We start from the raw sequence: 221,750 nt of genomic DNA on the forward strand, positions 1-221,750 counted from the left end.
GGCAGACGCACGAGACCAACGTCACGGCGCAGCGCCTGTACGACAAGGTTGCCGAGCGCTCCGGCTTCATCGTCTATCGCAAGGTCTTCTGATTTTCGCCCGCCAGATGCTCTGTGGATAACTTTGCCTGTCACCGGCGCGTAACACTCCGGGACTAGGTTGCAGTTGCGTCTGATCAGGCCCCCCGTCACCGATCAAGCGCCCCAAAGCGGTCCCCGTCAGTCGCCGCGTCTGACAGGGGCCGCATTTTTTTGACCGCGATTGCCAAGCATGGCAGCAACGCTGGCAGCGCCTTGCTGCTGCGGCGCACCGCGGTCACAATGGGCGCTGCTTTCTCCTGACAGGACCTCCCATGGAAATTCGTAATCTCGGCGCCTCCGGCCTGCGCGTGTCCGCGGTCGGACTCGGCTGCAATAATTTCGGCCAGCGCATCGACCTCGAGGCCTCGCGCAAGGTGATCCATCGCGCGCTCGACAGCGGCATCACGCTGTTCGACACCGCCGACATCTATTCGAACATGGGCGGCTCGGAAAACGTGCTCGGCGCTGTGCTCGGCGATCGCCGCAAGGACATCGTGCTGGCGACCAAATATTCCAAGCCGATGGCCGAGGACGGCACCAAGCAGGGCGCCTCGCGCCGCTACATCATGGCGGCCGTGGAAGCGAGCCTGAAGCGGCTGAAGACCGATTACATCGATCTGTACCAGCAGCACGACTACGACCCGCTGACTCCGATCGAGGAGAGCCTGCGCGCGCTCGACGACCTCGTCCGGCAGGGCAAGGTCCGCTACATCGGCAATTCCAACTTTCCGGCCTGGCGGATCGCCGAGGCGGAATACGTCGCCCGCGCGATGAATGTCACGCGCTTCGTCTCCTGCCAGGACGAATATTCGCTGGTCGTGCGCGACATCGAGAAGGACCTGTTGCCGGCAGCGACGGAATACAAGCTCGGCCTGTTGCCGTTCTTCCCGCTCGCCAGCGGACTCCTGACCGGCAAATATAAGAAGGGCGAGGCCGCCCCCGGCGACACCCGCTTCGGCCAGACGCCGCGGCTCCGCGACCGCTACGTCACGCCGCGCAACGAGGCCATCGTCGAGAAGCTGCAGGCCTTCGCGCAGGCACGCGGCCATTCCATGCTCGAGCTCGCTTTCTCCTGGCTCGCCTGCCGCCCGCAGGTCTCCAGCGTGATCGCCGGCGCCACCCGCGCCGAGCAGATCGAGCAGAACGTCAAGGCGATCGCGTGGAAGCTCAGCGCGGAGGAGATGGCGGAGATCGACAAGATCACGCTGGGCTGATTTTTGCAGCGCGGCGCTACCTGGCGCCGCGTTATTTCGCGCCGCGCCCGACCGCCTGCATCACCTCAAAACCTTCGAACTGGGGATGGCCGAGATAGGTCGGCTTGGTGTCGCCGGCCCGCGCATGCGCCGCGCGAAACGCTTCCGACTTGGTCCACGCCTCGAACGCCGCATGGTTCGCCCACACGGTGTGCGAGGCATACAGCGTGTGGTCCTCGAGCTCGGGCCCGCGCAGCAGATGGAATTCGACGAAGCCCGGCACCTTGTCCAGATGCGTATCGCGCGTCAGCCAGATCTGCTCGAAGGCGGACTCGGAGCCCTTGGCGACGCGGAAGCGGTTCATGGCGATGTACATGGGTGAGTTCTCCTGATGCTCGGCTCATCATGTCGTCATTCCGGGACGCGCCGCAAGGCGCGGGCCCGGAATCCATTTGGCAGCAGAACATGCGGAGTGATGGATTCCGGGTCCGCGCCGCGCGCGCCCCGGAATGACGGCTAGGCAACCAATCCCTTCATCGGCCTTGCGCTTGCACTGTCCGGGAAAACCGTCTCCGCCAGAACGCGATCCGAGAGACCGAACTGCCCCTGCAGCACACCCTTGATCACCGAGCGGAGATCGGTGGTCGGCTTGAGGTCACGCCCTTCATAGAGATTCGCGAGCTTGAGGCCGGGCCAGTCGGAGATGACGCGGCCGCCTTTCACGGCGCCGCCGGCGAGCAGCGCGACGGTGGCGGTGCCGTGATCGGTGCCGTCGGTGCCGTTGATCCGTGCGGTGCGGCCGAATTCGGTGGCGACGACGACGACGGTGTCGCGCCAGCGCTCGCCCAAGCCGCTTTCGAATTCGGCGAGCGCGCCATCGAGCCCGCCGAGCAGGAAGGCGAGACGCCCGACCGGGCCGCCTTCATTGGCATGCGTGTCCCAACCATCGAAGGCGAGCGCGGCGATGCGCGGGCCGTCATCGGCGGCCATCAGCTTTGCCGCGCCGCGCGCCACCTGGCGCATCTGCGCGACCTGGTTGCCGGGCTTCGGCTTCATGTCGTCGCCGCTCGCGATCTTGTCGAGTTGAAGGCCCTGCGACAGCGCCGAAGCCAGCGCCGGGTCGCGGTGGCGATAGAGATCGACCAGCCGCATCGCGGTGTCGTCATCGGCTTGCGGCAGCGCGACCGGCGCCCAGCCAACGGTCGGCGCGTTGCCGCGCAGCACCAGCGGCGTGGTCGGCCCGACCGCGAGACCGCTCGACACCCGCTCGCCGCGCGGCAGCGCTTCCAGCGCGCGGTTCAGCCAGCCGGATTGCACCCGGCCCGGACCGGCATAGCCGCTTTCGAGCACGTCCTGGCCGTCGAAATGCGAGCGGTCGCGATAGGGTGTCGCGACCGCATGGATCACCGCGGCATGCTTGTCGCGGTACATGCGTGCGAACTCCGGCATGGCCGGATGCAGCGCGAAGAAGCTGTCGAGCATGAGCGCGGGATGCGCGCCTTCCGCCGTCAGCGCGATCGATCCGTGCAGGCCGGCATAGTCAGGGTCGCCGACCGGCGCGACGGTCGAGAGCCCGTCGAGCGCGCCGCGCAGGATCACCACGACCAGCCTGGGATCGCGCCCGTCGGCCGCACGCGCGAATTTCGGCAAATAGGCCCAGGCCGCGAAGGAGGCGCCGCCGAGCAGCAGGCCGCGGCGCGAGGTGAGGAGGCGGTTCTCGACGCAGTCGATCATCTTCATCTCCGCTGCATTTCCGGCGACATCAACAGCAGCGCCAGCGCCTGCTGCCGCGATTCCGCGCGCTCGATGGTTTTGCGCGTTTCGATCGAGGCCGCATCGGCCGCGGCGAATTCCAGCAGGTCGAGCGGATCGATATTGTTGCCGAGCCGTGCGCCCATTTGCGCGGCAATGTCCAGCCGCAGCTTCATGCCTTCGGGCGCGGCCCAGGCGGCGCTGGTGTCGGGGAAGCCGTTCGGTCCTGCAGGCGACCACAGCGGCTGGCCGAGCAGATTGAGATTGTTGAGATAGCCGCCGGGATCCTCCGGCACGCGCGCGAGCAGCCGGCCGCTCGCGACCACGAAGTCATAAGGCGAGCGCATCTTGGTCAGCGGCGCCTTCCAGGCTTCGTCGGAATCGACCAGCGCCGTCGCCATCGCCTTGAGATCACCGTCGGTCTTGACGAAGACATCGCGCAGGCGCGCCACGAGGGCCGGCGGCGGATCGTCGGCGACGAAGTGACGGACGAATTTGGTGGCGACGAAATTCGCGGTCGAGGGATGGCGCGCGATGTCGGCGAGCGCGGCTTCGCCCTGCGCCAGCCCCGTCGCCTCGTAAGTCTTGCCGAGCAGCATTTGCGCCCCCGGCTGGTGCGCGTTGGCATTGAACACGAAGGAGCCGGGCGCCCCCAACTGGCCCTGCCGTCCGGCAAACGTCCAGCCCGTGATGATGCGCGCGAGCGAGGTGACGTCCTCCTGCGTGTAGCCGCCGCCGACGCCGAGCGTATGCAGCTCCATGATCTCGCGCGCGAGATTCTCGTTCAGCCCGCGCTTGCGGTTCTGCCCCGCGCGCGAATCCGGACCGAGCGATTGCTGGTTGTCGAGGAAGAACAGCATCGCCGGATGCTGCTCGACCGCCTTCAGCATGTCGGCGAAACGCCCGAGCACGTGCGGCCTGATCGCTTCGCGCTCGAACGCGCCGGCCCAGATCCGCGCCAGCTCGCCCTTGCTGGCGGAGATACAGAAATGGTTGGACCAGAACACGACGAGGCGCTCGGTGAAGCCGCACTCGACCAGCGTCGCGCGCTGCAGCCGTGCCAGCGCCTCGGCGCGAAAGGTCTTTTGAATCACGTTGAGCGGCTGCGGCGCGGGTTTTGCGGCGGGCTGGGCGGCCATATTCGGCTGCATGGTCTCGGGCTTCGCCGTGGTATCGGCGGGCTTGGCCTCGGCCATCTGGCCGGCGATCTCGGTCGCCACCGTGCTCAGCGAGAGATTGCGGCGCAAGCCCGGCTTCTGATCGGCCGGCGTCTCGGCGGGCGCGGTGGCCTTGGTCGTTTCCTTGGCCGTCTCTTTGGCGGCTTCGCGCGCCTGCTTGACCTGGTCCTGATAGGCAAACACGGCCTGGCCGAGCTGCGGCGTCGATTGCAGGCCGGGCGCTTCCAGCAGCACGCCGTTCGGGCGCGCCAGTTCCGCCTTCACGAAGCCGCGCGGGTCGGAAGCCGCGTTAATGAGATCGCCGGAGGCCCCGCCGCGGGCCCCGAAGCCGAAACGGTTGAGCGCGACGAGCGCGGCTTGCGAATCGCGGGCCATCGATTTGTCCTTCGCGTGTTGCCGACCGCTTTGCGAGTCCGTTTGCAGCGCTTAATATATACCGCAGCCGGAGATGAACCCGAGATGAAAACGACGGCACAGCTTTTGCGCAAATCATGACAATTCCGAAAGAATTTCCCTTGCCGGAACCGCGCCGCCTCACCTGCTCCCGCTGCGGCACCGAGTTCGGCTGCGATCTCTCGGGCAATTGCTGGTGCGCGGAGGAAACCGCGAAGCTGCCGATGCCGGTCAAGGGCGAGGACTGTCTGTGCCGGGAGTGTTTGCGCAAGGCGGCGGACGAGGCGAGCGCTGCTGCGCGTTAGGCGCGAGAGCGTAGCGACATCCCCACTGTCGTCCCCGCGGAAGCGATGAGTTCGCAGGGACGACCGCGGGGAGGCCGCGTGCCCTACACCGCATGCCCGGGTGATTTCCGTGCCATGCCGTCAAACGCGTCGAGCAGCTTCTCGCGCCATTCGTAGACCGGATCGTCCGCTTCCAGCAGCTTGAACGGGCTCGTCACGCGCGCCCACTGAAAACCGCCGAACACGATGTAGTCGGCATAGTTCGGCGCGCGGCCGCCGATGAAGGGCTGTTTCTTCAGCGTTTGCCGCATCACCTCCAGCGACTTGCGGAACGCGACCACGCCTGCATCGCGGCTCGCCATCACCTCTTCGAGGGTCTTGCCGCCGAAGCGCGCCTCGCGCGATTGGCGGAAATAGGCCGCATCGACCTCAGCGAGGTTCTTCGGGATGTCGGCGATGATCAGCGGAAAGATGCCGCCGACGATGGCGATGTCGCCCAGGCGTTGATCATGCGCGCCATCGCGCGGCCGCCCTCGCCGCCGAACAGCGACGGCTGGTTTGGGAAATTGTCTTCGAGATAGTTCGCGATCGTCCAGGAATCGACCACCGGCTTGTCGTGATGCAGCAGCACCGGAACCTTCTCCGAGCCATGCGGCGCGAGCGTGCTCTTCTCGGTGAAGCGCCAGGGCAGCGATTCCGCCGCAAGGCCCTTGTGCGCGAGCGCCATCCGCGTGCGCCAGCAGAACGGGCTGAACGGGCGCGAGGCGTCGGTGCCGACGAGTTCGAACAGCTTCAGTGACATGAACCGCCTCCACGCTCCGTCATTGCGACGAGCTCTTGCGACGAAGCAATCCAGACTGCCGCCGCGGAGACATTCTGGATTGCTTCGCTTGCGCTCGCAATGACGATGTGGCGATAGCTCGACCGCACACCGACGATGTACTCGCATGCAAGTCACGATCCCGCACGCCTGTCAATCGGACCGGCCTCACACCGCGAGACAAAATTCCACGCGGCAACGCCACCTCGCACGTTGTGCCTGCCGCATATCGGACCTAAGCTCACGTCATTTCGAGGATCATGATATTGGCAAGGAGTTTCCGATGAGCGGCATTGCACGGCGTGACTTCCTTCTGGGCGCAACGGCGCTGGCCGGCGCGGCCGCAACGAACAGTTTCACTTGTGTCGAGATCGCGAGCGCGGCGCCGATCGAGGTGCCGACGGTCGACAAGCTGTCGATCCAGGTGCTGGTCGATTCCAGCTACGACCTGTTCTTTCGTCCCAAGAAGATCAACGGCGTCGCCATTGCGCCCGCGGCGCGATCGGCCGACTTCCGCAAATCGCTGCACAATGAATGGGGCCTGTCGCTGTGGCTGGAGTCGCAAGGCGGCGGCAACCAGCGCACGCTGATGCTGGACTACGGCTATACGCCCGAAGTGCTGCTCAACAACATGGCGCTGATCGGTGTCGACCCCGGCAAGCTCGACGCGCTGGTCGTCAGCCACGGCCATTACGATCATTTCGGCGGCCTCAGCGGCTTCCTCGACAAATTCCGCGACAAGCTGCCCGCCGAGGTGAAGCTCTATGCTGGCGGCGAGGACAATTTCTGCCACCGCGTCAACCCGACCCCCACGCAGGGCCAGTTTTCCGATTTCGGAACGCTGGACCGCCGCCAGCTCGCGGCGCAGAAGGTAACGACCGTGCTTTGCGAGACGCCGACGGTGATCGCCGGCCACGCCTTCACGACGGGCAAGATCACCCGCCGCAGCTCGGAGCGCGTGCTGCCGAACACGTTGGTCGAATTCGGCATCAAGGACGGACTCGGCTGCAGCGTCGGGCATTACCTGCCGGCGGAGATGGACGGCAAGATCGTCGCCGACGAACACATCCACGAGCACGCGACCTGCTTCAACGTCAAGGATCTGGGCCTCGTCGTCATCTCGTCCTGCGGCCATGTCGGCATCGTCAATTCGGTGAAGCAGGCGCAGGAGGTCTCCGGCATCCAGAAGGTGCACGCCATCGTCGGCGGCTTCCATCTCGGGCCGGCACCGAAGGACTATCTCACGCAGGTCGTCGGCGAGATCAAGGCGCTCAACCCCGATGTCGTCGTGCCCATGCATTGCAGCGGGCTCAACTTCGTGCAGGAGGCGAACGCGCAGATGCCCGACAGGGTGGTGGTGACGACGACGGGCAGCCGCCTCACCTTCGGCCTGTGATGCTCCGCCTCGCCTGCTGGCTTGGCCTCGGGCTGGCGCTCGCGCCAGCCTGCACGGGCGCTGCCGCGGCGCGCTCGGCGGCGGAGACGATGGACATCCTGATGTGGAACAGGGAGCCGGTCGGCGGCCCGTTCGCACTCACCGATCACACCGGAAAGCCACGCACCGACCGCGATTTCCGGGGGGCGCTGATGCTGGTCTATTTCGGCTTCACCTATTGCCCCGATGTCTGCCCGACCGATTTGATGGCGATGACCCAGGCACTGGACTTGTTGGGAGCCGACGCGGACAAGGTGCAGCCGCTCTTCATCACCCTCGATCCCGAGCGCGACACGGCAGAGCATCTGGCCGACTACGTCACGCTGTTCCATCCGCGTCTGGTCGGACTGACGGGTCGTCTCGATGCGATCCAGGAAGTGGCGGATGCCTACAAGGTCTATTTTGCCAAGGTCGCGACCGGCAAGGGCACCGACGACTACACCGTCGACCACACCGCCTATATCTACCTGATGGATCGCGACGGAAAATATCTCGGATTCTTTCCGCCGGGCACCTCGGCCGAACGCATGGTCGACATCATCCGGCCGCGACTCGCGATGCCGCAGCGGTAGGCCGTCACGGTTCAGCCCTCGCCGCGGATCTCCGTCGTCTGCCTATCGGCGTCCGTTCGTTCGCAACAGCCGCTCGCCACCTTCCGTCACCGCGATGACCAGCCCCACGCCGGGCCGCGTCTCGCGGGCGACGTAGCCGCGGTCCGCCGCATCTTCCCAGATCGTGAGGCGCGGGCACGAGGTCTTCCAGGTCGCGATCACCTCGGCATAGGCGCGCGGCTCGCGCGAAACCCATTCGACGAAATCCAGCACCAGCGGATCGGCCGTCTTGCTCATTGCAAACCTCCCTTGTCGAAGGCGGCCGCGACGTCCGTGCGGAGCAGCAGCCAGCCGCCATAGCCGATGTAATAGCAGGCGATAGTGGTGATCAGCTTGTTCGACCAGGCCATGAACTGCTGGTCGGTCATGGCTTCAAGGATGCGCCGCGCCAGCGTGGTGCCGAGCATCGAGGCGAGAATCGCGACGCCGGCGAGCACGGGATCGAGGCTCGCGGCCTGGTCGATCACGCCGCCGAAATAGATCAGCTTGGTGAAGTGGCTGACGAGCTGGCACATCGCCTTGGTCGCCACCTTCTCGCGCCGGCCGAAATCGCCGCCGAGGAAGAAGGTGTCGAGCAGCGGCCCCGACACGCCGGTCATCAGCATCAAGCCCATGCAGATCGTGCCGTAGACCGTGCCCTGCCAGAGGCTATCAGGATCCGGCTTGATGCTTGACGGCAGCAGCCGCGCCATGAACGGGGTGACGCCGAGCAGCAGCAGCGCCATCGGCTTGTCAGGCACGTAGCGGGTGATCGACCAGGCCGCGAGCGCAACGGCAGCGCCGACCATATAGTTGGCCACCGGCCGCCAGCGGATATGCGCCCGCCACAGGAATGCGCGCCAGCCGTTCGACGCCATCTGCGTGATCGCATGCAGCACCATCGCGGCCGGCAGCGGCATCAGGGCCAGCAGCACACCGATCAGGATCAGCCCGCCCGCCATGCCGAACAGCCCCGACAGGAACGCGGTGGCGACCATCAGCAATCCGAGGGCAGCGATCATGAAGGGCGTCACAAGGGGAATCTCCTGCAAGCGAGTAAGGGACGAAGGCTGCTCGTTCCCCCTCGCCCCGCTTGCGGGGAGAGAGGGTTGGGGTGAGGGGGAGTCTCCGCGGGGCCGGCGGCAGTTGGACTCGCGGAGAGTCCCCCTCACCCGGAATCCAAGCTTTGCTCGGATTCCGGCCTCTCCCCGCAGGCGGGGAAAGGCGAAGAGGACCATCTCCGCTTCAGCAAACCGGCATGAATTACGCTGATATTTCTGCCTCCCTTGCTCCTTCTTCGCAAACTGAGTTATCTTGGCCTGGCATCAGCTTTCCTGAGGGTCGAGCAATTGCGGCGGCTGCTGTTTCTCAACGGGATCAAGGCATTCGAGGCGGCGGCGCGGACCGGCAGCTTTGCCGCGGCCGGGCTCGAGCTCAGCGTGTCGGCGGCCGCGGTCAGCCGCATGGTGCATCTGCTGGAAGACCGGCTCGGCGTCGCGCTGTTCGAGCGCAAGGCCAACAAGCTGGTGCTGACCCAGGCAGGGCGCGCCTATCAGAGCGGGCTGACGCCGATCTTCGATGCGCTCGCAAGCCTTACCGCGCAGGTGACGGCGCCCTCCAGCGTCCGCGTGCTCACCATCGGCGTCGGCCATACCTTTGCGATGCGCTGGCTGATCCCGCGGCTGTCGGAGTTTCGCACCGAGGAGCCAGACATCGAGGTGCGCTTCACCACCGGCGGCGCCGAGGTCCCGTTCGGCGAAGACTGGAGCTGCGGCATCAAGCTCGGCACCGGCGACTGGCCGGGGCTGGTGGCCGAGCCGCTGTTCGCCGGCGACCTCACGCCGGTCTGCGTGCCCCGGCTCGCCACCGGCTTGAAGCGCCCAGCCGACCTCAAAGGGCCCGGCCTGATCCGCGTCACGCATTCGCCCGAGGACTGGCCGATCTGGCTGAAGGCCGCCGGCCTGTCGCGGATCAGCGCCCGCGGGCCGGAGTTCCAGTTCTACGGCCAGGCGCTGCAGGCCGCCGCCGACGGGCTCGGCATCGCCATGGGCATCCGGCCCTATATCGACGACGATCTCGCCGCCGGACGGCTGGTGGCGCCATTCGACCTCTCGGTGCCCAAGGGCATGCGCTGGTATTTGCTCTATCGCAGCTTCCAGACCGAGCAGCGCGACTTTGCCGCGTTCCGCCGCTGGATCATGCGCGCGGCTTCGGAGCCCGCGGCCCGCCCCGTCCGGCGGATCGGCCGTGCCTCGCCGCGGAAGTGACGCCCCGCCCATGATCCGCCGGGCAAAAAAGCCGGCCGCTTGTGAACGGCTTCACATCCCAAAATCGGCAAATGTGGTCCCCTGACCCTCCAACGCGACACTTGCGGAACACTTTGGGGACTACCAATGACGACCCTCTACGACGGCTTTGACATCGAATCCTTCGAAGCTGGCAAGGGGCTGTGGCACGCCCGCATCCGGCGCGCCGATTTCAGCCCGGTTGCCATCGACGGCGTGCTGTTTCCGGCCATGGAAGTCGGCTTCGCCTGGCCCGACCGCGATGCCGCGATCCGCGACGCCAAGCACCACATCGATCGCTTCCGCCGGCGGACCGACAGCGACGACGAGTAAGCCAGCGGTACGGCAAGCGAACTCAGGGACAGCGCAGCGTAAATGGGGGAACCGGTCATGTCAGTCATCGAAATCGAAGACGCGCCGCGACCGAGGATTTACACCCGCAATGTGCTGTCGAATTGTCCCGAATGCGACGGCGACCTCACGGTGCTCCGCGTGATTGGCGGCCGCGCCGGGTGCGAGTACTGGACCATGCGCTGCACCGATTGCGGCGGGATCCATCTCGACATTCTCGAGCCACGTCAGGCGAGCGAGGACGACGAGGGTCCGCTGCCGGCGGCATGAGGGCGGCGCCTGCTGCCAACCTGCTGTCAGCAGCCTGATCATGGGCGGGCATTCGCCCTTTTCTGAAGGGCGGACTCGCCCCATATTCGCCTCATGGCGAAGAAACCTGCTCCCCCAAAATCCCCTAAATCCAAGGCTTCTAATAAGGCGCCGAATTCGAAGGCACATCGGCCCGACGTGCAGCCGATCGGGCCGGCGCTGGCCGAACTGCTGAATCCCGCGATCAATCGCGGCGATGCCGGGCTTGGCTCAGGCACCGGCCTGCAGCCGCCGCCGGACAATTCGCGCGATCGCCGCTCCGGGGGTGAGGCCGCCGCGCACCGTGCGCGCGCCTCGACGCCGAAGGCGTTTCCGCAGGATACGACCAAGAATCTGGCGAAGCCGATGCCGCTGCGTCCCAATCCGCAGCCTCCGGGCGCCCGCGAAGGCAGCGGTTTTGACGAAGCGCCCCAGGCCAATTACGGCACCGCGGCCACGATCCCGACGCTCGATCCGGAGCTGGCGCGGCAGCTCGGTTTTCCGACCGAAGAGGACGACGCCGAGGCGCTGGCGCGGCCGCCGCGCAACAAGATGGAGGCGCTCGGCGTCAAGGCAACCGCCGATGCGCTGGAATCGCTGATCCGCGAAGGGCGCCCCGAGTTCCGCAAGAACGACGGCTCGCTGAAAGTGTGGACGCCGCACCGGCCGCCGCGGCCCGAAAAGTCCGAAGGCGGCGTGCGCTTCGAGATCAAATCGTCCTACGAGCCGCGCGGCGACCAGCCAACCGCGATCGCCGAGCTGGTCGAAGGCATCGAGCGCAACGACCGCTCGCAGGTGCTGCTCGGCGTCACCGGCTCCGGCAAGACCTACACCATGGCCAAGGTGATCGAGGCGACGCAGCGGCCCGCCATCATCCTGGCGCCGAACAAGACGCTGGCCGCCCAGCTCTATGGCGAGTTCAAGAGCTTCTTCCCGGACAACGCGGTCGAGTACTTCGTCTCGTATTACGACTATTACCAGCCGGAAGCCTACGTCCCGCGCACCGACACCTATATCGAGAAGGACTCCTCGATCAACGAGCAGATCGACCGCATGCGCCACTCCGCGACGCGCGCGCTGCTCGAACGCGACGACGTCATCATCGTGGCCTCGGTGTCCTGCATCTACGGTATCGGCTCGGTCGAGACCTACACCGCGATGACCTTCGCGCTGAAGAAGGGCGAGCGCATCGACCAGCGCCAGCTCATCGCCGACCTCGTCGCGCTCCAGTACAAGCGCACCCAGGCCGATTTTACCCGCGGCACATTTCGCGTGCGCGGCGACGTCATCGACATCTTCCCGGCGCACTATGAGGACCGGGCCTGGCGCGTCAATCTGTTCGGCGACACCATCGAGACCATCGAGGAGTTCGATCCGCTCACCGGCCACAAGCAGGACGAGCTCGAATTCATCAAGATGTACGCCAACTCGCACTATGTGACGCCGCGTCCGACGCTGGTGCAGGCGATCAAGTCGATCAAATCCGAGTTGAAGATGCGGCTCGACCAGCTCCACGACCAGGGCCGCCTGCTGGAAGCACAGCGGCTGGAGCAGCGCACCACCTTCGACATCGAGATGATGGAGGCGACGGGAAGCTGCGCCGGCATCGAGAACTATTCGCGCTATCTGACCGGTCGCCTGCCCGGCGAGCCGCCGCCGACGCTGTTCGAATACGTGCCCGACAACGCGCTGGTGTTCGCCGACGAGAGCCACGTCACCGTGCCGCAGATCGGCGCCATGTTCAAAGGCGACTTCCGCCGCAAGGCGACGCTGGCCGAATACGGCTTCCGCCTGCCCTCCTGCATGGACAACCGCCCGCTGCGCTTCGAGGAATGGGACATGATGCGGCCGCAGACGGTCGCGGTGTCGGCGACGCCGAGCAGCTGGGAGCTGAACGAGAGCGGCGGCGTGTTCGTCGAGCAGGTCATTCGCCCTACCGGCCTGATTGATCCTCCCATCAATATTCGCCCCGCCCGCACCCAGGTCGACGATCTCGTCGGCGAGGTCCGCGCCACCGCGCAGGCCGGCTACCGCTCGCTGATCACGGTGCTGACCAAGCGCATGGCGGAGGATCTCACCGAATATCTGCACGAGCAGGGCATTCGCGTGCGCTATATGCACAGCGACATCGACACCATCGAACGCATCGAGATCATCCGGGATCTCCGGCTCGGCGCGTTCGACGCGCTGGTCGGCATCAACCTGCTCCGCGAAGGCCTCGACATTCCCGAATGCGCGCTGGTCGCGATCCTGGATGCCGACAAGGAGGGTTTTCTGCGCAGCGAGACCTCGCTGATCCAGACCATCGGTCGCGCCGCGCGCAACGTCGACGGCAAGGTGATCCTTTATGCCGACCAGATGACGGGCTCGATGGAGCGCGCCATCGCCGAGACCAACCGCCGCCGCGAGAAGCAGGTCGAGTACAACACCGCCAACGGCATCACACCGGAGAGCGTCAAGAAGTCGATCGGCGACATCCTCAACTCCGTCTACGAGCGCGACCACGTGCTGGTCGAGGTCGGCGGCCACGACATGACCGACGACGTTATCTCGATCGGCCACAATTTCGAAGCCGTGCTCGCCGATCTCGAAACAAGGATGCGCGAGGCCGCCGCCGATCTGAACTTCGAGGAAGCCGCGCGCCTGCGCGACGAAGTCAAGCGCCTGCGCGCCACCGAGCTCGCGGTGGTCGACGATCCCACCGCCAAGCAGCGCACCGTGCAAGGCAAGGCCGGCGCCTATGCCGGAACGAAGAAGTACGGCGACGCCGCCAATCTGCCGGTCAGCGCCATGAAGAAAAAGACCGTGAGTTCCGCGCTGAAGGCGAGCGGCGGCGGCAGCGGCTCGAAGGTGCACAAGCCGCATCTCGACGAGATGCACGGGCCGGAGTCCCTGCCCTACCGCGAAAACCGCGCGCTGCCGTCAAAGCCCTTCGGCGGCGAGAGCCGGATCATCCAGCCGACGGACTCGCGGCAGTCGGGCCCGGAGTTCGGGCCGGCGCCGAAGTCGACGGGCGGGATGCAGGGGCGGCGGGGTGGGTGGAAGAAGAGGTAGGACCGGTATCGTGCGCGCTTGTCGTGGCCATGGATTCCGGGCTCGCCGCTTTGCGGCGCCCCGGAATGACGCGCGGAGAGATTTCGGCCCTCACCCCGCGATCGTCGCCAGCAGCGACAGCAACAGCACGGATGCCATGAGTTGCAGCGAGGTTGTCGGCTTGCCGCGCCAGCGGGCGATCTTTTCGGAGAGGGAAAGGCTCGCGTCGAAGAACTGCGCTTCGTAGCCGCTCTTGAGCTTTGGGAATGCCGACCCGACCGAAATGACGAAGATGCTGTAGAAGACCGACGCCAGCGCAATAGTGAGGACGGGGCTGCTGCCGCGGCCGTCGCCCAAGAGCTTCACCATCAGCGAGGCCGCGGCGAAGATCGGGAAGCCCTGTAGCGTCGCGGTCAGCGCAAAGCCTTCGAGCCAGTTGAGCGGGCCAAATTTCGGCGCGGTGATCGAGGCCATGACGCGATCACCCCACGCTCGCTGTCACCACGGCCATCACCGACAGCAGCAGCACGATGGTCACGAGCTGGAGCGAGGCGACGGGCTGGGTGCGCCATGCCGTGATCTTGTCGGCGAGCGACAGATGGGCCTCGAAGAATTTTGGTTCGTAGACGGTCTTGAAGAAGGCGGGGAAGCTCGGGCCCAGGGTCACGGCCAGCATCGCGTGGGCGAGCGAGGCGAATGCGACGAAGATGGCGACGCCGGGGTCGCCGACGAGGTCGTGGTTGCCGCAGAGCTTGAGCAGGAAGGCGGCGGCGGCGAAGGTCGGGAAGCTTTGCAGAACCGCCGTCAGCGCGAGGCCTTCGACTGCGTTGTGAAGGCGGGACTTTCTTGCGGCGGCGATGGAAGCCATGGCACGTCTCCCTGATGACATGCCGATGACGGTAGCTGCGCCGGGACGGGCGTGATGTGAGATGGGTCACGCGCATCAATCGGCTGCCGGAGGTGCGGCCCGATGGATTCCGGGTTCGCGCTTTCGCGCGCCCCGGAATGACGGGGGCTACAGCTTGCCCTGCCCGTTCACCTGGCTCTGTTGTTGCTGCTGCCTTTCCTGTTCCTTGGCGCGATGGCGGCCGTAGAGGCAGCCGGCGGCGGCGCCGAGGACGCCGTGATGACCGGCATAATGGCCGGCGACGCCGCCGACGACGGCGCCCTTGATGCAGCCCTTGGCGTTAGCGGCGGAGGTCGCGCCCAGCATGAGAACCGCGGCGGCGACGGCGAGAAGCGGGGATTTCATGGATCGATGTCTCCGGATGAATGATCGGCATCTCAACGAGCGCAAGCCGGTTCCGGTTCCAGCATTCGCCGCATGTCGCATGTGAACCGCGATCCATCGACACATGACCAATCGCGGCAGGGCTCTGTGTTTTTGCGGATTGCTGGACCCGCAAGCTGCACGATAGCGTTGCATTCCACGGCCAATGGGGCGGGAGCGGCATGACGGTTGAATCGCTGAACAGGCAACGGGTGCTGAACCTGCTCGACAGTTTTGCGCGCGGCGATATCGAGGCCGCGCTGTCGTGCTGCACCGACGACGTCGACTTCCTCACCCACGCGCCGATCGACGTGCTGCCGCACATGGTGCCGCGCCATGGCAAGGCCGAATTGCGTGCGCTCTGGCAGACGATCTGGTCGCGCTATTCGGACATCCGCTACAAGGCGCCGCATATCCTCGCCGACGGCGACGAGGTCGCGACCTACATGCACACCTATTTCAGGAAGCGCAGCAACGACCGCATCGTGCAGTTCGACATGGCGGTGTTCTACAGCTTCCGTGGCGGGCTGGTGGCGCAGATCCGCGAAATCATCGATTCCTACGATCTGGTGCAACAGGTGCTCGAGCGCGAGATCGGACCGCTGCTTTTGGGCGCGCGTGTCGACGGCAGCTAGCGCGCCGGGACGTCGCAGCGTGACCAGTTCCCGGTGGCGCCCGGTAAAATACGGGGTTCTATTGTAAATCTTACAAACAGCGCTCAATTGTGCATTGCAATATCGTGATTTGCATTTCCGCAAATCGAGCCTATTTGTTTGTACACGAACGAATTGAAGCAACCCCGCGGCGCCTACTGTGTATGGGGTTGTTTTTCGTTTTTACGAGCCAGCTTCAGGACGCCCCAAAATGACAGAGCACAGCCTCTGGCGTTTCTCGCGCGCGTTGCACCGCGCGATCAACGACCGGCATTTCGAGGACATCGAGGCCCTGATCGACGAGGACGTCGAGTGGGCGATCTATGGCCCGATCGACATGTTTCCGTTCCTCGGCGCGCGCCAGGGCAAGGACGCCGTGCTCGACGTCATCCACCAGCTCGCCGACAATTTCCGTGTCCGCCGCTTCGACCGCGAGAGCATCATGCTCGGCGTCGATTCCGCCGCCTCGATGCTGCGCTATTCGCTGACCGCGCTGGATTCCGACAAGCCGATCAGCTTGCGGGTGGCGCAGTTCGCCCAGTTCAGGGCGGGCAAGCTCGTCAGCATGCGCGTGCTGGTCGACAGCTTCGACCTGGTCGAGCAGGCGCTCGGCCGCGCCATTCATCTGCCAAGGATGACCAGCGTCGGCTGAAGGGACACCAACGGGCCCCGCAGTTCGGGACCGGTGATGATGCGCCCGCGACGTCCTGGCCTCCAGCCCCGCCGGATGCCGTCGTGGAGAAGCTCGTCACCGGGCGCGCGCCTTTCGCGCGGCCCGTTGGTTCGTCATTTAGGGGGGCTGCGGCATCCCGTACTTGTGCAGAGCAGCACCACGCCACAATTTTGCAACGATGGTTCCGCATCCTGGGTGCGAACTGGGCTCGCGGGCAGGACGATGGAATTTTCGACAGGTTTTGGCTGGACCAGGCTGCCGGTGCTGGCGGCTGTGTTCATTCTGGGCTCGGTGCTGACAGTCTCGGCGCAGATCATTCCGCCCTTCTCGCCCACAGCTGCCGCGCCCGACGACGAGACCGAAACCGAGGCCGCTGAGACCCCCGACGTCAACGACCCCGACGTGCTCAAAGGCATCGACGTCGACAAGCTCGACTGGAGCCAGCTCGCGGTCGACGCCGGCACCGCGAGCGAAATCGCCGCCGCCAAGAAGCGCGCCCAGGCCGCCGCCAAGGACGGCATGAACTGGTCGTCGAACGCCAATGCCAACGGCTCCTCGGCCGTGACGGTGAAGCAGTCGGTCTCGTCGTTCTGGGACGCCCGAATCGGCGCCGACATGACGGTGACGAGCGAGCCGCGCACGATGTCCGAGCTGCTGGCGCAGAAGGCCACCAATGGCGGCAACCTGCCGCAATCCTCCGGCAGCGCCTGGGCGGCGGCGACCGCGCCAGGGGCGGGCGTGATCTGGGACAAGACCGCGGTGGAAGCCCGCGTCGATCCCGGCGCCGAGCAGAGCAAGATCGGAGCATCGCTGACCAAGTCGGTGCCGCTGTCGGGCGACACGTCGCTGACGCTGCAGAACGGCTACAGCGTCAACCAGCAAGGCACGACGGCCTTGCCCGGCGTCGGCGGGCACGTCACGCGCAACTACGGAACCGACCAGACCGCCAAGGTCACCATCACCGACACCGGCACCAGCATCACCGCCGGCCAGACGCTGTCGACCACCGACGACAAATGGCTGCGCAAGGTCGGCGCCGAGCAAAAGCTGTTCGACAACGTCACCGTCTCCGGCTCCGTCGGCGAGACCTCGCAAGGCGCGATCAACAAGAGCCTGTCGGCGGGCTTCAAGAAGAGCTGGTAGCGCGGGCGCTCCACTCTTTCCGCGTTCACGCTCTGCTAACCTTACGCCACGGCAAAGCCCCCGAATGGACCGCCCTTGCCGCATCTCGGCCAAGTTGCGGCCAAAATCCGGCGCCCTGATGCGACGGCCTTACAGACGTCGTCGTGCGGGGGACACTCGCGCTGCGCTCAACGCGAACAGGGGAACAACGATGAACGCCATGCGTCCGGAAAAGACCGAGACCACCGAGACCGAGACGGTCGACACCAACCTCGCCGCCGTCACCGAGGTCGAAGCCGGCATCCGCGACTTCGTCCGCAACGACATTGCCTATCTGCGCCGGCCGGCGGCGACCGCCACCACCGATGCGCCGCCGCTCGATCCGAGCGCGGAGGCCACCGTCACCAACGTCAACTCGCTGATCCAGCGCGTCGCCGGCACCTCGCTCGCCGAGATCGAAAACCTGATCTCCGAGCTCGAGAGCCTGCGCGATTTGCTGCACGCCGAAGGCCAGCGCGTCCAGCGCGAGATCTCCGGCTACGCCCAGCTCAGCCAGGCCGCGATGAAGTCGACCCGCATGATCGCCGACAACGTCGCGCAGTGGAAGCGCGCCGCCGACGGCCTGCGCAACAGCTGATCGCTCAACGTCACGCATCACCAGCCGCCGCGTTCCGACAGGGGTGCGGCGGTTTTGATTCTGCCGCACGCTCTCGCTGTCGTCGTCCGGCTTGACCGGACGACCCAGTATTCCAGAGACGGCAGTGATTGAACCGAGACGCCGCGGCGTACCGGATGCCCCGCCTGCGCGGGGCATGACAGCGGAGGGCTTCGCTATTGAACCCTCCCAGCCCCCGCGCCGACTAACGCCAAGCGCCCGCTGCCTTTGCGGCCGGGCTTGGGGACATTTCAGATGGAAAGCATACGGCCCGACACCACGGACCCGATACCGATGCGGCCGGCGCCGAACCAGTTCGGCACGATCATGCTGCGCTTTGTCGGGTTGCTGGCGGTTGCGATCGCGATATTGGCGTTCGTCTATAGCCGCTGAGGGCGGAGGCCGCTGTGCGGCCCCGCGCGGAGGCCGCGTCGCGGCCCCGCGGAGTTAACGAACCGTTAACGGCTCGCGTCGACGCTCGAGGCTTCCAGGGTGTAGGCGCCGTCGGCATAGCCCTTCACCACCATGCCGGCGACCAGCATCACGGCCAGCGTCGCGGTAGCAAAGATGAATCCGACAAGCTTGAGTGCGCCGCGATCTGCCATGGTCCTCGTCCCCTGTACTCTGCCCAGTTCGTTCAAATAGACAGCGACAGGTTCATAATTGGTTAGCAACTCGATGGTTCCGCCAACTGCTTTGCGGGGTCACCATGTTGCGCAGGCTTATGCCAGCCACCCCGAATCGCGTCCATAGCGCGCGGGCAACACTCGCGCGCTCTTTTCGGCCGTTCATTTGGAACGAATCTAGCCGCTCTTCCGCATCGGCACGAAAGCGCTGGCGGTGATGGAATAGACCTCCTCGCCGCGCTGGTTGGTGCCGGTGGTGCGGGCCGTCAAAATGCCCCATCCGGGACGCGAGGCGGAGCTGCGCTTGTCGACGACGACATTGACGTAGCTGATCGTGTCGCCGGCGAGCACCGGCCTGATCCAGCGCAGATCGCGAAAGCCCGGCGACGGGCCCCACACCGCGACCTCCTCGCCGCGCGACGCGGCTTCGCGCGCCAGGCGCTGGCCGTCGGCGACAAGCAGGCTCATGCAGGCCGAGCCGACATGCCAGCCCGAAGCCGCGAGCCCGCCGAACAGCGAGTTCTTGCCCTCCTCCTCGTCGAGGTGAAAGCGCTGCGGATCGAACTTCGCGGCGAAGGTCTTGATGGAGTCCGCGGTGAAATTGTAGGCGCCGATCTCGCGGCGGTGACCGATCTCGATGTCGTCGAAGAACCGCATCAGACCGCTCCCTCGCGCCGCTTGATCAGGATCGGCGAGGTCATCTCGCACAATGTCTGGCCCGTCGCGTTGCGCACAGTGCATTTGAACTTGACGATGCCAAGCTCGGGGCGGCTCTTCGAGGCGCGGGCTTCCACGACATCGACGTCGAGCATGAGATCGTCGCCGGGCCGCAAGGGCGACAGCCAGCGCACCTCGTCGACGCCGGGGGAGCCGAGCGATGCGGCGCGGGTGATGAAGCCGTCGGCCATCATCCGCATCATCAGCGAGCAGAGGTGCCAGCCGGAGCCGGACAGGCCGCGCAGCATGCTATTGGCCGCCGCCTCCTCGTCGAGGTGCATCGGCTGCGGATCGAACTCGGCGGCAAAGGCCAGGATCTCGTCGCGGGTGACATGGCGCGGGCCGAACGTTCCGAACCGGCCGGGCGGGAAGTCTTCGAAGGTCAGGGTCATCTTTGGATTGCTGGAGGAAAGGACAGATTGTGGCCGCAGTTTGCGGCAATCTCAACCCGCCGGCCCGCATGGCTCGTGCTACATTCAAGGTGGCGGCTTTGGCCTTGAGTCGGATCAATCGAGGGCCAAAAACCCGATTTGACAAGGCCCGATTTGCCCTGGGGAGAGCAATGTTTTCATTCAGCGACCTGTTTCAGTGGGACCGGTTCATCACGCCGACGATCATCAAGACCTTCTACTGGCTGGTGATCGCGCTGATCTGCCTGTTCGGCCTCTCCGGCATCTTTTCCGGCCTGGCTGCGATGGCGATCAGCCCGTTCGGCGGCTTCCTGCTGCTGCTGTCGTCGATCGCCAGTGTCGTGGTCGGCATCGTGTTCTCGCGCATCATCGCGGAGCTGATCCTGATCATCTTCCGCATCAACGAGCATCTCGGCGCGATCAGGGACCAGGGCGGCGGGATGCGGTAGCGCTCGTGTCCCGGACGCGGCGCGTCACGTAGTGACGCGACGCAGAGCCGGGACCCATGCATCCGCAGGCAAGGTTTCTGGGCTCCGGCTCTGCAGCGCACCGCTGAAGAAGCGCTGCGCTGCGTCCGGGGCACGCAGCCAGCGTCTTACGTATTGAACCTAAAATGCATCACGTCGCCGTCGGCGACGACGTATTCCTTGCCTTCGAGGCGGAGCTTGCCGGCATCGCGGGCGCCGGCTTCGCCGTTGAATGCCACGTAATCCTCAAACGCGATGGTCTCGGCACGGATGAAGCCCTTCTCGAAGTCGGTGTGGATCACACCGGCTGCGCCCGGCGCCTTGGTGCCGCGATGGATGGTCCAGGCGCGCGCTTCCTTCGGGCCCACCGTGAAATAGGTGATGAGGTCGAGCAGCGTGTAGCCGGCGCGGATCAGGCGATCGAGGCCGGCCTCTTCGAGGCCCAGCGTCTCGAGGAAGTCAGCACGCTCTTCGCGTGAAATGGTGGCGATCTCGGATTCGATCTTGGCGGAGATGACGACGGCAATCGCGCCTTCCTTGGCGGCCTGGTCCTGCACCGCCTTGGAGAACGAATTGCCCGTCGCGGCCGAACCTTCCTCGACGTTGCAGACATAGAGCACGGGCTTCGACGACAGCAGGCCGAGCATGCCGAAGGCGCGCTCCTCCTCCGCCTTGCGTTCGACGAGGCGCGCGGGCTTGCCCTCGCGCAGCAGCACCAGCGTGCGGTTGACGAGGTCGAGCTGCTCCTTGGCGTCCTTGTCGTTGCCCTTGGCCTTCTTGGTGAGATTGTCGACGCGCTTCTCGAGGCTGTCGAGATCGGCGAGCATCAGCTCGGTCTCGATGGTCTCGATGTCGGCGAGCGGGGCGATCTTGCCCTCGACATGGGTGATGTCGGAATCTTCAAAGCAGCGCACGACATGCGCGATGGCGTCGACCTCGCGGATGTTGGCGAGGAACTGGTTGCCGAGGCCTTCACCCTTCGAAGCGCCGCGCACGAGCCCGGCGATGTCGACGAAGGTCAGCCGGGTCGGAATGATCTGTCCGGACTTGGCGATCGCCGCGAGCTTGTCGAGCCGCGGATCAGGCACCGCGACCTCACCGACATTCGGCTCGATGGTGCAGAACGGATAGTTCGCGGCCTGCGCCGCGGCCGTCTCGGTCAGCGCATTGAACAAGGTCGACTTGCCGACATTGGGCAATCCGACGATCCCGCATTTGAATCCCACGAGCGTTATTCCTTGCCGTTGTCGTCCTTGGTCAAAAATCCCTTCGCCTGCATCGCGAGATGCACCCTGTTGGCGAAGGTCGCGTCGGTGCCCTTGGCGATCAGCGCGGCGTGCTCGGCAACAGCGTCGCAGAGGGTCGCGACCCAGTCGTTGTCGGCCTTGGCGAAGTCCGACAGCACGTGGCCGTGCACCAATTCCTTGACGCCGGGATGACCGATGCCAAGCCGGACCCGGCGGTAGTCGTTGCCGATATGCGCCGAGATCGAACGCAGGCCGTTGTGGCCGGCGATGCCGCCGCCGATCTTCACCCGCACCTTGCCCGGAGGCAGCTCGAGCTCGTCGTGGAACACGGTGACGTCGCCGGGCGCGATCTTGAAGAAGCTGGCAGCTTCCTGAACGCTGCGGCCGGAATCGTTCATGTAGGTCGTGGGCTTGAGCAGGATCACGCGCTCAGTGCCGAGCGCACCTTCCGAGGTCTCGCCCTGAAACCTGCGGCGCCATGGCGCGAAACCATGACGACGCGCGATCTCGTCGACGGCCATGAAGCCGATATTGTGCCGGTTACGTGCGTATTTCGCGCCGGGATTGCCGAGCCCAACAAACAGTCGCATGACGCGGCGCGCCCCTCGCTCGGCGCGCGATCAGAGACCGCGCGCCAGCTTTGAGAGATTACTTCTTCTTGTCGCCGCCGGCGGGAGCCTTGGCAGCCGCTGCCGGAGCCTTCGCGCCAGCCGCCGGCGCCGCAGCGCCAGCCGCCGGAGCAGCACCAGCCGCCGGAGCCGCAGCAGCACCCGGAGCCGTGGCGGCAGCCGCAGCCTTCTGCTCTTCGGCGTAGCCGGAGGGCGGCACGATGGTGACGAGGGTCGCGTCCTCGGAGGTCAGCGCCTTGACGCCGGCCGGCAGCTTGATGTCGGCCAGATGCAAGGAGTGACCGATCTCGAGCGAGCCGACGTCGGCTTCGATGAATTGCGGAATGCTCTCGACGCCGCATTCGAGCTCGATCGCATGCGCGACGATGTTGACGGCGCCGCCGCGCTTCACGCCCGGGGAAGATTCCGACTTCACGACGTGCAGGGGCACGCTGATGCGGATGGTGGCGCCTTCGCCGAGTCGCATGAAGTCGACGTGGATCGGGAAGTCCTTGACCGGATCGAGGTGGTAGTCGCGCGGAATCACGCGGTGCTTCTTGCCGTCGAGCTCGACGTCGACCAGCGTGGTCAGGAACCGGCCGGCGAGAATGCGCGCACGCAGTTCGCGATCGTCCACCGAGATCGGGAGCGGGGGCTGGTTGTTGCCATAGATCACTCCGGGCACTCTCCCGGCGCGACGCTCAGCCCGGGCGGCCCCCTTGCCGCTCTTCGGACGTGCGGTCGCCTTCAATTCCTTGACGGTCGTCGCCATAACGTTAAGTCCTTGTTTTTGCAAAAGTTAATGGGCCGCAAGGCGGCCCATCGCGTTCGCCGCAGCAAGCCTCCAGGGGTGCGGGGGCCGCGGACGTGGCGGGCTTTTACCCGGAAGACGCGGAAATGACAAGGAAATGCGAGGATTTTTTGCAGCCGGTATGGCCCGGAACACCGTCATGGCCGGGCTTGTCCCGGCCATCCACGTCCTGTGGGAGTGGAGGTGAGAACATGGATGCCCGGGACAAGCCCGGGCATGACGACCTCAGCTAGCCGCTCCCCCGAGCTTGGCCTCCAGCGCTGTGATGCGCGCTTTCAGGGCCTCGTTCTCTTCACGCGCCAGGCGGGCCATGTCCTTGACCGCCTCGAACTCCTCACGCTTGACCAGGTCCATGTCGCGCAGGAATTTTTCGGCCTGGGTGCGCAAGACCGTGTCGAACTCACGCTTGACGCCCTGGGCGGCACCAGCGGCGTCGTTCATCAGGCGGCCGATCTCGTCGAAAAACCGGTTGTTGGTCTGGGTCATGTCGGCCTCCGATAAACTTTGCGCGAACTTGCAGGAGACAATGGCAATCCGAGCGGAACGGTTCAAGGGCCGATTGGCGGTATCCTTGTCATGCCCCGGTTTCCTTGCAATCGTATTCAACGTCCGTGCATAAGAAGAATCACAAGGCGCACGAGATGATCGACCAGCAGATCGCAATCCCCACCAAGGACGGCCACACCGCAACCTTCATCAGCCATCCCGAACGGGGCGGACCGTTTCCGGTCATCCTGTTCTACATGGACGCGCCGGCGATCCGCGAGGAGCTGCGCGACATGGCGCGGCGGCTCGCGACCTCGGGCTATTACGTGATGCTGCCGAACCTCTATTACCGCTCCGGCGTGATGGAGCTCGGCGCGCTGCCGGCCGATCCGAACGCGCCGGAGCGCAAGCGCATGTTCGCGCTGATGGGCTCACTCACGATTTCGATGATCATGGACGACACCAAGGCGCTGCTCGCCTACGCTGAGGGCCAGGCGGCCGCGAACACGAAGATTGTCGGCACCGTCGGCTACTGCATGAGCGGCCGCTACGCCGTCAATGCCGCCACGCATTTTCCCGATCGCGTCAAGGCCGCCGCCTCGATCTACGGCACACAGCTCGCGACCGACCAGGACGACAGCCCGCATCTCGCCGGAGGCAAGACCAGGGCCGAGCTCTATTTCGCCTGCGCCGAGACCGACATCTACGCGCCCACGGAGATCATCGAGAAGGTCAAGCAGGGCATGAACGGCGCCAAAGCCGAGGTCGAGATCTATCCCGGTACGCATCACGGCTTCGCCTTTCCCAAGCGCCCGGTCTACGACCGCGACGCCGCCGAGCGGCACTGGGAGCGGCTGCTGGCGCTCTATCGCCGCAATCTCGTCTAGACATAGAAGGCGCGATGCCCTTTCTGCTCATCGACTTTCCCGCCTTCAAGCCGATCGCGATCGAGATCGGTCCGTTCGCGATCCGCTGGTATGCGCTGGCCTATATCAGCGGCATCGTGTTCGGATGGCTCTATGCACGCTCGCTGTTGAAGAAAGAGCGGCTGTGGGGCGGGCCGGCGCCGATGTCGCTGGTGCAGATCGACGATTTCATCCTCTGGGTCACGCTCGGCATCATTCTGGGCGGCCGCACCGGCTATGTGCTGTTCTACAATCTGCCCTTCTTCATCGATCATCCCGCCGCGATCTTCAAATTGTGGGAGGGCGGCATGTCCTTCCACGGCGGTTTCCTCGGCTGCGTCGTCGCGGTGATGTGGTTCGCCTACCGGAGCGGCATCTCGATCCTGTCGCTCGGCGATATCACCACCGCGGTCGCTCCGGTCGGCCTCTTGCTTGGGCGCATCGCCAATTTCATCAATGGCGAATTGTGGGGCCGCGCCACGGACCCCAGCCTGCCCTGGGCGATGATCTTCCCCAACGACCCCACACAGCTGCCGCGCCACCCGAGCCAGCTCTACGAGGCCGGCATGGAAGGCATCCTGCTGTTCACCGTGCTCGCGATCATGATCCGCCTCGGCGCGCTGAAGCGACCAGGCATGATCCTCGGCGCCTTCATCCTGATCTATGGCCTGTCCCGGATCGCCGGCGAGCATTTCCGCGAACCGGACGCCCAGCTCGGCTTCCTCTGGGGCGGATTAACCATGGGCATGCTGTTGTCGATCCCGATGCTTATTGTCGGGCTCATACTTATTGTATTGGCTGTGAGGCGCGGTGCGCCGAAGCCCGCAGGGACCATTCGTTAATTTCTTTCGAGAAGACAGACCGTGACCGAACAGCCGCTACTCAACGAGATCAAGGCGCTGATCAAATCCTCAGGCCCCATGCCGGTCTGGCGGTACATGGAACTGTGCCTGATGCACCCGCGCTATGGCTATTACATCTCGCGCGATCCGCTCGGGCGTGAGGGCGACTTCACCACCTCGCCGGAGGTCAGCCAGATGTTCGGCGAGCTCCTGGGGTTGTGGACCGCCTCGGTCTGGAAGCAGATGGGCTCGCCGCAATTCCTGCGGCTGATCGAGCTCGGCCCCGGCCGCGGCACCATGATGGCGGATGCGCTGCGCGCGCTCCGCGTGCTACCGCCGCTCTACCAGGCGCTTCACATCCACATGGTCGAGGTCAATCCCGTCCTGCGCGAGCGGCAGAATGCGACGCTGTCGGGCGTGCGCAACATCGCCTGGCACGACAGCATCGACGACGTGCCGGAAGGACCGAGCATCATCCTCGCCAACGAATATTTCGACGTGCTGCCGATCCACCAGATGGTGAAGCGCGAGAACGGCTGGCACGAGCGCGTGATCGAGGTCGACCCCAACGGCAAGCTTCAATTCGGCGCGGCGGCCGAGCCGACGCCGCGTTTCGACGTGCTGCTGCCGCCTTTGGTACGCGCCGCGCCCGTCGGCGCCGTGTTCGAATGGCGGCCCGACAGCGAGATCATGAAGCTCGCCACGCGCGTGCGCGACCAGGACGGCGCCGCGCTGATCATCGACTACGGCCATCTGCGCAGCGATGCGGGCGACACCTTTCAGGCTATCGCGCGCCACACCTTCACCGATCCCCTGAAGGCGCCGGGCCAGGCCGACGTCACCGCCCATGTCGACTTCCAGGCGCTGGCGCGTGCAGCCGAGGATGTCGGCGCCCGCGTGCACGGTCCGGTGACGCAAGGCGATTTCCTCAAGCGCGTCGGCATCGAGACGCGCGCGGCTGCCCTGATGCAGAAGGCGTCGCCGGAAATTGCGACCGACATCTCGATCGCGCTCAAGCGCCTGACCGACACCGGGCGCAGCGGCATGGGCTCGATGTTCAAGGTGCTCGGCATCTCCGAGCCGCGGCTGACAGGCCTTGCGGGCCTCAGCGATCTCGAACATGCCGGAGACGCTTCATGACCCTTGCTTCGTCGCTGCTGTCGGCCGTACCGGGGCTGCGGCATTCCTTCTTCACGCGCGAGGGCGGCGTCTCCGGCGGCATCTACGCCGCCCTAAACGGCGGGCTCGGATCCAATGACGATCAGGCGCTCGTCGCGGAGAACCGCCGCCGCATGGCCGAGCATGTCGGCGTCGCGCCGGAGCGCTTCCTCAGCCTGCACCAGATCCATTCGCCGGACGTGCTCGTCGCCGATGCGCCATGGCCGAGCGGACCGCGGCCGAAGGGCGATGCGCTGGTGACGAAAACGCCGGGCATCGCCCTTGGCGTCTCGACAGCGGATTGCGGGCCGGTGCTGTTCGTCGATCCCAACGCCCGCGTGATCGGCGGCGCACATGCCGGCTGGAAGGGCGCGCTGACCGGCGTGCTGGAGTCGACGATCCTGGCGATGGAAAAGCTCGGCGCCACGCGCAGCGGCATCATCGCCGCGATCGGCCCTTTGATCCGGCAGGAAAGCTACGAGGTCGGCAACGAGTTCGTAGCGCGCTTCATCGAGGCCGATGCGGACAACGCAATGTTCTTCATCCCGTCGGTCCGCGACGGCCACGCGATGTTCGATCTCGCCGGCTTCATCCGCAAGCGACTGGAGGCGGCCGGCATCCTGATGATCGACGACCTTGGTCTGGATACCTACGCCGACGAGCGCTTCTTCAGCTATCGCCGCTCGGTGCATCGCAAGGAGCCGGACTACGGCCGGCACATCCACGCGATCGCGCTGGAAGGGTGAACACAAGAGCAACCTCGTGTCATGCCGGGGCGATGCACACAAATCGCGCCCGTAATGCCCCGGATCTGTGTCCCCCCGCCCTAGACGTTAATGCGTTTTAACGATATCGCTGCCCTCCATAATGAGGGACGCGTCATCCATCTTGCGCCGCGCCGGTTCGCGCGTGCTGGCGGTCATGCTGCTGGCGGCAGCAACCGCACTTGGCGGCTGCGCCGGTGGCGGCAGTGCCGCCAATTCCTATGCGATGGCGCCGAGCGCCGGCTCCGGAGCGACGGTCGCCTTCGAATCGATCGACGGACCGCCGCCGCAGGTGTTCGACCGCATGGTCGGCGTGCTCGACAGCGAATCCAAGCTGCGCAGCCTGTCCGTGGTCTCCCGCGAGGGAACGGCTGCCTATCGCGTGCGCAGTTACCTCTCCGCCCAGGTGGTGCGCGGCAAGACCGTGATCGCCTGGGTCTGGGACGTCTACGACGCCAACCAGCAGCGGGCATTGCGGGTCTCGGGCGAGGAACCGACCTCCGCCAAGGGTGGGCGCGACCCCTGGTCGGCCGCCGACGACCTCGTGCTCCGGAAGATCGCCCAAGCCGGATTCAGCGGACTTTCCAACATGATCAACGGAACACCGGATACGCCGAACGCTGTTCCCGGCCTGCGTGGGCCGGCAGTAGCAAGCGTGACCCCGGATGGGCCGGAGATGCCAGCCGCCGCACTCGGCTACGCCGAGCGATAACCGCCGCTAAACCACGGCCCCAACTTGCGGCCAAACCGTTGGCCCGATTCAGGATTTTCAGAGGGAAAACGTAGCATCCCGGGTTGCCATTGCAGCCCCCGGCCTGATATTTCCTCGCCCGTCGTAACCGTGCTGTCAGTGGGTATTCTCTGATGTTGAACGTCGTATCCAGCAAAGCGCGGGAGGAAGCGTCCATGTCGGCCAAAAACGGCTCCATCAAGCTCGTTGCCGGCAATTCCAATCCGGCCCTCGCGCAAGCAATCGCGCAAGGCCTGGACTTGCCGTTGACCAAGGCCGTGGTACGGCGCTTCGCCGACATGGAGATCTTCGTCGAGATCCAGGAGAACGTCCGCGGCTCGGATGCCTTCATCATCCAGTCGACCTCGTTCCCGGCGAACGACCATCTGATGGAATTGCTGATCATCACCGACGCGCTGCGCCGCTCCTCGGCGCGCCGCATTACCGCGGTGCTGCCCTATTTCGGCTACGCCCGGCAGGACCGCAAATCGGGTTCGCGCACGCCGATCTCGGCCAAGCTCGTCGCCAATTTGATCACGCAAGCCGGCGTCGATCGCGTCATGACGCTAGACCTGCACGCCGGCCAGATCCAGGGCTTCTTCGACATCCCGACCGACAACCTCTATGCCGCGCCGCTGATGGTGCGCGACATCAAGGACAAGTTCGACCTCTCCAAGACGATGGTGATCTCGCCTGACGTCGGCGGCGTGGCCCGCGCGCGCGGCCTCGCCAAGCGCATCAACACCCCGCTCGCGATCGTCGACAAGCGCCGCGAGCGTGCCGGCGAATCCGAGGTTATGAACGTGATCGGCGACGTCGCCGGCTACACCTGCATCCTGATCGACGACATCGTCGACTCCGGCGGCACGCTGGTGAACGCGGCCGATGCGTTGATCGCCAAGGGTGCCAAGGACGTCTACGCCTACATCACCCACGGCGTGCTCTCCGGCGGCGCGGCCGCCCGTATCGCGGGCTCGAGGCTGAAAGAGCTCGTGATCACCGACTCGATCCTGCCGACGGATGCGGTGACCAAGGCGCCGAACATCCGCACGCTGCCGATCGCCAGCCTGATCTCCGACGCGATCGCGCGCACCGCCGCGGAAGAGTCGGTGTCGAGCCTGTTCGACTAGCTCTTTCGATCCCGAAAGGTCTCGTAGGGTGGGCAAAGGCGCAAAGCGCTGTACCCACCTTTTTTGCGGCCATGAAGATGGTGGGCACGCTTCGCTTTGCCCATCCTACAGGGCTGCCTCTGACCGCGCCTCAGCACGCCCCCATGGGTTGTTGCCGCCCGCCGCCCGTGACATCATTCCCATACCGAGTCATCTCTGCCCTCTGGATGCCCGATGCCGAGCCGGAAATTTGCCTGGGAGAAGCTGTCGGATGACGAGTTGCTCAAGCAGCGCCTCTCCAGCCTGAGGGTTGCGGTCGAAGGCACCTGGCTGGAGGATTGCGTCAGCACGCTCCACGAGGAAATGGAAGAGCGAGGCATCCGGCTGCGACCGCACACCTGGATGTCGAGCGAATGGTTCAGTCCGGGCGGCGTGCCTGGTATCGCCATTCCGTTCTATCTCGCCCATCCGCGCCTGATGAAGCTCGAGAAGAAGATGATGTTTGACGTCGAGGGCGGGACCTGGCGCGAGTGCATGGCCATCCTCCGTCACGAGGCCGGCCATGCCATCCAGCACGGCTACCAGTTGCAGCGCCGCCGGCGCTGGCAGCAGCTGTTCGGCCCGTCGTCGAAACACTATCCGCGCTACTACCGGCCCAATCCGGCGAGCCGGCGCTACGTCCAGCATCTCCGGCTGTGGTACGCGCAGAGCCATCCGGACGAGGATTTCGCCGAGACCTTTGCGGTGTGGCTGCGGCCGCGCTCGAACTGGCGGACGCGATATGCCGGCTGGCCGGCACTGAAGAAGCTCGAATATGTCGACGAGCTGATGAACGAGATCGCCGGGAAGCGACCGCTGATCACGACGCGGGAGCGCGTCGATCCGCTGGGCCGGCTCAGCCAGACGCTCGAAGAGCACTACAAGAAGAAGCAGGCGTTCTACGCCTTCACGCCTCCGAAAACCTACGACCGCGATCTCTCCCGGCTGTTTTCAGCCGATCCGCGGCATCACCGGTCGAAGCCGGCCTCCGCCCTGATCAGGCGGCACCGCGCCCACATCAGGCAATTGGTCGCGCGATGGACGGGCGAGAACCAGCTCACGCTCGATGCCGTGCTCGACGAGATGATCTCCCGCTGCCGCGAGCTCGACCTGCGCGCAGTCGGTCCCGAACAGAAGCTCGTTCTCGATTTCACCGTCCTTGTGACCGCCAAGACGATGCACACGATGTTCGGCCCGTCTCGGCGCAAATGGATCGCGCTATGAGACGACTCCGTATTCTCGTGCTGATGCATCCGGACTTCATACCTCCGGACTCCTCCGAGGGTTATACCCCTCAGGAAATCAACAACTGGAAGACGGAATACGACGTCGTCAGCACCCTGCGCGCGGCCGGCCATGAGGTCCGGGTCCTCGGTGCCCAGGAGGAAATCAGACCGGTCCGCGAAGCGATCGAGCAGTTCAAGCCGCACGTGGTCTTCACGCTGCTGGAAGAATTCCACAACAACGTTGCCTACGACCAGCACATCGCCAGCTATCTCGAACTGATGAAGGTCCCCTATACAGGGTGCAATCCGCGCGGCCTGATTCTGGCGCGCGGCAAGGATCTGTCCAAGACGCTGGTGCACCATCGCCGCATCGCGGTGCCCGCCTTCGCCGTCTTCCCGATGCGACGCAAGGTCAAGCGGCCGAAGCATCTTGCGCTGCCGCTGATCGTCAAGGCCCTCAACATGGATGGATCTGCCGGCATTTCTCAGGCCTCCATCGTCGATACCGACGAAAAGCTCGCGGAGCGCGTCGCCTTCATCCACGATCGGAGCGAAACCGCAGCCATCGCCGAGCAGTTCATCGAGGGACGCGAGCTCTACGTCGGCGTGCTCGGCAACAACCGCCTCCGCGTGCTGCCGGTCTGGGAGTTGAAATTCGGCAGCATGGGCGGGCGCAGGTCACGGCACATCGCCACGGAGAAGGCCAAGCACGACACCGACTATCAGGAGAAGGTCGGCATCGTCGACGGACCGGCGAAGGACCTCGCGCCGGAAGTCACCGCCCGCATCCAGCGCGCCGCGAAACGCATCTACCGGGCGCTTGGCCTCGACGGCTACGCGCGGATCGATTTTCGTCTCGCCGCCGACGGCACGCCGTATTTCATTGAAGCCAATCCCAACCCCGAGATCGCCAAGAGCCAGGAGTTCGCCACGGCGGCTCTCCATGCCGGGCTCAAATATCCGGCTCTCCTGCAGCGCATCCTGACGCTCGGGATCAGCCGCGCCAAGGCGGGGGTGTCGCTAGGCTGAGGCCTTCGCGCTCACCACCTCGGCGAACGATTTGAAGAACTCGCCCGCCAGCTTCGTCGCGGTCGAGTTGATCAGCCGGGCACCGAGCTGGGCGAGCTTGCCGCCGATCTGCGCATCGACCTCGTAATGCAGCACCGTGATATCGGCGCTCTCGGCCTCCAGCCGCACGAGAGCACCACCCTTGGCAAAGCCGGCGACGCCGCCCGAGCCCTCGCCCGAGATGCGATAGGCGTTGGGCGGATCGAAATCGGACAGCGTCACCTTGCCGCTGAACGTCGCCTTCACCGGGCCGACCTTGAAGACCACCGTCGCCGTCATCTGGTTCGGCGCGGTCACCTCGAGCGACTGGCAGCCGGGGATGCACTGCTTCAGCACAGCGGGATCGTTCAGCGCCGCCCAGACCTGCTCGCGTGAGGCGGGAATACGCTGGCTGTCGTTCATCTGCATGATCGGTGTCTCACTCTCTGTTTGCTGACTGGACGGCGGCACGCTGGCCACGCCGCCGTTCCCTGGTGATCTCGGCGAGGATCGACATTGCGATCTCCTCCGGCGTGATGGCGCCGAGATCGAGCCCGGCCGGCGCCTTGACATCGTCGATCGCAGCGGCGCTGGCGCCTTCCGCGATCAGTTTTGCGCGCAGCGACGCCATCTTGCGGTGGCTGCCGACGAAGGCGCGATAGTCGGCCTTGGTCGCGACCGCCGCGCGCAAGGCGGCTTCGTCGCCCTTGCCCTGCGTCGAGACCACGACGAAGCGCTTGGCGTCGTTGAGCTCACCGAGCTGGTAGCCATCGATGAGCGTGTCGGCATCCGGCTGCGCCGTGAGATCGGCGGCGGGTGCGGCGAGCGTGACGTGATAGCCGAGCACGCGCGCCTGTGCCGCCAGCGACAGCGCCACCGGACTTGCGCCGAGAACGACCAGCGAGGGATGCGGCAACACCGGCTCGACGAAAATGTCCATGGTGCCCTTGCTCGGGCACATGTTGCTGGCGAAGCGGATGCCGTCGCGGCTCTCGCCGGCGCTGACGCCGATCTCGGCCAGCAGGTTCTCCGGCTGCACTGAGACCATGCGCGGCTCGCCGTCGGCGAGCGCCTCGCGCGCCGCCCTCAACACCGCGCCTTTGGCGCAGCCGCCGCCGATCCACCCCGCGACAATGGTGCCGTCGGCCGCGATGATCGCCTTGGCTCCGGCCTTGGCTGCTGTCACCGACACGGTGCGCACGACAGTCGCCAGCACGAAGGCACGCTCGGCGGCCTTCATCTGCGCGACGAGATCCAGCACTTCGACATGAGCGGTCATCGGTGCCTCCTCAGAGCTTCATCAAATAGGGTTCGAGCGCGCGCAGGCTTTGCAGCGAATTCGCGGGCGCGTAGAGATCGACATGCGGCAGCGCCGCTCTTATACCCCTCGCCTCGGGCGTGTAGCCTTCCCAGGCCATCATCGGGTTGAGCCAGACGATGCGCCGGCAGCGCCGCGCCAGCGCGGCCATTTCGCGGCCGAGCAAGGCAGCGTCGCCGGTCTCGTAACCGTCGGACACGATCATCACGCAGCTGCGCGAATGGATCACGCGCCGGGCGTGCCAGCGGTTGAAGGTCTGCAGGCTCTCCCCGATCTTCGTGCCGCCGCCTGCGCCCTGCGCCATGATCGAGAGCCGGTCGAGCGCGCGAGCGGCGTTCTTCTCTTTCATCGCATCGGAGACATAGGCAAGGCGCGTGTGAAACAGGAACGCCTCGGCCTCGCGGAACTGGTCGAGCACGCCGTGGATGAAGCGCAGGAAGACGCTGGTGTACATGCTCATCGAGCCGGACGCATCGAGCAGCACGATCAGCCGCAGCGGCTTGTGCTTGCGTTGCCGTTTCACCAGGCTGATCGGCACGCCGCCATGGCTGATGTTGCGATGAATCGTCCGCCGGAGATCGAGCCGGTAGCCGCGCCGGCGCGCCAGATCCCGCCGGGTCAGGCGTGTGCGCATCGCCCGTGCGAGCTGCGCTGCGGCCTCATGGGCCTCTGCGACCTGATCGGGATCGCTGAGCTTTCTGAAATCGACCTCGGCGATATTCTCCGCCGGCGAAGCACCCTCCATGCGGCCCTCGCCGGAGCGGCCTTCCGGCGCGTCATCGGAGGACGGAAGCTGGTCGGTGATGGATTGGCTGCCGCCCTGCTCCGCTGCCGCATCCTGCAGGCTCTTCAGCGAGGGATTGCTGGCGCCGGGCGTCGAGCCGATGGTGCGGGAGCGCGAGCGCACGCGCTGGCCCAGCCAGAACGCATCGAACAGGCCATCGAACTTGTCCCAGTCGGATTTGCGCGCCGAAAGGAGATGCTTGAACGCCGCGCGCAAGAGGCCGGACCGCGCCGCGTAGCCTGACGACATCAGCGTCGCCGCATCCTGCCCTTCGGCAAGTCCCACGCGAAATCCGGCATCGCGCAAGGTACGCAGGAAGGCGGCAAGCCTTGCGGAGACGAGGCGGGAGACCTGGTCGAGGTCATCATATCCGGGGCTGGATCCGCAGCAGCTCATGCGACCTTCCCCAACAGGCGCTGTGTCACCTCCGGCGTGGCCCGCGCGCGGTCCTCATGCGTCTTCAAAAGACAAATCAGCGTCTCGTGAACGGTCTCGGGCGCGTCATGGAGATCGCGGACGTCGAGGCCGACAAGCGCTGCCGCCCAATCCAGCGTCTCGGCGACGCCCGGCACCTTGCGCAGCTCCTCCTTGCGTACGCCTTCGACCATGCGCGCGATCTGGAACGACAGCGACGGGCTCGCCCCGGCGACCCGCGCCAGAATGATGCGGGTCTCGCGGTCGACGTCGGGATAGTCGACATAGTGATAGAGGCAGCGCCGGCGCAGCGCGTCGGACAGCTCGCGCGTGCCGTTCGAGGTCAACACCACATGCGGGATAGTAACCGCGGGGATGGTGCCGAGTTCGGGGATCGAGACCTGGAAGTCGGACAGCAGCTCCAGCAGGAATGCCTCGAACTCGTCATCGGCGCGGTCGATTTCGTCGATCAGCAGCACCGGCGCCTTCGGACGGCGGATCGCGGCGAGCAAGGGACGCTCCAGCAGGTATTTTTCGGAGAAGACCTGGTCCTCGATGCTGTCGGCGCCGCGATGCGCCTGGATCGTCAGCAGCTGGCGCTGATAGTTCCACTCGTAGAGCGCGGAGGACTGGTCGAGGCCTTCATAGCATTGCAGCCGGATCAGCTCGGTCGCATGCACCTTGGCGAGCGCCTTCGCCACCTCGGTTTTGCCGACGCCCGCCTCGCCTTCGAGCAGCAGCGGACGCCGCAGCAATTGCATCAGCGAAATCGCGGTCGCGAGATTCGCATCGGCGATATAGCCCGATGCGGCCAAAGCTTGCGCGATCTCGTCACGGTTTTTCATGCAACCTCCGTCGTTCCGGGGCGGCTCGAAGAGCCGAACCCGGAACCTCGAGATTCTCAGGTGCGCAATTGCGCACCATAGTTCGGTCCTGCGGACCGCCCCGGAATGACGAACCAGCTCATTACGCGACCGCCCCGAGCTCCTTCGCCGCCTTCCAGTTGCGCCAGAAATCGTGCGGCATCTGGATATGCGTGGACCCCAGGAACGAGAACGCGTCGTTGACGGCGTTGGAGAAGGCCGGCACGCCGCCGACATTCGGGCTTTCGCCGACACCCTTGGCGCCGATCGGGTGATGCGGCGACGGGGTGACGGTGAAGTCGGTCTCCCAATGCGGCGTCTCCACGGCGGTCGGCATGAAGAAGTCCATGAACGAGCCGGTGACGACGTTGCCGACCTCGTCGTAGCGGATCTCCTGGCCCATCGCGATGGCGAAGGCTTCGGTGAGGCCGCCATGGACCTGGCCCTCGATGATCATCGGGTTGATGCGGGTGCCGCAATCGTCGAGCGCATAGAAGCGCCGAACCTTGTACACGCCGGTGTCGACGTCGATGTCCATCACGCAGAGATAGGCGCCGAACGGATAGGTCATGTTGGGCGGATCGTAATAGCTCACCGCCTCCAGCCCCGGCTCCATGCCAGGGGGCACCGAATTGTACGCCGCCCAGCAAATGTCTTTCATCGACATGAATTTCTCCGGCAGGCCCCGCACCCGGAAGCCGTCGATGTCGAACTCGAGGTCGTCCTCATGGACCTCAAGCTTGTAGGCCGCGATCATCTGCGCCTTGGCCTTGATCTTTCGCGCGGCCATGGCGATCGCGGCGCCGGCCACCGGCGTGGAGCGCGAGCCATAGGTGCCGAGCCCATAGGGCGCGGTGTCGGTGTTGCCTTCCTCGACCATGATGTTGTCGGCGGGAATGCCGATCTCGGTCGCGATGATCTGGGCCCAGGTGGTCTCGTGGCCCTGGCCCTGGCTCTTGGAGCCGACCCGCGCGATCCCGGCCCCCGTCGGGTGCATGCGGATCTCGCAGGAGTCGAACATGGCGATGCCGAGGATGTCGCAGTTCTTCGACGGCCCGGCACCGACGATCTCGGTGAAGAAGGAGATGCCGAGGCCCATGATCTCGCGGGTCTCGCCGCGCTTGAAGGCTTCGCGCTTCTCCGCCTGCTCTTTCCGGAGCGCGGCGTAGCCGGTCGTTTCCATCATCTTGCGCATGGCGGTGTGGTAGTCGCCGGAATCGTATTCCCAGCCCAGCGCCGAGTGATACGGGAACTGCTCCGCCTTGATGAAGTTCTTCAGCCGCAACTCCGCCGGATCCATGTTGAGCTTCTGCGCCAGAATATCCATGGCGCGCTCGATGCAATAAGCAGCCTCCGTGACGCGGAACGAACAGCGGTAGGCGACGCCGCCCGGCGCCTTGTTGGTGTAGACGCCATCCACCGCCAGATGGGCGGTCGGGAAGTCGTAGGAGCCGGTGACGATGTTGAAGAAGCCGGCCGGCCATTTCGACGGGTCGGCGCAGGCGTCGAACGCGCCGTGATCGGCGAGCACGTGGACGCGCAGGCCGGTGACCTTGCCCTCCTTCGTCGCGGCGATTTCGGTCGTCATGTGATAGTCGCGCGCGAACGAGGTCGCGGTGAGGTTCTCAATGCGGTCCTCGACCCATTTCACCGGCTTGCCGGTGACGATGGAGGCGACCGCCGCGCAGATGTAGCCGGGATAGGCGCCGACCTTGTTGCCGAAGCCACCGCCGATGTCGGGCGCGATCACGTGGATCTTGTGCTCCGGAATCTTCGCGATCAGCGCTACCACCGTGCGGATCACATGCGGGGCCTGGAACGTGCCGTAGATCGTCAGTTCGCCCTTGATCTTGTCGAACGAGCAGACGCACTGGCAGGTTTCCAGCGGCGAGGGATGGGTGCGGTGATAGGAGATCATCTCCTTGATCGTGACCTCCGCCTTCCTGAAGGCGGCGTCGGTCAGGTCCTTGTCGCCGACGGTCCACTCAAAGATATGGTTGTCGTGCTTGCGTGGCCCGTGCGCGCCGGACATTTTGCCGACAAGGTCCTCGCGCAACACCGGGGCGCCGGCATCCATCGCCTTGAAGGGATCGACCAGCGGCGGCAACGGCTCGTATTCGACGATCACAGCGTTGATACCGTCGTCCGCCGCATAGCGGTCGGTGGCGACGACGAAGGCAACCTCCTGGTTCTGGAACAGCACCTTGCCGTCGGCCAGCACCATCTGCACGTCGCCGGCGAGCGTCGGCATCCAGGCGAGATTGACGGTCTTCAGCGTCTCCGCGGTGATGACCGCGAGCACGCCGGGCACCTTCAGCGCCGCGCTGTCGTCGATTGTCTTGACGCGCGCATGCGGATGTGGCGAGCGGACGAAGTCGCCATGCAGCATGCCCGGCAGCTTGACGTCGTCGACGTAATTGCCCCTGCCTTGCGTGAAGCGGATATCCTCGACGCGCTTGCGCTTGCAGCCCATGCCTTCGAGCGCGGCGGTGCGTTGTTCCCGCGTGGGAGTGAGGTCATTCATTCTGCGGCCTCCTGGAATTCCACGCCGTTGATCTTGGCGCTCGCGTACTGGATTGCCTTGACGATGTTCTGGTAGCCGGTGCAACGGCAGATGTTGCCAGAGATGCCCATGCGGATTTCCGGCTCGCTCGGCGAGGGATTCTCCTTCAGCAGCCGATGCGCGCGGACGATCATGCCCGGCGTGCAGAAGCCGCATTGCAGGCCGTGCATCATGCGGAAGCCCTCCTGCAGCGCCGACAGCGTGCCGTCGGCATTGGCGATGCCTTCCACCGTGATGATGTCGCTGCCGTCGGCCTGCACGGCGAACATGGTGCAGGATTTCACCGACATGCCGTCGATATCGACGGTGCAGGCACCGCAATGGGTGGTCTCACAGCCGATATGGGTGCCGGTCAGTTGCAGATTCTCACGGATGAAATGCACCAGCAGCGTGCGCGGCTCGACGAGGCCTTCGACCTCGGCGCCGTTCACCTTCATGGTTACGTGTGTCTTTGCCATCGATCCTCTCCCCTCACTTCGCCCTGGCGGCGGCGCGCTGCAGCGCACGCGTCACCATGATGCCGCCGACATGTTTGCGGTATTCGACCGGACCGCGGGCATCCGCGGCCGGTGCCATGATCGCTTCGGCGGCTGCGGCCGCTTTCTTGAGCGTGGCGGCATCGAGACTGGTGCCGATCACCGCCTTGGCCGCGTCGGTGGCGAGCAGCGGCGTCTCGTGGACGTTGGTGAGCCCGATCGTGCAGGTCGCGACCTTGCCGCCCGCCATGGTCAACACGACGGCGGCCGCCGCGGTCGCGTAATCGCCGACCTTGCGCTTGAGCTTTTCGTAAGCGTAGCCGTGGCCGGCGGCGAGCGCCGGGAACGAGACGGAGGTCAGGATTTCGCCGGGCTCGAGCGCCGTGAAATAGGCGCCCTGGTAGAAATCGGCGGCCGGCAGGTCACGGGCGCCGCCGGGACCTTCGAGCCGGTAGCTCGCGCCCAGTGTCATCATCAGCGCCGGCATGTCGTTGCCGGGATCGCCATTGGCGACATTGCCGCCGATCGTGCCGCGGTAGCGGACCTGCGGGTCGGCGATGAGAAGCGCCGTCTCGTGCAGGATCGGCGCCGATCTGGCGATCTCGTCGGAGGCCAGCAAATCGTGCTGGGTAGTCATCGCGCCGATCACGACAGTATTGCCGTTGCGGCTTATGCCCTTCAGCCCGGCGATGCCGTGCAGGTCGATCAGATGGGCGGGGCTGGCGAGCCGCAGCTTCATCATCGGCACCAGACTGTGCCCGCCGGCCAGTGGCCGCGCATCCTCGCCAAGGTCTGCCAGGAGCTTGACGGCGTCGGCGACACTCGCCGGCCGGTGATAGCTGAATGAGCCCGGGATCATCATCTCCTCCTCATCGTCCTTTGCGCGTGACGGCGCGGACGTTGATGGGGAAGGTCACTCCCGGCAGGGCGGCCCGCAATCATTCGGGCACGGAACAGCGGATTTCGCACGAGTTGCGGCCTGAACTGCACGAATTGCGTCAGGTTTGGCGACCCTTCACCTCGCCCGCTTGCGAGGAGAGGTCGGATTGCATCGCAAGATGCAATCCGGGTGAGGGGTACAGGTCTCACGGATAATCGCACGTGCGGAGAGAATCCCCTCACCCCACCCTCTCCCCGTAAGGACGGGGAGAGGGAGTGAGACCGCTCGGGATGACTCTACGCGTGCCGCCGGTTCGCCAGTCCCAGCCGGGCCTTCACCTCGGCGATCTTGGCCCGGCTTACGGGAACCCGGTGCGGCGACGGGCCGTCGAGTTCGAGCACGGCGCCATCGCCCTCCTTCCGGACCAGCGCGACATGGGGGATGGCGACGATATGGCTGCGGTGCACGCGGAGAAACAGCGAGGGATCAAGCTGCGCCTCGGCCTCCGAGATCGACCAGGGGCACATCCGCTCGCGAGTGCCGTCATGGACGCGGGTGTAGTGCGCGTCGGCGCGAACGCTGCGGACATTGGCGGTGTCTATGAAGTGTGTGCCATCGGCGCTCTCGACCGGAAGCCGCGGCGCGGGGGCGCGCGGCGGTTGACCAAGGCCACCGAGCGGCCCCAGCGGGCGCGCAGGTGCGGCAGCCGGCTCGGGGACGGCCGGAGCAGCCGTCGCGGGAACCGGGTCAGCGGCAATTGACGCCGAAGCCTGCCGCCGTGAATCGGGAACCAGAGACAACAAAAAGCCGGCTGCGATCACGAAGCAGAGCACGGCGACCACGATCGAGAGAACTTGCTGCGACGCAGCAAGGCCGCCGATATGGTGGTGCGCCGCGCCCGTCAGCGGCTCGAAATGCATGCCCAGCATCGCCGTGTAGTGCATTCCCGAGACAGCCACGCCGAAAACGACCGAACTGACGATCAGGCGAACGCCCTCCTGCTGCGCCAGGAAGGCACGCAGGCCGCCATAGGCGGTGACGATCGCAACCAGAACCGACAGCAGCACCATCGTTTGGTCGTGCACGATGGCAAAGGGCCCGGCCAGACCGTGAATCCCGACATAATGCATGCTGGCGATGCCGACGCCGAGCAGGACAGCTGAAGAGGCCACCCGCTTCAGAGACGGCTCGCCGATCGAGACGAAGAACAGTGAGATGCCGACCACCAATGCGCAGATCAGGAACGAGATGATGGTGGGCAGGACCAGGTAGGCCGTATCGGGCGGCAGCGGCGCGGCCAGCATGCCGACGAAATGCATGGTCCAGATGCCGACGGCCAGAAACGCGGCCGCACCCGCGAGCAGAACGCGGTTACTGACGCCGGGCGTGTTGCGGATGCGAGCAGCAAGCGCAAAGCCGGTATAGCCACCCAGACTCGCGATCGCCACAGAGAGCGCGACGAGATAGGGATCGTGTCCTTCGAACATGATCTTGTCGGCCGCCCCGTCTCCACGGCACGGCCTCCTCCCGCCGCCGACCTTATAGGGACGGCGGCGGGATTGACAATCAGCGGCGTGTGAAGGGCTGTTTCATCCGTCATCCCCGCGCAACGGCGAAGCCGTTGTCGCTGGAGGTGCTCCCCGTGAAGCGCAAAGCGATTCACGGGGAGCCTCGAAGGATGAACGGCCCCGCTGCAGCCGGGCCGTCGCCCTTCGAGGCTCGCCGAAGAGGCGAGCACCTCAGGGCGACGGGTCGCGCTCCTCTAGATGAGGAGCGCGAGTCTTTGCTTCCTCACACAATTCCAGCCGCGACCTGGCCGCGCAGGCGCTCCAGGCCGAGCAACGTCTCCGCACAGGCTGCCGCGACCTCGACGCCCTTGATCGCAAAATGCCTGCGGAAGAAATCGTAGTGCACCTCGGTCTCGTGGAATTGCTGCGGCGTCAGCACGGCGGAGAACACCGGCACTTCGGTGCGCAGCTGCACGTCCATCAGCGCCTTGATCACGGTGTCGGCGACGAACTCGTGACGATAGATGCCGCCGTCGACGACGAGACCGGCGGCGACGATCGCGGTGTAGCGCCGCGTCTTGGCGAGGACCTGCGCATGCAGCGGAATCTCGAACGATCCTGGCACCTCGAACACGTCGACATGGGTGAGATGCCGCGCCTCGGCTTCCTTCACGAAGGCGATGCGAGCTTCCTCGACGACGTCGCGGTGCCAGCAGGCCTGCACGAAGGCGACCCGCTGCGGTTTTGCAAAGCGCGGATGTTCGGGCGCCGGATCCTGTGGAACCGGAGGCGGCGCTTGGGTGGGTTGGGACGTTTCGGCTTTGGAAGTTTGGACTTGGGGGTCTTGCAGCATCTGATTCATGGCTTTCCTTCAAAGGACCAGAATCAGGGCACACGGAACGACAAACAGCCGCACCTCGCGATGCGTCTGCCACCGACCGTTCTCTTTCATCCGGACTTTAACCGTCGGCTTCGGAGTTTCACCGAATCTGCTGACCCTTCCCCTTGGCAAGAAACCTTGGGGAAGGCGCTCGCGGGCTTAGGCCTTTCGGCCCTTACCGCCGGTGGGGACTTTCACCCCGCCCTGAGAACATCGACCGTCCGGAATGAACGGCCTAAATGGAAATATGACGCCGGTTCGAGGCCGCAGCAAGCGTGTTCCGCATGGGAAAACCGCATGGTCCCATGCCGGCCTGGCGGTGCTCGTGCAGGTCCGCTTGGAGCCACGGGCCTCGCGCGGCGGAATTAACGATTGGCGCCTTTGGCGAATCCGATTCCTGTTTGTTCTCTTCGTTAAGAATTGTGGCCGAGAGATGAGCTGTGGACGAACGAGTCCTGACTTGTGGACGGACTCGGCAGCCAGTTGCGCAGATTCCGCAAATCACATCAGTTGATCCGCGACAAGCCGCGCTGATCCCCGGACCGCAACAGCGACTCCGAGGGATCGCCCCAGCGATAACTGGGGGAGCGCGCGCCGGACCAACCGCGTGCGTATCAAAGACAACAAAAAGGCAAGAGGTCGAGACGGCATGTCCCTGCTCGAAGGCACTATCGATTCCAGAAGTCACCCGCTCGCGGTGGTCGAAGATATTGCTGCCAGCAACAACTGGCCGTTTGAACGCTCCGGCGAAGACGAACTCACGATTGTCTCCAAGGGACAATGGACCGACTACCAGATCTCATTCACCTGGATGGGCGAGATCGAGGCGCTGCATCTGGCCTGCGCCTTCGACATGAAGATTCCGGTCGCACGGCGGGGCGAGGTGCAGCGGCTCGTCGCTGCGGTCAACGAGCAATTGTGGGTCGGCCATTTCGACCTGTGGACCAACACCGGCATGATCATGCATCGCCAGGCCCTGGTGCTGCCGGGCGGCCTCACCGCCTCGACCGCGCAATGCGAGGCCATGCTCGCCGGTGCCATCCACGCCTGCGAGCGCTACTTCCCCGCGTTCCAGTTCGTGGTGTGGGCCGGCAAGACCACCGCCCAGGCCATGGACGCCGCGATGTTCGACACGGTGGGGGAGGCGTAAGGCTGCTCGCCTCGCTCTCCGCCGTCGTCCCGGACACGCGCAGCGCAGATCCGGGACCCCCCGCGTGATTTCTCCGTCGCGCGCGATGCTTGTTGCCAGCACCTCCATCCATTAAGACCACTCGTGGTTATGGATCCCCGCCTTCGCGGGGACGACAGCGAGTTTGTGGTGACCATCGTGGCAGACAACAGCACTCTCCAAAACATCACCGGCACCATCCTGCTCGCCGGCGCCGGCAAGATGGGCGGCGCGCTGCTGACCGGATGGCTGGCGGGCGGGCTCGACCCGCGCCGCGTCGCAGTGGTCGATCCGCACATCTCGCCCGAGATCACCGCGCTTGCCGGCAGGGGCGTGGCGCTCAATCCCGACGTGAAGGCGGCCGGCGCCGTCGAGACGATGGTCCTCGCGGTGAAGCCGCAGATGTTCCGCGGGGCCGGCGCCAGGCTGAGATCATTCGTTTCGGCGACAACCTCGGTCGTCTCGATCATGGCGGGAACCACGATCGCCTCGCTTCGGGAGGTCTGCGGCGGCGCCGTCGTGCGCGCGATGCCGAACACGCCGGCTGCCATCGGCCGCGGCATCACCGTTGCCGTCGCCGCGAGCGATGTCAGCGCACAGCAGCGCGCGGTGGCGGACGCGTTGCTGCGCGCCACCGGCTCGGTCGAATGGGTCGAGGATGAAAGCCTGATGGATGCGGTGACCGCCGTCTCCGGCTCGGGCCCGGCCTATGTGTTCCTGCTCGCCGAAGAGCTCGCGCGTGCCGGCGTCGAGGCGGGATTGCCCGAGGCTCTGGCGACGAAGCTTGCGCGCGAAACGGTCGCCGGCTCCGGCGAGCTGCTGCACCAGTCGGAGCTTGCCTCCAGCACGCTGCGCCAGAACGTCACATCGCCCGGCGGCACCACCGCCGCAGCCCTCGGCGTGCTGATGGGCGAGCCCGGCCTGCGCGACCTGATGATCCGCGCGATCGCGGCTGCGACGCAACGGTCGAAGGAATTGGCGAAGTAGCGGCTACGCCCCCAGCCGCTTGTTGAACATCTCGACATTGACGAGCCCGCGAGCGTGGCGGCCTTCGCCGAGCTTACGCGTGCCCTCGAACGCCTCGACCTCGAAACGGATGACGCGGCGCTCGACCGCGACGACCTTCGCGGTGGTTCGTACCGTTGCACCAACCAAGGCTGCCGCGAGATGGCGGATGTCGACCTCGGTACCGACCGTGACCCAGCCCGGCTGCAGCGCTGCGCGGATCGCATCGCCCGACGTCATCTCCATCTCCAGGATCATCATCGGCGTCGCATAGACCATCGGCATGCCCGGCACGAAATGCCCGACGGTGCGCTCCGCCGGGACCACCAGCATGCGCTCGGCGCTCATGCCGACCTTGATGAAATCGCGTGCGTCCATGGGTGCTTCAAACTCCGCCGTCGTCCCGGACAAGCGCAGCGAAGCGGAGCGCTGATCCGGGACCCATAACCACAGGATCGAGTCTGGCGACGACTCGGAGCTACCAGCTTGCCCCACAACCACGCCCTGTGGTTATGGGTCCCGGATCTGGGCTTACGCTTGTCCGGGACGACAGTCGTGAATGACGCCAATGCGTCATTTCTTCGCCGCCGCCGCGCGCTCCACAAACGTCTTGCCGCCCTTCATCTTGTGGCGGAGCGGGGCTTCGTTGATCTGGATGACGACGGCATCGGCATCGACGCCGAGATTCTTGACCAGCGCCTGCGTGATGTCGCGCATCATGCCGGCCTTCTGCTCGTCGGTGCGGCCTTCGGCCATGCTGACAGTAATCTCAGGCATCGTTCTCTCCCTTGCGGCCGAACACCGGCCATTGACGGTCGCCATCAAACAAGACGTGGATGCCCGGGACAAGCCCGGGCGTGACGCCTGCCGGAATGGCTATCCCCACTTTACGTCATGGCGCGCCAGCACCTCGCGCACTTTCGCGACGAGATCGGCTTCGCTGCACGAGAACTGCGCCGGACGGCTCTCGCGCCATTCCTGGTTGGAGGCGATGGCCGCGGCCGCCTTGGCGCCTTCGATCAGATCCTTGATCTGCACCTCGCCGCGCGCCTTTTCATCGGAGCCCTGGATGATGACGCAGGGCGCGTTACGGCGGTCGGCATATTTGAGCTGGTTACCCATGTTCTTGGGATTGCCGAGATAGAGCTCGGCGCGGATGCCGGCGGTGCGCAAGCTTGCGACCATCTTCTGATAATCGGCGACGCGATCGCGGTCGAACACGGTGACGACGACGGGGCCGAACTCGGGCCGCGTGTCGAGCTTGCCGAGCAGCGTCAGCGCCGCCTGAAGGCGTGACACGCCGATCGAGAAGCCGGTCGCTGGCACCGGCTCGCCGCGGAAGCGCGAGACGAGGCCGTCGTAACGTCCGCCGCCGCCGACCGAGCCGAAGCGCACGGGACGGCCTTTGTCGTCCTTCGTCTCGAGCAGCAGTTCGACCTCGTAGACAGGACCGGTGTAATATTCGAGACCGCGCACGACGGACGGATCGATCTTGATGCGATCTGCGCCGTAACCAGACGCCGCGACCAGCTTGGCAATCTCTTCCAGCTCGCTCACGCCGGCCTGACCGACTTCGCTCTTGGCGAGATAGGTCTCTGCCGCGGCAATGGCCTCTTTCCAGTCGTCGCGCGGCTTGGTGATGGCGAGAACGACGTCGGCCTCCGCCGCGCTCAGATTGGCGCCCTTCGTGAAGTCGCCCTTGCCTTCTTCGCCGCCGTCCCATCGTCCGGGACCAAGTAATTTGCGCACTTCATCAGCGGAAAACTTGTCGAGCTTATCGATGGCGCGCAGCACGGTCAGCCTGCGGCCTGCATTCTCTTCACCGGCGAGCCCGATGGCTTCCAGAACGCCATCCAGCACTTTGCGGTTGTTGACCTTCACGACGTACTGGCCGCGCTGAACGCCCAGCGCCTCCATCGTGTCCGCCGCCATCATGCAGATCTCGGCGTCCGCCGCCGGTGTCGCCGAGCCGACCGTGTCGGCGTCGAACTGCATGAACTGGCGGAAGCGGCCGGGGCCGGGCTTTTCGTTGCGGAAGACATAGCCGACGCGATAGCTGCGATAGGGCAGGACCAGGCCGTCGGTGCCGTAGCGCTCGCCGACATAGCGGGCGAGCGGCGCGGTCAGATCGTAGCGGAGCGAAATCCACTGCTCGTCGTCGTCCTGGAACGAGAACACGCCCTCGTTCGGACGGTCCTGGTCGGGCAGGAATTTTCCGAGCGCGTCGGTATATTCCATCGCCGGAGTCTCCACGGGCTCGAAGCCGTAGAGCTCGTAGACGGCGCGGATCTTCTCGACCATCTCGCGCGTCGCCCGGATCGCGGCGGGATCGCGATCCTCGAGTCCGCGCGGCAGACGCGCCTTCAGTTTCTGCGGTTTTTTGGGTTTTTCGGCCATGCGCGGCGTTTACCAGCCGAAGCCGGTGGCGGCAACTGCCCTACGGCTGCTCCATCCGCGCCCGGAGCGCATCGGCCTCGGCTATCGGCATGGATTTGAGCAGCGGCTTGACGGTCTCGCCGCCGACGATCTTGCCGTTGCGCATGAACATCCAGTCCGAGATGTCGGTCTCGCTGAATTGAGCGAGGTCTCCCAATCGCTTTCCAGGCATGTTCTGAGGCATGTCCGCGAAACGCGCGGCATAGTCGCCGCTCGGCAGCCTCTTCACCTGGCTCATCCAGATATGCTCGCCATTGCCTGCGGTCAGAAATCGCACCTTGAGAGAGTGTCCGGTCTCCGACGGTTTCGAGGCCTCGTAAGAAGCCCAGAAGACAGGCAGCGTAGCGCGCGCACGAGCGATTGCCGCGTTCATTTCGGCGTCAGTATCGGCCACGCTGATGACCCGGTCCGGCACGTTCACCGCGGGATGTGGACCCAGGTTTAGAATGCCGAAGACGGCAAGGGCCGTGACGACGGCGGATACGGCCCATTTGATTGGCTGGGAGAGAGAGGTCGGCATGCTCGGGCGTCTAACACTGCGATGTCCCAATCATTGTCGCACAGTTGCGCAGACGCGTTCAACAACTAAAGGTTATCGTCATCAGGGAAGTCCCAACGTGCCGCCCGTCCGCGGGGCGGCACGTTGTCGATCCGTTTCGCGACCCTAGACCCGGGACACGAAGCCTCAAAACACCTTGCGGATCCAGTTGTGCGGATCGTTGGTGCGGCCGTACTGGATGTCGACGAGCTGCTTGCGCAGGCCCATGGCGACGGGGCCGGCGGCGCCGCCGCTGATCTCGAAATCGCCGCTCACCGAACGCACCTTGCCGATCGGCGAGATCACCGCGGCGGTGCCGCAGGCAAAGGCTTCCTTGAGCTTGCCGGAAGCCGCGTCCTTGCGCCACTGGTCGAGCGAGTACGGCTCCTCGCGCACGGTCTTGCCGGCATCGCGGGCGAGCGTGATGATGGAGTCGCGGGTGATGCCAGGCAGGATCGTGCCAAGCGGCGGCGTCGACAGCGAGCCGTCCTCGAACACGAAGAACACGTTCATGCCGCCGAGCTCCTCGATATAGCGGCGCTCGTTCGCGTCGAGGAAGACGACCTGATCGCAGCCGTGCTGGATCGCTTCGGCCTGCGCCCGCAGGCTTGCCGCGTAATTGCCGCCGCATTTGACGGCGCCGGTGCCGCCGACGGCCGCACGCGTGTAGTTCTCCGACACCCAGATCGAGACGGGCGCGGGTCCGCCCTTGAAATACGAGCCGACCGGCGAAGCGATCACCGCGAAGATGTATTCGGACGACGGCTTGACGCCGAGGAAGGTCTCGCTCGCGATCATGAAGGGCCGCAAGTAGAGGCTGCCTTCGCCGCCCGGCATCCAGGCGCGGTCGATGCGCACGACCTGCTCGACCGCCTCGATGAAGACATCCTCGGGCAATTGCGCCATCGCCATGCGATCGGCGGAGTCCTTGAAGCGCCGCGCGTTGGCGTCGGGGCGGAACAGGTTCACGCCGCCGTCGTCGCGCTTGTAGGCCTTCAGCCCCTCGAAGATTTCCTGGGCGTAGTGCAGGACGGCGCCGGCCGGATCGAGCTGGAAGTTGGCGCGCGCCTCGATCTTGGCCTCGTACCAGCCGCCCTTGGCCTGGTTGTAGCGGACGATCGCCATGTGATCGGTGAAGACCCGCCCGAAGCCGGGGTCCACCAGCCTGGCGACGCGGTCCTTTTCTGGCGTAGGGTTGGATGCGGGCTGGATGTCGAATTTCATGCTCATGTCCTTGGCTCCCGCTGCCGGTGGCGGCGCTGTCCTGGCGCCGGCCTGCCCTGTTTGGGGCCCGGCTGGCTTGATGTGGTTTCTGGCCGAACCACCGCCAGCCTTGTTACGGCCGGTTTCCGTGGCCAGCATGTCCGCGGAGGACATGCTTTTGCGGAAGGCGGAAGTCCAGTATGTTTTGCCGAAATGCCGCTCGACAATCGCACGGTAGATCTGCTTCGGCCGTCGGCCGCCTGTCAGCCTCTCTCCGGCCGCCCTGCTTCGATGCCACCCGACGCGAAACGATCTAAAATTTCGTGCGGGTCGATCGTTTTGTAACATTGAACCCAAGATACGTCAATATGCCTGACATAAATTTCGCGACTTCCTCTCAAGACGCTGCCGAGCCTCGGCCGGCCGCAGGCGATGGAGGCAATTTGCGCTGGGATATCATCGAGCTGCTGTTCTTCGCCTATCGCGATTTCGTCGGCGATCCCGACCAGGAGCTGGAGGCTTTCGGCTTCGGCCGGGCCCACCACCGGGTCATGCATTTCGTCTACCGCTATCCCGGCCTCAAGGTCGCCGACCTGCTCGACGTCCTGCGCATCACAAAACAGTCGCTCGGCCGGGTGCTCAAGCAGCTGCTGGACGAGGGCTATATCGTGCAGAAGACCGGCGACAATGACCGCCGCCAGCGCCTGCTCTACGCGACGCCGAAGGGCGAGGCGCTGGTGCAGAAGCTCGCCGGCCTCCAGACCACGCGGATCACCAAGGCGCTGGCCGAGATGGCGCCGCAGGACGCCGAGACCGTCAAGCGCTTCCTGCGCGCGATGATCGACCGCGACGATCCGGACAAGGTGCTGGAGACGATCTTCGCCAACGTCAATCAAGACGGAAAGGAGTGACCGTGCCGCTCGCTGCCACGCTCGGCCGCCCGCCGGTGCAACCGGCCGATGACGCGCCTCATCTGCTTTTGGTGGATGACGACCGCCGCATCCGCGATCTGCTGTCGCGTTTCCTCGCCAGCGAGGGCTATCGCGTCACCACCGCGGCGAGCGCCGGCGATGCGCGCTCGAAGCTGCTTGGCCTGCATTTCGACCTGCTGATCCTCGACGTCATGATGCCCGGCGAGACCGGCTTCGACCTCGCCCGCTTCATCCGGACCTCCTCCTCGGTGCCGATCGTGATGCTGACGGCGCGCCATGAGGCGGAAGCCCGCATCGAGGGGTTGCAGATCGGCGCCGACGATTACGTCGCAAAACCGTTCGAGCCGCGCGAGCTTGCGCTGCGCATCAACAACATCCTCAAGCGCGCCGCCCCGCCGCCGCAAGCCGCGGCGGTCGAGCAGATCGCGTTCGGGCCCTACGTCTACCATCTCGACCGCGGCGAATTGCGCCAGGGCGAGGAGGTCATCCACCTCACCGACCGCGAGCGCGAGATGCTGCGCATTCTCTCGGAGACGCCAGGCGAGACCATCCCGCGCAGCGCGCTGACCGGCAATGGCAGCGTCAACGAGCGCGCCGTCGACGTGCAGATCAACCGCCTGCGGCGCAAGATCGAGACCGACCCCGCCAATCCGCTGTTCCTACAGGCAGTGCGCGGCATCGGCTACCGGCTGGTAGCCTCGCCATAAATCAGTGAAGCGCGACCGATGAGCACGATCGATACCGGCCTGACGCTGCTCAAGAGCGCTGCCGGCCGCGTTTCGGCCGCCAATGGCTGGATGGGTAACGCGTTCAAGGGCTGGATGCCGACAGGCCTCTATGCCCGCGCGCTGCTGATCATGATCGTGCCGATGGTGATCCTTCAGACCGTGGTCGCCTTCGTGTTCATGGAGCGACACTGGAATACGGTGACGCGACGGCTGTCAGCCGCGGTGGTGCAGGACATCGCCGCGCTGATCGACGTCTACAAGAGCTATCCGCAGGACAAGGACCGCGCCCAGCTCAAGAGCATCGGACAGCGGCTGCAGTTGGTGGTCGATTTTCTGCCCCCCGGCGACATGCCACCCCCGGGACCAAAACCGTTCTTTTCGCTGCTCGACCAGACGCTGTCGGTGCAGCTCGGCCGCCAGATCGGACGCTCGTTCTGGATCGACACCGTCGGCCGCTCCAATCTCGTCGAGATCCGCATCCAGCTCGACGATGCCGTGATGCGCGTGTTCGCGCAGCGCAGCGCCGCCTACGCCTCGAACTCGGAGATCTTCTTGTTCTGGATGGTCGGCACATCCTCGATCCTGCTGATCGTCGCGGTGCTGTTCCTGCGCAACCAGATCAAGCCGATCCTGCGCCTTGCGGATGCCGCGGAGAGTTTCGGCAAGGGGCGCGAGGCGCCGAACTTCAGACCGCGCGGCGCCCGCGAAGTGCGGCGCGCGGCGGTCGCCTTCCTCGAGATGAAGTCGCGCATCGAGCGCACCATGGAGCAGCGCACCGCGATGCTCGCCGGAGTCAGCCACGATCTGCGCACCATCCTGACCCGCTTCAAGCTCGAACTGGAATTGATCGGCGACAGTCCCGAGCTCGAGGGCATGCGCAAGGACGTCGACGAGATGTCGATGATGCTGGAGGACTATCTCGCCTTCGCCCGCGGCGATTCCGGCGAGCAGTCGCAGCCGACCGACATGGCACAGGCGCTGGAAGAGCTGCGCAGCGACGCCGAACGCCACGGCCATACCGCCACCGTTGCGTTCCACGGCCTGCCCGTGGTGACGGTGAAGCCGGCCTCGTTCAAGCGCTGCCTCGCCAACCTCGTCACCAACGCCGCGCGCTACGGCAAGAGCATCGCCATCACCGGCCAGCGCGATCACCGTTATTTGACCGTGACGATCGACGACGACGGGCCGGGCATTCCCGTGCACTTACGCGAAGACGTGTTCAAGCCGTTCCTGCGGCTGGACAACGCGCGCAACCAGGACGAAGGCGGCACGGGCCTTGGCCTTGCCATCGCCCGCGACATCGCCCGCTCGCATGGCGGCGACATCACCCTCGGCGACAGCCCGATGGGGGGATTGAGGGCAAGCGTGAGGATTCCGGTGTAGGCTGGCTCTTCCTTCTCCCCTTGTGGGAGAAGGTGGCGCTAAGCGCCGGATGAGGGGTCTCGCTCGGCGAATTCAAAAGCAGAAGAGTCACGTGCGGAGAGAAACCCCTCACCCGTCTCGCCGCTGCGCGGCGAGCCACCCTCTCCCACAAGGGGAGAGGGGAAGAACCTACTTCGGCAGCAAGTTCTTCAGCTTGTCGATGTCGCGCACGTTCATCTTGAAGCCGCCGGGCATCACGATGTCGCCGGGCTTCTGCTCCGGCTTGCAGGCCCCGAGCCACTTGGCTTCGAGGGTCGTGGTGGTATCGCGCCCCGCGGCGCCGACAGCGCCGCCTTGCGCATGCGACGAGGTCTTCACCGTATAGGCCGAGTTGAAATCGCCCGTGATCTCGGCGTGCGAGGTCGTACTGATGCCGGCGACGCTGCACTCGGAATCGCTGACATAGCCGGTCGCCGTCTTCTTGATCTCCTGCTTGGCGCAGATCTGCTTGGCCATCGGGGAGACGTTGTTGTTCATCTCCTTGTCGACGGTCTCGTCGGTGCAGTGCTGCATGGTCATCTCGGGCACGGGCGAGCCGGCCCTGACCATCTTGATTTCCCAGAGACCGGCCTTGCGCACCGGCAGATCGTCCGCACGAGCTGCGCCTGCCGACAGAACGAAGCAAAGGGCCGAGCCGAGCAAAGCGAGTTTGCGCGTCATGAGGAGATGCTCCCGGCTGAAAGATTGCGGCGCTAAGAAAGCGCTTTAGTAGAGCGTGCGGATCGGCTGCTCGGCGGCGCCGTAGGGCACCCAGCGGCAGGAGAACGAGATGTAACCGCCCTCATAGGCCTGCACCGCCAGGAACTTCACGACCTTGCCGTAGCGCGCGCAGTGATCGACCGCGACCTGACGCGCATCGACCTGGGTCGCCATCGAATAGGCGATGATGCCGCCGGTGTCGTTGCCCTTGAACGGCGGCACCGGAAGGAGATCGGCGCGCGCCGACTGGCTCGCCATAATACCCAAGGCAAGAATGCCCGCGGCCGCAATGATTCGCATTCCCGTTACTCCAATTGGTTGGCGCCAGTTTACGGTGCCGGAGGGGAAGTGAAAAGAACTGAAGCCCTGCCGGCTGCGACGTTATGGTCAACTCTTGGGTAAGTGTTGCCGCGCTGCACTTGACCTGCCCCGGCCTTCGCGGCACCGTCCAACCTTCAAGACCCAGCTGTCCGGATTGCCCATGCGCGCCCCCTCCCTGAAATCGCTCCGCTTTGCCGCCGTGTTCGGCCTCATGTTCGGAGCGCTGTCGCTCGGCGAGGCCAAGGCCGCCAATCCGCTGGAGCTGAACTTCTGGCTGAGCGGGCCGCGCTATGACGGCGCCGTCGCCGATTGCGACAAGGCGCTGCCGACCATCGCCACCCAGTTCTGGGAAAAGGAAAGCTCGTTCTGGAATTCCTCGTTGAAGATCACCGGCTTCGCCGCTGTTCACGAGGTCGCTTTCCGGCCCTGGCAGTCCGACAACATTCCGCGCCGCTATTGCACCGGTGAGGCCATGCTCAATGACGGCAAGGCACGCAAGGTGCATTTCTCGATCATCGAGGACGGCGGCTTTGCCGGCTACGGCAACGGTGTCGAATGGTGCGTGGTCGGTGTCGATCGCAACTGGGCCTACAATCCGGCCTGCCGCGCCGCCAAGCCGTAATTCGACCAGCCCTGATTCGGACCGATCCGGCAGCCGCGCGGACGTCTCTCGAAATTTGTTCTTGAAATGTTCTTATCGCCTGCTAGGCTCGATTGCACAGTCTAGTTGAGGGGCGTCGCCATGTTTCATTCCAGATTGCATTCGTTCTCGCGCCTGATGATCTCGCTGACGCTGGCCCTGCCGCTCGCGGCCGGGCTGGTCGCCCTCGCGAGCGGCGCAAAGGCCCAGGACAAGCGACAGAACGCGCCCGGCGAATTCGATTTCTATGTACTGTCGCTGTCGTGGTCGCCCTCGTTCTGCGAGGAGGCGGCCGAGCGCGGCGGGCGCTCGCAGATGCAGTGCGGCGGACGGCCCTATTCCTTCGTGGTGCACGGGCTATGGCCGCAATATGAGAACGGCTTCCCCGAATATTGCCAGCGGCCCTCGCCGCGGCTGAACCGCAACATCGTCTCCTCGATGCTCGACCTCATGCCGGCGCCCGGTCTGATCTTCAACGAGTGGGACAAGCACGGCACCTGCTCCGGGCTCGACGGCCGCAATTATTTCGAGACGATCCGCAAAGCGCGCGCCGTGGTGAAGATCCCGGCCGAATATCTCGACCTGTCGCAGGCCAAGTCAGTGGCGCCGGCCGCCGTCGAGGAAGCCTTCATCAAGGCCAATCCGGGCCTGAGCAATGCAGCGGTGTCGGTCACCTGCAACCGGACGCGGCTCTCCGAAGTCCGCATTTGCCTCAGCAAGGATCTGCAGTTCCGCGCCTGCGAGGACACCGACCGCCGCGCCTGCCGCCGCGACCAGGTCACGATGCCGCCGATCAGGGGCGGGTAGCCGCAGCTCTCATGCCCCGGATGCAGTGCAATGCGCCGCGAAGCGCGGCGTAGTGCACTGCTGATCCGGGGCCCACCACGAAAGAAGAAGCTGGGTCCCGGCTCTGCGGTGCACCGCCAAGTGGCGCTGCACCGCGTCCGGGACACGCGATCGTACCTCTTTGCTCAGGCCTTCACGTGGCGTAGTGCTCTTCCCATGAACTACCGTCACGCCTTCCACGCCGGCAGCTTTTCCGATGTCATCAAGCACATCGTGCTGGCGCGCATCATCACCTACCTGCAGGACAAGCCGGGGGCGTTCCGCGTCATCGACACCCATGCCGGCGCCGGCCTCTACGATCTCGACAGCGACGAGGCGCGCCGCAGCGGCGAGTGGCTGACGGGCATTGCGCGGCTGATGCAGGCGCGGCTGTCGAACGACGCCATCGCGCTGATCAAGCCCTATCTCGACATCGTTCGCGCCTTCAATCCGAAGGCCGAGCTCAAGTCCTATCCCGGATCGCCGCTGATCGCGCGCGGCCTGATGCGGCCGCAGGACCGCATGGTCGCCTGCGAGATCGAGCCTAAGGCCCGCAAGGCGCTGATCAGCGTGCTGCGCCGCGACGAACAGGCCCGCGTGGTCGATCTCGACGGCTGGGTGGCGCTCCCTGCCTTCGTGCCGCCGAAGGAACGGCGCGGCCTCGTGCTGATCGATCCGCCATTCGAGGCAAAGGACGAATTCGAAAAGCTCGGCGAAGCCTTCTCGGCGGCCTACGCGAAATGGCCGACCGGTATTTATGTCATCTGGTATCCGGCCAAGAGCCGGCGCGCCACCGACGCGCTGTCGCAGCTGGTGGCGCGGCTCGCAGCCGCAGCAAAGCCACCGGGAAAATGTCTGCGCCTCGAATTCAGCGTCGCGCCGCAACTCGATGGCGCCGCCCTCACCTCCACCGGCCTGCTGATCGTCAATCCGCCCTATACGCTGCATGGCGAGTTGAAAACGATCCTGCCCGAGCTGGAAATGCCGCTCGGCCAGGGCGGAGCTGCCAGATTCCGATTAGAGGTGCCGCGGCCGTAACGCTCCGGCATTCTTGGGAAAAATATGCAGTAGCGGTAGTCAATCCGCCGAGAACCGTATTATGCTGTTTCAGTGACTGGCTTTACGTTCCGCTTCCGCGAATGGTTGCGGCGGAGTGAAGGCCTAAGAAAGATCCGGCCGGACCGACAAGGTCCGCCCAAGGATGGCCAGCTCTCCCGGGCTCCGTAAGGCCCGGTCATGTCGTGACGTGTGTCTGCGTCGCGACGGAGGAGCAATGAGGGGGAGTTTCCCGATGGCCATGACGGGAACGGTTAAGTTCTTCAACGGCGAGCGCGGCTACGGTTTCATCAAGCCGGACGACGGCGGTCGCGATGTCTTCGTTCATATCACCGCTGTGGAGCGGGCGGGACTGAAGGACCTTGCCGAAGGACAGCGTATTACTTTCGAAGTCGAACCGGACAAGAAGGGGAAGGGACCGAAGGCGGTCAATTTAGTCATCCTCTCCTAGCGGGCCTGACGCAAACCACCTGGCGCAAAAAAATCCCGGCCGCGAGCGGCCGGGAGGCTGTTGTCCGGTATTTTCTTGTTGCTATCAGAAGTGGTAGTTCACGCCAGCGCGCACAACGCTGGCGCTGTAGCCGTTTGACACGCCTGTAATTCCGAACTGGCTCGTCGACAGGTCGATGTAGAGATATTCGAGCTTCACGCTCCAGTTCGGCGCAAGGCCGAGCTCCGCGCCGGCACCGATGGTCCAGCCGGCACTGGTGTGCGACTCCGTCCAGCCAAACGTCTGCGCGCGCAGTTCGCCGAAGGCGAGGCCGGCGGTACCGTAGAACAGCACGTTGCTGAAGGCATAGCCGGCGCGGCCGCGCAGGGTGCCAAACCAGGGATTGGAGAACTTCCACGGCGCGAAGGTGTCGTCGGCGCCGGCGGCCTGGATATCGCCCTCGACACCGAACACCCATGGACCGTTCTGGAAATTATAGCCGGCCTGCGCGCCACCGACGAAGCCGGAGGGCTTCACGGGACTGTTGCTCACCGAGCCCCACTCATAGCCGAGATTGGCGCCGAGATACGGGCCCGCCCAGCTATAGGCGTTGAGCGGCTGATTGACCGTGTAGGGCGCACGCTGCCCGTAACTGAGATCGGCGGCCTCTGCCGAAGCTGTCCAGCCGGCAGCAACCAACGCGGCTGCGCCTACAACGAGCCTCTTCATCACACACTCTCCAACGCAACTGCCGTCACCGGGTGCGATGCCCTGCGCCGCCGCGCCGGGCCAAAACCGCATGGTTACGGAACCAAGACCTTTTCGCGTAAGATTTATCGAGAGTTTTAAGTTAAAGGGCTGTTAAGGCGGGTTACCGCGCTGTTAACAGACTTAAGGAAGCGTTACCGGGAACCGCGCCCGCCATCCCTGTGCGTGCCGCACCGCCGGAACTTCAAATCGGCACTCCCAGCGCTTAAATTCGCACCATGGTTCACGATTCCACCGACAATCCGGATGAGGCGCGCGCGCGCAAATCGCCGCGGGCCGCTGCGACCGACACTCCGCCCGAGGGGCTGACGCCGCCGGATCTCGATCCCGCGGCCGCCGGCGGCGACGACGAGGACGAGGCGCGGCTGCCGGACATCCTGGAGGAGAGCGGCGCGGTCGGCGAGGAGCCGCTGGCGACGGGCCATGAGGCGATCGAGCGCGCGGTCCGGCTCGCCCCCACCTCGCCCGGCGTCTATCGCATGCTCAGTGCGAATGCCGACGTGCTCTATGTCGGCAAGGCCAAGAACGTCAAAAAGCGCCTGTCGAACTATGCGCGCCAAAGTGCGCCGCAGCCGGCGCGCATCCTGCGCATGATCGCCGCTACCGTGACCGTGGAAATCATCTCGACCACGACCGAGACCGAAGCGCTGCTGCTCGAGGCCAACCTCATTAAGCAGCTCCGGCCGCGCTTCAACGTGCAGCTGCGCGACGACAAGTCGTTTCCCTACATCCTGATCACCGGCGACCATTGGGCGCCGCAGATCCTCAAGCACCGCGGCGCCCAGTCGCGGCCCGGCCGCTATTTCGGCCCGTTCGCTTCCGCCGGTGCCGTCAACCGCACCATCACCGCGCTGCAGCGCGCGTTCCTGATCCGCTCCTGCACCGACTCCTTCTTCGAGAGCCGCACCCGACCCTGCCTGCTCTACCAGATCCGCCGCTGCGCCGGTCCCTGCACCCGCGAAATCGACTTCCCCGGCTACACGACGCTGGTGCGCGAGGCGACCGACTTCCTGTCCGGCAAGAGCCAGGCGGTGAAGAAGGAGCTCGCGGGCGAAATGGAAAAGGCCTCGGGCGAGCTCGAATTCGAAAGCGCGGCGCTCTACCGCGACCGCCTCGCCGCGCTATCGGCGATCCAGTCGCAGCAGGGCATCAATCCGCGTACGGTGGAAGAAGCCGACGTGTTCGCCATCCACCAGGAAGGCGGCTTCTCCTGCGTCGAAGTGTTCTTCTTCCGCACCGGACAGAACTGGGGCAACCGCGCCTATTTCCCGCGGGCGGAGAAGACCTACACGCCGGAAGAGGTGCTCGGGTCCTTCCTCGCCCAGTTCTACGACGACAAGCCGCCGCCGAAGCACATCCTGCTCTCGCACGAGATCGAGGAGAGCGAGCTGCTGGCCAATGCGCTGTCGATCAAGGCCGGCCACAAGGTCGAGGTCACGACGCCCAAGCGCGGCGAGAAGAAGGAGCTGGTCACCCACGCGCTGACCAATGCGCGCGAGGCGCTGGGCCGCAAGCTCGCGGATACCGCGACCCAGAGCCGCCTGCTCGACGCCATCGCCACGACGCTGAGCCTGCCGCATTCCCCCAAGCGCATCGAGGTCTACGACAACAGCCACATCCAGGGCACCAACGCGGTCGGCGCCATGATCGTCGCCGGCCCCGATGGGTTCGTGAAAAACCAGTACCGCAAGTTCAACATCAAGTCCGAAGGGATCACGCCGGGCGACGACTTCGCGATGATGCGCGAAGTGCTGGAGCGCCGCTTCAAGCGCCTGATCAACCCGCCCGAGGAAGCTGCGGCCAAAGCGAAGGACGACGATTTCCCGCAATGGCCCGATCTCGTCATCATCGACGGCGGTCGCGGCCAGCTCAATGCGGTCCGGGAGATCTTCACAAATCTCGGCCTGACCCAGGTGTCGCTGATGTCGGTCGCCAAGGGGCCGGACCGGGATGCCGGCCGCGAGACCCTGTTCATGCCCGAGCGCGAGGCGATCAAGCTGGAGCCGCGCGATCCCGTGCTCTATTTCATCCAGCGGCTACGCGACGAGGCCCACCGCTTCGTCATCGGTTCGCACCGCAAGCTGCGCAAGAAGGACATTCGCGAGGCCGGCTTGCAGGAGATTCCGGGCATCGGCCCGTCACGCAAACGTGCCTTGCTGCATCATTTCGGAACCCTGAAGGAGATCGAACGGGCCTCGATCGTCGATCTCGGCAAGGTTCCGGGGGTGAGCGCCGAGAGCGCGCGCAGGATTTTCGACTATTTCCATCCCCAGCCGGGGTGAACTCAAGGGAGCCGCGGTCATATGGTCGTCGCATCCCGCACCCCATTTGGGAGCTGGACAGTTGACCTTCAGGCACCAGCGGTATTGGTAGGACGGATGAACATCGCCACGACACGAGGGACGAACAGCCGCGCGATGTCCCTCCCGAACATCCTGACCTATGGCCGGATCGCCGCGATCCCGGTCGTGGTCGGGTGCATCTACGCGCAATCGATTCTGGACCAGCCGCTGTGGCTGCGCTGGGTGGCGGTCGCCATCTTCATCGCGGCAGCAGTGACCGATTACCTCGACGGCTATTACGCCCGGATATGGAATCAGCAATCGGCGTTCGGCCGGATGCTCGATCCGATCGCCGACAAGCTGCTGGTCGCCTCCTGCCTGCTGATGCTGGCCGCGGACGGCATCATCCACGGCTGGTCACTATGGGCCGCGATCGTGATCCTGTGCCGCGAGATCCTGGTTTCGGGCCTGCGCGAATACCTCGCCGCGCTGCGCGTCAGCGTTCCGGTGACCAAGCTTGCCAAGTGGAAGACGACCGTCCAGCTCGTCGCCATCGGCTTCCTGATCGCCGGTCCGGCCGGCGACGAGGTGATGCCGATCGTCTCGATGATCGGGCTGGTGCTGCTGTGGGCCTCGGCGATCCTCACCATGTACACCGGTTACGATTATTTCAGCTCCGGCATCCATCACCTCATCAAGGAGGATGAGGCATGAAGGTGAAGTACTTCGCCTGGGTGCGCGAGCGCGTCGGCAAGGCCGAGGAGACGATCGAGCCGCCCGCGACCGTGCGTACCGTCGAGGAGCTGATCGCCTGGCTGTCCGGCCGGAGCGAGGCTTACGCTTATGCCTTCGAGAAGCCCAAGGTGATCCGCACCGCGATCGACCACACCCACGTCAAGTCGGACGCCGCCATCGCCGGCGCCCGCGAGATCGCGTTCTTCCCGCCGATGACCGGCGGCTAGGCCATGACATCCACTGCCACATCCTGCCCCGTTACCATCCGCATCCAGGAAGACGATTTCGACATCGCGCGCGAGATCGCGGTCCTGACCAAAAGCCGCACCGACATCGGTGCCGTCGTCAGCTTCTCCGGCATCTGCCGCGGCGACGAGGACAGCGCGAAGATCGCGGCGCTGACGCTCGAACATTACCCCGGCATGGCGGAGGAAGAGATCAAGCGCCATGCCGACGAAGCGACATCGCGCTGGCCGCTCAACGGCGTCACGGTGATCCATCGCGTCGGGCGGTTCATGCCCGGCCAGAACATCGTTCTGGTGCTCACCGCCTCGCAGCACCGCCAGGCGGCGTTTCAGGCCGCCGAGTTCCTGATGGACTATCTCAAGACCAACGCGCCGTTCTGGAAAAAGGAAGAGAGCGCCACCGGCACCGGCTGGGTCGAGGCCCACGCCCGTGACGACGAGGCCGCCGCACGCTGGACCCGATCCTGATGGCAAGAGCATCCAAGAAGACCGTGCGCGGCCGCGCCGCCCCGAAACTCGCGAAGGTCGGCCGCGGCGAGCTGCTCACGCTGATCGATTTCGTCCGCTATGCGGTGAGCCGCTTCACCGAGGCCAAGCTCGCCTTTGCGCACGGCACGACGGATCCGGTCGCCGAAGCCGTCTTCCTGGTTTGCGAGGCCCTGCACCTGCACCCCGACCAGTTCGAGATCTTTGCCCATGCCTGCGTCACGACGGCGGAAGGCAAGACGCTTCTCGACCTCATCCATAAACGCGTGACCACGCGCAAACCGGCCGCCTATCTCGTCAACAAGATCTACATGCGCGGCCTGCCCTTCTATGTCGACGAGCGCGTCATCGTTCCGCGCTCCTTCATCGGCGAGCTGCTGGAGTCGCATTTCGGCGGCGACGGCGAAATGGGGTCCCTGGTCGACGATCCTACGGGTGTCGAGCGCGTGCTCGACCTCTGCACCGGCTCGGGGTGCCTGGCGATCCTCGCCGCGCATCATTTCCCGAACGCGACGATCGACGCCGTCGATATCTCCAAGGGCGCGCTCGAAGTCGCCGCGCGCAATGTCAGCGAACACGGGCTCGACGAGCGGATCACGCTCCACCGCGGCGATCTGTTCGCCCCGCTCGGCGACAACAAATACGATCTGATCATTACCAACCCGCCTTACGTCGATGCCGAGGGCATGGCCGCGCTGCCGCCGGAATGCCGGGCCGAGCCGAAGCTCGCCTTCGACGGCGGCGCCGACGGTCTCGACGTGGTGCGCCGCATCCTGCACGACGCACCCGACCACCTCACGCCGGATGGCGGACTGCTCTGCGAGATCGGCCGCGGCCGCGAATTGATCGACGAGGCATTTCCGGAACTGCCGCTGCTCTGGCTCGACACCGAGGAGTCCGAGGGCGAGGTGTTCTGGATCGCGGCCGCCGATCTCGGCTGATCCGTCCCGACAATCGAGCTCCGGCGGAACAAGTCAAATTCCGCCACGTTCATCCCGGGACGAAGTTCTCGTTTTCGGAGGATATCCGCATGCTCGCGCCATCGGGCGAATTGCTGCGCGCCGGCATGGCGCTGAAACTCAACCATCTCAAGCGGGCAGCCCAGTCCTACTTGCGCGACCGCACCAACCAGGCCACCGGGCACGCTACGTCCTATGCGGTCGCGGCGGCATTGTATGCGGCGGCCGGGCTGTTCCTGATCGCGACCTCCTTTGTCGGCCTGATCGCGATGTACCGCTGGGTTGCCATCACCTATGGACAATTCTGGGGTTTTGGCGCCGTCGCGGCCGTGCTGCTGGTGCTGGCTGCGACCTGCGCCGGAGCAGCGATGGCGCAGATGAAGCGCAAAACCCGGCCGATCGTGCCGCTCGCCAGCCGGATGCGCGTTGCGATCGCCACCCCGCGGATTCCGCGCGGAACGGTCCAGCAAGCGGTGAAGGAGGTTGCGACCGCGATTCCCCTGGTGCCGCTCGGGCCGGATGAACGCCGCCATGGCGGCAGCACGTCGCCGACGCGGACCAACCGGCCCGTGCAGCTTGGCCTGATGCTCGCGGCCGTCGGGCTGATCGGCTTCACGGCCGCGCGCCGCAGGCGGCATGGACACGGATTGGACGCTTGAGGTGCCGGCGCGGCGGTCGGAGCAGTTCGACAGCTGGCTGCTGATTGCCGCCACGGCTGTTCTGGTGCTGACTGCCGAGCGCTATTTTCAGGAGTCCGGCCTCATCAAGTCCGGCGCCTTGCAAAACGCGCCGAGAACCAGCGTGACGCAAGCGACGAGCCGGCCCGATCACGGCCGCCACTCGAAAAGCCCTTTCGCAATTCCCTGGGCCGGCTGGAAGGAGATCTTCCGGCGCACCTACCGGCGCATCGACGACGATCGCCTGCTCGCGACCGCCGGAGGCGTCGTCTTTTTCGGCCTGCTCGCGATCTTTCCCGCCGTGACCGCGCTGGTCTCGTCCTATGGCCTGTTCGCCGATCCCTCGACGATCAGCGCCAACCTCCAGAGCCTCGCGATGATGCTGCCCGAGGGCGCATTCCAGATCGTCGAGGACCAGGTCGCGCGCGTGGTCTCGAACGGCAATACGGCGCTCGGTGCCGCCTTCCTGCTCGGCCTCATGCTCGCGGTCTGGAGCGCCAATGCCGGCGTCAAATCCATTTTCGACGCCCTCAACGTCGCCTATGAGGCGCGCGAGAAGCGCGGCTTCATCAAGCTGAACCTGATGTCCCTGGCCTTCACGGTCGGCGGCATCGCCGCGCTTCTGCTGATGGTCGGCGCCGTCGTGGCCTTTCCGCTCGCGCTCGATCACATCGGCATCGCGCCCGAAAGCAAGCTGATCGCCGCGCTCGCGCGCTGGCCGCTGCTGCTCATCATTCTACTGGCGGCACTCGCCATGCTCTATCGCTTCGCGTCCAGCCGCGACGCACCGCGCTGGCAATGGCTGAGCGTCGGCGCGGTGACGGCCGCCCTGCTCTGGATCGCCGGCTCGGCGTTGCTCTCCTGGTATCTGTCGGCCTTCGCCAACTACAACGCAACCTACGGCTCGCTCGGCGCGGCGATCGGCCTGATGATGTGGATGTGGATGTCGGCCATCGTCATCATGTTCGGCGCCGAGCTGAACTCGGAGATCGAACGGGAGGCCAAAATGGCGCCCTGAGCCTGTGGTCAGGCCGGAGATCGTCCGGCCTGACCGAACTCCGCCCTCAGCGCCTGGTGATGACGGCTTCCAGATATTCGCTGTGCACGACCACCGTGCCGTCGTCGGCATGGTTGAACTCGCCCAGCAGTGTCATGAGATCGCGACGCAGGGCCGCCTGGCCGGTCTCGTCGAGCGCGGCGAAAGCCTTCAGCATCGGTCCATAGTACGATTTGAAGACATCGAGCCAGTGCTCCGGCGAGCGATAACGGAACACGAACATGCGCGGTTCGGTTGATATCTCCGTGGCCTTGGTGATGAACATCTCCTCGAGCCGTGCCTGCGTCCCCCACAGGGCCGGCGACTTCACACCCGCCGGCGGCGCCACATGCTTGCCGATGGTCTTGAAGAGCTGGCCGATGAAACCCTGCGGCGTCCAGCTGGCGAGGCCGATCTTGCCGCCGGATTTGCAGACCCGCGCAAGCTCGGAGGCTGCCTTGTCCTGGTCGGGCGTGAACATCACGCCGAAGGTCGAAACGACGACGTCGTAGCTGGCATCGGCAAACGGCAGCGCCTCGGCATCCGCCTCGCGAAATTCGACCGTCAGATGGTCCGCCGCCGCGCGTTCCTGTCCGCGCTTGAGCAGCGCCGGCACGTAGTCCGTGGATGTGACGTCACACCAGCGCCGCGCCGCCGCCAGTGTCGCATTGCCGTTGCCGGCGGCGACGTCCAGCACCTTGCTGCCGGCGCGCAGGTCCAGCGCCTCGCAGAGCTGCTCGCCGACGATCTGCAAGGTGGTGCCGACGACGGCGTAGTCGCCGGACGACCAGGCGCCTTGCTGGCGCTGCTTCACGGCGGCGAGATCGGGCTGGGCGGGGGCCGGCTTGAGCGCTGCGGATGTCGACATGGCAATTCTCCTGCGGTTGAAAACGCCGGGACGATAGGGCGCATGGGGCTCGCTGGCCTTGAGAGCGGCGTTATTTTACGCTGAGACTGCCTTGATTTCCCCGCGGGAGCCGAGGGCAGGGAATTGTGCTCGGCAGCCGCTGCCCTCAAGCGCCCGGCGAAACCGACGATTCGCCGCCAACGAGATTGCCGCCGTCCGTTCGTCCGACCATCGCGATGCTCCCGACCGCGAGCGCTGCTTGCGCCGGCTTTACTGACATAAGCCTTACAGAGGCCGCTATCCCCTCGAATCAACAATGATGTTAGGGTCATGCCGCTTGGGGAAGCATGAGGCGCGACGGGTTCGCACAGCGGCCCGTGTTTTCCCGGGGTGAGGCAGTCAGCTCTTTGAGGCGTAACGCGCGGCATGATTCGCATTTCGACGATCTTCATCGCCATCTGCATGGTTCTGGTCGCGGCCTCGCTCGGGCTTGTCCTCTACTCGGTCGCCGGCATCAACGGAACCGAATCCGCGATCGTGGCGCTGACCGCGCTGACCTTCCTGATCCTCTACAACGCGGTGTCGATGCGGCTGCGCGATCGCAACGACGTCGGCGGCCAGATTGCCGACCTGTCGCGCGGTACCGCCGACCTCGCCCGCCAGGTCGCCGAGTTCGGCCGGAGGCTGGCTGCGATCGAGGGGCGCATCGCCTCGTCCAACTCGACCAACACCGACCGCATTCAGTCTGTGGTCGGCGAGATCAACGAGCTCGGCGGGCTGGTCAGGCAGCTCGCGACCACCGTGTCGGCTCACGAAGATCTCCTGGCCGGCGCCCCGCCGCCCCCCTCTCCCGCCCCGGTCGCGAAGCCGGAACCGGAAGCGCCGATCGACCTGGCTGCGCCCTTCGAGGAGAGCCCCGCCGCCCCGCCGCCAATTCCCGTACCGGCGCCGCAGCCGACACCGCCAGCCGTTCAGACCAAGACTGCCAACGCAGTCCAGACGGTCAACGGACGCAACCAGACCCAGATGCTGGCGACGCTGCGCAACGCGATCGACGAGAATCGCATCGACATCTTCCTGCAGCCGATGGTGACGCTGCCGCAGCGCAAGGTGCGGTTCTACGAGGCGGTGACGCGGGTGCGTGATGGGCGCGACCAGCTGATTGCCGCCGAGGAGTTCATCAGCATCGCCGAGGCCTCGGGGCTGATCGGGCGCATCGACAACATGGTGATGTTGCGCTGCGTGCAAGTGCTGCGCCGCCTGATGGTGCGCAACAAGGATGTCGGCGTGTTCTGCAACGTCGCGGCTTCCACGCTCGGCAATTCGACCAGCTTCGCGCAGTGCCTCGACTTCCTCGAAGCCAACCGGGCGCTGGCGCCGTCGCTGGTGCTGGAATTCAAGCAATCGACCTTCCGCAATCTCGGCCCGGCCGAGACCGAGAATCTCGCAGCGCTCGCCCAGCGCGGCTTCCGCTTCTCGATCGACCACGTCACCGATCTGCGCATCGAGCCGCGCGAGCTCGCCGACCGCGGCGTGCGCTTCATCAAGGTGCCGGCCTCGCTCCTGCTCGACCCCAGGCAAGCCTCGACCTCGGACATCCACCCCTCCGACCTCTCCGATCTGCTCGGCCGCTTCGGCATCGACCTGATCGCCGAGCGCATCGAAGGCGAGCGCGCGGTGGTCGATTTGCTCGACTATGACGTGCGGTTCGGCCAGGGCTTCCTGTTCGCGCCGCCCCGGCCATTGCGGCCGGAAGGGGCATCTGCTACCGGCGGAGCCGCGCCGAACCAGGCGCAGGACACCCAGGGATTCAATGGCTCCGCTCCCCCCAGCCCAGGTGCGACGACGTCTTCAGCACCTCCAGCCCAACGCATCACCACCGGCAGCGCGGCGCTCGCGCGGCGTATCTGATCGGCCGCGCGCATCATGACCACGCTGCATTTTGCCGAAAGCCTGCGCGAGCTCGTGGGCGGTGTGGACGTCGTGCTCAGCGACATCTGGGGCGTGGTCCATAACGGCCTGGAATCCTTCCCCGAAGCCTGCGAGGCGCTGCACACCTATCGCAGCCGTGGCGGTACGGTGATCCTGATCACCAACGCGCCACGCCCGGCCGATTCGGTACAGCGGCAGCTCCGCAAGCTCGGCGTCGCGGACGAGGCCTATGACGCCATCGTCTCGTCGGGCGACCTGACGCGGCTCTATGTCGCCGAGCATCCCGGCCGCAAGATGTTCTGGCTCGGGCCAGAGCGCGACAACTCGATCTATCGCGGCCTCGATGCGGTGACGGCGCCGCTGGAAGAGGCCGACTACATCGTCTGCACCGGCCCCTTTGACGACGAGACCGAGACGCCGGAAGACTATCGCGGCATGATGCTGCAGGCGCGCGAACGCAAACTGCCTCTGGTGTGCGCCAACCCTGATATCGTGGTCGAACGCGGCGACCGGCTGATCTATTGCGCCGGCGCGATTGCCGAACTCTATCGCGAGATCGGCGGCGAGGTGATCTTCTATGGCAAGCCGCACCGGCCGATCTACGAGCGTGCGATGGCGCTCGCCGGCGAGCGCCAGGGCCACCCAATCGACCGGAAAAAGGTGCTGGCGATCGGTGATTCCGTCCGCACCGACCTGACCGGCGCGCGCGAATTCGGCATCGACTGCCTGTTCGTCACCCGCGGCATCCATGCCGAGGAGTTCGAGGGCCTCGACCAGCTCGACCCGACATCGGTGATGGAATTGTTCGGCCACCCGCCGAAGGCGCTGATGCGCGAATTGAAGTGGTGATGCGGCCGTAGCGCGGCACGCTGCCGCGCTTGGACCAATCGCCTGGCGATAGACGCCGTCATGGCCGGGCTTGTCCCGGCCATCCACGTCCCACCACGCGTGCACAAGAACGTGGATGCCCGGGACAAGCCCGGGCATGACGATCCTGATAGAGGATTTTGTTCGGAGGGGAGCGCGCTTACGCGCTCGCCATGTCCGGGAAGACCGCCTCGATCTTGGTCTTCAGCGTCGCCGCGTTGAACGGCTTGACGATGTAGTTGTTCACGCCGGCCTTCTTGGCGGCGATCACGTTCTCGGTCTTCGATTCGGCCGTGATCATGATGAAGGGCGTGGTGGCGAGGTTCGGATCCGCGCGCACTTCGCGCAGCAAATCGTAGCCCGTCATCGGCTCCATGTTCCAGTCGGAGATCACGAGGCCATACTTCTTGCCGCGCATCTTGTTCAGCGCCGCCGAACCATCGCTGGCATCATCGATATTCTCGAAGCCAAGCTGCTTCAGCAGATTCCTGATGATACGGATCATGGTGCTGTAGTCGTCAACCACCAGAACCGACATCGACAAATCAACCGCCATCTCGACTCCCCCAACGCAAACCAGGAATGTTACAATCGGACCCGCCAGCTCTAGCCCCGCGGTTCCACGTTTCAAGAACTAGCACCAAGGCGTTAAACAGCGCGTTAATCGCGGGCGCCCTCGAAGGACTGAAATCGCATTCAATGCGCCCGCCCCCTCCCGCTTGACTTCATCCGGCCGGACAAGCCACGGTCCGGGCCGGTCCTGCCGCTTCGAGAATTCCCCTGATGGCCCCGCATTTTACCGTTATTCGCGACTCCACGCCGGATTCCGCGATTTTAAGGGGCGCCGTGGTCGCGATGGGCAATTTCGACGGTGTTCATCTCGGCCATCGCGCGGTGATCGCGGCGGCCCTGGAAATGGGCCGATCGCATGGCCGCCCTGCGCTGGCGTTGACCTTCGAGCCGCATCCGCGCCGGTTTTTCAGCCCGAACACCCCGCAATTCCGCCTGACGGACGAGCCGGCGAAGCTGCGGCTGCTGGCCGGTACCGGGCTTGCCGGCGCCGTGGTCATGACCTTCGACAAGGCGAGGGCCGGCACCAGTGCGCAAGATTTCATTCACCATGACCTGATCGGACGCCTCGGCGTCAGCGGCATAGCGGTCGGCTACGACTTCCATTTCGGCAAGGGGCGGGTCGGCTCGCCGAGCCTGCTGGCCGACGAGGCACCCCGGCTCGGTATCGAGGTCGACGTGCAGCCGCATGTCGACATCGACGAGCGGCCGGTCTCCTCCAGCGCCATCCGGATCGCGCTCGCCGAAGGCCAGATCGACGAGGCCACCACCATGCTGGGCGCCCCCTGGTTCATCACCGGTGAGGTGATCCACGGCGAAAAGCGCGGCCGCGACCTCGGCTATCCCACCGCCAACATCCGCCTCGATGCCAATTGCGGCCTCAAGCACGGCATCTACGCGGTGCGGGTCGGGCGCGGCGCCGAGAGGCTGGACGGGGTGGCGAGCTTCGGCCGCCGCCCGACCTTTGATAATGGCGCGCCCCTGCTGGAAATCTTCCTGTTCGACTTCAAGGGCGACCTCTACGGGCAGGCACTCGATTGTGCCTTCGTCGGCTTCATCCGCGAGGAGCTGAAATTCGACAATCTGGAGGCCCTGATCCGCCAGATGGATGACGATTCCATCCGCGCCCGCGCCATCCTGGCCGCCGCCCCGGACGCCTTTCCGCGGCTTGGCGCCGTCGGTTGAGACCGAAAGACCGGCCCGCCGGACCTTTGCGCTTCCCCCTTCCGGCTGCTATGGAGAGCCCATGTTTGCGCGGCGCATCATAGGGATTAGCGGCCCGGCTTCCGCCTGAGCTTTCGGCTCGGCGCAAGACCGGGATTTCGTCGTTCCGCCCCGCGATTCCGCATCGCCATCCGTTTCCGCGCCATTCCGAGCCAGTCAGCCTCATGTCCGAAAAGCCGCAAAAGTCCGACGCCCAAAAATCCGACGCCAAGGACTATTCGAAAACCCTGTTCCTGCCGCAGACGGAATTCCCGATGCGCGCCGGCCTGCCGCAGCGCGAGCCGGAGATCCTGAAATACTGGAACGACATCGGCCTCTACGACAAGCTCCGCAAGGAAGCCGAGGGCCGCGCCAAGTTCGTGCTGCATGACGGCCCGCCCTACGCCAACGGCAACATCCATATCGGGCACGCGCTGAACAAGATCCTCAAGGACGTCGTGACCAAGAGCCAGCAGATGCTCGGTTTCGACTCCAATTACGTGCCCGGCTGGGACTGCCACGGCCTGCCGATCGAATGGAAGATCGAGGAGGAGAACTACCGCTCCAAGGGCAAGCAGAAGCCGGATTTCCGCGACTCCGCCGCGATGGTGGCGTTCCGGAAAGAGTGCCGCGCCTATGCGACGCACTGGATCAACGTGCAGCGCGAGGAATTCAAGCGGCTCGGCATCATCGGCGACTGGGACCATCCCTATCAGACGATGAGCTATCCGGCCGAAGCGCAAATCGCCCGCGAACTGATGAAGTTCGCAGCCAACGGCACGCTCTATCGCGGCTCCAAGCCGGTGATGTGGAGCGTGGTCGAGAAGACCGCGCTTGCGGAGGCCGAGGTCGAGTATGAGGACCACACCTCCGACACGGTATGGGTGAAGTTTCCGGTCACCTCGCCGGCCCACGGCGCGCTCGCCTCGGCCAGCGTCGTGATCTGGACCACCACGCCGTGGACGCTGCCGGGCAACCGCGCGATCTCGTTCTCGCCGAAGATCGGCTACGGCCTCTATGAGGTCACCGACGCGCCTGCGGATAACTGGGCCAAGAACGGCGATCTGCTGATCCTGGCGGATGCGCTGGCCGAAAGCGTGTTCAAGCAGGCCCGCGTCACCGCCTACAAGAAGGTGCGCGACATCCCGGCCGACACGCTCGATGCGGTCGAATGCGCTCATCCGCTGAAAGGCACCGGCGGCGGCTACGAATTCACGGTCCCGTTGCTTCCCGGCGATCACGTCACCGACGACACCGGCACCGGCTTCGTGCACACCGCGCCAGGTCACGGCCGCGAAGACTTTGATGTCTGGATGACCAATGCGCGCGAACTGGATGCGCGCGGCATCAACACCACGATCCCCTATACGGTCGACGAAAACGGCGCCCTCACCGACCATGCCCCCGGCTTCACCGGCAAGCGCGTGCTCACCGACAAGGGCGAGAAGGGCGATGCCAACGAGGCCGTGATCAAGGCGCTGATCGAGGCCGGCAAGCTGCTCGCGCGCGGCCGCCTCAAGCACCAATATCCGCATTCATGGCGCTCGAAGAAACCGGTGATCTTCCGCAACACGCCGCAATGGTTCATCGCGATGGACAAGGACATCAGCGATGACGGGCACGCGAAGAAGGGCGACACGCTGCGCGCCCGCGCGCTGCACGCGATCTCGGTCACGCAATGGGTGCCGCCGTCGGGCGAGAACCGCATCAACGGCATGATCGCCAATCGTCCGGACTGGGTGATCTCGCGCCAGCGCGCCTGGGGCGTGCCGATCGCAGTGTTCGTGCGCGAGAAGAGCGACGGTTCGGCCGAGATCCTGCAGGACGAGATCGTCAACCAACGCATCGCCGAAGCCTTCATGACGGAAGGCGCCGACGCCTGGTACATGGACGGCGCCCGCGAGCGCTTCCTCGGGTCCCGCGCGAGCGAAGACTGGAAGAAGATCGACGACATCTGCGACGTCTGGTTCGATTCCGGCTCTACGCACGCCTTCGTGCTTGAGGATCGCCAGAACTTCCCGCAGCTCGGCAACATCGTCCGCAAGGTCGACGGCGGCAGCGACACCGTGATGTATCTGGAAGGCAGCGACCAGCATCGCGGCTGGTTCCACTCCTCGCTGCTGGAAAGCGCGGGCACGCGCGGCCGCGCGCCCTACGACATCGTGCTCACCCACGGCTTCACGCTCGACGAGAACGGCCGCAAGATGTCGAAGTCGATCGGCAACACCGTCGAGCCGCAGAAGGTGATCAAGGATTCGGGCGCGGACATCCTGCGCCTGTGGGTCTGCGCGACCGACTATGCCGACGACCAGCGCATCGGCCCGGAGATCCTGAAGAACACCATCGAGACCTATCGCAAGCTGCGCAACACCACGCGCTGGATGCTTGGAACGCTGCATCACTTCAAGCCGAGCGAGAAGGTCGCCCATGCCGAGATGCCCGAGCTCGAGCGGTTGATGCTGCACGAACTGGCCGGCCATGCCGAAAACATTCGCAAGGCCTACGCCGCGTTCGACTACAAGACCGTCGTCGCGAGCCTCTCGGCCTTCATGAACTCAGAGCTGTCCGCGTTCTATTTCGACATCCGCAAGGACACGCTGTATTGCGATCCGCCGTCCTCGGTGGCGCGCAAGGCAGCGCTCACCACGATCGACCTGTTGTGCGACGCCATCCTGAAATGGCTCGCCCCGATCCTCAGCTTCACGACCGACGAGGCCTGGCGGATGTTCCGGCCGGATGCGGCGCCTTCCGTCCATTTGACCCTCTTCCCCGAGGGCCTCGAACAATTCCGTGACGCAAGGCTCGCCGCGAAATGGGAGATCATTCGCAACGTCCGCCGCGTCGTCACCGGTGCGCTCGAGCTCGAGCGTGCGGCCAAGAACATCGGCTCGTCGCTGGAGGCCTCGCCGGTGATCTATGTCGCCGAGCGCGACATGCTGGCGACGCTGTTCGACATCGACCTCGCCGAGATCTGCATCACCTCGAACTACGAGGTCCGCGAGGGTGAGGCGCCGGCATCGGCGTTCCGTCTCGATGCCGTGCCCGGTGTCGCGGTCGTGGTCGAGAAGGCGGTCGGCACCAAATGCGCCCGCTCCTGGAAGATTTCGCCGACGGTCGGCGAAGACCCCGAATATCCCGACGTCACCCCGCGCGACGCCAAGGCGCTGCGCGAATGGAAGGCGCTCGGGGTGGTGGCCTGAGCCCGGCTATGGCCCCACTCCGCGCCGGCATCCTCGCGGCAATGGTCACGCTCGTGGCCGACCAGGCCTCGAAGCTCTGGCTGCTGAACGTGTTCGACCTCGCCCGCCGCGGCGTGGTGAAGGTGATGCCGTTCTTTGACCTGGTGCTGGCCTGGAACATCGGCATCAGCTTCGGCTGGCTCCAGAACGACAGCCAGGCCGCCCAGATCGGGCTGATGGCGGTCAAGGCCGTGGCCGTGGTCGCCCTCGCCATCTGGATGGCCCGCTCGCACACCCTGCTGGCGACGGTCGCGCTTGGCCTGATCATCGGCGGCGCCATCGGCAACGGCATCGATCGCTTCGCCTATGGCGCGGTGGTCGATTTCGCCCTGTTCCATCTCGAGATCGGCGGAAATACCTATAATTGGTACGTGTTTAACCTCGCGGACGTAGCCATCGTTGTCGGGGTGGCGGGGCTATTGTATGATTCCTTCCTGGGGGTACCCGCCGCAAAAGCGCCCTGATCCCGGCCGATACGGGCTGGCAGGTGGAACCTTGCTTTTTGCGAGGATTGGCCGCGTTTGAGCGGCAAAGAGCAGCTATCTGCCACAATATGGAACAGGTACAGTAATGCGCAGCTCGAAGACCAGCGGTTCGATGGTTCGAGGCCCCAAAGCGGGGTTCTGGCGGGCGTTGAAATTGTCCGCTGTCATGCTCGGCATCGGTCTCGTCATGTCGGCCGGCCCGGTGCGCGCCGGTGACGACGACGAGGACGATGACGGGATGACCTTCGAAGAGAAGATCATCGACAATCTGATGTCCGGCATCGGCGCCAAGAGCATGGAAAAGCCCGGCATCGAATACCGCGAGCGTTCGCCGCTGGTGGTGCCGCCCAAGCTCGATTTGCCGCCGCCCGCGACCCAGGCCAAGGTCGCGCCGAACTGGCCTAAGGACCCCGAGGAAAAGCGCCGCAAGCAAGCCATCGCCGCGCGCAAGAAGGCCACCAAGGAAACGGAAAACTGGCAGGCCGCACGGCCTCTGACGCCTGCCGAGATGAAGGCCGGCCAGGTGGCCGCACCGGAGCGCACGACCAACGATCCGATCCAGCCAGGCACCAACGGCAACCCGTCGCTCAGCAATGCCGAGCTCGGCTATACCGGTGGCCTTTGGAACATGATGAGGGGCGTCGGCGGTGGGTCCGAAGCCAAGCAATTCACCACCGAGCCGCCGCGCTCGTCTCTGGTCGAGCCCCCGCCAGGATACCAGACACCGTCGCCGAACTACGCCTATGGCGCCGGCAAGGACAATACGAAGAAGACCTATTTCGACATCATGTCGGGCAAGGACAAGGAGCAATAGCGCTCCCTGCCTGGTGCAGCGTGCTGCGAGAAGAACCTGTCGCCGGCGGCCGAGGCTCGCCGGTTGAGGCCCATAAATTGCCTATCAGTAACTTGCCACCGGGTTGAGTTCTCTGCTTCGTGACGCGAAGCCTCAGCCGCACGGTGTAGCATGCCGTGCCTTTCGAGCCGGACGTCCGGGCTCGGCCTTTCACCAGGGATCATGATGTCCGCAAACCGTTCGGTTGCCTGCCTCCTTGCCGCGCTGCTTTCGACGAGTGTCCTGACGGCCGGCGCGGCCCTCGCCCAGACCACGGTGACATCGGCTCCGCCCGCCAGCTTCACGCTCGGCAACGGCATGCAGGTCGTGGTGATCCCGGACCACCGCACGCCCGTGGTCACCGAGATGATCTGGTACAAGGTCGGCTCGGCCGACGAGACGCCGGGCAAGTCCGGGCTCGCGCACTTCCTCGAGCATCTGATGTTCAAGGGCACCGAGAAGCATCCGGTCGGTGAATTCTCCCAGACCGTGCTCCGCGTCGGCGGCAACGAGAACGCCTCGACCTCGGTCGACTACACCAATTACTACCAGCGCGTGCCGAAAGAGCAGCTGCCGACCATGATGGAGTTCGAGGCCGATCGCATGACCGGTCTGATCCTCAAGGACGAGAACGTGCTGCCCGAGCGCGATGTCGTGCTGGAAGAATACAACATGCGCGTCGCCAACAATCCGGACGCGCGGCTCAACGAGCAGATCATGGCCGCGCTCTATCTCAATCATCCCTATGGCCGGCCGGTGATCGGCTGGCACCAGGAGATCGAGAAGCTCGACCGCGAGGACGCGCTCGCCTTCTACCGCCGCTTCTACGCGCCGAACAACGCGATCCTGGTCATCGCGGGCGACGTCGAGGCCGCCGACATCCGTCCGCTGGTCGAACGCAATTTCGGCTCGATCCCGGCCCAGCCCGCGATCCCGGCACGCCGCGTCCGCCCGCAGGAGCCGGAGCCGGCCGCACCTCGCTCCGTCACGCTGGCGGATCCGCGCGTCGAGCAGCCGAGCCTGCGCCGCTATTATCTCGTGCCTTCCGCAACGACGGCCGCGGCCGGCGAAAGCGCTGCCCTCGACGTGCTGGCGCAGTTGATGGGCAGCGGCAGCAATTCCTATCTCTACCGCGCGCTCGTGGTCGACAAGCCGCTCGCGGTCTCGGCCAGCGCCAGCTATTCGAGCATCTCGCTCGATCCGACCCAGTTCGCCGTGGCGGCTTCGCCGAAACCCGGTGTCAGCTTCGCCGAGGTCGAGCAGGTGATCGACGGCGTCATTGCCGACGTCGCGCAGAATCCGATCCGCGCCGAGGACCTGGAGCGGGTCAAGACCCAGCTCATCGCCGAAGCGATCTACGCGCAGGACAACCAGGCCGTGCTGGCGCGCTGGTATGGCGGCGCGCTGACGACGGGGCTGTCGATCGAGGACATCCGAAGCTGGCCCGACCGCATCCGTGCCGTCACCGCCGAACAGGTTCGCACGGCTGCACAGAAATGGCTCGAGAAGAAGCGCTCGGTGACGGGCTATCTGATCAAGGACACCACCGCCGCCAAGCGCGAGGAGAAGCGTTCGTGACCTATCCCTTCCTTCGACGCATTGCATTCTCCCTTGCCGCCGGCACCGCGTTTGCGCTCGCGACCATCTCGCCATCGCAAGCCGCAGCAAAGATCCAGCGCCTGGTCTCGCCTGGCGGCATCGAGGCCTGGTTCGTGCAGGATGCGACCGTGCCGCTGATCGCCATGGAATATTCCTTTGCCGGCGGCTCGTCCCAGGACCCCAGGGACAAGTCGGGTGTCGCCAACCTGGTCGGCGACCTCCTCGACGAAGGCTCCGGAGATCTCGACTCCAAGACCTTCCACGAACGGCTCGACCGCCGCGCCATCGAGCTCAATTTCAGCACCAGCCGCGATACCTTCCGCGGCAGCCTGCGCATGCTGCGCGACAACAAGGACGAGGCCTTCGACCTGCTCCGGAGCGCGCTGACCTCGCCGCATTTCGACACCGCCGACGTCGAGCGTATCCGTTCCCAGGTGATCTCGGGCCTGCGCCGCGAGACCACCAACCCGACCTCGCTGGCGAGCCGCAAATTCCTGGAGGTCGCATTCGGCGATCATCCCTACGGACGGCAGACCAACGGCACGCTCGACAGCGTGCCGACCATCACGGTCGCAGACATGAAGGATTATGTCGGCCGCGTACTCGCCAGAGACACGTTGAAGATCGCGGTCGTCGGCGACGTCGATGCCGCCACCCTCGGCAAGCTGCTCGACCACACCTTCGGCAGCCTGCCCGCCAAGGCCAACCTCACGCCGGTCGCTGACGTCGAGGCGGTCAAGCCGCCGCAGCGCGCCTTCGTGCCGCTCGACGTGCCGCAGACCGTCATCACCTTCGGCGGCCCCGGCGTGAAGCGCAGCGATCCGAACTTCATGGCCGCCTATGTCGTCAACCACATTCTCGGCGGCGGCGGCCTGTCCTCGCGGCTCTATCACGAGGTCCGCGAGAAGCGCGGGCTGGCCTATTCGGTATTCGAATCGCTACTCTGGATGGAGCATTCGGCGATCTTCATCGGCAATACCGGCACGCGCGCAGACCGCGCCGGCGACACCATCGACGCCATCGAGAAGGAGGTGCGCCGCATCGCCGAGGAGGGCCCGACACAGAAGGAGCTCGACGAGGCCAAGTCCTACCTCAAGGGCTCGCAGATGCTGGCGCTCGACACCTCCTCCAAGCTGGCGCAGGCGCTGCTGCAATATCAGCAGGACAAGATGCCGATCGACTACATCGAGAAGCGCAACGCCATCGTCGATGCGGTGACGCTCGATGACGCCAAGGCGGCCTCCAAGCGGCTCTGGGGCCAGGGCCTCCTGACCGTCGTCGTCGGCCGCGCCCCGCAGGCCGCCGCGCAGCCGGCGGCAGCACCGGCGACGAAGTCCAACTGACGTCCCTTAACGTTTCCTGAAATGGCCGGGCTCGCCCGGCCATTTGCGTTTCGCATGGGTGCCATTGCCGAATGGTGGCGTCCGGGATATGTCCGGACATCACGAATGGTGTTCCCATGCTGCGGATATCCCGCGATCTCGTCATCGACGAGGACGACATCGAGATCGGCTTTGTTCGCGCCTCGGGCCCCGGCGGCCAGAACGTCAACAAGGTCGCAACCTCGGCGCAATTGCGCTTCGACACCCGCAAGCTGACCTTGCCGGAGGATGCGGCATTGCGCCTTGCCCGTCTCGCCGGCCAGCGCATGACCAAGGACGGCGTCATCGTGATCCAGGCGCAGCGCTTCCGCACCCAGGAGCGCAACCGGCAGGATGCGATCGACCGCCTCACCGAGATCCTCAGCGAAGCGATGATACGGCCGAAGCCGCGGCGCGCGACAAAGCCGACCTTCGGCTCCAAGCAACGCCGGCTCGAGGGCAAGAAGCGCCGCAGCGATATCAAGTCGAAACGCGGCGGACATTTCGACGATTGATCGCGGCAGTCGATCGCACTGCAGATCGGTGCGAGCACATCGCGCGCTTTACGTTTTGTTCCCGTCCGAAACAGCCCGCTACTACCACCGCATGTTTGGCGGCGCCTAGAGTTTGCGCACGCTGAATTTGACGTGGATGGGCGGGCTTTTGTCGATGCGCGCGGTCGTGCTGGGATTGTGCACTGCGGTGATGCTGGTGGTGCGGGTTGCCGACGCACAGATGCCGTTGCCGGCCGCAAGGCCGCCGGATGGCGCAACTCTGTTCAAGCAGCAATGCGCGGTGTGCCACACGATCAACTCGTCGGAGCCGATGCGGCAGGGCCCGCCGCTGGTCAAGATCGTGGGCCGACCCGCCGGCAAGGTCGACGGCTTCCGCTATTCCGAGAACCTGGCCAAAGCCGACTTCGCCTGGGACGAGACGAAGCTCGACGCCTGGCTGACCAATCCGCAAGCCGTCATTCCCGGCGTCGTCATGGTCTACCGGCAGGCCAAGCCGGAGACGCGCGCCGCCATCATCGCCTTTCTGAAGGAGCAGAACTGAATGGCAAAGCCTGTTCATTCCATGATCCGCGTGTTCGACGAGGCGCGCTCGCTGGACTTTTACAGACGCGCCTTCGGCCTCGAAGTCGCCGACCATCTGAAGTTTCCCGATTTTGCCCTGATCTACCTGCGTCATCCGTCGTCACCCTTCGAGGTGGAGCTGACGGTCAATTTCGATCGCAAGGAGCCTTACGCGCTCGGTGACGGCTACGGCCACCTCGCCGTGGTGGTCGAGGATCTCGACGCCGAACATGCCCGCTTCGAACGCGAGAAGCTTGCGCCTGGGCCGCTGCGCGACTTCAAGCACGACGGCAAGACGCTGGCGCGCTTTTTCTTTGTCAGCGATCCCGATGGTTACAAGATCGAGGTGATCCAGCGGGGCGGACGTTTCAACTAACCAAAATCAAAAAATCAAAATCAACGGAGGAAACCATGAGAGAAGTCGATCGTCGAAGCAAGCACAGCCGCCGCGTCTTTCTCAAGGGCGCGGCAACCGCCGTGCCGGTCGCGGCCGTCGCTGCCAGCGTCGCCGTCAGCATCGAAGGCGCCTGGGCCGATGAGGCCGGCACGCTGTCACCGGCAACGATGAAGACATTGCTGAAGGTCGCGCGCGACATCTATCCGCACGATGTGCTCGGCGACAGCTACTACATCACCGCAATCAAGCCGTGGGACGGCAAGGCGGCCAAGGATCCCGCCGTCAAGTCGCTGATCAGCGACGGCGTCACGCGGCTCGATCAGAACGCGCGGGATCGCCACAAGGTCCCTTACGCCGAGGTGCCATGGGAAGCCGATCGCGTCGTGCTGCTGAAGGAGATCGAGCAGAGCGACTTCTTCCAGAAGGTGCGCGGCGACCTCGTCGTCTCGCTCTACAATCAGAAAGAGGTCTGGCCGCGGTTCGGCTACGAGGGCTCCTCCGCCGAACACGGCGGCTACATCAACCGCGGCTTCGCCGACATCGACTGGCTGCCCAAGGCCTAAAGGCCACCCCAACGGTTCAGGAGAACGCATATGGCAAAATTCGATCTGAACGACTCCAGCGCTGTGGTGATCGTCGGCTCCGGTGCCGGCGGCGGCACGCTGGGCAACGAGCTCGCGCAGAAGGGCGTCAAGGTGGTCATCCTCGAGGCCGGGCCGCGCATCGAGAACCAGGACTTCGTCAACGACGAGTGGGAGAGTTTTTCCCAGCTGGCCTGGACCGATGCCCGCACCACATCGGGCAACTGGCGTGTCGCGAAGGACTTTTCGGGTCTTCCGGCCTGGATCGTCAAGGCGGTCGGCGGCTCGACCACACACTGGGCCGGCGCGTCGCTGCGCTTCGACGAGCACGAGTTCAAGGTGAAGAGCACTTACGGCAACATTGCCGGCGCCAACCTGCTGGACTGGCCGGTGACGCTCGCGGAGATCGAGCCGTGGTACGCCAAGGCCGAGAACAAGATGGGCGTGACCCGCACCAACGGCATACCCGGACTTCCCGGCAACAATAACTTCAAGGTGCTGGAGGCCGGCGCGAAGAAGCTCGGCTACAAGACCGTGCACACCGGCAACATGGCGATCAACAGCCAGCCGCGCGACGGCCGCGGCGCCTGCCAGCAGATCGGATTCTGCTTCCAGGGCTGCAAATCCGGCGCGAAATGGTCGACGCTCTACACCGAGATCCCCAAGGGCGAGGCGACCGGCAATCTCGAGGTCCGTCCCGGCAGCATGGCGGTCAAGATCGAGCATGACGCCAGCGGCAAGGTCACCGGCGTGGTCTACGCCGACGAGACCGGGGCGATGCAGCGCCAGAAAGCACGCATCGTCGCGGTTGCCGGCAATTCGATCGAAAGCCCGCGGCTGCTGCTCAACAGCGCCTCGACCATGTTCCCCGACGGCCTCGGCAATTCATCCGGCCAGGTCGGCCGCAACTACATGCGGCACATGACCGGCAGCGTCTACGCCGTGTTCGAGAAATCGGTGCACATGTATCGCGGCACCACCATGGCCGGCATCATCCGCGACGAGGCCGCCAACAACCCGAAGCGCGGCTTCGTCGGCGGCTACGAGATGGAGACGCTGTCGCTCGGACTGCCCTTCATGGCGGCGTTCCTCAATCCCGGCGCCTGGGGCCGCCCGTTCACCGCAGCACTCGACGGTTATCCCAGGATGGCCGGCATGTGGCTGGTCGGCGAGGACATGCCGCAGGAGACCAATCGCATCACGCTCGATCCTGTCGTGAAGGACAAGTTCGGACAGCCGGTCGCGAGCGTGCACTACGACGATCATCCCAATGACATCGCGATGCGGGCACACGCCTACAAGCAGGGCGCGGCGGTCTATGACGCCGTCGGCGCCACCGTGACCTATCCCACGCCGCCTTATCCGAGCACGCACAATCTCGGCTCCAACCGGATGAGCGAGAAGCCGCGCGACGGTGTCGTCAACAAGTTCGGGCAGAGCCACGACGTCAAGAACCTGTTCGTCTCCGACGGCAGCCAGTTCACCAGCGGCGCGGCCTGCAACCCGACGCTGACCATCGTCGCGCTCGCGATCCGGCAGGCGGACTACATCGCCGGGGCGATGCAGAAGAAGGAGATTTGAGGGGGAGATAGGAAAACCGCTCTCTCCTCCGTCATTGCGAGCGAAGCGAAGCAATCCAGACTGCCGACGCGGAAAGATTCTGGATTGCTTCGTCGCACCAGCGCAAAATTGCTTCGCAATTTTGTCGCGGGCTCCTCGCAATGACAGCGGGGCTACTCGGCCGCATCGAGGATGGGCGCCTTGAACTCCTGCACCGACGCCATCGTCTTCGAGCGATAGATCAGGCAGGAGCACCTCAGCAGCGAGGCGAAATTGTTGACCTCGCCGTGATGGTCGAGCACCTCGGTGTAGAGCGTGGTCAGGAACTTGCCGACACTCATGTTCTCCTTGGCCGCGATCTCCTCCAGCGTGTCCCAGAACGCCATTTCCAGCCGGATCGACGTGCAGTGTCCGCCGATCCGCAAGGATCTGGTCTGGGATTCGTAGTCGCGTTGGGGCTGATGCGCGAAGAGATGGCACATGGCGTCCTCCCGTCCTGTTGCCGTTTTTTCACAATGCTACACCGCAGCCCGGCAGCTCACAATCGGGACGGTAACCCGAGATTGGCCTGCCCCCGATGCACGATTTTCTCGAACGTCCAATGTCTTCAATGCGATAGGCATCCCTTCTCCCCAGGGCGCCACACGGCTGTTGCCCAGCACATGCTTTTGACGCAACACGGGCTAGAATAGCGTCATCAGCGAATCCAAATCGTAAGCCCATGCCCGTCCGCCAATTGCCAGAGCAAATCGTCAACCGCATCGCCGCCGGCGAGGTGGTCGAGCGTCCGGCGAGCGTGGTCAAGGAACTGGTCGAGAACGCCATCGATGCCGGGGCGAGCCGGATCGACGTCTTCACCGACGGTGGCGGGCGGCGCCGGATCGGCATCACCGACGACGGCAGCGGCATGACCGCGAAGGACCTCGCGCTCGCGGTCGAACGCCATGCCACCTCCAAACTCGACGACGAGGACCTGCTCCAGATCCGCACCCTCGGGTTCCGCGGCGAGGCGCTGCCCTCGATCGGCTCCGTGGCGCGGCTCTCGATCACGACGCGGCATGCCAGCGAGCCGCATGCCTGGGCGCTTAGCGTCGAGGGCGGCGAGAAATCGGAGATCATGCCGGCGGCGCTGGCCCATGGCACCCGCGTCGAGGTCAACGATCTCTTCTATGCGACGCCGGCGCGGCTGAAATTCCTGAAGACCGACCGCACCGAGGCGGAAGCGATCCGTGAGGTGGTGCGGCGCCTCGCCATGGCGCGGCCGGACGTCGCCTTCACGCTGGCCGGCGAGGAGCGCGCGCCGGTGACCTGGGCCGCGGCGCTACCCGGCGCCGCCGGGCGGCTGACACGGCTCGGCGACATCCTCGGCGCGGAATTCCGCAGCCACGCCATCGAGGTCCATGCCGAGCGCGAGGGCGTCGTGGTCGCCGGCTATGCCGCAGCGCCGGCGCTGACCAAGGCGAATGCGCTCGGGCAATATCTCTTCGTCAACGGCCGTCCGGTGCGCGACAAGCTGATCCTGGGGGCGGTGCGCGGGGCCTATGCCGACTATCTGCCGCGCGACCGCCATCCGGTGCTGGCGCTGTTCGTCACGCTCGATCCGCGCGAGGTCGATGCCAACGTGCATCCAGCCAAGACCGAGGTGCGCTTCCGCAACGCCGGCCTCGTCCGTGCGCTGATCGTGCACGGCTTGAAGGAGGCGCTCGCGCGCGAAGGTCGGCGCACCGCTGCCAACAGCGGCGAGAGCGCATTGTCCTCGTTCCGGCCCGCCTTCACGCCGCGCCCGGCAAGCTGGGACTGGCGGGCTTCGCCATCCGCCCCGGTCGCACCGATGCCGACATTCGACGGATCGGCCGCACCCGCCTTTGCCGAGCGCGCGCAGGCTGCGTTCGATGTCGGCGCGCCCAGTGCCGACATCAGGTTCGAGACGCAGCCGGTGACGGACCTCGTCGACCGTCCGCTCGGCGCCGCGCGCACCCAGATCCACGAGACCTACATCGTCTCGCAAACCCGCGACGGCCTGATCATCGTCGACCAGCATGCCGCGCATGAGCGCATCGTCTACGAGCGGCTGAAGGCGTCGCTGGCCGCTAACGGCGTGCAGCGGCAGATCCTCTTGATCCCCGAGATCGTCGAGATGGACGAGGCCACGGTCGAGCGCCTGCTGGAACGCAGCGAGGAACTGGCGTCGTTTGGCCTTGCCATCGAATCCTTCGGCCCCGGTGCGGTCGCGGTGCGCGAAACGCCGTCGCTGCTGGGCAAGACCAATGCGGGCGGGCTGCTCCGCGATCTCTCCGAGCACATGGCCGAATGGGACGAGGCGCTGCCGCTGGAGCGCCGCCTGATGCACGTCGCGGCGACCATGGCCTGCCACGGCTCGGTGCGCGCCGGCCGCAGGCTGCGGCCCGAGGAGATGAACGCGCTGCTCCGCGAGATGGAGGAGACGCCCAACTCCGGCCAGTGCAATCACGGCCGGCCGACCTATGTCGAGCTGAAGCTGTCCGATGTGGAGAAGCTGTTCGGGCGGCGGTAGTTTCGGTCGCGTAGGATGGGTAGAGCGAAGCGAAACCCATCAATTCCAGCCACGCGGTGAGACGATGGGTTTCGCTTCGCTCTACCCATCCTACGGCCTCTTCAAAAACACAAATTCCGTGTCGTCGTACGCGCGCCGCTCCAATTCCTCGAAGCCATCCGGCGTCGCGAACTGCGCAGCCTTTGCTTCCTCGACAACGAGCAGCGCACCCGGCGTCAGCCAGCCGCCGTCGCGCAAGCTTGCGAGCGCCTTATCCGCAAGACCCTTGCCATAGGGCGGATCGAGAAACACCAGCGAGAACGGCTCGACGGGATGCGCCGGTCCGAGATCGGCCGCATCGCGGCGATAGACTTTCGTCACCCCGCCAAGGCCAAGCGACTCGACATTGTTACGCAAAAGAGCGCGCGCCTCCGCGCCGTTGTCGACGAACAGCACGAACTTCGCCCCGCGCGAGGATGCCTCGATGCCGAGCGCGCCGGTGCCGGCGAAGAGATCGAGCACGCGCGCGTCCTGGATCGGATCCTCATAGGCGTGCACGAGGATGTTGAACACGGACTCGCGCAGGCGGTCCGCCGTGGGGCGGATGTCGCGCGAGGACGGTGAGGCCAGATTGCGCCCCTTCAAGCGACCGCCGACGACGCGCAACCCTAGTCCTCCTTCGGCGTCAGGTCGCGCTTGCCGTGATAGCCGCGCTTGGGACGGCGCGGCGGACCGTAGCCGCTCGCCTCGGCCTCGTTGCGCTCGCGCGCTTCCTCGCTGCCGGTGCGCTGCACCAGCACGCGGCGGCCTTTGCGATCGTTGATCACGTCGCGCTTGCTGGCGGGCTTCTTCTCGCGCGGTGCGCCATCTTCGCCAGTCGAGGCAGACTTCTGCGGCACGTCGAACTGCGCACCCGACTTCTCGATGATCTTGTCGCCGAGCTGGTCACGCAGCACGCGGGACTTGATCTCCTCGACCTGACCCTCGGGGACCTCGCCGAGCTGGAACGGGCCGTAGGAGACGCGGATCAGCCGGTTCACCTCGAGCCCGAGATGGGCGCAGACGTTGCGAACTTCGCGATTCTTGCCTTCGCGGATCGCGAACACCAGCCAGACATTGGCGCCCTGGTCGCGCTCCAGCGTCGCGTCGATCGGGCCATATTTGACGCCCTCGATCTCGACGCCGTTCTTGAGCTCGTCGAGCTGCGCCTGGGTGACGTCGCCATGGGCGCGGACGCGATAGCGGCGCAGCCAGCCGGTGTCGGGCAATTCGAGCGTGCGCGCGAGGCCGCCGTCATTGGTGAGCAGCAGCAGGCCTTCGGTGTTGAAGTCGAGCCGGCCGACCGAGATCAGACGCGGCAGGCCTTCGGGCAGATTGTCGAACACGGTCGGACGCCCTTCCGGGTCGTCATGCGTCGTCATCAGGCCGCGCGGCTTGTGGTAGAGAAACAACCGGGTGCGCTCGCGCTCCGGCAACGGCTTGCCATCGATGGTGACGACATCGTTCGGCGTGATGTCGAGCGCCGGCGAGTTGATGACGCGGCCGTTGACGGTGACGCGGCCCTGCGTGACCATCTCTTCGGCATCGCGCCGCGAGGCGAGACCCGCGCGCGACAGCACCTTGGCGATGCGCTCGCCGGCCTTCTTCGGCTTCGGTTCTTCTTCCCGGCGCGGACGCCGATCGAAATCACGATCGCGCTCGCGATAGGCGCCGCGGCCGCCGAACGCGGGACGCTTCTCGAATATCCGGCTCTCATCCTCGTTTTCACGGCGCGGACGATCGCCAAAGCCACCTTCGTTGCGCGGATGCTCGTGCCAGTCGGAACGCCCCTCGGAGCGCTCGCGCGGCCGGCTGAATTTCGGACGGTCGCCACCGCGGTCACCTTCGCCGTCGCGACGGGGCCGATCGAACTTGGGACGGTCGTCGCGGGGACGATCGAATTTGGGACGATCGAATTTCGGACGCTCGCGGAACGGACGAGCGCCCGAGGGGCGATCGTCGCGCGAACGCTGGAAACGCGGCCGGTCCTCGCCGCCTTCGCGCTTTTGCCAGGGCTTGTCCCCGCCGCGGTCACGACCGCCGAAATCCTTGCCAAATTCCTTGCGCGGCCCGCGATCCGGTGCGCCGCGCGAAAACTTTCGCTCGCCGTCGAACTTGCGCTCCGGACGGTCGCCACGCGGCGCGCGATCACCGCGATCGAAATTCGGGCGATCTCCACGCGGCTTGAAACTGCGCTCGCCATGATCTTCGCGCGGCCCGCGATCGGGTGCGCCCCGCGAGAACTTCCGCTCGCCGTCGAACTTGCGTTCCGGGCGGTCGCCGCGCGGCGCATAGGGCTTCTTGTCGCCGAACTTTCTGTCACCGGTCCGGCCGGCTGGGCGGGAATCATCACGGTCCCGGCGCGGCGGACGGCCGTCACGGCCGTAGGACGGACGATCACCGCGCGGCTTGAACGGCCGCTTCTCGCCATCGCGCGAGGAGCGATCCGAAAACGGGCGGTCGCCACGCGGCTTGAAGCTGCGCTCGCCGCGATCCTCGCGGGGACGGTCGTCGCGCTTGAATTTCGGCCGGTCGCCGAAGTCGCGGCGCGGGGCATCGCCGTCCGCGCGAGGGCGGAACGGACGGCTGTCGCGGTCGCCACGGGGCGGACGGGCGTCGCCCCGGCCTTCGCCGCGCTTGGCGAATTTCTTCTCGGGACCACGCGGCTTGCCGGAGCGGCCCTTGGGCGGGCCTCCCCTGGACGGGCCTCGCCGGCCGCGGGAATCGTTGTCTTTGTCGCTGTCGCGAGGCATGAATGATCTCACTCAGGGGGTGGCCGGAAAGCATTGCGCGCGCTCATTGCGAGCCGCATGCTCAGGCAAATTCGATAAGCACTTCTGCTGAAGGCGCAGCTACTAGCAGGTTTCTTCGGATGATACGAGGCTTGAAAGCCCCCTCTTTCATGGATTTGGCGCTCAAAACGGCCGAAAATGCCGGAAAGGCGGGCGAAGTCCCGATCGGATGCGTGGTGGTCCGCAATTACGAGGTCATCGCCACCGCCGCCAACCGGACGCTGACCGACCATGACCCCACGGGCCATGCCGAGATCATTGCGCTACGCGAAGCCGCCAAAAAGATCGGCAGCGAGCGCCTGGTCGACTGCGACCTCTACGTGACGCTGGAGCCATGCACCATGTGTGCGGGCGCGATCTCCTTTGCAAGGGTGAGGCGGCTCTATTACGGCGCGGCCGACCCCAAGGGCGGCGCGGTGGAGTCGGGCGTGCGGTTCTTCACCTCGCCGACCTGCCATCACGTCCCCGATGTCTATTCCGGGGTCGGCGAGAGCGAGGCGGCGCGGCTGCTGCGGGAGTTCTTTCGGGAGCGGCGCTGACGGCTCCGCACTGCGCTGTCATGCCCCGGCTTGACCGGGGCATCCAGTACACCGGCTTCCCGGATCAATCACTGCCGTCTCGGCGTACTGGATCGCCCGGTCAAGCCGGGCGATGACAGTTGAGTGTGCGGCGTGAGCATCGCAACTCAGCCTGCCAGGAAAAACTCGCGCAGCGCCTTCGCGGTGACGTCGGGGTTTTCCTCGGTGAGGAAATGGCCGGAGTCCACCGGCATGCCCTCCACGTTCGTCGCCCATTGCTTCCAGGTATCGAGCGGCGTCGCGGCGGCTTGCGCGATGCCGGCGCTGCCCCAGAGGGCCAGCATCGGCACGGTGATCTTCTTGCCGGCTTCGAAATCGGCCTTGTCGAGGTCGTAGTCGAAATACGCGCCCGCGCGGTAGTCCTCGCACATCGCGTGCACGCGGGCAGGGTCGCGGAACGGGGCGATGTAGTGCTCGAGCGCGCGCTTGTCGATCGCGTCCAGCGTCTTCGACTTGGTCTGGCTCGCCATCTTGAAGCGCAGGAAGAACTCGCCGTTGCTGGATATCAATGTCTCCGGCAGCGGGGCGGGCTGGGCGAGAAACGTCCAGTGCCAGATCTTCAGCGCGTAGGCGCGGTTCATCCGCTCCCAGTAATTGTAGGTCGGCAGGATATCGAGCACGGCGAGCTTCGACAGCCGGCCGGGATGATCGAGCGCGAGGCGGTACGACACGCGGCCGCCGCGGTCGTGGCCGGCGAGCGCGAAGTGGACGTGGCCGAGCTGCTCCATCGCCTCGACCATCGCTTTGGCCATCGCGCGCTTGCTGTAGGGGATGTGCAGCGCGTCGCTCTCGGGCATGTCGGACCAGCCATAGCCCGGCAGGTCGGCGATGATCAGCGTGAACCTGTCGGCGAGCTCAGGCGCGACGCGGTGCCACATCACGTTGGTCTCGGAGAAGCCGTGCAGCAGCAGCAGCGGCGGGCCGCTGCCGCCGACGCGGGCGAAGATGCGGCCGAAGGAGGTGTTGATCCATTCGGAGGCGAAGCCGGGATAGAGGTCGGCGAGATCGGACATCTTCTGCATCCTTTTGCGTCAACCCGTTTTAGGCCAACCTTGGGGGCCTCGAACAAAGAGTTCGAAAACAACCCCATGCACGGTACCGGTATTATCAGAGGGGTCGCCAACCCCAACAACCAATTGTGCATTTGAGGGATGTCGGGAGAGCTCCGCCGTCTCGCCAATCCCTCACCGGCGCCCTGCCCGTGCCGTCCGGAATGACAAGCTTAAGCCTTCGCCTTCTCCGCTTCCACCGCCTGCCAGCCGATGTCGCGGCGGCAAAAACCCTCCGGCCAGCGGATGCGGTCGACGGCCTGGTAGGCGCGGCGCTGCGCCTCGGTCACGGTCGCACCTAGCGCGCAGACATTGAGCACGCGGCCGCCATTGGCGAGGATCGCGCCGTCCTTTGCGACGGTGCCGGCATGGAAGATCTCGGCGCCTTCGACCTCAGCGGCCTCCTCCAGCCCCTCGATGCGCGTGCCCTTCTGGTAGTCGCCGGGATAGCCGTTCGCCGCCATCACCACCGTGAGCGCGGACTCCGGATGCCAGCGCAGATCGAAATTCTTCAGCTGGCCATCGCATGACGCCAGGAACGCCGGCACGATGTCGCTCATCATGCGCAGCATCAGCACCTGGCATTCAGGATCGCCGAAGCGGACGTTGAACTCGAACAGCTTTGGGCCCTGCGTCGTCAGCATGATCCCCGCATAGAGAATGCCGCGGAACGGCGTGCCGCGCTGCTTCATGCCCGCGACGGTCGGCAGGATGATCTTCGCCATGATCGCGTCGTGGACCGCGGGCGTCACCAGCGGCGTCGGCGAATAGGCGCCCATGCCGCCGGTGTTCGGGCCGAGATCGTGGTCGAACACGCGCTTGTGGTCCTGCGCGGACGCCAGCGGAATCGCGGTCTCGCCGTCGCACAGCGCAAAGAAGCTGATCTCGCGGCCGGCCAGAAACTCCTCGATCACCACTTCAGCCCCGGCCTCGCCGAACGCGCCCTCGAACATCATCGCGATGGCGTCCTCGGCCTCGCGCACGGTCTTGGCGACGACGACGCCCTTGCCGGCGGCAAGCCCATCGGCCTTCACCACGATCGGCGCGCCCTGGCTCTGCACATAAGCGCGCGCGTTATCGGCATTGGTGAAGCGCTTGTAGGCGCCGGTGGGAATACCGAACTCGGTGCACAGCGCCTTGGTGAACCCCTTGGAGCTTTCGAGCTGGGCGGGGATCTTGTTCGGCCCGAACGCCTTGATGCCGGCGGCGGTGAGATCGTCGACGATGCCGGCCGCCAGCGGCGTCTCCGGCCCGACCACCACGAGCGCGACCGCGTTGGTCTTGCAGAAGTCGATCACCGCCGCATGGTCGGCCACATCGAGCGCCACGCACTCCGCCTCCCGCGCAATGCCGGCATTGCCGGGCGCGCACCAGAGTTTGGTCACGAGGGGAGAGGCTGCGATCTTCCACGCCAGAGCATGTTCGCGGCCGCCGGAACCGAGCAGGAGAATGTGCATAAGAGGCTCAGAATGAGGTGTTTTGCTGGGGCGGAGGTCGCATGAATCGGGGTGGGGCTCAAGGGGGTGGGGGCGGGCTCCCCGGCATTCGGGGGCGTGGCAAGCCCGAAATCCATCGGGCCAAGCCATGCGCTGACCCGTTGAGATGGGCGCTTCGAAGTCCCTCCGATTCCGTCTTGCATGACTTGCGCTTGCTGGAGGGATATCGTGCGGCCGAACAAGGGAGGGGGCGATGGTGTTCGGCTGGTCACGCAACGGGACAACGATACCCCTTGGTGTTGTCCAATTAGCTAGTCCGCCCGTAGACGAATGGGGTGAACCTCTCTGGAACGAAGAGGTGGAAGCCGCAACGCGTACGCGAGGAAGCGATTTCCTTGCCCCCTTCCTGGTCGAAGTTTCTCCAGGAATGTGCTTGGGCGGCTACCTAGCAAAGGCACAATACCGTAACGCAGTGCGAGACTACGAAGCGAGCGCGGTTCTAGTTACCCGTAAGAATGATGAATTGCAGACCACCGTTTTCATCAGTGCCCCCTCTTGCACACATGGTGATTTGGAGTGGCAGGCCCACACACAGCGCCTCACCGCCTCGCTCCCAAAAGAGCATGTGGCGAACATGGTGCATACGCTCCGTGGGCTATGCGAACAGGCACACGCCCAGCAGCTCTTGAAAGCGAGCAGTAAGCCCGCGGTGGACGCTGAGGAGGAGGTGATGGTGGAGGCCCCGCCTGCGCGCGAGCGCAACGGCTTCTCCGTCAATGAATTCGTTGTCTATGCTGCGCACGGCATCGGCCAGATTCTAGACATCGAGACACAAACTATTGCAGGCGCCGAGTTAGAGCTTTTTGTCATCAATTTTGCGGAAGACGGCATGACGCTACGCGTTCCCACGGCCAAAGTGGCAAATGTCGGAATGCGCAAAATATCCGACTCAGAACAGATTGACGCCGCGCTCTCCGTACTCACCGGCTACGAAGATGATCTGCGCGGGCAGACGATTGAGCTCACGGCGCGCATCGAGTCTGGCGACATACTAGAGCTTGCCCGGCTTCTACGTGAGATGCGCCCATGGCTGCGGCGCGGGGAAATGTACCAAACGGTTTTGAACAGATTCACCAGGGAAGTAGCGATTGCTCGCGGACTGGACATTGAGGCGGCGGCCAATGAGGTCGAGCGCCAATTTTCGCGCCCCTCCGCGTCCACCGAATAAGCAGCACCATGGCTAGGAGGTTCGTTCTACGGGTTGAGCTTGTCCCGGAGCCGCTTTGGCAGATGAACCTCAGGTCCAACAAAGTAGGTCTTGGGCAAGGCCGATGGCGCAAGCTGAGCCGAGCTACGCGCGACCGACTCCGGCAATGCTCAATTTGTGGCAATCGCAAAAGGCGTCTTCATGGACATGAAGTCTGGAAGCTTAGCGAAACGGTAAGAAAAGGCCGAGCGCGGCTGACCGCCGTGAACGCAATTTGCGTGATGTGCCATTCAATTCAGCACTGGGGCATGACGCGCGTGCTGATCAACATCGGCGTGCTCAGTACGGCGGACGAGCGGCGCCTGATCCGGCACTTCACCAAGATCAATGGTTGCAGCGAAGCCGCCTTCTCCAGGCACGTCGTCCGCGCTTTCGCCCAGCATCATCTGCGGAGCAAGAAGAAATGGACGGTCGATTGGGGGCCGTTCACTGCCGCCGTTGCTGAGGCCAAGTTGGCGCGAGAAAAATGGCATGCGGCGCGACAAGCACGCCTAGAGTTACGGTGAGTGCACCAATTTCCAAAGCGCAGTTGATGTCGGGCGGATGGGCCGGAATCCCTCACTGTCTGACCGCGGAAAAGTGCCCGCCAACTCAACAGCAACTCGCTCGGCAGACGCTTGGATTAGTTGAAGCTGCCTTTGGTATGACGCTGACAAAGTTCTACTCGATGCCTTGATGAATTTTATGGATCGTTAGAAGGTTTATCTCGTTGAAACTTATTGCATTTTTGAGGAAACGTCATGTGAAATGCAATGCACAATCTGGAATCATCGGGATTCCGTTTTGCATACCAGGGGTTGGGGCTACACTTCTCGTGGGCAGATTTCTTGAATCAGCATCCGATTGATTTCGCCAAGGCCGTCGTTGGCGAAAGCGATGTTAGCCCGTAGGATGGGTTGAGCCCTTGCGAAACCCATCGCACATGTCCCTCGAAGCGTCCGTAAAGTTGGCCGACCGAGCGCCAACCGCAACTCATCGTCACTTGCAGTCGGATGATAGGCGCGAAAACGGAGAGCGGGAATGCGAAAGCGATGGGTTTCACCAGGGCTCAACCCATCCTACCATGTCGCCGATCGTGACAGCCTGAGACCGTCACCCTGAGGTGGCCGCTCCTTCAGCGGCCCTCGAAGGGCGACGGCCCGGCTGCTGCAGCGGGGCCGTTCATCCTTCGAGGCTCCCGGCGCGATGCTGTTGCATCGCGCCACTCGCACCTCAGGATGACGGAATAATCGGTGATGCTTCGGCGCGAGCTAAACCTGCCGCCCCGCAATAATCTCCTGCAACGTCGCCACATGCCGCGCGAAAGCCCCGCGCCCTGCGGCCGTCGCAGTCACCGTGGTCTGCGGCTTCTTCCCCACGAACGCCTTCTCCACCGAGACGTAACCCGCCTTGGCCAGCGTCTCGATATGCGCTCCGAGGTTGCCGTCGGTGGCGCCGGTGAGCTTCTTCAGCCGCGCGAATTCCAGGCCTGCGGTCGCCGGTAGCGCGTTCAGCGCCGCCATGATCTTCAGCCGCAACGGCTGGTGGATGATGTCGTCGAGCTCGGCCATCAGATCCGCCGCATCCAGAGGCCGCCGAGGATCAGGCCGCCGCCGTTGACGAAGGCCATCCAGAGCGGGAATGCCTCGCCGATATAAAAGAAGCCGATCAATGTCAGCGCGGAGATGCCGAGGCCGATCGCGACGAAAGCATAGCCGAACCAGAGACCCGCCAGCGTGTAGAACAGCATGAAGTAGAGCGGCCAGAAGGCCCCGAGCTGGCGCGGGCCGAAATGGCCGATGACATTGGTGCAGAGCGTGCCGAAGGCGAAGAAGGACGCGAAGACCAGAACAAGCCTGACGTCGAAGCCGGAGCCGCGCGGGTGATGCGGCGGATTGAGCAGGCGCAGCGCGACGAGGCCGATGACGCCGACGATATCGACAGCGGGCCAGGCGTAGACCGCGTACATCGGCCAGAGCCAGGTGACGAGGTTGCCGGCGAACACCAATATGCCCCACCAGATCGCGGCGAGGCTCGCCAGCTCATAGAGCTGCGATTGCTTCACGCGCTGGACGATGTCGTCGATGTCGGCCAGCGCTGCGGATGCTTCCTTGCTGTCGATCATGGCGGCTCTTTCAGGTGCTGGGCTGGCTGGTTATGCGCGGTAGCAGCAGAGCAAGCGCCTCGTCCTTCGAGACGACCGCTTCGCGGTCTCCTCAGGATGAGGCTCAGTGGCAGCGCAGGCAAGCCGCTCCGGTATGCGCATGGCATGCCGCCAGCTGGCCGCATCATGACTGCCCTGCCCCGCGCGTGGCGACGTCCTCGGCGATTGCGTTGACCGCCTTCGGGTTGGTGACGATGCCCATGTGGTTGATGCCGTCGAGCAGCTTGACGTCGACCGACGGTTTGATCGCCTGCACGGTCTCCGCATATTTGTCGGAGATCATCATCTCGTCCTCGGTGCCGCCGAAGATCGTCATCGGGTGCGTCACGGCCGGCAGATCGAGGCGATAGCCGCGCGTCGCGTAATTGCGCATCAGGCGATCGGAGTAGGTGGAGACGAGGATCTTCTCCATGTTCGGGCGCACCGCGAGGGCCAGCACCGGGAGCTGCGAGCAGCAATCGATGCCGAGCTTGCGCAGCGCGGCGAGCCCGAGGAAGCGCGGAATGTCGGCACTGACCCAACCACCGTTGTTAGGCCAGTTGGTCGGCGCATCGTAGCCGAGATAGGGCGCGAGCAGCACGGTGCGCACGAACATGTCCTGCATGATCGGCGTCGCGGCGACGCGCAGCGCGAAGCCGCCGCCGGCGGAGTGGCCGACGAGAGTCAGCGGCAGATCCGGCGCGGTCTTGCGCACCTCGGCGACGAAATCGACGAGGTCGTCCTCGAGCTGGCCGACATAACCGATGTCGCCGCGCGTGCCGGAGCCGCCGTGGCCGCGGATGTCGAGCGCCCAGGTCTCGACCCCGCGCGCTGACATCGCATGGGTCAGCGCGTGGTTGACGGTGCCGCTGGAGCCGGAGGAGCCATGAATGAAGATCGCGCCGCGGCCGGTCGCGGGTCCGCTGGCCGCGTAATGGCGGAAGCCGATCCAGGTGCCGTCGCGGGCCTGGAAGCGCTCGAGTGGCGGCAGCGTCGACCAGTCGATGCCCTTGGATGAGTCGGAGACCGACCGCATCTCGGGCGGCCGCTGCAGCGGCGTCGCGATCATCGCGGCCAGGACCAGCGCGACGGCGCCGACCGCACACAGGGCCCATTTCAGTCCGTTGAACATGCCGCGCAGCAACCGGATCGCCATGGCTCGATCTCCCTCGATGCAACATCAATAGAGAACTCTATATCACAGTGCACTCTCCATATCAATCCTTGGATTGGCGCCGCGCGGCGAAAATCCTTAACGTCGGGTCTGACCCCAACATGCCGAATCGTTTGCCGATGCCGCCCGCGGAACCCCTGCTCAACGCCCCCGAATTCACCGTTTCCGAGCTCTCCCAGTCCCTGAAGAGGACGGTCGAGGACGCGTTCGGCCATGTCCGCGTTCGCGGCGAGATCTCCGGCTTCCGCGGCGCCCATTCCTCCGGCCATTGCTATTTCGCGCTCAAGGACGAGAGCGCCAAGATCGAGGCGGTGATCTGGAAGGGCGTGCACGGGCGGATGCGCTTCAAGCCCCAGGAGGGGCTCGAGGTGATCGCCACCGGCAAGCTCACGACCTATCCGGGCTCCTCGAAGTACCAGATCGTGATCGAGGCGCTGGAGCCGGCCGGCATCGGCGCGCTGATGGCGCTGATGGAGGAGCGCAAGAAGAAGCTCGCCGCCGAGGGCCTGTTCGACGATGCGCGCAAGCAGCTGCTGCCGTGGCTGCCCGAGGTGATCGGCGTGGTGACCTCGCCGACCGGCGCCGTGATCCGCGACATCCTGCACCGGCTGGAGGACCGCTTTCCGCGCCACGTGCTGGTGTGGCCGGTCAAGGTGCAGGGCGAAGGCTCGGCCGAGCAGGTCGCGGCCGCGATTCGCGGCTTCAACGCGCTGCCCGAGGGCGGCAAAATTCCGCGGCCGGACGTGCTGATCGTCGCGCGCGGCGGTGGCTCGCTGGAGGATCTCTGGTCGTTCAACGAGGAGATCGTGGTGCGCGCAGCAAGCGAGAGCATGATCCCGCTGATCTCGGCGGTGGGGCACGAGACCGACATCACGCTGATCGACTTCGTCGCCGACAAGCGCGCGCCGACGCCGACGGCCGCGGCCGAGATGGCGGTGCCGGTGCGCAGCGATCTGTTCGTCGAGGTCGCCGATCTCGGGCGGCGCACACATGCCTATTGGATGCGCGCCCATGAGAGCCGCCGCAACGAGTTGCGGGCCGCCGCGCGCGCGCTGCCGTCGGCCGGCGATCTGCTGGCGATCCCGCGGCAGCGGCTGGATTCAGCGGGCGCGTCGCTGCCGCGCGGGCTGAAGGCCAACACGCACGCGCATTTCCGCAGGTTCACCGCGGCGAGCGGCAAGCTGACGCTGCGGGTGCTGCACGGCCAGATCTCGCAGGCCGACCACCGGCTCACGGTGTGCGGTGAGCGGCTTGGCCTGTCCGCGCGCTCCTTGCTGCGGCAGCGGCGCGATCGTTTTGCGGGGCTCGAGGTGCGGCTGCGCGCTTCGAAGCTTGCCAACGCGCAGGCGCAGCGCAATGCGATTGGCCGCCAGCGCGAGCGTACGCAGCGCCTCGGCGAGCGCGCGGGGCGCGCGCTGGCGACGCTGCTGCAGCGGCTGGATGCGCGCGTCGAGGCCAGCGGCAAGCTGCTCGCCGCGCTGTCCTATCGCGGCGTGCTCGCGCGCGGCTTTGCGCTGGTGCGCGACGAGGCGGGGCATCCCGTGCATGCGGCGGATGCGATCGGGCCCGGCGCACGGGTCGAGATCGAGTTCGCGGATGGACGTGTGGGCGCGACAACGGATGCGGATCGCCCGGCGCCGGCGACCAAGCGCGCGCCAGCGCAGGCGAAGGCTGCCGCGCAGGACGGAAAGGCCGCGCCGAAGCGCGTGGGCAAGCCGGTGGATCAAGGCACTTTATTTTAGGCGCGATGGCCGCGCTGCACGCTCTCTGTCATTCCCCGCGCAGGCGTGGAATCCAGTACGCCGCGGCCTATCGATTCAATCACTACCGCCTCGGCGTACTGGATCGCCCGGTCCTGGTGCGCAATTGCGCACCGGCCGGGCGATGACAGCGAGGGTGTGGCGCGCGCGTGTATCAAACCCGTCATCCTGAGGTGCGAGGCTTGCGATGCGATCGCATCGCAAGGGGAGCCTCGAAGGATGAGTGGCCGAGATGCAGCCGGGCCGTCGCCCTTCGAGGCTCGCCGAAGAGGCGAGCACCTCAGGGTGACGGTGATGGATTGGTGTGCTCTACCGGCAAGACAATCCCGCGTCGATCGTGGTCCAGAAGCCGCAATGCTCGGGCGCCTGCATGGGCGCGCCGGCGTGGGCTTCGAACAGGAAGATCGCGACGGTGAAGACGATCAGTGCGGAGGAGAACAGGGCGAAGCGGTTGCGCATGAGGCTTGCGTTTAATCGACATCGTGGTCGAACTAAGGCGTTGTCACGCGCTGAAACCGGTTTGGCGCGGAGCCCGTAGAATCCCGGTCGGGCTCGCTACGAAACCATCATCACCGCGCCAGCCATTGCGAAACTTCCTGCTGCGCGTCGGCGCGGGCGACCGCATCGGAGCCGAGATGACCGTGCTCGGGCGCTGCGGCATCGCTGCTGCCGGCAGCGGCATGCAGCGGCGTGTTGGCGCGGTCGAAATCGTGATAGGCGCCGGGATAGACCACGATGCGCGTGAGCGCGCTGCGGCCGCGCGCGCCGTCCACCATCTGGCGGCAGGCCGGCGGCGACGACACGTCGTCATCGGCACCGATCAGCACCAGCGTCGGCACCCGCGCGCTCCAGCCGAGACCGGCGGAGATCCGGCAGTCCGGATAGAACGCGATCGCCGCGCGAAAATCCGGGCCGGCATCGCGCGCCGCGCTCTGCGGCCGCACCGCCCAGAGCAGCGCGCTGGCGCCATTGGCCCAGCCGATCAGGCTGACGCGGTCGCGCGCCACCCAGGCCTGCTTCATCAGCCAGGCGCGCGAGGCCGCGATGTCGGTGACGCGCTCGCGCCGCGCCTTGACGCGCATCTCCTTGACGCGGCATTGCGGCCCGAGCTCGCGCGAGCCGTAGCTGTCGGGCAGCAGCACGGCGTTGCCCGCCTTGAGCAGCCGCTCGGCCCAGTCGCGATAGCGCGGCAGGACGGTATCGGAATGGCTACCCAGGCCGCCGCAGCCGTGCAGCGCGATCACGGTCGGAAACGGCCCCTCGCCTTCAGGCTTGTAGAGCTGCGCATGCAGCACGCCCGATGCCAGGGGAATGTCGACCTGCTGCGGCGCCGGCGCTGCGCGCGCCGCCGACATCAGCAGCATCAGGAACAGGACGGTCGATCGAAGGCGCATCGGACTCCGCGGTCGGAGGTGCCGGAACCAGCCCCCCTTCGGGCGAAGCACTATCATGCGGAAACGGCGGCAAAACATCACAAACCGGTGGGTTTACCGGGCGGACAAGCCACCCTATCTATGCTACATCCCGTCCAACACATCGTGCCCTCCAGGGTTTGCCTGGACGCGGCCTTCCACGGAGACTTTCGACCGTGCTGAACAAGTTCGGCCCCTCGGGCAGCGGCGAGGCGCAGGTGCAATATCTCGACGGCGATTTCCGCGTGATCTCGCCGGGGACCTATGTGCGCTGCGCGATCACCGACACGCGGATACCGCTCGACGAATTGAAGTACTGGAGCGTGGACCTGCAGGAGGCCTACGCCACGCCGGCCGCCGTGCTGCAGCGGCATTTCCCGGGCGCGCCGAAGCCGCAGGCTTAAGGGCGCCGGCCGTTGTTGCATCGAAGTCTCCTGATCGCGTCAGATCAGTAAGAGTCTCGCGATGAATGTCGTCTGAATGGCTGGTGCCGTAGGGTGGGTTAGCCCTGCAGATGTGAGCAGCGCATCTGCTCGGCGTAACCCACCATCCCTCAGCAAATGCCGAACGAAGTTGGTGGGTTACGCCCGGCAACTGCGCTTCGCGCAGTCGCAGGGCTAACCCACCCTACGAGACCACGCGAAATCACCTTCTGCTGAACCGCCGCTCGCGCGCCTTGTAGAGATGATCGCTGATCAGCTGGCGCAGCTTGGCGGGGTCGTCGAATTCGAGCTGCACCGCGAACGGCACGATGCCGTCAGGCAATCCCTCGCTGCCGCGCAGGCGCGCAAGGTCTTTTTCCGTCGTCACCAGCGTGAGCTCTTCGGCTTTCGCCTCGGCTGCGAGCGCGGCGATCTCGCCCTGCGAAAACATGTGGTGGTCGGCGAAGGGTTGCGTGCGCGCGACATCGAGGCCGCAGGCGCGCAAGCTGCGGAAGAAGCGCTCGGGATCGCCGATGCCGGCGAAGGCCAGGACCCGCTTGCCCGAGAGCTGCGCGACCGAGACCGCATCCGGCTTCAGGCGCGCGCGCAGCTCCGGCTTGTTGCGCTTGGCGATCTCGGCCGCGACATCGTTGGCGGCATGGCCGTCGCCGATCAGCACCAGCGCGTCGGTGCGCGCGAGCTGCGCCTGCAGCGGCGCGCGCAGGGGACCTGCGGGAAACACCTTGCCGTTACCGATGCCGCGCTCGCTGTCGATCACGATCAGCGAGGCATCTTTCAACAGGCGCGGGTTCTGGAAGCCGTCGTCCATCAGGACCACGGTGGCGCCCTGTGATTTGGCGAGCGCGACGCCTTCGAGCCGATCGCGCGCGACCGCGACCGGGACGTCGCGCGCCATCATCAGCGGCTCGTCGCCGACATCGGCCGCAATGTGACGCATCCGGTCAACCATGACCGGGCCGTTCAGGCGTCCGCCATAGCCGCGGCTGAGCACCACCGGGGTCTCGCCGAGCTCGCGCAACAGCTTCGTCAGCGCCAGCACGGTCGGCGTCTTGCCGGCACCGCCGACATGATAGTTGCCGACGCAGATCACGGGGATGCCGGCGTCGACGCCCTCGCGCGCCATGCGGCGCGCGGTGATGGCGCCATAGAGTGCGCCGAGCGGGCTGAGGACAAGGGATTGCGGGGAACGCGGCCGGTACCAAAAGGCCGGCTCACGCATTGGCGGCCCCCATCTCGATCCGCAGCTGCAGCAGATAGGGTTCGAGCGCGGTCATGGTGCGATTGAGCGCACCGCCGAGCTCCTCGACCACGTTCGAGCCGGCGTGCTGCATCTTGTCGCGCACCGTGGGCTCGGCCAGCAACAGGCCGAGCTGCTTGACCAGCGCCTCCTGCGTGTCGGCCTGGCGCGCACCGCCTCTGTTGTCGAGCGCCTCGTAGACGTCGGCGAAGTTGAAGACGTGCGGACCATGGACGATGGCGGCGCCTAACTTGATCGCCTCGATCGGATTCTGTCCGCCGTGGCGGATCAGCGATCCTCCCATGAACACGACCGGCGAGAGCCGGTAGAACAGGCCGAGCTCGCCCATGGTGTCGGCGATGTAGACATCGGTGGTCGCGGCGGGATGTTCGTCGCGCGAGCGCAAGGCGGGCTTGAGGCCGGAGGCCGTGACCAGGCCCGATATCTGGGAGCCGCGATCCGGATGCCGCGGCACGATCACGGTCAGAAGCTGCGGGAAGAACCCGACCAGGCTGCGATGCGCCGCGACCAGCATCTCGTCCTCGCCCGGATGGGTCGAGGCGGCGACGATGATCGGCCGTCCCCGCGTCATCGCCATCAGCCGTTCGAGCTTGGCCGGATCGGCCGGCGGTGCTGATACGTCGAGCTTGAGGTTGCCGGTGGTGAAGACGTCGCGGCCGCCGAGCGCGGAGAAGCGTTCGGCATCGGTCTTCGACTGGGCGAGGCAGATGTCGAACCGCGACAGCAGCGCCGAGATGGTGCCGTACATCCGCCGCCAGCGCGGGTAGGAGCGCGGCGACATCCGGCCGTTGATCAGCACCATCGGCAGGCGGCGCGTCGCGCCCGCCAGGATCAGGTTCGGCCACAGATCGGATTCGATGAACAGCGCCAGCGACGGCTTCCAATGGTCGAGGAAGCGCGCGACGTAGCGCGGGGAATCATACGGCACGTATTGATGGATGACGTCGGGCGGAAAGCGTTTCGCCACCACGGCGGCCGAGGTGACGGTGCCCGAGGTCAGCAGGATGCGCAGATTGAGATCGCGCAGGCGCTCGATCAGCGCGGCCGCGGCCAGCACCTCGCCGACGCTGGCGCCGTGGATCCACACCAGCGGACCATGCGGCCGTACGTCCCGGGACAGGCCCCGCCGCTCGCCGACGCGCGCGGGGTCTTCCTTGCCCTGCTTCAGCCGCCGCTTGATCAGCGCAGGCGCGAGCGGCACCAGGCCTGATGCCAGGCGCCGATACATCCGCAGCGTCATCGGCAGCGCTCGTGGCAGCGATCCTGGCAGCGAATTAGCCATCTTCGGGTCCCGGGCGGCCGAGTTGCGCATAGGCGCGGCGGGTCGCCTCGTTCAAGGTCTCTTCCAGCTCGAGCCGCAGGGCTTCCATCGTCGCGGCGTCGGCATCCGCGGGAACGTGAATTTCCTTGATGCCGACCAATGCGCCCCGCCCGAACGGCAGGTTGATGGTGGTGCGGTCCCAGTTCTTGAGCCGGATGAAGCGGCTGGTCGCCATCGCGAAAGGCATGATCGGCCGCCCCGATTCCCGTGCCAGCATGATGATGCCGAGCCCGGCCACGCGCGAGCGCTTGGGGACATCGGCGGTCAGCGCGACATTACAACCGTCCTGGAGCGTCCGCACCATTTCCTTGAAGGCGCCGACGCCGCCCTTGCGGTGGAAGGCGCCGCCATGGTCGCCGGAGCCTCTGATGGTGCCGATGCCGAGCCGCTCGGCGGCGATCGCATTGAACTCGCCGTCGCGGTGGCGGGAGATCAGGACCCTGGCCTTGTACCAGTCCTTGTTCTTGATGAAGGGGGTGAGGAAATGCTGGCCGTGCCAGAAGGCGAAGATCGCCGGGATCTGCGGCTCGACGCGGTCATAGACATCAGGCGGATCGAACGTGAATTTGTTGGTCCGCCAGACCAGGCGCAGATATTCGGCCGCCAGGATCCCGACGGCGCGTTGGACAAAGCTGCTCCGCAGCGTGTTGCGAAGCAGTTTTTTCAACGCGCCGGTTCTTGATTCGGGTCGAGCAGCCGGTGGAGATGGACGATGAAATAGCGCATCTGGGCGTTGTCGACCGTGCTCTGCGCCTTGGCGCGCCAGGCGGCGTGGGCCGCCGCATAATTCGGATAGAGGCCGACGACCTCGACGTCGTCGAGGTTCTTGAAGGTGTTGTGCTCGAGATCGAGCAGTTCGCCTCCGATGACGAGATGCAGCAGTTGTTGCGGGGCACTATCTGGCATGGTTCTGTTCCTAACGGGCTGCCCGGCAAAGCAGTGTTCGAAAAGCTACGGACGCGCTTCAGGGCAAGGGACGATCTCGAAAATGCGCGACAATGCTCGCATGACGATCGCGTCCCGCTGCCACCAGCACCCCGTGCGTAACTTCCCTGCGGTTATAGAGGATGGGGTCTCCGGAGAGGTCGCTCATCCTACCATCCGCTTCCTGCACGATCAAATCGGCCGCCGCAAGGTCCCAATCATGGCTGTTGCCGCCCGCAAAAGCCGCATCCAGCACGCCATCGGCGACCCGGCAGAGGCGCAGCGCCAGCGAACCGATTCGCGGATGCAGCTTGATGTCGCCGCCCGAGGTGTGGAGCCGCTCGACCATCGGCTTCGGGCCGGCGACGCGGGAGAAGTCGAGCGCGGATCCGGCCGCCGCCCGCACGGCCTTACCGTTGAGCGTCGTGCCCCGGCCGCGCGCCGCGAAGAAGAACTCGTCGGTCGTGGGCGCGAACACGGCGGCCAGCACCGGCGCGGCATCCTCGACCAGCGCGACGCTGACGCACCATTCGTCGTGGCCGCCCAGATAATTACGGGTGCCGTCGATGGGATCGACGATCCATGTCAGCCGCCGCGACAGCCGGCTCGAATCATCGGCGCTCTCCTCGGACAGCCAGCCGTAGTCCGGCGTGGCCGAGCGCAGGCGCGCTTCGAGCAGATCATTGACGGCGATGTCGGCTTCCGACACCGGCGAGGACGCGCCCTTGGTCCATGTCTTCAGTTCGGTGCGGAACATCGACCGCGCAAGCGCGCCTGCCTCCCGCACCGTGTCTTGCAGCAGCGCCGCGTCGCGCGTCAGGATGGTTTGGAGAGCGTGCGCGTCAACGTCCGCCAAGTGTCAAACCCTCGATGCGCACCGTCGGCGCATTGACGCCGTAGCGGAACTCCAGATTGTTCGCCGGCTGCATCGATTTGAAGATCTCGAACAGATGTCCGGCGATCGTCACCTCGCTGACGGGATAGGTGAGCTCGCCGTTCTCTATCCAGAAGCCGGAGGCGCCGCGGCTGTAATCGCCGGTGACGCCATTGACGCCGGAGCCGATCAGGTCGGTGACGTAGAAGCCCTGCTTGATGTCGGCGATCAGCTCGGCCGGCGTCGGGATGCCGGGCTCGAGATGCAGATTGTACGGCCCCGGCGAGGGCGAAGACGAGACGCCGCGATGGGCGTGGCCGGTGGTGGTGAGGCCGAGCTCACGCGCGGTGGCACAGTCAAGCAGCCAGGTGGTCAGCACGCCCTCGTCGATCAGCGCGGTCCTCCTGACGGCAACGCCCTCGGCGTCGAACGTCTGCGAGCGCAGGCCGCGCTTGCGCAGGGGATCGTCGATGATGCGGATGTTCTTGGCGAACAGCTGCTGGCCGAGTTTGTCCTTCAGGAAGCTGGTCTTGCGCGCGATCGAGGCGCCGTTGATGGCGCCGACGACGTGGCCGACCAGCGAGCCCGCAACGCGGGGATCGAACACCACCGGCACCTTGCAGGTCTCGACCTTGCGCGGATTGGCACGCGCCACGGTGCGCTCGCCGGCGGAGCGGCCGACCACTTCCGGCGACAGCAGATCGGCACCATGCGGCGCCGAGGTGAAGTCGTAGTCGCGCTCCATGCCGGTGCCTTCACCGACGATCGCGGTCGCCGAGATACCCTGGCTGGACCGCAGATAGGAGCCGTGGAAACCGGTCGAGGTGACCAGCACCATGCCGCCCATCCCGGCCGAGGCCGAGGCGCCGCCGGACTTGGTCACGCCCTTGACGGCGAGTGCGGCGGCTTCGGCCTCGAGCGCGCGGCGCTCGAGCTCGGAGGTCGCGGGCACATCGGGATCGAGCAGATCGAGATCGGGGAAGTTGCGCGCCAGCAGCGCGGGATCGGCGAGGCCGACATATTTGTCGTCGGGCGCCACGCGCGCCATCGCCACGGCACGCTCGGCAAGCTTGGTCACCGCATCTCCGCTGGCGTCGTTGGTGGAGACCACGGCCTGGCGCTGGCCGACCAGCACGCGCAGGCCGACATCGTCGCCCTCGGAGCGTTCGGATTCCTCGACGCGGCCGTCGCGCACCTCGACGCCTTGCGAGATGCCGCGCACCGCGACCGCATCGGCCGCATCGGCGCCGGCGCGCCTGGCCGCCTCGACCAGCCGCTGCGCGAGATCGGAGAGCGCGGACTGGTCGAACAGGTCGCGATTGGCTTTGGACGAAAGCGTCGAGCTTGGTGAAGGGTTCACAAACGAAATCCTGTTGCGGCGGGAGGTTTCGGGGCGAGAGCGGCCCTGAACACCAGATGTGCCCTGATGGTGCGGACTTCAAGCATTTTCAGCCCGAAAGAGGCTCAGATTCGCGGCTTCGGCGCAACGTCTCGTCAATCATGTGCGCCAAGGTCTTGTCAATCATGAGCGGCGGTGACGCTGGATTAACCAGCCTTTTTAAGCGGTTTCCGAAGGCCGCGCGCTAAGGTCCTCACATCGACCGGGAACATAATCCTGGCGGGGAGAACTAAAGCCGTGAGGCGTCAAACAGCAACAAGCGGGATCGCTCCCGCCGGGTCGGGCCGCAGCCTGCGGCTCGACCCCCTTTCCCTTCCGGTCCGCTTCGATGCGCATGATCCGCGCGCCGACGGATACACACGGCAAATCGAGCTTCATCGCGAACGCGTCGTGCTGCGCCGTGCGGTTCGCGGCATGCGGATGGCGATCAACGTCCGCGTCAGCGACTTCACCGGCGTCGCGCTCCGCGGCAACGACGAGGCGCAGACCCTCGTCCTCGTGCATCGCGATCCCTCGCTCTCCGTTCCGCTGCTGGTCAGCGCCGATGGCGACGAACTGGCCGAGGCCTGGGCGATCTGGAGCGAGCTGTTCGCGCTTCCGCAGCTCGACGAAGGTGCCCGCAAGCCGGCGCCGCGCCGCCGCCGCTGCAATGCGATCCGCGCCCGCCGTCCGAAATTTTTGATGCGTCGCCGCGTCGCCATGGCGCGCGAGCTGTCGGTTCATCAAGGCGAACGCGAGATCATCGCAAGAAACTAAAGGTGCCGTAGGGTGGGCAAAGCGAAAGCGTGCCCACCTTTGCAGTCACAGTCCTGGATGGATGGTGGGCACGGCGCAAGAGCGCCTTTGCCCACCCTACGAAACTACGCAGCCCGCGTCACCGCGTCGGCCAACAAGCCCGCAAACAGCAACAGCCCCGCATCGCGGTTCGACTTGAACAGGTGCAGACAGAGCACGGAATCGTCGGTCCTGAGCCGCATGATCTGCGACGCCAGATGCACGGCGAACGCCGCGAGCCCGAGCCAGGCCGGCCAGCGCGCGTCGCCAGATGCCAGCGCCACGCCGATCAGCATCACAGCAAGCCCGTAGAACAGGATCAGCGCCTGGTGCGTATGCGCGCCGAACAGGCGCGCGGTGGACTTGATGCCGATCAGCGCATCGTCCTCGGTGTCCTGGTGCGCGTAGATCGTGTCATAGCCGATCACCCAGGAAATCGCGCCGGCATAGAGCACCAGCGCGGTGACATCGATGCGCCCGAAGGTGACGGCAAATCCCATCAAGGCGCCCCAGGAGAAGGCGAGCCCGAGCACGATCTGCGGCCACCAGGTGATGCGCTTCATGAAGGGATAGATCGCGACGATCAGGAGTGAGGCGATGCCGGTCAGGACCGCGAAGCGGTTGAACTGCAGCAGCACCACGAGGCCGATCAGCGCCTGCGCGACCATGAAGGCCAGCGCCTGCTTCGTGGTCACCTGGCCCGACGGCAGCGGCCGCGAACGGGTGCGCTCGACCTTGTCGTCGAGGTCGCGGTCGGTGATGTCGTTCCAGGTGCAGCCCGCCCCGCGCATCACGAAGGCGCCGATGAAGAACAGAACGATGGTGAGCGGCAGTCGGCTGGTGTCATGCGCCATGCCGGCGGCGAGCGCCGCCGACCACCAGCACGGCATCAGGAGAAGCCAGGAGCCGATCGGACGATCGAAGCGCGACAGGCGCAGATAAGGCCGCGCCCATTGCGGCGCGAGCGTATCGACCCAGTTGCCGGTGGAATCGGCAACGCGGGCGGATGTGTCGCTCATCGGGTGAGGACGTTGCCGTTGAGCGTGTCGAAGGTGCTGCCGCCCTTCTTGCCGGCATTGGCCTCGGGCGCCGAGCCCGAACCCAGCACCTCGCTCAGCGACGGGCCGGCCGGACCGCGCGGCTGCTGCTGCATCTGCTGCGCCACGTTGCAGACCTTCGTCGCCATGGCCTCGGTGTTCTTGTGGCCGTCCTTCATCTGCGCACCGACCTGGGCCGGGATTCCGCATTTGGAGGCGTTGGTCTCGATGTACTTGATCATCTTGGCTTCAGCCTGGCTGAAATTGCGGATCAGCTTGCAGGCCTCGTCGGGCGGCGCGTGACGATCGCTCGCGGCCTTGATCAGCTTGCCGCGCTTCTCGGCATCCTCGCGCAGGGGAATGAACGCCTTCATGCAGTCCTCGCCGGGACCGCCTTGCGTCGGCGGAGCCGCGCTGAAAGCACCGGCGCCGCCCACCGGCGCAGCGCCATTCACGGGGAACGATCCTTGCGGGGCAGTGCCGACCGAAGCGCTCGGCGCCGAACCGTTCACGGGCGGAAATGCTGAACTGGTCGCAGCCTGGCCCGGCAGTGGCGCCGGAAACCCCTGCGCGTGGGCACCCGAGGCACCCATCGTGACCAATGCGGCAGTGATCGGAACCATCAAATGACGGATCATCAAGGCAGTCTCTCCGGCAGGAGCCTACGGGGTTCGGCGTCTTCCCAATTGAAGCGCAACCAGCGTGCTCGCGTTTTTACGATTCCCGCCGGCTCTTAACAACCCGTCGAATAGGGCAAGAGCGCGGCGCGCCGACGCACCTGTTTGGCAATATTTACCCCCGAAATGGCGACTTTCGGTTAATAACGGCACCAAATCGGACCCGTTGAACGATGCCCTCCATCAATTTCCGCGCCCCCCGCCTGTTCGTCGACGCCCCGCTGGCCCAGGACGCCAGGGTCCCGCTCGACCGCGAGCAGGGCAATTATCTCGGCAATGTGCTGCGGCTCGCCGCCGGGGCCGAGGTCCTGGCGTTCAACGGTCGCGACGGCGAATGGCAGGCCGCGATCGAAGGCCGCAAGCGGCCGGACGGCCTCGTCATCCTGCAGCAGGCCAGGCCCCAGGACGCCCTGGCCGACCTCACTTACGTCTTCGCCCCGCTGAAGCATGCCCGGCTGGACTACATGGTGCAAAAGGCCATCGAGATGGGCGCCGCCACGCTTCAGCCGGTCCTGACCCGGTTCACCCAGGCCTCCCGGGTGAACACCGAGCGGATGCGCGCCAATGTCGTCGAGGCCGCCGAACAATGCGGCATCCTGAGCATCGCCACCGTGGCCGAGCCACTGGCGCTGGACCGGTATCTCAGTCAACGCCCCGCCGGCCGGCTGCTCATCTTCTGTGATGAGGCGGCGGAGGTCCAGGATCCCATTCAGAGCCTGCAAAAGGCCCGCGCGGCCGGCCATGACCAAGGTGGTTCTGGTATCGACGTCCTGATCGGCCCGGAAGGTGGCTTCGCCGAGGAAGAGCGCGCCCTGCTGCTGTGGCAACCGACGACCCTGCGGCTGGCGCTGGGGCCCCGGATCATGCGGGCCGATACCGCCGCCGTGGCGGCGCTGGCGCTGGTCCAGGCGGTGCTTGGCGACTGGGGTGGCGGTTAGATTGCCTCGCGCAGAGACCGATTCAGGGTCTCGGACGGCAGCTCGCCGAAGGCCGCCCGGTAACTCGCCGCGAACTCGCTCAGATGCCAGAAGCCATGCGCAATGGCGCAGGACTTCACACTCCGCCGCCCGGAGCCGATGCGGAGCTGCCGGCGCACCGACCAGAGGCGCAAGACCCGGCTGTAGCGATGCGGGCTCATGCCGCAGATGGCCAGGGTGGCACTCTGGAGCGTCCGGACGGACACGCCCACCTGCTCCGCCAGTTCAGTCGTCTTGTGCCAGATCGTCAGATCGCGACGGATCAGCCTTTCCATGTCCGCGACGATCCGCCGATAGCCATCGGTCGCAGACGGCGCGGGTCCACCATCCACGTTGGTGCGGATCGCGGCCTCCATCGTGCTGAGCAGGGATTGCTCCACGACGGTTTGCGACGCCGGCTCGCTCAGGAATTCCGGATCATTCGCCGCGGTTTCGAGCGTGACGGAGATCAAGCGGCGCAGGGAGACGAGCACGTCGGGCGCCGGGTTCAGCAGATGATGGCCATCAGCCAGTTGCGCCCAGGGTTCGTGGGCGGGCGGACTGAAATAGACGATGCCGATCAGACGGCCCTCCGGCTCGTACACCAGGCAATCGGAATCGCCTTTCAGAACGACCACGGAACTCCCGATCGATTGCCCGTTGATACGGGCAGAGGTCACGTGATCCATCAGTACCGACATTGCGACGGCATTCGTCAACCGATAGCCACGAATGATCCGCGGGAACGTTTTCACGAGAGACAGCGTGAGGGTCGGCAAGCTGAGCCGGGCGCGCATGATCGCAGTCGTCCCGGCGGACAACGGCATGCTGGATGCGCCGGCATATCTCTCGCTTTCGTCGAAATGGTCGACGTCATACGACCGGAGCTCGAGCGCCGAGGATGGCTTGAGCCCCTGGAACGACAGCAAGCGGTCCGCCGCAAACCTTTGCGCTCCGTCGCGCACTGCGTTGAGATGGCTTTGATCCATATCCCGCCGCTTACGTCGCCTTCCTTGTCGATGCGGCGCCCTTGGCGACACGCAGGTCATCCGGTCCGTTGATGCCGGCGCGCTTGAGATCGCGAAGCAGCTTGGTCAGCAACAGCATGTTGGTCTTCTGCAGTTCGTGATTGTTTCCAAACTTGAACAGGTTCTGTTCGGTCACGATGAGCCCGGCCTTGGTCTCGGCAAGAATTTTTCGCCGCTTCAGTCCCGTCACGCGACGGCGCACTGTCTCCAACGGCAAGCTGAGGAAACGAGAGAGTGCCGCTCGTGATACTCCTTGCTTGATCACATCCGGCTCGACCGCATCTATGCTGGAGAATCTCTCGTCCAGCGACGGATCGTTCATCACATGAATGACGTTCGCGTTGAGAATCGCGTGAATTATCAAGAGGTCCAGCGGATCAAATTCGTCATAGTGCCGGAACAGCTCGCTGATCGAAAACAGCATATAGGCCAGCGTATGTCGCGAGACCGTCCGGATGATATCTGAAGCATTGTGCATGAATCGGAAACCAACATTCACAGTGTAAACGAACGCCGCGGCGAACGGATCACCCGCCATACCCAAAATGAGTATGCGATGACTTGTCAGCCGTTCTCAATTTCTCATTGTGACGTTGGGCCTTGCTGCATCGGGGCCGGTCGGGAGGGCGAGTTCGCGCCGTATCGATCGCACACGAAATCGCACGGGAAGACATGGCGATGGACGACGATGCCGTATTCGACAGGCCGCGACGCGAGGAACTGCAACTGATCAAAGCATTTCTCGGCATCACCGACCCGGGCAAACGGCAGAGGGTTCTCAGACTGGCGGAGCAGCTCGCCGATGACGCTTCATACGAAGCAGCAGGACTTGAAGCAGGACTTGAAGCGGGACTTGAAGCGGGACTTGAAGCGGGACTTGAAGCGGGACTTGGCGCCCCGAGACGTCCCGGACCCAAATGAACGAAGGCGAAGCATCATTTGCGGCTCAGCTCAGCCCGTCGCAACGAAGTGCTGAGGCATTAGGGTATTAAATTACCTAATTCCACTCACCTACAAATTAGAGCTACACACCCGGTCACGGGTTCGGCGACGCTCCGACGTCGTTAAGCGATTGATCCTTTGGAGGTCGAAACCGCTTCCGGGCCATGCTAAGGGCTGCGCCAATTGCTTCCTCGCCCTGCCCTGCCCGGTTCCACCGGGACGATGGACCCCTGTGATGACCGCGACTGCCACCTCAAATGCTGCCGGCTCCGCCGCTTGGGCGGATGCGCTGCTGTTGTCGTTCGCGCAGGCCGGCTATGCTAGGGCAGAGCCCGCGATCCTGCAGCCGGCCGAGCCGTTCCTGGACCTCTCCGGCGAGGACATCCGCAAGAGCCTCTATTTGACCACGGACCTGTCCGGCGAGGAGCTCTGCCTGCGCCCGGACCTGACGATTCCCGTGGCCCGCGACTATCTCGCCTCCGGGCGCGCCGGCCAGCCGGCCGGATTCAGCTATCTTGGTCCGGTGTTCCGTTACCGCAGTGGGCAGGCCAGCGAGTTCATGCAGGCCGGCATCGAATCGTTCGGCCGCCAGGACCGCCCCGCGGCCGATGCCGAGATGCTGGCGCTGGCGTTGGAGGCCACCGCCGCCTTCGGCGTCCGCGACGTCGAGATCCGCACCGGAGACGTGGCGCTGTTCAATGCCCTGCTCGACGCGCTCGACCTCTATCCGGTCTGGCGCCGCCGCCTGGTCAAGGATTTCAACCGCAAGATCAGCCTCGAGCAGGATCTGGAGCGGCTGGCGGCCGCGACCACCGCGACCCGCAGCGAATATGAGGGCGTGCTGGCCGCGCTCGCCGGCTCCGACCGCAAGGCGGCGCTCGCCTTCGTCACCGATCTGATGTCCATCGCCGGCACCACCAATGTCGGCGGCCGCACCACGGCCGAGATCGCGGACCGCTTCCTCGAGCAATCCACGCTGAAGGGCGGCGCGCTCCCGCGCGAGGCGATCACCGTGCTCAAGCGCTTCCTGTCGATATCGGGCAATCCCGATGACGCCATCGCCGGGCTGCGCGCGCTGACAAATGATGCGAAGCTCGATCTCGCTGCTGCCATCGACCAGTTCGAAAGCCGGGTCGGCTTCATGGCGGCGCGCGGCATCGACGTGAAGCAAACGCGTTTCTCCACCGCGTTCGGCCGCGGCCTCGACTATTACACCGGCTTCGAATTCGAACTGCACTATCGCGGCAACGGCGCCGAGCCGCTGGTTGCCGGCGGCCGCTACGACGGGCTGATGACCCAGCTCGGATCGGCAGAGCCGATTCCCGCCGTCGGTTTCTCGGTCTGGGTGGACGCGCTGACCAGGATCGGCCGCAAGGTGGGAGCTTAAGTCATGAGCGCGCCATTCGTTCTGGCCGTTCCCTCCAAGGGCCGCCTCCAGGAAAACACCGAGGCCTTCTTCGCCCGCGCCGGCCTCAGGCTGTCGAAGGCCGGCGGTGCCCGCGACTATCGCGGCACGATCGCAGGGCTCGACAATGTCGAGGTCGCCTATCTCTCGGCCAGCGAGATCGCCTCGCAACTGTCCCGCGGCTTGGCGCATCTCGGCGTCACCGGCGAGGATCTGGTGCGCGAGAACATCGCGGACGCCGACAGGCGGGTGTCGCTGATCGACGGGCTCGGCTTCGGCTATGCCGACGTCGTCGTGGCGGTGCCGCAGGCCTGGATCGACGTCCGCACCATGGCCGACCTCGACGACGTCACCACCGGCTTCCGCGAGCAGCATCACATGCGGATGCGGGTCGCGACCAAGTTCATCAACCTCACCCGCGCCTTCTTCCAGAGCCACGGCATCACCGATTACCGCATCGTCGAAAGCACCGGCGCGACCGAAGGTGCGCCGGCGGCAGGCAGCGCCGAGCTGATCGTCGACATCACCACCACGGGCGCGACCCTGGCCGCCAACGGCCTGCGGGTGCTCGACGACGGCGTGATCCTGCGCAGCCAGGCCAATCTGGTCGCCTCGAAGGACGCAGACTGGTCGCCGGAGGCCCGCGAGACGGCGCGCGTGATCCTCGATCACATCGCAGCAAGGGCGCGGGCCAACAAATACCGCGAGGTCCGCACTCGCTTCCGGCAGTGCGACGCCGCCCTGCTCGGCGAGGCCCACAGCCGGTTCGGCGTCGAAGCCCCGTTCGGCGGGCCGACCTCGTCCGGCATGCTGACGCTGCACTGCCCGCCCGGGCAGCTCTATGCGCTGGCGAGCTTCCTGCGCGAGCACGGCGCCGAGACCGTCTCGGTGGTCTCGCTCGACTACGTGTTCGACCGGGAGAACCCGCTGTTCGCCAGGCTCGAGGCGTTCCTGCGGCAGTGAGCCTCAGGTTCGTTCAGCGTAGCGACAGCAAACGGCAGCTACCATATGCTGTCGAGACGATTTGCAAGATGACTTTGCAAGAAGACTCGCAGGAAGCCTTGATTACCTCTGGAACCTTGATCGATGACGCTGGGCTCTGACGTTTCCGGACTGACCATCACCGCGGCCGGCGCCGCGGCGAAGGGACTGTCGATTGTCGTCCCCGTCTACAACGAGGCGGCGGGACTGGCGTCCCTGCACGCGCGCATCTGCGATCTCGCGAAGACCTTGCGGCAGCGCTATCGGCTGGCCTGCGAGATCGTCTATGTCGACGACGGCAGCGCCGATGCGACGCTGTCGATCGCACGCGGCTTGCCGGCCGACGCGGTCGACGTCCAGGTGGTGTCGCTGTCGCGCAATTTCGGCAAGGAGGCCGCGCTGATGGCCGGCCTCGACCATGCCCGGCTTGGCGCCGTCATGTTCATGGACGGCGACGGCCAGCATCCACCGGCCATGGTCGAGCAGCTGGTGCGGCACTGGATCGAGGACGGCTATGACGTCGTCTATACCGCCAAGGCGCATCGCGACAACGAGCCGTTCCTGCGCCGCATCGCCGTGCACGGTTTCTACGCGCTGATCAATTGGGGCGCCCGCCAGAAAATCCCCGAGGACGCCGGCGACTTCCGCCTGCTGTCGCCGCGCGCGGTCGCAGCGCTCAGGCAGCTGCCGGAGCGCAATCGCTTCTTCAAGGGGCTGGCGAGCTGGATCGGTTTCCGCCAGATCCGCGTCGACTACGAACCGGCGCCGCGCGTCCACGGCGTGACGACCTTCAGCGCCGCGCGCCTGCTCGGTCTTTCGATCGAAGGGGTGACCTCGTTCTCGGTGGCGCCGCTACGCTTTGCCAGCCTGCTCGGCGTGATCCTCGCCGGCGGCGCCTTCCTGTTCGGCCTGTCGATCCTCTGGGAGGTCTGGACCACCGGCAAGCAGGTGCCCGGCTATCCCTCGCTGGTGATCGGCCTGATGACCATCGGCGGCGTGCAGCTCATCATGATCGGCATCGTCGGCGAATATATCGGCAAGATCCTGTCGGAGCTGAAGGCGCGCCCGATCTACTTCGTCGCCGAGCACAGCGAAAAGCACTTCGAGACCGACAAGGTCCAGGACGCTTCAAGCCAGGACGCTTCAAGCCAGGACGCAGCGACGCGGACGGCGGCCGAATGAGCGCGGCTGCGCCGCGGCGGATCTGGCTGTGCGCCGACGATTACGGCATCAGCCCGGGCGTCAACCGTGCCATCCGCGACCTGATCGAGCGCGGCCGCCTCAACGCGACGTCGGTGATGATGGTCGGCCCGGCGATCGGGCGCAGCGAGATCGAGGCGCTTCAGGCCTCGGCGAAGCAAAGCCCGCGCTGCGCGATCGGACTGCACGTGACGCTGTCGGCGCCGTTCCGGCCGCTCACCATGCATTTCCGTCCTCTCGACGGCGACATGTTCCTGGCCTTTCCGAAGCTGCTGCGCGCAGGCCTCACGCGAAAACTCGACCGCGAGTTCTTTCGTGGCGAGGTGAAAGCGCAGCTGGTGGCCTTCATGGAAGCATTCGGGTGCGCGCCCGACTTCGTCGACGGCCACCAGCACGTGCAGCTCTATCCGCAGGTGCGCGACGGTTTTGTCGATGCCGTCACCGAGGGTGCCCCGAACGCCTGGGTGCGCCAGGGCGGCCGCGACCTGCCATTGGCGCAGCGGCTGGCCTCGCCGAAGGCCATGGTGCTCGACATCCTCAGCGCGCAATTCCGCCGCCGCGCCGGCAGCGCCGGCCTCAGCTTCAATCCCGGCTTTGCGGGTGCCTATGATTTCACGCGGGCAGCCGATTTCGGCGCCCTGATGCGACAATTCCTGGACGGTCTCCCCGACGACGGCCTCGTGATGTGCCACCCCGGCTTCGTCGACGACGTGCTCGCCGGCCTCGATCCAATGACCGACGTCCGCGAACGCGAGCATGCTTATCTCGCGGGCGATGCCTTTGCGCGCCTGCTGACGGACAGCGGCGTCACGCTGGGGTGAAACCCGCCGAACGCAAGCTTGGGGCAGCTTGTCGCATACCGAAATTTAATATGGCCGGCTCTGTTGAGGCCACAATGGAACCCTACATCTGGCTCGCGCTTGTTTTGCGCGAGGGAGATTGATCATGACGCCGCAGGAACGCCAGCTCGTCGACGACCTTTTCGACCGGCTTTCGAAACTGGAAAACGCACCGCGCGATCCCGACGCGATCGCTGCGATCTCCGACGGCCTGCGCAAGGCGCCCGGCGCGATCTACGCGCTGGTGCAGACCACGCTGCTGCAGGACGAAGCGCTGAAGCGCGCTCATAACCGCATCCAGGAGCTGGAAGCGGCGCATGCGCCGGAGCAGGCCCAGTCGGGCGGGTTTCTCGATACCATGCGCGACACGCTGTTCGGTGGAGGCCCCTCGCGCGGCTCGGTTCCGAACGTGCCGCCGCGCGACTCGCGGCCGGTCTGGAACACCGGCCAGGCGATGCCGCAGCCGCAGCCGGGCTACGGCCAGCCGCCTTACGGGCAGGCCTACGGTCAAGGCCCGGGTCAGGGCTATGGCGCCCCGCCGGTCGGCGGTGGCGGCGGCTCGTTCCTCGGCACGGCGGCGGCTGCCGCGGCCGGCGTCGTCGGCGGCTCGCTCTTATTGTCCAGCATCCGCGGCATGATGGGCGGGTCGCACCAGCAAGCCTTCGGCGACACCAATTCCCTGGGCGATCGCAGCCCCTGGAGCGGTAGCGATCAGTCCGGCGGCTCGCTCGCGCGCGATGCCGGTCTCAACGACATCGGATCGAGCCGCGACTCCCGCCAGGGCCTGTTCGACCAGGCCTCGAACGACCAGAACGACGACGACGACAATCGCGACGACGGCAATATGGACCTGGCCGACGACGGTGATTTCGGCGGCGGAGATGACGGCGGCAGCGATTACGCCTGACCGCGGCAGACTTCGCGAACCCAACCGAACGGCCGCCGAACGGGCGGCCGTTTCCGTTTCGGCGGTATCCATGTCCTTGCGTGCAATTTGTCACGCAAACCGCCCAGGCGGGAAGACCGATCTTGGAGACGCAGGGCGTCATCGCTATGATCGTCCCATTGACAGGGACCCTTATTGCACCCGCGGAGGCTCTCCGTGCGATCCGCCTTTTTGTTTCTGCTCGCGCTGATCCTTTCGATATCGAGTGACACGGCTTGGGCCGCCAAGCGCGTTGCGCTCGTCATCGGCGTTTCCGAGTACCGGCAGGTTCCGCGACTGCCCAATCCCGCGCGCGATGCCGACGTGATGGCGGCCTTGTTCAAGAAGGCGGGTTTCGACGCCGTGGACAGCAGGCGCGATCTCGGCATCGCCGAGCTGCGCCGCGCCATCCGTGACTTCTCCGTAGCGTCGCAGGATGCCGACGTCGCGGTGGTCTACTATGCCGGCCACGGCATCGAGGTCGACGGCGTCAACTATCTGGTGCCGGCCGACGCCAGGCTCGCGAGCGATTTCGACATCGAGGACGAGACCATCTCGCTCGATCGCGTGATGCGCGCGCTCGACGGCGCCAAGCGACTCAAGCTCGTCATCCTCGATGCCTGCCGCGACAATCCGTTCGCCACCAGCATGAAGCGCACCGTCGCCAGCCGCGCGATCGGGCGTGGCCTCGCCAAGGTCGAACCTTCGATGTCGGACACGCTGATCGCGTTCGCCGCAAGGGCCGGCGCGGTGGCGAGCGACGGCGACGGGCAGAACAGCCCGTTCGCCACGGCGCTGGTGCGGAACATCGCCGAGCCCGGGCTCGATCTGCGCATCGCGTTCGGCCGCGTCCGGGACGAGGTGCTCAAGGCCACCGGCAACCGGCAGGAGCCGTTCGTGTACGGGTCGCTCGGCGGCGACACCGTGGCGCTGGTCCCGCGCGCCGCCGATCCTGAGGCGGAGGCCCGCGTCGACTACGAGCTGGCGGCGCAGGTCGGCACCAGGGAAGCCTGGGATTCCTTCCTCGCCAAGCACCCGGCCGGTTTCTTCGCCAACCTCGCCCGCGGGCAGAACAGCAAGCTCGAGGCCGCCCAGCAGGGCCGAGCCCGGGCGGATGACGCCAAACGGCAGGCCGACGAGCTGGCGGCGCAGAAGGCCGCTGACTTCCGCCGGCAGCTCGAAGAGCAGAGCGCGCGCCAGACCGCGGAAGCCAAGCAGAAGCTCTCCGAGCAGGCCAAGCGCGAGCTCGATGAGGCTCGCGCCCAGATCGCCGAGCAGGCCAAGAGGGAGCTGGACGAGGCGCGCCGTCAGGCCGAGCAGGCCCGGCAGCAGGCCGATACTGCCCGGGTGCAGGTCGACGAGGCCCGGCGCCAGGCGGCAGCCGATGCTCAGATTCAGGTCGAGCAGGCCAAGCGCGACGCCAAGGCCCAGGCGGACAAGGTCCAGGCCGACAAGGCTCAAACCGAGAAGCTGGCCGCGCTCACGCCCAACCAGCCGCCCCCGCCGGCGCCGCCGCCTGCCGCACCGAAGATGGATCCGTCCGATATCGCGCGTCTGCTGCAGGCTCACCTGAAGCGCGTCGGTTGCGATCCCGGCAGCATGGACGGCAAGTGGGATGACGGCTCGCGCAGGGCACTGGAGCTCTTCAACAGGAGCGCCGACACCCATTTCGACGTGAAGCTGGCAAGCCTCGACGCGCTGGACTCGGTGCGCGGCAAGACCGACCGCGTCTGCCCGCTGGTGTGCGCCAAGGGACAGCGCGCCGAGGGCGACCGCTGTGTCCAGATCGGCTGTTCGAGCGGCTATGTCCTCAACGCCAGCGGCGCCTGCGAGAAGCGGCCCGAGCCGGCGCCGAAGCCGAGGACCGTGACGCGGCAGGAGCCCGCCGCGTCGCGCAGTGCGCCGGCGCCTCGCGGTGGCGGCGGCAAGTGCTTCTCGTTCGGCGGCAAGACCTATTGCGAATAGGGTGCTGGCCTGCCGGTCCGGCTCACATCACCACGACCCTGGTGCCGACATTGACGCGGCCGTAGAGGTCGATGACGTCCTCGTTGCGCATGCGGATGCAGCCGGAGGACACGTTGGTGCCAATGGTCCAGGGCTCGTTGGAACCGTGGATGCGGTAGAGCGTCGAGCCCAGATACATCGCGCGGGCGCCGAGCGGGTTTTCCGGTCCGCCTTCCATGTGCCGGGGCAGGTCGGGGCGGCGCGCGATCATTTCGGCCGGCGGCGTCCAGTCCGGCCATTCGCGCTTGGCCGTGATCGACTTCACGCCGGACCAGGTGAAGCCTGGGCGTCCGACGCCGATGCCGTAGCGCATCGCCCGGCCGTTGCCCTCGACGAGATAGAGGAACTTGTTCGGCGTATCGACCACGATCGTGCCGGCACTTTCCTTGCCGCTATAGTCAACAGATTGTTTCTCGAATCTCGGATCGAATTGGCGCTGGCGCGGATCGACCGCCTCCTGCTGGAGACCTGCGCCTTGCTGATATCCGCCCTGCATCTGCGGCTCGCCTATCGGCGGCAAGCGGCGCTGGTCGTAATAACCCGGCTGCTGCTGATAGACCGGCTGCTGCGGCGCGTAGGCGGGACCGCGGCCCGGACCGTCGCCGAACAGGAACTCGATGAAGCCGCCGCCCATGTTCGCATTGGAGGCGACGCGCACCGGCGCCGGCGGCACCTGCGGCTGGTAGAGCACCGCCGGCGGATCGTTCGGCACCGTATTGTCGAAGGCATTTGCGCTGTTTGCGCCGGCAATGAAGGTGCAAGCGCTGCCGAGCAGCGCGACAGACATTTTCTTGAACATCGACGTACTCTGTACTGTTTCGTCTAGATCACATGCGTCGTGACGGCACCTGGCTGATCGGCGCCCGCGACGTGGTCAATAAAGAGCAAAAGCCGCATTGTTTGGTAAACGGAAGCGGCGTTTGGATTCACCACGTCGCGAGCGGGGCCGCAATTCGGCGATCAGCGTTTATTTTCGATGAACGCCGCACGCCCATGGTTAATCAGCAGTTTTCATGCCGTCGCGCGCAACCGCGCAACAGTTCCTGCTGTGAACTTCGTGTTAAATCGCTTCTGCCTACAAAGACGCGTGAGTGAGGTGGGGGGAGTATCCTGATGGCTGTTCACCGCAAGCGTTTTCGTGTCGAGGATATCGTCGGTGGCGAGATGCCCATTCTTGACGTAACTGATGAGACAATCCCGATGCATAGCGAGATCATGGCGGAGCTGCGCGCGATCCGCGCACAGATGGCAAAGGGCAGCGTGCCTGCGCCCTTGTCCGGCAGCGCGGCCATGGCGGCGATCGACGCCTCCACGGCGCAGGAGCTTTCCGACGCACGCACGATGCTCGAGACCTATCGGGCCCAGATCGAACAGTGCGAGAAGCTGAAGATCGAGCTCGACCTGATCCATGACGCCATCGACCGCACCAAGCGCGAAATCGCGGTGCTGCATGGCAAGAGCTTTGACGGCGCGGAGATGGCCAAGGTCAATGGCGAGCTCGGCGCGGTGGTCGGCGGTACCGAGCAGGCCACCCAGCAAATTCTCGAAGCTGCCGAATCGATCGACCAGGCGGCCAGCGCGATGGCCAAGGTGGACTCGGCCGACCAGCAGAAGCGGCTCGCCGACGACATCCAGGAACGTGTCATCTCGATCTTCGAGGCCTGCAACTTCCAGGACCTGACCGGGCAGCGCATCAGCAAGGTCATGACCACCATGAAGTTCATCGAGCAGCACATCAATGCGATGATGGACATCTGGGGCGGCGTCGACGCAATCAAGGCTCATGTGCCGGCCCAGGTCGACACCCGCAGCGAGGACGACAAGCTCCTCAACGGCCCGAAGCTCAACGGCGACGTCGGCCACGCCTCGCAGGACGATATCGACGCGCTGTTCGACTGATCGGACGCGGCGTTACGGAAACAAGAACGCCGGCGCAAGCCGGCGTTTTTTGTTTTCATGACGTCATTCCGGGGCGGCTCGACAGAGCCGAACCCGGAATCCAGAGATTTAAGGCTGGGAGCTTACCACTTCGAGATTCCGGGTTCGGTCCTGCGGACCGCCCCGGAATGACGGAAAGAAACTACGCCCGCGGCGCGCAGCGGACGTAGACCATGTTGCCGTAGCGGGTGGCGGCGTCCTTGTCGATGAAGCGGGTGATCAGGACGCGGCCGTCGAAGGAGACGATTTCGCGGTCCTGCTCGCCGGGGGTCGGCCCCGCCGGTCCGATATAGTTCTTGCCGCTGGGCGAGCCCTTCAGCCGCAGTTCCTGCGGCGTCGCCTGGTCGGCCAGATGCATGATCACGCCGCCGGAGGAGCCGGCGGTGATCACGTAGGGATTCTTGCATTGCGCCCTCGCCGCAGCCTCGGTTCGGGCGCGGTCGGCCGGGTTCTGGAACGAGGCAAGGCCCCAGCGGCCGACGATCTCGTCGGCACGGATGCTCGCTGGCATTTCCGGACCGGTACCGGGTTCAGCCTCGGGCGGCGGCGAAGACGACGAGAAGGACGGCAGGCTCAGACCACCGCCGCAGGCGCCAAGCAGCAGCGCCAGGCAAGAGGCGGCCGCCAGATTGGCAACCGTGCGCGCGTGAGCTGAACTGATCATGGCATTCCCCCGAACAAGACGACGGCCGCACCCCTCCCGCAGCCAAGCGTAAAACCGCTGCCGGAGCAATGACGTCCTTTAATACGTCGGCACCCCGAACGAGTTTCCAATGCCACCATCCTATATCCGCCTCACCAATCGCTTAACCACCTTTGCTTGACAGGATCGCGGCCAAGCAATATTTCCGGGCGCACTATTAGCACTCGGAAAGCCCGATTGCTAAGCGCGCCGTTCGATCCTCGGGTAGAGGAAGGACGGAAGCGCCGCCCCACCTACTTCCACTACTTCCGAAGCGCCTCCAAAGGGAAACGTCATGGCTAAATCCAAATTTCGTCCGCTGCATGACCGTGTCGTGGTCAAACGTATCGACGCCGAGGAAAAGACCAAGGGCGGCATCATCATTCCGGATTCCGCCAAGGAAAAGCCGTCCCAGGGCGAGGTCGTCGCCGTCGGTCCCGGCGGCCGCGACGAAGCCGGCAAGCTGACCCCGATCGACCTCAAGGTCGGCGACCGCGTGCTGTTCGGCAAGTGGTCGGGCACCGAAGTCAAGATCGACAACGAAGATCTCCTGATCATGAAGGAGTCGGACATCATGGGCGTTCTGGCCTAAGGCCACCCGCCTGAACAGCCGCTGAATGCTTCATTGTCATGCCCGGGCCTGACCCGGGCATCCATCATTTTTCGCAACAGGATGGATTGCCGGGTCGAACCCGGCAATGACGAAGCGCGCGCGGAAAAGCACGGCATAAAACAAGACACATCACGAAACACGAGGGATTGCAGACATGGCTGCCAAAGACGTCAAGTTTTCCGGAGACGCGCGCGATCGCATGCTGCGCGGCGTCGACATTCTCGCCAACGCCGTCAAGGTGACGCTCGGCCCGAAGGGCCGCAACGTCGTCATCGAGAAGAGCTTCGGCGCGCCCCGCATCACCAAGGACGGCGTCACCGTCGCCAAGGAGATCGAGCTCGAGGACAAGTTCGAGAACATGGGCGCCCAGATGCTGCGGGAGGTCGCCTCCAAGACCAACGATCTCGCCGGTGACGGCACCACCACCGCGACCGTGCTGGCCCAGGCCATCGTGCGCGAAGGCGCCAAGGCGGTTGCCGCCGGCATGAACCCGATGGACCTCAAGCGCGGCATCGACATCGCGGTTGCGGCCGTCATCAAGGACATCGAGAAGCGCGCCAAGCCGGTTGCGTCCTCTGCCGAGGTCGCCCAGGTCGGCACCATCTCGGCCAACGGCGATGCGGCCATCGGCAAGATGATCGCCCAGGCGATGCAGAAGGTCGGCAACGAGGGCGTCATCACTGTCGAGGAAAACAAGTCGCTCGACACCGAAGTCGACATCGTCGAGGGCATGAAGTTCGACCGCGGCTATCTCAGCCCCTACTTCGTCACCAACCCCGAGAAGATGACCGCCGAGCTCGAGGACGCCTACATCCTCCTGCACGAGAAGAAGCTCTCGGGCCTGCAGGCCATGCTGCCGGTGCTGGAAGCCGTGGTGCAGTCGGGCAAGCCGCTCGTCATCATCGCCGAGGACGTCGAGGGCGAGGCACTGGCGACCCTGGTCGTCAACCGCCTGCGCGGCGGCCTCAAGGTCGCGGCCGTCAAGGCGCCGGGCTTCGGCGACCGCCGCAAGGCCATGCTCGAGGACCTCGCGATCCTCACCGGCGGCCAGCTGATCTCCGAAGACCTCGGCATGAAGCTCGAGAACGTCACGGTGAAGATGCTCGGACGCGCCGGCAAGGTCGTGATCGACAAGGAGAACACCACGATCGTCAAGGGCGCCGGCAAGAAGCCGGAGATCGAGGCCCGCGTCGGCCAGATCAAGGCCCAGATCGAGGAGACCACCTCGGACTACGACCGTGAGAAGCTCCAGGAGCGCCTCGCCAAGCTCGCCGGCGGCGTCGCGGTGATCCGCGTCGGCGGCGCCACCGAGATCGAGGTCAAGGAGAAGAAGGACCGCGTCGAGGACGCGCTCAACGCCACCCGCGCCGCGGTGCAGGAAGGCATCGTCCCCGGCGGCGGCGTCGCGTTGCTCCGCGCCAAGAAGGCCGTGGGCCGTCTCACCAACGCCAATGCCGACGTGCAGGCCGGCATCAACATCGTGCTGAAGGCGCTGGAAGCTCCGATTCGCCAGATCTCCGAGAACGCGGGCGTGGAAGGCTCGATCGTCGTCGGCAAGATCCTGGAGAACAAGTCCGAGACCTTCGGCTTCGACGCCCAGAACGAGGACTATGTCGACATGGTCGAGAAGGGCATCATCGATCCCGCCAAGGTGGTCCGCACCGCGCTGCAGGACGCCTCCTCCGTGGCCGGCCTCCTGGTCACCACCGAGGCCATGGTCGCCGAACTGCCGAAGGAAGCTGCGCCCGCCATGCCGGCCGGCGGCGGCATGGGCGGCTTCTGAGCCCGTCCCGTGACCTGACAATGTTGCGAAGGCCGCCTCCGGGCGGCCTTCTTTTTTGCCCAGTTTCGCCCGTGCTTTCCGATTCAACCGGCGGCCAAAACCAACTACGGTGGCGCCGATTCTTTTGCTCGAGGATTTCGTCGATGCGCGCGCTTCTGGTTTGCCCGACAATTGTTTTGGCCGCTCTGCTTGCTACCTCGCCGCATCCCGCCTCCGCGCAGATGAAGCTGTCGCCCAAGGCCACGGCCCCAGGCGGCCCGGAGATACGTTATTTCACCTCGATCGACGGGTTGATGGACGGCAATGCCGACGTCATCCTGAAGGAGACGCGCCAGGGCAAGACCGTCACGGCCGCCGTGCTCGACGTCTGCTATCCCGTCGCGAAGAATTCCGACCGCAAGGACCGCTTCGTCGTCAATCTCCAGGTCGCGGGCCAGAACCTGACCGGCACGACGCAGAGCATCAGTGAGAAGTCGCCCGTCAGCGTCAAGCTGCTGCGCAAGCAGTCTGGCGACACGTTCGAGTTCCGCGGCCAGATCAGCATCGGTCAGGCCGTGACCGAGGTCACCTCTCCCGACAATTCCGATCTCAGCGAGAAGGAATTTCAGGACAACCAGACCTCCGACGACGGCATCACGCCGCAGCCGAAGGATTTCACCGACGTCTCGCCGGAAGCGATCGCGGTCAAGGTCAAGCTGGATGCGGCAACCGAATTCCTGAAGAGCCTGAAGGGCCAGGACGTCGAGGTGACGCTTGCGAGCCTCTCGGTCGGCTGCGAGGCGCTGCGCGCCGGCGAGCAGACCATCAACATGTCGGTCGATCCGGAACGCGCAGGCGCGCTGCTGGGAAAATTCAAGGCGATGCCGGGCGTCACCGCGGCGGGCTGGACCGCGGGCATGACCGAGATGGACCGCACCATCCGCTTTGCCGCTGCCGACTGGCGCGACGGCGACAAGCTCAACCGCGACAAGCTCGCGTCAGCCGTCGCCGGCGTGCTGAGCAGGACGCTGGCGGCAAAGCCCGCCTCGCAAAGCTTCAATCCCGCCACCGGCAAGCTCAAGCTCGTCTTCAAGCGGCCGAACCCGGATTTCCCGGCGCTCGACCTCACCGACACGATCGAGGTCGCCGCACTCATCTCGCCCGACAAGCCCGGCACGACCGACAAGCTGATGCTGTGGATCGGCAGCCCCGCGACCACGACCACGGATGAGAGCAACGGCGCCAAGCTCAATCTGTCCGACGACGCGGCGGCCGACGAGGAAGGCGATCAGCCGAACGACAACGGCTCAGTCGAGGCGCTCGCGAAGGAGCTGAAGGGCCAGCGCTGGGATGCCGACAAATCGGTGTGGAAGTGACGTAGCCAACAGGTCGACGTCATCGCCCGGCTAGACCGGGCGATCCAGTACTCCGAGATGGCAATAGTTGAATCGATGGGCCGCGGCGTACTGGGTACCCCGGTCAAGCCGGGGTACGACAGCGAGCTAAACGCTAGTTCCCGGTCACGCGAAAGCGCAGCGGCTTGGGGCCGATCAGGGTCAGCACGTCGCCCTGGCGCTTCCAGGTCTCGACGCTGCCGAGAGCCGCGACGAGATCGTCGTCGGCCTGCGCTCGGGCCGGCGGGCAGGAGCGGTCCTGGATCTGGCCCGGGACAAAGATCACGGTGTTGCCGGCGACCGAGAACTGGCCCTTGCCGCCCTTGCACCAGAGCTCCAGCACCACCTCGCCATTGTCGCCGATCTCGATGTTCGGAATCCGCTTCGAGCCCGGCTGCGGCAGTGCCTCCATCGTCATCTCGGTGCCGAACGGAAAGCCGTCCTCGGCACGCGCGACAGTGGACATCGCCAGCATTGCAACCGCCACACACACCATATGCTTGAGCGAAACCATGAGACCTCTCGACCGACCTGATTTGCGGCACCTTCTATAAGACGACGGCGCCATTGAGAAGGTTCGCCGGCTTTGAGCGCAAAAATCCCCGCGAGGACACCCCGCGGGGATTTGATTTGCGTCGAAGCCGCGGCGCGGCCTGCTACTTCAGCACCAGCGCCGTGAACGGCCAGACATAAGCCTGCAAGGTCACGAGCACGCCGACGAGGCAGGCGAGCACGATCGAGTGCCAGAACACGAAGCGCAGGATAGTGCCCTCGTGGCCGTACCAGTTGGTGGCGGTAGAGGCGACCACGATCGACTGCGCGTCGATCATCTTGCCCATCACGCCGCCGGAGGAGTTCGCCGCGCCCATCAGGATCGGCGACAGACCGAGCTGCTCGGACGTGATCTTCTGCAGGTTTCCGAACAGCACGTTGGAGGCGGTGTCCGATCCCGTCAGCGCCACGCCCAACCAGCCGAGCAGCGTGCCGAAGAAGGGATAGAGCACGCCGGTCGCCGCGAAGGCGAGACCGAGCGTCGCGTCGACGCCGGAGAGCCGCGTCAGTGTGCCGATCGCGAGCATCGCCGAGATCGTGATCAGCGAGATCGCGCACAGCCGGATGGTCCGGCCGTACTGCGTCACGAGTTGTCCGGGACCGACGCCCATCAGGAAGCCGGAGATGATCGCGGCGATCAGCATGCCCGTGCCGGTGAAGGACAGGTAGGTGAAGCCGAACACCGCGCTCTCTTTGGTCGGCCCCGGCGCGACCGGCGGCATCTTGTTGATCATCTGATGCAGCTCGGGAACGGGGTAGTTCCAGGTGAAGATCGAGTTCGCCCAGGTCTTGAAGCCGCCGTTGCCCCAGACCAGCATCACGATGCAGACGATGATCCACGGCAACAGCGCGCTGAACAGCTCGCTCTGCGTGAGCGGCGTCTTGTCGAGCGGTTTTGTCGCGGCCATGGTCGAGGCCGACTCATCATTGCCGCGCAACGCCGGCGACAGCCAGAGCTGCTTCGGCTGCCAGACCTTCAGGAACAGGATCAGCGCCCCCATCGAGATCAGCGACGCCCCGATGTCGACGATCCAGGGATTGATGTAGTTCGAGATCACGAATTGCGGGACCGCGAACGACACGCCGGTGACGAGAACCGCCGGCCAGACGTCCTTCATGCCCTTCCAGCCCGCGAAGGCCCACACCACCCAGAACGGCACGATCAGCGAGAAGAACGGCAATTGCCGTCCGACCATCGCGCCGAGGATGTAGGGATCGAGCCCGGTGACCGAGGCAAGGCCCTGGATCGGCGTGCCCAGCGCGCCATAGGCGACCGGCGCGGTATTGGCGATCAGCGACAGGCCGGAAGCGGCGAGCGGCGAGAAGCCGAGGCCGATCAGCACCGCACCCGTGATCGCGACCGGCGTGCCGAAGCCCGAGGCGCCCTCGAAAAACGCGCCAAAGGAAAATGCGATCAGCAGCAATTGCAGCCGCCTGTCCTCGGTGACGCCGCCGACCGCGCGCTTGAGCAATTCGAAGCGCCCGGTGGCCACCGTCACCTGGTAGAGGAAGATGACGTTGAGAACGATCCAGCCGATGGGAAAGAAGCCGGTCACGATGCCCAGCACCGAGGCGCGGATCGACATGTTCGCCGGCATGGTGAAGATGAAGATCGTGATCAGGTTGGCCACGATCATGGCGATGATTGCGGCAATATGAGCCTGAACGCGGCCGCTCGCGATCAGAACCAGCAGCGTGACGACAGGCACTGCCGCCGCGATCGTCGACAACACAGGGCTGTGCAGCGGATCATAGACTTGATTCCACATGGTCTTCCTCCCCCACGCATGTGTGCGGCAGGCGGCCCGCGTGGTCAGCCGAACCTGCTTGACGCTGGAAGCGATATCCCCCGGGTTGGACGCGAATTCCTCGCGAATGCAGCGGTTCCCGTCCGCTCACAAGCCCGCGAAGTCCCGGAGGCCCCCACCCCGCGCCGTTGAGACCCATGCTAGGGTTGCAAGCCGCGACAAGCCAACGCAAATTGCAGGACTTGCGACTTTAGTCTAAGTGCGCCGAATTCAGCCATTGCCTCAGCCGTTTGGCTCCCGGCATTTGTGCACATCCCCGCAGGAGATTCCGCTCTGTGAAGAACATCATCGCCACCCTCGCGATCGTCTGGCGAATCGCCATTCCCTATTTCCGGTCGGAGGACAAATGGGCCGGGCGCGGCCTGCTCGCGGCCGTCATCGCGATGGAGCTGGCGCTGGTCGCGATCGACGTGCTGGTGAACCAGTGGCAGAACCGGTTCTACACCGCGCTCCAGAACAGCGACTGGGACGCCTTCGTCACGCAGATCTGGATCTTCGTCGGCCTCGCTTTCACCTTTATCGCGCTGGCCGTCTACAAGCTCTACCTGAACCAATGGCTCCAGATCCGCTGGAGGCAATGGCTGACCCGGCACTACCTGGGCGAATGGCTGCAAGACGCCACGCATTACCGCATGCAGCTCAAGGGCGATGCGGCCGACAATCCCGACCAGCGCATCACCGAGGACGTCAAGAACTTCGTCGAGCAGACCCTGACGATCGGGCTCGGCCTGCTCTCGTCGATCGTGACGCTGTTCTCCTTCGTCATCATCCTCTGGGGCCTGTCCAACGCCGCACCGCTGCACCTGTTCGGCCAGGATCTGATGATCCCCGGCTATCTGTGCTGGGGCGCGCTGGTCTACGCGATCTTCGGTACCGCGCTGACGCACTGGATCGGCGCCCCGCTGGTCAACCTCAATTTCGAGCAGCAGCGCTATGAGGCCGACTTCCGCTTCAACCTCGTCCGCGTGCGCGAGAACTCCGAGCAGATCGCGCTGCTCAAGGGCGAAGGCGCCGAACGCTCGCGCCTGCTGGATCGCTTCGGCTTCGTGATCGGCAACTGGTACGCCATCATGAGCCGGACCAAGCGCCTCACCGCGTTCACGGCGAGCTATCAGCAGGCCGCCGTGATCTTTCCCTACGTGCTGGTCGCGCCGGCCTTCTTCGCCAAGAAGATCCAGCTCGGCGACATGATGCAGACCGCCTCCGCCTTCTCCAGCGTGCAGGGCGCGCTCTCGTTCTTCGTCACGGCCTACCGGTCGCTGGCGGAATGGCGCTCGATCGTCGCGCGTCTGGACGGCTTCGAGATGTCGGTCGATTCCGCCGCGCACCTGCCGGCGCATGAACCGGCGATCGCGCTCATGGCCGCCGGCGGCAGCCGCAATATCGGACTCGAGCAGCTCTGTGTGAACCTGCCCAACGGCACGCCGCTGGTCGCAGCCGACGCATTTTCCATCCAGGCGCCGGAACGGGTGCTGGTGACCGGGCCGTCGGGCTCGGGCAAGTCGACGCTGTTCCGCGCCATCGCCGGCATCTGGCCGTTCGGCACCGGCACCATCGTCATTCCCGAGGGGGCGAAGCTGATGATGCTGCCGCAGCGTCCCTACTTCCCGGTCGGCCTGTTGCGCGATGCAGTGGTTTATCCCGCCGCCCCGGGCGCATTCGAGGCGGCCGATATTCGGGATGCGCTGCTGGCGGTCGGCCTCCTCGACCTCGCCAAGCGGCTCGACGAGGACGGTCACTGGAACCGGATGCTATCACTCGGCGAGCAGCAGCGCCTCGGACTCGCCCGCGCGCTGCTGCATGTGCCGGATTACCTCTTCCTGGACGAGGCCACTGCCTCATTGGACGAGCCGTCCGAGGCCCGGCTGTACCGGTTGCTGGCGGAGAAGCTGCCGCAGGCCACCATCGTCTCGATCGGCCACCGCTCGACGCTCGACGCCTTCCATACCCGCAAGGTGACAATGGCGAAGCGCGGCGAGATCCACGTCCTCGGCGACGCGGGCAAGCCGGCCGAGGCGGAGCCGAGCGTGGCGCGCTGAGGCACAAGCGGGAAGGCAGTTCGGCTCAACAGGCTACGCCACACACTTCTTCATGCCCAGGCTTGCCCCGGGCATGCACGCCTTCTCTGCCTTCGGAGCTAACGTGGATGGCCGGGACAAGCCCGACCATGACGGCGTGGAGAAAAGCAAAAGGGCGGCAGGTTGCCCTGCCGCCCTCGAAGTCGTCTCGGGAAGAAACTTACTTCAGGTTGCTCATCGCCGTCAGGTCGAACGACAGCTTGGCAATGCCGGTGGCGCCGCACCAGTTGGAGCCAACGCCCGACGGATTGATCGGCGTCAGGTAGGTGCCGGTCGAAGCGGTCAGGTTGCCGCGAGCTGCAAAGTCGCTGGTGAAGGCGTTGCAGTCACCCTTGGAAAGGTTGGTGTCGGAGTAACGCAGGTCCAGCGTGGCGACCTTGTAGGTGAAGCCGATACCGATGTTCCAGGTGTTGTAGTCGGCGTACTTGATGCCGTTCGGGAAGGTCGCAGTACCGTAGAAGCTGTCGGAGGTGCCGAGCCACTGACGACCGAACTCACCCGACACGTACATGCCGACGCCGCTTGCACCGAAGGTCGTGCTGGGCGCGATGTACTTGCCGACGACCGAAGCGTAGTTGCCCCAGGCGCCCGAGTTCAGATAGCTCGGGGTGTAGTATTCGGTGAAGCCGAACGACCAGTTGTCGTTCACCGTGTAGGTGCCCTTGCCGTAGACTTCGAAGAAGCTCAGGTCCTTCTTGATCACGTTGGTGTTGAGCAGGGCCTTCTCGGCGCAGCCGGCGCCATGATCCACGCCTGCGAAGTCGATGCCGGTGCCGCCGAAGTAGCAGGTTCCGCCCGGATACAGGTAGCCCCAGATACCGACGTCGAGCGCGAAGGCGCCGAAGGTCGGACGGATACCGCCGTAGATATCGATTTCGCCAGCGGCGCGGTTCGGGAACGAGATGCTCTCACCGGACACGCCGATGTAGAGCTGGAGGTCCTTGGTAAGGTTGTAGCGCGGTTCGAAATAGGCCGTGACCGAAGGCTTGTGATTCGACTGGGTGATACCGCGGAAGACGTAATCGCTCATGATCGCGCCGCCGAAGGCGACATCCCAGGGATCGAAGGCAACCACGGGCGGAGCCTTCTTGGCCTTGACCGGCATGTCTGCCGCGAAAGCCGAACCCGCCACCATTGCCAGCGCCGTTGCCAACAAAGTCACTTTCTTCATTTCGATCCCCATCACCAGTTCTTACCCAGTCGGTTTTCCCGGAAGCCCCCCGGGCGTACGACGTGTCTGCACAAATGCGTTACTGCGACAATCTGGATGGGAGGCCCTTAACCGAGAAGCAAAAATGGCGGGCATCTGCTGCCTTTTTGGGCGTTCTGACGATTCTACGAAAGGTTGTCCGCCTGTGTTGCTTCTCGATCACATTATTTGCATTCCAAAGTGCACTGAGTTGTCCGGATTAATACGGAGACATCTGGTGCAGTAGCGGCCGCGCCACGAATCAGACTCGCAAGGACGATCGCCGCCCGCGAATCTCGCGGACGATGCAAAAAGGCCGCGGCGTCACCGCCGCGGCCTTCCTGTTGTCGATCGCTGTCGCCGGTTGGACCGAACTTTGAGCTCAGCCTTGGCCGTCGGCCGACGTCGGTTCCGCAGAAGACGAAGGCATCGCCCAGCTTGTCTCGGCGGCGGGCTCGGGAGCCGGAGCCGGCGGTGTCAACGGTGCTGACGGCTTCGGCGCGGGAGCTGCCTTCGCCTTCTTCGGTGCCGCTTTCTTCGCGGCTTTCTTCGATGCAGCCTTCTTCGGTGCAGCCTTTTTCGAGGTCGCCTTGGCCGCCTTCTTCACAGCCTTCTTGGCGGCCTTCTTCGGCGCGGCCTTCTTGGCTGATTTCTTCGCAGCTTTCTTCGCGGACTTCTTGGCTGCCTTCTTCGCGGTCTTCTTCGCCGCTACAGCCTTCTTGGCCTTTTTGGCCTTCTTGCTTTTTTTCTTCTTCGCTTTCGCCATCGTGGTCCTCCTGTTGCCGCCGAACAATGGTCGATCGGGCGCTTCAGCCGTCACCACCGGACGAGATCCCAGACTTCGAAATTTCAGACTTCGAAATCTCAGCCTTGCGTGTTCAGTGCCGGCCGCGACCCGCCCGTAGCCCAATCGAGAAGCTCAATCGTGTGTACGACCGGAACTGACGTGCCACTGGCAATCTGCACCATGCAGCCGATATTGCCCGCGGCAATCATGTCCGGCTTGACGCTTGCGATGTTGGCGACCTTGCGATCGCGCAACCGGCCCGCAAGCTCGGGTTGGAGAATGTTGTAGGTCCCCGCCGAACCGCAACACAAATGGCTCTCGGGCACATCTTTCACCACGAATCCATTCTTGGAAAGCAATTCTTTCGGAAGGCCCGTGATTTTCTGTCCGTGCTGCAACGAACATGCGGAGTGATAGGCGACGACGATGTTGTCCAGTCGCGTCTTCGACTCGAGTCCGAGACCGGCGACGTATTCGGTGATGTCCTTGGCAAGCGCCGACACCTTGGCCGCATCGGCCGCGAACGCAGCGTCCTCGCGCAGCAGATAGCCGTAGTCCTTGATCACGGTGCCGCAGCCGGACGCCGTCACCAGGATGGCGTCGAGCCCCTCCTTCGCCGCCTCCTTCTGCCACGCCGTGACATTGGCGCGAGCCCGCCCCAACGCATCGTGGTCGTTGCCGAGGTGATGGGTCAGCGCACCGCAGCACTGCTCGTCCCTGACCAGGACGACCTCGATGCCGTGGCGGGTGAGAAGACTGATGGCGGCCTGGTTGATGCGCGGCGCAAGCACTTGCTGGGCGCAACCCTGAAGGAGCGCGACACGGCCGCGCTTCTTGCCGAGTGCCGCGAACACGCTGCCCGGGAGCGGACCGGGCGCCGGCAGCCGGTTCGGAGCCAGCGCCAGCATTGCCTTGAGGCGCAGGATCAGGCCGGGCGTGGCCGCGGGCCGCGGCGTCGGCAGCAGCACCGCCAGCGGACGGGCGAGCCGCGCCAGCCACATGCTGGCGCGAAAGCGCTGCGGGTCGGGCAGGACGAAGGCCAGCGCCTGGCGCAGCAGCCGCTCGGTCAGCGGCCTCTGGTAGCGCTGCTCGATCCTGACCCGGGCCTGGTCGACGAGGTGCATGTAATTCACCCCGGAGGGGCAGGTCGTCATGCAGGACAGGCAGGACAGGCAGCGGTCGACATGCTTGACCACCTCCGCCGTCGGGGTCTCGTCCTTCTCCAGCATCTCCTTGATCAGGTAGATACGGCCGCGCGGGCTATCGAGCTCGTCGCCGAGCAGTACATAGGTCGGACAGGTTGCGGTGCAGAAGCCGCAATGGACGCAGGCGCGCAGGATCTTGTCGGCTTGCGCGATATCGGGGTCGGCGAGTTGCGCCAGCGAGAATTCGGTCTTCATGCCGCAGCGCCCCGCGTCAGCCGTCCCCGGTTGAGAATGGTTTTTGGATCGAAACTGGCGCGGACCCGATCGCTCAACGCGGCGCTGCCCGCCGCCTGCGGGTGGAACACGTCCACCATGCTCCTGACATCCTCTGCCGCGCGGATCAGCGTGGCGTGCCCGCCGACGGCATCAGCACGCTGGCGCACGGCCGGGGCGTGCGCGTCGGCCTTCGGCGGCAGCGCGGCCCAGATCAGCCCGCCGCCCCAATCGTAGATCACGTCGCCGCCGCTCTCGCGCGCCAATTGCGTGCCGAGCGCCGCTCCCGAGGCCGGCGGACAGACGATTCGCCAAACCGGCCAGGCGCCGAGCGCGCCGCTGGCCGCGAACGGCAGCACGTCACGAATCGTGGCCCACAGGACCGACGACGCGGTGTCCTCGATCAGCGTCGCGGTTCCAAACGGCGCCAGCAATTCGCGCAGCGAGCCGGCGCGGTGCGCGGCGGAGGCCGTGATGCCCTCCAGCCGCAGCACGGTCAGCGCCTCGCTTTGGCTGGCGATGTCGCCTAGCCCTTCCGTCCTGGCGCGGAACGCCGATTTCGGCAGATGCGCTGCCGCGGAGACGTCGAAGGGCGAGCCGAGCGCCACGGTCATCGCCTTGTTGGCGGCGGCATCGTCGAGGCCACGCAGCAGCAGCGTCCGCTCGGCCTCCGGTTTCGGCATCACCTTCAGCGTGACCTCGGTCATCACCGACAGCGTGCCCCAGGACCCCGCCAGCAGCTTGCAGAGGTCATAGCCGGTGACGTTCTTCACCACCTTGCCGCCCGTCTTGAAGCTGTCGCCGAAACCGGACACGGCATGCGCGCCCAGGAGATGATCGCGCGCCCCGCCAGCCTTGATCCGGCGCGGACCGGCAAGCCCGGCCGCGATCATGCCGCCGATGGTGCCTGACGGAGGCGTACCGAGCAGCGGCGCGGTGTTCATCGGCTCGAACGCGAATTGCTGGTTCTTGGCATCGATCAGCGACAGCACGTCGGCCAGCGGCGCGCCGGCCTGCAGCGTGACGATCAGCTCGTTGGGCTCGTAGGCGGTGACGGCATTCAGCGCGGAGACGTCGAGAACGGCATTGGTCGCCATCGCGTGCCCGATGCCGCGCTTGGAGCCATGACCGATGATCTCGAGCGGCTGCTCATTGGCAATCGCCGCGCGCACCACCTCTTCGACGTCTTTGGCGTCTCTGACCCTGAGCGTATCCACGGGAAAAGGCGGTAGCGAAATTCGCCGCCAAAATCAATGCAGCATGACGCCGGCGAGCGTCGCCGGCGCGGTCGGGTTCGCCACAGGCCGTACTCACACTTCGAGCACGGTCGAAGCGTTCACGACATCGACACTTCGATCTCCGGCGAACCAAAGCCGGCGGGTCACCGCTAAAAGTCTGCGCCGATCGCGATCGAGACCGACCGATCGAGACAGGCCAAGGAGGAAACACCATGAACCACTATGCCACGCAGAAATCGCTCAGCCAGGCCGTCGACGGCGGCGGCCTGCTCGTCGTCGCGCAATGGGAGGCCAAGCCCGGCGAGGCCGACAAGGTCGCCGCAATCCTCGACCGTTTCCTGCCGGAGGCGCAGCGGGAGGACGGCGTCAAGCTGTTCCTGATCTCGCGCGCGAAGGACAATCCAGCCCAGTTCCTGTTCTACGAGCTGTTCCGCGACGAGGCCGCCTTCAGGGCGCATCAGGAGAGCGATCACTTCAAAACATGCATCGCCGGACAGGCGCTGCCTTTGCTGGCGAAGCGCGAACGGGCGCAATACGCGCTGATCTGAGCGCAGACGACAAGGGCCCGCCATGCGAGCCTTCTGAACGCGATGTGCTATGACGGCTGCGGCGACATGCTGAACGAGCTGAGCCAATAGTTTCCGCTGCCGGTCGGATCGTGCGCGCCGCCGCCCGGGCAAACACTGGGGCCGGAGCCGAAATGCAGCGCCGAACATTTGGTGCACCGGCGCCAGCTGTCTTGCGCGTTGGGTAGCCCCAGCACATCGAGGCCAGGTATCGGCGCGAGATCGAGCGCATAGGCACTGCTGGCGGAGCTGTCGTGCTGACCGCCCGCCGCGCACGAGTTTCGACCCTGATCAAAGAACAGTGCGCTGCACTTCTTGCACCAGCGCCAATCGCCCTGCCTGTTCGCCGCCGGCTCCACCGGGTCGCAGCGCAGGACATAGTTTGCGCTGGGTTGTTCGTGGACATGCGGCCGCCCATTCGCCGCGGGGCAGACCGACGGTGCACCGGCGAAATAGAGGCTGCCGCAGGATGTGCACCACGACCAGGTGTCCTGCTCGGTGCCAACGTAACCGAACGCAATGGCATCAAGTCCCACCAGCGCCGTTCGAGCACCCTGGAACACTTTGCCGAGGGCGGTGTCGGCGTCCAGGCACGTGTCCCGGAAATTATCCGCCCACGGGACACTGCCCTGACCAAGCACCTGCGGAACTCGCAGCCAGCCATCGGTCAACGAGTTCGAGAGGTCGTCGGCATCGGCCTGCGCGCCGGACCAGAGCAGATTGCGGCTTGCCCGCATCACCCAGTGCAGTGCGGCAGCGTAGTCCATGGAAGGATCGTTATTGGCCTTGAACGCGAACAGCCAGGTGTCGAACCATGCGTCATGCAGGCTGTCGATGGTGCAGTACTGCTGGATCGGAATGCCGCCCACGTCCGTTACATTGGGATTGTCGTCGCTGAGGTAAGTCAGGTCGGCCAGACGGCCACTGATCAGGCTGTCGAGGCGCGGCGCGATGTCCCGGACACCGTTCCGCGCGTATGTTCGCATGTCGGCAAGCGCAGCCTGCTTGTCGGATTCGCCGTCGCTGTATTTGGCCCGCTCACGGGGAATGATCGATAGATAGAGATGCAGCCCAAGCGAGACGGGAATTCCTCTCACGGCCGTTCTGAGGTCGGCCCCGTTCATCATGATCTGCAACGCGTTTACGTTGTTTTCCATGTCAGCGATGTATTGGGCAATCGTCCCATGTGTCAGCAGGTCCAAAATCTGGGACTGAGACTCGCCGAACTTGACCGCATTGAAATAGTCAACGTCAATAAAGCGCTGCACCGATTGCAATGTGGCGGATGCGTTGACGATCTCTGTTTCGATCTCTTGTTCGCGAAGGGCGGCAGCTATCTCCTGCCGGATCGCCGCCTCGATGTCGGCGATGGTCAACGGCTCGGTGCCTCCGAATATCTCCTGGAGCTGCTGCCCAAAGCCGACGAGGGTGCTGATCTTCCCGATGACGTTGACGAAGCCATCCACGTCGCTCATGCGCGATCCTTCCGCAATGAATCTTCACGCGGCGAGCTCGCGCCTGAAATTGAAATATAATTCTCGCTCTATCTTCAATAGGCTCAATTACTGGTTGAAGATAGACACAATCTTTAGTTGACGAATGCCAAATCGTAGCACCCGATGCGGTTTGGCATCGGCCGGACTCGCACTCGAGTAGTCCGCGTCAAAATCGCGGGATATCCGGAAACGCCAGCTTGCCCGCGTGGACATGCATGCGACCGAGCTCGGCGCAGCGGTGCAGGGTCGGAAACACCTTGCCGGGATTGAGCAGGCCCTGCGCGTCGAAAGCGCATTTCAGCCGCTGCTGCTGGTTCAGGTCGATCTCGCTGAACATCTCCGGCATCAGGTCGCGCTTCTCGATGCCGACGCCGTGCTCGCCGGTGAGCACGCCGCCGAACTCGACGCAGGCGCGCAGGATGTCGGCGCCGAAGGCCTCGGCGCGCTCGATCTCGCCGGGCTTGTTGGCATCGTAGAGGATCAGCGGATGCAGATTGCCGTCGCCGGCGTGGAACACGTTGGCGCAGCCGAGCTGGTATTTCTCCGAGAGCTCGCGGATGCGCGCCAGCGCCTTCGGCAGCGCGCCGCGCGGGATGGTGCCGTCCATGCAGAGATAGTCGGGCGAGATGCGGCCCACGGCCGGAAACGCGGCCTTGCGACCCGCCCAAAACAGATTGCGCTCGGCCTCCGAGGTCGAGATCTGGCAGGTGGTCGAGCCGCAGCCGTTGGCAATCGTCTCGACGCGCGTGATCAGCTCGTCGACCTCGATCTTGGGACCGTCGAGCTCGATGATGAGCAGCGCCTCGACGTCGAGCGGATAGCCGGCATGGACGAAGGCTTCGGCGGCGTGGATCGCCGGCTTGTCCATCATCTCCATGCCGCCGGGAATGATGCCGGCGCCGATGATGCGCGCCACGCATTCGCCGGCCGCCTCGACCTCTGCGAAGCCGACCATCAGCGCGCGCGCCGTCTCGGGCTTCTGCAGGATGCGCACCGTGATCTCGGTGATGACGCCGAGCAGGCCTTCCGAACCGGTGATGACGCCCATCAGGTCATAGCCCGGGTTCTCCGCCGACTTGCCGCCGATGCGCAGGATCTCGCCGCTCATCAGGACAATCTCGCAACCGAGCACGTTGTTGGTGGTCATGCCGTATTTGAGGCAGTGCACACCGCCGGAATTCTCCGCGACATTGCCGCCGATCGAGCACGCGATCTGCGAGGACGGATCGGGCGCGTAGTAGAAGCCGGCATGCGCGACCGCCTGGCTGATGGCGAGATTGGTGACGCCGGGTTCGGTGACGACGACGCGGTTGTCGAAATCGATTTCGCGGATGCGCTTGAACTTGCCGAGTCCCAGCAGCACGCCGTCTTCGAGCGGCAGTGCGCCACCCGACAGCGAGGTTCCCGAGCCGCGCGGGACCACCTTGATGCCCTGCGCTGCACAATATTTCAGGACCAGGGAGACCTGCTCGGTCGTATCGGGCAGCACCACGACCATCGGCGGTTGCCGATAGGCGGTCAGACCGTCGGACTCATAAGCCCGCATCTCGGCGGCGCTGTCGATCACGCCTTCGCCGGGCACGATTGCGCGCAATGCAGCAATGATCTCCGCGCGGCGCGCAAGCACGGCCTGGTCGCTCGCAGGCATCATGATGGCCATGGCAATATCCTTCCGACTCGCGGCGTGCGCTCGAATTGTCGCGGCAAATCAACCACGTCCGCGGTGGTTTGGGTAGGCCATCCGAAAGTCGGAGCGACGATCTCGGCCAAGTTCGCTCTGGGACAAGTAGGAAATCGTGAAACCTGTCATCGTTTCATGGCTTGTCCAAGCCGGGCGGGCCTGCCAAAACCGGCAGGTTCGACGACTGCCGACCAGATAAACGCCCCCACCGGGAAAGAGACGAAGAGCACCCTATGAAAAAATCGACTTTTGGCGCGCTGATGATCCTCACCGTCACTGCCACAGCGTCCGCCGCGATGGCGCAGGATGTTGCCGCCGGCAAGACGTCGTTCAACAAATGCCTCGCCTGCCACGCGATCGGCGAAGGCGCCAAGAACAAGGTCGGCCCCGAGCTCAACGGCCTCAATGGCCGCAAGTCGGGCACCGCGCCGGACTACAACTACTCGGATGCGAACAAGAATTCCGGCATCACCTGGAATGAGGCGCTGTTCAAGGAATACATCAAGGACCCCAAGGCCAAGATCCCCGGCACCAAGATGGCATTCGCCGGCATCAAGAACGAGACCGAGATCAACAATCTCTGGTCCTACGTTTCGCAGTTCGACAAGGACGGCAAGATCAAGCAGTAAGATCGCGAATGGCGGCCGCTATCTGGCGGCCGCCTCCACCGGGACGACCCTGCCGATCATCGCCTCGATCTCCATCTTCACGAGATCGGGCACGGCATTCTGCACCATGTGGCCGAGATCCGGCAGCACGATCAGCTTTGCATTCGGCACCATGGCTGCGAACGGACGCGCGTGGATGTCGGTGGACACCGTCTTGTCGGGCTCCCCGGCGATGATCGTGACCGGCGCCACGATCCCGGCATAGCGCGGAGCTTGCGCGGCGACCGCGTCCTTCAGCGTCACCAGATCATAGGCATTGGCGAGGAACTCGCGCGGGCGAAGCAGCAGCGGCGTCGCAGAGTCCTTCACGAAACCGTCCGGCATGGTTTGCGGCAGGAAGACATTGCGCGCGCCGGCTTCGACAACGAAATAGCCGAGCGGCAGCGTGATCGTGTAGGCGAGCAGCGGGCCGATCAATGGCGTCGCGATGATCTCGTTGTAGTGCCCGACGCCGCCGCACCAGGGATGGGTGACCGGCGCGAGCATCACCAGACCGGCGACGCGGCCGGGATGATCGAGCGCAATCCGCGTGCCGAGCGCACCACTCCAGGAATGCACCACGAAGACCGCGCGATCGATCCCGAGCTTGCCGAGCGCCTCATCGACCATCCGCGCCTGGATGTCCGGCGTCGAATCCTGCCGCCGTGCGCGCGTGCTCCAGCCGTGGCCGGGACGGTCGATCAGGATGACGCGATGGTCCCTGGCGAGGAGGTCGCCGAGGGGGCGCCGCATCGCTTCGAGATTGGAGCTCGCGCCATGCAGCATCACGATCGGCACGCCCGAATCGCGCGGACCGATATCGACGACGTGAAGCGTCGCGCCATCGACCTCGATCATCCGGCCCTGAGGCGGATGGACGCGTTGCACGGCGACGATTCCGGCCTGCGTGAGCAGCGCCAGCAGGGCCAGCGCCGTCACGACTGAGATCAAGATCATGGAGAGGGTCCGGGAAATCCTGGGCACATTGCAGTTACGGGTCTCGCAGGAGGCGGTTTCGCGCAAGCGGGGCTCGGCACTTTCACCGGAAACAGGCCGGGCTGTGGATATGTGCATAATTGCCGAACTAAAAACTCAATAGAATCAATGATGCTCGTGAGTGACCCGCAAGCCCCGGACCAGCTTCATGCAGCCGTCATCGCGGTTTCCTTATAATCGCCACGGTCGGTTCCGCCATTTAGACGCGGATGGGCGCCGGTCCTCCTCGCAACCCCAGGGGATGCGGGACAAGCCGGCAGGATTTGTCCTGGTTTGAACCGGAGAATTTTCGATGAGCTTGAGATCGGAAGATACTGCGATCGACGAGATCGTGGCAAGCTGCAACGGCGACCTGCGCGGTGCCGTCCGGGCGCTGCTCCTGATCAACGAGCATCTCGAGGCGGAACTTGCGAAGGCTTACGCGGCGGCCGCCGATCAGGGCCTGGCCGAACGCGGCGGCAGCGTCCTGCATTGACGTGACGGCAGCGACCTAGTTGGCGCTGTCCTCGGCCTTGTCCTCGTCGGGGGTGACGGCGGGGCAGACGCGAATCGTCGAGCGAGCAAGCTTGGCGTCGGCCATGGATTTGTAGGGGCCGTCACCGAACCAGATGTCGCCGATGATCACGGGATTGCTGGTCACGATGTTGCACTTGCCGGTGGCGCGGTTGCCGACCACCCAGAACAGTCCGTCGGCGAGGCTCATCGTCCCCGACGCGAGCAGCAAGCTACCCGCAAAGATCAAACGCTTCATGGCTTTGCTCCTGCAATGCAGGTAGGCCTGCGGCAGCCTTCACAATAGTCCTCGGGACGCTGCGCCTGCGATCGTGGTTAATCCACAGACGCCGCGTTCACTCAAGAAATGGTCGAGTTCTCGGCTAGATGTCGCGGCCTTCGACCTTCTCGGTCAGGGACTTGACCTGATCGGGGATCTTGTCGAGGTGCGGATTGACGGCGAGCGCCTTGCGGTAGGCCTCGAGCGCGCGCTTCTCGTCCCCGACTTCCTGCATGATCATGCCGAGCCCCGCGAGCGCGCCGAAATGGCGGGGCTCGCGGATCAGCACCTCGCGGATGTCGGCGAGCGAACGGGTATAGTCGTTCTGCATATAGTAGAGCGTAGCGCGCCGGTTCCAGGCCTCGATGTAGTCGGGCCTGAGCTTGATGACCGAATCCAGCAGCTTGATCGCCACATCGATCTTCTGCGCATCGACCGCGGTCTTGGCCCGCGCCATCAGCAGCGATGCGGTATCGCTCGGGGTCTGGATCCAGATCGCCCAGATCCGCGCCTCGACATGCTTGGCGCTGGCCTCGTCCGGCGCGGCCTTCAGCGCACCGAACAGGAAATCGATATTCTTGTTGCGGTCGACCTTGGGCAGCTTGGCCGGCGCTTCAGGAAGCTTCTTCTGCTGCTTGCCGGGCGGGGCCGGCTGAACAGTCTGCGCCAAGGCCGGAGCAAGGCCGGCGGTCCCCAACACAAGGGTCAAACACAAGGTGCGCGCGAAGCGGAATCTCACTGCCATGGCGAAAGTCTAAACGCGTAAAGCCGCCCTTGCAAAGCAAAGGCGGCGTCAAACTCGTGTGAGGCCGTGGTCTTGCGGGGCGCAGAGGCGCCGGCAGCGCAGAGATCAGCCGCCCAAAGCTCAGCCCTGGCGAGCCTTGAAGCGGCGCTGCACCTTGTTGATCACATAGACCCGGCCCTTGCGGCGGACCAGGCGGTTGGCGCGATGGCGACCGCGCAGCGACTTCAACGAGTTACGGACCTTCATGGCAGAATCCTGAACGTTCGAAAGGCCGTGTTCGGCACACCCGTTTCGGCACGCGCGAATGTGGCAAAATGAGATTTAACCCGCTGGCGGACAACCGCCCGGGACGGGGCGGTTCTTAAGGCATGGCGGGAGGTGATGTCAATGTTAACTGCCCCGTTCCGGGCCAGCAAATTTCTTCAAAACAACCCCATGCACAGTAGAACCGGCCGGATCGGCCCGATTTGCCTCACCTGAGGTCAGGCATGGCAAAGACTTTTCCTGCTTGCGGTTTTGCCGCCCCCGATGCCTTGCCAAATTCGTTATATCATATAATCAATTTGGCAACCGGTCGGGAGGAAACCAATGCCGAAGCTCAAGCTGCCGAATATCGACGATGTCGTCGCCATCGACATCCATACCCATGCCGAGGAGCCCTGCGGCTGCCATCCCGACGACGGCTATGACGATTTCCAGGCGCAGATGGCCGACTATTTCAAGTCGCCGAACAAGCATCCGCCGACCGTGCCGGAGACCGCGGCCTACTACCGCTCCAAGAACATCGCCGCGGTGATCTTCCCGGTCGATGCCGAGCGCGAGACCGGCTTCCGCCGCTACAACAATTACGAGATGATCGAGGCCGCCTCCGACCATCTCGACGTCCTGATCCCCTTCGTCTCGATCGACCCGCACAAGGGCAAGCTCGGCGCACGCGAGGCGCGCAAGCTGATCGAGGAATACGGCGTCCGCGGCTTCAAATTCCACCCGACCATGCAGGGCTTCTACGCCAACGACCGCATGGCCTACCCGCTCTACGAAGAGATCAACAATGGCGGCGCGATCGCGCTGTTCCACACCGGCCAGACCGGCGTCGGCTCGGGCATGCCCGGCGGCATGGGGATGCGGCTGAAATATTCCAACCCGATGTACATGGACGACGTCGCGGCGGATTTCCCCGACCTCAAGATCATCCTCGCCCACCCCTCCTTCCCCTGGCAGGAAGAAGCGCTGTCGGTCGCGACCCACAAGCCGAACGTCTATATCGACCTCTCGGGCTGGTCGCCGAAATATTTCCCGCCGATCCTGGTGCGCTACATCAACTCGATCCTGCAGGACAAGATGCTGTTCGGCTCCGACTGGCCGGTGATCACGCCGGACCGCTGGCTGGCGGATTTCGCCAAGATCGAGATCCGCGACGAGATCCGACCGAAGGTGCTGAAGGCCAACGCAAGGAAGCTGCTGGGGATCTAGCGCGGACGCTGAGGCGGCCCGTGGCGTTGCAGAGCAACGCTTGAGCCACCGAAGGCAAGCCAAGGAGACCGCCCGGCGGCGGTCTCCGGAAGTTCACCGCGCCTGATCAAGCAGCTCGCTTGAAAGCCTCACGCGCCGCCTCATTGGCTCGATCAAAGGCAAGGCGCGTTTCGGTCAAGGCGGTCATGAGTGCGGACCACGAGTGGGTCCCGGCCTGTTTCAGCTTCTCCAGTTTCTTCTCCGCCTCGGCCGCATCGGCATTCATGCGCTTCAGCGCGGCGTCGATGTCTGCCCGATGCTCGGAAGCGAACTTCCCGGCATCGCTGCCGAGCCTGTCGGCAACTTCACGCCACGCCTTGAGCTGCGCATCCGCCTGAAGCTTGAACGTCGCCTGTTGCTGCTCGAGCTGCTTGCCGAAGCTTTCGACGTACTTTCCGGCCTCGGTCTCGAACACGCGCCAGTCGGCTTCCATCTTCGATTTCGCCTCGGTCCAGGCCGCCTCGCCCGCCTCCGACTGCTTCTTCAGGGTGTCGCGGAATTCATCGCGCTGCTTGCAGAGATCCGCCAGGACATTTGTGGCCTTCTCACTGAGATCGGCCTGCACCTCGGCGGCCTTGGCCTGGAATGAGGTCACCGTTGCTTCCATTTCGCCGAGGCGCTCCCTTCCCCAATTCGTGAAGAAGTTGATGTTGCTTTGCGTAACCATTGTTTCATGTCCATGGTTCGAATGGTACCGCCCCGATGTCTCGACTAGCATGCGGCGCCGGGCTCCCTGTTGACGTGAGTCAACGCGCGTCGTTCGCTTCGTCAGCGGCACAGGAGGTGCAGTCCGTCCTGGAAAGTCCCGCGTGCAAACCCGTACCGACGAACGGGGCAAGATCGACATCCGCCGAGCGAGAGACCAGGAACGCAAATGGACAGTAAGCTGATGATCGCGTTGCGTCCGATCAGCTCACACTTGCCAGGAAGCCGGCCAGAATATTCCGGCTCTGGCTGAGCGTCTCGATGCGCTCATCGATCAGTCCGACCTGCTGGGCGAGTATTCCTCGCAACTCGTTGCAGGGCGTGAACGCCGGGTCATTGTTGCGCACACACGGCAGCAATCGCTGGATCGTTTCGAGCTTCATGCCGGCGGCGCCAAGCATCTTGATCCGCCGCACGGTTTCCTCGTCCGCCGGACCATAGTCGCGGTAACCAGCCGCGGTCCGCATCGGCGCCAGGAGCCCTTCGGCTTCGTAGTAGCGCAGCATCCGAACGCTCACTCCCGTCCTCCGGGCAAGTTCGCCAATTTTCATCTGAAAACCTCTTGACCCTCACAGCGCTGTCAGACCTTACAGACTCGGCTCATCCAAGTGAATGCCGCTTGAGAGGGAGCAACGATGAAAGCCTACCATTTGAATGGCCAAGCCGGTGGCGATGGCCTTATGCGAGCCGAGGTCAGCAAACCAGAACCCGCCAATGGCGAGGTCCGCATCCGGGTCGAAGCTGTCAGTCTGAACTACCGCGACCTCCTGATCCTCGACCGCGTGGGCCAAGGTGGGCTCAACGGCCGCGTGCCACTTTCTGACGGTGCAGGCGTCGTTGACGCCATCGGCGCCGGCGTCACGCAATGGCGCGTCGGAGACCGCGTTGCGGCATCGTTCTTTCGCGATTGGATCTCGGGGCCGTTCAAGGCCAGCTATGTCCCGTCATCCCTTGGTGGCAACACGATGGACGGAATGCTGGCGGAGTATGTCGTGCTACCGGCAAATGCGCTCGTTTCCGTGCCGGCACATTTATCTTCGGTCGAAGCCGCGACCTTGCCTTGTGCCGGTGTCACTGCTTTCCATGGCCTCATTGCACGCGGCCAGATGGGCAAAGGCGATACGCTGCTGGTCCAGGGAACGGGTGGCGTCGCGCTGTTCGGACTTCAATTCGCAGCGGCGCTCGGAGCGCGCGCGCTCGTGATCTCGTCCTCGGATGAAAAGCTCGCCCGCGCCAAGGCGCTGGGCGGCTCGATCCTCATCAACTACCGCGACACGCCTGACTGGGATGTTGCGCTGATGAAAGCGACGGATGGCGAAGGTGCCAGCCATATCCTCGAACTCGGCGGTCCCGGCACCTATGACCGATCGCTGCGATCGGTCGCGTCGGGGGGCAAGATCGTTCAAATTGGCGTGTTGACGGGGTTCGGCCCGAAGCCCGATCTCGCGCGCCTTCAATGGGAGAATGCCGACATCATCGGTGTCACCGTCGGATCGGTCGAACATTTCACCGCGATGAACAGCTTCCTGACCGAACACACGATCCACCCGATCGTCGATCGAGTCTACGGCTTCGACGAAGTCCCCGAGGCGTATGCTTACCTCCGGACCGGCTCACATTTCGGCAAGGTCGTCGTCAAGCTTTAGGAGCCAAGGCGCCCAATTCAACTTCGCTCCTTGGATCGAAATCGCAGGGCTTATATAATCCTTGCGACCGCAACGATCCCGGAGGACCAGTCCCTTGAGCATCAAAGCCGTCGTCTTCGACGCCTACGGAACGCTCTACGACATCCAGTCGGTCGCGGAGATTACCGAGGATGCGTTTCCGGGTTACGGCGAGATCATCACGCAGGTCTGGCGGATCAAGCAGCTCGAATATACCTGGTTGCGCTCGCTGATGCGGCGCTACCAGGATTTTGCGGCGGTCACGCGCGACTCGCTTGCGTACACGCTGCGCCTTCTCGGCCTTGCCTATGACCCTGTTACGTTCGAGCGCGCGATCGAGAAGTACCTGCATCTTGATCTCTATCCGGATGCAGCAAGCGCGCTCACCGCGCTGAAACCGCGCAAGCTTGCCATCCTCTCCAATGGCAGCCCGGACATGCTGAATACGCTGGTGCGCAACTCCGGCCTCGATCGCCTGCTCGATGCCACCATCAGCGTCGATGCCAAGAAGATCTTCAAGCCGAGCCCGCAGGCCTATGAGCTGATCGGCGAGGTGCTCGGCACCAAGCCTGACGAGGTGCTGTTCGTCTCTTCCAATCCCTGGGACGTTGCGGGTGCGAAATCATTCGGCCTGAACGTCGCCTGGATCGAGCGGGTGACGCCGGAGGCGATGGCGCTGGCTTGCGTCGAGAACGAACTCGTGGCACCGCTGACCATGTTTAGGGCGATCCGCACCCAGATGGATGAGCTCGGCTTTGCGCCGGATCTTCGCGTCCGTTCGCTTTCCGAACTGGCCGGGATCATCTTGAGGGATGACCCAGGGATCATCTCGAGGGATGACCTAGGGATCGCCGCCCGCCAATAAAACTGGACTGAGCTGACTGGAATGAGCCTGGAATCCGTTCGCGCCTTCTTCGCCGAGAAAGCCCCCGACATATCCGTCATCGAATCTCCGATCAGCTCGGCCACGGTGCCGCTGGCCGCCGAGGCCTATGGCGTCGAGCCCGGGATGATCGCCAAGACGTTGTCTCTGCGCGTCGGCGAGCGCGTGATCCTGATCGTCGCGGCCGGCACCTCGCGCATGGACAACAAGAAGGTGAAGGCGCAATTCGGCGGCAAGCCGAAGATGCTGGGCCTGGAAGAGGTCGCCGAGATCACCGGGCACGAGGTCGGCGGTGTCTGCCCGTTCGGGCTGAAATCGCCGCTGCCGATCTACTGCGATGTGTCGCTGAAGGCATTCGACATCGTGGTTCCCGCCGCGGGCTCGACCCACAGCGCCGTGCGCATTGCGCCCGACCGGATGGCCGAACTCGTCGGCGCCGAATGGGTCGACGTCTGCGAGATCAGACCCTAGCCCACACTAATCATCGTCATCGTAAGGCCGCGGCTGGGCCGCGGGAGGCGGCGGCACGTAGCGCGGTGACGGCGCGGCGCGATTGCGCTGAACTTGCTGCTGCGGCGGCATCTGGTTGTTGGACTCGAACACCGCGCGGCAGCCGCTCGAGAGCTGCGGCGTGTTCTGCTGCAGGCAGGCCGTGATGCGGCTCACATCCGGAATCTGGTCGCTGCACAGACGCCACACGTCCGGTGTGCAGGCCATCTGCTGCTCCATGGTTCCGCGATATTCTTCCGCGAAGGCCGCGCTCTGCGCAACGATACCGCCGATCGCGAGCGCGACACCCAGCGCAATCCGCTCTGTTCGCATGTCCTGGTCCTTCTCGTCGATACCAATCGATTTTCACCAATCAATGAGGCGAGAGCCGGTTCAGGACCTACAACAAAATGTGAAATAAGGCTGGAACCTACTCGACCTTGCCGATCTTCCTCACAGCCGCAATTAACCGCGCGCTGTCGGCGGCGATGAACCTGGAGAAAGCCGGCGCATCCTGATAGGCGACGAGACTGCCGGAGGTGTCAAAGGCCTTGAGCACATCGGGGCTCGTCATCACCTGCGCCATCGCCTCGCGCAGCCGGGTCGCGACCGGCGCCGGCAGCGGACTCTGCGCGAACAAGCCGGCCCAGATGTACATCTCGACATCCTTGTAGCCGAGTTCCTGGAACGTCGGCACATCGGGGAAGCTCGCGATGCGCTGCGCGCCGCAATTGCCCAGCACGCGCAGCTTGCCATCGTCGACCTGCGGCTTCAGCGTGCCGGGTGCGGCCGCGATTGCCTGCACCGTGCCGCTGAGCAACGCGGTCAACGCCGGCCCCGCGCCGCGGAACGGCACGTGCAGCAATTTGATATCGGCGCTGTTCGCGAACATCTCCATCGCCACATGCAGCGTGCCGTAGGGTCCTGACGAGCCATAGGTGATCTGGCCCGGGCGCTTCCTGGCGTCCTCGACGAACTCCTGCGCGGTCTTCCATGGCGACGAGGCCGGCACCGCAAGCAAGGTCGGGTCAGCCAGCACGCGCGCGATCGGCATGAACTGCGAGACCTCGTAGGCGACGGGACGCTCGAACAGCCGGTCGGCCTCGGGGAGCACCGCGAGCGAGGACAGCGTCATCAGCAGCGTGTAGCCGTCGGGCTCCGCGCGCGCGGCCGCGGCATTGCCGACCGATCCGCCGCCGCCTCCGGCACGGTTGTCGACAATGACTGGCTTGCCGAGGATCCGCTCCAGTGCCATCGCCACCGGGCGCGCGGCAAGATCGGCCTGCCCGCCGGCCGGAAACGGCACGATCATGGTGATGTTGCGCGCCGGATAGGTTTGCGCGAAGGCCGGCGCCGGCAAGGCAGCGCGCAGCAACGGCAGTGCGGCAGCGGCGCGCAGGATATCGCGTCGGTCCATGGCAGGTCCCTCCCCGGTTTTTTCTTGGGCCCCAGCCTAGCGTGGCGATCGGCGAGAACAAGGCGTTTACGGAGCATTAACCACGTTCGGCCCGCCCCGGGGAACGCCGCAGCAAAGCCACCGTTGCCGTCCCAGATCCCCTGTCAGGGAGTGTGCCATGGGAAAGCTCGCGACCATCGACGTCGCCCTGGACGAGATGCTGGTGAACCTCGCAGCCATCGTCCTGCGGCTTTCAAAGCCGGACGTCACGCGAACGCCAGAAGCGCGGCGTGCCCTGGCGCAATCGGTGCATCAATACGCGGTGTGCGCCGCGAGATCGAACGACCCGCGTGTGCATGAGTTGAAGTCGCAGCTGGAAGAGACGCTCAAGCCGGCCTTGCGGATCGTCGCTATCGACGGTGTGAAGGTGTCGTAGTCGAACTCCGTCATTGCGAGGAGCGTTTGCGACGAAGCAATCCAGAATCCCTCCGCAGAGACACTCTGGATTGCTTCGCTGCGCTCGCAATGACGGGGGCGTTGAAACCGTTCGCTTAAGCCTTCATCTTCCCGCGCGGCCGCCGCTTGCAGGTGCCCGGCAGCTTCGCCGCGAGAAAATCGCCGAGCGCTTCGACGCGCGCAGGGCGCGGGCCGCCGGGCGGGGTTACGAGGTGCACGGCGCCTTCGGCCTGTTTCCAGTCCTTGAGGATCACTTCGACTTCGCCCGACGAGATGGCCTCGCCGACGATGAATTCCGGCAACTCGGCAATGCCGAGGCCGGCGACCAGCGCCGGCATCACGGCTTCGCCATTGTTGACGCGTAGCTGGCCGCCGGGACGGACGCTGGCCTGCTCGCCGGCCGAATTGGTGTAGTGCCAGACATTGGGCGTCGAGAGATAGGCGTAGCTGAAGCATTTGTGCTCGGCCAGATGCATCGGATGCGTCGGCCGGCCATGCTTCTTGAGATAGGACGGCGCCGCCACCGTGAAGCGCGGCATGGTGAAGAGCCGGCGGGCGATCAGCGAGGAGTCCGGCAGCCGCGCGATCCGCACCGCCATGTCAAAGCCCTCGCCGATCAGGTCGATGGTCGCATCGCTCAAATGCAGGTCGACCGAGACTTCCGGATAGGTCTCGAAAAATTCCGGCAGCAGCGGCGCCACCGCCTTGATCCCGAACGTCATGGGCACGGCGAGCCGCACCAAGCCGCGGGGCGCCACCGATTGCGCCAGCGCCTCGTTCTCCGCGGCCTCACCGTCGACGAGCAGGCGCGTGGCGCGTTCGGCGAGCTTGTGTCCGGCATCGGTCAGGGCGAGCCGGCGCGAGGTGCGGTTGAACAGCCGGGCGCCAAGCCGCTCCTCCAGCCGCGTCACCGCCTTGGAGACCGTCGCCTTGGACATCGCAAGCTCGCTCGCGGCTCCCGCAAACGACCGTAATTCCACGACTTTTGCGAAAATCGCGAGCGCCTCGAAATCGGGGAGTTTTGCCATGGAGCCGACCCAATCGGAGTATTTCAGGAAACGATGCGTTTCAACAGTTTCTATTTCTATACCACAAGTGGGGGCTTATCCAAGAGGTCATCAGACATTCAGGGCACCCGCACAGGGACGACGCACATGATCGAACTCAGACCCTTCAACAAACTCGGCGGCGCCGATCACGGCTGGCTGAAAGCAAAACATCATTTCTCCTTCGCGAGCCATTACGACCCGAACAACATGGGTCACGGTGCCTTGCGGGTGTGGAACGACGACGAGATCGCGCCGAACACCGGCTTTCCCGCCCATCCCCACGCCAACATGGAAATCATCACCTATGTTCGCGAGGGCGCGATCACCCATCAGGACAGCCTCGGCAACGAGGGCCGCACTGAAGCCGGCGACGTGCAGGTGATGAGCGCCGGCAGCGGCATCCGCCACTCCGAGTACAATCTGGAGCCGAGCAAGACCCGGATCTTCCAGATCTGGATCGAGCCGACCGCGCGCGGGGGACAGCCGACCTGGGGCTCAAAACCGTTCCCGAAGTCGGATCGCACCGGCAAGCTCGTCACCATCGCGAGCGGGATCGCAGGTGACACGGACGCGTTGCCGATCCGCGCCGATGCGCGGGTGCTCGCCACCACGCTGAAGGCCGGCGAGAGCGCGGAATACGCGCCCGAGAAGTCGCGGCACCTGTACCTCGTGCCCGCGGCAGGCGCGGTCGAGATCAACGGTGTCCGCGTCAATGCGCGCGACGGCGTCGCGATCCGCGACGAGGAGAAACTGAAGATCACCGCGCTCGAAGATTCCGAACTCGTGCTCGTCGACGCGGCCTGACGATCCAAGCAACCAACCCCCTCACGTAATTCCAACGGAGACCACCATGACCAAAGTTCTCGTCCTCTATTATTCCGCCTACGGCCACATCGAAGCGATGGCGAACGCCGTCGCCGAAGGCGCACGCGAAGCCGGCGCGACCGTCGACATCAAGCGCGTGCCCGAACTGGTGCCGGCCGAGGTCGCGAAAGCCTCGTATTACAAGGTCGACCAGGCCGCTCCCGTCGCCAAGGTCGAAGACCTCGCCAATTACGACGCGATCATCGTCGGCACCGGCACCCGCTTCGGCCGGATGGCCTCGCAGATGGCCAACTTCCTCGACCAGGCCGGTGGGCTCTGGGCCAAGGGCGCCCTGCACGGCAAGGTTGGCGGCGCCTTCACCGCGACCGCGACCCAGCATGGCGGCCAGGAGACGACGCTGTTCTCGATCATCACCAACCTGCTGCACTTCGGCATGGTGATCGTCGGCATGAACTACGGCTTCGCTGGCCAGATGAAGCTCGACGAAGTCACCGGCGGCGCGCCGTACGGTGCGACCACGATCACCGGCGGCGACGGCAGCCGCCAGCCCAGCGCCAACGAGCTCGCCGGCGCGCGCTACCAGGGACGCCAGATCGCGGAGACCGCCAAGAAGCTGCATGGCTAAGCTGAACGGTTGAGCTTCAGCTCCAGCCGCATGGCTGGTGCGACGCGGGGCGGCGCTCTCATGCGGGAATGCCGCCCCATTTAACGCCGCAGGAACGGCACGTATGGCTTTCGAAATCTTCCTGATCGCGCAGATGATCCGCAAGCCGGCACAGGCGCTGGCGCGGCGCTGGTATTGCCGGAGCCTGTTCCGCGCCTCGCGCGGCCGGCTGCACTGCGCCGGATGCGCGGGGTCCTGAGTCTAGCGCGCTGATCTGCCCATCGCCCGCGCCGCAATCGCGGCAAGCGTGGGATGGCGACGCAGTTCCTGCGCGGCATGGTCGCGCCAAGCGTAGGGCATACCGCGCCAGGACAACGCGACGCTGACATCGGTCAACGGCATCTGCTCGGCGCCGAGGCGGCGCTTGTAATCCTGATTACCGATGCTGAGATCAAAGCGGCGCAGGCCCTGCGCATGCAGCGCCGCCATGGTGCATTCGGTTGCGAGCAGCCCGGGAGAGAAGTTCGCCCAGGTCTTGCCGGTGTGACTGATGCGCAGCAGGACATACGTTGCGCCATATCTGACGCCGAGCGTGGTGGCAACGATACCCTTGTCGCAAACCAGCGCCGAGATGACAGCATAGCCATCGGCAACACCCCGGCGCGCCACCTCGCGATAGAAACGGGCGTGAGCATCGTCGTTGAGGACGAACGGAGAGCCGAGCTGTCTCATCCGTTCGTCTTGCTGGACGTCCATCACATCGAGGATCTCTCGCGCGCGCTCGACATCGGTGGCGATCTCGAACCGCGCGTTGCCGAGGCGGCTGAAGACGCGCCAGCATCGCGGCAGCTGCAGGCGCTTGAGCGATGCCCGATAGTCCGCATAGTCGTCGCCCGTCAGCACGAGATTGCGGTTGAGCGAGCACGATCCGATCCGGCCGAGCGACACCAGCGGGTTCGGCTTACCGCCGACATGGCCGCCGATCTGGGCCGGCATCTTCTTCAGGCGCAGCAGATCGAAGCGGTCGGGCAAGGCGCGCAATGAATCGACCAGCGCCTTGCCGATCGCGTCCGTCGCCGCCGCATCCAGCGCGGCATCGGGCGCCATGATCGGCGCGTTGTTGTCGGAGACACCGAGGTCGGCGAATTCGACGATGCGAATGCCGCGCCTGACATGGCTGTTCATCGGCACCACGGCGATGTCCTTGCCGGTCGCAACGTCGGAGATCACAGCGATCAGCGGCGTGACGTCGCCAAACGCCTCGTACCAGGCGCCGAGCCAGTAACCATGCTGGAACGCGGTGCGATGACCTGCGCTCAGCCGCGATTCGGCCTGCCGCCAGTCGCGCACGAAATCGACAGCGATTCCCGGCGTTCTGGACACAAGATCATCTGGTTGCTCGACGCTGAGACACGTCATCTGCGGGCGCTTACAATGACTGAATGTTTCCAGATAGATTATGTTTTGTCGCAGACCACAAGTCACGTCACGGCTTATCGTTAAGCCGATGCCACCAGCGCCGCCCCGACTGCGACAAGTTGTTAGCGCTCCGGCGCGACCTGGTCGACGCATTGGAACCTGGCCAGGAAGTGCAGGCCGGCCACGGCCAGCGCGAACATGAACCAGATCGGATTCTGACGTTCGAGCAGGAAGGTCTCGGTGGTCCCGTAGTACAGGCCGAACAGCCATATGGTCAGGAACAGCTTGGCCAGCGCGCCACTGCGGTTGTGAGCCTGGGCCGACTGGAAATTGCGAAGCGGCGCGAGCACGAAGACGAGAGCCACCAGCAGCAGCCCCGGCAGGCCGATGGTGACCGCAAGCTCGAGATAGCTGTTGTGGCTGTGCGCTGCGCTCGTCGCCCATTCGGCGCCCTGGGCGGTCTGCCGCGCGGTGACGTCGTCCCAGAAGGCCGCATAGCCGTGGCCGATGATCGGCTTTTCGGCGACGGCCGCCAGCGCGAACTGCCAGACGTCGGAACGGCCGGTGAAGGTGGGATCGAGAGGAAGCAGCCGCGTGATGCCGCCGAGCGCCGGGCTCATGACGCTTCCGACCGTCAGCAGGTTCATCACGATCAGCGGCGCGAAGCACAAGATCCGCTTCAGCCACAGACCTGGCGTCACATAGACCAGCGAGGCGAGCGCATAGATCGCAAGGCACAGCACCGACGAGGTCTTGCCGCCGGTGAAGATCAGGAAGATGCCTGCCATCGCGGCGATCGCCGGACCCATCACGAACGAGCCGGCACTGCAGAGATAGATGCCGACATAGACCAGGACGGTCATCACCGGCGAGGCGATGTTCTTGTGGCCAAAACTGCCGCGCCAGTCGCCGGCGAGCTGCGGCTCGGTGACGTCGAGTGCGGTGTGGATCGAATATTGCGGAGCGAGGAGGACGCCGAGATAGCAAAGCGCGAGCAGCACGAGCGCGGCCGCGCCCAGGCACAGGTTGAAGGCACGCTGCGTCGGCGGCAGCAAAGGCAACAGGACGGCGAGCGACGTCACACTGACCGCGAGCACGAAGCGCTGCATCGAAACGCCGCGGTTCTCCGCGAGAGCGATGTTGATCAACAGCCAGCCGACGAGACAGACGTGCAGCGGCGTCACCAGGGTCTTCAGGGAAGGCGCATCCGTGGCCGCGACGAGCAGCATGGCGACCGCAGCCAGCAGGCCCCACGAGATATAGGCCGTCGCCATTCGTCCGCCGACGACGGTGGCAACATCCTCACTGCGCAGGTCGGGAAACGGATCGAGCGTCACCAGCACGAGGAGCAGCGCGGCAATCGCGATGAGGCACCGCGCCGCCTGCACGGCGTTCAGCCTCGCAAGCCCGTCGTGCAGAACGTGGCCCAACGATCGGGGCGCGACGTCGGTCATGTCAGCAGCGCTGTGATCCATGGTCCATGGCAGTGATGAAGCCGGGGAAGCTTCAACTCCTAGCTCATCCCCGTTAACCATCCGTCAACCAGCATGCCGGAGCTCTGCGACACCGCCTGCTGCCGCACGATGCTCTGCGCGATCTGGTAATATTGCAGCGCTCGTTGCTCCAGCGTGAGATTGTCGAGAACGAAGCCGCGCGGATCGTACGTATCAGCGGCGCAACCGGCCCAGAAGTCGTTCCAACCGGCCTCGAATCCCGCGATGTCGAGGAACCTGGCGCCGCAACGCTCGTCCCAATACGGCACCGACGACACCGGCTCGAACTGGACACGATGCGGGAAATAGTCCGGGTCCCGCCACGGTCCACCGGGATCCCAGGCGAACACCGGCACGCCGCAGGACAACGCCTGCTGATAGGCGATGCCCTGGCTCTCGTTCTGGCACAGGAAGATCATCGCGCGCGCCCCCGCCAGCGCGGCCTGGTAGTCTTCCTCCTTGTAGCTGCCGTAACGCAGTTCCGTGAACGAGCGCCCCTCCGCAATGAGCCGCGCGCGGACGGGCTCGATCAGCTCCGGCGCATAGCGCTCGCGGTCCCAATGGACCTTGTCGTAGATCAGCACGTCGACGGTCTTGTGCGAGGTGCGCGGCGGCGCCCACAGATCCGTGTCGATACCGACCGGCCAGGCCTCCGTGTCGGGCCAGTACGGCCGGTACATGTCGGCGTACCATGGGCCGGGCACCACGACCTTCTTCACCGGCAGACGCTTGAACAGGTCGGGATCGTCGAGCGGATGATTGTGGGCGGCAACCCCGAGCAGGATCGGGTTCTTCCACTCGAACTTGTCGAGCAGGAAGGTGCGGCCGACGATGCAGGCGAGCTCTTCGGGATGCTGCGCGATATGGCCGTAGTCGTTGACGCGGTAGCGGATACCGAGCCGGTCGAGCCCCGCACAGAGATTGAGGAACACGCGGAGCTGACCGCTCATGCGCGGCTCGCCCAGCAGCATGCGGCGCGCCATGCGCCGCAGGTGCCGGTCGCCGGGAAACCAGCGATCGTCCTTGTCCTCGTAGAACAGGTTGAGGACCATGGCATCGGGGTCGTAGTCGAATGTCTTTGCGGGCACAGGATCCATCCGCGGCAATCAGGCCCGCATTCTCGCATGGGACCGGCTGCCGCACTCCTCCAAATCTACGACAGGCTTAATGCCAGCAGCTTAACGCTATTGCGCGAAACCGCAGTCGCGCAGGTCTACGCGGCAACGATTTAGCCGTAATGCGAGTATCATTCGCAGCGGCCAAGGTTGCGATCGAAACGCCATCGACAGATGCGCCCTGGTTAACAGACCCTTAAAGGCGAGCCGTAACTTGACCACCGCCAACGACGTCCTCGATCTGCCGATCGCCTCGCGCGCGGCAACGGCTGCGCGCCTCCCGCTGCCGGCGACCCGCGGCGCGTCGGTGTCGATCGTGGTTCCCGCCAAGAACGCTGCGCCCTATGTCGCCGAAACCCTTGCCAGCGCGCTGGCGCAGACCGAGGTGACCGAGGTGATCGTCGTTGACGACGGATCGACCGATGACACCGCTGCGATCGTTCGCGCCATTGCTGACCGTCGGCTGCGGCTGCTGACCAACGACTCCGCCGGCGTATCGGCCGCGCGCAATCTCGGCGCGCGACATGCAAAGGGCGAATGGCTGCTCTTCCTCGACGCCGACGACCGCCTGCGTCCCGGCGCCGTGGCGGCGCTGCTGGCGGCGGCACGCAATGCTCCGCTCGCGATTCTCGTCTACGGCGACTACAACACGATCGACAGCGAGGGACGGCAGATCGGCCGGCGCGACCTGCTGAAAGGTCGGCGCAAGCCGTCCGGCGACGTGCTGACGCGGCTCGCGGCCGGCAATTTCATCGTCAATGGCGGCATCGCGCTCGCCCGCACGCACGCCTTCCGCGCCATCGGCGGCTTCGACACGTCGCTCAGATATTGCGAGGACTGGCATTGCTGGTGCCGCCTTGCCGCGATCGGCGAGTTCGCGTTCGCGCCGAAGCTTCTGCTCGACTATCGCCTGCACACGGCCAGCACCATGAACGCGGCCGTGCGGACGCCGCAGGATTTCTTTCCGGCGATCACGCGGGTCTTCGACGACGGGCTGATCCTCGCGAGACTTCCCGAGGGCGCGGCAGCCGGACTGCGGCGAGCAGCCGAAATCCATCTCGTGACCTATGCGGCAACACAGGCGGTCCGCTTCGGGCGATATCGCGAGGCGCTTGGCTATCTCGGCATGGTCGGGCGTCGCTCGCTCAGGGCGATCCCGCGATCGGCGGTCAAGGTCGCTCTTTCCTATTTTGGAATCTAGAGGCTGACGCGTCAGGAAACGATCTTCGAGGCCTCATAGGGCTTCGGATCGTAACCGAATGCCGCGAGAGCAGAACCGACGGCCACCAGCATCGGGTGGATCGCAACGACCCCTTTCGATGACGTCATCAGGCGAGCCGAGCGCATCAGCGAAAGCGGCAGCCGTCCCAGCGTCAGCGCAAACAAGCGCGCCCGCGCGCCCGCGCTCTGCGCGGCTTTGGACCGCACACGATAGTTGATCACCCCGATGCGGAGGCTCCGTCTGGCGATCCAGCCGAGGCTGGTGCGGTTCTGCGGCACGGTCTCGGTGATGACGGCTTCCGCGGTCCAGTGGAAGGTCATGCCGGCATTGCGGCCGCGATAGAAGAAGTCGCAATCTCCGCCACCAAGGAAATTGAAGCGTAGATCGAAAGCCGGACTGCCGAGCCTCTCGAACGCCGTGCGCGTGATCAGGCAGTTGCCGCAGCCATAGATCAACGGCACCGCGCCGGTGTAATCGTATGTGGGACAGAAGGCGGGATGACGCGCGAGCCAGGGTTGGCTGTCGTCGTCGAACACCGGCAGCACCGGTCCGCCGACCACGTCGGCACCGGTCGCCTCCGCAGTCCGGATCATCAGCTCGAGCCAATCGGGCGACGCGATCTCGTCGTCGTCGATCATCAGGAAGCGGGTCGCAGCGGGAAACACCGCCTGCGCCGTCTCGAACGCGGCGTTGATCGCCTGGCAATTGCCCTGCCGCTTCTCGACCAGACAGAGGCCCTGGAGCTTGCCTGCGGCGAGATATTCCGCAGCGACCGGCGCACTCGCGCGCCCTGCCGCATCGTTCTCGACCATGACAACCGCAAAGGAGCGCGAGGTGCGCTGGCCGAGCAGCGAATCCAGTGTCAACCGCAGATGGTCGGGGCGGCGAAAGCAGGGAATGCAGACGACGACGCCGACCGAGAGATCAATGACGCGCGAACTCGCCGCGATCTCCCGGTTCGAGCCGCGCACGGCATCCGAGATCCGGCTGGCGGACAAATCTGTCGGGATCAGCGTCATGGCCTTCTAGATGGCTGAGACATGTTGAAAAAGCCTTGCGCCCATTGTCCCAGGGCGACACGTCCGCGCGGGACAGATCCGTCGCAAAATGAATGGCCTGACTCGGCGCTCAAAACTGCTCCGTGACGTCAATGCCCTCGTTAGGACACATCCGCTCATGCGCTTAACCCTTTCGCGCGTTTTCCCGGCGAGTTCCTGCACGCGTGGTACTGCAATTTGCAGCCCAACACCCACCGACGACGCAACATGGGCAATGCCTTGGTTAACGCATGTTCGAACGAACCCAGCCTTCACCGCGCATTTACGCGCGGATGCTAGGCACGGCACGACATGAAGGGCGCGGGGCGCCGCAGGGATCAGGAACGAGCGTGGTGCGCAAGATCGAGAACCCGGTGCTGCGGGCCGGTGCGCTCCTGTTGTTCGCCTGCCGGCGCGCCTGGCTGACGGTGCGGTACGGGCGACGACTCCAGCTCGGGCCCGGGATCGTGTTCAAGGGTCGGCTGGTGCTCGGTCGCGGGGTCCGCGTCTCGATCGGTGCGAACTGCCGGATCGGCAAGCGCGTGCTCATTACCGGGCGTGGGCAGGTCACGATCGGTCACGACACTCTTCTCAACGGCTGCTGGATCGGCTGCGACCAGAAGGTCGACATCGGGTCGTTCTGCCTGATCAGCGACTGCGACATCGTCGACACGGACTTTCACAATCTTCCCCCGCGACTTCGGCACGAGCCTGCGGTTGCCCGGGCCATCGCACCGGTGCACATCGGGGACAACGTATGGGTGGGCGCGCGCTCGATCGTGCTCAAGGGCGTGACGATCGGCGACCATTCCGTCGTGGGTGCCGGCACAGTGGTGCGTGAGAACGTCGCCCCGCGCGTGGTCGTCGCCGGGAATCCGGCGGCTGTCGTCAAGCAATTCCACGACGACGAATAGCCGGCACGAATGGACAGGCACGAGACCGGCAACAGCCATGGTATCCTCGCGAAGAAACGAAACTTTCATCGCAGGAGCACACCCTCTGCCTAGTCCGCATAGGACGCGGGATAATGCACTGGGGGCCGTGGTGACACCAAAGCGGAACAAAGACGCGGCAGATGGTGGCCTGGGCTTAAACGCTTTGTTTGCCATTTCAGTGAATAGTCCCCCAACGGGTATGGTTAATTTTCCCTGTTGCGTTGATAGGGCGCCTATATCCCGGGTGCGTGGCGTAGAGCGAAGAGTAACCCCTCAGCCCGCCGCAATTGGAATGAAAGCTGGGGATCATGCTTGACTACAACCAGCCGATAGATCGGGCCCGACCGGAGGCCCCGCAACCGAGGTCCCAGGCCGGCTTCAACGTGCTGGAGCTCGTCAATCTGCTCTGGCGGCGGAAGATCGCAATTGCTGCTGCCGCCCTCCTCGGCGCGACGCTTGCCGTCACCGTCGGCAAGAGCGTGACGCCCCGCTACACCGCGACCGCCCAGCTCTATGTCGACCCACGCGAGCTTCAGCTCGTCGATCGCGAGCTCACGCCGCGCGCGCAGGACGTCTCCGGTATGTCCATGGTGGTGGAAAGCCAGGCACGCCTGATCACGTCGAACAGCGTGCTGCTCCAGGTGATCGAGCAGGCCGGTCTCGACAAGGATCCGGAATTCGGCGGCGGTGACAGCAAAAGCCTGATGTCGTCGCTGCTCGGCCTGATTGGCCTGCAGCCGCGCGCGCCCTCCGGCGCGGAGACGAAGGAAGTGCAGCTTGCGGCGCTCGATGCGCTGAACAGGCACATCACCATCCGCAAGACCGAAAAGAGCTTCATCGTCGACATCGAGGTCTGGTCGACCGATCCGGCCAAGGCAGCGATGCTCGCCAACACGCTGACCAGCACCTACCTGGCCGAATCCCGCAACTCGCAGGCCTCGGCCGCACGGCGTGCCACCAGCGACCTATCCGGCCGGTTGAAGGAGCTGCGCGAGCGGCTGCGCAACGCCGAGACCACACTCGCCACCTACAAAGCCCAGAACAACTTCGTCGGCACCCAGGACGCGCTGATCAGCGACCAGCAGCTCTCCGCCAGCAACCAGCGGCTTTCCGCAGCCCGCGCCGCGACAATGGACGCGCAGGCACGACTCGACCAGATCGAGGCCAGCCGCCGCACGGCAGCCGATACCGGCGCGAATTCGGAAGCACTGCAGTCGCCGACCATCGCGAATCTGCGTGCGCAATATGCCGACGCGCGCAAGAAATACGCGGAGCAGACCAGCGAGCTCGGCCCGCGTCATCCCGCGCTGCGCCAGACCGAGAAGCAGGTCGAGGATCTCAAGCGCACCATCAACGAAGAGATCGATCGCTTCGCGCAGTCCGCCAAGAACGATTTGACGCGCGCCCGCGACTTCGAAGCCTCGCTCAACCGTGCCCTGGAAGCGCAGAAGCGGCAGAGCGTGCAGCTCAGCCAGGCCTCCGTGCGCCTGCGCGAGCTCGAGCGCGAGGCCGATGCCAGCCGCGACGTCTATCAATCCTTCCTCAAGCGCTCGCGCGAGACCGAGGAGCAGGAGACGCTCAATACCTCGGCCGCCCGCGTCATCGGCGAAGCGACCGTGCCGCAGCGGCGATCGTTCCCGCCGGCGATGAGCATGTTCGCCATGATCGGCTTCATCCTGGGCGCGATCGCGGCGTCAGGCTGGTTCGTCGCAGCAGAATTGCTGCTGGCCGGCGCGCCCGCGCCGACCCGTCGCGAGCGCACGCCGGCGCCGGAGACTCCCCGAGCTCCAGAAACGACGCGAGCTGCGGAGGCTGCTCGACCCCAGCAGGCTACGCGAGCTCCGGAAGTGGCACAGGCTCCACCGGAACATGCCGCCCCCCCGCTGCAACCTTCGATGATCGAAAACTCCCTGATGGAGAAGCCGCTGATCGCGCGCTTCCAGGAGGCCGACGTCATCCACACGCTGGGCGCCATTCTCGCGACCGGCGGCGGCGTCGACCTGACCCGGCTCGGCTGGCCGACGCTGCGACCCGGCTTTCCGCTGACGACGCTGCTCAACTCGTGGCGTGACATGCGCGCCGCATTGGCGCGGCGTGCCGACGGCAAGGCGATGCCGGTCATCGCGCTCGTCGGTGCCGGAGACACGACCGGACGCAGCGTGACCGCGCTGAATTTCGCGCTCGCCGCCGCGCGTGACGGCGCCCGCGTGCTGATGATCGACGCCGACCACCAAGCGCACCCGCTCTCGAACAAGATCAGCCGCCCCGGCAAGAGCGAGCCGAGCAGGCTCGGCTGGCTCTCGATCGGCAGCAAGGCCGCGCGCGAGATCAAGACGGTCAACGGCATCTCGGTGCTGCCGGCCGCCGAAGGTGATGCCGGCAAGGCGACGGATGCCATCCGCAAGGCGATCGAGCAGGCGCGCGCCGCCGGCGGCTATGATCTCGTGGTCCTCGACGGCCCCGCGATGCCGCTCTCGGCCGGCAGCCGCAAGCTGCTCGATGACGCCGACGCGCTGGTGGCGGTGCTGCCGACCAGCCTCGACATCAACGACAGCCTGGAAGAGATCCTGAGCATGCTCGGCCGCGCCGAGCGCAAGCTCGTCGGCGTCGTGCTCGACGAGCTCACCCCCGCAACCCAAGCGCGCCAGCGAGGCAGACAATATGCTTGAGCGTCGCGTCAATATGGACGGCCGGGCCGCAACCGCCGATGTGCCGCGGATCACCATCGGCGGCCTTCGCATGGCCGCGCTCGACCTGGAAGCAACCGCCGATTTCATGATCGAGGCGACCGATCCCCGCAATCGCATCGGCCGACCGCTGCATCTGACCTCGGCCAATGGCGAGGTGCTGGCACGCTGCTCGACCGAGCCGGAGACCGAACGCCTGTTTCGCGGCGCCGACCTGATCAATGCCGACGGCCAGCCGCTGGTGGCCGCCTCGAAGCTGCAATCCTGGTTTCCGCTGCCCGAGCGCGTCGCCACGACGGACCTGTTCCATGTCGTCGCGCGCAAGGCCGAAGCGGTCGGCCGCACCTTCTACATGTTCGGCGCCAGCGAAGACGAGAACGCCGCCGCGGTCGCGAATGTGCAGCGATTGTATCCGAACCTCAAGATCGTCGGATACAGCCACGGCTATCTGCGCGGCGACGCCCTCCGCGCGAAAGTCGAGGAGATCAACGCGCTCGCGCCGGATTATCTCTGGGTCGCGCTCGGGGTGCCCAACGAGCAGGCATTCGTCGAAGAATATACCCCGCTGATGACCAATGTTGGCGTTATCAAGACATCCGGCGGCTTGTTCAACTTTTTGTCGGGCAGCCGGTCCCGCGCGCCGCAATGGATGCAGAAGGTCGGGCTCGAATGGGCCTGGCGCACATGGCTCGAGCCGCGCCGCCTGCTCTGGCGCTATTTGACCACCAACCCTCGCGCGCTCTATCTTCTCTTCAGCCGCAACCGGCCTTTCAATCGCTGAGAGAAGAGTACAAGACGACATGACCGACCGACCGACTGTCCTCGTCACAGGTGGCGCGGGCTATATTGGCTCGCACGCCTGCCGCGCCTTGGCCGCCGCCGGCTATCAACCCGTCGTCTACGACAATCTCTCGACGGGTCATCGCAGCTTCGTCGCCGGCCCGCTCGTGACGGGCGATCTGCTCGACGGCGCGGCGCTGGCGCGCGCCTTCGCCGACCACAAGGTCACGGCGGTGATGCATTTCGCGGCCGCCAGCCTCGTCGGCGAGTCCATGACCGACCCGCAGAAATATTACATCAACAATGTGCAGGGCACGCTGTCGCTGTTGCAGGCGATGCGCAACGCGGGCTGCCAGCGCATCGTGTTCTCCTCGACCGGCGCCGTCTACGGCAACGCCGATTCCAAGGAGCTGCCGGAAGACTTCCCCTGTGCGCCGATCAACCCTTACGGCGCGTCGAAATGGATGATCGAGCGCATGCTGGCCGATTATCGCGCGGCCTACGGCTTCGGCGCGTTCTGCCTGCGCTATTTCAACGCCAGCGGCGCCGATCCGGCCGGCGGCATCGGCGAGCTGCGTGACAACGAGACCCATCTCATTCCGCGCGCCATGATGGCGCTGCAAGGCCATGTCGATTTCGCCGTGTTCGGCGACGACTACGACACGCCCGACGGCACCGCGATCCGCGACTACATCCATGTCACGGACCTCGCCGCGGCGCATGTCGCCGCGCTGAAGCTGCTGGAGACGGGACATGCCGGCGACAGCTTCAATCTCGGCACCGGCTCCGGCTTTTCGGTGCGCGAGATCCTGAACGCCATCAGGGAGGAAACCGGGCGCGAGGTACCGCACACCATGAAGCCGCGCCGCGCCGGCGATCCCACCTATCTGGTCGCCGATGCCTCCGCCGCGCGCAAAGTGCTGAATTTCGTGCCGCGTCATTCCGATCTCGCCACAGTGATCAGGACCGCCTGGGCCTGGCACCAGAAGGCGCATCCGCTCAGGTCGCGCTAAAGCGCGCTAGCTGAAGACGCGTTTCAGCCGTGACGCCGCGGCTTCCTGCGCCACCAGATCCGGCTCCGGCTGGAGCGGTGGCGCGACCGGCAGCACCATCGGCCGCAGCAGCTCGGCCATCTGCCTGGCCGGGAGCGGCTTCGAGATCAGGAAGCCCTGCATCTCGTCGCAGCCATGGCTGCGCAGGAACGCCTCCTGCTCGGCATTCTCAACACCCTCGGCGACGACGGTCATGCCGAGCGCCTTGCCCATGCTGATGATCGCCTGCGCGATCGCCTGGTCCTCCGAATCCTGCGGCAGATCGCGCACGAAGGAGCGATCGATCTTGATCGTGTCGATCGGGAAGTGCTTCATCAGCGACATCGACGAATAGCCGGTGCCGAAATCGTCGATGGCCAGCCGAATGCCGCGGCTCTGGATGGCGTCGAGCACCTTGAGCGCGCGCCCGACATTGCGCATCATCATGCTCTCGGTGACCTCCAGCTGGAGCAGCACCGGCGACATGCCGGAGGCCGCCAGCGCCTCGTCGACGTCCTGCAACAGATGTTCGTCGACAAACTGTCGCGGCGAGAGATTGACCGCCATCGACACCGGGAGCAGGCCGCGGCGCTGCCAGGCCATCGCCTGCGCGCAGGCCTCCCTCACGACCCAGCGGCCGATCGGCACGATCAGGCCGGTTTCCTCGGCGAGCGGAATGAACTGCGCCGGAGAGACGTTGCCGAGTTCCGGATGGGCCCAGCGCAACAATGCTTCGACGCCGGTGATCTGACCGGTCTCCATATCGACCTTGGGCTGGTAGTTCAGCGAGAACTGCTCGCGCTCGAGCGCCCGGCGCAGTGCGCTTTCCAGCGACAGGCGTTCGATCGACTGCGTCTTCACTTCCTTGGAGAAGAAGCGATAGCCGTTCTTGCCATCTTCCTTGGCAAGATACATCGCCATGTCGGCGTTCTTGGTCAGCGTCTGCGCGTCGGAGCCGTTGGTCGGATACATCGCGATGCCGATCGAGGCGGTGGTGTGGCACTCGTGGCCGGCAAGCTCCATGGGCTCGCCGAGCGCGGTCAACAGCCCAGCCGCGATGCGCTGGACGTCGTCGATCTCGCCGCACTGGTCGAGGATCACCACGAACTCGTCGCCGCCGAGGCGCGCCACCACGTCGCTGGCCCGCAGCGCGCTGCGCAGCCGGTTCGCCACTTCGAGCAGGAGCAGGTCGCCGGCCTCGTGACCCAGCGAATCATTGATGACCTTGAAGCGGTCGAGATCGATGAACAGCACTGCGAAGCGGTGGTCGTGGTGCTGGGCTTCGTCGATCGCCTTGCGGAGCAGCCCGTTGAAAGTCTCGCGGTTCGGCAGGTCGGTCAGGCTGTCGTGGGAGGCGAGGTACTCGATCCTCTCGTCCGCCTCGTTCTTTGCGTCGGCGCGATCGAAATTCTCCATCGCAAAGGAGACGTTGTCGGCAAGACGCTGCAGCAGTTCGACGAATTCGGCCGTGAAGGTCTCCTGCTCGGTCGACATGTAGATCATGACGCCGACCGCGTGATCGTGCGTGATCAGTGGAAACGCCGCGCCGGAGCGCGCGCCGTCACCTTGCAGGACGGTATGGAAGGCGCTTACACGGCTGTCATTGACATAGTCGTTGCTGATACAGGGCCGCCGGGTGCGGAACGCCGTGCCGCTCATGCCACGGCCCTCGGGCCGATCGGCATCGACGGAGAGGCGGACGTTACGGGTGGTCTCGGCGGACGGCCCCGCAGTCGCGACGATCGCGAGCTGATCGCTGTCGGGCCTCGCCAGCGCGATTGTCGTCGAAGTGAACTTGCCACCGGTCGACGCGGCCTGACAGACGAGATCGAACAGCTCGGCACGCGATTTGGCTCGAACGATCGCCTCGTTGGTATCGCTCAACGCCGCGAACATGCGCGTCAGGCGCTCCTTCTGCGCCTCGGTCCGCGCCCGTTCCTCGGCCCGGTCGAGATTGTCGAGCGCAAAGGACACGTTCTCGGCCAGCCGTCCCAGGAGCTGGATGAGATCAGGCGTGAATGTGCCTTCGTCCGGCGACAGGAACAGCAGGATGCCGACTGCGTCGGTGCCGTTTTTCATCAAGGGGAAGCAGCCGCCGGACTTCGTTCCCTGATCCCGCGCGATACGACGCCAATGCGTCGCACGAATGTCGGTGAGGAGCTCGTTCGAGACGCAAGGCGCCCTGGTGCGGAACGCAGTGCCGGCCAGCCCTTGCCCTTCAGGTTCGTCGGCGGACGTCGCGAAACGCCATTTCTCGACGTGACTGCGGCATTCGCCCTTGGTGACGGCGACGTCGAGATGCCGCCCTGTAGAATCGATCATGGCGATAGTGGCGGATGTGAATGTGCCGCCGAGCACGGCGGCTTCGCAGACGGCTTCGAACAACTCGGCGCGGCTCTTCACCCGCATGATCGCTTCGTTGGTCGCGCTCAGCGCCTCCAACATGCCCCGAAGACGATTGCGCTGCATCTCCGCCTTCGCCTTCTCGTCGGCGCGATCGAAATTCTCGAGCGCGAAGGCGACATTCGCCTGGAGCCGCTGCAGCAGTTCGACGAACTCCCGCGTAAACGTATCTCGCTCCGGGGAATTGAACAGGAACACCCCTTCGACACGATCACCGTTGAACAGCGGAAGCGCCGCGGAGGATGCGATGCCGTTACGGCGGGCGCTGGCGTGCCAGGGCCTGATGCGGTCGTCGGACAGCACATCGTTGCTGACAGCAGGCTGGCGCGTCCGGAATGCGGTTCCCGTCAGCCCCCGGCCTTCTGGCACCTGATCGGACGTGGAGAACTTGAAGGTGCGGACCGTATCCGCATTCGGCCCATAACAGGCAACGACGCGGAGCAGCTCGGCATCGTCATCGACGAGCGCGATGTTGGCCGAGGTGAACTTGGCTCCCTTCGCCGTTGCTTCGCAGACCAGATCGAACAGCTCGGAGCGGGACCGCGCCCGCAGAATAGCTCCGTTGGTGGCGCTCAGCGCCGCGTACATGCGCGCGAGGCGATCTTCCTCCGCGGAGATCCGGGCCTTTTCGGACTCACGATCGAAATTGTCGATGGCAAAGCAGAGGTTCTCCGCGATGCGCAACATCAGCGCGACGATCTCTTCGTCGTTGGCCCAGGACGGGCTGACGAACGACAGGATGACCCCGATGCTCTGGCCATGCTTGATGAGCGGAGCCGCGATGCAAGCGGTAACGCCGGTGTTGACGCTGGCCTGCTCCCACGGCGTTCCCTTGGTGCGACGCGCAAGATCGCTTTCGACAAACGGCTTCTGCGTACGGAACACCTCTCCGGAAATGCCGCGGCCATAGGGATTTTCGGGATCGACGGAGTAGTGGGTCCGGGCCACAAGCTCCAGGTTCTCACCGGTGCCCGCGACGGGCTTCAGCCAATGGGAATCCGGCTCCTTCAGCAGGACGAAAGTCGCCAGCGACTTGCCGCCGTGCACGGACGCGTCGCATACCAGCTGGTACAGCTCCTGTTCGGTTCTTGCATGCAGGATGGCTTCGTTGGTCGCGCTGAGCGCACCGAACATGCGGTTGAGGCGACGCGTCGCGCGCTCGCTGGCCTGCCGCGCGGTCTCGCGTGCGAAATTGTCCAGCGCATACGAAATATTGGCCGACATGCGCTCGAACAGAGACACCATCTGCGCATCGAGCGAGTCGGCCTCGCTGCGGGTCACGAACAGCACGCCGACGCTCTTGCCGTTGCAGAGCAGCGGCAGCGCCGCCGCAGCACCGACATGCGCCTTGACCGCGCCCTCGCGCCAGGCCAGCGAGCGCGGGTCGTTCAGGAAATCGTTGCTGATGCAGAGCTTCCGGCTGCGAAACGCTTCACCGCCAACGCCTGAGCCCTGCGGCGTGCCGGATTCCGTGGTGATTTCGATTGTGCTGAGCCGCGCAACGTCGTCGCCGCAACCGGCGGCAAAACGCAGCCGACGGCCGTCCGGCTCCACCAGGAACACGGCGACGGCCATGAAGTCCCCACTCGAAAACCCGGCGTCGCAGACCTTCTGGTACAGCTCGTCCGGCGATTTCGCATAGAGGATCGCTTCGTTGATGGCGCTCAACGCTGCAAGTGTGCGCGCGAGGGTCGTCTGCACGATCTCAACTCCCGGGCATTTCTGCCTCTTTATCCCGGGTACTTCATGAACGGAGATCGCCTAAGTGGTCGTTATTGCACACCGCAAACCATCGATCAAAGTGAACGAGCTGCGAACGACTGGCGTCAAGCTGTCTGGAATGCCGCCCTACGGGAGGAATCGTCGACCAAAGGCGCGGTCTCTTTACGAATTTGCAGCCCTGTATTGGTTTACGAGAGATTGATATCGCTCCCGCGCTTTGAGACGATGGCTCCCAACAACCGCCCACCAAGGGCGACGACAGAGGGAACGCCATGCCGATCGTTACGGCCGACCGCCTCACGCGCATCGGCGCCGCACTGCTCCGTGCCGCCGGCGCCTCCGAGGAAGAAGCCGATGCGGTCGCCGTCGGATGCGTCAACGCCAATCTCGCGGGCCACGACTCCCACGGCGTGATCGCGGTCCCCACCTACATCGACCGCATCCAGGCCGGACACATCGTTCCCGGCGCCAAATGGTCCATCGTCCAGGAATCACCGACCACGACCGTGATCGACGGCCATTGGGGCTTCGGCTTCCACGTCAACGCCAAGGCGATGGCGTTGACGATCGAGAAGGCCAGGACGGCGAATGTCGCCGCCTGCACCGTGTTCCGGCAAAGCCATGTCGGCCGCCTCGCCGCCTATCCGCTGATGGCGATGCGCGAAGGCATGATCGGGATTGCAACCGCGGATTCCGGCCGCTCGCCGAAGCATGTGGCTCCGTTCGGCGGCAAGGAAGCACGGCTCGGCACCAACCCGATCTCGATCGCGGTGCCGTCCGATCTCGACGCACCGTTCTATCTGGACATGGCGACCTCGGCGGTCGCCGCCGGCAAGATCCAGCTCGCCGTCGCGCGCGGCGAGGACATACCCACCGGATGGATCATCGACGCCGAGGGACGGCACACCACCGACCCGACCCAATATCGCAAGGGCGGCGCGCTGCTGCCGCTCGGCGGCACCGAAGGTTACAAGGGCAGCGGTCTCGCCGCGATGGTCGAGGTGCTCTGCGGCCTGCTCACAGGTCTCGGTTTCGGCGTCGAGCCCACCGGGCGACACAATGACGGCTGCTTCATGGCGGTGTTCAACGTCGCCGCGTTCCGCCCGCTGAAGGAATTCAAGCGCGAGGTCGCCGAGTTCGCGCAGTACCTGAAATCGACGCCGCCCTCCGAGGGCAGCAAGGGCGTCTACTATCCCGGCGAGATCGAGGGACTGCGCGAGCAGCAGCGTCTGCGCGACGGCATCGAGATCGAGGATGCGACCTGGGACAAGATACGCGCGCTGGCGCGCGACTACAGGCTCGACACAGTGCTCGATCTGGCCTGACGGAATCGGGAGAACAGCAGCATGACGCGACAGATGGTCCTTGTCGGCTTCCTCCAGGCGCAGAACTGCACCAACTTGCCAAGCTCCTGGCGGCATCCGGACTCGCGCGCCGATTCGATGTCGGCGGATTATTACCAGGAGATCGCAAGGATCCTCGAGGCCGGCAAATTCCACATGGCTTTCTTCGACGATCGCCTGGCGATGCCGGACCGCTACGGCAACGACCACGCCCACACCGTGGAATACGGCATCCGTTGCGTGAAGATGGATCCGCTGATCGTGCTGACGACGATGGGCCTCGTCACCGAGAAGCTCGGCCTCGGCGCAACATGCTCGACCACTTACTACGAACCTTTCGACGTCGCCCGCCGTTTCGCAACGCTCGACCTGATGTCCGGTGGCCGCGCCGGCTGGAACGTCGTCACCTCGCTCAATGACGGCGAGGCGCTCAACATGGGGCGCGATTCCCATCCCGAACATGATTCCCGCTACGACAAGGCCGACGAGTTCATGGAGGTCGTGCTCGGCCATTGGGACACCTGGGAGGACGGTGCGCTCATCATGGACAAGAAGAGCGGCCGCTTTGCCGATCCGGCCAAGGTGAAGCGGCTCGATCACAAGGGCGCGGCCTTCAAGTCCCGCGGACCTTTCACCGTGCCACGCTCGGATCAGGGTAACCCCGTCATCATCCAGGCCGGCGCATCGGGCCGCGGCCAGCGCTTTGCCGGGCGATGGGGCGAGGTGATCTTCACCGCCGCACGCAACCTCGCGGGCGCCAGGGAAGGCTACGCGGCCGTGCGCAACGAGGCCGCAAAAGCCGGTCGCGATCCCGACCAGATGTTCCTCTGCAATCTGACGACGCCGGTCTGCGCCGCCACCAAGGCCGAAGCCGAAGACAAGATGGCGCTGATCAACAAGCTGCCGCTCGAGATCGACGCTCTGTCGCTGCTCGCCGAAGCGCTCAATTACGACTTCGCCTCCAAGGATCTCGACGAGCCGCTGACGACGGACGAACTGAAGAGCATGCAGGGCATTCTGGGCATCCGCGACGGCGTGCTGAAGAACTCGGGCAAGAGCAATCCGAGCGCACGCGACTTCGTCACCTTCTCCGGCCGTGGTCAGGTTCATGACGCCATGGTCGGCGGCCCCAGGGAGATCGCGGACAGGCTGGAGGAGATGTTCGTCGAGCGCGGCTGCGACGGTTTCGTCATCGCCGCGACTTACGTGCCCGGCTCGTATGCGGACTTCGTGCAGCACGTCGTGCCGGAATTGCAGCGGCGCGGCCTGTTCCAGAAGGAGTATCGCGGCAAGACGCTGCGGGAAAATCTCGGTCTGAAGCGGCCGGCCGCAGGCGCCTGGAAGGTGCAACCGCGCGATGCCGCGGAATAACAACGAGGACAGGACATGCGCTGGCTGAAATTCACCGCCTCGGACAAGACATCCTGGAGCATCGTCGAAGGCGACCGGGTGATTGCGGTCGACGGCGATCCCTTTGGCGAATGGCAGCGCTCCTCGCGCACCCATGCACTTGGCGACGTCAAGATCGAGCTGCCGCTGATCCCGCGCACCTTCTATTGCGTCGGTTTGAACTACCTCAAGCACCTGAAGGAGGCCGCCGACAAAGCGGGTACCGTGCCGGCCGTGCCTGATCGGCCCGAGATCGGCTACCGCGCCCAGAACGCGCTGATCGCGCATGACGAGGACGTCGTGATCCCGTCCTTTGCGACCGACAAGATCCACTATGAGGGCGAGCTCGTCGTCGTCATCGGCAAGAAGGTGAAGCATCTCACCAAGCAGAACGCGATGGACTGCGTGTTCGGCTACACCATCGGCAACGACGTCAGCGAGCGCAGCTGGCAGAAGGCCGACCGCAGCCTGTGGCGCTCGAAGAACGCCGACACCTTCAAGCCGATGGGCCCGTGGATCGAGACCGAGGCCGACCTCGCCAGGATGCAGACCGTCGTCCGGGTCAACGGCAAGGAGACCAACCGCTTCCAGACCAACGACATGATCTTTGGCGTGGTCCCGTTTCTGGTCGAGCTGACCAAGTATTTCACGCTGTGGCCGGGCGACGTGATCTGGATGGGCACCGATGGCGCATCGCCTGATATCAAGCACGGCGATGTCGTGGAGATCGACATCACCGGCGTGGGGACGCTGCGGAACAGGTTCGTGCGGAAGCAGCGGTAGCGATGCCGATCAAAACGGCAGCGCCACGCTGGTCTTGATCTCCTTCAGCACCACATTGCTGCGGACATGGCGGATGCCGGGAATGCGGAACATGAATTCGTCGAGGAAGCGGTTGTAGGCCGCCATGTCCTGCACGACGACGCGCAAATGATAGTCGGCGTCCCCCGTGGTCGCGAAGCACTCCAGCACCTCCCGGCGCTTCGTGACCCGCGAAACAAACTCGTCGACGAATTTGGTGTCGTGCCGCTCCAGCGAGACATGGAGAATCGCGGACATGGCAAAGCCGGCCTGCTCGCGCGCAATCAGCGCCGCATAGCCCTTGATCACACCGCTCTCCTCCAGCGCGCGCACCCGGCGCCAGCAGGCCGAGGTGGACATGCCGACCTCGTCGGCCAGCTGCTGGTTGGTGGCGCGGCCGTCTTTCTGGAGATGGGCGAGAATCCGCGTGTCCTGCTCTTCAATCATGAAGGCTCCTCAATTCGATCAAATCTACCGGACTTTAGCTCGATTTGCAAAATTCTACCGTAAATCAGGCCTGCAGGGGATAGATAGGTAAGACCTACCAGCCTCCCCGGCATACCCTTCCACCATCGGTCAGGATGCAGCGCGAGGTCCGCCATGGACGCCATTCCGTCACTCGATGCCTACGAGCTCTCGGACCGCTATGATCGTGACGAGGACCGCGTCTTCCTCACGGGCACGCAGGCGATCGTCCGCATCGCGCTCGACCAAAGGCGACGCGACCGTGCCGTGGGGCTGAATACCGCGGGCTTCATCTCGGGCTATCGCGGCTCGCCGCTCGGCGGCGTCGATCTCGAGCTCTGGCGCATCCAGGAGCGGCTCAAGCAAGACCGCATCGAGTTCCTGCCGGCCGTGAACGAGGACCTTGCCGCAACCGCTGTGCTCGGCTCGCAGCAGGTGGAGACGCAAGTCGACCGCGAGGTCGATGGCGTGTTCGGCCTCTGGTACGGCAAGGGCCCCGGCGTCGATCGCTCCGGCGATGCGCTCAAGCACGGCAACGCCTACGGCTCCTCGCCGCATGGCGGCGTGCTGGTGGTCGCCGGCGACGACCATGGCTGCGTGTCCTCTTCGATGCCGCATCAGTCAGACGTCGCCTTCATGAGCTGGTTCATGCCGACGCTACATCCGGCCGACGTCGGCGAATATCTCGCATTCGGCGAATATGGCTACGCGCTGAGCCGCTTCTCCGGCATGTGGGTCGGCTTCAAGGCGATCTCGGAGATCGTGGAATCAGGCGCGTCCGTCGAACTGCGCCCGCCGCGAATCTTCCGCACGCCCGACTTCACACCACCGCCGGGTGGACTGCACTATCGCTGGCCCGACCTGCCGGGTCCGCAGATCGAGGAGCGGCTGGAGGCGAAGAAGCACGCGGTCTACGCCTTCGCGAAGGCCAATCCGATCGACCGCCGCATCTACGACATTCCCAACGCCGGCTACGGCATCGTCACCACCGGCAAGGCACATCACGATCTGATGGAAGCGCTGCGGCTGATGGGCCTCGACGAGGCCGCCTGCCGCCGCATCGGCATCGACGTCTACAAGGTCGGCATGGTCTGGCCACTGGCGCTGCACGACGCCATGGACTTCGTGAAGGGCAAGCGCGAGATTCTCGTCGTCGAGGAAAAGCGCGGCATCATCGAGAGCCAGTTCAAGGAATATTTCTACGATTATCCCGGCAGCAAGCCCGAGCGCATGGTCGGCAAGCACGACGAAACCGGCGCCCGGCTGATCTCATGGATCGGCGAGTTGTCCCCGCGCGCGCTGGCTGGCGTGCTTGCGCGCCGGCTCGATCCGATGTTTCCGGGGCTCAATCTCGCCGCGCGGGCCGCCGCGCTGCTGCCGGAGGCGGCGCGCACGATCAACGTCCCGGGCGCGACGCGCACGCCCTATTTCTGCTCGGGATGTCCGCACAACACATCGACGAAGGTGCCGGAGGGCTCGAAGGCACTGGCCGGCATCGGCTGTCACTTCATGGCGAGCTGGATGGACCGCGAGACCTCCTCGCTGATCCAGATGGGCGGCGAAGGCGTGAACTGGGCCGCTTCGTCCAGATTCACCGGCCACAAGCACATCTTCCAGAATCTCGGCGAAGGCACCTATTATCATTCGGGCTCGATGGCCATCCGCCAGGCCATCGCGGCCAAGGCCAACATCACCTACAAGATCCTGTTCAACGACGCCGTCGCCATGACCGGCGGCCAGCCGGTCGACGGCCCCGTCAGCGTGCACGCCATCGCACATAGCGTCCGCGCCGAAGGCGTGATGCGCATCGCGCTGGTGTCGGACGATCCCGCGCAATTTTCGCCGGCGGACCTGCCTGATGGTGTCAGCATCCATCCGCGCGAGGAGATGGATGCCGTGCAGCGCGAACTGCGTGACGTCTCCGGCGTGTCGGTGCTGATCTATCAGCAAACCTGTGCCACCGAGAAGCGGCGCCGGCGCAAGCGCGGCCAGATGGCTGATCCAAAACGCTTTGCCTATATCAACGACCTCGTCTGCGAAGGATGCGGCGACTGCTCGGTCGAATCCAACTGCCTCAGCGTCGAACCGAAGGAGACGCCGTTCGGCCGCAAGCGCCAGATCAATCTGTCGTCCTGCAACAAGGACTTCTCCTGCCTCAATGGCTTTTGTCCGAGTTTTGTCACCGTCGAGGGCGCCACGCGCCGGAAGAAGAGCGCGAGCCAGATCGACGCGGTCGGCCGCGCCGCCACGCTTGTCCTGCCGCCCCCCGCATCGCTCGACCAGCCCTACGACCTGCTCGTGACCGGCGTCGGCGGCACCGGCGTGATCACGGTCGGTGCGCTGATCGGCATGGCCGCGCATCTCGAACGACGCGGCGTCTCGGTGCTGGACTTCACCGGCTTTGCGCAAAAATTCGGACCGGTACTGAGCTACATTCGCCTCGCGGCGTCTCCCGAGGCGCTGCACCAGGCCCGCATCGACCAGGGCGCCGCCGATGCGCTGATCGGCTGCGACCTCGTCGTCAGTTCCTCGCCCAAGGCGTCCGGCACCTATCGCCGTGGCACGCGTGCCGCCGTGAACACCGCGGAGATGCCGACCGGCGACGTCGTCCGCTTCCGCGACGCCGATCTCGCCTCGCCCGCCCGCCTGCGCGCCATCCGGCAGGTCATCGGCAACGACAATCTCGACACGATCAACGCCAACGCGCTGGCCGAACGGCTGCTGGGCGATGCCGTTCATGCCAACATCATCATGTTGGGCTTCGCCTGGCAGCGCGGACTGGTGCCGGTCTCACTGCAGGCGCTGCTGCGCGCGATCGAGCTGAACGGCGTCGCGGTCGAGCGCAACAAGCAGGCCTTTGCCTGGGGCCGGATTGCCGCCGCCGATCCCGACGTTCTGCCGAAGACGGACGAAGCGCCAGAGGCCAAGACACTCGACCAGTTCATCGCCCGCCGCGCCGATTTCCTCGGGGATTATCAGGACGGGGCTTATGCAGCGCGATATCGGGCGATGATCGAGAAGATTCGGAGCGCTGAAGCTCCGCTGAAGAGCGAGGCACTGACCGAGGCGGTTGCACGCTCTCTATTCAAGCTGATGGCCTACAAGGACGAATACGAGGTGGCGCGACTGCACATGCAGAGCGGCTTCCTCGACGAGTTGAAGCGCGAATTCGAGGACGGCTTCAGCGTGAAGTATCATCTCGCCCCGCCATTCCTGCCGTCCAAACGCGACGCCCGCGGCCGCCCCCGCAAGCGCGCCCTCGGCCAGTGGATCCAGATGCCGCTCGCGATGCTGGCGCGCTTGAAGGGATTGCGTGGGACGCCGTTCGATCCGTTCGGCTACACGGCCGAGCGTCGCGCGGAGCGGGAGCTGATCAGCTGGTATGAAGGCCTGATCGAACGAATGCTCGGTCAGCTCGACGCAGCGCGTCTGCCCGACCTCATTGCCATCGCAAAAGCGCCGATGGAGATCCGTGGCTATGGACCCGTGAAGGACAGCGCGATCGCCAAGGTGAGGCCCGAGGTCGAACGGCGACTTGCGAATTTGACGACGCTGGTGACACAAAAGATGCACGCCCACGGTTGACGAGGCGCCAGTGAGGCCTCAGCCTCGCGGCATCGAGGAGTGCCCTGTTGGCGCCCCTGCCATCGGATGACGCATCATGGATTTCGACCAGTTGACCCTGAGCCAGGCCGCCGCCGACGTCCGCGCCGGCAAGGTCACGAGCACGGCGCTCACGACGGAGGCTCTCGCCCGCGCAAAAGCCAAGGCCGACCTCAATGCCTTCGTCACCCTCGACGAAGCCGGCGCCTTGAAGGCTGCAGCCGCGTACGACGCGACAGGCGACAAGACAAAGCCGCTCGCCGGCGTGCCCATCGTGATCAAGGACAACATCGAGGTCGCGGGACTGCCTTGTAGTGCCGGCACGCCCGCGCTGAAGAATTACAGTCCGAGGGCCGACGCGCCCGTGGTCGCAAAGTTGCGGGCCGCCGGCGCGATCATCATCGGCAAGACCAACATGCACGAGCTCGCCTTCGGCATCTCCGGCTACAACACCGCGTTCAAGACCGGCGCGGAGTTCGGCGTACGCAACGCCTATGACCGCGCGCTGATCGCTGGCGGCTCCTCGTCAGGCACGGGCGCTGCGATCGGCGCACGGATCGTCGCGGGCGGGCTCGGCACCGATACCGGCGGATCGGTCCGGGTGCCGGCTGCGCTGAACGGATGCGCCTCGCTGCGCCCGACCCTCGGGCGCTATCCGCAAGGAGGCATCGCGCCGATCTCGCACACCCGAGATACCGCGGGCCCCATGGCAGCGACCATCGGGGACGTCGCTTTGCTCGACCGCGTCATCGCGGGTGGCGACGAGGTTACGCCGGCCGATCTGAAGCAGGTACGGATCGGCGTCGTGAAGCCGATGCTGACCAATCTCGACGCCGACACCGACGCTGCGTTCCAGGCGGCCGTCGCGAAACTGAAGGCGCAGGGCGTCACGGTCGTCGAGATCGAGATGCCGCAACTGGCCGAGCTCAATGGCCAAATCAGCTTTCCGGTCGCGCTCTACGAAGCCTATGACGATCTGGTCGCCTATCTCGATCATACCGGCACGGGCCTCAGCGTCGAGGCTCTGGCACAGGAGATTTCCAGCGCCGACGTCAAGGGCACCTATGATGGCCTGGTAATTCCGCGCAAACTCCCTGCCCCCGATGGCACACTGGTTGACGCCAAGCCGATCTACGACGCAGCGATCAAGACCGCGCGCCCCGCGCTGCAGGCGCTCTACGGCAAGACCTTTGCCGACAACCGGCTCGACACCATCGCTTTCCCGACCACGCCGCGCGTTGCCATTCCCTCGAATCCGGAGTCCAGCACGCTGAAGAATTTCGGCCTGTTCATCCAGAACACCGATCCCGGCAGCAATGCCGGCATTCCCGGCGTGCAGATTCCGATCGCGCTTGGCACCACGAGCAAATTGCCGATTGGCCTGGAGCTGGACGGTCCCGCCGGCAGCGATCGCCGCCTGCTTGCGATCGGCATGGCGCTTGATGCCGTGTTTGGGCGATTGCCGCCGCCGCACTGATGCTGTCGTAGGGTGGGCAAAGCGAAGCGTGCCCACCAACCTTAGCGAGATCGCGGAGAGATGGTGGGCACGGCACTTCGCGCCTTTGCCCACCCTACGGCACCGCCGCCGCGGCGTCGCTCACGCATACGGATTGATCAGCTTCTGCTGCTCGGCGCTGTGCTCAACCAGCATGTCGATGAAGGTCCTGACCTTCGCCGACAGATGATGCTTGTGCGGGTAGACAGCGTTCATCGACATCTCGACCGGTCGATACTCCGGCAACAGGCGCACCAGCCGGCCGGCGTCGAGATCGTCGCCGACCAGGAAGCCGGCCGCCAGACTGATACCTGCGCCCTGCAGCGCGGCCTCACGCAGAGCCTCGCCGCTGTTGGTGATGAGATTGCCGGAGACGCGCACCGAAGCCGGCGCGCCCTTGCGATCGAAGAAGCGCCACTCATCGAAGGGATAGTTGATGTGGCGCACGCAATTGTGCCCGGCGAGCTCTTCGAGCGTCTGCACGCGCCCATGCGCCTCGATATACGCGTGCGAGCAGCACAGCACGTGCCGCCAGGTCGCCAGGCTGCGCACGATCAGGCTCGAATCCGGCGGCGCGATCATGCGGAGCGCGAGATCGAAGCCCTCCTCGATCAGATCGACATTGGCCTCGCCCATGCGCAGATCGACCTTCACCTCGGGATAGGTCGCGAGGAATTCCGCCATCACCGGCGCGACGAACGGCACCATGTGCGTGGCGGTGTGGATACGCAGCGTGCCGCGCGGCGTCGACTGCAGTGCGCCGGCGATATCGTCGGCCTGTTCGAGATCGGCAAGGATCTGGGTCGAGCGATCGTAATAGGCCTTGCCGATCTCGGTGAGGCTCACCTTTCGCGTGGTGCGGTTGAGTAGCCGCACGCCGAGCCGGTCTTCCAGCGCCTGGACGTGGTTGCTCACCATGGTGGTCGACATGTTCAGCCGGCGAGCGGCGGCGGAAAAGCCGCCGTTTTCGACCACCCGGACGAAGGCGGTGAGGCTGGTGAAGCGGTCCATGGGTCAAGCTCCGGATTATCCGCTGTGGCTGGATAATGCTTCCATTTGTTCGGGGATTATCACAAACGGGGAGACAGCGCATCTTACCGTCACCAACAGCGCACCGTGCCGATCGGGGCGGTCGGGAACTCCGAGGATGCCATGTCAAACGCTTCTTATGTCGCTGAAACAAATGAAAGAATCCGTCTACGCCCGTCCCGTCAAGCGATCAAGCGCGCGGCCATCGGCCTTGCTCTGGCACTCGGGATCGCAGTTGTGGGCGACTACGGCTACGACTACCTCAGGCGCGGCCGCTACCTCGAATCCACTGACGATGCCTATGTGAAGGCGGATTCCACCATCATCGCCCCAAAGGTCTCCGGCTACATCGCCAAGGTGCTGGTCGGCGACAACGAGAGGGTCCGAGCAGGTCAGGCACTGGCGAAGATCGACGACCGCGACTTCAAGGCGGCGCTCGACCAGGCCCGCGCCGACGTCGCCGCCGGCGAAGCCTCGGTGCGCAATATCGACGCCCAGCTCGAGCTGCAGCAGCCGATCATCGCGCAGAGCACGGCCGATGTCGCGGCTGCCGACGCCAATCTGAAATTCGCGCAGGAGGAACGCGCCCGCTACGACGACCTCATGAAGTCGGGCTCCGGCACCATCCAGCGCGCCCAACAGACCGACGCGGCGCTCCGCGCCAGCAGCGCGCAACTACAACACGCCAAATCGGGCCTCCTGGCCGCACAGCGCAAGGTCGATGTGCTCACCACCCAGCGTGCCCAGGCCAAAGCCCAGCTCGACCGCGCCCGCGCGGTCGCACAGCAGGCCGCGCTGAACCTGTCCTACACCGAGATCACCGCGCCGGTCGACGGCACGGTCGGCGCACGCTCGTTGCGTGTCGGCCAATTCGTGCAGGCCGGCACGCAATTGATGGCGGTGGTGCCGCTCGATGCGGTTTACGTCGTCGCCAATTTCAAGGAGACGCAGCTGACGCATGTGCGTCCGGGCCAGTCGGTCGAGCTGCAAGTCGACAGTTTTCGTAATCGCACGCTCCGCGGCCATGTCGACAGCCTCTCACCGGCCAGCGGACTTGAATTCGCGCTGCTGCCGCCCGACAATGCCACAGGCAACTTCACCAAGATCGTGCAGCGCGTGCCGGTGAAGATCGTGCTCGACGACTACAGTCTCACAGGCCTGCTACGGCCCGGCATGTCGGCGGTGCCGACAATCGACACCAAGGCGACTGTGCTGGCCGAGCGCGAGACGGCCAAGCGGCTCGCCGACAACACGACACGCCCGAACGGCAGCTGAAGCCGGGAAGGCCGGCAGGACTATCAAGTCCGGCCGCCTTCCTTCGCTTCTCCGATCATCGAAACCATCCACCTAACGCATCCTGTCTCCATGCCCGAGACGAGGCTCCCATGAGCACGCTTCAACCGACCGTCAACGCCGCATCCGCCGCAGACATTCCCGCCCCCGTTGCTCCCGCGACGCCGGCGGTTTCGGCAAAAACATGGATCGCGGTCATCGGCGCCACGCTCGGCGCCTTCATGGCGGTACTCAACATCCAGATTGTCAACGCCTCGCTCGCCGACATCCAGGGCGCGATCGGCGCCGGCATCGACGACGGCGGCTGGATCTCGACCTCCTACCTGATCGCGGAGATCGTGGTGATCCCGCTCTCCGGCTGGCTCGCACAGGTGTTCTCGATCCGCATCTATCTGCTCACCAATGCCGTCTTGTTCCTGGTCCTGTCCGCTGCCTGCGCGCTGGCGCAGGACCTGCCGCAGATGATTGTGCTGCGTGCCGTGCAGGGCTTTACCGGCGGCGTGCTGATTCCGATGGCGTTCACGCTGATCATCACGCTGCTGCCGCGTGCCAAGCAGCCGGCGGGCCTGGCGCTGTTCGCGCTGTCGGCGACGTTTGCGCCGGCGATCGGCCCGACCATCGGCGGCTATCTCACCGAGAATTTCGGCTGGCAGTACATCTTCTATGTCAACCTCGTCCCCGGCGCGATCATGGTCGGCATGCTCTGGTACGCGCTCGACGCCAGGCCGATGAAGCTGTCGCTGCTGCGTGAAGGCGACTGGGCTGGCATCATCGCCATGGCTATCGGCCTATCCGCGTTGCAGACCGTGCTGGAGGAAGGCAACAAGGACGACTGGTTCGGCTCGCCCTTCATCGTCAAGCTGTCGGTGATCGCAGCCGTGGCGCTGGCCGCCTTCCTGATCATCGAGCTCACGGTGAAGAGGCCGCTCCTGAACCTGCGCCTGCTCGTGCGACGCAATTTCGGCTTCGGCATGCTGGCGAACTTCCTGCTCGGCGTCGCGCTCTACGGCTCGGTGTTCATCCTGCCGCAATATCTGTCACGCATCCAGGGTTACAATGCCGAGCAGATCGGCATGGTGCTGGCCTGGACCGGCTTGCCGCAACTGGTGCTGATCCCGCTGGTGCCGCGCCTGATGCGGCAGTTCGATGCGCGGATCATCATCGGCATCGGCTTCGTGCTGTTCGCCGCATCGAACTTCATGAACGTCACTATGAGCAACGATTATGCCGCCGACCAGCTGCTGTGGCCGAATATCGTCCGTGCGATCGGACAGGCGCTGGTGCTGGCGCCGCTGTCGGCGGTGGCGACCGCCGGCATCGAGCCTGAGAATGCCGGCTCTGCCTCCGGCCTGTTCAACATGATGCGCAATCTCGGCGGCGCCGTCGGCATCGCGCTGCTCCAGACCGTACTGACCAAGCGCGAGCAATATCATTCCAACGTGCTGACGCAGTCGGTCTCGGTGTTCGAGCAAGCGACCCGCACGCGGCTGGAACAGCTCACGCAATATTTCGTCAATCACGGCGTTCTCGACCGCGCCGACGCCGCGCATCGTTCCTACGTCGCGATCGGTCACATCGTGCAGAAGCAGGCCTATATCCTGGCCTTCAGCGACACCTTCTATCTGCTCGGCATGGCTCTGATCGTGGCGCTCACCGCCGTCCTCGTCCTGAAGAAGCCGGGCCAGGCTTCAGCGGGCGGAGCCCACTAACGTCAACCCAGCAAGCAAGGAGAACGACCATGAAACCCCGCATGAACTTCTACCAGGCCGCCCCCGACACCATGAAAGCGCTGATGGCGCTGGAAGAGCAGATCCAGTCTACGGGGCTCGAGAAATCGCTGATCGAGCTCGTCAAGATCCGCGCCTCGCAGATCAACGGCTGCGCCTTCTGCATCAACATGCACACCGAAGACGCCCGCAAGCGCGGTGAGACCGAGCAACGTATCTATCTGCTGAATGCCTGGCGCGAGTCCCCGCTCTACACCGACCGCGAACGCGCCGCTTTGGCCTGGACCGAGTCGGTGACGCTGATTTCCGAGACGCACGCGCCCGACGATGTCTACGAGCAGGTGCGCGCGCAGTTTTCCGATGCGGAGACAGTGAACCTGACCATGCTGATCGGGGCCATCAATGCCTGGAACAGGCTGGCGATCGCCTTCCGTGCAGTGCATCCGGCGAAGGTGAAGGCGTCTGTGGCGTAGGCGCTGACACATGGAGGCCAAGCTGCCTCTACATATTCAACTGTCATGCCCCGGCTCGACCGGGGCATCCAGTACGCTGCGGCTTCTCGAGTCAAGCACTCCTGTCACGGAGTACTGGATCGCCCGGTCAAGCCGGGCGATGACAGCTGTGGGGGCAGCTTAAACCGCCGTCGCCTTGGCGAACTCCACATAGATCTCGCGCAGGCGCGTCGCCACCGGGCCGGGCTTGCCGTCGCCGATCGTCTTGCCGTCGAGTGCGATCACCGGTTGCACGAAGGAAGAGGCCGACGTGATGAAGGCCTCCTTGGCGGCGAGCGCCTCGGCGACCGTGAAGGAACGCTCCTCGACGCGGAGCTGACGCTCTTCGGCAAGCGCGATCACGGCCTTGCGGGTGCAGCCCGGCAGGATCGCGTTGGAGTTCTTGCGGGTGACGATGACGTCGTCCTTGGTCAGAATGAACGCGGTCGACGAGCCGCCTTCGGTCACATAGCCATCCTGCAGCATCCAGGCTTCGCCGGCACCGGCTTCGGCCGCGGCCTGCTTCGCCAGCACCTGCGCCAGCAACGCCACGCTCTTGATGTCGCGGCGCTCCCAGCGGATGTCGGGTACGGTGATCACCTTGATGCCGGTCTTCGCCGAAGCCGCGTTGATGATGTCCTTCTCGGAGGTGAACATCACCAGGCTCGACTTGACGTCGGCCTTGGGGAACGGGAAATCACGCCCCTTGTCCGCGCCGCGCGTCACCTGGAGATAGACGAGACCGCTTGTCACCTTGTTGCGCGCGATCAGCTCTTTCTGGATCTCGGTGATGCGCTCGATCGTCTCCGGCAGCCTCAAGCTGATCTCGCCGACCGAACGTTCCAGCCGGGCCAGATGCGAGGCGTTGTCGACCAGCTTGCCGTCGAGCACGGCCGAGACCTCGTAGATGCCGTCAGCGAACAGGAAGCCGCGGTCGAGAACCGAGATTTTGGCCTCCGAGAGCGGGACGAATGAGCCGTTGACGTAAGCGATCGGGTCCAAGGCAGGTCTCCTGAAGGAAGGGGGATTTGGCGCTTATACGCGAATTGGGGGTGGCGATCACCCCTCAATCTGTCATTCCGGGGCATTCGCAAAGCGAATGAGCTTTGATGCGCAATTGCGCATCAGAGAATCCATTTCACCTCATGAACTGCCGCCCGATGGATCCTATGATGCGCAATTGCGCACCATAGCTCGCGCTGCGCGCGCCCCGGGATGACGACCGTCTAATGCGACAGAATCTTCGACAAGAACTTCTGCGCGCGGTCGCTGCGGGGCTTGCCGAAGAAATCCTCCTTCGCCGCGTCCTCCACGATCTCACCGCGGTCCATGAAGATGACGCGGTTGGCGACCTTGCGGGCGAATCCCATTTCGTGGGTCACGACCATCATGGTCATACCTTCACGGGCGAGGTCGACCATGACGTCGAGAACTTCGCTCACCATTTCAGGATCGAGCGCCGAGGTCGGCTCGTCGAACAGCATCACGATCGGGTCCATCGCGAGCGCACGCGCGATCGCGACGCGTTGCTGCTGGCCGCCGGAGAGCTGCGCCGGAAATTTCTGCGCCTGCTCCTTCAGGCCGACGCGCTCCAGCAGCTGCATGCCCTTGGAGACCGATTTGTCGTGCGGGCGGCCCAGCACCTTCTCCTGCGCAAGGCAGAGATTGTCGATGATCTTCAGATGCGGAAAAAGCTCGAAGTGCTGGAACACCATGCCAACGCGGGAGCGCAGCTTCGGCAGGTTGGTCTTGGGATCGTTGACCTTGGTCCCGTCGACACTGATATCGCCTTTCTGGAACGGCTCCAGCGCGTTGACGCATTTGATCAGCGTCGATTTTCCAGATCCTGAGGGACCGCAGACGACGACGACCTCGCCTTTGGTAACGCTGGTGGTGCAGTCGGTCAGCACCTGGAAGGTCGGGCTGTACCATTTGTCGACGTGGCTGATTTCGATCATGACCGACTTGCTCTAGCGGATGATGGCGATGCGCGCCTGAAGACGGCGGACGCCAAAGGACGCGATACAGGAGATGGTGAAGTAGACGATTGCGGCGAACAGATACATCTCGACCAGACGGCCGTCGCGCTGCGCGACCTTGCTGGCCGCGCCGAGGAAGTCCGTAATCGAGAGCACGTAGACCAGCGAGGTATCCTGGAACAGCACGATGGTCTGCGTGATCAGCACCGGCAGCATGTTGCGGAACGCCTGCGGCAGCACGACGTAACGCATGGTCTGCGCGTAGGTCAGGCCGAGCGCGCTGGCGGCAGCCGGCTGCCCCCGCGAGATCGACTGGATCCCGGCGCGCATGATCTCAGAGAAGTAGGCGGCCTCGAACATGATGAAGGTGATGAGCGAGGAGGCGAACGCGCCGACGCTGATCGGACGCGCCGCGCCGGTCAGCCATTGTCCGATATAGGGCACCAGGAAGTAGAACCAGAAGATCACCAGCACCAGCGGCAGCGAGCGCATGAAGTCGACATAGAGGCCGGCGATACGTCCGAGCGTCTTGTAGCCGGACAGCCGCATCAGAGCGATCGCCGTACCGAAGACGAGGCCGCCGAGCGCGGACAGCGCCGTCAGCATCAACGTGAAGCTCATGCCCTCGTAAAACAGATAGGGCAGCGCGCGGATGATGACGTCGAAATCGAAATTGCTGAACATGACGCTATTTCCCCGTGATGTAGCCGGGGATCGCGACATAGCGCTCGAGGAAGCGCATGGCGGTCACGACGACGGCGTTGACGAGGAGATACAGAAGCGTCGCGGCGGTGAACGCCTCGAACACCTGGAACGAGAATTCCTGCATCGAGCGCGCCTGTCCGGTCAGCTCGAGCAGGCCGATGGTGATGGCGACCGCAGTGTTCTTGATGGTGTTGAGAAACTCCGAGGTCAGCGGTGGCAGGATGATGCGGAACGCCATCGGCAGCAGCACGTAGCGATAGCCCTGTATCGTCGTCAGCCCAAGCGCGGTCGCGGCCATCTTCTGTCCGCGCGGCAGCGAACCGATGCCGGCCTGCAATTGCACGGCAACGCGCGCCGACATGAAGAAGCCGATGCCGATCGCCGCTGTCCAGAACGGCGCATTCGGCAGTTGCTTCAACCACAGGCCGGCGGACTTCGGCAGTAACTCCGGCAGCACGAAGAACCACAGGAACAACTGCACCAGCAGCGGCATATTGCGGAAGAATTCGACCCAGCAGAAGCCAAACCAGCCGGCAGCCTTGGACGGCAGCGTACGCATGACGCCGACGATCGAGCCGAAGATCAGCGCGATGATCCAGGCGAGCACACCCGTCTTCAGGGTCAGCACCAGTCCCGACAACAGCATGTCGAGATAGGTGCCGGTCCCCATCGGGTTCGGCTCGAAGAAAATTCCCCAGTTCCAGTGGTAGTTCACGTGTCCCCCGCGCGAACGCGCCAATCATAGGTAGCCCGGGCGCCTATGCAAATGTCCGGCCACTCTGGTGTCAAGAGTGGCCGGACATGATCCCGATCGAAAGATCGAGGTTCTATCTTACTTGTAGTCGTCCGGGTTCGGCGAGTCCGTGGGCTTCGCGAACTCGTTCTTCAGTTCGGCCGAGATCGGGCTGTTGAGGTTGAGGCCCTTCGGCGGGATCTTCTGGGTGAACCACTTCTCGTAGATCTTCTGGCCTTCACCGGAGGTGTAGAGCGCGGCGGTCGCGGCATCGACTACCTTCTTGAACGGCGCGTCGTCCTTGCGCAGCATGATGCCGTAGGGCTCAGGCTTGGAGAACGCGTCCTTGGAGATGACGTAGTCGTCCGGCGTCTTCGAACCGGCGACCAGGCTCGCGAGCAGGATGTCATCCATCACGAAGGCGACCGCACGGTCGGTCTCGACCATCAGGAAGGCTTCGGCGTGATCCTTGGCCGGGATGATGTTGGCGCCGAGCTTCTTCTCGACGTTGGCTTCGGTCAGCTGCTTGATGTTGGTGGTGCCGGCGGTGGAGACCACCGTCTTGCCCTTGAGGTCGTCGATCGACTTCAGGCCGCTCGACTTCTTGAAGACGTAGCGGCTGGCGGTCAGGAAGTGGGTGTTGGTGAAGGCGACCTGCTTCTGGCGCTCTGCGTTGTTGGTGGTCGAGCCACATTCGAGGTCGATGGTGCCGTTGGCCATCAGCGGGATACGGGTCGCCGAGGTTACCGGGTTGAGCTTGACCTCGAGCTTGTCGAGCTTGAGCTCCTTCTTCACGGCATCGACGATCTTGTAGCAGATGTCCATCGCGAACCCGATGGGCTTCTGGTTGTCGTCGAGATAGGAGAACGGGATCGAGGAGTCGCGGAAGCCCAGCGTGATGGCGCCGGTGTCCTTGATGTTCTTCAGCGTACCGGTCAGCTCCTGCGCCCCAGCCTGGCTGACGGCGAAGGTCGCGGCGAGCGCGAGGCCGATGCTACGGAAATGTTTCACTTTTTTGGTCCCCTTTCAGGATGATGCGGCCCGGATGCAAGCACAGATTGGGCCGGATTAGAATGTGACTTTTGGCTGGGTCGCGGCTCAAGTCAGTGGCTTGGGCAATTCCCCGAGATCCCAGAACAGCCCGGCCATGATCGTCAAGGCCTCTTCGGTCAATGGCAGCAGGATGTGCTCATTGGGCGCATGCTGGGAGCAGCCGGGATAGGAGTGCGGCACCCATATCGTCGGCAGGCCCAGGATTTCGGAGAAAACGTCGTTGGGCAGCGAGCCGCCGAAATTCGGCAGCACCGCCGGCGGCTTGCCGGTGGTCTCTTGCACCGAGTTCGCCGCCCATTTGATCCACGGGCTGTCGAAATCGGTGCGCGAAGCGGCAAAGCTCTGTGCGGCCCGCACCTCGACCGTCGGAAAGCCGCGTCCGACCAGATGCGCACGGATGGCGTCGACCAGGCCATCGACCCGGGTGCCGACCACGAAGCGCAATTGCAGCACGGCATTGGCGTGGCCGGGAATGGCATTGGCGGGCTTGTCGATATTGCCGGATGACATCGCCAGCACTTCGAGCGTGTTCCAGGCATAGAGCCGCTCGGCGGCCGACAGACCTTCCTCGCCCCAGTTCTCCGCGAGCGCCGGCTCGTCCTCGGTCGGGACCACCTGCACATCGGCAAGGTAGCTGCGGATCTGATTGGTGAGGCGCGGCGGCTTCAGGGCATCGAGAAGGAGCCGGCCATGGCCATCGACCAGGGTCGAAATGGCATTGACCAGAATGGTCGCGGGGTTGGCAAGCACGCCTCCCCAATTGCCGGAATGATGGCCGCCATCGCGCAGATTGACATCGAGATGAATGCGGATGCCGCCGCGGCAACCGAGGAACAGCGTCGGGCGGTCGGCCGACAGACGCGGCCCGTCGGAGGCCATGAACAGATCGGCCTTGAGCGCATCGCGATTGAGATCGCAGACCTTGCCGAGATCCGGCGAGCCGATCTCCTCGCCCATCTCGACGATGAATTTGGCGTTGAAGCCGAGCTTGCCGCCGCGGGCGTCGCGCACCGCGCGCAGTGCCGCCATGTTGATGCTGTGCTGGCCCTTGTTGTCGGCAGTGCCACGGCCGTAAAGCCGCGCGCCGGCAACCGTAGTGCGCCAGGGATCGCGTCCATCGCGCCACTCGCCTTCCATGCCGTCGACGACGTCGCCATGGCCGTAGATCAGCACGGTCGGCGCCGTCTCACTCTCGTGATGCTCGGCGAACAGGAACGGCGCCTTGCCGCTCGGAGATTCGACGATGCGGCTGGTGAAATCGAGCGCAGCAAAAGATGGGATCATCTCCTGTTCCAGATAGGAACGCAGCTCGGCGCCGCGCGACGGATTCTGGCTCTCGGTCTTGAAGCCGACGCGGCGGTCGAGTTCAGCGAGGAACGCGCCGGATTTGAAATCCTCACGGGCGCGGGAGACGGCGTCGGCTCTGGTCATGATCTTCTTTTTCGGACTTCGAGGCGAAGGACTCTACCCGAGACCGGGCGGCCTTCGAAAGTGGTGGGGAGTTCGATAGTCTTGTACTTCTCTTGGGATTTCGTTCTTGCTCGCTTGAGATTGGCTTGCCAAAGGCAGCGTGCTGCTGATTTTGGCCTTGCCAAGCGCAAGTTATATGCAAGAACTTCGCCAGGTTGGGGCGCACATCTATCATTCGAAAGGCGCTCAGTACAGCGTGCCGGGGGACCAGATGGCCAAGCAGATCAGGCTCAACGCCTTTGCGATGAATTGCGTCGCGCACCAGTCACCGGGCCTGTGGACCCATCCGCGCGACCGCACCGCCGAGTATAACCGCCTGCCCTACTGGATCGACCTTGCCAAGACGCTGGAGCGCGGCCGCTTCGACGGGCTGTTCCTGGCCGACGTGCTCGGCGTGTACGACGTCTATGGCAACAGCCCTGACGCAGCCCTGCGCAACGCGGCGCAGTCGCCATCGAACGACCCGCTGCTGCTGCTCTCGGCGATGGCGGCGGTGACGCAGCATCTCGGCTTCGGCGTCACCAGCAATCTCTCGTTCGAGCCGCCCTACCCGTTCGCGCGGCGGATGTCGACGCTCGACCATCTCACCGAGGGACGGATCGGCTGGAACGTCGTCACCGGCTATCTCGACAGCGCAGCGCGCGGCGCCGGCAAGGACAAGCAGACCGGGCATGACGACCGCTACGACATCGCCGACGAATATATGGAGGTCGTCTACAAGCTCTGGGAAGGAAGCTGGGAGGACGATGCGGTACTGCGCGACCGGGCGCGCGGCATCTTCACCGATCCCAGCAAGGTTCATCGCGTCAATCATGAAGGTGCGAACTATCGCATCAACAACACCATTCATCTCAGCGAGCCGTCACCGCAGCGCACGCCCGTGCTGTACCAGGCCGGCACCTCGCCGCGCGGCCGGCAGTTCGCGGCCAAGCACGCCGAATGCGTGTTCATGTCGGGACCGTCGGCCAAGATCATCGGGCCGCGCGTCTCCGCGATCCGCCAGGAAGCCGCCGCGATCGGCCGCAACCCGGCGGAAATCCTGATGTTCAACATGATGACGATCATCCTCGGCAACACCGAAGCCGAAGCGGCGGCCAAGTATGCCGATTACCGGTCGCATATCAGCCCGGAGGGCGCGCTCGCTCTGATGTCGGGATGGACCGGCATCGACTTCTCCGGCTACGAGCTCGACCAGCAGGTCCGTCACGTCCAGAATGATGCCGGCCGCAGCGCGCTCGACAACGTCACCCGTGGCGACCCCGACCGCGTCTGGACCGTGCGCGACGTCATCGAGCATGTCGGCATCGGCGGCGCCGGCCCGGTCGTGGTCGGCACACCCGAAAGCGTCGCCGACAAGATCGAGGACTGGTTCGAGAAGACCGACGTCGACGGCCTCAACGTCGCGTTCGCGATCTCGCCCGGCGATTTCGAGGACATCGCCGACATGCTGGTGCCGGAGTTGACGAAGCGCGGGCGCTACAAGCCGGAATATGCAAAAGGCACGTTGCGCGAGAAGCTGTTCGGCGACGGCCGCGCGCGGCTGGACGCGCCACATCCGGCGGCGGGGTATCGGGTGGGGAAGACGGGGTAGTGCCCTAGGTGACGCTATCATGCCCCGGCTTGACCGGGGCATCCAGTATGCCGTGGCCTATCGAGGAATCATAAACATCTCTGGAATACTGGATCGCCCGATCAAGTCGGGCGATGACAGCTGAGAACGTGGCAAACACCGGCGCGATGACGCCCTGCGCTACACCTTCCCGTCCACCATCACCTCGATCAGCTTCGTCCCCGGCCGATTGAACGCCGACGCCAGCGTCGCCTTCAGCTCCCGGGGATCGCTCACCTTGATCGCTTCGCAGCCGAGCGCCTTGGCGACGCCGGCGAAATCCACCGGCGGATCGACGAAGTCCATGCCGACATAGTTATCATCGCCATGGAAGGCGAGCAGGCGCTGCTTGATGATGCGGTAGCCGCCATTGTTGGCGATGACGACATTGAGCGGCAGCTTGTGATGCGCCGCGGTCCACAGCGACTGGATCGAATACATCGCGCTGCCATCGCCGGAGAAGCACACCACGGGACGATCCGGATTGGCAATGCTGGCGCCGACCGAGGCCGGCAGCCCCCATCCGATGCCGCCGGAGGCGAGGCCGTGATAGCCGTAGCGGTCGCGATGCGGACGCAACGCCGTGATCTGGCGGCTGGAGGTGAGGCCTTCGTCGACGAGGATGGCGTTGTCAGGCATCGCCTCGACCATTTGCAGCACCAGATAATCGGGATCGATGGGGCTGCGGCCCGCGCTCTTGCCGATCTGCTCGACCAGTGCGGCGCGGCGCGCGGTCCAGTTCTGCGGCGCCAACTCGGCGAGGCGCTGTTTTGCGCGGCCCGCAAGCGTCGCGCCGCCCATCTCCTTCAGCACCGGGATCAAGGCGCGCAGCGTTTCCTTCAAATCCGCCTTCAGTGCGATCTCGGCGCCGTAGTTCTTGGCGATCTCCCAATCGACGAGGCCGACCTGCACGATACCGAGGCCCTCAGGCAACGCATCGACCTCGCTATAGACCGACATCCGCAGGGGATCGCCGCCGAGCGCGACCAACAGATCGTAAGGCGCCAGCGTATCGCGCGCGACCTTCTGTACGCGCGCGAGCGTGCCGACGAAGCTCGGGCTTTCGGACAGGAAATGCGAGCCATAGGGCGTCGAGGATTGGTAAGCGGCAGCACCGAGCAGCTCGGCGAGTTCGGCGGCCTCTTTCAGCGCATCGCTCTTGACCACCTCGTCCATGGTGACGATCACGGGGCGTTCGGCCTTGAGCAGCCGCGCGGCAAAGGCCTTCAGCGCCTCATCGGATGGCTTGGTACGGGCGTCAATGCGGGTGGAGCGGCCGAGATCGATGCCGGCTTCGCTGTTGAGAATGTCACCGGGCAACGAGATGAACACCGGCCCGCTCGGCGGCGTCATCGCGACCTTGGCGGCGCGGCGCACGATGCGCGGCAAATCCTCCAGCCGCGTCACCTCCACCGCCCATTTCACCAGCGGCTCGGCCATGCGCACCAAAGGGCCGTACAGCACCGGCTCCATCAGGCCGTGGCCCTGCTCCTGCTGGCCCGCGGTCAGGATCATCGGCGTGCCCGTGAACTGGGCATTGTAGAGCGAGCCCATCGCGTTGCCGAGGCCGGGGGCGACATGGACGTTGCAGGCGACCAGCTTTCCCGAGGCGCGGCTGTAGCCGTCGGCGATCGCGACCACCAGGCTCTCCTGCATCGCCATCACATAGGTGAGGTCAGGATGATCCTTCAGCGCGTGCATGATCGGCAATTCGGTGGTGCCGGGGTTGCCGAACAGATGCGTGATGCCCTCGTCCTTGAGCAGCGCGAGAAAGGCGGAGCGGCCGGTAATCTTGTTCTTCATGTTTCCTCCAGGAGCGGACGTTGCCGCAAGGACGGATCACATGATGGCCGAAGTTGCGGGAAGCACGCAAGGAAGCACGGTCATGGCTGCGTTGCGTCGGACGGTCTCGTGTCCCGGACGCGGCGCAGCGCGAAGCGATGCGGCGCAGAGCCTGGACCCAGATTCGCGCCGAGCTCGCTGAAGCATGGGCCCCGGCTCAGCAGAGCGGCACTGCGCGCCGCACTGCGTCCGGGGCACGAGCGTGGAGCTACATCTCTTCGCGCCCCAGCTCGAATGGATCCTCGCCGCCCACTCGCTTCTTCTTTTTCGAGCGCTGCCAGACCACGCCGGGAAAGCCTTTCAGCGGCACCAGCAGCTCGCCGGTATAGGCCCATTCCTGCAGCTCCTCGATCGCGATGTGATAGAGCGGCTGGCGGCCGGTCCGCTCCTTGAAGAGTGCGCGCGGGATGTTGACCATGTGCGGGCCGCGCGGGCGCTCATATGCGATCGGCGTACCGCAATACGAGCAGAAACTGCGCGCGGTCCTGGTCGCCTTGTCCTCGTAGCGGGTCAAAGCGGTCTTGCCGGATGTGATGCGAAAACGCTTCTTCCAGCTGCCGACATAGGTCGCGTAAGCCGCGCCATGGGCGCGGCGGCTGGCAGCCGAGTGATCATGCCAGGCCCAGCGCGCCGGAACATCGATCTCGAAGGTGACCTTGCCGCAGAGACATTGCCCGGTGGCAATACCTGCGGCGACTGCGGCTCTGGCCATGGTAAGGCGTCTCCGTCGTCATTGCGGGCGGAGTTTGTGGTGCGGTCGCGCAACAGATCAAGCTCGTCATTCCGGGGCGATGCGAAGCATCGAGCCCGGAATCCATTTCACCTCAATATGAGCAGCCCGATGGATTCCGGGCTCGCGACTTCGTCGCGCCCCGGAATGACAAGAGGACGCTTACGCCGTCGTCAGTTCGTCATAAACAGGATAATCCGTGTACCCCTTCTCCTCGCCGCCGTAGAACGTCGCGCGGTTGTAGGGCGTAATCGGATAGTCGTGCTCCAGCCGCCGCGGCAGGTCCGGGTTGGAGATGAAGATGCGGCCGAAGGCGATGATGTCGGCGTGGCCGTCGGCGATCGCGGCATTCGCCGTCTCGCCGGTAAAGCCGCCGGCCGTCATCAGCACACCGCTGTAGAGCGGGCGGAACAGCACCATCGCAGACGGCACGTTCTGCCAGTTGACGTCGGCGCGGCCCGCGCCACTGGAACGCGGCTCGATGAAGTGCAGATAAGCAAGACCGAGCTTGTCGAGCGCCTTCACCACATGGGTGTAGAGCGGCATCGGATCCGGCTCGCCGGAATCATTGGCGATGCCATGGGGCGACAGCCGCACGGCGACGCGGCCCGCGCCCCAGACGTCGATCGCGGCCTGCGTGACCTCCAGCAGCAACCGCGCGCGGTTCTCGATCGAACCGCCATATTGATCGGTGCGCTGGTTGCTGCGCGATTGCAGGAACTGCTCAAGCAGATAGCCGTTGGCGCCGTGGATCTCGACACCGTCGAAGCCGGCCGCGAGCGCGTTCTTCGCACCCTGCCTGAAGGCCTCGACGACGCCCTTGACCTCCTCGGTCTCCAGCGCGCGCGGCGTCTCGTAATCGGCGATCTTGCCGTCGGCGGTCATCGCCTTCATGCCTTCGGCCCTGATCGGGATCGCCGAGGCCGAGACCGGCAGCGCGCCGCCATGGAAGGAGGAATGCGAGACGCGTCCGACATGCCAGAGCTGGAGGAAGATGATGCCGCCCTTGGCGTGCACGGCATCCGTCACCTTGCGCCAGCCGGCGATCTGCGCCTCCGAATAGATGCCTGGCGTCGCCGGATTGCCGCGGCCGTGCGAGACCACCGGCGAGGCTTCGGCGATGAGCAGGCCGCCCTTTGTCGCGCGCTGGCCGTAATATTCGGCATTGAGCGGCCGCGGCGAAAAGCTGTCGCGTTCGGCGCGCATGCGCGTCAGCGGCGCCAGCGCGACGCGGTGCGCGAGCTTGTACGGACCGACCTGCAACGGTTTGAACAACGCCTCGAATTTCATAGGGGCCCCGGATGTCTTTGAAAGGATGCGGATCATATAGCGAGGGGCGGCCACCGGAAAAGGCGCCGCCCCACTAAAAGCAGATATTCCCCCGCGCGGAACGCGGCAGAGAACAGGCTCTACGCCGTCTTGATCCAGACGGCCTTTACGTTGAGATATTCCTCGACGTGCTGCTTGCCGGATTCGCGGCCGTAGCCGCTCATCTTGTAGCCGCCGAAAGGCACGGCCGGGTCCATCGCCTGGTAGCAGTTCACCCACACCGAGCCGGCACGCAGGCTCTTCGCAACCGCATGCGCCTTGCTGACGTCGCGCGTCCACAGGCCGGAGCCGAGGCCGAACGTGGTGTTGTTGGCGCGCTTGACCAGTTCGTCCATGTCCTTGAACGCGATCGCGGAGATGACGGGACCAAAGATCTCCTCCTGCGCGATGCGCATGTTGTCCTGGACGCCCGCGAACACCGTCGGCGAGACGAAGAACCCCTTCGACAGCGCACCCTCGGTGACACGACCGCCGCCGGCGAGCGCGCGGGCGCCTTCCTTCTGGCCGATGTCGAGATAGCTGGTGACGCGTTCGAGCTGCTGCTCGGAGACCAGCGGGCCGATCTGCACGTTGGGATCGAGGCCGTTGCCGACCTGCAGCTTCTTGCCGAACTCGGCAACACGACCGACGAACTCCTCGTAGATCGACTGCTCGACGAACAGGCGCGTGCCGGCGCTGCAGATCTGGCCGGAATTGGCGAACACTGCCATTGCCGCGCCGGGCACGGCGGCATCGAGGTCGGCATCCGCGAACACGATGTCCGGCGACTTGCCGCCGAGCTCGAGCGAGACGCGCTTGAGGTTGCCCGCGGAGGCGCGGATGATCGACTGGCCCGTGACGTGCGAACCGGTGAACGCGACCTTGTCGACGTCGTGATGCGAGGCGAGCGCCGCGCCCGCGGTCTCGCCGTAGCCGGGCACGACGTTGATGACGCCGGGCGGCACGCCCGCCTCCATCGCGAGCTCCGCGATGCGCAGCGAGGTCAGCGGCGCTTCTTCGGCCGGCTTGAGCACCACGGTGCAGCCGGTCGCGATCGCCGGACCGATCTTCCAGATCGTCGCGGTGAGCGGACCGTTCCAGGGAATGATGGCGCCGACGACGCCGATCGGCTCCTTCAGCGTATAGGAGAAGATCTCGCCCGGCAGCGAGTTCTCGATGGTCTCGCCGTGGATCGCGGTGGTCTGGCCGGCATAATAGCGCAGCATGCCGACGGCACGCAGGCGATAGGCGCGGGTGCGGCTGAGCGGCGCGCCCATGTCGAGCGTGTCGAGCTGCGACAATTCGTCGAAATTTTTCTCGACGAGGTCGGCGAGCTTCAGGAGCAGGTTCTGCCGCTCGAACGGCTTGACCTTGCTCCAGGGCCCTTCAAAGGCCCGGCGCGCGGCGGCGACCGCACGGTCGATGTCTTCCTTGTCGCCCTCGGCGACCGTTGCGAGCAGTTCGCCGGTGGCGGGGTTATGGGTCTCGAAGCGCTTCCCGGAGGCGGCATCGACCCACTTTCCGTCGATCAGCATCTGCTTGTAGGACCCGTTGGCGAACGGATGGCGCGTGATCGGAATAGCCTGCGACACAGCCATGGCTGCACTCCCTGTCAGGTGATTGTTTGAGTTCGATCTGGGCGGGATCGTTAGGTCGATGAGAATACAGCGGTGCCGGAGAGGCGTAAAGGCGGCGTGGAACGAAGACCTCCCATGCCGACTTGTGCAGGGTCGCGCGAGCGCCATGTTATAGCTCGACGCAGCCCCTCCCCGGAGACGATCCATGCCGCACCCCGCCATCGTCAAAGACAATGTTGCCGTGATCACCGGCGGCGCATCCGGAATCGGATTGGCCGCCGCCCTTGCCTTCGCGCGTGCCGGCTTGAAGGTGTGCATCGCCGATGTCGACGAGGCGCGGCTGGCGGAGGCCGCAACAAAACTGTCATCCGTCGCGTCTGCCGCACACGTGATGACTGTCGCCATCGACGTCAGCAAAGCGGAGAGCGTCAAGGACCTGGAACGCGCCGTCGGCGCGCGTTACGGCGGCACGGATATCCTCATGAACAATGCCGGCATCCAGCCCGGCAGCACGTTATTTGCCGAACCCGACAATTGGCAGCGCATCATCGGCGTCAACATGTGGGGCATCATCAACGGCTCGCGCACCTTCGCGCCCGGCATGATCGCACGCGGCAAGGCCGGCCTCATCATCAACACCGGCTCGAAGCAGGGCATCACCACGCCGCCCGGCGATCCCGCCTACAATGTTTCCAAAGCCGGCGTGAAGGCGTTTACGGAAGCCCTGCAGCACGAGCTGCGCAACACGAAAGACTGCCGCGTCACCGCGCATCTGCTGATTCCCGGCTTCGTCTTCACCGGGCTGACCGCGAAGGGCCGCACCGAGAAGCCGGCCGGCGCCTGGACGCCGGAGCAGACCGTGGATTTCATGCTGGCGCGGCTGGAAGCCGGCGACTTCTACATCCTGTGCCCGGACAACGACGTGCCGCGCGCGCTCGACGAGAAGCGCATGCTCTGGGCCGCCGGCGATATCGTCGAGAACCGTCCGCCGCTATCGCGCTGGCATCCGGACTATGCGGATGCATTCGCGAAGTTCGTGAAGGGGGAGTAGCTGCCCTTCCTTCTCCCCTTGTGGGAGAAGGTGGCGCGAAGCGCCGGATGAGGGGTTGCATCCGCAAACTCAAGAGCAGCCTCTCTTGCTGAGAGAGACCCCTCACCCGTCTCGCCGCTGTGCGGCGAGCCACCCTCTCCCACAAGGGGAGAGGGAAAAAAACCTACAGCGTTTCCTGCTGCTGCCCGCATTGCTTGCAGGCAAACTTGACGCGGGTCTGGCCCTTGGGGGCCTGCACCCGGTTCGGCGCGCCGCACTTGCCGCAAACGGCTTCGATACGGGTATCGCCCTGCTTGACGACGATGGTCTTCTTTTCCATCGATTCGCGGATCAGGCGCTCGGCCTCCTCTCGCAGGGATTGTTTGGACAAGGCTCATCTCCGCAATGAATGCGGGCGAGCCTTATCGCACCTGCGTCGAAATCACAATCCGAAACGGCCGCCCTGACCTCGACAATCACATCACTGGCCTCGACGTTTGTCGGAAACATCCCGGCGACATGCAGGCCCTCTGCAGTTCCCAGGAACCTTCACGAAGCGACGGATGCCGCAGCATCCGCCGCCCCGTATGGTGCACTGGCTTCGTTCTCCGACGCGCTCGTTCAAGCCGCCTTCTTCAAGCCGCCTTGGAGACTTCCATCAACAGACGCTCGGCCTTGGCATCCTCGATACGGTTGACCAGCCGGCTGCTCTCGTGGTTGTCGCGGACCGTCTTGGTCAAGGTGATGCAGGTCTGGATCAGCATGACGATGCCCATGGTGAGATAGCCCTTCATCCAGAGGTCGATCGGCAGGAAGAAAATGCCGATGGCGACGAGAAAGGCGGAGGCTGCGAAGGACGCGTAAGTGAAGGTCACCCAGGCGCTGCTGTGGGGCTGGCCGTTCTGGTTCATGATCGACTCCTGTTGGTTGGAATGGTGATGAGGTTTGAGATCAATCGGTCGGCATGCGCCTGGACTTCAGACGCGCCAGCACGTCGTCCGCGGTCGACTTGAGCCGGGGGCCAAAGCCCTGCTCGGCCAGTCTCTCGGCAGTGGCGAGCGGGCCGGTGGCCACGTCGAGTTCGACCAGCGCATCGTCGGCGGCCTGGGCTTCCATCTGGCGGTCGCGCAGGCGCCTCAAGGTGCTCTCCGCCTCCGGCAGCGTGGATTCGTAAGGACGTGCGGCCTCGCTGCGGCGAAGCGAGCGCACCGCTTCCGAGGCACGGGCGACACGGCGGCCGCGGTCGAGCTCGGTGATCCGGGCTTGAGCGTTTGCGACGTGGCGTTTCAAGCGGGCGATCTCGGTCGCGAACAGCGCGCGCGCCGTCATCGCCGCATCGCGGTCGGCCTCCAGGCCTGCGATAGCTTCGGCCGCATCGCGGGCGAGATCCTCGCGGCCGCCATCGAGTGCCGCAACCGCGCGCGGCTCGAGATCGGCGATGCGGGCGATGGTCGCCTCGAGCTTGCGGCCTTCCTGCTGGTCCTGCGCGATCGCCAGCGCCAGCGCCCGCTTGCTGCGCTCGACGGCGGCGGCCGCGTCGCGCAACTGCTGGTCGAGGATCAGAAGCGCCGTGCGGTCCTCCAGCTCCTCGCCGGCGGCGGCAACGCTGCCGCGGAAAAGTGTGATGACGGTCTTGAACATCTGCTGCTCCCTGTTATGAGCGTTGCTCACAGATGGTTTGTAGCAGTGACCTTGAACATCGTTCAAGAAATATTTGAGCAGCGCTCAAGAATTTGATTAACAGATGTCTAAAGCCTTGGAACGTCGAGAAAAACTGCGATCCGACCTGATCCTGGCGGCCGAGCGGATGATCGCGAGCCGCGGATTGGCCGGCCTGAAGACCCGCGATCTGGCCCGCGAGATCGGCTGCGCCAATGGCGCGGTCTACAATCTCGTTGCTGATGTCGACGAGTTGATCCTGCGGGTCGGCTCACGCACGCTGCTTCGGCTCGACGAGGCGCTCAGCGCGGCAGTGCGCGTCGGCGAGCCGTCGCCGCAGCAGACCCTGGTCCGCATCGCGATCGCCTATTGCGATTTCGCCGCGGAGAATCTCCAGCTCTGGCGCGCGCTGTTCGAGCACCGTATGGAGACTGACAAAGCCGTGCCCGACTGGTCCGCCGACGACCAGCTGCGGCTGTTCCGGCACGTCTACCAGCCACTGGCTGTTCTGTTTCCCAAGCGCAGCCCGGACGAGCTCGGCATCACCGCGCGCAGCCTGTTCTCGGCGGTGCATGGCATGGTGGCGCTGGGGCTCGAGCAAAAGCTGGTGGCCGTGCCGCTGCCGGCGCTGCGCAAGGAAATCGCGGGCCTCGTGCGCGCGATGATCGACGGGTTGATCGCGCAACCGAGCTAGCTGCACACTCGTGGTGGCATGCCCCTTGCCTCCTCGTAACCCGAATTTCTCACGAGGAGACAGCGATGAGCGCATCATCTTCCGATATGACCCGTCGCAGCGTCGTGCTCGGTGGCCTCGGCGTCGCCGGGATGACCGCGGTCGCGCCGCGCTTTGCCTCTGCGCAGGGGCGCGCTGAGACGCTGCTGGTGGTGCAGGAACTGGGGCCGAACTCGCTGGACATGCAGGGCGTCGGCTCCAACCAGACCGTGAACGGCCTGTCCTGGAATTGCTACGATCGCCTGCTCTCCTACGCTTCCAAGACACTGCCCGACGGCACGGTGTCCTACGACCGCGAGAAGCTCGCATCCTCGGTCTCGAGATCGGCGGCGACGACTATGTGACCAAGCCGTTCAGCCCGCGCGAACTGGTGGCGCGGGTCAATGTCATCCTGCGCCGCCTCGGCCCGCGCAACGGCGAGGCCAAGGCAGGACCGGCGGCACTTGCGCAGGGCGGGCTGCTGATCGATCCCGAGCAGCATGTCGCGACCTTCGCAGGCGCGCCGCTGAAGCTGACCGCGATCGAGTTCGGCATTTTGCGCGCATTTCTGACCCGGCCGACCTCGGTGTTCAACCGCGAGCAGCTGATGCGGGCGGCCTATCAGCTCAATATCCAGGTCTCCGATCGCACCATCGACAGCCACATCCGCAACATCCGCGCCAAGCTTGCCGCGCTGAATTGCGAGAACGTGATCGAAACCATCCACGGCGTCGGCTTCAAGCTCGGCCGTTGCGAGAAAGAGGCATGAGCGCGGCGCCCGACAAATGGCGGCCATCGCTCGGGCTGGTCATCTTCGCGGTGCTGACCACCGTCGGCGTGCTGCCGCTGGTCGGGCTGTTCTTCTTCCGCCTCTACGACAACCAGCTGATCCGCCAGACCCAGGCCGAGCTGATCGCGCAGAGCCGGGTGCTCGCGACGATCTATGCGCAGGAGGTCACCGCAAGGCTCGACAACGGCCTGACGCTCGGCGCCGAGGTGCCGCCGAACGTGCTGCCTGACCCCGGCGACCAGGTCACGCCGATCCGGCCCGCGCTCGACCTCACCGCCAACGATCTGCTGCGACGTCGTCCCGATGCGCTGGCCGCCCGCCAGCCGGCACAACCGGCCTATGTCGAGATCGGCGCAAAGCTGACGCCGATCATCCGCGAGACCCAGAAGGTGACGCTGGCCGGCTTTCGGATCCTCGATCCGCAGGGCGTGGTGATCGCCGGGCGCCAGGAGCTCGGGCAGTCGCTCGCCCATATCGAGGAGGTCGCGGACGCGCTGCAAGGGCAATACCGCGCCACCTTGCGCAACCGCGTGCCGGACAAGCCGCCGCCGCCGATCTATTCCTTCAGCCGCGGCCTCGGCGTCCCCGTGTTCTCGGCGATGCCCGTCATCGTCAACAACCGCGTTGCGGGGGTGATCTACACGACGCGGACGCCGAGCAACATCTTCGACCATCTCTACCAGGAGCGGGCGAAGTTCGTGCTGGCCGGGCTTGCCGTCATCCTCGGCACGATCGCGATTGGCCTGGTGTTCTCCCGCACCATCACGCTGCCGATGCGCGAGCTGATCGATCGCGCCGCGCGGATCGGCCGCGGCGACCGCGAGGCCTTCCGGCCGCTCCGGCATTACGGCACGCGCGAGTTCGCCCAGCTGTCGCACAGCTTCCTCGGCATGGCCGAGCAACTGGCGCGGCGCTCCGACTATATCGCGACGTTCTCGGCCCACCTCACCCACGAATTGAAATCGCCGCTGACCTCGATCAGGGGCGCGGCCGAGCTGCTGCAGGATTCCTATCAAGGCAAGCCGGAGAGCCTGACACCGGCCGAGCAGAAGACCTTCATCGCCAACATCCTGTCGGACACGCAGCGGCTGGAGGCGATGGCGCAGCGGCTGCGCGAGCTGGCGCGCGCCGAGAGCCTGCCGCAGAACGAGCGCACCGAGCTTGCACCCGTCATCGCCGACCTCAGGAGCCGGTTTCCGGAAAGCTCCATCGAGGCCAGCGGCAATTTCGACCGGATGATCGGCATGTCCGGCGAGAAGGCGCTGATCGTGCTGTCGCATCTCGCCGACAACGCGGTGCGGCACAAGGCGCGGTCGATCAGGTTGGAGGCGGTGGACGAGCGGACGACCTTGCTGCTGACGGTGAGCAACGATGGCGAGACAATCTCGGCGGCGAACCGCGACCGGATCTTCGATGCCTTCTTCACCACCCGCCGCGACGAGGGCGGCACCGGGATGGGGCTTGCGATCGCGCGCGCGGTGATGGCGAGCCATGGCGGCTCGATCAGGCTCAAGCCGACCGACGAGGGCGCGGCCTTCGAGCTGCAGCTTCCGGCTGCCTAGATCGCAAACACCCAGGCGGCGACGATGGTGCCGATGGTGACCAGGCCGGCGATGGTCCAGCCGGCGGCGTATTCCAGCTCAGGATGACCGGTCGCCCGCATGATCTCGGTGGGATCGGCGGTATGCTTCTGTGCCATGACTGCCTCGCACGTGTTTCCCCGTGTCATGGATAAGTCGCTTCAGCCGGCAAAAGGTTCCATCACGGACATGCGATCAAACTAAACTGCGAAAACAACCCCATGCACAGTAGAAAGCCTCGTCGCTGCCGAGGCAGGGTCACGCCGCGCAAATGTTTGAGCTGCCGGTGCAAAATGGCCGCTCGACGCAATGACCGCGCGGCTCGCGGCTTGCGTTCCGAATCCGGTTGCGTGCTAGACTGCCCCGCGCAATCGAGGCCTGTCTCGCGGCGCAAAAGGCGGCCAAAGAGACCACCGAGAAGGCCGCCAAGCGGAAGACAAAGGCCTGAGCTCGCAGCTCCATGGAGGCAAAATGACGTCCGCCCGACTGATCCTCGCCTGTGCCCTTGTCGCCACCACAGCCTCCGGCGCCGCCGCCGCCTCGGGCGCCACACCCGCAAAGGCCTCGGGCTCGACGGCGCTGGCGCTGGCGGGCGTGATCGCGCCGCTGTCGCCGAGCCTGACGGGCGCCGAGAAGAAAGCTGTGGCGATCCTGTTCGCCGCCAATGCCGACATTCCCTACAAGAAACCGATCGTGGTGACCGCCGACAGGATCGTCTGCCGCAGCGGCAATGTCGACATCACGGTGCGCAACTGCGAAGTGACCTTCGGCAAGAAGACCAGGACCGTGAACGGCTCGACAGCCAACGAGATCTTCGCGACCGAAGCACTGGCCGGCGTCCCGCCTGACGGCGCGGCGGGATCGAATTTCGAGAGCCTGACCAAGCTGAGCTGCACGATCGACCCCAACGCGATCAGGCGGAAGGACGGCAGCGGGGCGGACTGCACGTTCCAGCCGGGGAATTGACCGAGGGCAACCGGGCTTGCGGCGGAAGCAACAGCGCCGCGCTGGCGGAATGTGATCGCCAGGCGACACCGCCAGTGCGGACTCGGCGCTGAAATCCCGGGCACTCCACGTGTAGACGAATGCCGGCCGCGCGGAATCAAAATCAGTGCGCCAGGCGTTCACCGCAGTCCAGAATCGGCCAGATCACGTCCACACATTGCCATTTGCCGATTTCCGATATGCATTCGAAGCGCGCGATCCGAACGGATTTCCCAGCCAGTTTGCTGAACACATCCAACGCAGCGACGCGACGGTCAGACAATGCAATTCGAGATTGGTGGCACTGTCGCGATGGATGCGTAATTTGCGTTCGTAGTTTCGGGTGCTTCGTTTGCCGGGTTCGGGTGACATCATTTATCTGGATAAGTATGAGGCCGTGCATTCGCACGACAGTGAGCTCGCGCGCGACCGTCTGTTCAGCGTCTATGGCGCGGATGGCTTCGACAAGGGACATGGCAGCTTCGGAATCCGGGCCAATTACGCCAAGCTGACGGCCGTCGGTCTGGGCTTCTGCTCATATGATTGCCCGGTCTCGGTGACATATCCCGAAGCGGGCTTCGTGCGGCAGTTCTTCTCCATTCACGGCAGGGCGAACTTCACCACCTCGCACGGAAGCGTTTCAATCGGTGCCTGGACACCCGTCGTCTCCGGAGACTCCAAGCTGCGACTGGAGTTCGGCGAGGACTATCGGCAGCTGGTCCTGCGGATCGACACGCCGGCGCTCGAACGCATCATCAAGGCCCTCGCCGGCGACGCAAGTGACAAGCGGCTGGAATTGGCCGAATGCGATCCGAACCCGTCCAGCATGTCGTTCCTGCGGCGCCAGGTCTTCCATCTCGCCGAGGAGCTGGAAGCGTTTGCCGATCAATATTCTCCGCTTGCCAAGGCCGAGCTCGAGCGCGATCTCGTCGTCAGATTTCTGCTGGCCCACGAGCACAACTTCTCGGATCTGCTCAGACGTGAACCGCGCGGCGCCGGGCGCGGCGTCGTCGACAGGGTCGAGGCCTTCATCGAGGCCAATTGGAACCGACCGATCGATCTGGAGGAGATCGCTGGCGTCGCGAACGTCAGTGTTCGCACCGTGTTTCGCGAGTTCGCACGGGCCGGCAAGGGATCTCCCGCCCAATTCGCGAAACGGGTGCGGCTGCAGCGGGCCGCCGAGCTGCTGCGATCTCCGGTGGCAACGACTAGCGTGACGGGCGTCGCCCTTCGTTGCGGCTTCCAGAACATCGGGCGTTTCGCCTCGGACTATCTGCGGCTCCATGGCGAGCTTCCGTCCGAAACGCTGAAGCGCGCGCAGTCATCACGGTAGCGGTCGCGGCGGCGTCGGTTCGCTGCGGCCGGACCGTCGTCCGGCAGGCGCGATCAGGCCGCGCGCACGGTCACCAGGAACTTGTCGACCTCCGCTTTCAGCCGGTTGCTCTCGATCGACAACGACTGGGCCGAGGACAGCACCTGTGAAGACGCCGACCCTGTTTCCGAAGCGCCCCGCTGCACGTTGGTGATATTCGAGGACACGTCCTGCGTACCTTTCGCGGCCTGCTGCACGTTGCGCGAAATCTCCTGGGTCGCGGCGCCCTGTTCTTCGACGGCTGCGGCAACAGCCGCCGATATCTCGGATAGACTGCCGATCGTTCCGCCGATCGCCTCGATCGCCGTCACGGATTCCTTCGTTGCCATCTGGATACCGCCAATTTGCTGGCTGATCTCGCCGGTGGCCTTGGCGGTCTGTTCGGCCAGCGCCTTGACCTCTGCGGCCACCACGGCAAAGCCGCGGCCGGCTTCACCTGCGCGCGCCGCTTCGATGGTCGCGTTCAGTGCCAGGAGATTGGTTTGCCCGGCGATATTGTTGATCAGTTCGACGACATCGCCGATCCGGGTGGCGGCGTGCGACAATTCGCTGACGCGGTCGTTGGTCTGCCGGGCCTGACTGACGGCCTCGGCCGCCATCCTGGCGGAATCCTGCACCCGATGGCTGATTTCCGTCACCGATGAGGACATCTCCTCGGTCGCGGACGCGACGGACTGGACGTTGGTCGACGCCTCCTCGGATGCTGCCGCGACAGCGATCGAAAGCTGCTGCGTCGACTCCGCAGTGTTGGTCAGCGTCGCTGCCGCCGCCTCGAGCTCGGTCGCGGCGGAGGCAACCGTCTCGATGATGTCGCCCACGGCAGCTTCGAACTCCCCGGCCAGTCTGTGCATGTCGATCCGGCGCTGGGCGGCCGTGCGCTGCTCGAGGTCTCGCTGCGCCTCGCGATCGAAGCCGAGCTTGGCCTGAAGCGCCTGAAGACCGCGCAACGCCACCCCCGCTTCGTCATCACGCTCGACATTGACGCGACTGTTGAACAGTCCTTGCCCGATCCGCGACAGAACGTCGTTCAAATGTGCCAGGGGTCTGGTGATCGCGCGGACCGTGGCCACGGAAAGCAGGATGGCGAAGAGAAGCCCCAGAGACAGTACGGCAATCGCAGCCACGTTTGCGGTCAGGAACGACCGTTCCGCCGCATCGTACTCGACCTTCGCTTCGTCGACCTGGATCGCGACCAGCCGGTCCATGTCAGTCTTGGCAGCCTTGAACAGCTCGGCAAGCTTGCCGGTCAAATGAGCATTCAGTTCGTCATATCTGCGATCCGCCAGCATCCCCAGGGCCGGCTTGAGACCGCGCTCGACATACTCGATCCGCTTCGGCACGAATGAATCCGCGACCGATTTCTCCTCCGGCGTAAGATATGTGGCCAAATAGTCCGACCACAGCTTGGCGATCCTCTCGACGTTGGCGGAGATGGCGCCTTGAACGCTGGAAAGCTCCGGACCGTTGCGGCCCTCGATGGCCGCACGCAGCATGATGAGCGAATTGTCCTTCATGCGGTCGTTGATCTCGAAGAGCTGGGCCAGCGGAACCGATCGGTCCTCGTAGATCGACTTGGTACGCTGATTGACCTCCCTCATCCCGACGAGACCTACGGTGCCAATGACCAGCATGGCGATTGAGAGGACGCCGACCATCGTGGTCAGCCGCGCCTTCAGGGATCGCGTGAACGGGGAAAGCACGTCGAACAGCGAACGTTTGCGGATGATACCGGCTTCGATCTTGTAGGCACTGGCCTTCTTGTCACGCATCGCCGCATAGACGCGTTCCGCTTCTTCGCGCTGGTCCGCCGGCAATTTGGTCCGGATCGACATGTAGCCGACCACCCGCCCGCCCTCCCAGATCGGCGTCGCACTCGCCAGCACCCAGTAGAAATCGCCGTTCTTGCGGCGGTTCTTGACGGCGCCCGCCCACGGCTTGCCGGCTTTCAATGTCTCCCAGAGATTGGCGAAGGCTTCCGGCGGCATGTCCGGATGCCGCACGATGTTGTGGGGCTGTCCGGCCAGCTCCTGCTCGGTGAAACCCGAAGCTTCGACGAACTGGTCGTTGAAATAGGTCAGCTTGCCCTTGAGATCGGTCTTCGAGACGATCATCGTCTCGTCCGCAAGGGGGTACTCGGTGGCGGTGACAGGCAGATTGGTACGCATGGTTCATCTTTCCGGCGATGGAGGTCGTGGGCAAAATCGAGTGGAGTGATGCTGCTAAAGCAGCAGGATCTTGAGGTGGGCGACATCCAGCAGTCGCTGGGTGAATTCGACCTGATCGGAAAACTCCTGACGCTTCCTCGGATCGTGAATTCGCGGCTCAATGGCGCGTGCATGCTCGATGGCAAGTTCAAACTGACGGGCCAGCAGGCCGAGCGCATCACGCGCGCTGGCGCGCAACGCCGCAGACTTGATCTCGGTGGACAAATCGCGGCGCTCGCCCGACGCGTCGGCGTCGCTTCGCTTCGAGCAAAATTGGATGACGTTAGACATGCTGTGCTCCCGCGGCGAGATATCCGGCCGGCGAGCCCGCTAGTAGCCGAGTCGAGTTATCAGTGTATTTGACCGATCCACGACACTCTGGCCGGATTCTGACACGCGCGTTAAGCCGGCTGTGATGCTTGGCGGTATCTAGATCGCTTTTCTAACGCCGGGATAATAACCCTATCGAAAACGGGCAACGCGACCGTGATGAGGTGCGCGTTTCCCATTCCGAGATACCGTTGCCGTCAAAGCCGTTGCCGCGGACGAGCGTCCGTAAGGCTACGGTGTTCATCATCGGCAGACGTGAAGAGATCGACGGCCCGGCGATATCCGCACCGCCAGGGCACCGGTCCGCACCCGGCCGGCTGATGCTGGAGGCCATGGCGCGCCGCGCGGGCTCCAGCACGATGGGGTTGCGGGGCCAGTCCGGGTGCCGTGAAATCGCCTCACGCCCGATCAATAAAGAGGCGATTTGACAAGACAGGCCGAAAGCGCCGATCGATATTGGTGACAGGGCCGGCACCAGCATGATGAAACGCTATCTCGTCTTCTTACTCGTTCTGACCGTTACGGCGGCCTCCGCTCACGGTCCGGTCCCGGCACGGCTGACCGCACCCTCCGGTCTCGTCCTGACAGGCCTTACCGATTCCGACACCACCGCCGGCGGCACCGCGCGGCTGTGCGAGCAGGTCACCTTCTCGCGCGGCCTGCGCTACGGCGAGAGCGAAGCCAATGTGCTCGACGTCGCCGCCAGCGCGACCAAGGCGGACACGCCGCGGCCGGTGCTGCTGTTCGTGGCCGGCGACACCTTCACCGGCGACCGCACCGCGCCGGACCTTTCGCGCGAGATCCAGGACCAGGCCATGTGCTTTGCCGCGCGCAACGACATGATCGGGGTGCGCGTCAACTATCGGCTGGCGCCGTCGGCGACCTGGCCCACCGGGGCGAGCGACGTCGCGGCGGCGCTGTCCTGGGTTCACGGCAATATCGACCTGTTCAACGGCGATGCCCGCGAGATCGTCGCGGTGGGTTATGGCGCCGGCGCCTTCCATGTCGCCACCCTGCTCGCGCATCCCGAGTTCCAGACCGACCGCGCCGACGTCGCAGGCGTGGTGCTGGTGTCCGGCTTCTATCGCGCCGGCAAGGACGCCAGCGACAGCGTGAAAGCCTATCTCGGCACCGATGCCAGCCAGTATGACAAGCGCTCGGTGTTTCCCGGCATTCTCAACGTCGACGTGCCGATCGTGCTGGCCTGGGCGTCGGACGATGCCGCCGGTGTCGTGGCACAGGGCGAGACCTTGAAGAAGACGCTCTGCGGCGCCGGCCACTGCCCGCGCGCCGCGCTGCTGCGCAGCCGCGGCGGCATCGCCGGAGCATTCGGGCTGGACGGTTCCGGCGACAGTCTCGCCGAGCCGACGCTGCTGCTGGTGAAGCAGCTGGAGGCGCGGGGGCTGCCGTAGGGGGCGCGGCTGAATTTGTGCATCTGTCGGTAACTCGTCATGCCCGGGCTTGTCCCGGGCATCCACGTTCTTCGTAGCGCATGACAAGACGTGGATGGCCCGGACAATCCCGGCCATGACGGCGTGGAGGCTTTGGCGCAACAAGCTGCATCATGGCAGGCGGAGGTGCAACACCGCTCGCTCTCAATGGGAAGAGACAACGCCCCTCACGCCGGCTTCAGCGCAGCCAGCGCGCTTTCCAGCAGCGAGCGCACCCGTGCGGCATCGCCTGACTTCACCACGGCCGGATCGAGGTAGAGCTCGAGCCCCGGCGCGCGCTCGGTGATGACACCGCTGCGCTCCGCCGCGGCATCGTTCAGCGCATCCACCGAATACGGAATCACCTCACGGCTGATGCCTTTCATCGTGATCGCGGGCAGCGCGTGGGCGCGGACGATGTCGCTGACCAGCGCAAAGGTCTCGTAGCTCAGCACGATGCCGCCGGGCTCGGCGATCGATTGCAGGCGTGCGGCGAGGTTCGCTTCCGCGCCGATGATCGTATAATCCATGCGGTCGCTGCTGCCGAAATTGCCGACATTGCAATAGCCGGAATTGATGCCGATGCGGGCCTTGAACGGCAGTTCGATGCCGGAGGCGCGCCACTTCGCATTGAGCTCGATGAGACGGTGCTGCATGCGCCAGGCCATCTGGAGGCAGGCCTGCGCATCGGCGCGGTCGCCCCTGGTCTCGGGATCGCCGAAGAAGATCAGCATGGCGTCGCCGATGAACTTGTCGATGGTGCCGCCATAGTCATGGGCGATCGCCGACATCTCCGTGAAATATTCGTTCAGGAGCTGGGTCAACAATTCAGGCTGAAGCCGCTCGGCGGTCGCGGTGAAGTTCTGGATGTCGGAGAAGAAGATGGTGAGCTTCTTGCGCTCGGTGTGGATGGTGACGTCCTTCTGGCCGCTAAAGATGCTCTTGTAGACCTGCGGCGGGATGTAGCGCGAGATCTTCATCGAGAGCGAGGCCAGGAAGTCGTTGGCGGATTCCAGCTCCTTGTTCATGCCCTTGATGCGGCTGGCCTGGCGGCGCTGCAGCGAGAGGAACGACAGGCCGCTGCCGGCGGCGATCAGGAAATAGGCCAGCAGGAACTTGAAGGAGAAGATGTTGGCGGCGATCGGCTGCGCGATGATCACCTCCTGGATGCCCCTGATGTCGCCGACCTTCCAGTCTTTCTTCGGGCTTTCGGGGTGGCTGTTGTGGCAGCTGACGCAGGCCGGGCCCATCGTGACGGGCGCGACCAGGCGGACCTTGTCGTTGAACAGCGAGGTCTCGGTCTCGACGATCTTCTGCTCGGGGTCCTTGCGGAGCGCGTCGAGCGCGTCCTTCTCGAACTTGTCGAGCTGGTGCGGGGCGCGGTTCTGGAACGGGAAGTCCGAGACGAAGCGGTAGGTGATGTTTTCCTGCTGCGCGCCGATCACCCGCCCGAGCTCGAGCGACAGCGTCGCCGGAATCGGGATCGCGCCGGGGATGGACTCGTAATTATGGACGACCTTTGTCGTGCCATCAGGGTTCGCGAGCACGCGGCCGACCACGTTGGACGCGTAGTAGCTGCGCACGCTGGTGATGACGGAATTGAGATCGACCGCCTGCCGGCGCAGCGCCGTCTTGCTGAGCTCGGTCAGGTCCAGCCACACCGCGAGCGGCAGAGCGAGCAGGAGGAAAGCGATCACGGCTCCGGTGAGCAGGCCGCTCTTGCGCTGTTCTTCGGCAATCCCTTGTTTCACTCTGTGGCTCCGTCCTGTGCGTTTTTGTCGCAAAGTCCGGGGATTTGCGGCACAACATGCGGCGGCACAGAGCCAAGAAACGCGCGCCCGCGCAACCCCCTTTTATGGTGGTCGCCGGAATGCACCTTTTCGTTTCATGACGAATGTTTAAGATCCGCATAGACCTGCATTCACTCCGCCGGGAGACCCTCCAGATGACCGAGACCATCCGCATCAGACGCTTTGTCGCGCGTCCCGTGATCGTGCCGATGAATTTGCCGCTCCAGACCTCAACCGGAGCTGTGGCCAGGGCGCCGCTGGTCCTGATCGATTGCGAGACCGATCAGGGCGCCGTGGGGCATGCCTATCTGTTCTCGATCACGCCGTCGGCCTTGAAGCCGCTGACGGCGATGGTCACGGAGATGTCGGAGCTGCTGGCCGGCGACGAGCTGCTGCCGTTCGAGATCGAGCGCAAGCTGACCCAGCGCTTCACGCTGCTCGGACTCGCCGGGTTACAACGGCTGGCGCAGTCCGGCATCGACATGGCGGCATGGGATGCGCTGGCGCGCAGCAAGGGGCTGCCGCTCGCCCGCCTGCTCGGCGGCGCGCCAAAACCGGTCAAGGCCTACAATTCGAAGGGGCTTGGCATCATGCCGGCGGGCGCCGCGGTCGAGGAAGCGCACAAGCTGCTGGCCGAAGGCTTTCAGGCGGCAAAAATCCGGGTCGGACGGCCCGATGCGCGTGAGGACCTCGCCGTCGTGCGCGCGGTGCGCAAGGCCGTCGGCGATCGTGTGACGCTGATGTGCGACTACAACCAGGCGCTGACGGTGACCGAGGCGATCCGCCGCGGCGAGATGCTCGACGACGAGGGCCTGACCTGGATCGAGGAGCCGATCCGCCACGACGACTATGAGGGCTGCGCGCGCATCGCTGACGCGCTGGGCACGCCGCTCCAGATCGGCGAGAATTTCGACAGCACCTTTTCCATGCAGATCGCACTCGCCGCCGAGGCCTGCGACTACGTGATGCCGGACGTTCAGCGCATCGGCGGCGTCACCGGCTGGCTCCGCGCCGCCTCGCTCGCGCACGCCGCCGGCATCGAGATGTCGACGCATCTGTTCTCGGAGGTCAGCGCGCACCTGCTCTGCGTGACCCCAACCGGGCACTGGCTGGAATATGTCGACTGGGCCGATGCGGTGCTTTCGACGCGTTTGACGATCAAGGACGGCTTTGCACTGCCGAGCGAAGAGCCCGGCAACGGGATCGCGTGGGACGAAGCGACAGTGAAGAGGTATCTGTTCAATTGATCCCTGGCGAGCTAGGGCGTGTACTCGTAAATCGAGAAAGTGGGCCGGCGCTTAATGTCCGCTTGTGCCCCAGTAGCGGCCCAGAAGCAGACATGCCGGGAGGTCCGTTACGGGCCACAAGCGGAAGAAGCGGTACGCAATCTCCTCTAGGATACTGAACGATATTGTTCGTCATCGAACGTCATGCGACGAAATATGTAGGCAGGCCTGCCAACGTGACACGCATCACATACGAGATCTCCAAAAGCATCCACGGTGGTCGGCACAGGCAAGCGATAGTGCAGCCTGATTTGGGATCACGAAAATGAACCTTTCACGCATAGCGTTCATCGCGGTGACTGCGACCGTATCGCTCTCTGCGATGCCCGGATTGGTATCTTCCGCAATCGCAGGACCCTACGATTGGATGAGCAACAAGCCTTATGTGGCCTGCCTCAAGACTGTGACCTATCGCGCCGAATTGATTCGCGACCATGGGGGCGGCAGGGCAGGCTACGAAATCAGGTACAACAGCGGTCGTCGCGCCTGCAACAGAGCATTTGGCTATCCAGATTACTGATCTCTTCGAGGACGAGCGGCGCTCACCTCGGTACTCAAGACCCCCTCGATTCAAACCGAGGGGGGCTGGTCTAGCGACACGCGACTATCCGGCCGCACTACGGCTTGCTGCAAGATCAACGAGCCGGTCGCGCGCCGGGACAAAGGAACAAGATGCAGAATTCCAAGAGTTGCCCAAAGTGTCAAAGCAACGAGATTATTCGCATTCCTGGCGAAGCTCGTGCCTTTGGCGCCGGAAACAACATCCTCGTTGGAGGGACTATATTTAGTGCCGCCAAGGTAACGCGATATCTTTGCGCCTCTTGTGGCTTCAGTGAAGAATGGGTCGAGTCGGTTGACGATATTGCGCGTATAAAGAAAAAATACTCCGTGTGACAGCGAGCGTTTGAGTTTTAAATGCATTGTAAATGCGGGTGATCCGCTTTGGGTCAAAATCCGAAGAACTCACGTTGAGCACAATTGGTCTGCTGTGCTCCCGGAAGCAGACTTCCCATCCAGCCATTATGAGTACACGCCCTAGGCTCGCGCGAAGGAAAAGCCGGGCTGGGCGCGCAGGAAGCCGTTGGCAAAGGCGACACCGGGATAGAGCCCGGACAGGCGGTCGCCCGCCTCGTCGGCCGGCCTGCGCCCGTCGAGCACGTCGCGAAAGGTCTTTGCGACCTCGACCATGTCGCAATCCTGCGGCGACAGGCGCAGCGAGCCGACACCGGCCTCGCGCAGTGCGGCGATGTCGCCGACGAGATTGGTGCAGGCGTGCGACAGGGTCTGGACGCCGTTGATGGTCAGGAAATCCTGCTGGTCCAGTGTCTTCAGCGCGAGGCCATCGGGGTCCTTCTCGCAGACGAAGCGGCAATTGTCCTTGGAGAGCCTGTGCAGCCGCGCGTGGTAGCAGCGCGCGGAGATCGCCAGCGGCACCCGGCCGAAGGCAAATATCTCGATCACGGTCTGGGGGAGCGCCGCGGCGATCACGGCCACTGAGGAGATCGGCAGCTCGGGCGGCAGGCAGATGCGCGCGGCGCCTTGCCTGACGTGAAAAGCTGCGCTGGTCTCGTTGTAGATGTTGACGTAGGGCCCGATCGCGTGCGGCCGGCCCTTGATCGACCGGAGGCAGGTCAGATCGTTCACCTCGACCAGCGCGTCGTCACCTGTGCACATTTCCTCGGTCTGACGCCGCTCGCGCCGCAGCGACACCAGGATCAGCGAGCCCAGCAAAACCTGCTTGCCGGCCCGCTGCAGGCGTTCGATCACGTCAGGCAGATGCTCCGCGAAGAAGGGGGACCGTTTCGAGCACACGATCTCGCCGACGGACACGACATCGACCGGCGCCTCGTCGGCGATCCGGAAGTAGAAATCGCGCCAGCGTTCCGGCGTCCAATTGTAGAGGACCGGGCCGAGACTGAGTTGCATCGGGATTTCCTTCATGGGTGGCGAGCCGATCATGGTCATCGCCAAATCCTTCATCGCCACGTCTTGCGATAGGCACCGAGCGTGGAGGCCTGGCCTTCGGTGAACGGCTTCAGGCTCACGATATCGGCTTCGCTCCCATCCTCCAGCGTATCGAGCGCTTGGCGGAAGTGGCGGACCACGCTCTCGATATAGGCCCGTCCGCGCTGGCGCCCCTCGATCTTCAGCGCGGCGACGCCGGCGCTGCGCAGTCCGCCGAGCAGCGTCGTGGCATCGAGGCTGACGGGATCCTCGAAGATATAGCCGTCGCCATGCGCGGTGGAGAAGCGGCCCTTGCACAGGGTCGGATAGCCCGCGGCTTCCTGCGGAGCAAAGCGGTTGATGGTGAAGCCGCCGAGCCGCGACGTCGTTCCCTTGGCGGTCTCCTCATAGGCCACGTGGCTCGCGGGCGAGCAGACGCCCTGCATGTTGGGCGACTTCCCGGTGGCATAGGACGACAGCGAGCAGCGCCCTTCGGCCATGACGCAAAGGCCGCCGAACACGAACACTTCGGTCTCGCAGGCCGTCTCGCGGGTGATTTCGGCGATCTCCGAAACGCTGAGCACGCGCGGCAGCACGACGCGGCGCGCCCCGAAGGTCTCGACATAGAACGCGATGGCATCGGGATTTGCCGCCGCGGCCTGCACCGAGACATGCAGGCGCTGGCGCGGATGGCGGCTTGCGACATAGTCCATCAGGCCGATGTCGGCGACGATCAGCGCATCGGCACCGGCGTCGACGGCATCGTCCACCGCGCGCTGCCAGAGCGCCACGGAGGCGGCGCGCGGAAAGGTGTTGATGGCAACGAGGATGCGCGCGCCGCGGCCATGGGCGAAGGCAATCCCCTTGCGCAGCTCATCACGGCTGAAATTCAGCCCCGGGAAATTGCGCGCGTTGGTCTCGTCGTTGAAGCCGCAATAAACGGCGTCGGCGCCGGCCTCGATGGCGCTCCGCAGCGCGGCCGGCGTCCCGGCCGGACAGATCAGCTCCATCACCTGGACTCCCGGGACGCGCCGGTCAGCCTGTCGCGCGCGATGTCGAACGAGCGCCTGGCCGGCTCGCCCAGCGGACCGAACAGGGACGCCAGCTCCGCGGCGAGATCGAGCCCGGCATCGTCGATCGCGTTGCGCAAGGCGAGCACCGCCTCCATGTCGCCTTCGATTCCGAGCTGACGCGAGAACATCAGCGCGTCGCCGTCCACCCGGCCCTCGACCAGCGCCAGCAGATTCGCGAGCGAGGCGGAGACATAGGCATCGAGGCCTTGCGGCAGCTCGCGCACCACCTGAAGTCGCGGCGGGGCGGCCTCGACGATGAAGCCGAACGGCAGATCGAGCGGCCTGATCCCGAACCGCGCGCGGCGATGATCCCCCAGCCTGTCGAGCAGGCCGGGATGGCGCCGGAGGATGCGCGCGAGGAAGCCGCTGAGAACGAGTTGCAGCGGCAGCAGCGGCAAGGGGCGGATCGCGAGCGCGAGGAGCGGCGGAATGACCGGCAATGGACCGGACGAAACGGACGGATGAGTCATCGCGTCATCTGAACCGATTGCACGCGAATGTATTTGAGCGGGAACAAGGAAGACCGAAATCGCGCCGGCTAGCTTCCGCTTTTTCGGGAGGCTGCCCGCTTGCAACGTGACGTTCCGCGCTTTCGCGATCTGACCGACTTCGTGCGCTTCCTCGAAGGCAAGGGACAGTTGCGACGGATTCGCGAACCGGTCTCCGTGGTCCACGAGATCACCGAAATCCACCGCCGCGTCATTGCCGAGAACGGCCCGGCATTATTGTTCGAACGGCCGGTCAGGGCCGACGGCCTTCCATCCGACATGCCGCTGCTGACGAACCTGTTCGGCACGGTGGAACGGATCGCGTGGGGCATGGGCATCACGCCCGACCGGCTCGACGAGCTCGGCGCGATGCTCGCCGAGTTGCGCGCGCCGCGGCCTCCGCATGGCGTTCGGGACGCATGGCGCAAGCTGCCGCTGGCCCGCGCCGCGCTTGCGACCCGGCCGCGGTCTTGCGCCGCGGCGCCGGTGCAGGATCGCGTCGCGATGGGCGACGACATCGATCTGGCGAAACTGCCGGCGCAGATCTGCTGGCCGGGCGAGCCCGCGCCGTTGATCACCTGGCCGCTGGTCATCACCGCGCCGCCGGAATCGCGGACCGTGGACCAGGAGGAGAATGTCGGCATCTATCGCATGCAGATCCTCGGCCGCGACCGCGCCATCATCCGCTGGCTCGCCCATCGCGGCGGCGCCCGGCATCATCAGCAATGGAAGGCGCACAATCGCGACATGCCGGTTGCGATCGTCATCGGCGCCGACCCCGCGACCATTCTCGCCGCCGTGCTGCCGCTGCCCGAGGCGATCTCCGAGCTGCGCTTCGCCGGCATCCTGCGCGGCGAGCGCCCTGAGCTGACGCGCTGCCTCACCGTTCCGCTCGAAGTCCCGGCCAGAGCCGAGATCGTCATCGAAGGTTTCGTCTCGGCCACCGAAACGGCGGCCGAGGGGCCCTATGGGGATCACACCGGCTACTACAATTCGGTCGAGCAATTTCCGGTGCTGCGGGTCACCGCGATCACGTCGCGCCAGCAGCCGATCTATCTGTCGACCTTCACCGGACGGGCGCCGGACGAGCCGTCCCGGATCGGCGAGGCCCTGAACCGATTGTTCGTGCCGCTGATCCGGCAGCAATTCCCTGAGGTCACCGACTGCTGGCTGCCGCCGGAGACGTGCTCCTACAGGATCGCGATCGCATCGATCAAGAAGCGCTATCCCGGCCAGGCGCGGCGGCTGATGCTGGGACTGTGGTCGATGCTGCCGCAATTCAGCTACACCAAGCTCCTGATCGTGGTCGACGACGATATCGACATTCGCGACTGGCGCGAGGTGATGTGGGCGGTGGCGACGCGGAGCGACAGCTCGCGCGATCTCGTCACGATCCCGGACACGCCGATCGACTATCTCGACTTCGCCTCGCCGAAATCCGGCCTTGGCGGCAAGCTCGGCATCGACGCCACGACAAAAATTCCGCCGGAGACGGAGCGGGCGTGGGGCGAGCCGATGGCGATGGATCCCGCCGTGATCGCCAGGGTTGATGGGCTATGGCCTGCGCTCGGCCTCGGCGGAGCGCATATAAGCGAGCCCGCATGAGCGTGCGGCATGGCGTGATCGTCGGCATCAGCGGAGCTTCGGGCGCGGCCATCGGCGTGCGGATCGTCGAGCGGCTGGCGGAGAATCCGCACTGCGCGGTGCATCTGGTGGTCTCACCGGCGGCCGAGCGCACGCTGACCGAGGAGGTCGGCGCCGAGGCACTGCCCCGGCTGCGCAGGCTCGCCTTTCGCGACCACGCGGCGTCCGACATCGGCGCCAGCATCGCCAGCGGCTCGTTTCCGGTCGGCGGCATGATCGTGGCGCCGTGCTCGATCCGCACGCTGTCGGCCATTGCCTTCGGGCAGCTGGACAATCTGCTGGTACGGGCCGCCGACGTGCAGCTCAAGGAACGGCGGCGTCTGGTGCTGCTGGTCCGCGAGAGCCCGCTGCATCTCGGGCATCTCCGCGCGATGGTCCAGGCCACCGAGATCGGCGCGATCATCGCGCCGCCGCTGCCGGCCTTCTACCTGAACCCGCAGTCGCTGGCCGAGATCGTCGACCAGATCGCCTGCCGCGCGATCAATCTCCTGGGCTTGCCGGATATCTCGGCGCCAGCGCTGCAATGGCATGGTCACGCCGCCGGTCGATGAGGGCGGTCACCGTTGCGCGCAAGGGCGACACGGAATATCGGTGCTCCATGACCACATGGCGCCCTCATCCCCACATCAGAGTCGTCGCGCTCGGCCTGCACTGGCGGGACGGGCGTCTGCTCGCGGCCGAAGTGCGCGACGATGCGGGTCGCCTCAAGGGCGCGCGTCCGCTCGGCGGCGAGATCGAGTTCGGCGAGAGCTGGCGGACTGCGCTCGCGCGGGAGTTCAACGAAGAGCTCGGCATCGACATCACCATCGAAGGCGAGCCGTTGACGATGGAGAACATCTTCGTGCACGAGGGATCGACCGGGCACGAAATCATGTTCATCGCGGAGGTCGCATTTCCGCAGCGCGCTTTCAGCGCCCAGGACCGCATCGATTTTCGCGAGGACAACGGCGAGCAGATCACCGCCCGCTGGTTCGACCTCGCCGATCTCGACGTGGACGGCGGACCGAGCCTCTATCCGACCGGACTGAAGGACCTGCTGCTCGGAACGATGACCAGGTTCGGCTGACTCGTGCGAATTCCTTCGCCTTGACCCGCCCGCATCGCGCCGGCGCGTTGGCCGCGCCATGGCGCGATGCGGATATACGCCCGGACCGCAAGCTGAAAATCACGATCGATTCACGCTGCTGCGTGCAGCATGCCGGCAAGACCAGCGACGTGAGACCGCTCGATGCTCACACGCCAACACGCGCGGATCGCCGCGCGTGAACGACGTGTGATGCCGGCATGGGGCGGATATTTCGGTGTTTTTCCGGTCCATTTTCAAGGAGAATTTTCATGAGCACACGTCAAGTGCGTCCCCACGGCGTCGGCGTACGCGGATCGACGCTTTCCCGCAGCTCGCTTCTGTTCGAGGGGCCATTCGGACGCATGTTCCGGGCTCTGCCGCCTGCGGATTTTGGCGCCGATGACGCGGCGTCGGTCGCCGCGCTGACCAAGCTGGGCCAGGCCATGATTGCGGACCCGGATCCCATCAAGGACGGCGAGGACGACGAGGAAAGCGGGCTTCCCGCGGCCTATACTTATTTCGGCCAGTTCATCGACCATGACCTCACGTTCGATCCCGCCAGCAGCCTGCAACGCCAGAACGATCCGGACGCGCTGCAGGACTATCGCACGCCGAAATTCGACCTCGACAACGTCTACGGTCGCGGCCCCGACGATCAGCCCTATCTGTACGAAGACGGGAGATCCTTCATACTTGGCTTGGACCTGACCGGAGCGGCCGCCAACCCGCGCGCCAGGGACCTTCCCCGCAGCCAGCCGAAGACGACCAACGCGCGCGAGCGCGCGATCATCGGCGACCCCCGCAACGATGAGAACGTGATCATCTCGCAATTCCAGGGCCTGATGCATCGCTTCCACAACAAGCTGGCCGCGGATTCGCCGGGAGCTTCCTTCGCGGACGTCCAGCGCGAGGTCCGCTTCCACTACCAATGGGCCGTCCTGCACGATTTCCTGCCGGCGATCGTCTCCGCCGACGTGCTGCACGACATTCTGCCGACGTCGATGGGAGCCGGTCTGTTCGAGCCGAATCTCAAATTCTACAAGCCCAGGAACGAAACCTTCATGCCGCTGGAATTCTCGGCGGCCGCCTACCGGTTCGGCCATTCGATGGTGCGGCCGGGTTACCGACTGTCCGAGACGATTCCTCCGCTTGCGATCTTCGAAACCAACCCGAACAAGGCGCTGACGGGCTTCCGCAAGTTTCCGTCGAACTGGGCGATCGACTGGAATCTGTTCATGGACCTCGAGCCGCGCGACGCGGCGAATACGACGCGGACCCAGCTCGCCTACAAGATCGACACCTCGCTGGTGAATCCGCTCGGCCACTTGCCGCACGAGATCGGCTTCGACCCCTCGATTCTGGCGTCTCGCAACCTGCTGCGCGGCTGGCGCATGCGGCTGCCTTCAGGACAGGTCATCGCCGAGTCGATGGGGCTTGCGCCGATGAGGGACAAGGACATCCTGATCGGGAAATTCACGGGCAAGCCGGAGGACATCAAGGGATCGATCGACACGATCGACCCGGCGTTCAAGGAGAACTGCCCGCTGTGGACTTACGTGCTCGCGGAGACCGTCGAGGTCATGGTCCCGATCGAGACGACGAAGGGAACCAAGAGCGTGAAGACACGCAAGCTAGGGCCGGTTGGTGGGCGTATCGTGGCCGAAACGATCGTCGGCCTGCTGGTCCACGACAGCCAATCCTACCTCTCGCAAAATCCGCGCTGGAGACCTTCGAAGGGCAAAAAAGGACGATTCGGATTACGTGAATTGATGCAAACCGCCCTGCAGGGGTAGGCGAACAGCTTGGGGGCTGACCGGGTGCCAGGCGTCAAACGCCTGGCTCGCGGAAGGGAGGGGCTTGCCGAGCCGAAGCTCGCGGCTGCAAGCCCGCCTGCGTCCTTTGGAGCAAGATTCTAAAGTCCGTCTACGCTCTTCGAGCTACGCCGGACACACTTCGCGGCATTTTTTCAGGCTGTGCCACGCGAAGCCGAAGCGTGGTGGGCGCGACAGGGATCGAACCTGTGACCCCTACCATGTCAAGGTAGTGCTCTCCCGCTGAGCTACGCGCCCTAAAAGTCCACTTGCGTTCGGGTCGGGTCCCTATAACGGCTCAGGGGAGCCGGTGCAAGGACCGAAGGGGGCCGATTTAGGCCGCCAGCATCTTGTTCACTTCGCTGACCAATTCGCGCAGATGCACGGGCTTGGACAGCACCTTGGCGTTCTTGGGGGCGTCCGAATCCGAGTTCAGGGCGACCGCGGCGAAGCCGGTGATGAACATGATCTTGATGTCCGGATCGAGTTCCGAAGCCCGGCGAGCGAGCTCGATACCATCCATCTCGGGCATCACGATATCGGTGAGCAGCATCTCGAACGGCTCTTCGCGGAGCCGTTGATAGGCGGCCATGCCGTTGTCATGGGACGAAACCTGAAAACCGGCGTTTTCCAGCGCCTTGACCAGGAAACGTCGCATGTCGTTGTCGTCTTCGGCGAGCAGGATCTTTGGCATGGCTGGAACGTCGAATCCCCAAGACAATTACAAGGCAGCAGAGTTCACTAAGCCCGACAGAGGGTAAATTTCGGGTGAAAATCTTTACCCTGGCCCGATCGGCGCGCCCCCTTGTGAACCTGATCTCGGCACGAATCAATCGCGGCGCCCGGTGCAGTCCCCGCCTCGCTGCCCGCACGGTTAAGACATGTTCCAATGCCGATCACATCTTTTCGCTTGGCAGAATGGTTGCGATTCCGGACAATGACGACACATAAGAGCCGCTTGATCGGCCGAATCATTCGATCCGGGCCTCTTTGCGGATCCTGCGGCGCAAGGGACCAAGCCTGGAACAAGGGACGAAGCCTGAGAAGATGACCCGGTTTGACGGCGACATGTCGCCAGCCTTCGAGATCGTGGAGCCCGCGCAATGGCGCGCGCCGGTCATCTTCAACTCGCCCCATTCCGGCTCGACCTATCCGGACGAATTCCTCAGCGCATCGCGGATCGATCTGGTGACGCTGCGGCGCTCGGAAGACTCCTTCATGGACGAGCTGATCGGCCATCTCAGCGATCGCGGCTTTCCGACCGTGCGGGTCAACTTTCCGCGCTCCTATGTCGACGTCAATCGCGAGCCCTACGAGCTCGATCCCCGCATGTTCACCGGCCGCCTGCCGAGCTTTGCCAATACGCGCTCGATGCGGGTCGCGGGCGGGCTTGGCACCATTCCGCGCGTGGTCGGCGACGGCCAGGAGATCTACCGCGACCGCATCGTGGTCGACGATGCGCTGGCGCGGATCGAGACGCTCTACAAGCCCTACCATCGCGCGCTGCGCCGGCTGATCAACAAGGTGCACCAGATGTTCGGCACCGCGGTGCTGGTGGACTGCCACTCGATGCCCTCGGTCGGCGTTTCCCGCGACGAGCCGCGCCGGCCCGACATCGTGATCGGTGATCGCTACGGCACGAGCTGCACGCCGCTGCTTGCCGACAGGGTCGAGGAGACCATGGGCGGGCTCGGCTATTCGATCGGCCGCAACAAGCCCTATGCCGGCGGCTTCATCACCGAGCATTACGGCAATCCCGCGAGCGGCCTGCACGCCGTGCAGCTCGAGCTCAACCGCGGGATCTACATGGACGAGCGGCGGCGCGAGCGCGGTCCGCGCTTCGGCCAGGTTGCCTCCGACTTCGGCGTGCTCGCCGACGTGCTGGCGACCACGATCCCGTTCGGCGACCTCGGCCCGTTCCAGGCCGCGGCAGAATAGGCGCAAGCCGTCGCCGCGCGATCACGTCGCGGGTCAACCAGGCACAGCTGCAAGCATATCGACCGCCAAATCTTCGCTTCGCGTTTTCGCGCAGTTGAAGTGAAGATGGAGTCCATAAGAAAAAAGGGCCGCTTCTGATGAAGAAGCGGCCCAAGTCTAGGGAGGAAACGCCCAAGGAGGGCAGCGGTAACGCAGAGCGCTACCGCACCGCAACAATATGCGGCCGCGACGCACAAAGTGCAAGGGCTTTCGAGCCATTTCCCATGCAAAACGCACATGGCTCAATTGCTTATACAGAAACCCAGATTCAGTTTCTTTGATAAGGAAATTCAATGGGTTGATAGTCATTTGCATACGAACAAGGCATGTTCGGAACTAAGTTTTCAACTCAATGATCGATATTTGGCCACCATGTGACAGTGACGAGGCAGCCGACTTCGGCATCCAAAATACCAGGGTGCAAATCAAGACAGCGCTGCACGCGAGAGGCGATTTAAGCTAGGCAGGAGCGAGCTTCACCCAACTTTCGTTTTGAGGATACGCCGTGACGGTGATCGACTTCTCCGCCTTCATCGGACGGCTCGCGACCGCCTCCGGCGAAACCATCCTGCCGTTCTTCCGCACCTCGCTGTCGATCGACGACAAGAGCAAGACCAAGGATTTCGATCCCGTGACGGAGGCCGACCGCGCCGCCGAGGCGGTGATGCGGCGGCTGATCAAGGCCAGCTTCCCCCAGCACGGCATCGTCGGCGAGGAATTCGGCAACGAGCGCGAGGATTCCGACTATGTCTGGGTGCTTGATCCCATCGACGGCACGAAATCCTTCATCGGCGGCTTTCCGATCTGGGGCACGCTGATCGCATTGCTGCACAAGGGCACGCCGGTCTACGGCATGATGCATCAGCCCTTCATTGGCGAACGCTTCTCCGGCGACAACGGCTCGGCCACTTACAAAGGCCCCTCCGGCGAGCGCCGGCTCCAGGTCCGCCGCTGCGCTTCGCTCTCGGAAGCGACGACCTACACCACCAGCCCGTTGCTGATGAACGAGCGCGACCGCGCCATTTTCGGCCGAATCGAGAAGAACGCGCGGCTGTCGCGGTATGGCGGCGATTGCTACTCCTATTGCATGCTGGCGGCCGGCCACGTCGACCTCGTGGTCGAGACCGAGCTGAAGCCCTACGACATCGCGGCCCTGATCCCGATCGTGACCGGCGCCGGCGGTGTCGTCACCACCTGGGAAGGCAAGCCGGCGCAAGGCGGCGGCCGCATCATCGCCGCCGGTGACGCCCGGGTTCACGAAGAAGCACTGAAGCTGCTCAACCAATAGGCCGTCAAGAAGCCTGCAGGAGCCCGCATGAAGATCAGCCGCACGCTCCTCCTTATGGTCCTGCTGCTGCCGACGCTGGCGTCCGCGCAGAATTTCCCCACCAAGCCGATCAAGCTGATCGTGCCGTTCCCGGCCGGCGGCCCCAACGACATCATCGCCCGCGTGATCGGCCAGCGCATGTCGGAGCTGTCGGGCCAGCCGGTGCTGATCGACAATCGCGGCGGCCAGGGCGGCGTGCTCGGCACCGACGCGGTCGCCAAGAGCCAGCCTGACGGCTACACCATCGCGATATCGAGCGCGGGCGCGCTTGCGATCAGCCCGAGCATGGAGAAGGTCGCCTACGACACGCTGAACGATCTCACCCCGGTGACGCTGGTTGCGACCGTGCCGGAAATGCTCGTCGTCGCCACCAACGTGCCGGCCAAGGACATCGGCGAACTGATCGCGCTGGCCAAGGCGCAGCCCGGAAAACTCAACTTCGCCTCCTCCGGCCCCGGCAGCCTGCCGCATCTGGCCGGTGAATTGTTCAAGCTGACGGCCAAGATCGACATCGTGCACGTGCCCTATCGCGGCGCCGCGCCGGCGGTGAACGATTTGCTGGGCCAGCAGGTGCAGATGACGTTCCTGGACCTGCCGGTGCTGCTGCCGCAGGTCAAGGCAGGCGCCCTGCGGCCGATCGCGGTCGGCTCGGCCGAGCGCTCGCCGACCGCGCCTGATGTGCCGACGACGGCGGAAGCGGGCTTTCCTGACCTGCGCATCGAGAACTGGTACGGCATGGTTGCGCCGAAGGGCACGCCGAAGGAGATCATCGCGGCGCTGCATGGTCTTGCGACGAGGGCGATGGCGGATCCCGGCGTGAAGGAAAAGCTCGCCGCCCAGGGCGCGACGCTTGTCGGTGACGAGCCAGAGCATTTCCGGAAGTTCATCGCGGATGAGACCGCGAAATGGACCAAGGTGATCAAGGACGCCGGGGTCGAGACGGCGAAGTAGGCCAACCGTCATGGCCGGGCTTGTCCCGGCCATCCACCGTCTCTCCCACTCGGCACGAAGAACGTGGATGCCCGGGACAAGCCCGGGCATGACGAATTTGTGGGGTCCCCCATCACACCGCCTCGGCCCGCAAATGCTCCACCAGCATCTTCGCCGGCCGTGGCAGCGTCTTGAAACTCCGCGCGCAGATCACGAGTCTCCGGTTGGCCCAGGCATCGCGCAGGCGGACCATGGCGAGCGGCATCAGCTTGGCGCAGCGGCGGGCGGCGGCTTCGGGCACCAGCGCGACGCCGACGTCGGCGGCGACCATCTGGCAGATCGCGTCGAAGTCGCGCAATCGCGCGCGGAAATGCGGACGCATGCCGAGCCGTGCGGCATGCTTGGAGATGTGGACCTGAAGCGCCGTGGCGCTGGTCAGCCCGACGAAGTCGCAAGCGCCCGCCTCCTGGAAGTCGATCTGGCGGCGGCCGGCGAAGGGGCCGCGGCGCGACGCGACCAGGGTCAGGCGGTCCTCGCTGAAAACGAAGCGCTCGATATGATCGGGCAGCGCATGCTCGGCGGCAAAACCGAGATCGGCGGCACCCGCGGTGATCGCCGCCGCGATATCGGTGCTCTCGCGCTCCTCGATATCGATGGCAACGTCGCGATGCTCGCGCAGGAAGCCGGCGAGCGCCTTCGGCAGATGCTCCGACAGCCCGGAGGTGTTGGCGAGCAAGTGCACGCTGGCGCGCACACCACTCGCAAATCCGGCGAGGTCGCCGCGCATGGCGTCGATCTGGTGAATCACGAGCCTGGCATGGTCGAGCAGGCTCTCGCCCGCCGCGGTCAGTTCGACGCCGCGGCGCCCGCGCTTGAGCAGCGCGACGCCGAGCGCGTCCTCGAGCCCCTTGATGCGGGCGCTGGCCGAGGCCAAAGCGAGATGTGACCGTTCCGCGCCGCGGGTGATGCTGCGCTGGTCGGCGACCGCGATGAATAGCTGGAGGTCGACGAGGTCGAAACGCATGGCAGGTCTCCGCAGCTTTCGTCAGGGACGAAGGCTGTCTCCGTAACCTCCAGATTGTGCCGGCGCGCGGCTTCGGTCAATGTGCCTGGCATGATCGACCCGCTTCTCATTGTCATCGCTGCCGTCTTCCTGCTCGCCGGATTCGTCAAGGGCGTGGTCGGACTCGGCCTGCCGACGGTCTCCATGGGCCTGCTCGCGGTGAGCATGGCCCCGAGCCGCGCAATCGCCATCGTGATCGTGCCGGCCATCGTCACCAACATCTGGCAGACCTTCGCCGGCCCCTATTTGCGCGATATCCTGCGGCGGCTTTGGCCGCTGATGATCGGCACCGTGATCGGCTGCTGGCTCAATGCCGGCGCGCTGACCGGCCCGCATGCGCGCTACGGCACGATCGTGCTCGGCGCCCTGCTGGTGATTTACGCGGTGATCGGGCTGAACAAATTCCAGTTCCACGTCGCGCCAAAGAACGAGAAATGGGTCGGCGGCGTGGTCGGCGTGATCACCGGCATGATCTCGGCCTCGACCGGCGTGCAGGTGATCCCCTCAATGCCGTTCATGCAGGCGATCGGCATGGAGAAGGACGAGCTGGTGCAAGCGCTCGGCGTGTTCTTCACGACCGCGACGCTGGCGCTCGCCTTCAACCTGACCGCCGGCGGATTGCTGACGCCGGCCAACTCGGTGCCGGGCGCCGTCGGCATGGCCACGGCCTTTGCCGGCATGTTCATCGGCCAGTCGGTGCGGGCGCGGATGCCGGCGGAAGCGTTTCGCCGCTGGTTCCTGATCGCGATGATCTTGCTCGGCCTCTATCTCGCCGGCAGCGCGCTGCTGAAAGAGTTTGCCTGAAACGCTCAGGATTTCGGTTCGAAGCCCGGCACCCATTTTTCGTGCTGGGGCAGATCGTCCTGGATCGTCCACCACGGCGCGCGCGACGAGGTGAAGACATGCAGGCGAGGCCTGACTTGTGGATCGTCGTCGAGCAGGCCGGCGGGAATGCTGACGGTCGGCAGATAGCTAGCCCTGCCCGGCGTCAGGCAGCCGCAGGTCCTGCAGCGATAGCGGAAACTTCCCGGCGCGGATTCATAAGCCACGGTCGTGTCCTCGCCCGCTACGAAGCGAAATTTGTCGGCGTCGACATGGGCGTAGGTGGCGAAGGCCGCGCCGGTGAGCTTGCGGCAATTGGCGCAGTGACAATGCGTCAGCGCGCGCACCTGATCGACCTCGAAACGCACGGCGCCGCAGAGACAGCTTCCCCGAACCATCGAGACCTCCCTCCCGCGCGGCCTCTACCTGGCCGATCGCGGGCTGCACCAGTCATTCGTTCGAACGAGCTACCGCGTCTCCAGCATGGCGACGCGGATACCGAGGTAGATGAAGAGGCCGCCGAGCGCGCGGTTAACCCACGCGATCGCGCCCTCCGAACTCCGCAGGCGGTGCGCGGCCTTGGCCGCGAACGCCGCCAGCACCAGGCACCATAGCGTCCCCGTGAAGATGAAGATCAGGCCGAGCGTCAGGAAGGCCAGCGGCTTGTGCGGCGAATCGGCTGCGACGAATTGCGGCAGGAACGCCAGGAAGAACAGCGCGACCTTGGGATTGAGCGCATTGGTGAAGACACCCTGGAGGAAGACCCTTCGCAGCGAGCTCCGCACCGGCTCGTCGATAGCCGCTGCCAGCACCGGCCGCGACCACAGCATCTGAAGTCCTGTGACGACCAGATAAGCCGCGCCGACCAGCTTCAGGATCGAGAACGCAGTCGACGAGGCCATCAGCAGGGCCGACAGGCCGATCGCGGCGGCCGCGACATGGAAAAAGCAGCCGCAACTGATGCCGAGCGCGGCAGCGGCGCCGCCCCGCCAGCCCATCTGCATGCTGCGTCCGATCACATAGACCGAGTCCGGCCCCGGCGTGATGTTGAGCAGCAAGCCCGACAGGATGAAGAGCCAGATCTCGTGAATGCCCAGCATGTGAGGTGCCCCCGCGGCCCCGCCCCGCCTCTCAAAGGGCGGGCTTAGTCGGTTCACCCGGCCCCGTCCACCGCCGGATTTGCAGAGGATTTACTTCGAATTTGCAATGCGCATCATACTATCGCTCGGCCGCATCTGCTCTATAAAGGCAGGGTTCTTGATATGCGGGATTCGAGGCGACTGCCACGCCGTGGCCGGTCCTTGGTCCCTTCCAAGTCTCTTGCAGGTCTCTTGGAGCCCCGGAATATGGAAAGACGTCTGGCCGCCATCGTCTGCGCCGATGTCGCCGGCTATTCGCGCATGATGGGCAGCGACGAGGCCGGCACCCATGCCGCCTTCAAGGCCCACCGCAGCGCGATCCATCCCATCATCCTCAATCACGGCGGCCGGGTCGTCAAAAACACCGGCGACGGCTTCCTGCTCGAGTTCCCCTCGATCGTCGGCGCCACCGAGGCGTCGATCGCGATGCAGACGCTGATGGCGGAGCGCAACCACCATCTGCCCGCCGACCGCGCCATGCAGTTCCGGCTCGGCATCCATATGGGCGACGTCATCGCCGACGAGGACGAGGTGTTCGGTGACGATGTCAACATTGCCGTCCGCCTCGAAGCCGTGGCGAGCCCCGGCGGCTTCGCGATCTCGGCCAAGGCCTACAAGGAGGCCAGCCGACACCTGACCGTGCCGCTGGTCGATGGCGGCAACCATCGCTTCAAGAACATCAAGGACCCGGTCGCGATCTGGACCTGGTCTCCGGAGGGCGCACCGGCGCTCGCCCCCGAACTGCGGGAGGCATCCGCGCTCTCGCAGCAGTACCGCACCGCCATCGTCGGCGTGCTGCCCTTCGCCAATCTCAGCGATGCCCAGGACGAATATTTCTCCGACGGCCTGACCGAGGATTTGATCCACGCGCTGTCGCTGCAATCGTTCTATCGCGTGCTGAGCCGCAACTCGACCTTCGCCTTCAAGGGCAACAATGTGAGCACCCGGCTGATCGCGCGGGAGATCGACGCCACGTATCTGATCCAGGGATCGGTGCGGCGGGCCGGAGCCAAGATCCGCGTCACCGCCGAACTGATCGCGCCGGAGACCGGCGAGCAGCTCTGGACCGGCCGCTACGACCGCGACATCGGCGACCTCTTCGCGATGCAGGACGAGATCACCACCAATCTGTCCGCCGCCATCGCTACCGAGATCGTCCGGGCGGAAGCCTCCGCCCCGGCCCGGCTCTCGACCGACGTGACCGCCTGGGACCGCTTCCTCAAGGGGCTGTCGCATTATTACCGGCAGACCAAGGAAGATCTGCACCTCGCCATCGACCTGTTCCGGGAAGCCATCAAGGTCGACCCCAAACTGTCGATCGCGCACGCCTATCTCGCCACGATCCAGATCCAGAGCATCCAGTTCGGCTGGATCAAGGGCACGCGCGAGATGTGGGCGGAGGCGATGAAGCTCGCCGAGACCAGCGTGCGGCTCGACCCGCGCTCCTCCTTCGCCTTCTCGATCCTGTCATGGACACATGCCCTGGAGGGGCATTACGAGGCTGCGATGGACGCCGCCAAGCGCGCCGTCGCGCTCAACCCCTACGACAACGGCGCACGCGGCGTGCTCGGCATCTGCCATTTCGTCATCGGCGAGCACCGCGAGGCGATCGAGCTGTTCTCGATGGCGGCACAGCGCGACAACAGCGACCCGCGCTACCAATGGGCCGCGCTGAACGCTTTCAGCCATTATCTGTTGGGGCGGTACGACGCGACGCTGTCATGGGCCCGCGAGCAGCTCTACATCAACCCGAACCACATGCAGGCGCTGGCGATCCGCGCCGCGGCGCTGGCACAATTGGGCCGCATCGGCGAGGCCACCGAAGCCACCGGCGTGCTGATGGGCCACCACCCGGCCCTGAACGTCGACCGGCACTTGCGCAATTTCCACTGGAAGCGGCCCGAGGACCTCGCCCATTACCGCGAGGGGCTTCTGAAGGCGGGCGTGCCGCTCGCCAGGCTGACCTTGATCCAGAGCGACGTCAAACGCGCAGCGGAGTCCTGACAGGCGAGCCGCGGTCCCCGGCAACTCGTCGGTGCCCTCTGGCCTGCTTTTGTTGACAGGACAGTGAATTCAGCCACACTTCGTTACACGCTGAAGTAGTATAGCTTGCTGCCGGTTTGTTAGGACTTTCCGCGCTTGATCGGCGCGCCTGCATTTGACGATTCGCCGTTTTCAGGATTTTGGGCCATGACCGACCCCGCCTCGAAGCCCCCTTTCGATCCCTCGATCCAGGTCTCGCCGAACAATCCCTGTCCGTTCCTGCGCGGCCTCGTCGGCGAAGGCTTCGTCGACGGCGGCACCGTCCCGCTCGGCAAGCTGTCGGAGACGATTGCGAATGCGACCGGCGAGACCGGGCTGAAGAAGGCATTCGCCCGTCTCCAGGTCCGCGGCGTGGCGCTCATCGCCAACGGTCTCGGTCACATCCTCAAGAGCATCTTCTCGGGCGCGCAGCTCGACGCGCTGCGCGGCGGCCCGCTCGACAAGCTCGGCGCCGGCTCGCGCATCCTCGGCGTCGACGGCAAGGTCAATGAGGGCGAGATCAAGCGGCTCGAGAGCTTCGGCCGGACTTACCAGGATCCGAACAGCGGCGGCACCGAGCCCGGCCTCAATGCCGCGGAAATCCAGACCTTCATGCGCGACAACCTGAAGCGCGCCGGCAGCGCCGCGCGGTGGTACTACCCGCTGCTGATGAAATTCGAATGGCCGATACTCCTGAAGATCATCGGCAAGGGCGAAGGCGAGAACCGCTATCTCGGCGTCGCCGACGTGCGCACGCTGTTCAACGAGCGCCAATTCCCCGCCCGCATCAACCAGCGGCTGGTGTCGCAGCCAGTGCCGTCCACCTGCCAGCGCGTGGCATGGGGAGCCGCCAAGCTTCTGGCTCTGCTCGTCGCCATCGGTCTCGCCCTCCTGGTCGCAGTCGCCGAATTCCCCAACCAGGTCCGCGCGATGCTGCCGCAGAAGGGAATCCTCGTAAACCTTCTGCCGCCGCCCTTGCCGAAGCTCCCGGAAACGACAGCCGCGTTCTGGCTCGAGCAGAACTGGTCGCTGAAGGACCGGCACTGGTTCCATCATGCCAGCCAGGGCACTGCGACCTTCCCGGTGCCCTATGAATGGTTCATGGCGCTGGAGCAGCCGCGGCTGCATCTGTTCTCGCGGCCCGGCATGATGAAGGACAGCGCCTATCTCGAACGCTTCGGCTTCATTCCGAGCCCGCAATCGATCCAGACCGACCCCACGACGCTGCGCCGCTATGGCTACGCCAATGTCTATGAGACGACGCAGGCATCGGACTGGTCGACGCGATGGACTCCCGCGGAGAACGTCGACGGCCTGCCGGTCGGCTTCGCACGGATGACCGGCGTCACCGATCCCGCGACCGGCGGTCGCGAGCAGGACAAGATCGGGCTGACCTGCGCGGCCTGCCATACCGGCCAGATCCACTACAAGGGCATCGACGTCCGCTTCGACGGCGGCCCGGCCATGACCGACCTGAAGAAACTCGAGCTCTCCACCGGCCTGTCGATCGCCTACACGCTGTATGTGCCATTTCGCTTCCAGCGCTTTGCCGATCGCGTGCTCGGACCCGAGGCCGGCAAGGCGGACCGCGACGCGCTCAAGCAGAAGCTCAGTGCGATCGGCAATTTCCTGATCGATTGGGCCA

At 65.0% G+C, this 221,750-nt stretch carries 220 protein-coding genes, 1 tRNA gene, 3 pseudogenes and 1 riboswitch (2 of these 225 running past the window's edge); of the genes and pseudogenes, 117 read left to right on the forward strand and 107 right to left on the reverse strand.

The annotated features are described in order from the left end of the window. Both F8237_RS09755 and F8237_RS09760 read left to right on the forward strand, forming a co-directional pair. Positions 1-92: the 3' end of a GNAT family N-acetyltransferase gene (locus F8237_RS09755; RefSeq protein ID WP_151644105.1), read on the forward strand. Its footprint begins 364 nt before the window's first position; 92 of the gene's 456 nt are visible here — the last part of the coding sequence; its start codon lies beyond the left edge, outside the window; its stop codon occupies positions 90-92. Positions 93-352: 260 nt separating this feature from the next. Next, positions 353-1,294: an aldo/keto reductase gene (locus tag F8237_RS09760; RefSeq protein WP_151644107.1), complete on the forward strand. Its 942-nt coding sequence runs from the start codon at positions 353-355 to the stop codon at positions 1,292-1,294. Positions 1,295-1,325: 31 nt separating this feature from the next. Here F8237_RS09760 and hmuQ read toward each other — a convergent pair whose 3' ends face one another. The 3 genes from hmuQ to F8237_RS09775 form a co-directional block, all read right to left on the reverse strand. Continuing rightward, the gene (gene hmuQ / locus F8237_RS09765; RefSeq protein ID WP_151644109.1) at positions 1,326-1,649 is read right to left on the reverse strand and encodes a heme-degrading protein HmuQ; all 324 of its coding nucleotides are present in this window, start codon (positions 1,647-1,649) and stop codon (positions 1,326-1,328) included. A 140-nt stretch (positions 1,650-1,789) separates the two neighbouring features. Further along, entirely contained in the window at positions 1,790-3,007 is a 1,218-nt protein-coding gene (locus F8237_RS09770; RefSeq protein ID WP_162005965.1) for a DUF1501 domain-containing protein, read from the reverse strand. A 2-nt stretch (positions 3,008-3,009) separates the two neighbouring features. Beyond that, a complete protein-coding gene (locus F8237_RS09775) occupies positions 3,010-4,578 on the reverse strand; it encodes a DUF1800 domain-containing protein (RefSeq protein ID WP_151644113.1) in 1,569 nt (522 codons plus the stop codon). 116 nt (positions 4,579-4,694) lie between these two features. On the opposite strand from F8237_RS09775, the gene F8237_RS09780 reads away from it, so the two are divergent. Continuing rightward, entirely contained in the window at positions 4,695-4,901 is a 207-nt protein-coding gene (locus tag F8237_RS09780; protein WP_151644115.1) for a cysteine-rich CWC family protein, read from the forward strand. An 83-nt stretch (positions 4,902-4,984) separates the two neighbouring features. On the opposite strand, the pseudogene F8237_RS09785 reads toward F8237_RS09780, so the two are convergent. Continuing rightward, a pseudogene (locus F8237_RS09785) lies at positions 4,985-5,682 on the reverse strand (glutathione S-transferase family protein). Between the two features lie 301 nt (positions 5,683-5,983). On the opposite strand from F8237_RS09785, the gene F8237_RS09790 reads away from it, so the two are divergent. Further along, positions 5,984-7,096, forward strand: coding sequence for an MBL fold metallo-hydrolase (locus F8237_RS09790; RefSeq protein ID WP_151644117.1), 1,113 nt, complete (start codon positions 5,984-5,986; stop codon positions 7,094-7,096). Beyond that, positions 7,096-7,707 carry an SCO family protein gene (locus tag F8237_RS09795; RefSeq protein ID WP_151644119.1) on the forward strand — a complete coding sequence of 204 codons (612 nt, stop codon included), beginning with the start codon at positions 7,096-7,098 and terminating at the stop codon, positions 7,705-7,707. The genes F8237_RS09790 and F8237_RS09795 overlap by 1 nt, the downstream gene beginning before the upstream one ends. Before the next feature lie 42 nt (positions 7,708-7,749). Here F8237_RS09795 and F8237_RS09800 read toward each other — a convergent pair whose 3' ends face one another. Beyond that, on the reverse strand, positions 7,750-7,983 hold the full coding sequence (locus F8237_RS09800; RefSeq protein ID WP_151644121.1) for a hypothetical protein: 234 nt from the start codon (positions 7,981-7,983) through the stop codon (positions 7,750-7,752). Beyond that, positions 7,980-8,759 (reverse strand): sulfite exporter TauE/SafE family protein, encoded by a 780-nt coding sequence (locus F8237_RS09805; RefSeq protein WP_151644123.1) that lies wholly within the window; start codon positions 8,757-8,759, stop codon positions 7,980-7,982. Before F8237_RS09805 ends, F8237_RS09800 begins: the two co-directional genes overlap by 4 nt. 315 nt (positions 8,760-9,074) lie before the next feature. On the opposite strand from F8237_RS09805, the gene F8237_RS09810 reads away from it, so the two are divergent. From F8237_RS09810 to uvrB, 4 genes are all read left to right on the forward strand, one after another. After that, positions 9,075-9,992 carry a LysR substrate-binding domain-containing protein gene (locus F8237_RS09810; protein WP_151644125.1) on the forward strand — a complete coding sequence of 306 codons (918 nt, stop codon included), beginning with the start codon at positions 9,075-9,077 and terminating at the stop codon, positions 9,990-9,992. 126 nt (positions 9,993-10,118) lie between these two features. Next, positions 10,119-10,343, forward strand: coding sequence for a hypothetical protein (locus F8237_RS09815; RefSeq protein WP_151644127.1), 225 nt, complete (start codon positions 10,119-10,121; stop codon positions 10,341-10,343). A 57-nt stretch (positions 10,344-10,400) separates the two neighbouring features. Beyond that, entirely contained in the window at positions 10,401-10,631 is a 231-nt protein-coding gene (locus F8237_RS09820; protein ID WP_151644129.1) for a hypothetical protein, read from the forward strand. Between the two features lie 93 nt (positions 10,632-10,724). After that, positions 10,725-13,703, forward strand: a complete 2,979-nt coding sequence (gene uvrB, locus F8237_RS09825; protein WP_151644131.1) for an excinuclease ABC subunit UvrB — start codon at positions 10,725-10,727, stop codon at positions 13,701-13,703. A 90-nt stretch (positions 13,704-13,793) separates the two neighbouring features. On the opposite strand, the gene F8237_RS09830 is transcribed toward uvrB, so the two are convergent. The 3 genes from F8237_RS09830 to F8237_RS09840 all read right to left on the reverse strand — a co-directional run bounded on the left by F8237_RS09830 (position 13,794) and on the right by F8237_RS09840 (position 14,934). Next, positions 13,794-14,156, reverse strand: a complete 363-nt coding sequence (locus F8237_RS09830) for a hypothetical protein (RefSeq protein WP_151644133.1) — start codon at positions 14,154-14,156, stop codon at positions 13,794-13,796. Between the two features lie 7 nt (positions 14,157-14,163). Then, the gene (locus F8237_RS09835) at positions 14,164-14,550 is read right to left on the reverse strand and encodes a hypothetical protein (RefSeq protein WP_151644135.1); all 387 of its coding nucleotides are present in this window, start codon (positions 14,548-14,550) and stop codon (positions 14,164-14,166) included. A gap of 147 nt (positions 14,551-14,697) precedes the next feature. Continuing rightward, positions 14,698-14,934 carry a hypothetical protein gene (locus tag F8237_RS09840; RefSeq protein ID WP_151644137.1) on the reverse strand — a complete coding sequence of 79 codons (237 nt, stop codon included), beginning with the start codon at positions 14,932-14,934 and terminating at the stop codon, positions 14,698-14,700. Between the two features lie 200 nt (positions 14,935-15,134). Between F8237_RS09840 and F8237_RS09845 the strand changes: the two genes are divergently transcribed. The 5 genes from F8237_RS09845 (at position 15,135) to F8237_RS36305 (ending at position 18,448) form a co-directional block, all read left to right on the forward strand. After that, positions 15,135-15,587 (forward strand): nuclear transport factor 2 family protein, encoded by a 453-nt coding sequence (locus tag F8237_RS09845; protein ID WP_151644139.1) that lies wholly within the window; start codon positions 15,135-15,137, stop codon positions 15,585-15,587. Positions 15,588-15,816: 229 nt separating this feature from the next. Then, a complete protein-coding gene (locus tag F8237_RS09850; RefSeq protein WP_151644141.1) occupies positions 15,817-16,257 on the forward strand; it encodes a nuclear transport factor 2 family protein in 441 nt (146 codons plus the stop codon). Positions 16,258-16,500: 243 nt separating this feature from the next. Then, the gene (locus tag F8237_RS09855) at positions 16,501-17,421 is read left to right on the forward strand and encodes a hypothetical protein (RefSeq protein WP_151644143.1); all 921 of its coding nucleotides are present in this window, start codon (positions 16,501-16,503) and stop codon (positions 17,419-17,421) included. A gap of 190 nt (positions 17,422-17,611) precedes the next feature. Further along, a complete protein-coding gene (locus tag F8237_RS09860) occupies positions 17,612-18,037 on the forward strand; it encodes a hypothetical protein (protein ID WP_015688512.1) in 426 nt (141 codons plus the stop codon). Between the two features lie 273 nt (positions 18,038-18,310). After that, on the forward strand, positions 18,311-18,448 hold the full coding sequence (locus tag F8237_RS36305; protein ID WP_015688513.1) for a hypothetical protein: 138 nt from the start codon (positions 18,311-18,313) through the stop codon (positions 18,446-18,448). Positions 18,449-18,513: 65 nt separating this feature from the next. On the opposite strand, the gene F8237_RS36310 is transcribed toward F8237_RS36305, so the two are convergent. The 3 genes from F8237_RS36310 to F8237_RS09870 form a co-directional block, all read right to left on the reverse strand. Continuing rightward, positions 18,514-18,660 carry a hypothetical protein gene (locus tag F8237_RS36310; RefSeq protein ID WP_027534250.1) on the reverse strand — a complete coding sequence of 49 codons (147 nt, stop codon included), beginning with the start codon at positions 18,658-18,660 and terminating at the stop codon, positions 18,514-18,516. Positions 18,661-18,858: 198 nt separating this feature from the next. After that, positions 18,859-19,338 (reverse strand): MaoC family dehydratase, encoded by a 480-nt coding sequence (locus tag F8237_RS09865; protein WP_151644145.1) that lies wholly within the window; start codon positions 19,336-19,338, stop codon positions 18,859-18,861. Continuing rightward, positions 19,338-19,790, reverse strand: a complete 453-nt coding sequence (locus F8237_RS09870; protein WP_162005966.1) for a MaoC family dehydratase — start codon at positions 19,788-19,790, stop codon at positions 19,338-19,340. The genes F8237_RS09865 and F8237_RS09870 overlap by 1 nt, the downstream gene beginning before the upstream one ends. Before the next feature lie 170 nt (positions 19,791-19,960). Here F8237_RS09870 and F8237_RS09875 point away from each other — a divergent pair, with 170 nt between their 5' ends. Then, complete coding sequence (locus tag F8237_RS09875) at positions 19,961-20,257, forward strand: DUF4282 domain-containing protein (RefSeq protein ID WP_015688517.1); 297 nt, start codon at positions 19,961-19,963, stop codon at positions 20,255-20,257. A gap of 146 nt (positions 20,258-20,403) precedes the next feature. Here the strand turns inward: F8237_RS09875 and ychF are convergent, their stop codons facing one another. The 4 genes from ychF to F8237_RS09895 form a co-directional block, all read right to left on the reverse strand. Further along, the gene (gene ychF, locus F8237_RS09880; RefSeq protein WP_151644147.1) at positions 20,404-21,501 is read right to left on the reverse strand and encodes a redox-regulated ATPase YchF; all 1,098 of its coding nucleotides are present in this window, start codon (positions 21,499-21,501) and stop codon (positions 20,404-20,406) included. Between the two features lie 5 nt (positions 21,502-21,506). After that, entirely contained in the window at positions 21,507-22,112 is a 606-nt protein-coding gene (pth, locus tag F8237_RS09885) for an aminoacyl-tRNA hydrolase (protein WP_151644148.1), read from the reverse strand. A 58-nt stretch (positions 22,113-22,170) separates the two neighbouring features. Next, positions 22,171-22,902 (reverse strand): 50S ribosomal protein L25/general stress protein Ctc, encoded by a 732-nt coding sequence (locus F8237_RS09890; protein WP_151644149.1) that lies wholly within the window; start codon positions 22,900-22,902, stop codon positions 22,171-22,173. A gap of 264 nt (positions 22,903-23,166) precedes the next feature. Further along, positions 23,167-23,427, reverse strand: a complete 261-nt coding sequence (locus F8237_RS09895; protein WP_151644150.1) for an accessory factor UbiK family protein — start codon at positions 23,425-23,427, stop codon at positions 23,167-23,169. A gap of 155 nt (positions 23,428-23,582) precedes the next feature. Here F8237_RS09895 and F8237_RS09900 point away from each other — a divergent pair, with 155 nt between their 5' ends. From F8237_RS09900 to F8237_RS09935, 8 genes are all read left to right on the forward strand, one after another. Beyond that, positions 23,583-24,314 carry a dienelactone hydrolase family protein gene (locus F8237_RS09900; protein WP_151644152.1) on the forward strand — a complete coding sequence of 244 codons (732 nt, stop codon included), beginning with the start codon at positions 23,583-23,585 and terminating at the stop codon, positions 24,312-24,314. Positions 24,315-24,328: 14 nt separating this feature from the next. Further along, positions 24,329-25,174: a prolipoprotein diacylglyceryl transferase gene (lgt, locus tag F8237_RS09905; RefSeq protein ID WP_151644154.1), complete on the forward strand. Its 846-nt coding sequence runs from the start codon at positions 24,329-24,331 to the stop codon at positions 25,172-25,174. Between the two features lie 21 nt (positions 25,175-25,195). Further along, on the forward strand, positions 25,196-26,314 hold the full coding sequence (locus F8237_RS09910) for a class I SAM-dependent methyltransferase (protein ID WP_151644156.1): 1,119 nt from the start codon (positions 25,196-25,198) through the stop codon (positions 26,312-26,314). Beyond that, entirely contained in the window at positions 26,311-27,078 is a 768-nt protein-coding gene (gene pgeF, locus F8237_RS09915) for a peptidoglycan editing factor PgeF (protein ID WP_151644158.1), read from the forward strand. Before F8237_RS09910 ends, pgeF begins: the two co-directional genes overlap by 4 nt. A gap of 121 nt (positions 27,079-27,199) precedes the next feature. Further along, positions 27,200-27,808 (forward strand): hypothetical protein, encoded by a 609-nt coding sequence (locus tag F8237_RS09920; protein ID WP_151644160.1) that lies wholly within the window; start codon positions 27,200-27,202, stop codon positions 27,806-27,808. Positions 27,809-28,002: 194 nt separating this feature from the next. Further along, on the forward strand, positions 28,003-28,956 hold the full coding sequence (locus F8237_RS09925; protein WP_162005967.1) for a ribose-phosphate pyrophosphokinase: 954 nt from the start codon (positions 28,003-28,005) through the stop codon (positions 28,954-28,956). Positions 28,957-29,169: 213 nt separating this feature from the next. Further along, the gene (locus F8237_RS09930; protein WP_151644164.1) at positions 29,170-30,198 is read left to right on the forward strand and encodes a putative zinc-binding metallopeptidase; all 1,029 of its coding nucleotides are present in this window, start codon (positions 29,170-29,172) and stop codon (positions 30,196-30,198) included. After that, positions 30,195-31,229 carry a D-alanine--D-alanine ligase family protein gene (locus F8237_RS09935; RefSeq protein WP_162005968.1) on the forward strand — a complete coding sequence of 345 codons (1,035 nt, stop codon included), beginning with the start codon at positions 30,195-30,197 and terminating at the stop codon, positions 31,227-31,229. Before F8237_RS09930 ends, F8237_RS09935 begins: the two co-directional genes overlap by 4 nt. On the opposite strand, the gene F8237_RS09940 is transcribed toward F8237_RS09935, so the two are convergent. From F8237_RS09940 to F8237_RS09985, 9 genes are all read right to left on the reverse strand, one after another. Then, positions 31,221-31,676, reverse strand: coding sequence for an SRPBCC family protein (locus F8237_RS09940; RefSeq protein WP_151644168.1), 456 nt, complete (start codon positions 31,674-31,676; stop codon positions 31,221-31,223). The two genes, F8237_RS09935 and F8237_RS09940, sit on opposite strands and share 9 nt — an antisense overlap. 10 nt (positions 31,677-31,686) lie before the next feature. Beyond that, entirely contained in the window at positions 31,687-32,526 is an 840-nt protein-coding gene (locus F8237_RS09945; RefSeq protein WP_151644170.1) for an XdhC family protein, read from the reverse strand. A 10-nt stretch (positions 32,527-32,536) separates the two neighbouring features. Further along, a complete protein-coding gene (locus F8237_RS09950; protein WP_151644172.1) occupies positions 32,537-33,745 on the reverse strand; it encodes a vWA domain-containing protein in 1,209 nt (402 codons plus the stop codon). Then, a complete protein-coding gene (locus F8237_RS09955) occupies positions 33,742-34,608 on the reverse strand; it encodes an AAA family ATPase (RefSeq protein WP_151644173.1) in 867 nt (288 codons plus the stop codon). Before F8237_RS09955 ends, F8237_RS09950 begins: the two co-directional genes overlap by 4 nt. A 121-nt stretch (positions 34,609-34,729) precedes the next feature. Beyond that, on the reverse strand, positions 34,730-37,150 hold the full coding sequence (locus F8237_RS09965) for an aerobic carbon-monoxide dehydrogenase large subunit (RefSeq protein WP_151644175.1): 2,421 nt from the start codon (positions 37,148-37,150) through the stop codon (positions 34,730-34,732). Continuing rightward, positions 37,147-37,647, reverse strand: a complete 501-nt coding sequence (locus F8237_RS09970) for a (2Fe-2S)-binding protein (RefSeq protein WP_015688535.1) — start codon at positions 37,645-37,647, stop codon at positions 37,147-37,149. Before F8237_RS09970 ends, F8237_RS09965 begins: the two co-directional genes overlap by 4 nt. 13 nt (positions 37,648-37,660) lie before the next feature. Then, positions 37,661-38,524 carry an FAD binding domain-containing protein gene (locus tag F8237_RS09975; protein WP_151650509.1) on the reverse strand — a complete coding sequence of 288 codons (864 nt, stop codon included), beginning with the start codon at positions 38,522-38,524 and terminating at the stop codon, positions 37,661-37,663. Between the two features lie 317 nt (positions 38,525-38,841). Then, on the reverse strand, positions 38,842-40,032 hold the full coding sequence (locus F8237_RS09980) for an MHYT domain-containing protein (RefSeq protein ID WP_151644177.1): 1,191 nt from the start codon (positions 40,030-40,032) through the stop codon (positions 38,842-38,844). 304 nt (positions 40,033-40,336) lie between these two features. Beyond that, positions 40,337-40,915 (reverse strand): 6,7-dimethyl-8-ribityllumazine synthase, encoded by a 579-nt coding sequence (locus tag F8237_RS09985; protein ID WP_151644179.1) that lies wholly within the window; start codon positions 40,913-40,915, stop codon positions 40,337-40,339. Between the two features lie 74 nt (positions 40,916-40,989). Then, positions 40,990-41,149: riboswitch (FMN riboswitch) on the reverse strand. A gap of 433 nt (positions 41,150-41,582) precedes the next feature. On the opposite strand from F8237_RS09985, the gene F8237_RS09990 reads away from it, so the two are divergent. Together F8237_RS09990 and proC are read left to right on the forward strand one after the other, a co-directional pair. Then, the gene (locus tag F8237_RS09990; protein ID WP_094973049.1) at positions 41,583-42,083 is read left to right on the forward strand and encodes a type III secretion system chaperone family protein; all 501 of its coding nucleotides are present in this window, start codon (positions 41,583-41,585) and stop codon (positions 42,081-42,083) included. 129 nt (positions 42,084-42,212) lie between these two features. Continuing rightward, positions 42,213-43,088 (forward strand): pyrroline-5-carboxylate reductase, encoded by an 876-nt coding sequence (gene proC, locus F8237_RS09995; RefSeq protein WP_162005969.1) that lies wholly within the window; start codon positions 42,213-42,215, stop codon positions 43,086-43,088. Between the two features lie 3 nt (positions 43,089-43,091). Here the strand turns inward: proC and F8237_RS10000 are convergent, their stop codons facing one another. From F8237_RS10000 to F8237_RS10020, 5 genes are all read right to left on the reverse strand, one after another. Continuing rightward, entirely contained in the window at positions 43,092-43,484 is a 393-nt protein-coding gene (locus F8237_RS10000) for a thioesterase family protein (RefSeq protein WP_151644183.1), read from the reverse strand. A 195-nt stretch (positions 43,485-43,679) separates the two neighbouring features. Beyond that, entirely contained in the window at positions 43,680-43,928 is a 249-nt protein-coding gene (locus F8237_RS10005) for a tautomerase family protein (protein WP_071909549.1), read from the reverse strand. Between the two features lie 54 nt (positions 43,929-43,982). Continuing rightward, positions 43,983-45,503 carry a histidine--tRNA ligase gene (gene hisS / locus F8237_RS10010; protein ID WP_151644185.1) on the reverse strand — a complete coding sequence of 507 codons (1,521 nt, stop codon included), beginning with the start codon at positions 45,501-45,503 and terminating at the stop codon, positions 43,983-43,985. 40 nt (positions 45,504-45,543) lie between these two features. Next, complete coding sequence (locus F8237_RS10015) at positions 45,544-46,062, reverse strand: YegJ family protein (protein WP_151644187.1); 519 nt, start codon at positions 46,060-46,062, stop codon at positions 45,544-45,546. Between the two features lie 165 nt (positions 46,063-46,227). Further along, positions 46,228-47,310 carry a branched-chain amino acid aminotransferase gene (locus tag F8237_RS10020; protein ID WP_151644189.1) on the reverse strand — a complete coding sequence of 361 codons (1,083 nt, stop codon included), beginning with the start codon at positions 47,308-47,310 and terminating at the stop codon, positions 46,228-46,230. A 341-nt stretch (positions 47,311-47,651) separates the two neighbouring features. On the opposite strand from F8237_RS10020, the gene F8237_RS10025 reads away from it, so the two are divergent. From F8237_RS10025 to F8237_RS10035, 3 genes are read left to right on the forward strand one after another with little or no spacing between them, the layout of a single operon-like run. Then, positions 47,652-48,194: a MarR family winged helix-turn-helix transcriptional regulator gene (locus F8237_RS10025; protein ID WP_201280188.1), complete on the forward strand. Its 543-nt coding sequence runs from the start codon at positions 47,652-47,654 to the stop codon at positions 48,192-48,194. Beyond that, entirely contained in the window at positions 48,191-48,922 is a 732-nt protein-coding gene (locus F8237_RS10030; protein WP_151644193.1) for a response regulator, read from the forward strand. Before F8237_RS10025 ends, F8237_RS10030 begins: the two co-directional genes overlap by 4 nt. Positions 48,923-48,940: 18 nt before the next feature. Continuing rightward, the gene (locus F8237_RS10035; protein WP_151644195.1) at positions 48,941-50,326 is read left to right on the forward strand and encodes an ATP-binding protein; all 1,386 of its coding nucleotides are present in this window, start codon (positions 48,941-48,943) and stop codon (positions 50,324-50,326) included. 168 nt (positions 50,327-50,494) lie between these two features. Here the strand turns inward: F8237_RS10035 and F8237_RS10040 are convergent, their stop codons facing one another. Both F8237_RS10040 and F8237_RS10045 read right to left on the reverse strand, forming a co-directional pair. Continuing rightward, positions 50,495-51,025, reverse strand: coding sequence for a DUF3617 domain-containing protein (locus F8237_RS10040; protein WP_151644197.1), 531 nt, complete (start codon positions 51,023-51,025; stop codon positions 50,495-50,497). A 45-nt stretch (positions 51,026-51,070) separates the two neighbouring features. Beyond that, a complete protein-coding gene (locus F8237_RS10045) occupies positions 51,071-51,364 on the reverse strand; it encodes a hypothetical protein (protein WP_151644198.1) in 294 nt (97 codons plus the stop codon). Positions 51,365-51,545: 181 nt separating this feature from the next. Here F8237_RS10045 and F8237_RS10050 point away from each other — a divergent pair, with 181 nt between their 5' ends. The 4 genes from F8237_RS10050 (at position 51,546) to F8237_RS10065 (ending at position 54,357) form a co-directional block, all read left to right on the forward strand. Next, on the forward strand, positions 51,546-52,007 hold the full coding sequence (locus F8237_RS10050) for a hypothetical protein (protein WP_162005971.1): 462 nt from the start codon (positions 51,546-51,548) through the stop codon (positions 52,005-52,007). Positions 52,008-52,127: 120 nt separating this feature from the next. Then, positions 52,128-52,832 carry a ribonuclease T2 family protein gene (locus tag F8237_RS10055; protein ID WP_151644202.1) on the forward strand — a complete coding sequence of 235 codons (705 nt, stop codon included), beginning with the start codon at positions 52,128-52,130 and terminating at the stop codon, positions 52,830-52,832. A gap of 195 nt (positions 52,833-53,027) precedes the next feature. Further along, positions 53,028-53,888: a 23S rRNA (adenine(2030)-N(6))-methyltransferase RlmJ gene (locus tag F8237_RS10060; protein ID WP_151644204.1), complete on the forward strand. Its 861-nt coding sequence runs from the start codon at positions 53,028-53,030 to the stop codon at positions 53,886-53,888. 253 nt (positions 53,889-54,141) lie between these two features. After that, entirely contained in the window at positions 54,142-54,357 is a 216-nt protein-coding gene (locus F8237_RS10065) for a cold-shock protein (RefSeq protein ID WP_008544396.1), read from the forward strand. An 84-nt stretch (positions 54,358-54,441) separates the two neighbouring features. On the opposite strand, the gene F8237_RS10070 is transcribed toward F8237_RS10065, so the two are convergent. After that, a complete protein-coding gene (locus F8237_RS10070; protein WP_162005972.1) occupies positions 54,442-55,065 on the reverse strand; it encodes an outer membrane protein in 624 nt (207 codons plus the stop codon). 257 nt (positions 55,066-55,322) lie between these two features. Here F8237_RS10070 and uvrC point away from each other — a divergent pair, with 257 nt between their 5' ends. The 7 genes from uvrC (at position 55,323) to F8237_RS10105 (ending at position 61,506) form a co-directional block, all read left to right on the forward strand. After that, on the forward strand, positions 55,323-57,386 hold the full coding sequence (uvrC, locus tag F8237_RS10075; RefSeq protein WP_151644207.1) for an excinuclease ABC subunit UvrC: 2,064 nt from the start codon (positions 55,323-55,325) through the stop codon (positions 57,384-57,386). A 96-nt stretch (positions 57,387-57,482) separates the two neighbouring features. Next, positions 57,483-58,100, forward strand: coding sequence for a CDP-diacylglycerol--glycerol-3-phosphate 3-phosphatidyltransferase (gene pgsA / locus F8237_RS10080; RefSeq protein ID WP_151644209.1), 618 nt, complete (start codon positions 57,483-57,485; stop codon positions 58,098-58,100). Next, complete coding sequence (gene moaD / locus F8237_RS10085; protein ID WP_092029492.1) at positions 58,097-58,348, forward strand: molybdopterin converting factor subunit 1; 252 nt, start codon at positions 58,097-58,099, stop codon at positions 58,346-58,348. The genes pgsA and moaD overlap by 4 nt, the downstream gene beginning before the upstream one ends. A gap of 3 nt (positions 58,349-58,351) precedes the next feature. Continuing rightward, the gene (locus F8237_RS10090) at positions 58,352-58,834 is read left to right on the forward strand and encodes a molybdenum cofactor biosynthesis protein MoaE (RefSeq protein WP_151644211.1); all 483 of its coding nucleotides are present in this window, start codon (positions 58,352-58,354) and stop codon (positions 58,832-58,834) included. Further along, positions 58,834-59,793 carry a 50S ribosomal protein L3 N(5)-glutamine methyltransferase gene (prmB, locus tag F8237_RS10095; RefSeq protein WP_151644213.1) on the forward strand — a complete coding sequence of 320 codons (960 nt, stop codon included), beginning with the start codon at positions 58,834-58,836 and terminating at the stop codon, positions 59,791-59,793. Before F8237_RS10090 ends, prmB begins: the two co-directional genes overlap by 1 nt. Before the next feature lie 89 nt (positions 59,794-59,882). Next, positions 59,883-60,470, forward strand: coding sequence for a phage holin family protein (locus F8237_RS10100; RefSeq protein WP_151644215.1), 588 nt, complete (start codon positions 59,883-59,885; stop codon positions 60,468-60,470). Position 60,471: 1 nt separating this feature from the next. Next, a complete protein-coding gene (locus F8237_RS10105) occupies positions 60,472-61,506 on the forward strand; it encodes a YihY/virulence factor BrkB family protein (protein ID WP_151650510.1) in 1,035 nt (344 codons plus the stop codon). Between the two features lie 46 nt (positions 61,507-61,552). Here F8237_RS10105 and F8237_RS10110 read toward each other — a convergent pair whose 3' ends face one another. Then, complete coding sequence (locus tag F8237_RS10110) at positions 61,553-62,392, reverse strand: class I SAM-dependent methyltransferase (RefSeq protein WP_151644218.1); 840 nt, start codon at positions 62,390-62,392, stop codon at positions 61,553-61,555. Between the two features lie 405 nt (positions 62,393-62,797). Here F8237_RS10110 and F8237_RS10115 point away from each other — a divergent pair, with 405 nt between their 5' ends. Continuing rightward, a complete protein-coding gene (locus tag F8237_RS10115) occupies positions 62,798-64,282 on the forward strand; it encodes an EAL domain-containing protein (protein WP_151644220.1) in 1,485 nt (494 codons plus the stop codon). A 15-nt stretch (positions 64,283-64,297) separates the two neighbouring features. Next, positions 64,298-65,152, forward strand: a complete 855-nt coding sequence (locus F8237_RS10120; protein WP_151644222.1) for a TIGR01459 family HAD-type hydrolase — start codon at positions 64,298-64,300, stop codon at positions 65,150-65,152. Between the two features lie 178 nt (positions 65,153-65,330). On the opposite strand, the gene F8237_RS10125 is transcribed toward F8237_RS10120, so the two are convergent. Next, positions 65,331-65,726 (reverse strand): response regulator, encoded by a 396-nt coding sequence (locus tag F8237_RS10125; RefSeq protein ID WP_007596883.1) that lies wholly within the window; start codon positions 65,724-65,726, stop codon positions 65,331-65,333. 227 nt (positions 65,727-65,953) lie between these two features. Here F8237_RS10125 and F8237_RS10130 point away from each other — a divergent pair, with 227 nt between their 5' ends. From F8237_RS10130 to F8237_RS10180, 11 genes are all read left to right on the forward strand, one after another. Then, on the forward strand, positions 65,954-66,925 hold the full coding sequence (locus F8237_RS10130; protein WP_151644224.1) for a bifunctional riboflavin kinase/FAD synthetase: 972 nt from the start codon (positions 65,954-65,956) through the stop codon (positions 66,923-66,925). A 203-nt stretch (positions 66,926-67,128) separates the two neighbouring features. Continuing rightward, positions 67,129-70,143: an isoleucine--tRNA ligase gene (ileS, locus tag F8237_RS10135; RefSeq protein ID WP_151644226.1), complete on the forward strand. Its 3,015-nt coding sequence runs from the start codon at positions 67,129-67,131 to the stop codon at positions 70,141-70,143. Between the two features lie 8 nt (positions 70,144-70,151). Beyond that, on the forward strand, positions 70,152-70,646 hold the full coding sequence (gene lspA / locus F8237_RS10140; RefSeq protein ID WP_162005973.1) for a signal peptidase II: 495 nt from the start codon (positions 70,152-70,154) through the stop codon (positions 70,644-70,646). 106 nt (positions 70,647-70,752) lie between these two features. Next, on the forward strand, positions 70,753-71,481 hold the full coding sequence (locus F8237_RS10145; RefSeq protein ID WP_151644230.1) for a hypothetical protein: 729 nt from the start codon (positions 70,753-70,755) through the stop codon (positions 71,479-71,481). A gap of 201 nt (positions 71,482-71,682) precedes the next feature. Further along, positions 71,683-73,077 carry a M16 family metallopeptidase gene (locus tag F8237_RS10150; RefSeq protein WP_374761607.1) on the forward strand — a complete coding sequence of 465 codons (1,395 nt, stop codon included), beginning with the start codon at positions 71,683-71,685 and terminating at the stop codon, positions 73,075-73,077. After that, positions 73,074-74,441 (forward strand): M16 family metallopeptidase, encoded by a 1,368-nt coding sequence (locus F8237_RS10155; RefSeq protein ID WP_162005974.1) that lies wholly within the window; start codon positions 73,074-73,076, stop codon positions 74,439-74,441. Before F8237_RS10150 ends, F8237_RS10155 begins: the two co-directional genes overlap by 4 nt. A gap of 116 nt (positions 74,442-74,557) precedes the next feature. After that, positions 74,558-74,974, forward strand: coding sequence for an alternative ribosome rescue aminoacyl-tRNA hydrolase ArfB (gene arfB / locus F8237_RS10160; RefSeq protein ID WP_143843326.1), 417 nt, complete (start codon positions 74,558-74,560; stop codon positions 74,972-74,974). Positions 74,975-75,128: 154 nt separating this feature from the next. Next, a complete protein-coding gene (locus F8237_RS10165; protein WP_162006363.1) occupies positions 75,129-75,515 on the forward strand; it encodes a c-type cytochrome in 387 nt (128 codons plus the stop codon). After that, positions 75,516-75,911: a VOC family protein gene (locus F8237_RS10170; RefSeq protein ID WP_151644236.1), complete on the forward strand. Its 396-nt coding sequence runs from the start codon at positions 75,516-75,518 to the stop codon at positions 75,909-75,911. A 35-nt stretch (positions 75,912-75,946) separates the two neighbouring features. Then, entirely contained in the window at positions 75,947-76,495 is a 549-nt protein-coding gene (locus tag F8237_RS10175) for a gluconate 2-dehydrogenase subunit 3 family protein (protein WP_151644238.1), read from the forward strand. Positions 76,496-76,525: 30 nt separating this feature from the next. Further along, positions 76,526-78,094, forward strand: coding sequence for a GMC family oxidoreductase (locus F8237_RS10180; RefSeq protein WP_151644240.1), 1,569 nt, complete (start codon positions 76,526-76,528; stop codon positions 78,092-78,094). A gap of 152 nt (positions 78,095-78,246) precedes the next feature. Here the strand turns inward: F8237_RS10180 and F8237_RS10185 are convergent, their stop codons facing one another. Then, the gene (locus F8237_RS10185; RefSeq protein WP_151644242.1) at positions 78,247-78,555 is read right to left on the reverse strand and encodes a ribbon-helix-helix domain-containing protein; all 309 of its coding nucleotides are present in this window, start codon (positions 78,553-78,555) and stop codon (positions 78,247-78,249) included. Between the two features lie 239 nt (positions 78,556-78,794). Here F8237_RS10185 and mutL point away from each other — a divergent pair, with 239 nt between their 5' ends. Further along, on the forward strand, positions 78,795-80,606 hold the full coding sequence (mutL, locus tag F8237_RS10190; protein ID WP_151644244.1) for a DNA mismatch repair endonuclease MutL: 1,812 nt from the start codon (positions 78,795-78,797) through the stop codon (positions 80,604-80,606). A 90-nt stretch (positions 80,607-80,696) separates the two neighbouring features. Here mutL and rsmD read toward each other — a convergent pair whose 3' ends face one another. Both rsmD and F8237_RS10200 read right to left on the reverse strand, forming a co-directional pair. Then, complete coding sequence (gene rsmD / locus F8237_RS10195; protein WP_151644246.1) at positions 80,697-81,251, reverse strand: 16S rRNA (guanine(966)-N(2))-methyltransferase RsmD; 555 nt, start codon at positions 81,249-81,251, stop codon at positions 80,697-80,699. A 2-nt stretch (positions 81,252-81,253) separates the two neighbouring features. Next, positions 81,254-83,377 (reverse strand): pseudouridine synthase, encoded by a 2,124-nt coding sequence (locus F8237_RS10200; RefSeq protein ID WP_162005975.1) that lies wholly within the window; start codon positions 83,375-83,377, stop codon positions 81,254-81,256. Positions 83,378-83,496: 119 nt separating this feature from the next. On the opposite strand from F8237_RS10200, the gene F8237_RS10205 reads away from it, so the two are divergent. Further along, the gene (locus F8237_RS10205; protein WP_151644250.1) at positions 83,497-83,955 is read left to right on the forward strand and encodes a nucleoside deaminase; all 459 of its coding nucleotides are present in this window, start codon (positions 83,497-83,499) and stop codon (positions 83,953-83,955) included. Between the two features lie 146 nt (positions 83,956-84,101). Here F8237_RS10205 and F8237_RS10210 read toward each other — a convergent pair whose 3' ends face one another. Beyond that, positions 84,102-85,007: an alpha/beta fold hydrolase gene (locus F8237_RS10210; protein ID WP_151644252.1), complete on the reverse strand. Its 906-nt coding sequence runs from the start codon at positions 85,005-85,007 to the stop codon at positions 84,102-84,104. 209 nt (positions 85,008-85,216) lie between these two features. After that, the gene (gene purD / locus F8237_RS10215; RefSeq protein ID WP_151644254.1) at positions 85,217-86,500 is read right to left on the reverse strand and encodes a phosphoribosylamine--glycine ligase; all 1,284 of its coding nucleotides are present in this window, start codon (positions 86,498-86,500) and stop codon (positions 85,217-85,219) included. A gap of 232 nt (positions 86,501-86,732) precedes the next feature. On the opposite strand from purD, the gene F8237_RS10220 reads away from it, so the two are divergent. Both F8237_RS10220 and F8237_RS10225 read left to right on the forward strand, forming a co-directional pair. Next, a complete protein-coding gene (locus F8237_RS10220; RefSeq protein WP_151644256.1) occupies positions 86,733-87,707 on the forward strand; it encodes a CarD family transcriptional regulator in 975 nt (324 codons plus the stop codon). A gap of 287 nt (positions 87,708-87,994) precedes the next feature. Next, complete coding sequence (locus F8237_RS10225) at positions 87,995-88,252, forward strand: hypothetical protein (protein ID WP_151644258.1); 258 nt, start codon at positions 87,995-87,997, stop codon at positions 88,250-88,252. Positions 88,253-88,996: 744 nt separating this feature from the next. On the opposite strand, the gene F8237_RS10230 is transcribed toward F8237_RS10225, so the two are convergent. The 3 genes from F8237_RS10230 to F8237_RS10240 all read right to left on the reverse strand — a co-directional run bounded on the left by F8237_RS10230 (position 88,997) and on the right by F8237_RS10240 (position 91,024). Further along, entirely contained in the window at positions 88,997-89,296 is a 300-nt protein-coding gene (locus F8237_RS10230; protein WP_151644260.1) for a winged helix-turn-helix domain-containing protein, read from the reverse strand. After that, entirely contained in the window at positions 89,296-89,850 is a 555-nt protein-coding gene (locus F8237_RS10235) for an Asp23/Gls24 family envelope stress response protein (RefSeq protein WP_151644262.1), read from the reverse strand. Before F8237_RS10235 ends, F8237_RS10230 begins: the two co-directional genes overlap by 1 nt. A 163-nt stretch (positions 89,851-90,013) precedes the next feature. Beyond that, positions 90,014-91,024, reverse strand: a complete 1,011-nt coding sequence (locus tag F8237_RS10240; protein ID WP_162005976.1) for an alpha/beta hydrolase — start codon at positions 91,022-91,024, stop codon at positions 90,014-90,016. 119 nt (positions 91,025-91,143) lie between these two features. Here F8237_RS10240 and xseA point away from each other — a divergent pair, with 119 nt between their 5' ends. Continuing rightward, the gene (gene xseA, locus F8237_RS10245; protein ID WP_151644264.1) at positions 91,144-92,784 is read left to right on the forward strand and encodes an exodeoxyribonuclease VII large subunit; all 1,641 of its coding nucleotides are present in this window, start codon (positions 91,144-91,146) and stop codon (positions 92,782-92,784) included. Between the two features lie 327 nt (positions 92,785-93,111). Here xseA and F8237_RS36315 read toward each other — a convergent pair whose 3' ends face one another. Both F8237_RS36315 and F8237_RS10255 read right to left on the reverse strand, forming a co-directional pair. Next, a complete protein-coding gene (locus tag F8237_RS36315; protein WP_015688590.1) occupies positions 93,112-93,261 on the reverse strand; it encodes a hypothetical protein in 150 nt (49 codons plus the stop codon). A 110-nt stretch (positions 93,262-93,371) separates the two neighbouring features. Further along, a complete protein-coding gene (locus tag F8237_RS10255) occupies positions 93,372-94,196 on the reverse strand; it encodes a dienelactone hydrolase family protein (protein ID WP_162005977.1) in 825 nt (274 codons plus the stop codon). A 194-nt stretch (positions 94,197-94,390) separates the two neighbouring features. On the opposite strand from F8237_RS10255, the gene F8237_RS10260 reads away from it, so the two are divergent. Further along, entirely contained in the window at positions 94,391-94,618 is a 228-nt protein-coding gene (locus tag F8237_RS10260) for a DUF2093 domain-containing protein (RefSeq protein WP_151644268.1), read from the forward strand. Positions 94,619-94,859: 241 nt separating this feature from the next. Here the strand turns inward: F8237_RS10260 and lpxK are convergent, their stop codons facing one another. Genes lpxK through F8237_RS10290 form a run of 6 tightly spaced genes read right to left on the reverse strand, consistent with a single transcriptional unit; the run spans position 94,860 to position 100,394 of the window. Beyond that, positions 94,860-95,876 carry a tetraacyldisaccharide 4'-kinase gene (gene lpxK, locus F8237_RS10265; protein WP_151644270.1) on the reverse strand — a complete coding sequence of 339 codons (1,017 nt, stop codon included), beginning with the start codon at positions 95,874-95,876 and terminating at the stop codon, positions 94,860-94,862. Continuing rightward, entirely contained in the window at positions 95,869-97,227 is a 1,359-nt protein-coding gene (locus F8237_RS10270) for a 3-deoxy-D-manno-octulosonic acid transferase (protein WP_151644272.1), read from the reverse strand. The genes lpxK and F8237_RS10270 overlap by 8 nt, the downstream gene beginning before the upstream one ends. After that, a complete protein-coding gene (locus F8237_RS10275) occupies positions 97,190-97,903 on the reverse strand; it encodes a lysophospholipid acyltransferase family protein (protein WP_151644274.1) in 714 nt (237 codons plus the stop codon). The genes F8237_RS10270 and F8237_RS10275 overlap by 38 nt, the downstream gene beginning before the upstream one ends. Further along, positions 97,900-98,142, reverse strand: coding sequence for a DUF4170 domain-containing protein (locus F8237_RS10280; RefSeq protein ID WP_151644276.1), 243 nt, complete (start codon positions 98,140-98,142; stop codon positions 97,900-97,902). Before F8237_RS10280 ends, F8237_RS10275 begins: the two co-directional genes overlap by 4 nt. Before the next feature lie 58 nt (positions 98,143-98,200). After that, positions 98,201-99,016 (reverse strand): 3'(2'),5'-bisphosphate nucleotidase CysQ, encoded by an 816-nt coding sequence (locus tag F8237_RS10285; protein ID WP_151644278.1) that lies wholly within the window; start codon positions 99,014-99,016, stop codon positions 98,201-98,203. Further along, entirely contained in the window at positions 99,003-100,394 is a 1,392-nt protein-coding gene (locus tag F8237_RS10290) for a TldD/PmbA family protein (protein WP_151644280.1), read from the reverse strand. The genes F8237_RS10285 and F8237_RS10290 overlap by 14 nt, the downstream gene beginning before the upstream one ends. Positions 100,395-100,670: 276 nt before the next feature. Between F8237_RS10290 and F8237_RS10295 the strand changes: the two genes are divergently transcribed. Continuing rightward, positions 100,671-101,189: a DUF6101 family protein gene (locus tag F8237_RS10295; RefSeq protein WP_151644282.1), complete on the forward strand. Its 519-nt coding sequence runs from the start codon at positions 100,671-100,673 to the stop codon at positions 101,187-101,189. A 104-nt stretch (positions 101,190-101,293) separates the two neighbouring features. Here the strand turns inward: F8237_RS10295 and ubiA are convergent, their stop codons facing one another. Both ubiA and F8237_RS10305 read right to left on the reverse strand, forming a co-directional pair. Continuing rightward, a complete protein-coding gene (gene ubiA / locus F8237_RS10300) occupies positions 101,294-102,226 on the reverse strand; it encodes a 4-hydroxybenzoate octaprenyltransferase (RefSeq protein ID WP_151644284.1) in 933 nt (310 codons plus the stop codon). Continuing rightward, a complete protein-coding gene (locus F8237_RS10305) occupies positions 102,223-102,882 on the reverse strand; it encodes a hypothetical protein (protein ID WP_151644287.1) in 660 nt (219 codons plus the stop codon). Before F8237_RS10305 ends, ubiA begins: the two co-directional genes overlap by 4 nt. A gap of 212 nt (positions 102,883-103,094) precedes the next feature. Between F8237_RS10305 and F8237_RS10310 the strand changes: the two genes are divergently transcribed. Further along, entirely contained in the window at positions 103,095-103,859 is a 765-nt protein-coding gene (locus F8237_RS10310; protein ID WP_151644289.1) for a 16S rRNA (uracil(1498)-N(3))-methyltransferase, read from the forward strand. On the opposite strand, the gene F8237_RS10315 is transcribed toward F8237_RS10310, so the two are convergent. Both F8237_RS10315 and F8237_RS10320 read right to left on the reverse strand, forming a co-directional pair. Next, positions 103,856-104,866, reverse strand: a complete 1,011-nt coding sequence (locus tag F8237_RS10315; protein ID WP_151644291.1) for a helix-turn-helix domain-containing protein — start codon at positions 104,864-104,866, stop codon at positions 103,856-103,858. The two genes, F8237_RS10310 and F8237_RS10315, sit on opposite strands and share 4 nt — an antisense overlap. Before the next feature lie 10 nt (positions 104,867-104,876). Beyond that, positions 104,877-105,443 (reverse strand): hypothetical protein, encoded by a 567-nt coding sequence (locus tag F8237_RS10320; protein ID WP_244626105.1) that lies wholly within the window; start codon positions 105,441-105,443, stop codon positions 104,877-104,879. A gap of 140 nt (positions 105,444-105,583) precedes the next feature. Between F8237_RS10320 and F8237_RS36320 the strand changes: the two genes are divergently transcribed. The 7 genes from F8237_RS36320 (at position 105,584) to F8237_RS10355 (ending at position 113,162) form a co-directional block, all read left to right on the forward strand. Beyond that, a complete protein-coding gene (locus tag F8237_RS36320) occupies positions 105,584-105,826 on the forward strand; it encodes a hypothetical protein (RefSeq protein WP_167527447.1) in 243 nt (80 codons plus the stop codon). A gap of 256 nt (positions 105,827-106,082) precedes the next feature. Then, the gene (locus F8237_RS10330; RefSeq protein WP_151644295.1) at positions 106,083-107,234 is read left to right on the forward strand and encodes an ATP phosphoribosyltransferase regulatory subunit; all 1,152 of its coding nucleotides are present in this window, start codon (positions 106,083-106,085) and stop codon (positions 107,232-107,234) included. A gap of 3 nt (positions 107,235-107,237) precedes the next feature. After that, positions 107,238-108,215, forward strand: coding sequence for an ATP phosphoribosyltransferase (hisG, locus tag F8237_RS10335; protein WP_151644297.1), 978 nt, complete (start codon positions 107,238-107,240; stop codon positions 108,213-108,215). A 123-nt stretch (positions 108,216-108,338) separates the two neighbouring features. Further along, positions 108,339-109,415 carry a glycosyltransferase family 2 protein gene (locus tag F8237_RS10340; protein ID WP_151644299.1) on the forward strand — a complete coding sequence of 359 codons (1,077 nt, stop codon included), beginning with the start codon at positions 108,339-108,341 and terminating at the stop codon, positions 109,413-109,415. Continuing rightward, positions 109,412-110,254: a ChbG/HpnK family deacetylase gene (locus tag F8237_RS10345; RefSeq protein ID WP_151644301.1), complete on the forward strand. Its 843-nt coding sequence runs from the start codon at positions 109,412-109,414 to the stop codon at positions 110,252-110,254. Before F8237_RS10340 ends, F8237_RS10345 begins: the two co-directional genes overlap by 4 nt. 124 nt (positions 110,255-110,378) lie before the next feature. Continuing rightward, on the forward strand, positions 110,379-111,179 hold the full coding sequence (locus tag F8237_RS10350; protein ID WP_151644303.1) for a DUF2076 domain-containing protein: 801 nt from the start codon (positions 110,379-110,381) through the stop codon (positions 111,177-111,179). Between the two features lie 195 nt (positions 111,180-111,374). Then, positions 111,375-113,162 (forward strand): caspase family protein, encoded by a 1,788-nt coding sequence (locus tag F8237_RS10355; protein WP_151644305.1) that lies wholly within the window; start codon positions 111,375-111,377, stop codon positions 113,160-113,162. A 22-nt stretch (positions 113,163-113,184) separates the two neighbouring features. Here F8237_RS10355 and F8237_RS10360 read toward each other — a convergent pair whose 3' ends face one another. After that, positions 113,185-114,000: a L,D-transpeptidase gene (locus tag F8237_RS10360; RefSeq protein ID WP_151644307.1), complete on the reverse strand. Its 816-nt coding sequence runs from the start codon at positions 113,998-114,000 to the stop codon at positions 113,185-113,187. Positions 114,001-114,314: 314 nt separating this feature from the next. Here F8237_RS10360 and F8237_RS10365 point away from each other — a divergent pair, with 314 nt between their 5' ends. Further along, positions 114,315-115,100 (forward strand): protein phosphatase CheZ, encoded by a 786-nt coding sequence (locus F8237_RS10365; protein ID WP_151644309.1) that lies wholly within the window; start codon positions 114,315-114,317, stop codon positions 115,098-115,100. A gap of 181 nt (positions 115,101-115,281) precedes the next feature. Here F8237_RS10365 and F8237_RS10370 read toward each other — a convergent pair whose 3' ends face one another. Further along, a complete protein-coding gene (locus F8237_RS10370; RefSeq protein ID WP_162005978.1) occupies positions 115,282-115,803 on the reverse strand; it encodes a hypothetical protein in 522 nt (173 codons plus the stop codon). A 313-nt stretch (positions 115,804-116,116) separates the two neighbouring features. Between F8237_RS10370 and F8237_RS10375 the strand changes: the two genes are divergently transcribed. The 3 genes from F8237_RS10375 to F8237_RS10385 all read left to right on the forward strand — a co-directional run bounded on the left by F8237_RS10375 (position 116,117) and on the right by F8237_RS10385 (position 119,572). After that, on the forward strand, positions 116,117-116,413 hold the full coding sequence (locus tag F8237_RS10375) for a co-chaperone GroES (RefSeq protein WP_151644313.1): 297 nt from the start codon (positions 116,117-116,119) through the stop codon (positions 116,411-116,413). Positions 116,414-116,588: 175 nt separating this feature from the next. Further along, positions 116,589-118,217, forward strand: a complete 1,629-nt coding sequence (groL, locus tag F8237_RS10380) for a chaperonin GroEL (protein WP_151644315.1) — start codon at positions 116,589-116,591, stop codon at positions 118,215-118,217. A gap of 143 nt (positions 118,218-118,360) precedes the next feature. Next, positions 118,361-119,572 carry a hypothetical protein gene (locus F8237_RS10385; protein WP_151644317.1) on the forward strand — a complete coding sequence of 404 codons (1,212 nt, stop codon included), beginning with the start codon at positions 118,361-118,363 and terminating at the stop codon, positions 119,570-119,572. 133 nt (positions 119,573-119,705) lie between these two features. Here F8237_RS10385 and F8237_RS10390 read toward each other — a convergent pair whose 3' ends face one another. Then, complete coding sequence (locus F8237_RS10390; protein ID WP_162005979.1) at positions 119,706-120,104, reverse strand: META domain-containing protein; 399 nt, start codon at positions 120,102-120,104, stop codon at positions 119,706-119,708. A gap of 142 nt (positions 120,105-120,246) precedes the next feature. Continuing rightward, positions 120,247-121,911, reverse strand: coding sequence for an L-lactate permease (locus F8237_RS10395; RefSeq protein WP_151644321.1), 1,665 nt, complete (start codon positions 121,909-121,911; stop codon positions 120,247-120,249). A 314-nt stretch (positions 121,912-122,225) separates the two neighbouring features. On the opposite strand from F8237_RS10395, the gene F8237_RS10400 reads away from it, so the two are divergent. Next, the gene (locus F8237_RS10400; RefSeq protein WP_151644323.1) at positions 122,226-123,989 is read left to right on the forward strand and encodes an ABC transporter ATP-binding protein/permease; all 1,764 of its coding nucleotides are present in this window, start codon (positions 122,226-122,228) and stop codon (positions 123,987-123,989) included. A 199-nt stretch (positions 123,990-124,188) separates the two neighbouring features. On the opposite strand, the gene F8237_RS10405 is transcribed toward F8237_RS10400, so the two are convergent. The 4 genes from F8237_RS10405 to F8237_RS10420 form a co-directional block, all read right to left on the reverse strand. Continuing rightward, positions 124,189-125,199: a TorF family putative porin gene (locus tag F8237_RS10405; RefSeq protein ID WP_151644324.1), complete on the reverse strand. Its 1,011-nt coding sequence runs from the start codon at positions 125,197-125,199 to the stop codon at positions 124,189-124,191. A 400-nt stretch (positions 125,200-125,599) separates the two neighbouring features. After that, positions 125,600-125,983, reverse strand: a complete 384-nt coding sequence (locus tag F8237_RS10410; protein ID WP_151644326.1) for a histone — start codon at positions 125,981-125,983, stop codon at positions 125,600-125,602. A gap of 98 nt (positions 125,984-126,081) precedes the next feature. Next, a complete protein-coding gene (gene glcF, locus F8237_RS10415; protein WP_151644328.1) occupies positions 126,082-127,404 on the reverse strand; it encodes a glycolate oxidase subunit GlcF in 1,323 nt (440 codons plus the stop codon). Continuing rightward, a complete protein-coding gene (locus F8237_RS10420; RefSeq protein WP_151644330.1) occupies positions 127,401-128,639 on the reverse strand; it encodes an FAD-binding protein in 1,239 nt (412 codons plus the stop codon). Before F8237_RS10420 ends, glcF begins: the two co-directional genes overlap by 4 nt. Before the next feature lie 233 nt (positions 128,640-128,872). Here F8237_RS10420 and F8237_RS10425 point away from each other — a divergent pair, with 233 nt between their 5' ends. Beyond that, positions 128,873-129,208: a putative quinol monooxygenase gene (locus tag F8237_RS10425; protein ID WP_151644332.1), complete on the forward strand. Its 336-nt coding sequence runs from the start codon at positions 128,873-128,875 to the stop codon at positions 129,206-129,208. A gap of 47 nt (positions 129,209-129,255) precedes the next feature. On the opposite strand, the gene F8237_RS10430 is transcribed toward F8237_RS10425, so the two are convergent. Together F8237_RS10430 and F8237_RS10435 are read right to left on the reverse strand one after the other, a co-directional pair. Continuing rightward, positions 129,256-130,701, reverse strand: coding sequence for a hypothetical protein (locus tag F8237_RS10430; RefSeq protein WP_151644334.1), 1,446 nt, complete (start codon positions 130,699-130,701; stop codon positions 129,256-129,258). 187 nt (positions 130,702-130,888) lie between these two features. Next, on the reverse strand, positions 130,889-132,382 hold the full coding sequence (locus F8237_RS10435) for an FAD-linked oxidase C-terminal domain-containing protein (RefSeq protein ID WP_151644336.1): 1,494 nt from the start codon (positions 132,380-132,382) through the stop codon (positions 130,889-130,891). A 254-nt stretch (positions 132,383-132,636) separates the two neighbouring features. Here F8237_RS10435 and cycA point away from each other — a divergent pair, with 254 nt between their 5' ends. Beyond that, complete coding sequence (gene cycA / locus F8237_RS10440; RefSeq protein WP_151644341.1) at positions 132,637-133,032, forward strand: cytochrome c-550 CycA; 396 nt, start codon at positions 132,637-132,639, stop codon at positions 133,030-133,032. A gap of 18 nt (positions 133,033-133,050) precedes the next feature. Here cycA and F8237_RS10445 read toward each other — a convergent pair whose 3' ends face one another. Then, entirely contained in the window at positions 133,051-134,007 is a 957-nt protein-coding gene (locus F8237_RS10445) for an alpha/beta fold hydrolase (RefSeq protein WP_151644343.1), read from the reverse strand. 331 nt (positions 134,008-134,338) lie between these two features. Here F8237_RS10445 and F8237_RS10450 point away from each other — a divergent pair, with 331 nt between their 5' ends. Continuing rightward, entirely contained in the window at positions 134,339-134,521 is a 183-nt protein-coding gene (locus tag F8237_RS10450) for a hypothetical protein (RefSeq protein WP_151644345.1), read from the forward strand. Positions 134,522-134,536: 15 nt separating this feature from the next. Here F8237_RS10450 and F8237_RS10455 read toward each other — a convergent pair whose 3' ends face one another. From F8237_RS10455 to ykgO, 3 genes are all read right to left on the reverse strand, one after another. Beyond that, complete coding sequence (locus tag F8237_RS10455; protein ID WP_151644347.1) at positions 134,537-134,797, reverse strand: hypothetical protein; 261 nt, start codon at positions 134,795-134,797, stop codon at positions 134,537-134,539. Between the two features lie 124 nt (positions 134,798-134,921). Further along, positions 134,922-135,563, reverse strand: coding sequence for a tetratricopeptide repeat protein (locus F8237_RS10460; protein ID WP_151644349.1), 642 nt, complete (start codon positions 135,561-135,563; stop codon positions 134,922-134,924). Between the two features lie 120 nt (positions 135,564-135,683). After that, a complete protein-coding gene (ykgO, locus tag F8237_RS10465; protein WP_006611362.1) occupies positions 135,684-135,809 on the reverse strand; it encodes a type B 50S ribosomal protein L36 in 126 nt (41 codons plus the stop codon). Positions 135,810-136,151: 342 nt separating this feature from the next. Between ykgO and F8237_RS10470 the strand changes: the two genes are divergently transcribed. Continuing rightward, complete coding sequence (locus F8237_RS10470; protein ID WP_015688632.1) at positions 136,152-137,036, forward strand: 4-hydroxyphenyl-beta-ketoacyl-CoA hydrolase; 885 nt, start codon at positions 136,152-136,154, stop codon at positions 137,034-137,036. Between the two features lie 106 nt (positions 137,037-137,142). Here F8237_RS10470 and F8237_RS10475 read toward each other — a convergent pair whose 3' ends face one another. Further along, entirely contained in the window at positions 137,143-137,853 is a 711-nt protein-coding gene (locus tag F8237_RS10475) for a sll1863 family stress response protein (protein ID WP_151644351.1), read from the reverse strand. 130 nt (positions 137,854-137,983) lie between these two features. Further along, positions 137,984-138,331, reverse strand: coding sequence for a MerR family transcriptional regulator (locus F8237_RS10480; RefSeq protein ID WP_151644353.1), 348 nt, complete (start codon positions 138,329-138,331; stop codon positions 137,984-137,986). Positions 138,332-138,415: 84 nt separating this feature from the next. On the opposite strand from F8237_RS10480, the gene F8237_RS10485 reads away from it, so the two are divergent. The 3 genes from F8237_RS10485 to F8237_RS10495 all read left to right on the forward strand — a co-directional run bounded on the left by F8237_RS10485 (position 138,416) and on the right by F8237_RS10495 (position 140,798). Further along, the gene (locus F8237_RS10485) at positions 138,416-139,426 is read left to right on the forward strand and encodes a zinc-dependent alcohol dehydrogenase family protein (protein ID WP_151644355.1); all 1,011 of its coding nucleotides are present in this window, start codon (positions 138,416-138,418) and stop codon (positions 139,424-139,426) included. A 94-nt stretch (positions 139,427-139,520) separates the two neighbouring features. Then, positions 139,521-140,309, forward strand: a complete 789-nt coding sequence (locus tag F8237_RS10490) for a haloacid dehalogenase type II (protein WP_151644357.1) — start codon at positions 139,521-139,523, stop codon at positions 140,307-140,309. Between the two features lie 21 nt (positions 140,310-140,330). Further along, entirely contained in the window at positions 140,331-140,798 is a 468-nt protein-coding gene (locus F8237_RS10495) for a YbaK/EbsC family protein (RefSeq protein ID WP_151644359.1), read from the forward strand. A gap of 6 nt (positions 140,799-140,804) precedes the next feature. Here the strand turns inward: F8237_RS10495 and F8237_RS10500 are convergent, their stop codons facing one another. Beyond that, positions 140,805-141,149 (reverse strand): hypothetical protein, encoded by a 345-nt coding sequence (locus F8237_RS10500; protein ID WP_151644361.1) that lies wholly within the window; start codon positions 141,147-141,149, stop codon positions 140,805-140,807. A 97-nt stretch (positions 141,150-141,246) separates the two neighbouring features. Then, entirely contained in the window at positions 141,247-142,233 is a 987-nt protein-coding gene (locus F8237_RS10505; protein WP_151644363.1) for a tripartite tricarboxylate transporter substrate binding protein, read from the reverse strand. 157 nt (positions 142,234-142,390) lie between these two features. Here F8237_RS10505 and F8237_RS10510 point away from each other — a divergent pair, with 157 nt between their 5' ends. Continuing rightward, positions 142,391-142,648, forward strand: a complete 258-nt coding sequence (locus F8237_RS10510; RefSeq protein ID WP_151644365.1) for a hypothetical protein — start codon at positions 142,391-142,393, stop codon at positions 142,646-142,648. Between the two features lie 115 nt (positions 142,649-142,763). On the opposite strand, the gene F8237_RS10515 is transcribed toward F8237_RS10510, so the two are convergent. Further along, entirely contained in the window at positions 142,764-143,696 is a 933-nt protein-coding gene (locus tag F8237_RS10515) for a LysR family transcriptional regulator (protein ID WP_151644367.1), read from the reverse strand. Between the two features lie 126 nt (positions 143,697-143,822). Here F8237_RS10515 and F8237_RS10520 point away from each other — a divergent pair, with 126 nt between their 5' ends. From F8237_RS10520 to F8237_RS37215, 3 genes are all read left to right on the forward strand, one after another. Further along, positions 143,823-144,521, forward strand: coding sequence for a pirin family protein (locus F8237_RS10520; protein WP_151644369.1), 699 nt, complete (start codon positions 143,823-143,825; stop codon positions 144,519-144,521). Positions 144,522-144,567: 46 nt separating this feature from the next. After that, on the forward strand, positions 144,568-145,167 hold the full coding sequence (wrbA, locus tag F8237_RS10525) for an NAD(P)H:quinone oxidoreductase (RefSeq protein ID WP_151644371.1): 600 nt from the start codon (positions 144,568-144,570) through the stop codon (positions 145,165-145,167). A gap of 103 nt (positions 145,168-145,270) precedes the next feature. After that, positions 145,271-145,405, forward strand: a complete 135-nt coding sequence (locus tag F8237_RS37215; protein WP_259173326.1) for a hypothetical protein — start codon at positions 145,271-145,273, stop codon at positions 145,403-145,405. A gap of 2 nt (positions 145,406-145,407) precedes the next feature. On the opposite strand, the gene F8237_RS36065 is transcribed toward F8237_RS37215, so the two are convergent. From F8237_RS36065 to F8237_RS10540, 3 genes are all read right to left on the reverse strand, one after another. Continuing rightward, positions 145,408-146,565, reverse strand: coding sequence for a GNAT family N-acetyltransferase (locus tag F8237_RS36065; protein ID WP_162005980.1), 1,158 nt, complete (start codon positions 146,563-146,565; stop codon positions 145,408-145,410). Positions 146,566-146,687: 122 nt separating this feature from the next. Continuing rightward, positions 146,688-148,040: an O-antigen ligase family protein gene (locus F8237_RS10535; protein WP_151644374.1), complete on the reverse strand. Its 1,353-nt coding sequence runs from the start codon at positions 148,038-148,040 to the stop codon at positions 146,688-146,690. Between the two features lie 38 nt (positions 148,041-148,078). Beyond that, the gene (locus F8237_RS10540) at positions 148,079-149,146 is read right to left on the reverse strand and encodes a glycosyltransferase (protein ID WP_151644376.1); all 1,068 of its coding nucleotides are present in this window, start codon (positions 149,144-149,146) and stop codon (positions 148,079-148,081) included. Between the two features lie 241 nt (positions 149,147-149,387). Here F8237_RS10540 and F8237_RS10545 point away from each other — a divergent pair, with 241 nt between their 5' ends. Then, on the forward strand, positions 149,388-150,374 hold the full coding sequence (locus F8237_RS10545) for a glycosyltransferase (protein WP_151644378.1): 987 nt from the start codon (positions 149,388-149,390) through the stop codon (positions 150,372-150,374). An 11-nt stretch (positions 150,375-150,385) separates the two neighbouring features. Here the strand turns inward: F8237_RS10545 and F8237_RS10550 are convergent, their stop codons facing one another. Next, on the reverse strand, positions 150,386-151,414 hold the full coding sequence (locus F8237_RS10550) for a glycosyltransferase family 2 protein (protein ID WP_151644380.1): 1,029 nt from the start codon (positions 151,412-151,414) through the stop codon (positions 150,386-150,388). Between the two features lie 371 nt (positions 151,415-151,785). Here F8237_RS10550 and F8237_RS10555 point away from each other — a divergent pair, with 371 nt between their 5' ends. From F8237_RS10555 to galE, 4 genes are all read left to right on the forward strand, one after another. Next, complete coding sequence (locus F8237_RS10555) at positions 151,786-152,346, forward strand: acyltransferase (protein WP_244626106.1); 561 nt, start codon at positions 151,786-151,788, stop codon at positions 152,344-152,346. A gap of 329 nt (positions 152,347-152,675) precedes the next feature. Continuing rightward, on the forward strand, positions 152,676-155,036 hold the full coding sequence (locus F8237_RS10560; RefSeq protein WP_151644384.1) for an exopolysaccharide transport family protein: 2,361 nt from the start codon (positions 152,676-152,678) through the stop codon (positions 155,034-155,036). Beyond that, the gene (locus F8237_RS10565) at positions 155,029-155,835 is read left to right on the forward strand and encodes a WecB/TagA/CpsF family glycosyltransferase (protein WP_151644386.1); all 807 of its coding nucleotides are present in this window, start codon (positions 155,029-155,031) and stop codon (positions 155,833-155,835) included. Before F8237_RS10560 ends, F8237_RS10565 begins: the two co-directional genes overlap by 8 nt. Before the next feature lie 19 nt (positions 155,836-155,854). Then, positions 155,855-156,847, forward strand: a complete 993-nt coding sequence (gene galE, locus F8237_RS10570; RefSeq protein WP_151644388.1) for a UDP-glucose 4-epimerase GalE — start codon at positions 155,855-155,857, stop codon at positions 156,845-156,847. Between the two features lie 6 nt (positions 156,848-156,853). On the opposite strand, the gene F8237_RS10575 is transcribed toward galE, so the two are convergent. After that, positions 156,854-160,969 carry a bifunctional diguanylate cyclase/phosphodiesterase gene (locus F8237_RS10575; RefSeq protein ID WP_162005981.1) on the reverse strand — a complete coding sequence of 1,372 codons (4,116 nt, stop codon included), beginning with the start codon at positions 160,967-160,969 and terminating at the stop codon, positions 156,854-156,856. A gap of 293 nt (positions 160,970-161,262) precedes the next feature. On the opposite strand from F8237_RS10575, the gene F8237_RS10580 reads away from it, so the two are divergent. The 3 genes from F8237_RS10580 to F8237_RS10590 are packed head-to-tail and all read left to right on the forward strand — an operon-like array spanning position 161,263 to position 164,505. After that, the gene (locus tag F8237_RS10580) at positions 161,263-162,315 is read left to right on the forward strand and encodes an Ldh family oxidoreductase (protein ID WP_151644392.1); all 1,053 of its coding nucleotides are present in this window, start codon (positions 161,263-161,265) and stop codon (positions 162,313-162,315) included. A gap of 21 nt (positions 162,316-162,336) precedes the next feature. Next, on the forward strand, positions 162,337-163,704 hold the full coding sequence (locus F8237_RS10585; protein WP_151644394.1) for an LLM class flavin-dependent oxidoreductase: 1,368 nt from the start codon (positions 162,337-162,339) through the stop codon (positions 163,702-163,704). A gap of 15 nt (positions 163,705-163,719) precedes the next feature. Continuing rightward, entirely contained in the window at positions 163,720-164,505 is a 786-nt protein-coding gene (locus F8237_RS10590; protein WP_151644396.1) for a fumarylacetoacetate hydrolase family protein, read from the forward strand. A 9-nt stretch (positions 164,506-164,514) separates the two neighbouring features. On the opposite strand, the gene F8237_RS10595 is transcribed toward F8237_RS10590, so the two are convergent. Next, positions 164,515-164,970: an Lrp/AsnC family transcriptional regulator gene (locus tag F8237_RS10595; RefSeq protein WP_151644398.1), complete on the reverse strand. Its 456-nt coding sequence runs from the start codon at positions 164,968-164,970 to the stop codon at positions 164,515-164,517. A 153-nt stretch (positions 164,971-165,123) separates the two neighbouring features. Between F8237_RS10595 and F8237_RS10600 the strand changes: the two genes are divergently transcribed. Both F8237_RS10600 and iaaH read left to right on the forward strand, forming a co-directional pair. Beyond that, positions 165,124-168,573 (forward strand): indolepyruvate ferredoxin oxidoreductase family protein, encoded by a 3,450-nt coding sequence (locus F8237_RS10600; RefSeq protein ID WP_151644400.1) that lies wholly within the window; start codon positions 165,124-165,126, stop codon positions 168,571-168,573. Positions 168,574-168,649: 76 nt separating this feature from the next. Continuing rightward, positions 168,650-170,068, forward strand: coding sequence for an indoleacetamide hydrolase (gene iaaH / locus F8237_RS10605; protein ID WP_151644402.1), 1,419 nt, complete (start codon positions 168,650-168,652; stop codon positions 170,066-170,068). A gap of 120 nt (positions 170,069-170,188) precedes the next feature. Here the strand turns inward: iaaH and F8237_RS10610 are convergent, their stop codons facing one another. Beyond that, a complete protein-coding gene (locus F8237_RS10610) occupies positions 170,189-171,097 on the reverse strand; it encodes a LysR family transcriptional regulator (RefSeq protein ID WP_151644404.1) in 909 nt (302 codons plus the stop codon). A gap of 141 nt (positions 171,098-171,238) precedes the next feature. On the opposite strand from F8237_RS10610, the gene F8237_RS10615 reads away from it, so the two are divergent. The 3 genes from F8237_RS10615 to F8237_RS10625 all read left to right on the forward strand — a co-directional run bounded on the left by F8237_RS10615 (position 171,239) and on the right by F8237_RS10625 (position 174,608). Beyond that, the gene (locus tag F8237_RS10615; RefSeq protein WP_151644406.1) at positions 171,239-172,390 is read left to right on the forward strand and encodes an HlyD family secretion protein; all 1,152 of its coding nucleotides are present in this window, start codon (positions 171,239-171,241) and stop codon (positions 172,388-172,390) included. 110 nt (positions 172,391-172,500) lie between these two features. Next, a complete protein-coding gene (locus F8237_RS10620) occupies positions 172,501-174,117 on the forward strand; it encodes an MDR family MFS transporter (protein ID WP_151644408.1) in 1,617 nt (538 codons plus the stop codon). 29 nt (positions 174,118-174,146) lie between these two features. Then, entirely contained in the window at positions 174,147-174,608 is a 462-nt protein-coding gene (locus F8237_RS10625) for a carboxymuconolactone decarboxylase family protein (protein WP_151644410.1), read from the forward strand. Between the two features lie 159 nt (positions 174,609-174,767). On the opposite strand, the gene F8237_RS10630 is transcribed toward F8237_RS10625, so the two are convergent. From F8237_RS10630 to F8237_RS10655, 6 genes are all read right to left on the reverse strand, one after another. Further along, positions 174,768-175,628 carry a D-amino-acid transaminase gene (locus F8237_RS10630; protein WP_151644413.1) on the reverse strand — a complete coding sequence of 287 codons (861 nt, stop codon included), beginning with the start codon at positions 175,626-175,628 and terminating at the stop codon, positions 174,768-174,770. Positions 175,629-175,852: 224 nt separating this feature from the next. Then, positions 175,853-176,584: an amino acid ABC transporter ATP-binding protein gene (locus tag F8237_RS10635; RefSeq protein ID WP_151644415.1), complete on the reverse strand. Its 732-nt coding sequence runs from the start codon at positions 176,582-176,584 to the stop codon at positions 175,853-175,855. 12 nt (positions 176,585-176,596) lie between these two features. Further along, positions 176,597-177,289, reverse strand: coding sequence for an amino acid ABC transporter permease (locus F8237_RS10640; protein WP_151644417.1), 693 nt, complete (start codon positions 177,287-177,289; stop codon positions 176,597-176,599). A 4-nt stretch (positions 177,290-177,293) separates the two neighbouring features. Next, complete coding sequence (locus tag F8237_RS10645; RefSeq protein ID WP_151644419.1) at positions 177,294-178,025, reverse strand: amino acid ABC transporter permease; 732 nt, start codon at positions 178,023-178,025, stop codon at positions 177,294-177,296. 117 nt (positions 178,026-178,142) lie between these two features. Continuing rightward, entirely contained in the window at positions 178,143-179,054 is a 912-nt protein-coding gene (locus tag F8237_RS10650; RefSeq protein ID WP_151644421.1) for an amino acid ABC transporter substrate-binding protein, read from the reverse strand. 87 nt (positions 179,055-179,141) lie between these two features. Then, positions 179,142-180,527, reverse strand: a complete 1,386-nt coding sequence (locus F8237_RS10655; RefSeq protein WP_151644423.1) for a M20 family metallopeptidase — start codon at positions 180,525-180,527, stop codon at positions 179,142-179,144. A gap of 250 nt (positions 180,528-180,777) precedes the next feature. On the opposite strand from F8237_RS10655, the gene F8237_RS10660 reads away from it, so the two are divergent. Then, a complete protein-coding gene (locus F8237_RS10660; protein WP_151644426.1) occupies positions 180,778-182,157 on the forward strand; it encodes an LLM class flavin-dependent oxidoreductase in 1,380 nt (459 codons plus the stop codon). Positions 182,158-182,316: 159 nt separating this feature from the next. Here F8237_RS10660 and F8237_RS10665 read toward each other — a convergent pair whose 3' ends face one another. From F8237_RS10665 to F8237_RS10680, 4 genes are all read right to left on the reverse strand, one after another. Then, the gene (locus F8237_RS10665) at positions 182,317-183,978 is read right to left on the reverse strand and encodes a thiamine pyrophosphate-binding protein (protein WP_151644428.1); all 1,662 of its coding nucleotides are present in this window, start codon (positions 183,976-183,978) and stop codon (positions 182,317-182,319) included. 247 nt (positions 183,979-184,225) lie between these two features. Then, entirely contained in the window at positions 184,226-184,729 is a 504-nt protein-coding gene (locus F8237_RS10670) for a GFA family protein (protein ID WP_151644430.1), read from the reverse strand. Between the two features lie 180 nt (positions 184,730-184,909). Next, on the reverse strand, positions 184,910-186,037 hold the full coding sequence (locus tag F8237_RS10675; RefSeq protein ID WP_151644441.1) for an alkene reductase: 1,128 nt from the start codon (positions 186,035-186,037) through the stop codon (positions 184,910-184,912). Positions 186,038-186,156: 119 nt separating this feature from the next. Continuing rightward, positions 186,157-187,653 (reverse strand): aldehyde dehydrogenase family protein, encoded by a 1,497-nt coding sequence (locus tag F8237_RS10680; RefSeq protein WP_162005982.1) that lies wholly within the window; start codon positions 187,651-187,653, stop codon positions 186,157-186,159. A gap of 184 nt (positions 187,654-187,837) precedes the next feature. On the opposite strand from F8237_RS10680, the gene F8237_RS10685 reads away from it, so the two are divergent. Next, entirely contained in the window at positions 187,838-188,683 is an 846-nt protein-coding gene (locus F8237_RS10685) for an SDR family NAD(P)-dependent oxidoreductase (RefSeq protein ID WP_151644443.1), read from the forward strand. Positions 188,684-188,846: 163 nt separating this feature from the next. Here the strand turns inward: F8237_RS10685 and F8237_RS10690 are convergent, their stop codons facing one another. The 3 genes from F8237_RS10690 to F8237_RS10700 form a co-directional block, all read right to left on the reverse strand. Further along, complete coding sequence (locus tag F8237_RS10690; protein ID WP_151644445.1) at positions 188,847-189,053, reverse strand: hypothetical protein; 207 nt, start codon at positions 189,051-189,053, stop codon at positions 188,847-188,849. A 244-nt stretch (positions 189,054-189,297) separates the two neighbouring features. After that, the gene (locus F8237_RS10695; protein WP_014491840.1) at positions 189,298-189,573 is read right to left on the reverse strand and encodes a YiaA/YiaB family inner membrane protein; all 276 of its coding nucleotides are present in this window, start codon (positions 189,571-189,573) and stop codon (positions 189,298-189,300) included. 40 nt (positions 189,574-189,613) lie between these two features. Beyond that, entirely contained in the window at positions 189,614-190,303 is a 690-nt protein-coding gene (locus F8237_RS10700; protein ID WP_151644447.1) for a PspA/IM30 family protein, read from the reverse strand. Between the two features lie 103 nt (positions 190,304-190,406). On the opposite strand from F8237_RS10700, the gene F8237_RS10705 reads away from it, so the two are divergent. The 4 genes and pseudogenes from F8237_RS10705 (at position 190,407) to F8237_RS10720 (ending at position 193,385) form a co-directional block, all read left to right on the forward strand. Then, on the forward strand, positions 190,407-191,015 hold the full coding sequence (locus F8237_RS10705) for a TetR/AcrR family transcriptional regulator (protein ID WP_151644449.1): 609 nt from the start codon (positions 190,407-190,409) through the stop codon (positions 191,013-191,015). Positions 191,016-191,080: 65 nt separating this feature from the next. Next, positions 191,081-191,380, forward strand: a pseudogene (locus tag F8237_RS10710) (ABC transporter substrate-binding protein); the annotation flags it as partial. Next, positions 191,359-191,802 (forward strand): annotated as a pseudogene (locus F8237_RS10715) (winged helix-turn-helix domain-containing protein); the annotation flags it as partial. The pseudogenes F8237_RS10710 and F8237_RS10715, both read left to right, overlap by 22 nt. Further along, positions 191,799-193,385 (forward strand): ATP-binding protein, encoded by a 1,587-nt coding sequence (locus F8237_RS10720; protein ID WP_151644451.1) that lies wholly within the window; start codon positions 191,799-191,801, stop codon positions 193,383-193,385. The pseudogene F8237_RS10715 and the gene F8237_RS10720, both read left to right, overlap by 4 nt. On the opposite strand, the gene F8237_RS36325 is transcribed toward F8237_RS10720, so the two are convergent. Continuing rightward, positions 193,382-193,522, reverse strand: coding sequence for a hypothetical protein (locus tag F8237_RS36325; protein WP_167527472.1), 141 nt, complete (start codon positions 193,520-193,522; stop codon positions 193,382-193,384). The genes F8237_RS10720 and F8237_RS36325 overlap by 4 nt on opposite strands. A gap of 352 nt (positions 193,523-193,874) precedes the next feature. On the opposite strand from F8237_RS36325, the gene F8237_RS10725 reads away from it, so the two are divergent. Together F8237_RS10725 and F8237_RS10730 are read left to right on the forward strand one after the other, a co-directional pair. After that, positions 193,875-194,369: a hypothetical protein gene (locus F8237_RS10725; protein ID WP_151644453.1), complete on the forward strand. Its 495-nt coding sequence runs from the start codon at positions 193,875-193,877 to the stop codon at positions 194,367-194,369. A 415-nt stretch (positions 194,370-194,784) separates the two neighbouring features. Next, on the forward strand, positions 194,785-195,720 hold the full coding sequence (locus F8237_RS10730; protein WP_244626107.1) for a helix-turn-helix transcriptional regulator: 936 nt from the start codon (positions 194,785-194,787) through the stop codon (positions 195,718-195,720). A 53-nt stretch (positions 195,721-195,773) separates the two neighbouring features. Here F8237_RS10730 and F8237_RS10735 read toward each other — a convergent pair whose 3' ends face one another. From F8237_RS10735 to F8237_RS10745, 3 genes are all read right to left on the reverse strand, one after another. Then, on the reverse strand, positions 195,774-197,924 hold the full coding sequence (locus F8237_RS10735) for a methyl-accepting chemotaxis protein (RefSeq protein WP_151644457.1): 2,151 nt from the start codon (positions 197,922-197,924) through the stop codon (positions 195,774-195,776). A gap of 54 nt (positions 197,925-197,978) precedes the next feature. Then, the gene (locus F8237_RS10740; RefSeq protein ID WP_151644459.1) at positions 197,979-198,254 is read right to left on the reverse strand and encodes a hypothetical protein; all 276 of its coding nucleotides are present in this window, start codon (positions 198,252-198,254) and stop codon (positions 197,979-197,981) included. Between the two features lie 151 nt (positions 198,255-198,405). Further along, positions 198,406-198,774 (reverse strand): hypothetical protein, encoded by a 369-nt coding sequence (locus F8237_RS10745; RefSeq protein ID WP_151644461.1) that lies wholly within the window; start codon positions 198,772-198,774, stop codon positions 198,406-198,408. A gap of 1 nt (position 198,775) precedes the next feature. Between F8237_RS10745 and F8237_RS10750 the strand changes: the two genes are divergently transcribed. Further along, positions 198,776-199,705 (forward strand): alpha/beta hydrolase, encoded by a 930-nt coding sequence (locus F8237_RS10750; RefSeq protein WP_151650516.1) that lies wholly within the window; start codon positions 198,776-198,778, stop codon positions 199,703-199,705. 206 nt (positions 199,706-199,911) lie between these two features. On the opposite strand, the gene F8237_RS10755 is transcribed toward F8237_RS10750, so the two are convergent. After that, positions 199,912-201,474 carry an adenylate/guanylate cyclase domain-containing protein gene (locus tag F8237_RS10755; RefSeq protein ID WP_151644463.1) on the reverse strand — a complete coding sequence of 521 codons (1,563 nt, stop codon included), beginning with the start codon at positions 201,472-201,474 and terminating at the stop codon, positions 199,912-199,914. 194 nt (positions 201,475-201,668) lie between these two features. On the opposite strand from F8237_RS10755, the gene F8237_RS10760 reads away from it, so the two are divergent. Both F8237_RS10760 and F8237_RS10765 read left to right on the forward strand, forming a co-directional pair. Beyond that, complete coding sequence (locus tag F8237_RS10760; RefSeq protein WP_151644465.1) at positions 201,669-202,760, forward strand: enolase C-terminal domain-like protein; 1,092 nt, start codon at positions 201,669-201,671, stop codon at positions 202,758-202,760. 304 nt (positions 202,761-203,064) lie between these two features. Further along, positions 203,065-203,319, forward strand: a complete 255-nt coding sequence (locus F8237_RS10765) for a hypothetical protein (protein ID WP_151644467.1) — start codon at positions 203,065-203,067, stop codon at positions 203,317-203,319. Between the two features lie 515 nt (positions 203,320-203,834). Here the strand turns inward: F8237_RS10765 and ubiV are convergent. Genes ubiV through ubiT form a run of 3 tightly spaced genes read right to left on the reverse strand, consistent with a single transcriptional unit; the run spans position 203,835 to position 206,286 of the window. Further along, positions 203,835-204,725, reverse strand: a complete 891-nt coding sequence (ubiV, locus tag F8237_RS10775) for a ubiquinone anaerobic biosynthesis protein UbiV (protein WP_162006365.1) — start codon at positions 204,723-204,725, stop codon at positions 203,835-203,837. Positions 204,726-204,775: 50 nt separating this feature from the next. After that, on the reverse strand, positions 204,776-205,753 hold the full coding sequence (gene ubiU, locus F8237_RS10780; protein ID WP_162005983.1) for a ubiquinone anaerobic biosynthesis protein UbiU: 978 nt from the start codon (positions 205,751-205,753) through the stop codon (positions 204,776-204,778). Continuing rightward, on the reverse strand, positions 205,753-206,286 hold the full coding sequence (gene ubiT, locus F8237_RS10785; RefSeq protein ID WP_151644472.1) for a ubiquinone anaerobic biosynthesis accessory factor UbiT: 534 nt from the start codon (positions 206,284-206,286) through the stop codon (positions 205,753-205,755). The genes ubiU and ubiT overlap by 1 nt, the downstream gene beginning before the upstream one ends. 99 nt (positions 206,287-206,385) lie before the next feature. Between ubiT and F8237_RS10790 the strand changes: the two genes are divergently transcribed. From F8237_RS10790 to F8237_RS10805, 4 genes are all read left to right on the forward strand, one after another. Then, entirely contained in the window at positions 206,386-207,909 is a 1,524-nt protein-coding gene (locus tag F8237_RS10790; RefSeq protein WP_151644474.1) for a UbiD family decarboxylase, read from the forward strand. Beyond that, entirely contained in the window at positions 207,906-208,499 is a 594-nt protein-coding gene (locus F8237_RS10795) for a UbiX family flavin prenyltransferase (protein WP_151644476.1), read from the forward strand. Before F8237_RS10790 ends, F8237_RS10795 begins: the two co-directional genes overlap by 4 nt. 47 nt (positions 208,500-208,546) lie before the next feature. Then, the gene (locus tag F8237_RS10800; protein WP_162005984.1) at positions 208,547-209,014 is read left to right on the forward strand and encodes an NUDIX hydrolase; all 468 of its coding nucleotides are present in this window, start codon (positions 208,547-208,549) and stop codon (positions 209,012-209,014) included. A gap of 269 nt (positions 209,015-209,283) precedes the next feature. Further along, positions 209,284-210,807 carry a peroxidase family protein gene (locus F8237_RS10805; RefSeq protein ID WP_151644480.1) on the forward strand — a complete coding sequence of 508 codons (1,524 nt, stop codon included), beginning with the start codon at positions 209,284-209,286 and terminating at the stop codon, positions 210,805-210,807. Positions 210,808-211,008: 201 nt separating this feature from the next. Here the strand turns inward: F8237_RS10805 and F8237_RS10810 are convergent. Together F8237_RS10810 and cpdR are read right to left on the reverse strand one after the other, a co-directional pair. Beyond that, a tRNA-Val gene (locus tag F8237_RS10810) sits at positions 211,009-211,083 on the reverse strand. A gap of 76 nt (positions 211,084-211,159) precedes the next feature. After that, a complete protein-coding gene (cpdR, locus tag F8237_RS10815) occupies positions 211,160-211,519 on the reverse strand; it encodes a cell cycle two-component system response regulator CpdR (RefSeq protein WP_007597092.1) in 360 nt (119 codons plus the stop codon). Between the two features lie 353 nt (positions 211,520-211,872). Between cpdR and F8237_RS10825 the strand changes: the two genes are divergently transcribed. From F8237_RS10825 to F8237_RS10835, 3 genes are all read left to right on the forward strand, one after another. After that, positions 211,873-212,763 carry an N-formylglutamate amidohydrolase gene (locus tag F8237_RS10825; RefSeq protein ID WP_151644484.1) on the forward strand — a complete coding sequence of 297 codons (891 nt, stop codon included), beginning with the start codon at positions 211,873-211,875 and terminating at the stop codon, positions 212,761-212,763. 544 nt (positions 212,764-213,307) lie between these two features. Continuing rightward, complete coding sequence (hisN, locus tag F8237_RS10830) at positions 213,308-214,090, forward strand: histidinol-phosphatase (RefSeq protein ID WP_015688747.1); 783 nt, start codon at positions 213,308-213,310, stop codon at positions 214,088-214,090. Positions 214,091-214,117: 27 nt separating this feature from the next. Then, positions 214,118-215,080 (forward strand): Bug family tripartite tricarboxylate transporter substrate binding protein, encoded by a 963-nt coding sequence (locus F8237_RS10835; protein WP_151644486.1) that lies wholly within the window; start codon positions 214,118-214,120, stop codon positions 215,078-215,080. Between the two features lie 112 nt (positions 215,081-215,192). Here the strand turns inward: F8237_RS10835 and F8237_RS10840 are convergent, their stop codons facing one another. Further along, positions 215,193-216,083 carry a LysR substrate-binding domain-containing protein gene (locus tag F8237_RS10840; RefSeq protein WP_151644488.1) on the reverse strand — a complete coding sequence of 297 codons (891 nt, stop codon included), beginning with the start codon at positions 216,081-216,083 and terminating at the stop codon, positions 215,193-215,195. A 90-nt stretch (positions 216,084-216,173) separates the two neighbouring features. Here F8237_RS10840 and F8237_RS10845 point away from each other — a divergent pair, with 90 nt between their 5' ends. Next, entirely contained in the window at positions 216,174-216,926 is a 753-nt protein-coding gene (locus F8237_RS10845) for a sulfite exporter TauE/SafE family protein (RefSeq protein ID WP_151644490.1), read from the forward strand. Positions 216,927-216,931: 5 nt separating this feature from the next. Here the strand turns inward: F8237_RS10845 and F8237_RS10850 are convergent, their stop codons facing one another. Beyond that, positions 216,932-217,342, reverse strand: coding sequence for a GFA family protein (locus F8237_RS10850; protein WP_151644492.1), 411 nt, complete (start codon positions 217,340-217,342; stop codon positions 216,932-216,934). 69 nt (positions 217,343-217,411) lie between these two features. Continuing rightward, positions 217,412-218,044, reverse strand: a complete 633-nt coding sequence (locus tag F8237_RS10855; protein ID WP_151644494.1) for a LysE family translocator — start codon at positions 218,042-218,044, stop codon at positions 217,412-217,414. A gap of 246 nt (positions 218,045-218,290) precedes the next feature. Here F8237_RS10855 and F8237_RS10860 point away from each other — a divergent pair, with 246 nt between their 5' ends. Both F8237_RS10860 and F8237_RS10865 read left to right on the forward strand, forming a co-directional pair. After that, a complete protein-coding gene (locus F8237_RS10860; protein WP_162005985.1) occupies positions 218,291-220,087 on the forward strand; it encodes an adenylate/guanylate cyclase domain-containing protein in 1,797 nt (598 codons plus the stop codon). Positions 220,088-220,273: 186 nt separating this feature from the next. Then, positions 220,274-221,750, forward strand: partial view of a di-heme-cytochrome C peroxidase gene (locus F8237_RS10865; protein WP_151644497.1) — the 5' portion only. It continues 1,280 nt past the right edge of the window; the window shows 1,477 of its 2,757 coding nt (coding positions 1-1,477); the start codon lies at positions 220,274-220,276; its stop codon lies beyond the right edge, outside the window.

The organism is Bradyrhizobium betae, from assembly GCF_008932115.1.
Classification (GTDB): Bacteria; Pseudomonadota; Alphaproteobacteria; order Rhizobiales; family Xanthobacteraceae; genus Bradyrhizobium; species Bradyrhizobium betae.

What these genes read in the sequence shown, in the direction of transcription:
- F8237_RS09760 (WP_151644107.1), top strand. Translation starts at nt 353, where the DNA reads ATGGAAATTCGTAATCTCGGCGCCTCCGGCCTGCGCGTGTCCGCGGTC.
- hmuQ (WP_151644109.1), bottom strand. Translation starts at nt 1,649, where the DNA reads ATGTACATCGCCATGAACCGCTTCCGCGTCGCCAAGGGCTCCGAGTCC.
- F8237_RS09770 (WP_162005965.1), bottom strand. Translation starts at nt 3,007, where the DNA reads ATGATCGACTGCGTCGAGAACCGCCTCCTCACCTCGCGCCGCGGCCTG.
- F8237_RS09775 (WP_151644113.1), bottom strand. Translation starts at nt 4,578, where the DNA reads ATGGCCCGCGATTCGCAAGCCGCGCTCGTCGCGCTCAACCGTTTCGGC.
- F8237_RS09780 (WP_151644115.1), top strand. Translation starts at nt 4,695, where the DNA reads ATGACAATTCCGAAAGAATTTCCCTTGCCGGAACCGCGCCGCCTCACC.
- F8237_RS09790 (WP_151644117.1), top strand. Translation starts at nt 5,984, where the DNA reads ATGAGCGGCATTGCACGGCGTGACTTCCTTCTGGGCGCAACGGCGCTG.
- F8237_RS09795 (WP_151644119.1), top strand. Translation starts at nt 7,096, where the DNA reads ATGCTCCGCCTCGCCTGCTGGCTTGGCCTCGGGCTGGCGCTCGCGCCA.
- F8237_RS09800 (WP_151644121.1), bottom strand. Translation starts at nt 7,983, where the DNA reads ATGAGCAAGACGGCCGATCCGCTGGTGCTGGATTTCGTCGAATGGGTT.
- F8237_RS09815 (WP_151644127.1), top strand. Translation starts at nt 10,119, where the DNA reads ATGACGACCCTCTACGACGGCTTTGACATCGAATCCTTCGAAGCTGGC.
- F8237_RS09820 (WP_151644129.1), top strand. Translation starts at nt 10,401, where the DNA reads ATGTCAGTCATCGAAATCGAAGACGCGCCGCGACCGAGGATTTACACC.
- uvrB (WP_151644131.1), top strand. Translation starts at nt 10,725, where the DNA reads ATGGCGAAGAAACCTGCTCCCCCAAAATCCCCTAAATCCAAGGCTTCT.
- F8237_RS09830 (WP_151644133.1), bottom strand. Translation starts at nt 14,156, where the DNA reads ATGGCCTCGATCACCGCGCCGAAATTTGGCCCGCTCAACTGGCTCGAA.
- F8237_RS09835 (WP_151644135.1), bottom strand. Translation starts at nt 14,550, where the DNA reads ATGGCTTCCATCGCCGCCGCAAGAAAGTCCCGCCTTCACAACGCAGTC.
- F8237_RS09840 (WP_151644137.1), bottom strand. Translation starts at nt 14,934, where the DNA reads ATGAAATCCCCGCTTCTCGCCGTCGCCGCCGCGGTTCTCATGCTGGGC.
- F8237_RS09845 (WP_151644139.1), top strand. Translation starts at nt 15,135, where the DNA reads ATGACGGTTGAATCGCTGAACAGGCAACGGGTGCTGAACCTGCTCGAC.
- F8237_RS09850 (WP_151644141.1), top strand. Translation starts at nt 15,817, where the DNA reads ATGACAGAGCACAGCCTCTGGCGTTTCTCGCGCGCGTTGCACCGCGCG.
- F8237_RS09855 (WP_151644143.1), top strand. Translation starts at nt 16,501, where the DNA reads ATGGAATTTTCGACAGGTTTTGGCTGGACCAGGCTGCCGGTGCTGGCG.
- F8237_RS09860 (WP_015688512.1), top strand. Translation starts at nt 17,612, where the DNA reads ATGAACGCCATGCGTCCGGAAAAGACCGAGACCACCGAGACCGAGACG.
- F8237_RS36305 (WP_015688513.1), top strand. Translation starts at nt 18,311, where the DNA reads ATGGAAAGCATACGGCCCGACACCACGGACCCGATACCGATGCGGCCG.
- F8237_RS36310 (WP_027534250.1), bottom strand. Translation starts at nt 18,660, where the DNA reads ATGGCAGATCGCGGCGCACTCAAGCTTGTCGGATTCATCTTTGCTACC.
- F8237_RS09865 (WP_151644145.1), bottom strand. Translation starts at nt 19,338, where the DNA reads ATGCGGTTCTTCGACGACATCGAGATCGGTCACCGCCGCGAGATCGGC.
- F8237_RS09870 (WP_162005966.1), bottom strand. Translation starts at nt 19,790, where the DNA reads ATGACCCTGACCTTCGAAGACTTCCCGCCCGGCCGGTTCGGAACGTTC.
- F8237_RS09875 (WP_015688517.1), top strand. Translation starts at nt 19,961, where the DNA reads ATGTTTTCATTCAGCGACCTGTTTCAGTGGGACCGGTTCATCACGCCG.
- pth (WP_151644148.1), bottom strand. Translation starts at nt 22,112, where the DNA reads ATGCGACTGTTTGTTGGGCTCGGCAATCCCGGCGCGAAATACGCACGT.
- F8237_RS09890 (WP_151644149.1), bottom strand. Translation starts at nt 22,902, where the DNA reads ATGGCGACGACCGTCAAGGAATTGAAGGCGACCGCACGTCCGAAGAGC.
- F8237_RS09895 (WP_151644150.1), bottom strand. Translation starts at nt 23,427, where the DNA reads ATGACCCAGACCAACAACCGGTTTTTCGACGAGATCGGCCGCCTGATG.
- F8237_RS09900 (WP_151644152.1), top strand. Translation starts at nt 23,583, where the DNA reads ATGATCGACCAGCAGATCGCAATCCCCACCAAGGACGGCCACACCGCA.
- lgt (WP_151644154.1), top strand. Translation starts at nt 24,329, where the DNA reads ATGCCCTTTCTGCTCATCGACTTTCCCGCCTTCAAGCCGATCGCGATC.
- pgeF (WP_151644158.1), top strand. Translation starts at nt 26,311, where the DNA reads ATGACCCTTGCTTCGTCGCTGCTGTCGGCCGTACCGGGGCTGCGGCAT.
- F8237_RS09920 (WP_151644160.1), top strand. Translation starts at nt 27,200, where the DNA reads ATGAGGGACGCGTCATCCATCTTGCGCCGCGCCGGTTCGCGCGTGCTG.
- F8237_RS09925 (WP_162005967.1), top strand. Translation starts at nt 28,003, where the DNA reads ATGTCGGCCAAAAACGGCTCCATCAAGCTCGTTGCCGGCAATTCCAAT.
- F8237_RS09930 (WP_151644164.1), top strand. Translation starts at nt 29,170, where the DNA reads ATGCCGAGCCGGAAATTTGCCTGGGAGAAGCTGTCGGATGACGAGTTG.
- F8237_RS09935 (WP_162005968.1), top strand. Translation starts at nt 30,195, where the DNA reads ATGAGACGACTCCGTATTCTCGTGCTGATGCATCCGGACTTCATACCT.
- F8237_RS09940 (WP_151644168.1), bottom strand. Translation starts at nt 31,676, where the DNA reads ATGCAGATGAACGACAGCCAGCGTATTCCCGCCTCACGCGAGCAGGTC.
- F8237_RS09945 (WP_151644170.1), bottom strand. Translation starts at nt 32,526, where the DNA reads ATGACCGCTCATGTCGAAGTGCTGGATCTCGTCGCGCAGATGAAGGCC.
- F8237_RS09950 (WP_151644172.1), bottom strand. Translation starts at nt 33,745, where the DNA reads ATGAGCTGCTGCGGATCCAGCCCCGGATATGATGACCTCGACCAGGTC.
- F8237_RS09955 (WP_151644173.1), bottom strand. Translation starts at nt 34,608, where the DNA reads ATGAAAAACCGTGACGAGATCGCGCAAGCTTTGGCCGCATCGGGCTAT.
- F8237_RS09965 (WP_151644175.1), bottom strand. Translation starts at nt 37,150, where the DNA reads ATGAATGACCTCACTCCCACGCGGGAACAACGCACCGCCGCGCTCGAA.
- F8237_RS09970 (WP_015688535.1), bottom strand. Translation starts at nt 37,647, where the DNA reads ATGGCAAAGACACACGTAACCATGAAGGTGAACGGCGCCGAGGTCGAA.
- F8237_RS09975 (WP_151650509.1), bottom strand. Translation starts at nt 38,524, where the DNA reads ATGATCCCGGGCTCATTCAGCTATCACCGGCCGGCGAGTGTCGCCGAC.
- F8237_RS09980 (WP_151644177.1), bottom strand. Translation starts at nt 40,032, where the DNA reads ATGTTCGAAGGACACGATCCCTATCTCGTCGCGCTCTCTGTGGCGATC.
- F8237_RS09985 (WP_151644179.1), bottom strand. Translation starts at nt 40,915, where the DNA reads ATGAATCAGATGCTGCAAGACCCCCAAGTCCAAACTTCCAAAGCCGAA.
- F8237_RS09990 (WP_094973049.1), top strand. Translation starts at nt 41,583, where the DNA reads ATGTCCCTGCTCGAAGGCACTATCGATTCCAGAAGTCACCCGCTCGCG.
- proC (WP_162005969.1), top strand. Translation starts at nt 42,213, where the DNA reads ATGGATCCCCGCCTTCGCGGGGACGACAGCGAGTTTGTGGTGACCATC.
- F8237_RS10000 (WP_151644183.1), bottom strand. Translation starts at nt 43,484, where the DNA reads ATGGACGCACGCGATTTCATCAAGGTCGGCATGAGCGCCGAGCGCATG.
- F8237_RS10005 (WP_071909549.1), bottom strand. Translation starts at nt 43,928, where the DNA reads ATGGCGACCGTCAATGGCCGGTGTTCGGCCGCAAGGGAGAGAACGATG.
- hisS (WP_151644185.1), bottom strand. Translation starts at nt 45,503, where the DNA reads ATGGCCGAAAAACCCAAAAAACCGCAGAAACTGAAGGCGCGTCTGCCG.
- F8237_RS10015 (WP_151644187.1), bottom strand. Translation starts at nt 46,062, where the DNA reads ATGCCGACCTCTCTCTCCCAGCCAATCAAATGGGCCGTATCCGCCGTC.
- F8237_RS10020 (WP_151644189.1), bottom strand. Translation starts at nt 47,310, where the DNA reads ATGAGCATGAAATTCGACATCCAGCCCGCATCCAACCCTACGCCAGAA.
- F8237_RS10025 (WP_201280188.1), top strand. Translation starts at nt 47,652, where the DNA reads ATGCCTGACATAAATTTCGCGACTTCCTCTCAAGACGCTGCCGAGCCT.
- F8237_RS10035 (WP_151644195.1), top strand. Translation starts at nt 48,941, where the DNA reads ATGAGCACGATCGATACCGGCCTGACGCTGCTCAAGAGCGCTGCCGGC.
- F8237_RS10040 (WP_151644197.1), bottom strand. Translation starts at nt 51,025, where the DNA reads ATGACGCGCAAACTCGCTTTGCTCGGCTCGGCCCTTTGCTTCGTTCTG.
- F8237_RS10045 (WP_151644198.1), bottom strand. Translation starts at nt 51,364, where the DNA reads ATGCGAATCATTGCGGCCGCGGGCATTCTTGCCTTGGGTATTATGGCG.
- F8237_RS10050 (WP_162005971.1), top strand. Translation starts at nt 51,546, where the DNA reads ATGCGCGCCCCCTCCCTGAAATCGCTCCGCTTTGCCGCCGTGTTCGGC.
- F8237_RS10055 (WP_151644202.1), top strand. Translation starts at nt 52,128, where the DNA reads ATGTTTCATTCCAGATTGCATTCGTTCTCGCGCCTGATGATCTCGCTG.
- F8237_RS10060 (WP_151644204.1), top strand. Translation starts at nt 53,028, where the DNA reads ATGAACTACCGTCACGCCTTCCACGCCGGCAGCTTTTCCGATGTCATC.
- F8237_RS10065 (WP_008544396.1), top strand. Translation starts at nt 54,142, where the DNA reads ATGGCCATGACGGGAACGGTTAAGTTCTTCAACGGCGAGCGCGGCTAC.
- F8237_RS10070 (WP_162005972.1), bottom strand. Translation starts at nt 55,065, where the DNA reads ATGAAGAGGCTCGTTGTAGGCGCAGCCGCGTTGGTTGCTGCCGGCTGG.
- uvrC (WP_151644207.1), top strand. Translation starts at nt 55,323, where the DNA reads ATGGTTCACGATTCCACCGACAATCCGGATGAGGCGCGCGCGCGCAAA.
- pgsA (WP_151644209.1), top strand. Translation starts at nt 57,483, where the DNA reads ATGAACATCGCCACGACACGAGGGACGAACAGCCGCGCGATGTCCCTC.
- moaD (WP_092029492.1), top strand. Translation starts at nt 58,097, where the DNA reads ATGAAGGTGAAGTACTTCGCCTGGGTGCGCGAGCGCGTCGGCAAGGCC.
- F8237_RS10090 (WP_151644211.1), top strand. Translation starts at nt 58,352, where the DNA reads ATGACATCCACTGCCACATCCTGCCCCGTTACCATCCGCATCCAGGAA.
- prmB (WP_151644213.1), top strand. Translation starts at nt 58,834, where the DNA reads ATGGCAAGAGCATCCAAGAAGACCGTGCGCGGCCGCGCCGCCCCGAAA.
- F8237_RS10100 (WP_151644215.1), top strand. Translation starts at nt 59,883, where the DNA reads ATGCTCGCGCCATCGGGCGAATTGCTGCGCGCCGGCATGGCGCTGAAA.
- F8237_RS10110 (WP_151644218.1), bottom strand. Translation starts at nt 62,392, where the DNA reads ATGTCGACATCCGCAGCGCTCAAGCCGGCCCCCGCCCAGCCCGATCTC.
- F8237_RS10115 (WP_151644220.1), top strand. Translation starts at nt 62,798, where the DNA reads ATGATTCGCATTTCGACGATCTTCATCGCCATCTGCATGGTTCTGGTC.
- F8237_RS10120 (WP_151644222.1), top strand. Translation starts at nt 64,298, where the DNA reads ATGACCACGCTGCATTTTGCCGAAAGCCTGCGCGAGCTCGTGGGCGGT.
- F8237_RS10125 (WP_007596883.1), bottom strand. Translation starts at nt 65,726, where the DNA reads ATGGCGGTTGATTTGTCGATGTCGGTTCTGGTGGTTGACGACTACAGC.
- F8237_RS10130 (WP_151644224.1), top strand. Translation starts at nt 65,954, where the DNA reads ATGGCCCCGCATTTTACCGTTATTCGCGACTCCACGCCGGATTCCGCG.
- ileS (WP_151644226.1), top strand. Translation starts at nt 67,129, where the DNA reads ATGTCCGAAAAGCCGCAAAAGTCCGACGCCCAAAAATCCGACGCCAAG.
- lspA (WP_162005973.1), top strand. Translation starts at nt 70,152, where the DNA reads ATGGCCCCACTCCGCGCCGGCATCCTCGCGGCAATGGTCACGCTCGTG.
- F8237_RS10145 (WP_151644230.1), top strand. Translation starts at nt 70,753, where the DNA reads ATGCGCAGCTCGAAGACCAGCGGTTCGATGGTTCGAGGCCCCAAAGCG.
- F8237_RS10150 (WP_374761607.1), top strand. Translation starts at nt 71,683, where the DNA reads ATGATGTCCGCAAACCGTTCGGTTGCCTGCCTCCTTGCCGCGCTGCTT.
- arfB (WP_143843326.1), top strand. Translation starts at nt 74,558, where the DNA reads ATGCTGCGGATATCCCGCGATCTCGTCATCGACGAGGACGACATCGAG.
- F8237_RS10165 (WP_162006363.1), top strand. Translation starts at nt 75,129, where the DNA reads ATGCGCGCGGTCGTGCTGGGATTGTGCACTGCGGTGATGCTGGTGGTG.
- F8237_RS10170 (WP_151644236.1), top strand. Translation starts at nt 75,516, where the DNA reads ATGGCAAAGCCTGTTCATTCCATGATCCGCGTGTTCGACGAGGCGCGC.
- F8237_RS10175 (WP_151644238.1), top strand. Translation starts at nt 75,947, where the DNA reads ATGAGAGAAGTCGATCGTCGAAGCAAGCACAGCCGCCGCGTCTTTCTC.
- F8237_RS10180 (WP_151644240.1), top strand. Translation starts at nt 76,526, where the DNA reads ATGGCAAAATTCGATCTGAACGACTCCAGCGCTGTGGTGATCGTCGGC.
- F8237_RS10185 (WP_151644242.1), bottom strand. Translation starts at nt 78,555, where the DNA reads ATGTGCCATCTCTTCGCGCATCAGCCCCAACGCGACTACGAATCCCAG.
- mutL (WP_151644244.1), top strand. Translation starts at nt 78,795, where the DNA reads ATGCCCGTCCGCCAATTGCCAGAGCAAATCGTCAACCGCATCGCCGCC.
- F8237_RS10200 (WP_162005975.1), bottom strand. Translation starts at nt 83,377, where the DNA reads ATGCCTCGCGACAGCGACAAAGACAACGATTCCCGCGGCCGGCGAGGC.
- F8237_RS10205 (WP_151644250.1), top strand. Translation starts at nt 83,497, where the DNA reads ATGATACGAGGCTTGAAAGCCCCCTCTTTCATGGATTTGGCGCTCAAA.
- F8237_RS10210 (WP_151644252.1), bottom strand. Translation starts at nt 85,007, where the DNA reads ATGTCCGATCTCGCCGACCTCTATCCCGGCTTCGCCTCCGAATGGATC.
- purD (WP_151644254.1), bottom strand. Translation starts at nt 86,500, where the DNA reads ATGCACATTCTCCTGCTCGGTTCCGGCGGCCGCGAACATGCTCTGGCG.
- F8237_RS10220 (WP_151644256.1), top strand. Translation starts at nt 86,733, where the DNA reads ATGGTGTTCGGCTGGTCACGCAACGGGACAACGATACCCCTTGGTGTT.
- F8237_RS10225 (WP_151644258.1), top strand. Translation starts at nt 87,995, where the DNA reads ATGACGCGCGTGCTGATCAACATCGGCGTGCTCAGTACGGCGGACGAG.
- F8237_RS10230 (WP_151644260.1), bottom strand. Translation starts at nt 89,296, where the DNA reads ATGGCCGAGCTCGACGACATCATCCACCAGCCGTTGCGGCTGAAGATC.
- F8237_RS10235 (WP_151644262.1), bottom strand. Translation starts at nt 89,850, where the DNA reads ATGATCGACAGCAAGGAAGCATCCGCAGCGCTGGCCGACATCGACGAC.
- F8237_RS10240 (WP_162005976.1), bottom strand. Translation starts at nt 91,024, where the DNA reads ATGGCGATCCGGTTGCTGCGCGGCATGTTCAACGGACTGAAATGGGCC.
- xseA (WP_151644264.1), top strand. Translation starts at nt 91,144, where the DNA reads ATGCCGAATCGTTTGCCGATGCCGCCCGCGGAACCCCTGCTCAACGCC.
- F8237_RS36315 (WP_015688590.1), bottom strand. Translation starts at nt 93,261, where the DNA reads ATGCGCAACCGCTTCGCCCTGTTCTCCTCCGCACTGATCGTCTTCACC.
- F8237_RS10255 (WP_162005977.1), bottom strand. Translation starts at nt 94,196, where the DNA reads ATGCGCCTTCGATCGACCGTCCTGTTCCTGATGCTGCTGATGTCGGCG.
- lpxK (WP_151644270.1), bottom strand. Translation starts at nt 95,876, where the DNA reads ATGCGTGAGCCGGCCTTTTGGTACCGGCCGCGTTCCCCGCAATCCCTT.
- F8237_RS10270 (WP_151644272.1), bottom strand. Translation starts at nt 97,227, where the DNA reads ATGCGCAACTCGGCCGCCCGGGACCCGAAGATGGCTAATTCGCTGCCA.
- F8237_RS10280 (WP_151644276.1), bottom strand. Translation starts at nt 98,142, where the DNA reads ATGCCAGATAGTGCCCCGCAACAACTGCTGCATCTCGTCATCGGAGGC.
- ubiA (WP_151644284.1), bottom strand. Translation starts at nt 102,226, where the DNA reads ATGAGCGACACATCCGCCCGCGTTGCCGATTCCACCGGCAACTGGGTC.
- F8237_RS10305 (WP_151644287.1), bottom strand. Translation starts at nt 102,882, where the DNA reads ATGATCCGTCATTTGATGGTTCCGATCACTGCCGCATTGGTCACGATG.
- F8237_RS10310 (WP_151644289.1), top strand. Translation starts at nt 103,095, where the DNA reads ATGCCCTCCATCAATTTCCGCGCCCCCCGCCTGTTCGTCGACGCCCCG.
- F8237_RS10315 (WP_151644291.1), bottom strand. Translation starts at nt 104,866, where the DNA reads ATGGATCAAAGCCATCTCAACGCAGTGCGCGACGGAGCGCAAAGGTTT.
- F8237_RS10320 (WP_244626105.1), bottom strand. Translation starts at nt 105,443, where the DNA reads ATGGCGGGTGATCCGTTCGCCGCGGCGTTCGTTTACACTGTGAATGTT.
- F8237_RS36320 (WP_167527447.1), top strand. Translation starts at nt 105,584, where the DNA reads ATGGACGACGATGCCGTATTCGACAGGCCGCGACGCGAGGAACTGCAA.
- F8237_RS10330 (WP_151644295.1), top strand. Translation starts at nt 106,083, where the DNA reads ATGACCGCGACTGCCACCTCAAATGCTGCCGGCTCCGCCGCTTGGGCG.
- hisG (WP_151644297.1), top strand. Translation starts at nt 107,238, where the DNA reads ATGAGCGCGCCATTCGTTCTGGCCGTTCCCTCCAAGGGCCGCCTCCAG.
- F8237_RS10340 (WP_151644299.1), top strand. Translation starts at nt 108,339, where the DNA reads ATGACGCTGGGCTCTGACGTTTCCGGACTGACCATCACCGCGGCCGGC.
- F8237_RS10345 (WP_151644301.1), top strand. Translation starts at nt 109,412, where the DNA reads ATGAGCGCGGCTGCGCCGCGGCGGATCTGGCTGTGCGCCGACGATTAC.
- F8237_RS10350 (WP_151644303.1), top strand. Translation starts at nt 110,379, where the DNA reads ATGACGCCGCAGGAACGCCAGCTCGTCGACGACCTTTTCGACCGGCTT.
- F8237_RS10360 (WP_151644307.1), bottom strand. Translation starts at nt 114,000, where the DNA reads ATGTTCAAGAAAATGTCTGTCGCGCTGCTCGGCAGCGCTTGCACCTTC.
- F8237_RS10365 (WP_151644309.1), top strand. Translation starts at nt 114,315, where the DNA reads ATGGCTGTTCACCGCAAGCGTTTTCGTGTCGAGGATATCGTCGGTGGC.
- F8237_RS10370 (WP_162005978.1), bottom strand. Translation starts at nt 115,803, where the DNA reads ATGATCAGTTCAGCTCACGCGCGCACGGTTGCCAATCTGGCGGCCGCC.
- F8237_RS10375 (WP_151644313.1), top strand. Translation starts at nt 116,117, where the DNA reads ATGGCTAAATCCAAATTTCGTCCGCTGCATGACCGTGTCGTGGTCAAA.
- groL (WP_151644315.1), top strand. Translation starts at nt 116,589, where the DNA reads ATGGCTGCCAAAGACGTCAAGTTTTCCGGAGACGCGCGCGATCGCATG.
- F8237_RS10385 (WP_151644317.1), top strand. Translation starts at nt 118,361, where the DNA reads ATGCGCGCGCTTCTGGTTTGCCCGACAATTGTTTTGGCCGCTCTGCTT.
- F8237_RS10390 (WP_162005979.1), bottom strand. Translation starts at nt 120,104, where the DNA reads ATGGTTTCGCTCAAGCATATGGTGTGTGTGGCGGTTGCAATGCTGGCG.
- F8237_RS10395 (WP_151644321.1), bottom strand. Translation starts at nt 121,911, where the DNA reads ATGTGGAATCAAGTCTATGATCCGCTGCACAGCCCTGTGTTGTCGACG.
- F8237_RS10405 (WP_151644324.1), bottom strand. Translation starts at nt 125,199, where the DNA reads ATGAAGAAAGTGACTTTGTTGGCAACGGCGCTGGCAATGGTGGCGGGT.
- F8237_RS10410 (WP_151644326.1), bottom strand. Translation starts at nt 125,983, where the DNA reads ATGGCGAAAGCGAAGAAGAAAAAAAGCAAGAAGGCCAAAAAGGCCAAG.
- glcF (WP_151644328.1), bottom strand. Translation starts at nt 127,404, where the DNA reads ATGAAGACCGAATTCTCGCTGGCGCAACTCGCCGACCCCGATATCGCG.
- F8237_RS10425 (WP_151644332.1), top strand. Translation starts at nt 128,873, where the DNA reads ATGAACCACTATGCCACGCAGAAATCGCTCAGCCAGGCCGTCGACGGC.
- F8237_RS10430 (WP_151644334.1), bottom strand. Translation starts at nt 130,701, where the DNA reads ATGAGCGACGTGGATGGCTTCGTCAACGTCATCGGGAAGATCAGCACC.
- F8237_RS10435 (WP_151644336.1), bottom strand. Translation starts at nt 132,382, where the DNA reads ATGGCCATCATGATGCCTGCGAGCGACCAGGCCGTGCTTGCGCGCCGC.
- cycA (WP_151644341.1), top strand. Translation starts at nt 132,637, where the DNA reads ATGAAAAAATCGACTTTTGGCGCGCTGATGATCCTCACCGTCACTGCC.
- F8237_RS10445 (WP_151644343.1), bottom strand. Translation starts at nt 134,007, where the DNA reads ATGATCTTGATCTCAGTCGTGACGGCGCTGGCCCTGCTGGCGCTGCTC.
- F8237_RS10450 (WP_151644345.1), top strand. Translation starts at nt 134,339, where the DNA reads ATGAGCTTGAGATCGGAAGATACTGCGATCGACGAGATCGTGGCAAGC.
- F8237_RS10455 (WP_151644347.1), bottom strand. Translation starts at nt 134,797, where the DNA reads ATGAAGCGTTTGATCTTTGCGGGTAGCTTGCTGCTCGCGTCGGGGACG.
- F8237_RS10460 (WP_151644349.1), bottom strand. Translation starts at nt 135,563, where the DNA reads ATGGCAGTGAGATTCCGCTTCGCGCGCACCTTGTGTTTGACCCTTGTG.
- ykgO (WP_006611362.1), bottom strand. Translation starts at nt 135,809, where the DNA reads ATGAAGGTCCGTAACTCGTTGAAGTCGCTGCGCGGTCGCCATCGCGCC.
- F8237_RS10470 (WP_015688632.1), top strand. Translation starts at nt 136,152, where the DNA reads ATGCCGAAGCTCAAGCTGCCGAATATCGACGATGTCGTCGCCATCGAC.
- F8237_RS10480 (WP_151644353.1), bottom strand. Translation starts at nt 138,331, where the DNA reads ATGAAAATTGGCGAACTTGCCCGGAGGACGGGAGTGAGCGTTCGGATG.
- F8237_RS10485 (WP_151644355.1), top strand. Translation starts at nt 138,416, where the DNA reads ATGAAAGCCTACCATTTGAATGGCCAAGCCGGTGGCGATGGCCTTATG.
- F8237_RS10495 (WP_151644359.1), top strand. Translation starts at nt 140,331, where the DNA reads ATGAGCCTGGAATCCGTTCGCGCCTTCTTCGCCGAGAAAGCCCCCGAC.
- F8237_RS10500 (WP_151644361.1), bottom strand. Translation starts at nt 141,149, where the DNA reads ATGCGAACAGAGCGGATTGCGCTGGGTGTCGCGCTCGCGATCGGCGGT.
- F8237_RS10505 (WP_151644363.1), bottom strand. Translation starts at nt 142,233, where the DNA reads ATGGACCGACGCGATATCCTGCGCGCCGCTGCCGCACTGCCGTTGCTG.
- F8237_RS10510 (WP_151644365.1), top strand. Translation starts at nt 142,391, where the DNA reads ATGGGAAAGCTCGCGACCATCGACGTCGCCCTGGACGAGATGCTGGTG.
- F8237_RS10515 (WP_151644367.1), bottom strand. Translation starts at nt 143,696, where the DNA reads ATGGCAAAACTCCCCGATTTCGAGGCGCTCGCGATTTTCGCAAAAGTC.
- F8237_RS10520 (WP_151644369.1), top strand. Translation starts at nt 143,823, where the DNA reads ATGATCGAACTCAGACCCTTCAACAAACTCGGCGGCGCCGATCACGGC.
- wrbA (WP_151644371.1), top strand. Translation starts at nt 144,568, where the DNA reads ATGACCAAAGTTCTCGTCCTCTATTATTCCGCCTACGGCCACATCGAA.
- F8237_RS37215 (WP_259173326.1), top strand. Translation starts at nt 145,271, where the DNA reads ATGGCTTTCGAAATCTTCCTGATCGCGCAGATGATCCGCAAGCCGGCA.
- F8237_RS36065 (WP_162005980.1), bottom strand. Translation starts at nt 146,565, where the DNA reads ATGACGTGTCTCAGCGTCGAGCAACCAGATGATCTTGTGTCCAGAACG.
- F8237_RS10535 (WP_151644374.1), bottom strand. Translation starts at nt 148,040, where the DNA reads ATGGATCACAGCGCTGCTGACATGACCGACGTCGCGCCCCGATCGTTG.
- F8237_RS10550 (WP_151644380.1), bottom strand. Translation starts at nt 151,414, where the DNA reads ATGACGCTGATCCCGACAGATTTGTCCGCCAGCCGGATCTCGGATGCC.
- F8237_RS10560 (WP_151644384.1), top strand. Translation starts at nt 152,676, where the DNA reads ATGCTTGACTACAACCAGCCGATAGATCGGGCCCGACCGGAGGCCCCG.
- F8237_RS10565 (WP_151644386.1), top strand. Translation starts at nt 155,029, where the DNA reads ATGCTTGAGCGTCGCGTCAATATGGACGGCCGGGCCGCAACCGCCGAT.
- galE (WP_151644388.1), top strand. Translation starts at nt 155,855, where the DNA reads ATGACCGACCGACCGACTGTCCTCGTCACAGGTGGCGCGGGCTATATT.
- F8237_RS10580 (WP_151644392.1), top strand. Translation starts at nt 161,263, where the DNA reads ATGCCGATCGTTACGGCCGACCGCCTCACGCGCATCGGCGCCGCACTG.
- F8237_RS10585 (WP_151644394.1), top strand. Translation starts at nt 162,337, where the DNA reads ATGACGCGACAGATGGTCCTTGTCGGCTTCCTCCAGGCGCAGAACTGC.
- F8237_RS10590 (WP_151644396.1), top strand. Translation starts at nt 163,720, where the DNA reads ATGCGCTGGCTGAAATTCACCGCCTCGGACAAGACATCCTGGAGCATC.
- F8237_RS10595 (WP_151644398.1), bottom strand. Translation starts at nt 164,970, where the DNA reads ATGATTGAAGAGCAGGACACGCGGATTCTCGCCCATCTCCAGAAAGAC.
- F8237_RS10600 (WP_151644400.1), top strand. Translation starts at nt 165,124, where the DNA reads ATGGACGCCATTCCGTCACTCGATGCCTACGAGCTCTCGGACCGCTAT.
- iaaH (WP_151644402.1), top strand. Translation starts at nt 168,650, where the DNA reads ATGGATTTCGACCAGTTGACCCTGAGCCAGGCCGCCGCCGACGTCCGC.
- F8237_RS10610 (WP_151644404.1), bottom strand. Translation starts at nt 171,097, where the DNA reads ATGGACCGCTTCACCAGCCTCACCGCCTTCGTCCGGGTGGTCGAAAAC.
- F8237_RS10615 (WP_151644406.1), top strand. Translation starts at nt 171,239, where the DNA reads ATGTCAAACGCTTCTTATGTCGCTGAAACAAATGAAAGAATCCGTCTA.
- F8237_RS10620 (WP_151644408.1), top strand. Translation starts at nt 172,501, where the DNA reads ATGAGCACGCTTCAACCGACCGTCAACGCCGCATCCGCCGCAGACATT.
- F8237_RS10625 (WP_151644410.1), top strand. Translation starts at nt 174,147, where the DNA reads ATGAAACCCCGCATGAACTTCTACCAGGCCGCCCCCGACACCATGAAA.
- F8237_RS10635 (WP_151644415.1), bottom strand. Translation starts at nt 176,584, where the DNA reads ATGATCGAAATCAGCCACGTCGACAAATGGTACAGCCCGACCTTCCAG.
- F8237_RS10640 (WP_151644417.1), bottom strand. Translation starts at nt 177,289, where the DNA reads ATGTTCAGCAATTTCGATTTCGACGTCATCATCCGCGCGCTGCCCTAT.
- F8237_RS10655 (WP_151644423.1), bottom strand. Translation starts at nt 180,527, where the DNA reads ATGACCAGAGCCGACGCCGTCTCCCGCGCCCGTGAGGATTTCAAATCC.
- F8237_RS10660 (WP_151644426.1), top strand. Translation starts at nt 180,778, where the DNA reads ATGGCCAAGCAGATCAGGCTCAACGCCTTTGCGATGAATTGCGTCGCG.
- F8237_RS10665 (WP_151644428.1), bottom strand. Translation starts at nt 183,978, where the DNA reads ATGAAGAACAAGATTACCGGCCGCTCCGCCTTTCTCGCGCTGCTCAAG.
- F8237_RS10670 (WP_151644430.1), bottom strand. Translation starts at nt 184,729, where the DNA reads ATGGCCAGAGCCGCAGTCGCCGCAGGTATTGCCACCGGGCAATGTCTC.
- F8237_RS10675 (WP_151644441.1), bottom strand. Translation starts at nt 186,037, where the DNA reads ATGAAATTCGAGGCGTTGTTCAAACCGTTGCAGGTCGGTCCGTACAAG.
- F8237_RS10680 (WP_162005982.1), bottom strand. Translation starts at nt 187,653, where the DNA reads ATGGCTGTGTCGCAGGCTATTCCGATCACGCGCCATCCGTTCGCCAAC.
- F8237_RS10685 (WP_151644443.1), top strand. Translation starts at nt 187,838, where the DNA reads ATGCCGCACCCCGCCATCGTCAAAGACAATGTTGCCGTGATCACCGGC.
- F8237_RS10695 (WP_014491840.1), bottom strand. Translation starts at nt 189,573, where the DNA reads ATGAACCAGAACGGCCAGCCCCACAGCAGCGCCTGGGTGACCTTCACT.
- F8237_RS10700 (WP_151644447.1), bottom strand. Translation starts at nt 190,303, where the DNA reads ATGTTCAAGACCGTCATCACACTTTTCCGCGGCAGCGTTGCCGCCGCC.
- F8237_RS10705 (WP_151644449.1), top strand. Translation starts at nt 190,407, where the DNA reads ATGTCTAAAGCCTTGGAACGTCGAGAAAAACTGCGATCCGACCTGATC.
- F8237_RS10720 (WP_151644451.1), top strand. Translation starts at nt 191,799, where the DNA reads ATGAGCGCGGCGCCCGACAAATGGCGGCCATCGCTCGGGCTGGTCATC.
- F8237_RS36325 (WP_167527472.1), bottom strand. Translation starts at nt 193,522, where the DNA reads ATGGCACAGAAGCATACCGCCGATCCCACCGAGATCATGCGGGCGACC.
- F8237_RS10725 (WP_151644453.1), top strand. Translation starts at nt 193,875, where the DNA reads ATGACGTCCGCCCGACTGATCCTCGCCTGTGCCCTTGTCGCCACCACA.
- F8237_RS10735 (WP_151644457.1), bottom strand. Translation starts at nt 197,924, where the DNA reads ATGCGTACCAATCTGCCTGTCACCGCCACCGAGTACCCCCTTGCGGAC.
- F8237_RS10740 (WP_151644459.1), bottom strand. Translation starts at nt 198,254, where the DNA reads ATGTCTAACGTCATCCAATTTTGCTCGAAGCGAAGCGACGCCGACGCG.
- F8237_RS10745 (WP_151644461.1), bottom strand. Translation starts at nt 198,774, where the DNA reads ATGCTGGTGCCGGCCCTGTCACCAATATCGATCGGCGCTTTCGGCCTG.
- F8237_RS10750 (WP_151650516.1), top strand. Translation starts at nt 198,776, where the DNA reads ATGAAACGCTATCTCGTCTTCTTACTCGTTCTGACCGTTACGGCGGCC.
- F8237_RS10760 (WP_151644465.1), top strand. Translation starts at nt 201,669, where the DNA reads ATGACCGAGACCATCCGCATCAGACGCTTTGTCGCGCGTCCCGTGATC.
- F8237_RS10765 (WP_151644467.1), top strand. Translation starts at nt 203,065, where the DNA reads ATGAACCTTTCACGCATAGCGTTCATCGCGGTGACTGCGACCGTATCG.
- ubiV (WP_162006365.1), bottom strand. Translation starts at nt 204,725, where the DNA reads ATGCAACTCAGTCTCGGCCCGGTCCTCTACAATTGGACGCCGGAACGC.
- ubiU (WP_162005983.1), bottom strand. Translation starts at nt 205,753, where the DNA reads ATGGAGCTGATCTGTCCGGCCGGGACGCCGGCCGCGCTGCGGAGCGCC.
- ubiT (WP_151644472.1), bottom strand. Translation starts at nt 206,286, where the DNA reads ATGACTCATCCGTCCGTTTCGTCCGGTCCATTGCCGGTCATTCCGCCG.
- F8237_RS10795 (WP_151644476.1), top strand. Translation starts at nt 207,906, where the DNA reads ATGAGCGTGCGGCATGGCGTGATCGTCGGCATCAGCGGAGCTTCGGGC.
- F8237_RS10800 (WP_162005984.1), top strand. Translation starts at nt 208,547, where the DNA reads ATGACCACATGGCGCCCTCATCCCCACATCAGAGTCGTCGCGCTCGGC.
- F8237_RS10805 (WP_151644480.1), top strand. Translation starts at nt 209,284, where the DNA reads ATGAGCACACGTCAAGTGCGTCCCCACGGCGTCGGCGTACGCGGATCG.
- cpdR (WP_007597092.1), bottom strand. Translation starts at nt 211,519, where the DNA reads ATGCCAAAGATCCTGCTCGCCGAAGACGACAACGACATGCGACGTTTC.
- F8237_RS10825 (WP_151644484.1), top strand. Translation starts at nt 211,873, where the DNA reads ATGACCCGGTTTGACGGCGACATGTCGCCAGCCTTCGAGATCGTGGAG.
- F8237_RS10835 (WP_151644486.1), top strand. Translation starts at nt 214,118, where the DNA reads ATGAAGATCAGCCGCACGCTCCTCCTTATGGTCCTGCTGCTGCCGACG.
- F8237_RS10840 (WP_151644488.1), bottom strand. Translation starts at nt 216,083, where the DNA reads ATGCGTTTCGACCTCGTCGACCTCCAGCTATTCATCGCGGTCGCCGAC.
- F8237_RS10845 (WP_151644490.1), top strand. Translation starts at nt 216,174, where the DNA reads ATGATCGACCCGCTTCTCATTGTCATCGCTGCCGTCTTCCTGCTCGCC.
- F8237_RS10850 (WP_151644492.1), bottom strand. Translation starts at nt 217,342, where the DNA reads ATGGTTCGGGGAAGCTGTCTCTGCGGCGCCGTGCGTTTCGAGGTCGAT.
- F8237_RS10855 (WP_151644494.1), bottom strand. Translation starts at nt 218,044, where the DNA reads ATGCTGGGCATTCACGAGATCTGGCTCTTCATCCTGTCGGGCTTGCTG.
- F8237_RS10860 (WP_162005985.1), top strand. Translation starts at nt 218,291, where the DNA reads ATGGAAAGACGTCTGGCCGCCATCGTCTGCGCCGATGTCGCCGGCTAT.